The 207,420-nt window shown below is 60.8% G+C and carries 190 protein-coding genes, 1 tRNA gene and 2 pseudogenes (1 of these 193 cut by a window edge); 127 read left to right on the forward strand and 66 right to left on the reverse strand.

Annotated elements, in window-relative coordinates; all coding sequences use genetic code 11:
• The 4 genes in view from ABIE32_RS07025 to ABIE32_RS07040 are tightly spaced (at most 48 nt apart) and all read right to left on the reverse strand, a layout consistent with a single transcriptional unit that may run on beyond the window.
• Positions 1-130 carry the beginning of an ABC transporter substrate-binding protein gene (locus ABIE32_RS07025; protein WP_429014932.1) on the reverse strand. 1,058 nt of this gene lie to the left of the window's left edge, so only the first 130 of its 1,188 coding nucleotides appear in the window; the start codon lies at positions 128-130; the stop codon falls past the left edge of the window.
• Positions 131-178: 48 nt separating this feature from the next.
• The gene (locus tag ABIE32_RS07030) at positions 179-1,216 is read right to left on the reverse strand and encodes a branched-chain amino acid ABC transporter permease (RefSeq protein ID WP_429014933.1); all 1,038 of its coding nucleotides are present in this window, start codon (positions 1,214-1,216) and stop codon (positions 179-181) included.
• 12 nt (positions 1,217-1,228) lie between these two features.
• A complete protein-coding gene (locus ABIE32_RS07035) occupies positions 1,229-2,110 on the reverse strand; it encodes a branched-chain amino acid ABC transporter permease (protein ID WP_429014934.1) in 882 nt (293 codons plus the stop codon).
• Entirely contained in the window at positions 2,107-2,976 is an 870-nt protein-coding gene (locus ABIE32_RS07040) for an ABC transporter ATP-binding protein (RefSeq protein WP_429014936.1), read from the reverse strand. Before ABIE32_RS07040 ends, ABIE32_RS07035 begins: the two co-directional genes overlap by 4 nt.
• A 127-nt stretch (positions 2,977-3,103) precedes the next feature.
• Here ABIE32_RS07040 and ABIE32_RS07045 point away from each other — a divergent pair, with 127 nt between their 5' ends.
• Positions 3,104-3,877, forward strand: coding sequence for a TetR/AcrR family transcriptional regulator (locus ABIE32_RS07045; protein WP_429014937.1), 774 nt, complete (start codon positions 3,104-3,106; stop codon positions 3,875-3,877).
• A 15-nt stretch (positions 3,878-3,892) separates the two neighbouring features.
• Here the strand turns inward: ABIE32_RS07045 and ABIE32_RS07050 are convergent, their stop codons facing one another.
• The 11 genes from ABIE32_RS07050 to gspG all read right to left on the reverse strand — a co-directional run bounded on the left by ABIE32_RS07050 (position 3,893) and on the right by gspG (position 14,180).
• Entirely contained in the window at positions 3,893-4,177 is a 285-nt protein-coding gene (locus ABIE32_RS07050; RefSeq protein ID WP_429014938.1) for a hypothetical protein, read from the reverse strand.
• 89 nt (positions 4,178-4,266) lie between these two features.
• The gene (locus ABIE32_RS07055) at positions 4,267-5,628 is read right to left on the reverse strand and encodes a GspE/PulE family protein (protein WP_429014939.1); all 1,362 of its coding nucleotides are present in this window, start codon (positions 5,626-5,628) and stop codon (positions 4,267-4,269) included.
• Positions 5,629-5,647: 19 nt separating this feature from the next.
• Positions 5,648-7,963, reverse strand: coding sequence for a type II secretion system secretin GspD (gene gspD / locus ABIE32_RS07060; RefSeq protein ID WP_429014940.1), 2,316 nt, complete (start codon positions 7,961-7,963; stop codon positions 5,648-5,650).
• Between the two features lie 97 nt (positions 7,964-8,060).
• Positions 8,061-8,873, reverse strand: a complete 813-nt coding sequence (gene gspN / locus ABIE32_RS07065; protein WP_429014942.1) for a type II secretion system protein N — start codon at positions 8,871-8,873, stop codon at positions 8,061-8,063.
• Between the two features lie 14 nt (positions 8,874-8,887).
• Positions 8,888-9,442: a type II secretion system protein GspM gene (gene gspM / locus ABIE32_RS07070; RefSeq protein ID WP_429014943.1), complete on the reverse strand. Its 555-nt coding sequence runs from the start codon at positions 9,440-9,442 to the stop codon at positions 8,888-8,890.
• Positions 9,439-10,701: a type II secretion system protein GspL gene (gspL, locus tag ABIE32_RS07075; protein WP_429014945.1), complete on the reverse strand. Its 1,263-nt coding sequence runs from the start codon at positions 10,699-10,701 to the stop codon at positions 9,439-9,441. Before gspL ends, gspM begins: the two co-directional genes overlap by 4 nt.
• 280 nt (positions 10,702-10,981) lie before the next feature.
• Positions 10,982-11,986, reverse strand: coding sequence for a type II secretion system minor pseudopilin GspK (gene gspK / locus ABIE32_RS07080; protein ID WP_429014947.1), 1,005 nt, complete (start codon positions 11,984-11,986; stop codon positions 10,982-10,984).
• Positions 11,983-12,795 (reverse strand): prepilin-type N-terminal cleavage/methylation domain-containing protein, encoded by an 813-nt coding sequence (locus ABIE32_RS07085; protein ID WP_429014948.1) that lies wholly within the window; start codon positions 12,793-12,795, stop codon positions 11,983-11,985. Before ABIE32_RS07085 ends, gspK begins: the two co-directional genes overlap by 4 nt.
• A 1-nt stretch (position 12,796) precedes the next feature.
• Positions 12,797-13,177: a type II secretion system minor pseudopilin GspI gene (gspI, locus tag ABIE32_RS07090; protein ID WP_224150311.1), complete on the reverse strand. Its 381-nt coding sequence runs from the start codon at positions 13,175-13,177 to the stop codon at positions 12,797-12,799.
• Positions 13,178-13,188: 11 nt separating this feature from the next.
• The gene (locus tag ABIE32_RS07095) at positions 13,189-13,611 is read right to left on the reverse strand and encodes a prepilin-type N-terminal cleavage/methylation domain-containing protein (protein WP_429014949.1); all 423 of its coding nucleotides are present in this window, start codon (positions 13,609-13,611) and stop codon (positions 13,189-13,191) included.
• Positions 13,612-13,721: 110 nt separating this feature from the next.
• Positions 13,722-14,180 carry a type II secretion system major pseudopilin GspG gene (gspG, locus tag ABIE32_RS07100; protein WP_224150309.1) on the reverse strand — a complete coding sequence of 153 codons (459 nt, stop codon included), beginning with the start codon at positions 14,178-14,180 and terminating at the stop codon, positions 13,722-13,724.
• Between the two features lie 52 nt (positions 14,181-14,232).
• Between gspG and ABIE32_RS07105 the strand changes: the two genes are divergently transcribed.
• Entirely contained in the window at positions 14,233-14,778 is a 546-nt protein-coding gene (locus ABIE32_RS07105; protein WP_429014950.1) for a type II secretion system protein N, read from the forward strand.
• A gap of 8 nt (positions 14,779-14,786) precedes the next feature.
• A complete protein-coding gene (locus tag ABIE32_RS07110; protein WP_429014952.1) occupies positions 14,787-15,206 on the forward strand; it encodes a hypothetical protein in 420 nt (139 codons plus the stop codon).
• 53 nt (positions 15,207-15,259) lie between these two features.
• Here the strand turns inward: ABIE32_RS07110 and ABIE32_RS07115 are convergent, their stop codons facing one another.
• Complete coding sequence (locus ABIE32_RS07115) at positions 15,260-15,877, reverse strand: histidine phosphatase family protein (protein ID WP_429014953.1); 618 nt, start codon at positions 15,875-15,877, stop codon at positions 15,260-15,262.
• Between the two features lie 273 nt (positions 15,878-16,150).
• On the opposite strand from ABIE32_RS07115, the gene ABIE32_RS07120 reads away from it, so the two are divergent.
• From ABIE32_RS07120 to ABIE32_RS07145, 6 genes are read left to right on the forward strand one after another with little or no spacing between them, the layout of a single operon-like run.
• Positions 16,151-16,618, forward strand: a complete 468-nt coding sequence (locus ABIE32_RS07120; protein ID WP_429014955.1) for a type IV pilin protein — start codon at positions 16,151-16,153, stop codon at positions 16,616-16,618.
• Positions 16,612-17,241, forward strand: coding sequence for a GspH/FimT family pseudopilin (locus ABIE32_RS07125; RefSeq protein WP_429014957.1), 630 nt, complete (start codon positions 16,612-16,614; stop codon positions 17,239-17,241). The genes ABIE32_RS07120 and ABIE32_RS07125 overlap by 7 nt, the downstream gene beginning before the upstream one ends.
• Before the next feature lie 53 nt (positions 17,242-17,294).
• Entirely contained in the window at positions 17,295-17,657 is a 363-nt protein-coding gene (locus tag ABIE32_RS07130; protein WP_429014958.1) for a type IV pilus modification PilV family protein, read from the forward strand.
• Positions 17,654-18,802 carry a PilW family protein gene (locus ABIE32_RS07135; protein ID WP_429014959.1) on the forward strand — a complete coding sequence of 383 codons (1,149 nt, stop codon included), beginning with the start codon at positions 17,654-17,656 and terminating at the stop codon, positions 18,800-18,802. Before ABIE32_RS07130 ends, ABIE32_RS07135 begins: the two co-directional genes overlap by 4 nt.
• Positions 18,802-19,482, forward strand: a complete 681-nt coding sequence (locus ABIE32_RS07140) for a pilus assembly PilX family protein (RefSeq protein ID WP_429014960.1) — start codon at positions 18,802-18,804, stop codon at positions 19,480-19,482. Before ABIE32_RS07135 ends, ABIE32_RS07140 begins: the two co-directional genes overlap by 1 nt.
• A 34-nt stretch (positions 19,483-19,516) precedes the next feature.
• Positions 19,517-23,278, forward strand: a complete 3,762-nt coding sequence (locus tag ABIE32_RS07145; RefSeq protein WP_429014961.1) for a pilus assembly protein — start codon at positions 19,517-19,519, stop codon at positions 23,276-23,278.
• A 78-nt stretch (positions 23,279-23,356) separates the two neighbouring features.
• Here the strand turns inward: ABIE32_RS07145 and cobS are convergent, their stop codons facing one another.
• Both cobS and ilvA read right to left on the reverse strand, forming a co-directional pair.
• On the reverse strand, positions 23,357-24,169 hold the full coding sequence (gene cobS, locus ABIE32_RS07150; protein WP_429014962.1) for an adenosylcobinamide-GDP ribazoletransferase: 813 nt from the start codon (positions 24,167-24,169) through the stop codon (positions 23,357-23,359).
• 65 nt (positions 24,170-24,234) lie between these two features.
• Positions 24,235-25,809 carry a threonine ammonia-lyase, biosynthetic gene (gene ilvA, locus ABIE32_RS07155; RefSeq protein WP_429014964.1) on the reverse strand — a complete coding sequence of 525 codons (1,575 nt, stop codon included), beginning with the start codon at positions 25,807-25,809 and terminating at the stop codon, positions 24,235-24,237.
• Positions 25,810-26,366: 557 nt separating this feature from the next.
• On the opposite strand from ilvA, the gene ABIE32_RS07160 reads away from it, so the two are divergent.
• The gene (locus ABIE32_RS07160; protein ID WP_224150298.1) at positions 26,367-26,816 is read left to right on the forward strand and encodes an OsmC family protein; all 450 of its coding nucleotides are present in this window, start codon (positions 26,367-26,369) and stop codon (positions 26,814-26,816) included.
• A 192-nt stretch (positions 26,817-27,008) separates the two neighbouring features.
• On the opposite strand, the gene coq7 is transcribed toward ABIE32_RS07160, so the two are convergent.
• Positions 27,009-27,629, reverse strand: coding sequence for a 2-polyprenyl-3-methyl-6-methoxy-1,4-benzoquinone monooxygenase (coq7, locus tag ABIE32_RS07165; protein ID WP_429014967.1), 621 nt, complete (start codon positions 27,627-27,629; stop codon positions 27,009-27,011).
• A gap of 323 nt (positions 27,630-27,952) precedes the next feature.
• Between coq7 and ABIE32_RS07170 the strand changes: the two genes are divergently transcribed.
• From ABIE32_RS07170 to ABIE32_RS07210, 9 genes and pseudogenes are all read left to right on the forward strand, one after another.
• A complete protein-coding gene (locus ABIE32_RS07170) occupies positions 27,953-28,996 on the forward strand; it encodes a porin (RefSeq protein ID WP_224150296.1) in 1,044 nt (347 codons plus the stop codon).
• 550 nt (positions 28,997-29,546) lie between these two features.
• Complete coding sequence (locus tag ABIE32_RS07175) at positions 29,547-31,079, forward strand: ABC transporter substrate-binding protein (protein ID WP_224152788.1); 1,533 nt, start codon at positions 29,547-29,549, stop codon at positions 31,077-31,079.
• A gap of 117 nt (positions 31,080-31,196) precedes the next feature.
• Positions 31,197-32,177 (forward strand): ABC transporter permease, encoded by a 981-nt coding sequence (locus ABIE32_RS07180; protein ID WP_184706854.1) that lies wholly within the window; start codon positions 31,197-31,199, stop codon positions 32,175-32,177.
• 1 nt (position 32,178) lies between these two features.
• Positions 32,179-33,396, forward strand: a complete 1,218-nt coding sequence (locus tag ABIE32_RS07185) for a M20 aminoacylase family protein (RefSeq protein WP_224150293.1) — start codon at positions 32,179-32,181, stop codon at positions 33,394-33,396.
• A 51-nt stretch (positions 33,397-33,447) separates the two neighbouring features.
• Positions 33,448-35,022: an ABC transporter substrate-binding protein gene (locus tag ABIE32_RS07190; RefSeq protein ID WP_429014970.1), complete on the forward strand. Its 1,575-nt coding sequence runs from the start codon at positions 33,448-33,450 to the stop codon at positions 35,020-35,022.
• 64 nt (positions 35,023-35,086) lie between these two features.
• Entirely contained in the window at positions 35,087-36,004 is a 918-nt protein-coding gene (locus ABIE32_RS07195) for an ABC transporter permease (RefSeq protein ID WP_224150291.1), read from the forward strand.
• Between the two features lie 35 nt (positions 36,005-36,039).
• Complete coding sequence (locus ABIE32_RS07200; RefSeq protein WP_224150290.1) at positions 36,040-37,038, forward strand: ABC transporter ATP-binding protein; 999 nt, start codon at positions 36,040-36,042, stop codon at positions 37,036-37,038.
• Between the two features lie 14 nt (positions 37,039-37,052).
• Positions 37,053-38,105 carry an ABC transporter ATP-binding protein gene (locus tag ABIE32_RS07205; RefSeq protein ID WP_224150289.1) on the forward strand — a complete coding sequence of 351 codons (1,053 nt, stop codon included), beginning with the start codon at positions 37,053-37,055 and terminating at the stop codon, positions 38,103-38,105.
• Between the two features lie 224 nt (positions 38,106-38,329).
• Positions 38,330-40,204 (forward strand): annotated as a pseudogene (locus ABIE32_RS07210) (bifunctional metallophosphatase/5'-nucleotidase).
• A 111-nt stretch (positions 40,205-40,315) separates the two neighbouring features.
• On the opposite strand, the gene ABIE32_RS07215 reads toward ABIE32_RS07210, so the two are convergent.
• The gene (locus ABIE32_RS07215; RefSeq protein WP_224150288.1) at positions 40,316-41,161 is read right to left on the reverse strand and encodes a MurR/RpiR family transcriptional regulator; all 846 of its coding nucleotides are present in this window, start codon (positions 41,159-41,161) and stop codon (positions 40,316-40,318) included.
• Between the two features lie 2 nt (positions 41,162-41,163).
• Positions 41,164-42,633: a glucose-6-phosphate dehydrogenase gene (gene zwf, locus ABIE32_RS07220; RefSeq protein ID WP_429014972.1), complete on the reverse strand. Its 1,470-nt coding sequence runs from the start codon at positions 42,631-42,633 to the stop codon at positions 41,164-41,166.
• A 165-nt stretch (positions 42,634-42,798) separates the two neighbouring features.
• Here zwf and ABIE32_RS07225 point away from each other — a divergent pair, with 165 nt between their 5' ends.
• The 17 genes from ABIE32_RS07225 to ABIE32_RS07305 all read left to right on the forward strand — a co-directional run bounded on the left by ABIE32_RS07225 (position 42,799) and on the right by ABIE32_RS07305 (position 65,525).
• Positions 42,799-43,809 carry an ABC transporter substrate-binding protein gene (locus tag ABIE32_RS07225; RefSeq protein WP_224150286.1) on the forward strand — a complete coding sequence of 337 codons (1,011 nt, stop codon included), beginning with the start codon at positions 42,799-42,801 and terminating at the stop codon, positions 43,807-43,809.
• A gap of 56 nt (positions 43,810-43,865) precedes the next feature.
• A complete protein-coding gene (locus ABIE32_RS07230; RefSeq protein WP_429015135.1) occupies positions 43,866-46,109 on the forward strand; it encodes an ABC transporter permease in 2,244 nt (747 codons plus the stop codon).
• Between the two features lies 1 nt (position 46,110).
• Complete coding sequence (locus tag ABIE32_RS07235) at positions 46,111-47,154, forward strand: ABC transporter ATP-binding protein (protein ID WP_224150285.1); 1,044 nt, start codon at positions 46,111-46,113, stop codon at positions 47,152-47,154.
• A 146-nt stretch (positions 47,155-47,300) separates the two neighbouring features.
• Positions 47,301-48,248 carry a transaldolase gene (tal, locus tag ABIE32_RS07240; RefSeq protein ID WP_224150284.1) on the forward strand — a complete coding sequence of 316 codons (948 nt, stop codon included), beginning with the start codon at positions 47,301-47,303 and terminating at the stop codon, positions 48,246-48,248.
• 135 nt (positions 48,249-48,383) lie between these two features.
• Positions 48,384-49,991: a glucose-6-phosphate isomerase gene (gene pgi / locus ABIE32_RS07245; protein WP_429014973.1), complete on the forward strand. Its 1,608-nt coding sequence runs from the start codon at positions 48,384-48,386 to the stop codon at positions 49,989-49,991.
• A 262-nt stretch (positions 49,992-50,253) separates the two neighbouring features.
• Entirely contained in the window at positions 50,254-51,144 is an 891-nt protein-coding gene (locus ABIE32_RS07250; protein ID WP_429014975.1) for a transporter substrate-binding domain-containing protein, read from the forward strand.
• Positions 51,145-51,495: 351 nt separating this feature from the next.
• The gene (locus tag ABIE32_RS07255; protein ID WP_429014976.1) at positions 51,496-52,812 is read left to right on the forward strand and encodes an ABC transporter substrate-binding protein; all 1,317 of its coding nucleotides are present in this window, start codon (positions 51,496-51,498) and stop codon (positions 52,810-52,812) included.
• A 177-nt stretch (positions 52,813-52,989) separates the two neighbouring features.
• Positions 52,990-53,847, forward strand: a complete 858-nt coding sequence (locus ABIE32_RS07260; protein ID WP_224150280.1) for a carbohydrate ABC transporter permease — start codon at positions 52,990-52,992, stop codon at positions 53,845-53,847.
• Between the two features lie 10 nt (positions 53,848-53,857).
• A complete protein-coding gene (locus ABIE32_RS07265) occupies positions 53,858-54,697 on the forward strand; it encodes a carbohydrate ABC transporter permease (protein ID WP_429014977.1) in 840 nt (279 codons plus the stop codon).
• Between the two features lie 21 nt (positions 54,698-54,718).
• Positions 54,719-55,753 (forward strand): ABC transporter ATP-binding protein, encoded by a 1,035-nt coding sequence (locus tag ABIE32_RS07270; RefSeq protein ID WP_224150278.1) that lies wholly within the window; start codon positions 54,719-54,721, stop codon positions 55,751-55,753.
• A gap of 63 nt (positions 55,754-55,816) precedes the next feature.
• Complete coding sequence (dalD, locus tag ABIE32_RS07275; protein WP_429015136.1) at positions 55,817-57,208, forward strand: D-arabinitol 4-dehydrogenase; 1,392 nt, start codon at positions 55,817-55,819, stop codon at positions 57,206-57,208.
• Between the two features lie 46 nt (positions 57,209-57,254).
• Complete coding sequence (locus ABIE32_RS07280; protein WP_429015137.1) at positions 57,255-58,199, forward strand: carbohydrate kinase family protein; 945 nt, start codon at positions 57,255-57,257, stop codon at positions 58,197-58,199.
• 255 nt (positions 58,200-58,454) lie between these two features.
• Complete coding sequence (locus tag ABIE32_RS07285) at positions 58,455-59,396, forward strand: AraC family transcriptional regulator (RefSeq protein WP_429014979.1); 942 nt, start codon at positions 58,455-58,457, stop codon at positions 59,394-59,396.
• A gap of 90 nt (positions 59,397-59,486) precedes the next feature.
• Positions 59,487-60,989 carry a xylulokinase gene (xylB, locus tag ABIE32_RS07290; RefSeq protein WP_429014981.1) on the forward strand — a complete coding sequence of 501 codons (1,503 nt, stop codon included), beginning with the start codon at positions 59,487-59,489 and terminating at the stop codon, positions 60,987-60,989.
• A 251-nt stretch (positions 60,990-61,240) separates the two neighbouring features.
• A complete protein-coding gene (gene hglS / locus ABIE32_RS07295) occupies positions 61,241-62,629 on the forward strand; it encodes a 2-oxoadipate dioxygenase/decarboxylase HglS (RefSeq protein ID WP_429014983.1) in 1,389 nt (462 codons plus the stop codon).
• Between the two features lie 3 nt (positions 62,630-62,632).
• Positions 62,633-64,081, forward strand: a complete 1,449-nt coding sequence (locus ABIE32_RS07300; protein WP_429014985.1) for an FAD-binding oxidoreductase — start codon at positions 62,633-62,635, stop codon at positions 64,079-64,081.
• Positions 64,082-64,298: 217 nt separating this feature from the next.
• On the forward strand, positions 64,299-65,525 hold the full coding sequence (locus ABIE32_RS07305) for a PLP-dependent aminotransferase family protein (RefSeq protein WP_429014987.1): 1,227 nt from the start codon (positions 64,299-64,301) through the stop codon (positions 65,523-65,525).
• Positions 65,526-65,645: 120 nt separating this feature from the next.
• Here the strand turns inward: ABIE32_RS07305 and ABIE32_RS07310 are convergent, their stop codons facing one another.
• On the reverse strand, positions 65,646-66,215 hold the full coding sequence (locus ABIE32_RS07310; protein ID WP_224150272.1) for an HD domain-containing protein: 570 nt from the start codon (positions 66,213-66,215) through the stop codon (positions 65,646-65,648).
• Between the two features lie 202 nt (positions 66,216-66,417).
• Between ABIE32_RS07310 and ABIE32_RS07315 the strand changes: the two genes are divergently transcribed.
• Together ABIE32_RS07315 and ABIE32_RS07320 are read left to right on the forward strand one after the other, a co-directional pair.
• Positions 66,418-67,389 carry a Bug family tripartite tricarboxylate transporter substrate binding protein gene (locus tag ABIE32_RS07315; RefSeq protein WP_429014989.1) on the forward strand — a complete coding sequence of 324 codons (972 nt, stop codon included), beginning with the start codon at positions 66,418-66,420 and terminating at the stop codon, positions 67,387-67,389.
• Between the two features lie 99 nt (positions 67,390-67,488).
• Positions 67,489-68,961: an N-acyl-D-amino-acid deacylase family protein gene (locus ABIE32_RS07320; protein WP_429014990.1), complete on the forward strand. Its 1,473-nt coding sequence runs from the start codon at positions 67,489-67,491 to the stop codon at positions 68,959-68,961.
• 187 nt (positions 68,962-69,148) lie between these two features.
• Here the strand turns inward: ABIE32_RS07320 and groL are convergent, their stop codons facing one another.
• The 3 genes from groL to ABIE32_RS07335 form a co-directional block, all read right to left on the reverse strand.
• Complete coding sequence (gene groL / locus ABIE32_RS07325; RefSeq protein WP_224150269.1) at positions 69,149-70,792, reverse strand: chaperonin GroEL; 1,644 nt, start codon at positions 70,790-70,792, stop codon at positions 69,149-69,151.
• Between the two features lie 90 nt (positions 70,793-70,882).
• Entirely contained in the window at positions 70,883-71,173 is a 291-nt protein-coding gene (groES, locus tag ABIE32_RS07330) for a co-chaperone GroES (protein WP_184706909.1), read from the reverse strand.
• Between the two features lie 417 nt (positions 71,174-71,590).
• Entirely contained in the window at positions 71,591-72,274 is a 684-nt protein-coding gene (locus tag ABIE32_RS07335; RefSeq protein WP_429014993.1) for a TetR family transcriptional regulator C-terminal domain-containing protein, read from the reverse strand.
• A 445-nt stretch (positions 72,275-72,719) separates the two neighbouring features.
• On the opposite strand from ABIE32_RS07335, the gene ABIE32_RS07340 reads away from it, so the two are divergent.
• The 5 genes from ABIE32_RS07340 to ABIE32_RS07360 all read left to right on the forward strand — a co-directional run bounded on the left by ABIE32_RS07340 (position 72,720) and on the right by ABIE32_RS07360 (position 79,867).
• Positions 72,720-74,081: an NAD(P)-dependent oxidoreductase gene (locus ABIE32_RS07340; RefSeq protein ID WP_429014995.1), complete on the forward strand. Its 1,362-nt coding sequence runs from the start codon at positions 72,720-72,722 to the stop codon at positions 74,079-74,081.
• 43 nt (positions 74,082-74,124) lie between these two features.
• A complete protein-coding gene (preA, locus tag ABIE32_RS07345) occupies positions 74,125-75,447 on the forward strand; it encodes an NAD-dependent dihydropyrimidine dehydrogenase subunit PreA (protein WP_429014996.1) in 1,323 nt (440 codons plus the stop codon).
• A 127-nt stretch (positions 75,448-75,574) separates the two neighbouring features.
• Positions 75,575-77,080, forward strand: coding sequence for an NCS1 family nucleobase:cation symporter-1 (locus ABIE32_RS07350; protein WP_429014997.1), 1,506 nt, complete (start codon positions 75,575-75,577; stop codon positions 77,078-77,080).
• A gap of 47 nt (positions 77,081-77,127) precedes the next feature.
• On the forward strand, positions 77,128-78,594 hold the full coding sequence (gene hydA / locus ABIE32_RS07355) for a dihydropyrimidinase (protein ID WP_429014999.1): 1,467 nt from the start codon (positions 77,128-77,130) through the stop codon (positions 78,592-78,594).
• Positions 78,595-78,610: 16 nt separating this feature from the next.
• Positions 78,611-79,867: a Zn-dependent hydrolase gene (locus ABIE32_RS07360; protein WP_429015001.1), complete on the forward strand. Its 1,257-nt coding sequence runs from the start codon at positions 78,611-78,613 to the stop codon at positions 79,865-79,867.
• A gap of 87 nt (positions 79,868-79,954) precedes the next feature.
• On the opposite strand, the gene ABIE32_RS07365 is transcribed toward ABIE32_RS07360, so the two are convergent.
• The 6 genes from ABIE32_RS07365 to ABIE32_RS07390 form a co-directional block, all read right to left on the reverse strand.
• Entirely contained in the window at positions 79,955-80,434 is a 480-nt protein-coding gene (locus ABIE32_RS07365) for an N-acetyltransferase family protein (RefSeq protein ID WP_429015002.1), read from the reverse strand.
• A 148-nt stretch (positions 80,435-80,582) separates the two neighbouring features.
• Positions 80,583-81,986 carry a hypothetical protein gene (locus tag ABIE32_RS07370; protein ID WP_429015004.1) on the reverse strand — a complete coding sequence of 468 codons (1,404 nt, stop codon included), beginning with the start codon at positions 81,984-81,986 and terminating at the stop codon, positions 80,583-80,585.
• Between the two features lie 29 nt (positions 81,987-82,015).
• Positions 82,016-83,068 carry a bifunctional nicotinamide-nucleotide adenylyltransferase/Nudix hydroxylase gene (locus ABIE32_RS07375; RefSeq protein WP_429015006.1) on the reverse strand — a complete coding sequence of 351 codons (1,053 nt, stop codon included), beginning with the start codon at positions 83,066-83,068 and terminating at the stop codon, positions 82,016-82,018.
• A gap of 103 nt (positions 83,069-83,171) precedes the next feature.
• Positions 83,172-84,872: an NAD+ synthase gene (locus tag ABIE32_RS07380; RefSeq protein WP_429015008.1), complete on the reverse strand. Its 1,701-nt coding sequence runs from the start codon at positions 84,870-84,872 to the stop codon at positions 83,172-83,174.
• A 76-nt stretch (positions 84,873-84,948) separates the two neighbouring features.
• Entirely contained in the window at positions 84,949-86,136 is a 1,188-nt protein-coding gene (gene pncB / locus ABIE32_RS07385) for a nicotinate phosphoribosyltransferase (protein ID WP_429015009.1), read from the reverse strand.
• A 69-nt stretch (positions 86,137-86,205) separates the two neighbouring features.
• Complete coding sequence (locus ABIE32_RS07390; protein ID WP_429015011.1) at positions 86,206-87,063, reverse strand: cysteine hydrolase; 858 nt, start codon at positions 87,061-87,063, stop codon at positions 86,206-86,208.
• Positions 87,064-87,228: 165 nt separating this feature from the next.
• Between ABIE32_RS07390 and ABIE32_RS07395 the strand changes: the two genes are divergently transcribed.
• A complete protein-coding gene (locus ABIE32_RS07395; RefSeq protein WP_429015012.1) occupies positions 87,229-87,912 on the forward strand; it encodes an NUDIX hydrolase in 684 nt (227 codons plus the stop codon).
• 69 nt (positions 87,913-87,981) lie between these two features.
• Here the strand turns inward: ABIE32_RS07395 and metK are convergent, their stop codons facing one another.
• Positions 87,982-89,169, reverse strand: a complete 1,188-nt coding sequence (metK, locus tag ABIE32_RS07400; RefSeq protein ID WP_429015014.1) for a methionine adenosyltransferase — start codon at positions 89,167-89,169, stop codon at positions 87,982-87,984.
• Positions 89,170-89,301: 132 nt separating this feature from the next.
• Between metK and ABIE32_RS07405 the strand changes: the two genes are divergently transcribed.
• Both ABIE32_RS07405 and ABIE32_RS07410 read left to right on the forward strand, forming a co-directional pair.
• Positions 89,302-90,162 (forward strand): lysophospholipid acyltransferase family protein, encoded by an 861-nt coding sequence (locus ABIE32_RS07405; protein WP_429015016.1) that lies wholly within the window; start codon positions 89,302-89,304, stop codon positions 90,160-90,162.
• Positions 90,155-91,024, forward strand: a complete 870-nt coding sequence (locus ABIE32_RS07410) for a lysophospholipid acyltransferase family protein (protein WP_429015018.1) — start codon at positions 90,155-90,157, stop codon at positions 91,022-91,024. Before ABIE32_RS07405 ends, ABIE32_RS07410 begins: the two co-directional genes overlap by 8 nt.
• Positions 91,025-91,333: 309 nt before the next feature.
• On the opposite strand, the gene yihA is transcribed toward ABIE32_RS07410, so the two are convergent.
• Complete coding sequence (yihA, locus tag ABIE32_RS07415) at positions 91,334-92,041, reverse strand: ribosome biogenesis GTP-binding protein YihA/YsxC (RefSeq protein ID WP_429015139.1); 708 nt, start codon at positions 92,039-92,041, stop codon at positions 91,334-91,336.
• 86 nt (positions 92,042-92,127) lie between these two features.
• On the opposite strand from yihA, the gene ABIE32_RS07420 reads away from it, so the two are divergent.
• The 5 genes from ABIE32_RS07420 to ABIE32_RS07440 all read left to right on the forward strand — a co-directional run bounded on the left by ABIE32_RS07420 (position 92,128) and on the right by ABIE32_RS07440 (position 98,248).
• Positions 92,128-92,760, forward strand: a complete 633-nt coding sequence (locus ABIE32_RS07420; protein ID WP_429015019.1) for a c-type cytochrome — start codon at positions 92,128-92,130, stop codon at positions 92,758-92,760.
• Positions 92,761-92,945: 185 nt separating this feature from the next.
• Entirely contained in the window at positions 92,946-95,096 is a 2,151-nt protein-coding gene (locus ABIE32_RS07425) for a cytochrome c biogenesis protein ResB (RefSeq protein ID WP_429015020.1), read from the forward strand.
• Positions 95,096-96,469 (forward strand): c-type cytochrome biogenesis protein CcsB, encoded by a 1,374-nt coding sequence (ccsB, locus tag ABIE32_RS07430; protein ID WP_429015022.1) that lies wholly within the window; start codon positions 95,096-95,098, stop codon positions 96,467-96,469. The genes ABIE32_RS07425 and ccsB overlap by 1 nt, the downstream gene beginning before the upstream one ends.
• 117 nt (positions 96,470-96,586) lie before the next feature.
• A complete protein-coding gene (gene msrP, locus ABIE32_RS07435; RefSeq protein WP_429015023.1) occupies positions 96,587-97,567 on the forward strand; it encodes a protein-methionine-sulfoxide reductase catalytic subunit MsrP in 981 nt (326 codons plus the stop codon).
• Between the two features lie 60 nt (positions 97,568-97,627).
• Complete coding sequence (locus ABIE32_RS07440) at positions 97,628-98,248, forward strand: sulfite oxidase heme-binding subunit YedZ (protein WP_429015025.1); 621 nt, start codon at positions 97,628-97,630, stop codon at positions 98,246-98,248.
• A gap of 4 nt (positions 98,249-98,252) precedes the next feature.
• On the opposite strand, the gene ABIE32_RS07445 is transcribed toward ABIE32_RS07440, so the two are convergent.
• Both ABIE32_RS07445 and lptM read right to left on the reverse strand, forming a co-directional pair.
• Positions 98,253-99,065 (reverse strand): MBL fold metallo-hydrolase, encoded by an 813-nt coding sequence (locus ABIE32_RS07445; protein ID WP_429015026.1) that lies wholly within the window; start codon positions 99,063-99,065, stop codon positions 98,253-98,255.
• A 155-nt stretch (positions 99,066-99,220) separates the two neighbouring features.
• A complete protein-coding gene (lptM, locus tag ABIE32_RS07450; RefSeq protein WP_224150249.1) occupies positions 99,221-99,433 on the reverse strand; it encodes an LPS translocon maturation chaperone LptM in 213 nt (70 codons plus the stop codon).
• Positions 99,434-99,445: 12 nt separating this feature from the next.
• Here lptM and cyaY point away from each other — a divergent pair, with 12 nt between their 5' ends.
• Positions 99,446-99,775 carry an iron donor protein CyaY gene (cyaY, locus tag ABIE32_RS07455; protein WP_224150248.1) on the forward strand — a complete coding sequence of 110 codons (330 nt, stop codon included), beginning with the start codon at positions 99,446-99,448 and terminating at the stop codon, positions 99,773-99,775.
• An 87-nt stretch (positions 99,776-99,862) separates the two neighbouring features.
• Here cyaY and ABIE32_RS07460 read toward each other — a convergent pair whose 3' ends face one another.
• Positions 99,863-102,241: a penicillin-binding protein 1A gene (locus tag ABIE32_RS07460; RefSeq protein ID WP_224150247.1), complete on the reverse strand. Its 2,379-nt coding sequence runs from the start codon at positions 102,239-102,241 to the stop codon at positions 99,863-99,865.
• 272 nt (positions 102,242-102,513) lie between these two features.
• Between ABIE32_RS07460 and ABIE32_RS07465 the strand changes: the two genes are divergently transcribed.
• The 11 genes from ABIE32_RS07465 (at position 102,514) to ABIE32_RS07515 (ending at position 114,249) form a co-directional block, all read left to right on the forward strand.
• Positions 102,514-103,584 (forward strand): pilus assembly protein PilM, encoded by a 1,071-nt coding sequence (locus tag ABIE32_RS07465; RefSeq protein ID WP_429015027.1) that lies wholly within the window; start codon positions 102,514-102,516, stop codon positions 103,582-103,584.
• Positions 103,581-104,183: a PilN domain-containing protein gene (locus ABIE32_RS07470; RefSeq protein WP_429015029.1), complete on the forward strand. Its 603-nt coding sequence runs from the start codon at positions 103,581-103,583 to the stop codon at positions 104,181-104,183. The genes ABIE32_RS07465 and ABIE32_RS07470 overlap by 4 nt, the downstream gene beginning before the upstream one ends.
• Positions 104,184-104,191: 8 nt before the next feature.
• A complete protein-coding gene (locus ABIE32_RS07475; protein ID WP_429015030.1) occupies positions 104,192-104,860 on the forward strand; it encodes a type 4a pilus biogenesis protein PilO in 669 nt (222 codons plus the stop codon).
• Positions 104,861-104,959: 99 nt separating this feature from the next.
• On the forward strand, positions 104,960-105,415 hold the full coding sequence (locus ABIE32_RS07480) for a pilus assembly protein PilP (RefSeq protein ID WP_429015031.1): 456 nt from the start codon (positions 104,960-104,962) through the stop codon (positions 105,413-105,415).
• Between the two features lie 32 nt (positions 105,416-105,447).
• On the forward strand, positions 105,448-107,529 hold the full coding sequence (pilQ, locus tag ABIE32_RS07485; RefSeq protein WP_429015141.1) for a type IV pilus secretin PilQ: 2,082 nt from the start codon (positions 105,448-105,450) through the stop codon (positions 107,527-107,529).
• 16 nt (positions 107,530-107,545) lie between these two features.
• Positions 107,546-109,069 carry a putative Ig domain-containing protein gene (locus ABIE32_RS07490; protein ID WP_429015033.1) on the forward strand — a complete coding sequence of 508 codons (1,524 nt, stop codon included), beginning with the start codon at positions 107,546-107,548 and terminating at the stop codon, positions 109,067-109,069.
• A 96-nt stretch (positions 109,070-109,165) separates the two neighbouring features.
• The gene (locus ABIE32_RS07495; RefSeq protein ID WP_429015142.1) at positions 109,166-109,720 is read left to right on the forward strand and encodes a shikimate kinase; all 555 of its coding nucleotides are present in this window, start codon (positions 109,166-109,168) and stop codon (positions 109,718-109,720) included.
• 295 nt (positions 109,721-110,015) lie between these two features.
• Positions 110,016-111,113, forward strand: coding sequence for a 3-dehydroquinate synthase (gene aroB, locus ABIE32_RS07500; protein WP_429015034.1), 1,098 nt, complete (start codon positions 110,016-110,018; stop codon positions 111,111-111,113).
• 93 nt (positions 111,114-111,206) lie between these two features.
• Positions 111,207-112,406: a deoxyguanosinetriphosphate triphosphohydrolase gene (locus tag ABIE32_RS07505; RefSeq protein ID WP_429015036.1), complete on the forward strand. Its 1,200-nt coding sequence runs from the start codon at positions 111,207-111,209 to the stop codon at positions 112,404-112,406.
• 275 nt (positions 112,407-112,681) lie between these two features.
• The gene (locus ABIE32_RS07510; protein WP_224150239.1) at positions 112,682-113,332 is read left to right on the forward strand and encodes a DUF1415 domain-containing protein; all 651 of its coding nucleotides are present in this window, start codon (positions 112,682-112,684) and stop codon (positions 113,330-113,332) included.
• The gene (locus ABIE32_RS07515) at positions 113,332-114,249 is read left to right on the forward strand and encodes a class I SAM-dependent methyltransferase (RefSeq protein WP_429015037.1); all 918 of its coding nucleotides are present in this window, start codon (positions 113,332-113,334) and stop codon (positions 114,247-114,249) included. Before ABIE32_RS07510 ends, ABIE32_RS07515 begins: the two co-directional genes overlap by 1 nt.
• Positions 114,250-114,321: 72 nt before the next feature.
• Here ABIE32_RS07515 and ABIE32_RS07520 read toward each other — a convergent pair whose 3' ends face one another.
• Positions 114,322-114,951, reverse strand: a complete 630-nt coding sequence (locus tag ABIE32_RS07520) for a LysE family translocator (protein ID WP_429015038.1) — start codon at positions 114,949-114,951, stop codon at positions 114,322-114,324.
• Positions 114,952-115,047: 96 nt separating this feature from the next.
• Between ABIE32_RS07520 and ABIE32_RS07525 the strand changes: the two genes are divergently transcribed.
• On the forward strand, positions 115,048-115,974 hold the full coding sequence (locus ABIE32_RS07525) for a LysR family transcriptional regulator (protein WP_429015039.1): 927 nt from the start codon (positions 115,048-115,050) through the stop codon (positions 115,972-115,974).
• 175 nt (positions 115,975-116,149) lie between these two features.
• Here ABIE32_RS07525 and pcaF read toward each other — a convergent pair whose 3' ends face one another.
• From pcaF to ABIE32_RS07540, 3 genes are read right to left on the reverse strand one after another with little or no spacing between them, the layout of a single operon-like run.
• Positions 116,150-117,352: a 3-oxoadipyl-CoA thiolase gene (gene pcaF, locus ABIE32_RS07530; protein WP_429015040.1), complete on the reverse strand. Its 1,203-nt coding sequence runs from the start codon at positions 117,350-117,352 to the stop codon at positions 116,150-116,152.
• Positions 117,353-117,386: 34 nt separating this feature from the next.
• Entirely contained in the window at positions 117,387-118,028 is a 642-nt protein-coding gene (locus ABIE32_RS07535; protein ID WP_429015041.1) for a 3-oxoacid CoA-transferase subunit B, read from the reverse strand.
• Between the two features lie 26 nt (positions 118,029-118,054).
• Positions 118,055-118,756, reverse strand: a complete 702-nt coding sequence (locus tag ABIE32_RS07540) for a 3-oxoacid CoA-transferase subunit A (RefSeq protein ID WP_224150234.1) — start codon at positions 118,754-118,756, stop codon at positions 118,055-118,057.
• 286 nt (positions 118,757-119,042) lie between these two features.
• Here ABIE32_RS07540 and ABIE32_RS07545 point away from each other — a divergent pair, with 286 nt between their 5' ends.
• Complete coding sequence (locus tag ABIE32_RS07545; RefSeq protein WP_429015042.1) at positions 119,043-119,867, forward strand: IclR family transcriptional regulator domain-containing protein; 825 nt, start codon at positions 119,043-119,045, stop codon at positions 119,865-119,867.
• A 93-nt stretch (positions 119,868-119,960) separates the two neighbouring features.
• Here the strand turns inward: ABIE32_RS07545 and ABIE32_RS07550 are convergent, their stop codons facing one another.
• Positions 119,961-121,523, reverse strand: coding sequence for a hypothetical protein (locus ABIE32_RS07550; RefSeq protein ID WP_429015043.1), 1,563 nt, complete (start codon positions 121,521-121,523; stop codon positions 119,961-119,963).
• Between the two features lie 254 nt (positions 121,524-121,777).
• On the opposite strand from ABIE32_RS07550, the gene ABIE32_RS07555 reads away from it, so the two are divergent.
• The 10 genes from ABIE32_RS07555 (at position 121,778) to ABIE32_RS07600 (ending at position 136,648) form a co-directional block, all read left to right on the forward strand.
• Positions 121,778-123,928, forward strand: a complete 2,151-nt coding sequence (locus ABIE32_RS07555) for a TonB-dependent receptor (protein WP_429015045.1) — start codon at positions 121,778-121,780, stop codon at positions 123,926-123,928.
• Positions 123,929-123,942: 14 nt separating this feature from the next.
• The gene (locus ABIE32_RS07560) at positions 123,943-124,674 is read left to right on the forward strand and encodes a PepSY-associated TM helix domain-containing protein (RefSeq protein ID WP_429015046.1); all 732 of its coding nucleotides are present in this window, start codon (positions 123,943-123,945) and stop codon (positions 124,672-124,674) included.
• A 116-nt stretch (positions 124,675-124,790) separates the two neighbouring features.
• Positions 124,791-125,492, forward strand: a complete 702-nt coding sequence (locus ABIE32_RS07565; RefSeq protein WP_429015048.1) for a transposase — start codon at positions 124,791-124,793, stop codon at positions 125,490-125,492.
• 180 nt (positions 125,493-125,672) lie between these two features.
• Positions 125,673-130,454, forward strand: a complete 4,782-nt coding sequence (locus ABIE32_RS07570) for a glutamate synthase-related protein (RefSeq protein WP_224150228.1) — start codon at positions 125,673-125,675, stop codon at positions 130,452-130,454.
• A 128-nt stretch (positions 130,455-130,582) separates the two neighbouring features.
• Complete coding sequence (locus tag ABIE32_RS07575; RefSeq protein WP_429015050.1) at positions 130,583-132,058, forward strand: glutamate synthase subunit beta; 1,476 nt, start codon at positions 130,583-130,585, stop codon at positions 132,056-132,058.
• Positions 132,059-132,310: 252 nt separating this feature from the next.
• Positions 132,311-132,577, forward strand: a complete 267-nt coding sequence (locus ABIE32_RS07580) for a metal/formaldehyde-sensitive transcriptional repressor (protein WP_184707010.1) — start codon at positions 132,311-132,313, stop codon at positions 132,575-132,577.
• A 189-nt stretch (positions 132,578-132,766) separates the two neighbouring features.
• Positions 132,767-133,882 carry an S-(hydroxymethyl)glutathione dehydrogenase/class III alcohol dehydrogenase gene (locus ABIE32_RS07585; protein ID WP_429015052.1) on the forward strand — a complete coding sequence of 372 codons (1,116 nt, stop codon included), beginning with the start codon at positions 132,767-132,769 and terminating at the stop codon, positions 133,880-133,882.
• Positions 133,883-133,966: 84 nt separating this feature from the next.
• A complete protein-coding gene (locus ABIE32_RS07590; protein WP_429015054.1) occupies positions 133,967-135,265 on the forward strand; it encodes a DEAD/DEAH box helicase in 1,299 nt (432 codons plus the stop codon).
• A gap of 16 nt (positions 135,266-135,281) precedes the next feature.
• Complete coding sequence (gene fghA, locus ABIE32_RS07595) at positions 135,282-136,154, forward strand: S-formylglutathione hydrolase (protein ID WP_429015056.1); 873 nt, start codon at positions 135,282-135,284, stop codon at positions 136,152-136,154.
• Between the two features lie 203 nt (positions 136,155-136,357).
• A complete protein-coding gene (locus ABIE32_RS07600) occupies positions 136,358-136,648 on the forward strand; it encodes a hypothetical protein (protein ID WP_224150222.1) in 291 nt (96 codons plus the stop codon).
• Positions 136,649-136,723: 75 nt separating this feature from the next.
• On the opposite strand, the gene ABIE32_RS07605 is transcribed toward ABIE32_RS07600, so the two are convergent.
• The 3 genes from ABIE32_RS07605 to ABIE32_RS07615 form a co-directional block, all read right to left on the reverse strand.
• Complete coding sequence (locus ABIE32_RS07605; RefSeq protein WP_224150221.1) at positions 136,724-137,356, reverse strand: LysE family translocator; 633 nt, start codon at positions 137,354-137,356, stop codon at positions 136,724-136,726.
• A 54-nt stretch (positions 137,357-137,410) separates the two neighbouring features.
• Positions 137,411-137,710: a putative quinol monooxygenase gene (locus tag ABIE32_RS07610; RefSeq protein ID WP_429015057.1), complete on the reverse strand. Its 300-nt coding sequence runs from the start codon at positions 137,708-137,710 to the stop codon at positions 137,411-137,413.
• 79 nt (positions 137,711-137,789) lie between these two features.
• Positions 137,790-138,227: a DUF3293 domain-containing protein gene (locus ABIE32_RS07615; RefSeq protein WP_224150219.1), complete on the reverse strand. Its 438-nt coding sequence runs from the start codon at positions 138,225-138,227 to the stop codon at positions 137,790-137,792.
• Positions 138,228-138,487: 260 nt separating this feature from the next.
• Between ABIE32_RS07615 and ABIE32_RS07620 the strand changes: the two genes are divergently transcribed.
• From ABIE32_RS07620 to hisD, 14 genes are all read left to right on the forward strand, one after another.
• Entirely contained in the window at positions 138,488-139,306 is an 819-nt protein-coding gene (locus ABIE32_RS07620) for an amino acid ABC transporter substrate-binding protein (protein WP_224150218.1), read from the forward strand.
• Positions 139,307-139,530: 224 nt separating this feature from the next.
• A complete protein-coding gene (locus ABIE32_RS07625; RefSeq protein WP_224150217.1) occupies positions 139,531-140,184 on the forward strand; it encodes an amino acid ABC transporter permease in 654 nt (217 codons plus the stop codon).
• Complete coding sequence (locus ABIE32_RS07630; protein WP_429015060.1) at positions 140,165-140,956, forward strand: amino acid ABC transporter ATP-binding protein; 792 nt, start codon at positions 140,165-140,167, stop codon at positions 140,954-140,956. The genes ABIE32_RS07625 and ABIE32_RS07630 overlap by 20 nt, the downstream gene beginning before the upstream one ends.
• A gap of 354 nt (positions 140,957-141,310) precedes the next feature.
• Complete coding sequence (locus ABIE32_RS07635) at positions 141,311-142,135, forward strand: ABC transporter ATP-binding protein (protein WP_224150216.1); 825 nt, start codon at positions 141,311-141,313, stop codon at positions 142,133-142,135.
• Positions 142,135-142,917 carry a lipid asymmetry maintenance ABC transporter permease subunit MlaE gene (gene mlaE, locus ABIE32_RS07640; RefSeq protein WP_429015062.1) on the forward strand — a complete coding sequence of 261 codons (783 nt, stop codon included), beginning with the start codon at positions 142,135-142,137 and terminating at the stop codon, positions 142,915-142,917. The genes ABIE32_RS07635 and mlaE overlap by 1 nt, the downstream gene beginning before the upstream one ends.
• Before the next feature lie 38 nt (positions 142,918-142,955).
• A complete protein-coding gene (gene mlaD / locus ABIE32_RS07645; protein ID WP_224150214.1) occupies positions 142,956-143,435 on the forward strand; it encodes an outer membrane lipid asymmetry maintenance protein MlaD in 480 nt (159 codons plus the stop codon).
• Positions 143,436-143,460: 25 nt separating this feature from the next.
• Positions 143,461-144,243 carry an MlaA family lipoprotein gene (locus tag ABIE32_RS07650; RefSeq protein WP_377780217.1) on the forward strand — a complete coding sequence of 261 codons (783 nt, stop codon included), beginning with the start codon at positions 143,461-143,463 and terminating at the stop codon, positions 144,241-144,243.
• Between the two features lie 108 nt (positions 144,244-144,351).
• The gene (locus ABIE32_RS07655; RefSeq protein WP_429015063.1) at positions 144,352-144,999 is read left to right on the forward strand and encodes an MlaC/ttg2D family ABC transporter substrate-binding protein; all 648 of its coding nucleotides are present in this window, start codon (positions 144,352-144,354) and stop codon (positions 144,997-144,999) included.
• A gap of 3 nt (positions 145,000-145,002) precedes the next feature.
• Complete coding sequence (locus ABIE32_RS07660; RefSeq protein WP_429015065.1) at positions 145,003-145,281, forward strand: STAS domain-containing protein; 279 nt, start codon at positions 145,003-145,005, stop codon at positions 145,279-145,281.
• Between the two features lie 90 nt (positions 145,282-145,371).
• Positions 145,372-146,322: an ABC transporter ATP-binding protein gene (locus ABIE32_RS07665; protein ID WP_224150212.1), complete on the forward strand. Its 951-nt coding sequence runs from the start codon at positions 145,372-145,374 to the stop codon at positions 146,320-146,322.
• On the forward strand, positions 146,319-147,074 hold the full coding sequence (locus tag ABIE32_RS07670; protein ID WP_224150211.1) for an ABC transporter permease: 756 nt from the start codon (positions 146,319-146,321) through the stop codon (positions 147,072-147,074). Before ABIE32_RS07665 ends, ABIE32_RS07670 begins: the two co-directional genes overlap by 4 nt.
• Position 147,075: 1 nt before the next feature.
• Complete coding sequence (locus tag ABIE32_RS07675; protein ID WP_224150210.1) at positions 147,076-147,318, forward strand: BolA family protein; 243 nt, start codon at positions 147,076-147,078, stop codon at positions 147,316-147,318.
• Between the two features lie 99 nt (positions 147,319-147,417).
• On the forward strand, positions 147,418-148,062 hold the full coding sequence (hisG, locus tag ABIE32_RS07680) for an ATP phosphoribosyltransferase (protein ID WP_184707169.1): 645 nt from the start codon (positions 147,418-147,420) through the stop codon (positions 148,060-148,062).
• Between the two features lie 93 nt (positions 148,063-148,155).
• Positions 148,156-149,475, forward strand: coding sequence for a histidinol dehydrogenase (hisD, locus tag ABIE32_RS07685; protein ID WP_429015068.1), 1,320 nt, complete (start codon positions 148,156-148,158; stop codon positions 149,473-149,475).
• A gap of 183 nt (positions 149,476-149,658) precedes the next feature.
• Here the strand turns inward: hisD and ABIE32_RS07690 are convergent, their stop codons facing one another.
• The 3 genes from ABIE32_RS07690 to ABIE32_RS07700 all read right to left on the reverse strand — a co-directional run bounded on the left by ABIE32_RS07690 (position 149,659) and on the right by ABIE32_RS07700 (position 152,627).
• Positions 149,659-150,012 carry a DUF7693 family protein gene (locus tag ABIE32_RS07690; protein ID WP_429015070.1) on the reverse strand — a complete coding sequence of 118 codons (354 nt, stop codon included), beginning with the start codon at positions 150,010-150,012 and terminating at the stop codon, positions 149,659-149,661.
• Positions 150,013-150,120: 108 nt separating this feature from the next.
• Positions 150,121-151,644: a glycosyltransferase family 39 protein gene (locus ABIE32_RS07695; protein WP_429015072.1), complete on the reverse strand. Its 1,524-nt coding sequence runs from the start codon at positions 151,642-151,644 to the stop codon at positions 150,121-150,123.
• A 110-nt stretch (positions 151,645-151,754) separates the two neighbouring features.
• Positions 151,755-152,627, reverse strand: a complete 873-nt coding sequence (locus ABIE32_RS07700) for an NAD-dependent protein deacetylase (protein WP_429015074.1) — start codon at positions 152,625-152,627, stop codon at positions 151,755-151,757.
• 121 nt (positions 152,628-152,748) lie between these two features.
• Between ABIE32_RS07700 and ABIE32_RS07705 the strand changes: the two genes are divergently transcribed.
• The 17 genes from ABIE32_RS07705 to tatC all read left to right on the forward strand — a co-directional run bounded on the left by ABIE32_RS07705 (position 152,749) and on the right by tatC (position 164,367).
• Positions 152,749-153,042 (forward strand): DUF6364 family protein, encoded by a 294-nt coding sequence (locus tag ABIE32_RS07705; RefSeq protein WP_429015075.1) that lies wholly within the window; start codon positions 152,749-152,751, stop codon positions 153,040-153,042.
• Positions 153,039-153,479: a PIN domain-containing protein gene (locus ABIE32_RS07710; RefSeq protein ID WP_224150203.1), complete on the forward strand. Its 441-nt coding sequence runs from the start codon at positions 153,039-153,041 to the stop codon at positions 153,477-153,479. The genes ABIE32_RS07705 and ABIE32_RS07710 overlap by 4 nt, the downstream gene beginning before the upstream one ends.
• A 49-nt stretch (positions 153,480-153,528) precedes the next feature.
• Entirely contained in the window at positions 153,529-154,647 is a 1,119-nt protein-coding gene (gene hisC, locus ABIE32_RS07715) for a histidinol-phosphate transaminase (protein ID WP_224150202.1), read from the forward strand.
• Entirely contained in the window at positions 154,644-155,267 is a 624-nt protein-coding gene (gene hisB / locus ABIE32_RS07720) for an imidazoleglycerol-phosphate dehydratase HisB (RefSeq protein WP_224150201.1), read from the forward strand. The genes hisC and hisB overlap by 4 nt, the downstream gene beginning before the upstream one ends.
• Before the next feature lie 81 nt (positions 155,268-155,348).
• Positions 155,349-156,017, forward strand: coding sequence for an imidazole glycerol phosphate synthase subunit HisH (gene hisH / locus ABIE32_RS07725; RefSeq protein WP_429015077.1), 669 nt, complete (start codon positions 155,349-155,351; stop codon positions 156,015-156,017).
• Positions 156,018-156,064: 47 nt separating this feature from the next.
• A complete protein-coding gene (gene hisA, locus ABIE32_RS07730) occupies positions 156,065-156,808 on the forward strand; it encodes a 1-(5-phosphoribosyl)-5-[(5-phosphoribosylamino)methylideneamino]imidazole-4-carboxamide isomerase (RefSeq protein ID WP_224150199.1) in 744 nt (247 codons plus the stop codon).
• A 319-nt stretch (positions 156,809-157,127) separates the two neighbouring features.
• The gene (gene galE, locus ABIE32_RS07735; protein ID WP_429015079.1) at positions 157,128-158,138 is read left to right on the forward strand and encodes a UDP-glucose 4-epimerase GalE; all 1,011 of its coding nucleotides are present in this window, start codon (positions 157,128-157,130) and stop codon (positions 158,136-158,138) included.
• 243 nt (positions 158,139-158,381) lie between these two features.
• Positions 158,382-159,182, forward strand: coding sequence for an imidazole glycerol phosphate synthase subunit HisF (gene hisF / locus ABIE32_RS07740; protein ID WP_429015081.1), 801 nt, complete (start codon positions 158,382-158,384; stop codon positions 159,180-159,182).
• Positions 159,183-159,247: 65 nt separating this feature from the next.
• Positions 159,248-159,451: a hypothetical protein gene (locus ABIE32_RS07745; protein WP_429015082.1), complete on the forward strand. Its 204-nt coding sequence runs from the start codon at positions 159,248-159,250 to the stop codon at positions 159,449-159,451.
• Between the two features lie 265 nt (positions 159,452-159,716).
• The gene (gene hisI, locus ABIE32_RS07750) at positions 159,717-160,106 is read left to right on the forward strand and encodes a phosphoribosyl-AMP cyclohydrolase (RefSeq protein ID WP_429015084.1); all 390 of its coding nucleotides are present in this window, start codon (positions 159,717-159,719) and stop codon (positions 160,104-160,106) included.
• A 66-nt stretch (positions 160,107-160,172) separates the two neighbouring features.
• Positions 160,173-160,577 (forward strand): phosphoribosyl-ATP diphosphatase, encoded by a 405-nt coding sequence (locus ABIE32_RS07755; protein WP_224150194.1) that lies wholly within the window; start codon positions 160,173-160,175, stop codon positions 160,575-160,577.
• Positions 160,574-160,963 (forward strand): DUF4870 family protein, encoded by a 390-nt coding sequence (locus tag ABIE32_RS07760; protein ID WP_224150193.1) that lies wholly within the window; start codon positions 160,574-160,576, stop codon positions 160,961-160,963. Before ABIE32_RS07755 ends, ABIE32_RS07760 begins: the two co-directional genes overlap by 4 nt.
• Positions 160,956-162,068 carry a patatin-like phospholipase family protein gene (locus ABIE32_RS07765; protein WP_224150192.1) on the forward strand — a complete coding sequence of 371 codons (1,113 nt, stop codon included), beginning with the start codon at positions 160,956-160,958 and terminating at the stop codon, positions 162,066-162,068. Before ABIE32_RS07760 ends, ABIE32_RS07765 begins: the two co-directional genes overlap by 8 nt.
• Before the next feature lie 109 nt (positions 162,069-162,177).
• The gene (locus tag ABIE32_RS07770) at positions 162,178-162,534 is read left to right on the forward strand and encodes a histidine triad nucleotide-binding protein (RefSeq protein WP_429015085.1); all 357 of its coding nucleotides are present in this window, start codon (positions 162,178-162,180) and stop codon (positions 162,532-162,534) included.
• Between the two features lie 100 nt (positions 162,535-162,634).
• Positions 162,635-162,883, forward strand: coding sequence for a Sec-independent protein translocase subunit TatA (gene tatA / locus ABIE32_RS07775; RefSeq protein ID WP_184707077.1), 249 nt, complete (start codon positions 162,635-162,637; stop codon positions 162,881-162,883).
• 78 nt (positions 162,884-162,961) lie between these two features.
• Positions 162,962-163,498 (forward strand): Sec-independent protein translocase protein TatB, encoded by a 537-nt coding sequence (gene tatB / locus ABIE32_RS07780; RefSeq protein ID WP_224150190.1) that lies wholly within the window; start codon positions 162,962-162,964, stop codon positions 163,496-163,498.
• Between the two features lie 74 nt (positions 163,499-163,572).
• Positions 163,573-164,367: a twin-arginine translocase subunit TatC gene (gene tatC / locus ABIE32_RS07785; RefSeq protein WP_429015087.1), complete on the forward strand. Its 795-nt coding sequence runs from the start codon at positions 163,573-163,575 to the stop codon at positions 164,365-164,367.
• Between the two features lie 288 nt (positions 164,368-164,655).
• Here tatC and ABIE32_RS07790 read toward each other — a convergent pair whose 3' ends face one another.
• The gene (locus tag ABIE32_RS07790; RefSeq protein ID WP_224150188.1) at positions 164,656-165,828 is read right to left on the reverse strand and encodes a S1C family serine protease; all 1,173 of its coding nucleotides are present in this window, start codon (positions 165,826-165,828) and stop codon (positions 164,656-164,658) included.
• A 370-nt stretch (positions 165,829-166,198) separates the two neighbouring features.
• On the opposite strand from ABIE32_RS07790, the gene ABIE32_RS07795 reads away from it, so the two are divergent.
• Positions 166,199-167,527 (forward strand): MFS transporter, encoded by a 1,329-nt coding sequence (locus ABIE32_RS07795; RefSeq protein ID WP_429015088.1) that lies wholly within the window; start codon positions 166,199-166,201, stop codon positions 167,525-167,527.
• Here the strand turns inward: ABIE32_RS07795 and ABIE32_RS07800 are convergent.
• Positions 167,511-168,074, reverse strand: a complete 564-nt coding sequence (locus ABIE32_RS07800) for an AmiS/UreI family transporter (protein WP_429015090.1) — start codon at positions 168,072-168,074, stop codon at positions 167,511-167,513. The genes ABIE32_RS07795 and ABIE32_RS07800 overlap by 17 nt on opposite strands.
• A 31-nt stretch (positions 168,075-168,105) precedes the next feature.
• Between ABIE32_RS07800 and ABIE32_RS07805 the strand changes: the two genes are divergently transcribed.
• On the forward strand, positions 168,106-168,858 hold the full coding sequence (locus ABIE32_RS07805) for a Nif3-like dinuclear metal center hexameric protein (protein ID WP_429015092.1): 753 nt from the start codon (positions 168,106-168,108) through the stop codon (positions 168,856-168,858).
• A gap of 85 nt (positions 168,859-168,943) precedes the next feature.
• Complete coding sequence (gene pdxA, locus ABIE32_RS07810) at positions 168,944-169,975, forward strand: 4-hydroxythreonine-4-phosphate dehydrogenase PdxA (RefSeq protein ID WP_429015144.1); 1,032 nt, start codon at positions 168,944-168,946, stop codon at positions 169,973-169,975.
• A 141-nt stretch (positions 169,976-170,116) separates the two neighbouring features.
• Here pdxA and mscL read toward each other — a convergent pair whose 3' ends face one another.
• The gene (gene mscL, locus ABIE32_RS07815) at positions 170,117-170,545 is read right to left on the reverse strand and encodes a large conductance mechanosensitive channel protein MscL (RefSeq protein WP_224150184.1); all 429 of its coding nucleotides are present in this window, start codon (positions 170,543-170,545) and stop codon (positions 170,117-170,119) included.
• A gap of 134 nt (positions 170,546-170,679) precedes the next feature.
• On the opposite strand from mscL, the gene petA reads away from it, so the two are divergent.
• The 6 genes from petA to ABIE32_RS07845 all read left to right on the forward strand — a co-directional run bounded on the left by petA (position 170,680) and on the right by ABIE32_RS07845 (position 175,011).
• On the forward strand, positions 170,680-171,276 hold the full coding sequence (gene petA, locus ABIE32_RS07820) for a ubiquinol-cytochrome c reductase iron-sulfur subunit (RefSeq protein ID WP_224150183.1): 597 nt from the start codon (positions 170,680-170,682) through the stop codon (positions 171,274-171,276).
• A 9-nt stretch (positions 171,277-171,285) separates the two neighbouring features.
• Positions 171,286-172,764 (forward strand): cytochrome b, encoded by a 1,479-nt coding sequence (locus ABIE32_RS07825; RefSeq protein ID WP_429015094.1) that lies wholly within the window; start codon positions 171,286-171,288, stop codon positions 172,762-172,764.
• 18 nt (positions 172,765-172,782) lie between these two features.
• Positions 172,783-173,547: a cytochrome c1 gene (locus tag ABIE32_RS07830; protein ID WP_429015096.1), complete on the forward strand. Its 765-nt coding sequence runs from the start codon at positions 172,783-172,785 to the stop codon at positions 173,545-173,547.
• A 124-nt stretch (positions 173,548-173,671) separates the two neighbouring features.
• Positions 173,672-174,283, forward strand: a complete 612-nt coding sequence (locus ABIE32_RS07835; protein ID WP_184707100.1) for a glutathione S-transferase N-terminal domain-containing protein — start codon at positions 173,672-173,674, stop codon at positions 174,281-174,283.
• A gap of 81 nt (positions 174,284-174,364) precedes the next feature.
• Positions 174,365-174,886 carry a ClpXP protease specificity-enhancing factor gene (locus ABIE32_RS07840; RefSeq protein WP_429015098.1) on the forward strand — a complete coding sequence of 174 codons (522 nt, stop codon included), beginning with the start codon at positions 174,365-174,367 and terminating at the stop codon, positions 174,884-174,886.
• Positions 174,887-174,935: 49 nt separating this feature from the next.
• Positions 174,936-175,011: transfer RNA gene (locus ABIE32_RS07845), tRNA-Thr, on the forward strand.
• 92 nt (positions 175,012-175,103) lie between these two features.
• Here ABIE32_RS07845 and ABIE32_RS07850 read toward each other — a convergent pair.
• Positions 175,104-175,442 carry a hypothetical protein gene (locus ABIE32_RS07850; protein WP_429015100.1) on the reverse strand — a complete coding sequence of 113 codons (339 nt, stop codon included), beginning with the start codon at positions 175,440-175,442 and terminating at the stop codon, positions 175,104-175,106.
• Positions 175,443-175,651: 209 nt separating this feature from the next.
• Here ABIE32_RS07850 and secA point away from each other — a divergent pair, with 209 nt between their 5' ends.
• The 4 genes from secA to ABIE32_RS07870 all read left to right on the forward strand — a co-directional run bounded on the left by secA (position 175,652) and on the right by ABIE32_RS07870 (position 181,376).
• On the forward strand, positions 175,652-178,393 hold the full coding sequence (gene secA / locus ABIE32_RS07855) for a preprotein translocase subunit SecA (RefSeq protein WP_224150178.1): 2,742 nt from the start codon (positions 175,652-175,654) through the stop codon (positions 178,391-178,393).
• A 94-nt stretch (positions 178,394-178,487) separates the two neighbouring features.
• Positions 178,488-179,717: a bifunctional glutamate N-acetyltransferase/amino-acid acetyltransferase ArgJ gene (argJ, locus tag ABIE32_RS07860; protein WP_429015102.1), complete on the forward strand. Its 1,230-nt coding sequence runs from the start codon at positions 178,488-178,490 to the stop codon at positions 179,715-179,717.
• Between the two features lie 264 nt (positions 179,718-179,981).
• Positions 179,982-180,878 carry an ATP-binding protein gene (locus tag ABIE32_RS07865; protein ID WP_429015146.1) on the forward strand — a complete coding sequence of 299 codons (897 nt, stop codon included), beginning with the start codon at positions 179,982-179,984 and terminating at the stop codon, positions 180,876-180,878.
• Positions 180,879-180,896: 18 nt separating this feature from the next.
• Positions 180,897-181,376: an NUDIX domain-containing protein gene (locus ABIE32_RS07870; protein WP_429015103.1), complete on the forward strand. Its 480-nt coding sequence runs from the start codon at positions 180,897-180,899 to the stop codon at positions 181,374-181,376.
• A gap of 188 nt (positions 181,377-181,564) precedes the next feature.
• On the opposite strand, the gene ABIE32_RS07875 is transcribed toward ABIE32_RS07870, so the two are convergent.
• The 7 genes from ABIE32_RS07875 to ABIE32_RS07905 form a co-directional block, all read right to left on the reverse strand.
• Entirely contained in the window at positions 181,565-181,777 is a 213-nt protein-coding gene (locus ABIE32_RS07875) for a DNA gyrase inhibitor YacG (protein ID WP_377779952.1), read from the reverse strand.
• 118 nt (positions 181,778-181,895) lie between these two features.
• A complete protein-coding gene (gene zapD / locus ABIE32_RS07880) occupies positions 181,896-182,651 on the reverse strand; it encodes a cell division protein ZapD (RefSeq protein WP_429015105.1) in 756 nt (251 codons plus the stop codon).
• 9 nt (positions 182,652-182,660) lie between these two features.
• The gene (gene coaE / locus ABIE32_RS07885; protein ID WP_429015107.1) at positions 182,661-183,284 is read right to left on the reverse strand and encodes a dephospho-CoA kinase; all 624 of its coding nucleotides are present in this window, start codon (positions 183,282-183,284) and stop codon (positions 182,661-182,663) included.
• Positions 183,285-183,302: 18 nt separating this feature from the next.
• A complete protein-coding gene (locus tag ABIE32_RS07890; protein WP_429015109.1) occupies positions 183,303-184,166 on the reverse strand; it encodes a prepilin peptidase in 864 nt (287 codons plus the stop codon).
• Between the two features lie 2 nt (positions 184,167-184,168).
• Entirely contained in the window at positions 184,169-185,389 is a 1,221-nt protein-coding gene (locus tag ABIE32_RS07895; protein ID WP_429015111.1) for a type II secretion system F family protein, read from the reverse strand.
• Between the two features lie 20 nt (positions 185,390-185,409).
• Positions 185,410-187,146 (reverse strand): type IV-A pilus assembly ATPase PilB, encoded by a 1,737-nt coding sequence (gene pilB, locus ABIE32_RS07900; protein ID WP_429015113.1) that lies wholly within the window; start codon positions 187,144-187,146, stop codon positions 185,410-185,412.
• A gap of 379 nt (positions 187,147-187,525) precedes the next feature.
• The gene (locus ABIE32_RS07905; RefSeq protein ID WP_429015147.1) at positions 187,526-188,455 is read right to left on the reverse strand and encodes a polyprenyl synthetase family protein; all 930 of its coding nucleotides are present in this window, start codon (positions 188,453-188,455) and stop codon (positions 187,526-187,528) included.
• 268 nt (positions 188,456-188,723) lie between these two features.
• Between ABIE32_RS07905 and rplU the strand changes: the two genes are divergently transcribed.
• From rplU to proB, 4 genes are all read left to right on the forward strand, one after another.
• Positions 188,724-189,035 (forward strand): 50S ribosomal protein L21, encoded by a 312-nt coding sequence (rplU, locus tag ABIE32_RS07910; RefSeq protein ID WP_184707123.1) that lies wholly within the window; start codon positions 188,724-188,726, stop codon positions 189,033-189,035.
• Between the two features lie 29 nt (positions 189,036-189,064).
• Complete coding sequence (gene rpmA / locus ABIE32_RS07915) at positions 189,065-189,325, forward strand: 50S ribosomal protein L27 (RefSeq protein WP_184707125.1); 261 nt, start codon at positions 189,065-189,067, stop codon at positions 189,323-189,325.
• Between the two features lie 197 nt (positions 189,326-189,522).
• Positions 189,523-190,638 carry an Obg family GTPase CgtA gene (gene cgtA / locus ABIE32_RS07920; RefSeq protein ID WP_224150170.1) on the forward strand — a complete coding sequence of 372 codons (1,116 nt, stop codon included), beginning with the start codon at positions 189,523-189,525 and terminating at the stop codon, positions 190,636-190,638.
• Between the two features lie 87 nt (positions 190,639-190,725).
• Positions 190,726-191,865: a glutamate 5-kinase gene (gene proB / locus ABIE32_RS07925; protein ID WP_224150169.1), complete on the forward strand. Its 1,140-nt coding sequence runs from the start codon at positions 190,726-190,728 to the stop codon at positions 191,863-191,865.
• Positions 191,866-192,166: 301 nt separating this feature from the next.
• Here the strand turns inward: proB and ABIE32_RS07930 are convergent.
• Positions 192,167-192,692 (reverse strand): annotated as a pseudogene (locus ABIE32_RS07930) (RNA pyrophosphohydrolase); the annotation flags it as partial.
• 92 nt (positions 192,693-192,784) lie between these two features.
• On the opposite strand from ABIE32_RS07930, the gene ABIE32_RS07935 reads away from it, so the two are divergent.
• The gene (locus ABIE32_RS07935) at positions 192,785-194,530 is read left to right on the forward strand and encodes a proline--tRNA ligase (RefSeq protein ID WP_429015116.1); all 1,746 of its coding nucleotides are present in this window, start codon (positions 192,785-192,787) and stop codon (positions 194,528-194,530) included.
• Positions 194,531-194,571: 41 nt separating this feature from the next.
• On the forward strand, positions 194,572-195,234 hold the full coding sequence (locus tag ABIE32_RS07940) for a lytic transglycosylase domain-containing protein (protein WP_224150166.1): 663 nt from the start codon (positions 194,572-194,574) through the stop codon (positions 195,232-195,234).
• Between the two features lie 157 nt (positions 195,235-195,391).
• On the opposite strand, the gene ABIE32_RS07945 is transcribed toward ABIE32_RS07940, so the two are convergent.
• The 6 genes from ABIE32_RS07945 to hemA form a co-directional block, all read right to left on the reverse strand.
• Positions 195,392-196,729: a hemolysin family protein gene (locus tag ABIE32_RS07945; RefSeq protein ID WP_224150165.1), complete on the reverse strand. Its 1,338-nt coding sequence runs from the start codon at positions 196,727-196,729 to the stop codon at positions 195,392-195,394.
• A 332-nt stretch (positions 196,730-197,061) separates the two neighbouring features.
• Positions 197,062-197,382 carry a Grx4 family monothiol glutaredoxin gene (grxD, locus tag ABIE32_RS07950; RefSeq protein WP_224150164.1) on the reverse strand — a complete coding sequence of 107 codons (321 nt, stop codon included), beginning with the start codon at positions 197,380-197,382 and terminating at the stop codon, positions 197,062-197,064.
• Between the two features lie 94 nt (positions 197,383-197,476).
• A complete protein-coding gene (gene prmC, locus ABIE32_RS07955) occupies positions 197,477-198,334 on the reverse strand; it encodes a peptide chain release factor N(5)-glutamine methyltransferase (protein WP_429015118.1) in 858 nt (285 codons plus the stop codon).
• A gap of 30 nt (positions 198,335-198,364) precedes the next feature.
• A complete protein-coding gene (locus ABIE32_RS07960) occupies positions 198,365-200,395 on the reverse strand; it encodes a PEP/pyruvate-binding domain-containing protein (RefSeq protein WP_429015120.1) in 2,031 nt (676 codons plus the stop codon).
• A 20-nt stretch (positions 200,396-200,415) separates the two neighbouring features.
• Positions 200,416-201,501 (reverse strand): peptide chain release factor 1, encoded by a 1,086-nt coding sequence (gene prfA / locus ABIE32_RS07965; RefSeq protein ID WP_429015122.1) that lies wholly within the window; start codon positions 201,499-201,501, stop codon positions 200,416-200,418.
• A 115-nt stretch (positions 201,502-201,616) separates the two neighbouring features.
• Complete coding sequence (hemA, locus tag ABIE32_RS07970) at positions 201,617-202,924, reverse strand: glutamyl-tRNA reductase (RefSeq protein ID WP_429015123.1); 1,308 nt, start codon at positions 202,922-202,924, stop codon at positions 201,617-201,619.
• Positions 202,925-203,318: 394 nt separating this feature from the next.
• On the opposite strand from hemA, the gene ABIE32_RS07975 reads away from it, so the two are divergent.
• A complete protein-coding gene (locus ABIE32_RS07975) occupies positions 203,319-204,794 on the forward strand; it encodes a hypothetical protein (RefSeq protein ID WP_429015125.1) in 1,476 nt (491 codons plus the stop codon).
• A 104-nt stretch (positions 204,795-204,898) separates the two neighbouring features.
• Positions 204,899-205,873, forward strand: coding sequence for a Bug family tripartite tricarboxylate transporter substrate binding protein (locus tag ABIE32_RS07980; protein WP_429015127.1), 975 nt, complete (start codon positions 204,899-204,901; stop codon positions 205,871-205,873).
• 214 nt (positions 205,874-206,087) lie between these two features.
• Here ABIE32_RS07980 and ABIE32_RS07985 read toward each other — a convergent pair whose 3' ends face one another.
• Positions 206,088-207,269: an IPTL-CTERM sorting domain-containing protein gene (locus tag ABIE32_RS07985; protein WP_429015129.1), complete on the reverse strand. Its 1,182-nt coding sequence runs from the start codon at positions 207,267-207,269 to the stop codon at positions 206,088-206,090.
• Positions 207,270-207,420: the final 151 nt, after the last annotated feature.

Below are 207,420 nucleotides of genomic sequence, written 5' to 3' on the forward strand. Positions count from 1 at the left end.
AGCCGCCGATGACGATCTCGTCGGCGCCTTGGGCCAGCACCGACAAGGGCTGCGTCAGTGTCGCCACGCCTGCCGCAGCGGCTCCCAGCATCAGATTGCGGCGCTTGAGCGAAATGTGTGGTTGCTCCATGCTTGTCTCCTGTGATTCTGTTGAGAGAAAATCAGTGGCCCACACCATTCAATTGCGGAAAGGCCACAGGTGGAAGAAGCGCCGCACACGGCGCCACATTTCTGCGAGCCCCAGCGGCTCGAACACCAGAAAGGCGATGATCAGCCCGCCGAAGATGATCAGGCGCACGGGCGAGAGAAAGACGGTCAGTTCCGCCCCGCCAGGCAGCAGGTCGACGATGAGCTTGAGCAACTCGGGCACCATGGTCATGAACACTGCGCCCAGGATGCCGCCCAGGATGGAGCCCATGCCGCCCACGATGATGGCGGCGAGAAAGAAGATGGACATGGTGAGCGGAAAGCTCTCGGGCGTGACCACCCGAAAGAAGTACGCCCACAGGCCGCCTGCCACGCCTGCATAGAACGACGACAGGCCAAACGACAGCAGCTTGTAGCGCAGAAGCGGAATGCCCAGCACCTCCGCCGAGATGTCGCGGTCACGGATGGCGATAAAGGCGCGGCCGATGCGGGTACGGAACAGGTTGGCAGCAGCCAGCAGCATCAGCACCGTTACCGGCACGATCAGCCAGTACAGGCGGAACGATGTATCCAGATCGATACCCAGCATGCGCGCGGGCGGCAAGGAGATGCCTGCCGTGCCACCGGTGATCTTGAGGTTGGCAAACAGAAAATGGGCGATGAAGGACGCGGCAATCGTGGCAATTGCCAGATACAGCCCCTTGACGCGCAACGAAGGAATACCGACGATGATGCCGCCCACCATGGCTACCAGGCCGCCAGCCAGCAGATTCAATGCGAACGGCGTACCCCAGCGGGTTTGCAGAATGGCGACCGTGTAGGCGCCCAGCCCCATGAAGGCTGCCTGGCCCAGGCTGACCAGGCCGGTGTAGCCTGTCAGAATGTTGAGACCGGTGGCGCTTGCCACATGGATAGCCACAAGGCATGCCAGGTAGAGCCAGTAGTCGCTGGCCACAAAGGGAAAGAGCATGAGCAGCATGGCAGCTATGGCCAGCCAGATCTTTTGCGTGCGCGAGTCAAACAGCGCGGCGTCTGCGGTATAGCTTTCTTTGAGGGTTCCGATGCGCATGGTGTTGTGCCCTTAAAGACGTTCGATCTCGTGCGTGCCAAACAGGCCATAGGGCCGGATCATCAGAATGATGACCAGCACGACAAAGGTGGCCAGCAGCTTGTACTCGCCGCCCAGGTAGGCGCCTGCCAGCGCCTCCACCAGCCCGATGATCAGGCCGCCGACCAGGGCGCCCAGCACGCTGTCAAGGCCGCCCACGATCACCACCACCAGTACAGACAGGCCAAACACGCCCATGCTCGACGAGATGCCGCCAATGGAGCCGACGATGATGCCGGAGATGGCTGCCAGCATGGCCGACACCACCCAGGCCAGCGAAAAGACGCGTGGCACATTGATGCCGACCGAATAGGCGGCAGCCTGGTCACTGGCCGTTGCCCGCAGCGCAACGCCGCCGCGCCAGAATCGGAACACCAGCAACACGCACGCGATGAAGACTGCCGCAATCACCGCCCCCCAGAACACCTTGGGGGCGAGAAAGGCGTCCCCCACCATGATGGGCTGGTTGGGCATGAACTCGGGCAGGCGGCGCTGGTCAGCGGTCCAGATCATTTCAACCAGGCCAATCAAGACCGACGACAGGCCGACTGTGACCATGAAGACGGAGATGGGCTGCTCGCCCAGCAGCGGGCGGATCATGGTGCGCTCGATCACCGCACCGAGCAGGCCACAGGCCAGCACGGCAGCCGGAATGGCCAGCCACAGTGGCAGCGCCCACATGGCGGCGAAGGTGAAGAACAGATACCCGCCTGCCATCAGCATTTCGCCAATGGCGATATTGACTACGCGCGTGGCCTTGTAGACCATGACGAAGGCGAGCGCCGCCAGCGCATACAGGCCGCCGCTCGCCAAGCCCGTCAGGCTGATCTCGAACAGGTAGGCCCAATCCATCATGCGGCTCCTGCAGTTGTGGTGGCCGGGCGCGTAGCGGCCTGGAGCTTGCGGCGCAACTCGCCCACATCGCCCGACCCGAGGTAGGCGCGGCCTACTTCGGGGTCTGCCTGCACCACGGCAGGCGTGCCCTGGGCAATCACCTGTCCGAAGTTCAGCACCACTACGTGATCGGACAGATCCATCACCATGCCCATGTCGTGCTCCACCATCAGTACCGTGATGCCCCATTCGGCGCGCACGTCCAGAATGAAGCGTGCCATGTCTTCGGTTTCTTCGCGGTTCATGCCGGCCACGGGCTCGTCCAGCATCAGAATCTGCGGCTGCATGGCAAGGGCTCGCGCCATCTCCACGCGCTTTTGCAGGCCGTACGAGAGGGCCGCCACCGGCGCGTGGCGGATGTGGTCGATCTCGAGGAAATCGATGATGCGTTCTTCAATATCGCGGCGCAGTTCGGCTTCTTCCCGGCGGGCGCGGCCCAGGTAGAAGAGGGCGTCGAATACATTGGTCTTGAGGTGGGCGTGGCGGCCCAGTTTGATGTTGTCGAGCACCGTCATGCCCCGAAACAGCGCAATGTTCTGGAAACTGCGCCCCAGGCCCAGCTTTGCCCTGCGGGGCGCGGGAATGCGCGTGATGTCCTGGCCCTGGAAATGGATGCTGCCGCTGGTGGGGCGGTAGAAGCCCGAGATGGTATTGAACAGCGAGGTCTTGCCCGCGCCATTGGGGCCGATGACGGCGGTGATCGAGCCTGGTTGCACGCCAAAGCCCACGCCTGACAGCGCCTTGACGCCGCCAAACGCCAGCGTGACTCCATCTACCTGCAACAAAGGGGCCGTTGCGTTGGCACTGCCCGGCTGTCTTGTCTCCATCGGCTTCCTCTACGGGTATGTTCGATGCGGTGGTGATCTACTTTTGCGTAGACTCTTTACTCGTGAGTAGATTTTGAAGATGATGATCCCGTATGGCATCGGTACTTTCCCGCTCCGATGAGGAATGATGATGGCGTCAACAGTTGCTAAATCAACAGATAAACAGCGCAAAGTGGCATCTCGATCGGGCAGGCCTACGGGGCGACCGGCGGTGGAGGAATCGCCCTGGGCCAGTGCGCCCAGCCGTGAGATGCAGCGCGAGGCCAAGCGCAATGCGGTGCTGACGACCGCGGCGAAGATGTTCAACGAACGCGGCTTTCCTGCCACCTCGCTCGACGACATTGCTGCACGCCTGCAGGTCTCCAAGCCTACGCTGTACTACTACGTCAAGAACAAGGACGAGATTTTGCTGGAGTGCGTGCGCAAGGGCCTGCACATGACGCTGGACGGCATCGAGGCGTCGCGCCAGGCAGGAGGAAATGCGCTGGACCAGTTGCAGGCCTGCATGCGCAGCTATGCGGCCATCGTGATCCAGCCTTTCGGCACCTGCCTGATCCGTGTCGGCGACGAGCAGGTGCCCGCTGAAAGTCGCAAGGAACTGCGCAGGCTCAAGTCAGCGATTGACCACGAGTTTCGCAAGCTGGTGGCGCAAGGGATAGAGCAGGGCCTGCTTCGCCCCTGTGACCCCAAGATGGCGGCCTTTGTGATTGCCGGTGCGCTGAGCTGGATTGGCCGCTGGTACCAGGAAGATGGCGATTACACGGCAGAGCAGGTGATTGACCAGTGCGTGGAGCAGCTGCTCTGCGGGGTGTTGATGCCGGTGCCTGCCTCACCGACTGTTATACGCAAGGCTGGCACAAAAAAAGCACCGACCCGCAAGGGGCCCGTGCCTGAGGTTTGACGGCTTGTAGGTGGCTTATCTGCGTCTGGCGATTTCGCGCGCGCAGGTGATGCCCACCAGAATGCCCCACAGGAGGATCAGCAGCGCCGTGGCCAGGTACTGCTCACCTTGCTGCATGGCCACCCAGGAGCCCGCCAGGGCGACAAGGGCTGCAACGCGCATCATGCGCCGCAGTTGCTGGCCTGAGAGGCGCGGGCGCAGATGCCACAGAGCAGCAAGCGATATGACGGCCAGCGCCGTCATGGCAACAAACAGGGCGCCACCATACGGAGCGGCCCATTGGGTGAAGGAGTCGATCATGCGGCGATTGTCGCAAACACCGGGTCAGCTGACGTCCGGCACGGGTTTACCGGGGTGATGTGGCGCGTCATTCGACATCGGAGCAGGAATCAGTCTCGGGTGACGCGCACTACTTCTTCGGCGGTGGTGATGCCTTCGCGCACCAGGCGTTCGCCATCGTCGCGCATCAGGTGCATGCCGGCGGCGATGGCGGCGCTGCGAATCTCAGATTCCGGCGCCTGCGCATGGATCTGCGCGCGGATCTGGTCGTCCACCACCAGCAGCTCGAAGATGCCGGTTCGGCCGCGGTAGCCGCTGGGCTCGGTGTCATCCACGCGGCGCACCAGGCGCTGGGCCAAAACGCCCAGGAGCGATGACGACAGCAGAAACGGCTCCACGCCCATGTCGGTCAGGCGGGTGATGGCGCTGGTGGCATCGTTGGTGTGCAGCGTTGCCAGCACCAAGTGGCCCGTGAGCGAGGCCTGGATGGCGATCTGCGCGGTTTCGAAATCGCGGATTTCGCCGATCATGATGATGTCCGGGTCCTGGCGCAGGATGGCGCGCAGGGCCTTCGCAAACGTCAGATCGATCTTGGGGTTGACCTGTGTCTGGCCGATGCCGGGCAACTCATATTCGATCGGGTCTTCCACCGTCATGATGTTGCCCTGGCTGGCATCGAGCTGGCTCAGCGCGGCATACAGCGTGGTGGTTTTGCCCGAGCCCGTGGGCCCGGTCACCAGCACGATGCCGTGTGGCTGGGCCACCAGCTTTTCGAAGCGGTGCAGGGTTTCACCCTGCATGCCGACCGAGCCAAGGCTGAGCTTGTTTTCGCTCTTGTCCAGCAGGCGCAGCACGGCACGCTCGCCATGGGCACTGGGCAGGGTGGAGACGCGCACGTCGATGGCGCGCGTGCCCAGGCGCAGGCTGATGCGGCCATCCTGCGGCAGGCGCTTTTCCGAAATGTCGAGGTCGGCCATGATCTTGAGGCGCGAGATCAGAGCTGCGTGCAGCGCGCGGTGCGGCTGCACCACTTCGCGCAGTGCGCCGTCGATGCGAAAGCGCACGCTCGAATGGCGCTCGTAGGGCTCGATATGGATGTCGCTGGCTCCATCACGCGCGGCTTGGGTCAGCAAGGCATTGAGCATGCGGATGATGGGCGCATCACCTGCGGATTCCAGCAGGTCTTCCACCGCCGGGATGTCCTGCATCATGCGCGAAAGATCGGTGCCTTCCTCCACTTCACTGATCACGGTCGCGGCGTTCGATTCGCTGTGCGAGTAGGCCGCGCTGATGCGCTGGGCCAGCTCGGCGTCGGCCAGTTGGGCCAGATGCTGGACCGGAAACTTGCGCAGCACCTCGGACAGTGCGGCGCCGTTGGGCACGGCGCCGTGCCACAGCAGGTATTGGCCGGCATCTTCTTCCAGCAGCAACTGGCTGCTGCGCGCAAAGGCATAGGGCAGGGGGTGGCGCATCAGGTCAACCGTTCTTCGATCAAGGCTCGAAACGCATGCCTTGCGGCGTGACGGTGAGTGCTGGTGCCTGCAACACCGGCGCTTCGGAATAGCCCAGCGGGGTGCCGGAGGTTTGCTGTGACATCGGCGTGATGATGGCCGAATCGTTGACCGGCACCATGGTGCTCGGCGTCGGCTGGTTGCTAATCTGCAGGCCGCGCATCAGGTCGTAGCGGTCAAGGCTGACCTGGCGCGTGGTATCTGCATCGCGCATGACAACGGGGCGCAGGAACACCATCAGGTTGGTTTTCTTGCGCGAGCGGGAGTCGCTGCGGAACAGGGCGCCAATGCCGGGCAGGTCGCCCAGGTACGGGATCTTTTGCACAGAGCCGGAGTACTGGTCCTGCAACAGGCCGCCGATGACGATGATGGAGCCGTCATCCACCAGCACGGTCGACTCGATGGAGCGCTTGGTGGTGGAGGGGCCGTTGGTGTCCTTGGCCGTGCCGTCGATGACGTTGGAGGTCTCCTGGTAGATGGTCAGCTTGACCGTACCGTTGGCATTGATCTGAGGGCGTACGCGCAAGGTCAGGCCCACATCCTTGCGCTCGACCGTGGTGAAGGGATTGACCGTGCTGGTGCTGTTGGTGGATGCATAGGAGCCGGTCACGAATGGCCGGTTTTCGCCCACCAGAATCTGCGCCTCCTGGTTGTCCAGGGTCAGCAGATTGGGCGTGGCCAGAATATTGCCATCCGCGTTGGACTGCAGCAGGTTGGCCAGGGCGCCCAGCACGTATTCGCCGTTGTGCTTGAAGGCGATGCCTGCGTTCATGCCTGCGCTGGGCTTTGCTCCAGAATAGTTGCCATTGTTCTGGCCGGTGGCAATGCCTGCTGCGAGGTCGAACAGGTTGGCGCCGCCTACGCTGAAGTTATTGCCCAGTATGCCCACCACGTTGTTGCCCTGGCCAAGGAGGCTTTGCCATTGCACGCCGAACTGCGCTGCTTTTTCTGCGCTGACTTCGACGATCAGGCTTTCCACCAGCACCTGGGCGCGTCGGCTGTCCAGTTGGTCGATCACTGCGCGGATCTGGCGGTACAGCGGCTCGGGCGCGGTGATGATCAACGAGTTGGTTGCGGTATCGGCCTGGATGATGCCGCCAGTGGCACTGCCGGTGTCGGTGCTGCTGCTCAGGGCCGTGCCGGTATTGAGGCGGTTGTTGCCACCCAGGGTGCTGTTGTTGCTGGTGCTGGTACCCAGCGATCCCGAGGACGTGCCGCTCAGTGAGGTGCTGCCGCCCATGCGGGTGTTGCTGCTCTGGCTGCTGCTCGACAGGTTGGTGGCCGGGCTGGCTCCGCCGCCATCCTGGCCGGTCAGTGCCGCGCGCAAGGTGGTAGCAAGCGCCGTGGCATCGGCGTTGCGCAGGTACACGACATGGATGTTGCCGGAAGCGTCGCCCCGGCTCGGGCTGTCGAGCTTGCTGATCAGGTTCTTGGCCTGGGTTAGGCGGGCCGGGTTGGCCGCGCGCAGCAGGATGCTGTTGGTGCGGCTGTCCGCCAGGATGGCCGTGCGGTAGGCGTTATCCGCCTGGGCTCCGCCGGGCTGCGCAGCAGCACTCGGCACCCCGCCACTGCTGGTGGCGTTGCCACCTTCCACCAGGCGTTGGAGCAGCGGGACGATGTCGCTGGCCACGGCATGCTGCAGCGGTACGATCTCGACATCGCTGGCGTTGGCCACATCCATGCTGGCAACGATGCGCGAGAGGCGTTGCAGGTTGTCAGCGTAGTCGGTGATCACCAGCGAGTTGTTGCCGGGGTTGACGTTGATGGTGTTGTTGGGGCTGATCAGCGGGCGCAGCACGGGAACCAGGTTGCTGGCGTTTTCGTAGTTCAGCTTGAAGATCTGGGTCACGATCTGGCCGCCGCCCTGCACCTGACCACCGGCTCCGCCCTGGCTGATGCGCACGGTGCCGCCCTGCAGCTTGGCATCGGCCTCGGGCACTACCTTGTACAGGCCTGCGGCTTCAACCACGGTGTAGTTCTGCAGGCGCAGCGCGGCAAGAAACTGCTCGAAGGCAGCGCTCGGCGTTACCGCCTTGTCGGTCACCAGGTTCATTGTGCCCTTGACGCGCGGATCCACCACCACGTTCTTGCCGGTAATGGTGGCCATCGTACGGGCGATGGATTCGATGTCTGCATTGGCAAAGTTCAGCGTCACCGGCTCGCCCGGGCGAATGCTGGATGTGGCCGTGCTGACAGCAGTCTGCGCATGGATGCTGCCTGTGGCGCCCGCCAGCAAAAGGCTCGCTGCGATTGAATGCAGAGCAAATCGAACGCTGTTCTGTGTGAGATTCTTCATAAATTCAGTCATTCAGGTCGCAAGGCACCAAATGGGCGCTATCCATAGTCATCGTTCCCTTGGGGGAGAAAACGAAGCGATTCAGGGGAGCGTTCATCTAGCCCACCGATAGCAGCACACGCTTGCCGTTGCGCTGCCCAATCATAGTCAAGAGATTGGCAAGGGCTGCTTCGCGGCCCTCGGCCGCCCAGGCCTCACCCTGAAAACGCAGGCGCTGGCCAATCCATTGGCCCTTGCCCTGCAGTTGCAGGGCGCCGTCCAGGGTAGACAGCTGCAAGGTGGTCATGTCGCCCCCTTGTACCTGCACCCGGTAGCTGCCCAAAGGCTGGATGGTGGACAGGCGCGATGTAACGGCCATGGCATCCAGCTCGGCGCCGCCTTGCACCTGCAGGCGCCCTGCATTCAGTGCCAGCGAAAGATCACGCGTTTTGAGCAGCAACTGTCCCTGGGCCTGGATGGTGTTCCACGGTGTGCCCAGGCCTGCCAGCAGGGCAGCAGGCCAGCGGCTTTCGTGCGATGCCAGTGTGATGGTGGCGCCACCCCAATGGGGTTGGATATGGATGGGCAGCGGCGTTGCCATGCAGCAGTCCGCATTCCAGCGCATGGCAAGGCCCGTGAACTGGGGGCGCAATTGCCAATCGACCCGGCCGGGCAGCGCCATCTGGTCGCGACTGGCTTTGCCACCGGTCAGCACCCACTGGGCCGATCCGTTCCAGACCGTGCCGCGCGGCTCGCGCAGTTGCAACTGGTCCTGGGTTGCCCAGGCAAGGCCCTGGGCCAGCCAGTAGGCGGGTGCGTATGCCACCAGCGCCGCCGCGCCGCCCATGCATGCGCCGGCCACTGCCCAACGCCAGGGCGCGCGTGCGGGCCTGGCGGCAGTCATGGTCGGGTGCGAGCGAAGCTGGGACATGGAAATGTGCCGCCTTACTGCCCGGCCTGCACCGGCAGTTGCAGCACGATGCTGCCTGACCAGGTGGGCGCAGCATCTGCCTTGGCTGCATTGCTGCGCGTCAGGCGCAGTTCGGTGGGAATGGCATGGGCATTGGCCCGCACCTGCCCCAGCCAGCGCTGGGTGGAAGCTGCGGATGCATTGCTCAGTGTGACAGTGACACGTTCGCCCAGCACAGACAGCTTGGCGGTCATGCCCAGTTGCTGGGTGAGGCTGGATTCCAGCTGCTGGCGCGCCTGTGCGGTCGTCAAGGTGGTGGCCGATTGCAGCTGGCGCGCTTCGCTTTGCAGTGACAGCATGCGGGCAAGGTCGGCATCCAGCCGTGCGTGTTCTGCGGGCGCAGTGCGCCAGGCCTGCAACACGGGGGCAATGGCCAGCCACCACAGCAGGGCAATCAGGACCACCGCTGCAGCTAGCGATACGCCACGGCGCTCGCGGGCATCGAGCGCCACCCAGCGCTGGCGCAGTTGCGCGAAGGCGGTATTGGTGGAAGCCGATTTGCGGCCAGGCATGGATGCATTGTTTCTCATGGCCGGGCCTCCGCGCGGATCACCCATTGGTCGTTCTGCATGTCGGCGCGCAAGCCCTGGGCTTGCAGCTTGGTGCGGAAGGCATCGAAGCCATCGGTGGGCAGGCCGCGCAGGCGCAGTTCGCCGTTGCCGTATTCGATGCCCGATGGCATGGCACTGGCCGGCAGTGCGGCAAGTGCTTCACCCGCCGCAGCGAGCAGTGGCTCGGCGTCACCCGCTGTCAGGCCACCCGAGGCCTGGCGCAGGTTGGCCACTTCGCGGGCCATCTGCACAGGGGCATCGACCACCACCTGCACCTTGGGGAAGGTCGTGGTGAGCGTGCTGCGCACCAGCGCTGCCTTGGCGCGCAGTTGCTGGCGCTCCTGCCAAGCCCAGATGTTGGCGCCGATCACGGCAATCAGTGCCAGGGCGACTACGCCCCAGCGGGCCGGTTTCCAGGCAGGGGCATGCAGTACATCGTTGAGCCCGCTGCCCAGGCGGCGCTGCAGGCGGTTACGGCCACTGTTGGCAAATTCCAGCTGGGCCAGGTCCCAGTCGCTGCGCGCAGCATCCAACATGGATTGGGCTGGGGAGTACAGGCGTACCGGGCGCTGCAACAGTTGCTCAGCCGTGCCGGCCACAGCAGGCTCGGCATGCACTGCGCTGTCAGCATCCAGGGGGGGCAGCAGCGGCAGGGTGTCGCGCGACAGCGGCAGCACGAGCACGGCGTCATCCGGACCGGTGCCGTACACCACGGCTTGCGGCCACTCGGGGCTGCCGGTGATCCGCAGTTGTGCACCATCTGGCGAAGGTTCCCCGGGCGCATGGCTGGGCACGACGCGGGCAACGGCGCGGCCAGCGGCTTCCAGGTTTTGCAGATGTTCGCGCAGCCAGGCGCGGGGGCAGCAGGCAATCCATATGGGCTCGCCGGCCGCGATGTGGGTAGCATCCGGCTGCAGTGCAAAGTGCAGCTGGGCCGGGTCGTCGAGCAGGTGCTCTTCCAGCACGCCCTCCAGCACGGCGCGCAGGCGGGGCGACCCCGGCCCCACGCCCTGCGGCAGGGGCGCACGTTGCCACGACAGCATGGCCGCCGGTACCACGGCCACCACCTCACCCGTGCGGCCGGGTTGGGGCAAGAGTCCGGCGGTGGTGTTGCCTTGCTGGCTGATGGCCTCGCCGTCCGGCGACAGGGCATAGCTGTAGCTGGGGGCTGTACCAGCTCCCAGGGTGCCTGTGTCCGGGCCATTGGCCATCGGCAATGAAATCAGTAATGTACTCATGAGCGTGTTGTGCGCTGCATTGTAGAGGGCTGGCGTTCACCGAACTGAAATACGCTTGTCATGGCTTGTCTCTACGGCGATCTCGTCGCTGCTGCCTTGTAGCGGGAGGTGTTTTCAAAAGTAATAGCGGCTGGCGCGCATTGCGATTGGGCTTTGAACGAAATGTATGAGAAATTCAAGTCCGGAAAATGGATGTTGCTCTTGTTTTTATAGCGTCAGATATTCTCTGGTTGATGGGGGCAGCAAGCGTGGTCGCTGTTGTTACAAGGAGAGCGCGCCGTCACTGCCCTCCCGGAAAAGCCGAGCTGCCTTCTGCCAACAAAGAGGCGGGCATGGCTGCTCCGCGCTCGCGCACCACGGTCGACACGGACAGGCCCTGGCGGTAGACCAGCGATTTCTCCTGTACCACCAGGTCATCAAAGCGTAGACGCGCCCAGACTTCAAAGTAGGCGGTTCTCACATCGAGCAGGCCAATCGCCGCTGACAGTGCCTGGTTGTTGGGAAAGCGTTGCTTGATGTCTGTGGTGTTTTCAAATGCCTTGGTTGTGCGCATCTGAGTGATCTGCTGGGCCGTGGCAAAGTCCAGGCCATCGACTGCTGCCCAGATGACCGTGGGCGACGCCGTATTGATATTGACCAGCGAGGTTTGCGGCAGAAGCGTCACATAGGGCTCCAGCGCTGCCAGCGTGGCGGGTGACAAGCCCCACCAGGCCAGTTCTTTGTAGGTGCGGGGCAGGAGTGGGGCATTGGCGGCCTTGTCTTCGCTGCGCAATGCGGCCAAGGCTTGCTGGCTCAGCACGGTCAGCTCAGCGCTGGGCAGGCCCAGGCGCTCGAACAGGCGCTCGAACTGGCGCCGGGCTGTTGGATTCAAGGCATTGCTGCTGACCAGATTGCGTATGTTGAGCCGTGCCTGCGCATCCACCACGGCACCGGACAGAAAGGCCTGCGCCGCGTCGATGGTGGCATCGTGCACATTGGTCTGGTTGTTGGTAGCCTGCAGAAAGGTGGACAGGCGTGCCTCGGCCAGTGGAACCGACCAGGGCTCGGTCAGCGAGTCGGTGCCGCCGCTGGTACGCGCGTCATGGCGCAGGATCTGGCGCGAAAAGTCGAGCCCGCCCAGCAGCAGCCACGCCGCCTGCACGCGCATGCGCTCGGCTCCCTCCACCTCAAGATTTCGCCATTGCTGCCACACGGCGCTGGCCGCAATGGTGGCTACCAGGGTGACGGTGAGCATGGCTGCCAGCAGGGCGGCGCCGCGCTGACCCAGGCGGGTACCATGGCTCATGATTTGTTGCCCCCCAGAATGGGGTTCACCCAATCGGATGTGATGGTGCCGGACAGGGCTCCGGGTGCGGGCAGCTCCAGGCTCAGGCGCACGCCATCGGGCAGGGGCGTGTCGGTGGGGTTGTTCGGGTCGGCTCGGGTATCGGTGGCGCTGCTCGACAGCGGATTGCTCCAGCTGTTGCCGCGAAAATACAGCAACTGCCACCCGCGCACCGGCATCAGAACAGTGGTCTGCGGAATGCCGTCGCCGTTGTTGCCTGCATTGCCATCGATGGCGCCATTGGTCACGGCGTGGTTGGCCATCTCCCAGGCCTGCTGCCATTCCTGCGCATTGCGCAGCGGGTGCGACTGCCAGCGCACCCAATGGGAGCGGCCCTGCACATTGCGCAACGCCCAGCCCACCACGCGCAGCCCTTGCTCGTTGATGTCGCTGCTGCGGCGGGTGATGCGCAATACCCGGCCATTCCATTCGATGGGGATGGTGGCGCCCACGCGCTCGATCGCGTTCAAATCCGTATTCCACTGCGCCAGCGCTGCCTGCGCCACCATCACTTCTTCGCTGTAGACCCTGGCCTGCTCCTGTGCGCGCACCATGCCATCGATGCCGCGCCAACTGGCCACCGTCATCACGGCCAGAATGGCAATGGCGATCAATAGCTCGATCAGCGTGAAACCTTGGGAGCCACCGGCAATTTTGCTCGGCTTTAGCGCTGCATAGCCAGCCGGGGCCGCCCCGCAGCGCGGGCTGGCCTGGTGAACGTCATCTCTCCCCTGAGGGGGGGGCGTGAAGTGATTCAGGGCAGGGCACATCTCAGTATCTGCCCACGATCGTCGTCAGGCGCAGCAGTGGGGTGGCGCCGTCAAACACATGCGCGTCGATGCGCCGGAAATCCGGGTTGGGAGTGGGAAACACGCCCACGCGTACGTCAAAAACGCGGCCGGCCTGTTCACAGGCCACGCTGCTGGTGCCCAGGCCCGGCAGCTGCTGTGACAGGCGCGCTGCGGCCAATTGGTTCTCGGCACACAGCTGGGCCAGCATCACATCGCTTTGGCGCCCTGCGGTTTGCGTGAGGGCGTTCATGGCCTTGCCACCAGCCAGCAGTGCAATGGCAACGATGGCGAGCGCCACCAGAACCTCGATCAGGGTGAAGCCCTGGCTATGCCCATGCAGGCTGCGCGTGTGATGTCCCATGGCCTGCAGTCCTATTGGCCTTGCAGCGCAAACGGGCGCACGCCGTCGGTCGCCACGAGTACCGTGCTGGCACTTCGGCTGGAATGTGCAATGGCAATGGCTTGCGGGCCAATCAGCGGCTCGGGGCCCAGGATGATGTCGCCCCCGGTGCGCGCCGCAACCGGCGGCTGCAGCCATGCCACCCGGCGCGTGCCGCCCTGCAGGCCTTCAATCACAAAACCATTGCTGTCCGCACGCCAGCGTGCAGGCTGACCGCTGGCGCGAGATTGCGCGCGCGCTGCCTCCAGCTGTGCGGCCAAACGCTGGCCTTCGCGCTGTAACTGGTCCTGATTGTTGTCTCCCATGGCAAACACGACGCCGATGCTCACCAGTGCCATCAGTGCGATCACGACCAGAAGCTCCACCAGCGTAAAGCCTTGGTGGAGTTCGTGCATTGATTTGCTATGGTTTTTGATGATCATCCGCAATATGGATGCATGCCAGCAGCCGAAATAAGTTCGAAAACGTTGCGGGTGCCCATGGCTGCCAACACGTTCCTGCCGACTTACTGCCAGCTGCCGATGTCGGCATTGTTGCCATCGCCGCCCGATTGGCCATCTGCGCCAAAGCTCATTACATCGACTTCGCCCTTCACGCCAGGGTTCAGGTACTGGTATGGGTTGCCCCAGGGGTCCTTGGGCAGCTTTTCCAGATAGGGCTTCCAGTTCATGGGCTGCGGGCCGCTGGCAGGGCGGTTGATGAGTGCAGCCAGCCCTTGCTCTGCGGTGGGATAGCGTTGGTTGTCCAGCCGATAGCGCTTCAGAGCGCCCATGATGTTGGTCACATCGGTGCGGGCGGCGGTGACCCGTGCTTCGTCGGCGGCGCCGATCACATTGGGTACGATCAGTGCGGCCAGCACTCCGATGATGACCAGCACCACCATCAGCTCGATCAAGGTAAAGCCACGCTGAACGTGGGCTGAGGCGCGGCGCACAGCCGGCAGCAGGCGGGTAGAAAACATCATGCTCTCTGGGCAAAGTTTCGGAAATGACATCTGCGTGCATCATAATCTGCGAATGGTGACACTCTCGCGCAACCCCTGGTCTCCTCGGCTCGCCGCCGGCCTTTTGTGGGCTGGCGCCGCTGCATTGGCAGTGTTCTGGGGGCTGACGCTCTCGGCGCCGCGCCAGGTGTCTGCGGTACCCCAGGCAGGTGGCACCGCGCCCATACAGGCCAGCGGCGCTGCCATGGCACGCGTGCTGGGCGTGCTGGACGGTGCGCCTGTTGTCGCACCCGCGGCTCCCACACGCTGGCGCTTGCTGGGGGTCATGGCTGGCAAAAACAGCGGCGGCGGAGCCGCCGTGATCGCAGTGGACGACCAGCCGGCCAAGGTGTTTCGCGTAGGCAGCACGGTGGCCGATGGTCTTGTGCTCCAGTCGCTGCACAGTGATGCCCCTCGTGCCGTGAGCTTAGGCGCTGACGTCGATGGCCCCGCTGCAGTCACCATCGAGTTGCCAACCATCAAGGGTATAGGCGCTGAGCCACAGCCTTCGGCCGCACCGGCAGCAGCCGCGCAGCAAGCCAATGTGGACCACAGCACCGGCGTGCTGCGCGATCGCTGACCAGAGCCATGGGCTGCATTGCGGATGCGCTGATTGGCCAGCCCCGGCAGGAGGGCGATATTGCCACTGCCATCGCGCAGGCGACACAATGTCTTGAGCGGTTTACCGATGCTTTCAACCAGCAGGATCTGCCGGGCATGGACGCATGCCTTCATTTTCCGCACCAGATGTGGTCCGGAACGCAATTGCTGGTGTGGCAGAAGCCGGGGAGCCATCCACCGGATTTCTTTGCGCTCTTGCGTGCCACTGGCTGGACGCACACCCGCTACGAGGCCATTTCTCCGGTGCTCGCCAGTGCGGACAAGGTGCACTTCGTGGTGGATTACACCCGCCGTGGTGCGGATGATACCAAGTTGAGCCGCTATCGCAATCTGTGGGTTGCCGTGCAGCATGAAGGACGCTGGGGCATTGTGCTGCGGTCGTACTGACAGCTTGCCAGGCCTCAGTCAAGGCGAATTGGCTGGATGTGGGCTGCAATGGCTCAGCGAAGCGGTAACCGAATCCATTCGCCATAACCCAGCTTGACCGAAGGCCAGTCCTTGGCGGTGGGCTGGCGCTCGCCACGCGTAATGAGCCAGTGCGCACATTGCGCCACCCCGGCATGGGCCAGCCACAGCACGGGCTGGCCTGTTGCCTGCGACTGCACGCGTGCAGCGGCCAAAGCACGGCCCACGCGAGCCATCATCGCAGCCAGCGATTCGCCCCCGCCGGGCGCGTGGCTCCAGAAATCGGCAGTCCAGGCGTCCATCTCGGCGCGCGCGATGGCATCCCAGCGCAGGCCTTCCCAGTCGCCAAAATCCATTTCGACCAGATCGGGATCGGGTTTCAGTGTGAAAGCAGAGTCAAGTGCTTGAAGAGAAAGCGCAAGTTGCTCACATCTTTGTAGCGGCGAATGCCATATTTCGCCCGGCGCCAGTCCCTCTTCCTGCCAGGCTCGCTGCAAGGCAGCGGCAGCGGCCGCCGTGGCCTTGTCGTCAGCCGCCAGATTGCTGCGTCCATAACAAACCCCAGGAGCAACGATGGGCTGGGCATGGCGTTGCAGCCACAGGGACGGAGGGGGGGAGTCTTGAGACGGTTGCAGTACTCGATCCTGATGCATATGTATAGCGAGAGAAGTGAAAGCGTCCTGATGGGACGTGATCTTTTGCTAACAGATGTTTGGTGGTTTTGCGACAACTGGCGATTGTTGACCATTTCGCCATCCGTTGCATAAAAGATCTTTCGCCTCTCTAGGAGTGTGAATCGAAAGCCTCATAGAAGCAGGCTTCAGACGTTCTTATGTGTTTATTAGGTAAAGTTTATTGATTGAGATATTTTGATTGTTTATAAATAATAAAACAAAAATTTCTAGTTTTGAAGGGAGGGAGGGCTTGTGAATAGGCATCCTAAGAAAGCAAAAAAATCGCCTGGGAAAGCAGGTGGATTCACGTTGATTGAGGTCATGATTGTGGTCGCAATCATTGGAATTCTGGCAGCGATAGCACTGCCAAGTTACAGCGACTATGTGTTGCGCGGCAGGCTTCCGGAAGGGACCAGCGGGCTCGATACCATGCGCATGGATTTGGAGCGCTACTATCAGGACAACCGCACCTATGCGAGCACTGCAAGCGTCACATCGCCATGCGCGAGTACGCGCTCGCTGCAGTACTTTGATATCAGCTGTCCTGATGAGCTGACGAATAGCAAATACACAGCTCAGGCCGTGGGGAAGGGGCCGGTAGCGGGTTTCACTTATACGATCAACTCTCTTAACGAGCGCCACACGACAGCTGCAGGCTCTGGCTACAGCACTTGCAATAAGGCTAACGGCTGGATGATGCGCAAGGGGCAGACATGCTGACTATTTCGCATTCTGCCCGCAGCGCGTCTCGGTCTTTGGGCTTCACCATGGTGGAGTTGATGGTGACTCTGGCAGTGATGGCTGTCTTGACAGCCATAGCGCTCCCATCGTTCCAGGTCTTCATGGCAGAGAACCGCGCCAGCGGCAAAACCATGGAGTTGGTATCAGCTGTCAAAACGGCGCAATCCGAAGCATTGCGCCGCAGTCGCCAGGTGCTGTTCACCTTCACTGACAGTTCCATGCCCAGTACTTCGCTGACAGGGGCTATCAATGGCAAATCCTGGGCAACCGTGGTGTTGCCGCTGGCGGATGCGCCCAGCAGCGTTACGCCCGAAGTGGTCAGTGTGGGTGGCTATAGCGAAGGCACTGGCGATGTCGTTGTGGATGCAAGTACCACTGCCATGTGCTTTATGCCAGATGGCTCCATCAAGGCGAATAGCGCAACGGGTGTGACCGGCGCTGATTGTGCGGTCAACACCGCCAGCAGCACATCTCCTGGTGCTCAATTCTTAGTCCAGCCGTCGCGTGGTACCAAGCGTTGGCAAATCAGCGTCTCCCCTGCAGGAAAAATCACCAGTTGCCTGGGTACTGTGGGCGGTGGCGGTGTCTTTACCTGTTCTTGATTGCTTCTATGTGTTCATATCCTGTACGCAATAAAAGGGCCAGCCGCGGCTTCATGTTGATCGAAGTTTTGATTTCCCTGCTGATTTTTTCGCTGGGGGTGATCGGTCTGATGGGCATGCAGGCGCGAGCCATACAGGCCGGCACCGACGCGCAAGACCGCGATATCGCAGCAAGGCTCGCCAACCAGCTGTCCAGCCAGATGCAGATCGGCAGGACCACTGACCTGAGTGCAGCCAATCTCACTGCCTGGAAGGATCTTGTTGCCGCGGAGTTGCCCAATGGAGAGGCGGAGGTGACGCAAGTCACCACAGGAAGCAATGCAAAGATCGTGGTGACATGGCTGGCTCCTGCGCATGCAACAACACCGCCTCCCCCAAAAAGCCGGTTTCAAACCCAAGTGGTGTTAGCCCAATGAGTTATTACACTCCATCATTAACAGGCAAGCGTGCTCACTTGCAGCATGGCATGACCTTGATTGAGCTGATGGTGGCGCTCACCGTTGGCTTGTTGCTGGCCTTGGCTGTGACGACGGTGATTGCAGTTACCTTGCGTCAGCAAAAGGTATCGGCCTCGGTGGGTGAACGCGACCAGGCTGGTACCTATGCCATGGCTCAGCTAGACAAGTTCATCCGCAGCGCGGGCTCCGGTTTCTACAACACTTCTGCGCTTGGCATGCTGGGCTGCACGCTGCATGCTGGCAAAGGAAGCACGACACTGCTGCCCGCAGCGAGCCTGGCCGCTCCATTTGCGGGTGTAAGCAGTTTGAAAGCACCTCTTGCAGCGCCGGTGTTAGTAGAGAAGGGTGTGGGCGCCAATGGCTCGGATGTTCTTTTTGTCATGGCAGCGCATGGCGCAGCGGCTGATGTGCCTCGCGCTGTACTGCCAGCCGGCTCTGCCGTGCCTACCTTGGCCTTCAATAATGTCATCGACCTGACTCCCAAGGACTTGGTTCTGGTTGCCGCCAGTGGGCAATCCGATTGCTACGTCTCCCAAATCGATACCACCGCAAGCGCTTCGGCTACTGTGGTTCTGGGAGGGGCTTACTACGCAGCGTCCCAGGCAACGCCTGTGCAGGCAATTGTGGACTCCAAGGCAGCTTATATGGCCGCATTGGGTAACAGTACCGGTGGCTACCCAATGGCAAGGCTTTTTGGGGTAGGCAGCGGCGATGCACTTTACCAATACGATGTATTGCAGTTGTCCGGCTCGGCAGTGGACACGATTGCGGAAGATGTTTCTCACCTGTTTGCTGTGTATGGCGTCGATACCGATAAAGACGGAAAGGTCGACGCCTGGGTGAGTCCGGATGCAGCGGGATGGACCGTAGCAGACCTCAAGGCCGCCTCTTCAAAGATCAATCAGATCCTGGCGATTCGCGTGGCGGTCGTCACCCACTCCCATGGTGTCAAGCAGGCCGGTATCAGCCCGGCAACGCTTTACGCATTTGAGGATTTGGGAACGCTCAAGCAGACGATTACCTTGACCTCAGCGCAACGGGCTGATCGTTTCAAGGTGACCGAAAGCATTATTCCCTTGCGCAACAATTTGCTCGTCCAGTGATGAAGGCTTCTAATATTTTCAACAGTGCGCTCAGAGCGCCTGCTTTGTGGCGGAGCACCTCTCGCCATCCTTTATCGGGTTCTCTGGCGATTCGGCAGAAAGGGTTTTCGCTATTTCTGACGCTGATCGCATTGGTCATTTTGTTGGTTGCAGCAGTGGCCATCATGCGTTCCAACCAGATGGGACTGTTTTCTAGTGGAAATCTGGCGTTCAAGCAGGATTCCGTGGCTCGTGCAGAGCTTGTGAATGTGCGAGTGTATGCCTTGTTTCGCTCAGGAGGCGCTCTGGGCGATGGCGCCAGTCTTGCTGCCAGCAATACGAGCGTCAATTACAGCGCAACCGCCTTGCCTGGCAATGTGCAGGGAATACCCAAGGCGCTGATCGATGACGGTCTGTTTTCCAGCTTTGGTACCAGCGGTAACGACATCGTGGATGCCGAAAGCAATACCACCATCCGCTATCTGATTGAGCGTTTGTGCGATCAGCCGGGCAATGCCCTGATTCTGGGGAAGACCCATTGCGTGTTCAACCCGGACAGTAACACCCAGGGGGGTAGCAGCACGCAACAGGGCATGAATCTGCCACAGAATTTTTCCCCCATCTACCGGATTTCCGTGCGCGTGAAGGGGCCACGAGGCACCGAGACCTATCTCCAGAGCACGTTTCTCAACCCCCATTAATGAACGAAACAATGAATAAAGGGAGGGAGTACCCATGATTCGAATAAAAGGCCTGTTGCAGCATGTCACCTGGATGGGTGCATTGGCAATTGTGACCATGATGCCCGTGCATGCCAGTGTCAGCTCGGTCGCCTTGTCCGACGTTCCAATTTTTTCCGGATCCAGTGTTCCTGGCAATTTGACATTGCCGCTGTCGGTTGAGTTTCCAACGGCACTCAGCGTTGCCAATCTGGGGGCCTATTCTGGTACAAGTATCTACTATGGCTACTTTGATCCAGAGAAGTGCTACAACTACGTGTACGATGCCAATCCGCCGCCAGATGGCATTGCTTCCAGCAACAGCTATTTTCAGCCGGCAGGCAAGGCGAATGCGGCCCACGAATGCACGGGTAAGTGGAGTGGTAACTTCATGAACTGGGCCACCATGCCGACTATTGACCCTTTCCGATGGGCATTGACTGGTGGCTACCGGGCAACCGACATACAAGGCATGACGATTCTGCAAAAGGGCTTTGCTTCGAACCAAGGAAGCGCTGGAAACTTTCCCAATCGCGGAACTTCGAGTCCTGGTACCAATAATCTACCTGTGGGTAGTGTGGCCAAAGTTTCACCATTTGGTGCGCAGTTGAATACTGCTATTTTTGGCCAAGGTGTGCGTATGTTGTTTACGAAGGATGGGTCAAATCCAAATGCTGGTGTTGCAATCGAGCATGGGACTCCCACAACCATCGTTTCAACCACTTACTTTGTGCAAGTGCGGGTTCGAGCCTGTGATCCATCGCCTGCCGCAGGTGGCCTGGAAAGCAATTGCGTAAAGTATGGCACTGATTACAAGCCAGAAGGCTTGATGCAAAAGTACTCCAACAAGATTCGCTACAGTGTGTTTGGCTATTTGATGCAAGGCGGTAATGTACGCGATGGCGGAGTGCTACGCGCCAAAATGGGCTATATCGGCCCTACCTATCCGACTATAGGCTCTGTCCCGGCGAGTAACCCGGTCGCTGAGTGGAGCGCAAGTACCGGCATCATGGCAACCAATCCAGACAGTGCTTTGGCGGCATCCACTACCGCCACTTTTACCGATAGTATCAAGCAGTCTGGAGCCATGAACTACTTGAACAAATTTGGCAATTTTGGACGCGCGTATGAAACTTACGACAACGTCAGTGAACTGTATTACGCGGCGATTCGGTATCTTCAAAACCAAGGCAATGTTCCAGAATGGACCAACAATGCAACGGGCTACCTTGATGGCTTTCCCGTTGCAACCAACTGGACTGATCCCATCACCCAATCTTGCCAAAAGAACTTTATCTTAGGTATCGGTGACGTAAATACGCACTTTGATAGCAATACCGGAGGTGGAACGCTCACGGATTCACAAGGCCCCTCAAAGCCTGCTGCGGTTGCAGCAGATACGCTGAATAAATCGGCAGCATGGACCTCACTGGTGGAAACGGCTGAGGGGTTGTCCAGAGGTGGGCGTTGGGGGAGCAGTCCTGGCTCGGAATATATGGCAGGTTTGGCATACGGTAACCATGTCAAAGATATGCGTCCGGATCTGCCTGGGAAACAAACCGTTTCCACTTATTGGCTGGACGTGATGGAGGGTCAGCTCACTCAAGATAGAAACCCGTACTGGCTGGCTGCCAAGTATGGTGGATTTACTGTGCCGGCAAGCAACAACTACGACCCCGCGACACCTGTAGGCTTGCCGAGCTTGATTGATAGTCAGTGGACCGATGGCGAAATCATCAACATGAATGGCACCAGTGAAAAGCGCCCGAGCAACTATTACTTGGCAGGCAAGGCGAGTCAGATGATTGCTGGCTTGAATCAGGCATTCAGCAGCATTGCCGCAGCGGTCAATGCATACACCACTGCTGTGATGCCGTCTTCCAATGTGGTTTCGGCAGGCGGTACTACGTCTTACGCTGCGAGTTATGGTAGCGAATCATGGTCGGGTACTGTAGGCGCCTCTACCTTGGTGGTCGGAGCGACTGGAACAACGCAGACGGGATTGTGGTCTACGGATACAACATTGGCGGCGCAGTTCAGCAGTGACGGTTGGAATACCAGCCGGGTTGTGATCACCTGGGACAAGGCGGTGAACAAGGCCGTCCCATTCCGCATTGGCAGCTTGTCATCGGGTCTGAAGACTGCGCTGGATACTACGGCTGTGGCAGGTGATGACTCTAGCAACTATCTGAATTATCTGCGGGGTGATAAGTCTAATGAAGTGGGAGCCTCCTCAGGTACGCATGTGTATCGCACCCGTACTGCGCCGTTGGGCGATATCGTGGATTCGAAAATTACCTTGTCTGCGACACCCAAAATGCAGTATCTGGATGCGAGCAATCCAGGCTATGCAGCATACAAGACAGCTAATGCATCGCGCACGCCTTTGGTGTTGTTTGGTGCCAATGACGGCATGCTGCATGCTTTGAATGGCAGCGCCACTGGAGCAGATGCAGGTAAAGAGGTGTTCGCCTATATCCCCGGTCTGACTTTTTATGGGCCAGACGGTACCAATGTCACTGATGCCAATATCAATGGCTTGGCGGCTATTGGTAATCCGAACTATGAGCACCGTTTTTATGTCGATGCCACCCCCCAGGTGTTCGATGTGGATTTTCAAAAAACGCAAGGCAGCACGCTGATTGCGCCTACCTGGAAGACATTGGCAGTGGGCGGTCTTGGCAAAGGTGGAAAAGGCTTTTACGCGATTGATATCACCAACCCTGGAGATTTCACTACTGAGGCAAGTGCCGCCGGCAAGGTGCTGTGGGAAATCAGCAATACCACGATGGGTTTTGAACACCTGGGCTATAGCTATGGCGCGCCTGTGATGGTCAAGACCGCAAAGTACGGCTGGACGTTGATTTTGACCTCTGGCTACAACAATGACGATGGGAACGGCTACCTGTTCCTGGTGAATCCGGCAACTGGCGCACTGCTGGACACCATCAGTACAGGTGCTGCAGCGCCTGGCATGGCCCAGGCTTCTGCGTTCATCGGCGCCTACACGGATGGAACGGCAGATGCTGTTTATGCAGGTGATTTGAATGGCCAACTCTGGCGCTTTGATTTGACTGCTTCGGGCTCAAGCACGTACCCTTCGCCTCAGCTGCTGTTTCAGACGGCTTCGCCAAGCGGCGGCGCTCAGCCCATCACCGTAGCTCCGATCCCAGAGGTTCACCCCAGGACATTGGAGCGCGTGGTGTTGTTCGGTACCGGAAAATTGCTCGATGGTTCGGATATGGCAATGTCGCAGGTCCAAAGCTTCTATGCAGTGACCGATGGCGATGGTAAAAAATTCAATACTGCCGTGACCTCGACCTTGCATCGCAGCGATCTGGTTGAACGCACCTCGCTGACCTCTCCTGTAGCAACCATGCCGACCACCGCGCGTGGCTGGTTCTACAACTTGGGAACCACCGACGGCACTGCTTGGCGCACGGTACTTACTGCTGCAGCGGCCAATGGAATTGCGGTGTTTACATCGACCTTGACCAATGGCGGCGACGGCTGTAGCTCATCAGGCTCAGGCAGGGCATATGGGGTGGACTTTTCAAATGGCAGCTCGGTACTGCAAGATCCTAACAATCCCAATAACGTGGTGGAGAGTTTGAGCCTCAGTGCTATACCAACGGACAATACGGTCATCAGCAAAGATGGTGAGACCACCGGGCTGGCTGGAGACGCTGCAGGCAATGTGGTTCAACTCAAGCTGAAATCCGCTACAGGCAGTGCGGTAAAACTGATCAATTGGCGGGAGGTGAATCCGGTAGATTGACGGTGCGCATGTATGCTCCAATGACAAAGGCCAAGCGCATTGCCGCTTGGCCTTTGTCATTGGAGCAGAGACTTAGTACTAGAAAGAAAGCCGAATCGAGAGCGCAACCCCGAGATAAAAGCCAATCTCGCTCACCTGCTCGATCGCTCCCAACCCATCGCCGGTAAAGCCTTGCAGGCGGCGATGGAACCACTGGCGCATCCATAGCGCGGCGGCGGCGCTCAAAGCCAATGCAGGTAGCAGGGCGGGCAGGCCTTGCCACCAGGCAACCAGCACTGCAGAAGGCAGCGCCCACAGCATGCAACTCACCAGACCCTTGCGGGTGATGAATTCGGCCAGCGGCTTGCTTTTGGATTTGGCGGTGTCGCCTACATGCGGCAGGCTGCGGACTACCAGCATGGGCCACAGCCGTGCAATGACGTGGGCGCCGATGAGCGCGGCCATTGCAAGGCTCAGGCTGTGGCTGGTCAGCAAGGCCAGCAGCGCCACTTTGCTCAGTACAGCCAGCAACATGGCCATGGCGCCATAGGCACCAATGCGCGAGTCTTTCATGATGTCCAGCGCGCGTTCGCGATCATGGCTGCCGCCCAGGCCGTCCACCACATCAGTCAGGCCATCTTCATGGAAGCAGCCGGTCAGCAGCACGGTCGCCAGGGTGCTGAAAATGGCGGCAACCAGGGGGCTGTAGGTGTTGCCAGCAGGCAGCAACTGGTCAAAGGCGGCCAGGATGCCCGCTGCCACCAGGCCCACGATCCAGCCTACACCGGGAAAATGCCCTGCGCTGGCGCGCAGCATTTCGGGGCTGTAGCCCACCCAGTTCGCCAGGCGGCCTGTGATAGGGATGCGGGTGAAGAACTGTACGGCCAGCAAAAAATGGCGAAGGGCTTGCATGTTGCTGTTTTTGCTATGCCGAAAATAGCATCCAACGACCTGTAGATGTGCGCTGGATGCCGATCTTATGATGAAGCCCTGAGGAACAGCTGGTAGGCCGGGTTATTCGTTTCTTCCACCCAGGGGTAGCCCAGGTTGTTCAAGAATTTCTCGAAGGCCTTGGAGTCGCTCTTGGGTACCTGCATGCCCACCAGAATGCGGCCATAGTCTGCGCCCTGGTTGCGGTAGTGGAACAGGGAGATGTTCCAGTTGGGCGCCATCAGGCTCAGAAACTTGAACAGCGCGCCGGGCCGCTCAGGAAAGATGAAACGCAGCAGGCGCTCATCCTTGGCGAGTGCTGAATGGCCACCCACCATGTGGCGTACATGCTCCTTGGCCAACTCGTCAAAGGTCAGATCCAGCGCCTCAAAGCCGTTTTTCTGGAAGTTACGGGTGATCTTCTCCGATTCACCCTTGCTGTTGGTCGAAATGCCGACGAACACATGGGCGCGACGGTCATCGCTGATCCGGTAGTTGAACTCGGTGACGCTGCGCGCACCGCCGGGCAGGTTACCCACCACTTCGCAGAAGTGCTTGAAGCTGCCCCGCTCCTCGGGAATGGTGACTGCAAGCAGCGCTTCCTTCTCTTCGCCCACATCGGCGCGCTCGGCCACGAAGCGCAGGCGGTCAAAGTTCATGTTGGCGCCGCTCAGAATCGCGGCATAGGTCTCGCCCTTGGTCTTGTGCTTGGCCACATACTGCTTGATGGCAGCGACCGCCATGGCGCCAGATGGCTCCACCACCGAGCGGGTATCGGCAAAAATGTCCTTGATGGCTGCACAGACGGCATCGGTGTCCACTGTGATGTATTCATCGACCAGGCTCGCGGCAACGCGGAAGGTTTCTTCACCCACCAGCTTGACGGCCGTGCCGTCGGCGAACAGGCCAACATCAGGCAGTGCAACACGCTTGCCTTCACGGGCTGACTGCACCATGGCGTCGGAGTCGTTCATCTGCACGCCGATGACTTTGATCTCAGGGCGTACGGCCTTGATGTAGTTGGCAACGCCGGCAATGAGCCCGCCCCCCCCAATCGGCACGAACACGGCATGGAGCTGTGACGAGCCGATTTTTTGCACCTGACGCATGATTTCCATTGCAATCGTGCCTTGCCCGGCGATGACATCGGGGTCGTCAAACGGGTGGACGAAGGTCAGATGCTGTTCCTTCTGCAGTTGGAGGGCGTGTTCGTAGGCATCGGAAAAGCTCTCGCCTGCCAGCACGGCTTCACCGCCCATGCTTTTGACAGCATCAACCTTGATCTGCGGGGTGGTTGCGGGCATCACGATCACCGCACGCACGCCCAGGCGGCTGGCGGACAGCGCCACACCCTGGGCATGGTTGCCCGCCGATGCGCAGATTACGCCGGCCTTGAGTTGCTCGGGTGAGAGCTGGGCCATCTTGTTGTAGGCCCCGCGCAGCTTGAAGCTGAACACTGGCTGCTGGTCTTCTCGCTTCAGGAGTACCTTGTTGTGCAGGCGACGGCTCAGGTTCTTGGCAGGGTCGAGATCGGATTCCACGGCGACGTCATAGACGCGCGCGGTCAGGATTTTCTTCAGGTAGTCGGCCGGCGTCAGCGCGGCAGCAGTCTTGGAGGGCATAGGAAATGCACGCTTGGGAAAATGGGCAACAGGACAGACAGGCAAACGGATCGGCCGGGTGCAGACAAAGGGTGTCTGCCGATGCGCTGACCCGAGGCGTCGCTTGTGGCTGCCTGGAGAGTGCCGGTGGACATTCAGCGAATCAATAGGGATCGCTGCACTATAACCGCTGGCGTGCCACACGGCGGCGCGGCGGCAGATTTGTCGCCGCGTGGATTGTTCGGCTGGTCTGGGTTCGTTGCTGGGATCGCCGAGGACTGACTGGACGCAGCTGTGTGCTTGGACGAAAGAATAAAAAAAGCCCCTGATATGAATCAGGGGCTTGAAACCACCATTGAGAGGTGGAGGAGACAACCAGCATGCTACATTCGTCAGCCCTTGCGGGGCGAAGACTGCGAAGAGCAGATGAACCAAGTATAGCGGCGATTCTGTTGCAATGCAGCAAAATTATGCCGACGGCTCATGTTTTTTCACAATCATGGCTATAGCCATCAATGGTTGGTGTGGGCAGCGCCGTTTCTGTCACACTGGCAGCCGTTGAATTTTGGAGAGATGCAATGGAATGCACAGTCACCTGGACAGGCGCAAGCGGTGCGCGATCAGGAATGGGTTTTGTCGCCGAAACCGGCAGTGGCCATGTGGTGGCCATGGACGGTGCGCCAGATGCGAACAATCCAGCCAATGGTGGTCAAAACCTGGCGGCGCGGCCCATGGAGTTGCTGCTTGCGGGTACGGGCGGTTGCACGGCTTACGACGTGGTCCTGATCTTGAAGCGTGGCCGCCATGATGTGAAGAACTGCACCGTCGCCTTGAAAGCGGAACGAGCAGACACCGAGCCCAAGGTCTTCACCAAGATCCACATGCAGTTCACGGTGACGGGCAAGGGCATACCGCCTGCAGCGGTGGAGCGAGCCATTGCCATGAGCCACGAAAAATACTGCTCGGCCAGCATCATGCTGAGCAAGACCGCCGAGATCACGACCGGTTTTGATCTGGTGGAAGCCTGATCGGGGCGAAAAAGGTCTCTGGCGCTTGACTGGCAAGCGTGGGCAGCTATCAAAAATTACAGAGTTGCCGGGTGTACTGCCCGGCAAATCCGTTTCATTGACACTCCGTGGCTATCAGGGAATTGGATCGCCGCAGGATGGCGGGGCCAACCTGTCTCAGGTGCAGCAGGCGCAAGGTCTATTAAGAATGCACTAGATATAGTGCGCGGTGGTTGTCATCACCTTGGCGGCCACTTGCATCAAAGCCTTGGCGGGAGGGGGAACGGGCACCGCTCCGGCGTTCACTGCGGCGGCTGCATGGCGCTCTTCGTCATCCTTCATCTGTGCAACCACGGCAAGCGACGCGGCATCCTGTGGCGGCAGGCGATCGATATGGGACTGTAAGTGAGTGGACACCTGGTTTTCGGTTTCTTCCACAAAACCCAGGCTGGCGCGGTCACTCACCTTGGCTGCCACGGTTCCGATCAGAAACGCGCCAGCAAACCACAGGGGATTCAGAATGCTGGGGCGTTCGCCAAGAGCCTGAAGGCGCTGATGGGTCCAAGCCAGGTGGTCCATCTCTTCTTGTGCCGCTTCCAGCAGATGTTCGCGCAGGCGTTCATCCTTGGTCACCATGGCCTGAGCCGTGTAGAGCGCCTGGGCGCAGACCTCTCCGACATGGTTCACACGCATATAGGCACCGGAGAGCTTTTTCTCTGCCGCACTCAGATCGGCCTCCTCGATGCCAGAGGCCGGCGAAGGCTGGCTGGCACGAGGTGTTGCAAACAGGGTACGGAGCGCGGTATCAGCGGCACAAAGAAGTCGGTCTTGCATAACTGCCAATGGTACCCACTACAATGGAGCTGCTGCAAACGGCTGGCATATTGCTCTCGCAAGGCCTTGTTTTGCGGCAAATTTTTTTGAAAAAAACAACGGCTGCTGACATTCGTTAAACGTTGCACACAAGCAACGATTTACACGGATTCGTCGTCCAAGTGGGGGAATTTGTTTGCGCAACCGACTGTGGTCTGTTGAAATAGAGATAACTTCCACACTAGGAGGTTGGCGCGGGAGCAGGTAGAAGTTGTGCAGATCCGTGAGGCTGACATCAACCCCCCCGTACCAGCGCCGTCTGTTAAACCTTGGAGTAACTCGCAATGAAAAAATCTCTTGTTGCCTTGGCAGTGCTGGCCGCTTCCGGCGCCGCAATGGCTCAATCTTCCGTGACCCTGTTCGGTATCGTTGACGCTGGCGTGACCTACGCTAAGACCAGCGGTGGCGACTCCGTGTACGGCCTGACCAACTCTGGTAACGCTACCAGCCGTCTGGGCTTCCGCGGCGTGGAAGACCTGGGTGGTGGTCTGAAGGCTGGCTTCTGGCTGGAAGGCGCTATTCAGAACGACTCCGGCACCGGAGCTGGCGGTGGCGCTTCGGGTCCTGGCTTCGAATTCAAGCGTCGCTCGACCGTGTCCCTGATGGGCAATTTCGGTGAAGTGCGTCTGGGTCGTGAACTGACCGCTGCTTACAACACCGTGAGCGCATACGACGTGTTCGGTCAAGTTGGTATCGGCCAACACTTCGGCTTCGGCGTGGCTGGTTCGCCTTTCCGCGTGTCGAACATGGTTTCGTACTACACCCCTGGCATGTCTGGCTTCAAGGCTGGCATTAACTACGGTTTCGGTGAAACCGCTGGCGACAGCTCGTTCGGCCGTTACATCGGTGGTTCTGTTGGCTATGACAACGGCCCTCTGAGCGTTGGCCTGGGTCTGGAACAACAAAACGACCCATCTGCTGCTTTCGACAAGGAGCAATCCCTGGGTCTGGGCGCTTCGTACAACTTCGGTGTTGTGAAGCTGGCTGGTCTGATCCGTCAACAACGTAACACCCCTGTTGGTGGTGGCGACAAGTGGAAGATGAACTCCGCTTCCCTGGGCGTGACCGCTCCTGTGGGCGCTGCTGGCGAAGTCCGTGCTGCTTACAACTACTACGACGTGAAGTCGGTGGACGGCAAGGCTCACCAACTGTCGCTGGGCTACGTGCACAACCTGTCCAAGCGCACCGCTCTGTACGGCACCTACGCTTTCCTGAAGAACCAAAAGTCTGAAACCTTCAGCGTCAGCGCTAACGGCCTGGGTATCGCTACCCCAGCTGGCGGCAAGAACCAAAACGCTCTGACCGTTGGTATCCGTCACGCTTTCTAATTGACTGCTGGGTTTCCCAGCTTCAATCTGAAAAGTCAGAAGCCCGTCGAAAGACGGGCTTTTTTATTTTGCACATGGCTCTTTGTGAGACAACATGGCTAGGTCGGCTGTTGGTGCATGCAGGCATTGGCTACCTGCTGCCCATGCTTGTTGTCAGTCTGGTTTTGTTGTCAATCTGTAGGGAATTGTCCTACAAATAGTCGACTCCCATGCAGGTGTTCGCGGGATATTGAGGAATATCTGAAACCGGTATCTGTCATTGTTTTCAATGCGGTGCGATAACAGGAATTCTGCGTGCGAAATGTTAGTGATTGCCATCTCTATTTGTGTTGCCAAATGGTGATTTTCATATTGAAAACATTCTTATGCAGTCTGTGAAATGAGGCATAGGCAACGTTTAACAGAAAACTCACAAATTTGACGATTTCCTACCCTGGGGGAAGCACCATGAGGCAGTTGAGTTCCTTGCGGCATAGTGGAACTCTTTTTTCTGCGAGACCTTATGAAACAGCCTTCTCTTGCTCTAGCTGCAATAGCGGTAGCCGCCGCCATGGCAACTGGTGTTGCCCAGGCCAAGTCTTTCAAATGGGCCAGCCAGGCCGATGTGGCCAGTTGGGATATCCACGCGCAAAACAACGGTCTGCATAACGCCATCCATCCTTACGTCTACGAAACTCTGGTTACCTATAACAGTAAAAATTTCCAGACCGAGCCGCTGTTGGCCACTTCGTGGAAAGAGGTGAATCCCAAGCAGATGCGCTTTAACCTGCGCACAGGCGTGAAGTTTCAGGATGGATCGGCTTTCACGGCAGACGATGCCGTGTTCTCCATCACCCGTGCGATGGGCAAGACATCCAACTATGGCCCCTTTGTGCAGGGCATCGAGAAGGTCGTTAAGGTGGATGATTCGACCATCGACATCTACATGGTCGATCCCAATCCGGTCTTGCTGCGCCAACTCACCGAACTGCGGATGATGAGCAAGGCCTGGGCTGAAAAGAACAAGTCCACAGAGCCGATGGACATCAAGAAGGCCGATGAGAACTTCGCGCACCGCAATGCCATGGGAACAGGCCCCTTCATCTTGGAGTCCTGGCAACCTGATGTGAAGATGGTGCTCAAGAAGAACCCCAACTGGTGGGGCAATATGCCGGGCAACGTGACAGCAATCACGTATACGCCGATCAAGTCGGCGGCCACCCGCATGGCGGCACTGCTCTCTGGTGAAGTGGACATGGTGCTGGACCCCACGCCACAGGATCTGAACCGCCTGCGTGCCAGCCCGGATCTGAAGATCCTCGAAGGCTTGGAAAACCGCACCATCTTCTTCGGCATGGACCAGTTCCGCGATGAGCTGCCAGGCTCCAGCGTCAAAGGCAAGAACCCACTCAAGGACCAGAAGGTCCGCCAGGCGCTCTACCAGGCCATTGACATCAATGCCATCACCAAGACCATTCTGCGTGGTCTGGGCAAGCCTACCGGCACCTTGGTGGCGCCCCAGGTCAATGGCTGGACCGAAGCGGTTGGAAAGCGCCTGCCCTATGACCAGGAGGTTTCCAGGAAGCTGCTGGCCGAGGCTGGCTACCCCAATGGTTTCGAGGTGGATTTTGCCTGCCCCAACAACCGCTATATCAGTGACGAGGCCATCTGCCAGTCGGTGACTGCCATGTGGGCCAAGGTTGGCGTCAAGGCCAAGCTGCGTACCCTGCCAATGGCCACCTATTTCCCTATGATTCAGCGCAATGAAGCCAGCATCTACATGCTGGGCTGGGGCGTACCGACATTCGATTCGCTCTACAGCCTGCAATCGCTGGTGCGCACGGTGGGCAAGGGTGGCGACGGCAATTACAACGTGGGCCGTTACAGCAACGAGCGCATGGACTATCTGGTGGATCGCGTGAAGACGGAAACCGACCAGCCCGTGCGCACGCGCATGCTGACCGAAGGTCTGCAGCTGTCGAACGACACCGTATCCCACCTACCGCTGTATGACCAGATGATCCCCTGGGCGATGAAGAAGAACATCGACATGGTGCACCGTGCGGACAACCGTGTGGACATCAAGCTGGTGACCATCAACTGATAGAGAACTTTGGCCTTGTGTCCGGTGCCGCTGGCGGCACCGGGCTATTTAAGAGATAGCGGGTTAGGCAAACAGGACGGGCGCAAACCGTTGATTTGCCATTGAAGAGAGTCAGCTATGTTTGCATTCATATTGCGCCGATTGATACAGGCGGTGATCGTGATGGTCGCCGTGGCGTTCATTTCTTTCATGCTGTTCCAGTACGTGGGTGATCCGGTCACCTTCCTGCTGGGGCAAGACGCAACTCCCGATCAGATTGCCGAGTTGCGCAAGGCCCTGGGGCTGGACCAGCCGTTCTTCGTGCAGTTCTGGCATTTTCTGGTCAATGCTGCTCAGGGGGAGTTTGGCATCAGCCTCCGCCAGGGTGCTAAGGTGTCTTCGCTCATTGCCGAACGTTTTCCGGCTACCTTTGAGCTCGCCATGGTCGCCGCCGTGCTGGCTTTGGTCATCGGTGTGCCGATGGGGGTGTATGCGGCACTCAAGCGTGGCACGTTCATGAGCCAGATGTTCATGACCCTGTCCCTGCTGGGGGTCTCGCTGCCCACTTTCCTGATCGGTATCCTCTTGATCCTGATCTTCTCGGTGCACCTGGGTTGGTTCCCAAGCTTTGGCCGCGGAACGACTACGCAGCTGGGTTTCTGGAGCACCGGGCTGCTCAGCGCCAAGGGCTGGCACCACATCGTTCTGCCGGCCATCACCCTGGCTATTTTCCAGCTCACCTTGATCATGCGCCTGGTGCGTGCCGAGATGCTGGAGGTGCTGCGCACCGATTACATCAAGTTTGCCAAGGCGCGCGGCCTGACCAATCGCACCATCTACTTTGGCCATGCACTCAAGAACACGCTGGTACCGGTCATGACCATTACCGGTCTGCAGCTGGGCGGCCTGATTGCCTTTGCCATCATCACGGAGACCGTGTTCCAGTGGCCGGGGATGGGGCTGTTGTTCATCCAGGCGGTGACGTTTGCCGACATTCCCGTGATGGCGGCATACCTGTGTCTGATCGCGCTGATCTTCGTGGTCATCAATCTGATTGTGGATTTGCTGTATTTCGTGGTCGACCCGCGCCTGCGCGTCGAAAAGTCGGGAGGACACTGACATGCAGCGTCTTCCATACAGCGCCAGTTCGCGGGCGTTTTCTCATCTGGCGCAGATTCACCCTGAGCTCACGGCGTTTCGCCGCGATCTGCATGCCAACCCAGAACTTGGCTTTGAAGAAAAATACACCGCAGCCCGCGTGGCAGAGGCACTGCGTCTGTGCGGTGTTGACGAAATCCACCAGGGGATCGGCAAGACCGGTGTGGTGGGGGTCATCCGTGGCAAGAAGCATGCGAGCCGACGCATGATTGGCTTGCGTGCCGACATGGACGCGCTGCCCATCACCGAACAGGGCAACTGCAGCTGGAAATCAGGCAAACAAGGCCTGATGCATGCCTGCGGCCATGATGGCCATACCGCCATGCTGGTGGGTGCTGCGCGCTATCTGGCTGAAACCCGCAATTTTGATGGCAGCGCCGTGCTCATCTTTCAGCCGGGAGAAGAAGGTTACGCCGGCGCGCGTGAAATGATCCAGGATGGGCTGTTCGAGCAATTCCCGGTGGAATCCATCTATGCCATGCACAACTGGCCTGCCATGCGCCAGGGCACGATTGGCATCAACCCGGGTGCAATGATGGCGGCGGCCGACCGCATCCAGATCAATGTGGCTGGAAAAGGTGGCCATGGCGCGCATCCTTACCAGACCAATGATGTGGTGCTGGCTTCTGCACACCTGATCACTGCCATCCAGTCCATCGTGTCGCGCAACGTGCGTGCCATTGATGCTGCGGTTGTCAGTATCTGCGCAGTGCAGTCGGGCGACCTGGGCGCCTTCAGCGTCACGCCAGGCTCTGCCACTCTGGTGGGCACGGTGCGCACCTTCAACCCCGATGTGCAGAATCTGGTGGAGCGCCGGTTGGGCGAGCTGTGCCAGGCCGTAGGGCTTGCTTTTGGCGTGACGGCGCAGCTTCAGTATGAGCGCTCGTACCCGGCCACCATCAACACACCCGATGAAGCCTTGTTTGCTGGCGATGTGGCAGCCGAGCTGGTCGGCGAGGCTCAGGTCGTGCGCAACATGGACCCCAGCATGGGCGCGGAGGATTTTTCCTTCATGCTGCAGCACAAGCCTGGTGCATATCTGCGCCTGGGCCAGGCGGTCGGTGACGACATCATCCCACTGCACAACAACCGCTACGACTTCAATGACGATGTGCTACCCCTCGGGGCCGCGCTGCACGCCGGCATTGTGGAGCGTGGTATGCCACTTGCTTCGGTCTGAAGCTTGTCCAACGAGAGCCGGCCACGAGTCGGCATTCACAAGGGGTAGATGATGAAACATGCAATGCACAAGACCTTGGTGGTGGCCATGCTGGCTGCTGGCTGCATGCTGGCGGGGGCGCAGACGGTACGCATTGGCGCCCAGGGCGATGCTTTGTCGATGGACCCGCATTCCTTCAATGAAACCGTGCAATTGAGCGTGACGGGCAACGTCTATGAGCCACTGGCCGGGCGCAACAAGGATCTGAGCCTTCGCCCGGTGCTGGCCACCAAGTGGGAGCAGACATCGCCGACAGTCTGGCGCTTCACCCTGCGCAAGGGCGTTCAGTTCCATGATGGCACGCCGTTCACGGCAGACGATGTGGTCTTCTCGATGATGCGCACGCAGTTGGAAGGCTCGGACATGAAGACCTATACCAACGCCATCAAGGAGACGCGCAAGATCGATGACTACACCGTCGAGATCGAGTCCAAGGAGCCCGCCCCCATCCTGCCCAGCATGATCTCGCAGGTCTACATCATGAGCAAGAAGTGGACGGAGGCGAACAACGCGGTCAACCCCGTCGACCGCCGCAAGGGTATTGAGAACGCGGCTTCCTTCAAGGCCAATGGCACGGGCCCTTTCCGTGTACGCGAGCGACAGCCCAATGTGCGCACCGTGTTCAGCCGCAGTGGTAACTACTGGGACAAGGTGGATGGCAATGTGCAGGAGGTGGTCTATACGCCGGTTGCCAACGATGCCACGCGTGTCGCGGCCTTGCTGTCCGGCCAGGTCGATGTGATCGACCCGGTGCCGGTGCAGGACATTGACCGCGTCAACAACACCGGCGGCACGCGGGTGGTCTCCGGGCCGGAGTTGCGTGCCATCTTCATGGGCATGGACCACAAGCGCGATGAGCTGCTCAACTCCAGCGTCAAGGGCAAAAATCCGTTCAAGGACAAGCGCGTTCGCCAGGCCTTCTACCAGGCTATCGATATCGAGGGTCTGCACAAGCAGGTGATGCGTGGTGCCTCCGGCAACCTGGCCACCTTGATCGGCAAGGGCGTCAATGGCTATACCGACGACATCAAGCGCCTGCCATATGACCCGGCTGCCGCCAAGAAGCTGTTGGCCGATGCGGGCTATCCCGATGGCTTCGAGGTGACGCTCAACTGCTCGAATGATCGCTACATCAATGACAGTCGTATCTGCCAGGCGGTATCGGCCAACCTCGCCAAGATTGGCGTCAAGGTGCAGCTCAACGCAGAAACCAAGGGAACCTATTTCCCGCGCATCATGCGCCACGAAACGGCGTTCTACATCCTTGGCTGGACGCCGTCGACCTATGACGCGCACAACCCGCTGCTGGCCCTGATGAACTGCAACGATGGCAAGGGCGCAGGGGCGTTCAACTACGGTAACTACTGCAACCCCAAGGTGGACGCGCTGACCCGGCAGGTGCAGTCGGAGACAGATACGGCCAAGCGCAATGCGCAGATCCAGGAGGCGCTGAAGATCGTTGCTGACGATGTCGGCTACCTGCCGCTGCACCAGCAGTACATGAACTGGGGTGTGAGCAAGAACGTGGAGCTGGTGCAGATGGCCGATGGCTTCATGCCCTTCAAATGGATGACGGTGAAGAAATAAGCAGTGATGGACCGGTGCTGCCAGGCCATGACCGGCAGTGCCACCATAGATGAGAGAAATATCGATGACGACGAAAAACCGACTCAAACGCTGGCTCGATAGCGATGTGGGCTACAGCTTCCGAAAATCGCCGATGGCGATCGTGGCAGCCATCATTGCAGCCATCTGCGTGTTCTGCGCGATTTTTGCCAACTGGGTGGCTCCGCACAACCCATTTGACTTGACCACCCTGGAGCTCAGTGACGCCCGCATTCCACCCGTGTGGAGCGAGGAGGGCAGCTGGAAGTACATCCTGGGCACGGATGACCAGGGCCGGGATATTCTTTCTGCGCTGATGTACGGCGCGCGCATCTCGCTGATCGTGGGCCTGGCATCGGTGGCGCTATCGGTCGTTGTCGGAGTGGCTCTGGGTTTGCTGGCGGGCTTCAAGGGGGGCTGGATCGATTCGGTGCTGATGCGCCTGTGCGATGTGATGCTGTCTTTCCCTGCCATTCTGGTGGCATTGCTGATTGCAGGTGTGGGGCGTGCGCTGTTTCCCAACGCCAATGAATCGCTGGCCTTTGGCGTGCTGATCATCTCGATATCACTGACGGGTTGGGTGCAGTATGCGCGCACGGTGCGCGGCTCCACGATGGTGGAGCGCAACAAGGAATACGTGCAGGCTGCCAGAGTGACCGGCGTGGCGCCGCTGCGCATCATGATCAAGCATGTGCTGCCCAATGTGCTGGGTCCTGTGATGGTGCTGGCCACGATCCAGGTAGCTACGGCCATCATTACTGAAGCCACGCTTTCATTCCTGGGTGTGGGCGCACCTCCCACATCACCGTCGCTCGGCACCCTGATCCGTGTGGGCAATGATTACCTGTTCTCTGGCGAATGGTGGATCACCATCTTCCCGGGCCTGATGCTGGTGCTGATCGCGCTGTCGGTCAACCTGCTGGGCGACTGGCTGCGCGATGCGCTCAACCCGCGCCTGCGCTGATGGTGCAATCACAAGACGAAGAAGGACGAACCACGATGTCGTTGTTGGAAGTTAAGAATTTGGTGGTCGAGTTCCCCAATCGCCATGGTGTATTGCGGGCTCTGGACAATATTTCGTTCTCCATTGCTCCCGGAGAAATCCTGGGTGTGGTGGGTGAATCGGGCGCGGGCAAGTCGCTCACTGGCGCCTCGATCATTGGCTTGCTGGAGCCGCCGGGCCATGTGGCCTCGGGTGAGATCGTGCTGGAGGGCGAACGTATCGATCATCTGCCGCCTGAGAAGATGCGCCATATCCGTGGCCGTCGCATTGGCGCGATCTTTCAGGATCCACTGACCTCGCTGAACCCGCTCTACACGGTGGGGCGCCAGTTGATCGAGACCATCCAGACCCATCTCAAGCTGTCGGACAAGGATGCGCGCGAGCGTGCGATCCAGCTGCTCAGGGACACCGGCATTCCGGCGGCGGAGGAGCGTGTTGACCACTACCCGCACCAGTTCTCCGGCGGCATGCGCCAACGTGTGGTGATTGCACTGGCGCTGGCTGCCGAGCCCAAGCTGATTGTGGCCGACGAGCCCACCACGGCGCTCGACGTGTCGATCCAGGCGCAGATCATCACCTTGCTCAAGAATATCTGCCGCACGCGCGGTGCTGCCGTCATGCTCATCACCCACGATATGGGGGTGATTGCCGAGACCTGTGACCGCGTGGCCGTCATGTATGCCGGCCGCATTGCGGAAATCGGCCCGGTGCATGAGGTCATCAACCATCCTGCACATCCCTATACGCGTGGCCTGATGGCCTCGATTCCGGATATGGAGGCAGACCGTGAGCGTCTGAACCAGATCGATGGCGCCATGCCGCGCCTCAATGCCATTCCCAAGGGCTGTGCATTCAACCCGCGCTGCACCAAGGTGTTCGACCGCTGTATGGAGCAGCGCCCCGACCTGATGGCGGCAGGGGCTACGCAGGCCGCATGCTGGTTGCATGCAGCAGACAATCGGCCGGGTGTGGCAGCGACGGAGGAAACGGTATGAGCGAGGTGGCGACGATGGAAAAAAACACTGCAACCGGTACGGCGGCGGGCTCGGCTGGACGTGGGCCTTTGGTGCAGGCACGCGACCTGGCAAAGACTTTTGATGTGTCGGCCCCGTGGCTCAACCGCGTGCTGGAACGCAAGCCGCGTAGCCTGCTGCGTGCTGTGGACGGGGTGAGCTTCGATATCGAGAAAGGCAAGACGCTCGCCTTGGTGGGCGAATCGGGCTGCGGCAAAAGCACCGTGGCGCGCCTGCTGGTGGGCCTGTATGGCCCCACGCGTGGCACCTTCACCTTTGACGGCCAGGATGCACACGCGGCGTTCAAGGACCCGAACGCAAGAGCCATGCGCCGACGCGTGCAGATGATCTTTCAGGACCCGTATGCCAGCCTGAACCCCCGCTGGTCGGTCGAGCAGATCATCGGCGAGCCTCTCAAGGAGCACGGCCTGATCACCAATACCGAGCAGCTCAAAGCCCGCGTGGCGGAGTTGCTGGTGCAGGTGGGTCTGGCTCCCATGGACATGCTCAAGTACCCGCACCAGTTCTCGGGCGGGCAGCGCCAGCGTATTTCGATTGCGCGCGCCCTCGCGACCGAGCCGGAGTTCCTGGTCTGCGACGAGCCGACATCGGCGCTGGACGTATCGGTGCAGGCGCAGGTACTCAACATCATGAAGGACCTGCAGAAAAAGCGCAGCCTCACGTACCTGTTCATCTCGCACAACCTGGCGGTGGTGCGCCATGTGAGTGACCAGGTTGGCGTGATGTATCTGGGCCGTCTGGTGGAATTGGCTGACAAGCAGACCCTGTTTGCCAAGCCGCGTCACCCCTATACGCGCATGCTGCTCGACGCCATTCCCAAGATGCACGATACCGGCAAGGCGCGTACCCCTGTGCAGGGCGAGGTGCCCAATCCGTTGAATCCTCCGACCGGCTGCGCCTTCAATCCGCGTTGCCCACTGGCCAATGATCGCTGCCGCAATGAGCGTCCTCAACTGTTGGATGATGATGGAGTGAAGGTGGCGTGCCACGCCGTGGAGGAAAAGCGCATTCCCGTCATTGCCGCTTAAGCAGATGCTCTCTTGAAAGGCCGGCAGCGTGCATGCCGGTTTTTTTACGCCCGGATTTGAAGAGGACGGGCCTTCTCTTGCCTATGAACGGATGAAGATACGTTGACGCCTTGTGCCTTGCGGGATTCATACGCACGTCATCGAACTGCCAAACCATGGAGTCCTTTCTTGAAACGGAGATGGGCATGGCAGCAGTGTGGATGCGAGAGGGTGCGCGTCAGGCGATGTATTGGGCGGTGTGCGGCGTGTCTGCTGCCGTGCTGGTTGCCTGTGGAGGAGGCGGCTCGGACGATGGCGCAAAAGACGATGTACTGACCATTCTGCATGTCAACGACCATCACTCCACGTTGGCCAGCAAGACTGCGACCTTGCAATTGCCTGTAGATGGCAAGACGACGGCAGTCACCGTCAATGCTGCGGGCTTTCCGCGGGTGACCGCCGCCATCGAGGAGCTGGCCGCCCAATCAGGCAATGTACTTAAGCTGCATGCGGGCGATGCAATCACCGGCACCTTGTACTTCAACCGTGCGGGCGCGGATGGCGAGGCCGACATGGCGATGCTCAATACGGTGTGCTTTGATGCCTATACGCTCGGCAACCATGAATTCGACAAGGGAGATACCGGTCTCAAGGGCATTCTCGACCGACTCAAGAGCGGTAGCTGCAACACCAGCGTACTCAGTGCCAATGTACAGTTCGGCGCCAATTCGGCATTGAATCCGAGTCGCGCACCCAATATGGTGCGCCCCTCCACTGTGATGGAGCGTGGCGGCAACAAGATCGGTATCGTGGGGCTGACGATTGCCCAGAAGACCAAGGCCTCGTCCAGCCCCGACAAGGACACGATGTTTGAAGATGAAGCCACGGCGGCGCAGCGCGAGATTGACAAGCTGCAGGCCCAGGGCGTCAAACGCATCGTGCTGCTCAGCCACATCGGCTACGACAATGACAGGGAACTGGCCCGCAAGCTGCGTGGTGTGGATGTGATCGTGGGTGGCGATTCTCACACCTTGCTGGGACCAGAGGCGGTGAAGACTCTCGGTGTGGGCTCTCCCGCGGGCGCGTATCCGACCGGCACTACCGACAAGGACGGCAAACCCGTGTGCATCGTGCAGGCCTGGGAATATTCGCAGGTGGTGGGTGAGCTCAAGGTCAAGTTCAACAAAGATGGTGAGGTCAGCGAATGCAAGGGAACGCCCCATGTGCTGATCGGTGACAAGTTCCAGATTGGCGGCCAGGATGTTACGGAGGCGCAGCGCAGTGCCATTGTGAACAGCGTCAATGCCGCGGGATTTCTGAGGATGACGGCGCCGTCTGCCAAGGCCCAGGCAGTGCTACAAGCTTTCACCGACAAGGTTGCCAGCTTCAACACCACCAAGGTGGCAGTGGCCCCGCAGGAGCTGTGCTCGCGCCGGGTGCCCGGTGGTGAAGGCACCATGGACTACAGTCGCTCCAGCGCCGCGTGCAATGCCGAAGGCGGTGTCAGCTTGCGTGGCGGAGATATCCAGCAGCTGGTGGCGCAGGCGTATCTGGAAGTGGCCAACGCCAAATATGGTGGCGCCGATATCTCTCTGCAAAGCGGTGGTGGGGTGCGCATTCCCTTGAGCGGAGAAGTCACTGCTGCCAACGTCATCCAGGTGCTGCCTTTTGGCAATATGTTGTACCGCTTGAATGTGACCGGCGCAGAGGTGAAGAACATGCTGGAAGACGGGCTGGAGGCGGTCTAAGGCGCTGGCGGCACCACGGGTCCCTACCCTTACACGGGTGGCCTGCGTTTTGATGTGAATGCCGCATCGGCCTTTGGCAGCCGTGTTTCGGGCATCGAAGTGCGAGACGCCTTGACCGGCCAGTGGGCCTCTCTGGACCAGGGCAAGACCTATCGGCTCTTCGTGCTGAGCTTCAATGCCAATGGGGGTGATGGCTACAAGACATTGGCATCGGTTCCAGCTGAGCGCCGCCTGGACATTGGCGTGCTCGATGCCGACGTGCTATTCAATTACATCGAGTCTCAGGCCAAGGATGCTGCGACAGACCTGCCGGTGCTCAAACGTCTGCCCACGGATCTGTACAGCACCAAATCCTTTGCAGGTGGCCGTTGAGTAGTTGATGGTGCAAAGCAAAATGGGCAGCTGGTGCTGCCCATTCTTTCGCCCAGGACCTGGCGGCCAGCCTTTGCGCCGAGTGGCTTCCGCTGTGGCCAAGGCGCTGCATCATGTATAGCGCTTGGCGCGCAGGTTGTCCTTCATCTGTAGCAGCACGGGTTGCAGCGGCTCACCAATGCGCAGGGCTACACCGGTGGCAAGCACATCGATGATCAGCAGGTGCAGCAGGCGTGAAACCATGGGGCTGTATCGATCGTAGCCCTCGGGGTGGTCGGCGGCAAGGTGAATGTCGGCAGCACGCGCGAGCGGCGAGCCGCTGGCGGTAATGGCGATGGTGGTGGCGCCATTGCGTTTGGCGATGTCTGTGGCGTCCATCAGATCGCGGGTGCGGCCCGAGTTGGAAATCACGATGGCGCAGTCTCCGGCACCCAGCATGGTGGCGCTCATCACCTGCATGTGGCCGTCGCTGGTGGCAAGGCTGGTCACGCCCAGGCGAAAGAATTTGTGCTGCCCGTCCTGCGCCACGATGCCGGAGTTGCCCACTCCATAGAACTCGATGCGCTTGCCTGCTCGCCAGGTCGCGACGATGGCGGTGGCTGCCGCCTCCAGCGCCGTGGTGCTGGCGGCATTGCGGTAGGCCAGAAAAGCGGCTACCGAGTTGTCAACCACCTTTACCAGTACATCGCTGGTCTTGTCATCGGCATCCACGCTGCGATGGATGAAGGGCACGCCTTCGCTCACGCTGCCAGCAAGCTTGAGCTTGAAATCTGCCAGCCCGTCATAGCCCATGCTGCGGCAAAATCGCACCACGGTAGGCTTGCTGACATGGGAGCGATCAGCCAGCTCGCGCACCGGCAGCGATGCGAACGCGCGCGGGTCGGCCAGTACCAGGCGTGCCACGCGCTGTTCGGCCGGGGCCAGCGAGGGCAGGGAGGCGGTTATGCGATCCAGCATCTTTACAGTTCCTCCATCCAGCTATGGCCATCGCGTGCCACCAATGCGCTGGCAGCACCGGGGCCCCAACTGCCTGCCGCGTAGGGCCGTGGCCCTTCTCCGTTGGCGTTGGCCTGCTGCCAGTTCTCCAGGATCGGCTCTACCCATTGCCAGGCCGCTTCCTGCTCGTCTGCGCGAACGAACAGGTTCAGGCGCCCGGCGATTACATCAAGCAGCAGGCGCTCGTAAGCGCCGACCCGCTCGCTGCCAAAGCGCTGGTCAAAATCGAGGTCGAGCGCAGCGGGGGAAAGCGTCTGAACGCCTCCGGCATCGTCCTGGCTTTGCGCTGCCGCCATCAGGTGCAGGGTCAAGCCGTCCTTGGGCTGGAGGTGGATGACCAGGCGGTTGGCCGCGCCCATGGGCGTGCGGTAGATGGCGTGGGGCACCTGACGGAAATGCACCACGATGGAGGCCTCCCGGCCCGCCAGTCGCTTGCCGGTACGGATGAAGAACGGCACGCCGGCCCAGCGCCAGTTGCTGATTTCGGTGCGTAGCGCCACAAAGGTTTCTGTCTGGCTGTGGGGCGCAACGCCAGTTTCCTGCCGGTAACCGGGGACGGGCTGGCCCTTGATCTGGCCGGGCGCGTACTGGCCGCGCACCACATCACGGCTGAGCGTCTCGGGCGTCCAGCGCTTGAGCGATTGCAACACCTTGAGCTTTTCATTGCGTATCGCATCGGCATCGGCGCTGATGGGCGGCTCCATGCCTATTGCGCACAGCAGTTGCAGCGCATGGTTCTGCACCATGTCGCGCAGTGCTCCGGTGGTGTCGTAGAACTCGCCGCGCTTTTCCACGCCCAACTGCTCGGCCATCGTGATCTCGATGCTGGCGATGTTCTCGCGCCGCCACAGCGGCTCGAAAATCGTGTTGCCAAAGCGCAATGCCAGCAGGTTCTGTACCGACGGCTTGCCCAGGTAGTGGTCGATACGGAAGATCTGGGCCTCGTCGAATACCTGCCGCACTGCGGCATTGATGGCCATGTTCGATGGCAGATCGTGGCCCAGCGGCTTTTCCAGCACCACACGCGTGTGCGGCGTGTTCAGTCCACAGGCACCCAATTGCTCGACGACGGTGGAAAACAGTGAAGGCGCCGTTGCCAGGTACATCACCACCGTATCGGCCTTGCGCTGCAAAAGCAGATCGCGCAGCGCTGCGTAGTCGCCCGGGTGCGACAAATCCATGCGCTGGTAGCGCAATAGCTGCGCGAACTGCGCGAACTCACCGTTGTTGGGGCGCTTGTCGGCCTCCACCTCGGCCAGGCGCTGGGCAATCAGCGCACGGTATTCGTCATCGGACATCTCGTTGCGGCCGACGCCAATGATGCGGCCGTCTGCTGGCAAGCTGCCATGCCGAAAGGATTGGAACAGTGCGGGCAGCAGTTTTCGCCATGCCAGATCACCGGTGCCACCAAACAAAACCAGATCAAAGCTCATGAAACTTCCTGAACATTAAGGCGGTTATTAATGTAACTTAGTTTCATTGATCGGTGGAAGCCCTCAGGCGAATGAAGCGTCGCTTTTTGAAATATGTCAGTTTGATGACGATAATCGACAGCGACAATCGAGCAATTAATACATTTATCCGGCAAGGAGAAAACTATGCAGCGTTGGTTGATAGGTGGCGCGTTGGTGGCCGCAGCGTGGGGAGCGCAAGCCCAGGGGCAAGTCAATGTGATCTGCTCGGTGCAGGCCGAATGGTGCAACACCATGGCCACGGTCTATACCAAGACGACGGGTGTCAAGGTCAACATCACGCAAAAGGGCTCGGGCGAGGCGCTGGCACAGCTCAATGCCGAAAAGGCCAATCCCAAGACCGACCTGTGGTTTGGCGGTACCGGCGACACGCATTTGCAGGCAGCCGAGATGGGCCTGACCCTGGAATACAAATCGCCGCTGCTCAAGGAGCTGTACCCCTGGGCGGTTCGCCAGGCAGAAGATTCCAAGTTCCGCACTGTGGGCGTTTACCTGGGCCCTCTGGGCTTTGGTTTCAACAAGGAACTGCTGGCCAAGAAAAAGGTGGCAGCGCCTGCCTCGTGGGCTGATTTGATCAAGCCCGAGTACAAGGGCGAGGTGCAGATGGCCAACCCCGCCAGCAGCGGCACCGCCTATACGGTGATTGCCACCCTGGTGCAGATCATGGGTGAGGACAAGGCCTTCGATTACCTGCGCGCGCTCAACAAGAACATCTCCACCTATACCCGTGCAGGCACGGCGCCGGTCAAGGCGGTGGCGCGGGGCGAGACCATGGTGTCGATCAGTTTTGTGCATGATGTGACCACCGAGGCCGTACATGGCTTTCCGGTTGATTCCAACACCCCTGCCGAAGGTACGGGGGCAGAAATCGGCTCCATGAGCATTGTCAAGCACGGCCCTAACACTGCAAACGCCAAGGCGTTCTATGAATGGGCGCTGACGCCGGGCGGCCAGCAATTCGGTCTGGCGGCCAAACAGTACCAACTGCCCAGCAACAAGAATGTGCCCAAGGACCCGCGTGTCGTTGATCCCGCCAAGATGAAGCTGATCAACTACGACTATGCGAAGTACGGTGCCAGCGCCGAGCGCCGCCGCCTGATTTCGAAGTGGGAAAAAGAAGTTCAGGACTCCAAGTAAAACAGGTCTTAGCGCCCGTCATCCGGGCGGAGAAAGCAATGAATGCAGTAGCAAAAATGCCGGTGCCATCACCGGCAATACGCCCTGCACGCAAGGCCCAGGGCGCCAACCAGGCGCTCTGGGCCTGGGTGTTGTTAGGGCTGGCAGCCTATGTGGTGCTGCCGTGGTATGCCATTCAGGATGCCAACGGGCTTGCCAAGGTCGCTGATGTGTTCAGCGACGAATCGGCGGGCAATGGACTGATGCAGGCCTTGCAATGGGGCAGGGGTTGGCTGTGGGGCGGCGTAGCCGGATTGGCTCTGGCAGCGGTGGCGGCCGGCATGCCTGCGGGCAAAAAGCAGGGTGGGGTTCTGCTGCTGGGTGGTGCGCTGGGTTTGCTGGCCTTGCTCGGCAGCGGTTTTTCCATTGGCGCGCGCGGCTGGTCGTACGAATGGATGAACCAGGCCTGGGGCGAGCTGGATGTGCGCCAATTCGGCTTCGGTTGGGGGGCATTTGTCGTGCTCACCAGCCTGATGGTTCTGTTCGCCTTCGGTCTGGCGCGACGCGGGTTCTTCAAGGGCGATCTGTTCGTCGCGGCAGCCGTGGTGGGCTGCGCGAGTCTGCTGGCGCTTTTCATCGTCTACCCGGTCACCAAGGCGCTCGCTGGTGCCTTCTTCACCGAAGACAACCAATTGCAGTGGACCGCCATCATCGGCCGCGTCTTCAACGAACGCAATTTCGGGCTGGCCTGCATCAGCGATGGCAAGCGCTGCGGTGTGGCCTGGAACACCTTGTTCATCGGCCTGATGACGGCTGCCAGCACCACCTTCCTGGGGACCTTGATGGCGCTGATGGCCGAGCGTTCAGGCCGCAAGGGCAGCAAGGCGCTGAATGTGCTGGCGCTGCTGCCCATCATCACACCGCCGTTTGTCGTGGGCCTGGGCCTGATTCTGCTGTTTGGCCGCGCGGGCATCGTCAATGCAGCGCTTGAGTCCTGGTTCGGCATCGAGCCGACGCGTTGGTTCTATGGCTGGTTTGGCGTGTGGGTGTCGCAGACCTTCGCGTTCACGCCGATTGCCTTCATGATCATGCGCAGCGTGGTGCAAGGTGTGGCACCCAGCATGGAAGAGGCAGCGCAAACGCTGCGCGCCAGCCCGGTGCAGACTTTCTGGACGATCACCTTGCCGCTGCTCAAGCCGGGTCTTGCCAATGCGTTCCTGGTCGGCTTTATCGAAAGCATGGCCGATTTCGGCAACCCGATTGTGGTGGGCGGTCAGTTTGCGGTGCTTTCCACCGAAATCTTCTTCTCCATTGTTGGTGCGCAGTACGACCAGGGGCGTGCCGCGTCACTCGCCTGGATCCTGATGGTATTTGCGCTGGGCGTTTTCATGCTGCAACGCAAGGTACTGGGCAGCAAGAGCTACACCACGGTATCTGGCAAGGGCGATGCGGGCATTCCCATGCCGCTGTCGACTGGCATTCGTCGTGCGGTATACGGTATTGCAGTGCCATGGATGCTGTTCACCCTGGTGGTGTATACGTTCGCGTTTGCCGGTGGCTTTGTGCAGACCTGGGGGCGCGACTACACGCCAACCCTGAACCATTTCCGCTCGGCTTTTGCGCTGGAGTGGGGGCAGTTTGGCATCGTGTGGGCGGGCACGGCCTGGAACTCGTTCTTCACCACCATCAAGCTCGCCGCCATTTCGGCGCCAATGACCGCTACGGTTGGGTTGCTCATTGCGTGGCTCCTGGCGCGTACCGAGTTCAAGGGCCAGAGCGCGTTTGAGTTCTCGGCGCTGCTGGCCTTTGCCATCCCTGGCACGGTGCTGGGCGTGAGCTATATCCTGGCCTTCAATGTCCCACCTTTTGAGCTGACGGGAACCTCGCTCATCATCATTCTGTGCTTCATGTTCCGCAACCTGCCCGTTGGCGTGCGCGCGGGGACTGCGGCGTTCAAGCAACTGGACAAATCGCTGGATGAAGCCTCGATGATGCTGCGCGCAGGCAGTGTGCAGACCTTGCGCCATGTGGTGCTGCCGCTGCTCAAGCCCGCCTTGGTGACGGCGCTGGTCTACAGCTTTGTGCGGGCGATCACGACGGTGAGCGCGGTGATCTTTCTGGTCACCGCCGAGAACGAATTGGCAACCACCTACATCATCGGCCGCGTCGGCAATGGCGACTATGGCATTGCGCTGGCCTACTGCACGGTGCTGATCGTGCTGATGTCTTTGGTAACGGCGGCCATCCAGTGGCTGGTGGGAGAGCGTTCGCTGGGCCGCCGCAAGGCCAAGGCTGCAGCAGGAACGCAGGGAGTGCATTGATATGAGCGGTATTGTTTTTGAAAATATCTCCAAACGGTATGGCAGCAGTGCTGATGCGCCGTTGGCAGTGAAGGACATCAGTTTTGAGGTACCCAGAGGCAGCCTGAGCACCATCCTCGGCCCTTCGGGCTGCGGCAAGACCACGACCCTGCGCATGATCGCCGGGCTCGAATCTCCCACCAGTGGCCGCATCTTTATCGACGGACAGGATGTGACCACGCTGGGCCCTGCGCAGCGTAACGTCAGCATGATGTTCCAGAGCTACGCGCTCTTTCCGCACATGACCGTGCTGGAAAACGTGCAGTACGGTCTGCGCATGTCCGGTGTGGCCAAGGAGGAAGGTCGGCGCCGCGCGGTGGAAGCCCTGCGCAATGTGGGTCTGGACCGGTTCGATGACCGGCTGCCGAGTGAACTGTCGGGTGGCCAGCAGCAGCGCGTGGCCCTGGCGCGGGCCCTGGTGCTGGAGCCGGCAGTGCTGCTGTTTGACGAGCCCCTGTCCAATCTGGATGCGCGCCTGCGCCGCGAAATGCGTGAAGAGATTCGCGCACTGCAGCAGCGCCTGCAACTGACCGTGGCCTATGTGACGCATGACCAGAGCGAGGCGCTGGCCGTCAGTGACCAGATCATCGTGATGGATGTGGGGCGCATCGCGCAGCGTGGTACGCCGCAAGAGCTGTACGAGGCACCGCAATCCGAGTTTGTGGCGGGTTTCATGGGTGAAGCCATGCTGTTCCCGGGAGTGGCCCAGGCCGATGGCCGCGTGCATCTGGGGCCATTGGTGTTGAACCCGCGCCAGCCGGTGGTACCCGGAGAGGTGAAAGTGGCCGTGCGGCCCGAAGCATGGCAGATTGAGGCTGCGGGCACAGGCATTGCCGCTACCCTGGCCAAGCGCGCCTATCTGGGAAGCGGCTACGAATACACATTCGATACGGCACTGGGCGCGATTTTTGTCGTCTCGCCCGATCTGGGCCGGGTGCTGCCGATCGGGGCGCAAGTTGGGTTAAGCTTGGGCCAGCACGGCGTCTCTGTCGTACAAACGAAGTGAGCGATGCATGCATTCCCCTGGAAAACAGCGGAAGTAGTGCAAAAACCATAGCTGATGGCGCTCGTCTTGATTGGAGTTTAGTGATAAAAATCATTGAAATCCAATATGGATGGGTGCTGAAAGCTCTCTTTTTTTAGCAAGCGACCATGAACCAACTCGATGCACTGAAAGCGCTGACCACGGTGGTGGCAGATACCGGCGATTTCCACCAACTGGCGCAATTCCAGCCGCAGGATGCCACCACCAATCCGTCGCTGATTCTGAAAGCCGTGCAAAAGCCGGAATATGCGCCGCTGCTGACGGAAACAGTGCAGAAGTTCCGCGGCAAGCCCACCGATGAAATCATGGACCGCCTGCTGGTGCGCTTTGGCACCGAGATCCTGTCCATCATTCCTGGCAGGGTGTCGACGGAAGTCGATGCGCGCCTCTCGTTCGATACTGAGGCCACCGTGGTTCGTGCCCAGCGCATCATCGCGCTGTACCAGGCCGAAGGCGTGCATATCGACCGCGTGCTGATCAAGGTCGCATCGACCTGGGAAGGCATTCAGGCAGCCAAGCGCCTGGAAGAACAAGGCATTCACACCAACCTGACCTTGCTGTTCGCGCAATGCCAGGCCATTGCCTGTGGGCAAGCCAAGGTACAGCTGATCTCGCCTTTTGTGGGGCGCATCTACGACTGGTACAAAAAGCAGGCGGGCAGCAACTGGGACGAGGCCGCCATGGCTGGCGCCAATGACCCGGGCGTGCAATCGGTACGGGCCATCTTCAATTACTACAAGCACTTTGGCATTGCAACCGAGGTGATGGGTGCGAGCTTCCGCAATATCGGCCAGGTGATTGCATTGGCTGGCTGCGACCTGCTGACCATATCGCCCGATCTGTTGGCGCAGTTGGCCGCCGCCGATGCGCCAGTGGCGCAGGCTCTGTCAGCCGATGCCGCCAAGCGCATGCAGCTGGAGCCCGTGCAGTACGACGAAGCAGGTTTTCGCTTTGCATTGAATGAAGATGCGATGGCCACCGAGAAATTGGCCGAGGGCATTCGTGCCTTTGTCGCCGATGCCATCAAGCTCGATAAACTGCTGCAAGCGGCCTGATAGAGGACTGCATTCGGCCTGCGGCGCCGTCTTCGCCTGGCTTCTTCGCGCCGAGTCGATCAGACTGCAGCTTGCCAGACCGTTTCAGTGATTGTTTCTCAAGCGCCTGCGCCTCCGGTGTGCAGGCCCACCACCATGAACTCAGCTTTCTCCATGCAGCGCAAGCGCTGCGACCAGACGCCTGCCTGGCAGCAGCTGCAGCAGTATTTTGGGACGACCGGCCAGCAGCTGGACGTGCGCGAGGCCTTTGTGCAGGATCCGTCCCGCTATGCCTCTTTCTCGCAGCAGGCGCCACACGTGTTTGCCGATCTGTCCAAGAACCGGGTGGATGCGACCAGTCAGCAATTGCTGCTGCAACTGGCGCGCGAATGCGAGCTGGAACGCTATCGCGATGCGATGTTTGCAGGCGATGCCATCAATCAGTCGGAAGACCGCGCCGTCATGCATTGGCTGCTGCGCCAGCCCGAAGAAGGGCTGAACAGCTGGCTGCCGGGCAGCAACGCTGCGGTGCGCGGCGCTTTGCAGGAAGTCCACGCCAGCCTGAACCAGATGTTGGCGCTGGCCGAGCAGGTGCGAGCCAATCCGCAGATCACCGACATCGTCAATATCGGCATCGGCGGCTCCGACCTGGGGCCGGCCATGGTCGTCAATGCGCTGGAAGACTGGCGTATCGAAGGCAAACGCTTCCACTTCGTCTCGAATGTGGATGGCCATGAGCTGGGCCACGTGCTGGCGCAGGTCAGGCCCGAGTCCACCTTGTTCCTGGTGGCCTCCAAATCATTCACCACGCTGGAGACCATGGTCAATGCGCATTCGGCGCGGGAGTGGTTTGTGGCGCAAGGTGGCAGCGACGACCGTGCTGCGGCATTGTCGATTTCCAGGCATTTCTGGGCGCTGACAACCAACACCGAGGCCGCCGCCAAGTTTGGTATCGATACCACCCTGGGTTTCTGGGACTGGGTGGGTGGCCGCTATTCGCTGTGGTCGGTCATCGGGCTGCCCATTGCGATTGCGGTGGGGGCGGAGCATTTTCGTGCGTTGCTACGCGGCGCGCATGACATGGATGTGCACTTCAAGACGGCGCCGTTGGAGTTGAACCTGCCGGTGCGCATGGGTCTGCTCGATATCTGGTATCGCAACTTCTTCGGCTTTGGTTCGCGCTGCGTCGCACCTTACAGCCATGGCCTGCGACGTCTCTCAGCCTACCTTCAGCAGCTGGAGATGGAGAGCAATGGCAAGGGCATGGACGTGCACAACCAGGTGTTGCCATATTCCACCTCTCCCGTGGTCTGGGGGGAGCCAGGCACCAATGGCCAGCATGCGTTCTTCCAGATGATCCACCAGGGGCGGGATGTGATTCCAGTCGAGTTCATCGCGGCTCGCGATGGCGGCAAGACGCTGGCAAGCCACCAGAACAACCTGGTCATCAACGCCATCGCACAGGCCCAGGCCCTGCTGGTGGGGCGCACCGAGGAAACCGGCCCCCGATACTGCCCGGGCAACCGCCCCAGCACTTTCCTGCTGGTGGACAAGCTCTCGCCCATGACGCTGGGCGCACTGATTGCGCTGTACGAGCACCGTGTATTTGTCAGCGGGGCCCTGTGGGGCATCAACAGCTTTGACCAATGGGGCGTGGAGTTGGGCAAGCAACTGGCCAAGGATCTGTTTGCCCGGCGCAACCGCAACGACTGGCATGGCGTGGACCCTTCCACCCAGGCACTCGTGAACAAGCTGGCTCCTTGACGACAATGGCTGCTTGACACTGCGCTGCAGCATGTTGTTTCCAATTCGGTAATACATGCTTCCGAATCAGCGTTTGGGAATCCTTCCAGTCTCTGGAATACTCGATCAGTTATTGCGCGAGCGCAACCTTTCAGTTCGGCCCCTACTCGGGGCTTTTCTGGATGGTCGGCGCGCAGAGCCGACAGCACACTGACAAGGCTGGCTCGGCAGTCTGGCGATTGACCGGACTGCCGCATTCGTCATTTCCAAGGGGATACCAATAATGAAATTCAGCATCAAGATGGCGGTGGCGGTTATGGCCGTGGCCGCAGGCGGCGCAGCCATGGCGCAAAGCACGTTCGACAAGATCAACAGCGCCGGCAAGGTGGTGATGGGCGTGCGCGAAAGCTCGGCTCCCATGGCCTATGCCATTGGCTCCAACCAGACCTTTGGCGGCTACCACGTGGAACTGTGCGAGCGCGTGCTCAAGGAAATCGCGCCCAATGCCAAGATCGAATACATGGCATTGACCGCGCAGAACACCATGCCGCTGGTGCAGAACGGCACGGTGGACATCGGCTGCGGCCCCACGACCAACAACCTCACCCGCCAAAAGCAGGTGTCGTTTGCGGTGACAACCTATGTGAGCCAGGTGCGCGCAGCCGTCAAGGCAGATTCCAACATCACCAGCCTCAAGCAGCTTGACGGCAAGAACGTGGCCGCCTCGGCAGGCACCACGGCCGTGCAGTTGCTGCGCAAGTTTGGCAAGGACAACAACGTCAACCTGCCCACCACCTTGGGCAAGGACCATTTCGAGAGCTTCATGCTGCTCGAATCCGGCCGTGCCGATGCCTTTGTGCTGGATGACAACCTGCTGGCGGGCGTGATTGCCAACTCCGCCAATCCCAAGGGTTACAAGATCGTGGGAGAAGTGCTGGGCTCCGAGCCCATTGCCATCCTGTTCCGCAAGGACGACCCTGCTTTCAAGAAGGCTGTGGACGACAGCCTGACCAAGCTGATGAAATCCGGCGAACTGGCCAAGGTATACGACAAGTGGTTCATGCAGCCGATTCCGCCCAAGAACATGGCCTTGAATCTGCCGATGAGCGACACGCTGAAGAAACTCATCCAGGAACCCAACGACAAGCCCTTGGAAGCCTACGCCGACCAGTAAGGTCTTCTCCCTGGCTTGATTGCAAACCCAGCTTTGGCTGGGTTTTTTGTTGCCAATTTCTATCGCCGGGCTCCGTTCACATCGGGCCCATGCTGTACCTCCGATTGTATGGAGCACCGGGGTGTGGCGGCGGAGAAGGGGCGGCTGGCCAGACCGCGCAGGTGGTTGTGATCGCCTCGCGGTAGGCGGTGGTTTCGTGGTGGCGTAACTTCTATCTGTATTTGTATCTCTAAAAAAGGGAATACCCTATTGCATTGGTGCAAGAGAGTATTGAATGTGGAGAAAATGGTACCGGACTCGCAAGCGGGCATGCGGACAATCCTCGGTCATAGATAACACCAAGGAGATGTCATGATGCGCTTTGCCCCAGCCGGCCTCGTGCTTGCACTCGCTACTGTCGGGTTTGATGCCCATGCGGATACCGAACTCGTCATTGCCACCGTGAACAACGGCCACATGATCGAGATGCAGAAGCTCACCCCCTTTTTTGAGAAGGCCAACCCAGGCATCAAGCTCAAGTGGGTGACGCTGGAAGAGGGTACCTTGCGTCAGCGTGTGACAACCGATATCGCCACCAAAGGTGGGCAGTTCGATGTGATGACCATCGGTTTGTATGAAGCGCCGATCTGGTCGAAGAAAGGTTGGCTCCAGCCCATTGCCACCGATGCCGCCTATGACGTTGACGATCTGCTGCCTGCCATTCGCAGCGGGCTGAGCCACCAGGGCAAGCTCTATGCGGCGCCCTTCTACGCAGAAAGCTCTATGCTCATGTACCGCAAGGATCTTGCTGACAAGGCGGGCGTCAAGTTCAGCGATCCGCCGACATGGACAGAGGTCAAGGATTTTGCGACCAAGGTTAACGACCCCAAGGCCGGTGTATACGGCATCTGCCTTCGCGGCAAACCTGGTTGGGGCGACAACATGGCGCTTCTGACAACCATGGTCAATACCTACGGTGGCCAGTGGTTCGACATGGCCTGGAAACCGCAGATCGAAACCCAGCCGTGGAAGGATGCAATCGGCTTTTACGTCGATCTGATGAAAAAGAATGGCCCCCCGGGCGCATCGGCCAACAGCTTCAACGAAAACCTGGCGCTCTTCAACGAAGGAAAGTGCGCTCAGTGGGTGGATGCGACCATTGCTGCCTCTTTCATCTCTGATCCCAAGCAATCAAAGGTGGCCGACAAGGTAGCGTACGCACAGGCGCCGGTGGCTGTCACCCCCAAGGGGGCCAATTGGCTGTGGTCGTGGAATCTGGCCATTCCCGCCAGTTCATCCAAGGGCGAGGCAGCGCAGAAGTTTATCCGGTGGGCCACTTCCAAGGATTACATCAGCCTGGTTGCCAGGGAGCATGGCTGGAGGGCAGTACCTACGGGTACGCGCAAATCGACGTACGCGAACCCGGAGTTCCAGAAGGTCGCCGGATTTGCTGCAGCTGAGAAGCGCTCCATCGATGCGGCCAGCCCCAATGCTGGAGAGAACACATTGCCTCCATCGCCCTATGCGGGCGTGCAGTACGCAGCCATTCCGGAGTTTCAGGCCATTGGCGTTGCAGTGGGCCAGCAGATGAGCGCAGCACTCGCAGGCAAGGTGTCGGTCGAGCAGGCGCTCAAGACGTCGCAGACGATGGCCGAGCGTGAAATGAAAAAGGGCGGCTACTACAAGTAAGCGCATTCGTGCCTCTTGCTTGTGCACTCCCTGTGGAGTACGCACCAGCCCTATCCATGCAGCACTGACTGCGGGGATAAAGGCAAGGCGTTTGAGAAGAGGCTGGAGCCTGTAGGTTCATACATGCGCCAAGCCATTTCTCACGCTCATGTTCACTGTTGTTAGCCGGAATGCCTTATGCAACGTCTGCTTCCCCGCGCCCTGATGGCGCCTGCTGTGATTGCGCTCCTTCTCTGGATGATCGTGCCACTGTTGATGACGCTGTACTTCTCGTTCGTCAACTACAACCTGATGCAACCGGGTGAGCGCAGTTTTTCAGGTATTGAAAATTTCCAGTACTTCGTCACCGATCCTGATTTCTGGCCGGCTGTGTGGAACACGCTGCTGCTCATTGGCAGCGTGATCGGCATCACCGTGGTGTTGGGTGTGCTGCTGGCGCTCCTCGTCAACGAGCCTTTTCCAGGGCGTGGACTTGTGCGGGTGTTGCTGATCTCGCCTTTTTTCGTCATGCCCGCGGTCAATGCGCTGCTGTGGAAGCACATGATGATGAATCCGATTTATGGGATTCTGGCCGATCTGTGGCGCAGCTTCGGCGCCGAGCCGGTTGACTGGTTGACCGACTGGCCCTTGCTGTCGATCATCATCATGGTTTCCTGGCAGTGGCTGCCCTTCGCATGCTTGATCTTCATCACTTCGCTTCAGTCACTGGATCGCGACCAGATGGAAGCTGCGCGCATGGATGGCGCGAATGGACCGCAGCGCTTCTTCTACCTCATGCTTCCGCATCTGGGGCGGCCGATGGCGGTGGTCATCATGATCGAGATGATCTTTCTGCTCTCGGTCTTTGCCGAGATCGCCATCACCACCGGCGGCGGCCCGGGCAATGCCAGCACAAATATCACCTACATGATCTTCAAGCAGTCGCTGCTCAATTTTGACGTGGGTGTGGCCTCTGCCGGTGCGCTTTTTGCAGTGGTGCTGGCCAACATCGTCGCGGCCTTCTTGATTCGCATCATCGGAAAAAATCTGGATTGAGGAGCCCTGCATGTCATCCCACCCCTTTGCGCTCCGCACTCTTGTTCCCACCTTGGCCCGAACGGCTGCTGCATGGGCCGCTTCGCTGCTGCTGTTCTTTCCGCTTGGCTGGCTGTTTCTCACGGCGTTCAAGACAGAGTTGCAGGCCATTGCCGTGCCGCCGCTCTTCGTCTTTGAGCCATCGCTGGAAAATTTTGCCGAAGTACAGCGCCGCAGCGATTACCTGCTGTATGCGCGCAACTCGCTCATCACCAGTGTGGCCTCTACCCTCATTGGTCTGGCGATTGCATTGCCTGCGGCCTATTCGATGGCGTTCTTCCGTACCAGAAAGACGCGCGACATCCTGATGTGGATGCTCTCCACCAAGATGATGCCTGCGGTTGGCGCGTTGGTGCCTGTCTACGTGATGGCGCAGACCGCAGGCATGCTCGACAGTCTGCCTGCATTGATCGTGGTATTTACGCTTTCCAATCTACCCATCATGGTGTGGATGCTCTACACCAGCCTCAAGGACATCCCGCACGAAATTCTGGAAGCCGCGCGCATGGATGGTGCCACGCTGTGGATGGAGTTCCGCTATGTGGTGATGCCCCTCATGGTGGGTGGCATGGCCTCCTGTGGTCTGCTGTGCCTGGTGCTGAGCTGGAACGAGGCCTTTTGGGCGCTGAATCTCACATCAGCCAAGGCAGGCACGCTGGCCACGCTGATCGCGTCGTACTCCAGCCCGGAGGGCCTGTTCTGGGCCAAGCTGTCGGCGGCTTCGCTGATGGCCATTGCCCCAATCGTGGTTTTTGGCTGGTTTTCGCAGAAACAACTGGTTCAGGGCCTCACCTTTGGTGCGGTCAAGTAACCAAAAGATGGAGACAACATCATGGCTTTCCTCCAACTCAAGAACATCCAGAAGCGGTTTGGCGATGCACACATCATCAAAGGCGTGGATCTGTCGATTGAACAAGGCGAATTCATCGTCTTCGTCGGCCCGTCGGGGTGCGGCAAATCGACCCTGCTGCGCCTGATCGCCGGCCTGGAGCCGGTCAGCAGCGGGCAGATGCTGCTGGACGGACGCGACATCACCCATGCGCCCTCGGGAAAGCGGGATCTGGCAATGGTATTTCAGAGCTACGCGCTCTACCCACACATGAGCGTGTACGACAACATGTCCTTTGCGCTCAAGCTTGCCAAGGTGCCGGCGCCGGAGATCCGGCAGAAGGTCGAAGCCGCCGCTGACAAGCTCAATCTCTCCAAATACCTGCAGCGCACGCCCAAGGAGCTTTCGGGGGGCCAGCGCCAGCGCGTGGCCATCGGGCGCGCGATCGTGCGTGCGCCCAAGGTCTTCTTGTTTGACGAGCCGCTCTCCAATCTGGACGCCGCGTTGCGCGGCAATACACGGGTAGAGATCAAGAAGTTGCACGAATCATTGGGCGCCACGACGATCTACGTGACGCACGACCAGGTGGAAGCCATGACCCTGGCTGACAAGGTGGTGGTGTTCAAGGATGGGCTGATTGAGCAGGTGGGATCGCCACTTGCGCTGTACGACCGACCGGCCAACCAGTTCGTCGCCCAGTTCATTGGTATGCCATCGATGAACATGCTGCCAGCCAACGCGTTGCCTACGGTGTCGCAATTGAGTGACGGGCGATTGCCGGCAGATGGGTTTGTCGGCGTGCGGCCCGAGAGCGTTCGCATCCACCCAGGCGCAGCCAGCGGTATGCCGGGGCGCGTGGAACTGGTGGAAGCGCTGGGGGCAGATACGCTGATCCACGTGAATATCGATGGCATCACCATGGTGGCGCGACAGAACGATCGCACAACGCTGCATGCGGGCGACGGCGTGGGTGTGGAGGTGGATCCGTCGATGCTGCACCTGTTCAACCGTGACGGCCGCAGCCTTGCCGCTGCGTGATTTTGTAGTCAGAATTTCTGGGAGGTCTGTGTGATATCTTCTCCTGCACCCGCCGGACTGGTGGTGCTTCATCTGGGATTGGGTTCCTTTCATCGCGCGCATCAAGCGGCGTACTTGCAGGCATTGCGCGGTGCGGGCGAGGTGCAATGGTCGCTGGCTGGCACCAATCTGCGGCCCGACATGGCGGATGTATTGAATGCGCTGCGTGCGCAAAATGGCGCTTACACGCTGGAAACCGTGTCTCCCGCAGGCGAGTACCGCTACGAGCGCATCGAAGCCATCCAGGAGATCATTCCCTATGTACCGGGCCAGGCTGCCATGCTGGCCCGAGGGGCCGATCCGGCTACACGCATCATCTCGTTCACCGTCACCGAAGCAGGCTACTACCTGAACCACGAGCATCGGCTGGATCTGAGCTACCCCGATCTGTTGGTGGATCTCGAATGCGCACGGCGCGGTCAATTGCGCGCAGAAGGCACGACAATCTATGGCGCAATCACTGCCATTTTGCGCGCGCGCATGGCGGCCAAGGCAGGGCCGGTGACGCTGCTCAATTGCGACAATCTGCGCCACAATGGCGAGCGCTTTCGTGCCGGGCTGCTGGATTTCATTGAATACGCTGGAGATGCGCCGCTGCTGGCGTGGGCCCAAGCGCACACGGCCAGCCCCAACACCATGGTGGACCGCATCACGCCACGCCCGCCTGCCGACCTGCGCGGCCGCGTGCGCCATGCCACTGGCTGGGATGATGCTGCGCCGGTCACCGCCGAGAGCTTCATTCAATGGGTGATCGAGGATGACTTCATTGCTGGTCGCCCGCCTTGGGAGCGCGTGGGTGTGGAACTGGTGCAATCCGTGCAGCCGTACGAGGAAGCCAAGATCCGTATTCTCAACGCCAGCCATAGCTGTATCGCGTGGGCCGCTACACTCTGTGGGCTGCAATACATCCACGAAGGCGTGCGTACGCCAGCCATTCGCCAGATGGCTTACGACTACATTACCAACGATGCCATCCCTTGTCTGAGCCGACCCGGCCACGCCAGTCCCATCGACTTGCCCGCCTACCGCGATGTGGTGCTGGAGCGCTTTTCCAACCCCGCCATCCGTGACACCAACCAGCGTGTGGCGGCCGATGGGTTTGCCAAGATTCCGGGCTTCATCGCGCCCACCGTACGCGAGCGGCTGGCGGCACATGCTGAGGTTGAAAGTGTGGCCATGCTGCCCGCCCTGTTTCTTGCCGTTCTACAGCGCTGGCATGCAGGGCAGTTGAGCTATACCTACCAGGACCAGAGCATGAATCCAGCGGTAGCGCATGCTATCTGCGCCGCTGCCGATCCCGTGGAGGCTTTGTGCGCCGACAAGATTTTGTGGGGCGATATTGCAGGCGAAGCGCGTCTGACCGATGCGGTGCGCCGCGCAGCCAGCCGGGTTGCCCAGTTGCAGGCCGCAGCATGATACAGGCATGGACTGACCTGGCCGGGGGCCTTGTATGACAGCTTCGATGCGCATCGTGTTCGTCGGCGAATCGCTGATCGACTTTACCGCTGCCAGCGGGCTGGTTTTTCAGGGGCACGAGGGTGGCGCGCTCACCAATAGTGCCGTGGCCTGCGCGCGGCTGGGGCAACCGACAGGCTTTGTCACCCAGCTCTCGACGGATCTGTTTGGTGAGCGTCTGCTGGATTACCTGCAAGGCAATGGCATCGACACCCGTTTTGTGCTGCGCAGCGATGCACCCAGTACGCTCGCCTTTGTGGAGCGAACGTCCTCAAGCAACCGCTATGCCTTTTACATGCAGGGCACGGCAGGCACACTCTGGTCGCCAGCGGAGCTACCCCTTCTGCCCGCCAGTTGCCGCTGGCTGCATTTTGGATCGATCGCGCTGCTTCAGGAGCCGGCTGCCACCCGTATTACTGAATTCGTACAAGCACAACGTGGCCAGCGGATGGTGTTGTTCGATCCGAATGCACGGCCCAGCCTGATCGCCGATCCTCTCAGCTGGCGCAAGCGCTGCGAACAATGGTTTGCTGCCGCGGATGTGGTCAAGATGAGTGATGAGGATGCGGCACTGCTGGCGCCGGGGCGGGGGCTCGCCGATGTGGCGGCCGATTGCTTGCGCCTTGGACCACGTGCCATAGTCATCACGCGCGGCGGGGAAGGGGCAACACTGTACCGCCCGGGGGCAGCGCCATTGGAAGTCGCATCGCCCCCTATCAAAGTGGCTGATACCATTGGTGCAGGTGATACCTTTGCGGCGGGCCTGTCGGTGGCTTTGCTGGAGCGTGGGGTTGAAGATGCTGGAGCCTTGGCGGCACTGTCCTCCGAGTGCTGGCGGGATGTTCTGAAGTTTGCCACTGCGGCAGCCGCCATCAACTGCATGCGTGAAGGCGCCAATCCGCCGCATCGCGTGGAAGTGGATGCATTGCTGGCGCACGGAAGCAATGCGTGAATGGCACGGGCGTTGCTCGCCTGCAGGCCTGTTGGCTTGTTGGCCGCGTCCGAGGCTGCATGGATGCCCGCAGTCTCTCGTCCCGGAGTACGCAAAGACCTTCGGGTACATGCTGCAGATACCGTTTGGCTGAAATAGCAGGGGAGAGAGAGTTTCATGGAGCAACGCAATCCTGGTCCGCAAAGCGGCTGGTACATCTGCGCACTGTGGCCCCAGATGATGGCGGCCTTGTGATTTTCCGGCTTTGATGTCGCCATGAGCACATTTCCCCATCCTGTCCAGATGCGACCTCGCCAGCGCCAACCAGAGTTGGAGCGCGAATTTCTGCGCTCCCCTGCACTGGGCTATGAAACGCCAGAAGAGGCCGGTCTGGTGCGTTGCCTGGCGCATGGTTTTCCTACGCCTTTGGCACGCTGGCATTTCCATGACGAGTACGAGCTGCACCTCATCACGGCAACATCGGGCAAGGCCTTCATTGGAGACTGGATCGGCCCGTTTGAGCCGGGCCATCTGGTGTTGTGCGGGCCACGACTGCCACACAACTGGATATCGCTGGAAACGGGTGGAAAAACGGTGGAAGAGCGCGATCTGGTCATCCAGTTTCTCCACGAACCCCTGCAAAGCGCAGGCGAGAGCATTCCCGAACTGCATGATGTAATGCAACTCCTGAGCCGCGCACGCTATGGCGTGGAGTTCTTTGGCGTGTCCGAGCGTGCCCGCGCGCACTGGGATCTGATCAAGGCATCGCGTGGCATTCGGCGCTTTGGCCACTTCTGCGAGCTCATGGCGGATCTGACGCAATGCACGGATTATCGGCTGTTGTCCACCGTGCAAATGCAAGGTGACGGCGGCGCAGAGCAAGACCAGATCAGCCGGATCGTCGATCGCATCACCACCCATGTGGGCAGCTCGATCAGTATGGGCGATCTGGCGGCGGAATTGGGTATGACGGAATCGCGCTTTTCTCGATTCTTTCGACGCTCTACCGGCAACAGCTTTACCGATTTTGTCAATCGTGTGCGCATCAACAATGCATGTCACCTGCTGATGCAGACGGACCACTATGTGACGGACATTTGCTACCAGGTGGGCTTCAACAATGTCGCCAACTTCAACCGCCGCTTTCTGGAAATCAAGGGCATGACGCCAACCGAGTTCCGGCGGCAGGCAGACCACCGGTTTGGAGGCCAGCGTTGATGCAACAGCGCCAGGGCCGCGAATGGCCGGCACGCCGTTGCATGCACAGATTGTGCAATGCCATTTCTCCTTATATGAAAGATTGAACCCATGTATCTTGGGCTGGATCTGGGCACATCTGCGCTGAAGGCCTTGCTGCTGACGGATGAGGGCGACATCGTTGGCATCGCAGATGCGCCGCTTTCGGTCGACCATCCACAGCCGCTGTGGTCGGAACAACACCCCAGCCAATGGGCACAGGCCCTGGAGGGGGTGATGGCCGCGTTGGGCGCACTTCACGCGGATGCCTTGGCCCAGGTCAGAGGTATTGGTCTATCAGGGCAGATGCATGGTGCTGTAGCGCTCGATGCTGCGGGCGCTGTGCTGCGTCCCGCCATACTGTGGAACGATGGCCGCAGCGCGCAGCAGTGCACCAAACTCAGCCAGCGTGTGCCTCACCTGACCCGCATTGCAGGCAATTTGGCCATGCCGGGCTTCACGGCGCCCAAGCTGCTGTGGATGCGTGAGATGGAGCCCGCATTGTTCGCCCGCATCGCTCGCGTGCTATTGCCCAAGGATTGGTTGCGGCTGCTGCTCAGCGGCGATGCGGTGAGCGACATGTCGGATGCCTCCGGCACCCTGTGGCTGGATGTTGGGCAGCGCGATTGGTCGGATGAGCTGTTGGCTGCCACCGGCCTTACAAGGGCTCACATGCCGAAGCTGGTGGAAGGCAGCGACGCATCAGCCTGGCTTCGGCCGGAACTGGCCAGGCGCTGGGGTATCGGCACAGCCCACAAGGGCGGCGTGGTGATTGCGGGGGGCGGTGGCGACAATGCTGCCAGCGCGGTTGGCATGGGTGTGGTCAATCCGGGGCAGGGGTTTGTCTCCCTTGGTACGTCGGGGGTGATCTTCATCGCAGGCCAGCACTTTGCCCCGAACCCCGGGCAGGCCGTGCATGCCTTCTGCCATGCCGTGCCGGGCCGCTGGCACCAGATGTCGGTCATGCTCTCGGCGGCGAGCGCCGTGCGGTGGGCCGTCGGTACGTTGGGTTTCCAGGACGAAGCTGCGCTGCTCGCTGCTGCCGCATCGTTGGACACCAGCGCCCGTGCACATGCTCCGCTGTTTCTTCCCTACCTCTGCGGAGAGCGTTCTCCCCACAACGATCCCCACGCTCAAGGCGTTCTGTTTGGCCTGACCCAGGCACATGGCCGGGCAGACCTGGCGTATGCCGTTGTGGAGGGCGTGAGCATGGGGTTGCGCGATGGCCTGGATACGCTGGAGTCGCCTGCCGGTGCACTGGCGCTGGTGGGTGGGGGCGCACGCAGCACCTGGTGGGCGCAATTGCTGGCGGACATCCTTGAAGTTCCACTCACCTTGCACGAGGGGGGCGAAGCCGGCGGGGCGCTGGGGGCGGCCCGTCTGGCGCACCTGGCCGATGGTGGCATGGCGAGTGCCGTGTGTACAACCCCTGTGGTGCGGCAGCGCTTTGAACCCGATTTCACGAAGGCTGAGAGCCACCAGAGGCGGCATATGCGGTTCAAGGCCTTGTATGCCGGGTTGCGTGCACACTTCACGCCAGAAGCGGGCGGCGTTGGTGGCTTGAAAAGCCAATAGTTGTCTGCACCGGTGGCCGGGTTCCAATAGCCCTGGCCATAGCCAAAGCGCGCTGCAGATGTGCATGCGGCGCTCTGAGCCCGTCTTGATATTGTGCGTATTTGGAACAAAGTCGCGCGCTATTGGCGTTTGACCGCAGGCAAGGCGGCTTCTAGCATCATGCGCAGTGAAGGATAGGACGGTCGATGGCGAGAAAATTGCCACCTACGCCTATCCTGCATGGTTTTAATGCTATTAAATTCATACTTGTAATGACTGCGTTTGTTCACCCCGATGAAGTTCGCGCGCGCTTTTCCCGCGCCATGTCCGATATGTACCGCGAAGAAGTGCCGCAATACGGCTCCTTGATCGACCTGGTGGCCGATGTGAACGGGCAGGTGCTGCAGGCGCAGCCACAGCTGGCGGCAGCCATGCAGCAGGCCGATGAATTGGCGCGGCTGGATGTGGAGCGCCACGGCGCCATCCGTGTCGGCACGCAGAAGGAGCTGTCCACGCTGCGCCGCCTGTTCGCCGTGATGGGCATGGAAGCCGTGGGCTACTACGATCTGTCGGTAGCCGGTGTGCCTGTGCATTCCACCGCCTTCCGGCCGGTCGCCACACAGTCGCTCAACCGCAATCCGTTTCGGGTGTTCACCTCGCTGCTGCGCCTGGACCTGATCGCCGATGCTGCCTTGCGCGACGAGGCTGCCGCCATTCTGGCCAAACGCAATATCTTCACGGCACGGGCGCTGGCGCTGATTGCGCAGCATGAAGCCGCTGGTGGCCTGACGGATGCCGAAGCCACCGAGTTTGTGAACGAGGCGCTGGAGACCTTCCGCTGGCACAGCGAGGCCACTGTCGACGCGGCCACCTACGACAAGCTGCACAAGGCGCACCGCCTGATTGCCGATGTGGTCTGCTTCAAAGGCCCGCACATCAACCACCTGACGCCGCGTACGCTGGACATCGATGCCGCACAGGCGGGCATGCCGCAGCATGGCATGGATGCCAAGGATGTGGTCGAAGGCCCGCCGCGCCGCAATTGCCCGATTCTGCTGCGCCAGACCAGCTTCAAGGCGCTGCAGGAAAAGGTGAACTTTCCCGGCGACAGCAGTGGCCAGGGTACCCACACCGCGCGCTTTGGCGAGATTGAACAGCGCGGCGTGGCACTCACCCGCAAGGGCCGCGCGCTGTATGACGAGCTGCTGGCCAATGTGCGCAGCATGGGCAATGCCGGCAGCGCCAGCACCAACTACCAGGATCGCCTGCAGACGGCGTTTGCGGCCTTCCCCGACGCGCACGAAGCAATGCGCCAGCAGGGCCTGGCCTTTTACCGCTATGTGCTGCAAAGCACTGATGCGGACCTGGCTCCAGATGCCGCTGATACCGATATCGAAGCGCTGATCGCAAGCGGCGTCGTCCGCGCCGAGCCCATCGTGTACGAAGATTTTCTGCCTGTCAGTGCGGCAGGCATCTTCCAGTCCAACCTGGGTGGCGAAGAGCAGAAACACTACGCAGCCAACCAGGCCCAACAGGCTTTTGAAGCCGACCTGGGGGCCAAGGTGCACGACGAGATTGCGTTGTACCAATCGATGCAGGATGAGTCGCTGCGTGCTGTCCGCGCAGCGCTGTTTGCCAATGCTGCAGAAAGCGTGGCCTGAGTCATGAGTGCAATCGAGGCAAGCCATACAGTGGACAACACGGCGCTGCTGGCCGAGCTGCACGCCATCGTGGGCGCCAGCGGTGTGCTGCAGGGTGCCGATATGGCCGCCTACGAAGAAGGCGCGCGCTACGGCCAGGGCCACGCGCGCCTGGTGGTGCGGCCAGCGAATGTTGAGCAGGTGCAAGCGGTGGTGCGCCTCTGCGCGGCGCAGCGGATTCCGCTTTTGCCGCAAGGGGCCAACACCGGCATGGTGGGGGCCAGCACGCCCGACATGAGCGGCACGCAGATCGTGCTGAACCTGTCGCGCCTGCGCGCCACCTGCGAGGTGGATGCAGCCAACCGCAGCGTGGTGGTGGATGCTGGCGTCACTTTGCAGGAGTTGAATGACAAGCTGGAGCCGCATGGCCTGTGGTTTCCCATCGACCTGGGCGCCAATCCATCGATTGGCGGCATGATTGCCACCAACACCGGTGGCACGCGCCTGATCCGCTACGGCGATGTGCGCTCCAACCTGATGGCGGTGCAGGCTGTGCTGATGCACCCGCCGGGTGAAGTGGTGGAGCTGGGCCGCGCGCTGCGCAAGAACAATACCGGCGTGGACTGGAAGCAACTGCTGGTGGGTGGTTCGGGCGCTGGCGCCATCGTCACGCAGGCCACGATACAGGTGCATGCGCGCCCCACGCAGCGGGCCACGGCGCTGGTGGTGCCTGCATCGGATGAGGCCGTGATGGAGCTGCTGCAGGCCATGGAGCGTGATCTGGGTGACTGGCTGGCCGCGTTTGAAGGTATCTCCGGCAATGCCATGCAAGCCGCCATTGACCATGTGCCCAATCTGCGCAACCCGTTTGCACCCGAAGGCGCACCTGATTTCGCCATTCTGATCGAGCTGGAGGCCAATGCGGCCACCAAGTACAGCAATCTGGATCTGCAGGAAGCACTGAACGGCTTTTTGGAAGACCAGTTTGAAACGACCATCGTCAACGCGGCGCTGGGCAACGCGCAAGAGCTCTGGCACCTGCGCCACAGCATCAGCGAAGGCGCGCGTGCGCTGGGCAAGCCGATTGCGTTCGACGTTTCCGTACCGCGCTCGCGCATCATGGAATTTTGCCGCCAAGGCCGTGCACTGGTGGCGCGCGACTACCCGTTTCTGACGGTGGTGGATTTCGGACACATTGCCGATGGCGGCGTGCATTTCAATGTCATCTGGCGCAAGGATGCAGCCGAGCCATACGACGCAGCCGTGGTGCAGCGCCTGCGCGATGCGATCTACACGATGGTGGTGCAGGATTTTGGTGGCAGCTATAGCGCCGAGCATGGCGTGGGCCCGCACAACATCGCTTACTACCGGCAATTCACACCTGCGCTGCTGCAGCAATGGGCCGATGGCTGGCGCGAGCGGCTCGATCCGCAGCGCCTGTGCGGCACAGTGGATCTGGGTGTGGCCAAGTAGAAATAGGAAATAGGGCGCGTGCAGTCTGGCAGATGCTTTCAAAAGCATCGCTGACAGCGCGCACCTTGCTTCAGTCTGCAATATGAGAATTGTCCAAAGCCAATAGAGACAGACGTCGAGCAGGCGCTTTTTGATGTAACCGGGGCCCGATCCTGGTGTGCCGCATGCCTGTCCGGATCAGATTTCCTATTCAAGAACAACAAGGAGACACGCAACCATGTCATTTTTCCGCTTCACCCCGGCATTCGCCAATCCGCAGGGCTCGCCGATCCGCGAACTGTTTCCTTATCTCAGCCGCCCCGGCATGATCTCGCTGGCTGGTGGCTATCCATCGCCCAGCCTGTTTGATCAGGAAGGGCTCGCAACGGCGGCGGCACAGGCCATGACCACGGGGGCCACCGCACTGCAGTATGGTGCTACCGAAGGCTCACCCGCACTGCGTGAACAACTGGCGGCGCAGTGCCAGGCGCGCGGCATTCGCTGTGCAGCCAGCGACGTACTGGTGACCACCGGCTCCCAGCAGGGCTTTGATCTGTTGCTGCGGGTGCTGGTGCAGCCCGGTGATGTGGTGTGCGTGGAGACGCCGGCCTATCCGGCGACCATTGCGGCGTTGCGCCAGGCCGGTGCCCGTATCCTGAGCACACCGGTGGATGGGCATGGCCTGAACGTGGATGCATTGCAGGTGCTGCTGGAAGAGCTGCCTGCAGATGAGCGCCCGCGTCTCCTCTATACCGTGCCCAATTTCTCCAACCCCTGCGGCACCTTGCTGACGCAGGAGCGGCGAACCAGGCTGGTGCAACTGGCACTGCAATACGGCTTTGTTGTGGTGGAAGACGATCCCTACGGCGAACTGGCCTTTACCGACCAGCGCCCCGCGCCGGTTTATGCAGCGGCGCAGCAGCTGCTGCAAGAGCAGAGAGGCGAGGCGGAAGGCGAGAACCCGGTTGTATACCTGTCGAGCCTCTCCAAAACCGTGGCACCCGGCTTGCGCGTGGGCTGGATGGTGGCAGACCCCGCCGTGCTGCGCCGCTGCATTGTGGCCAAGCAGACCAACGACTTGTGCACTTCGCCGCTGGCGCAGGCGGTGGCGGCGAGCTACCTGCAGTCGGGCCGCTACGCCCAGGCGGTGGCTGCGGCGTGTGCCGAGTACCGGCGCCGCATGCAGGCGCTGACCGATGGAATGAAGGCCCGACTGGGTGATCTTGTGCAGTTTGTGCAGCCTGCAGGCGGCATGTTTGTCTGGCTCACATTCGACAAAGGCATTGATCCGCAAAAGCTGTTTGATGCAGCGGTTGCTGCCAATGTGATCTTTGTGCCGGGCAAGGCCTTTTATGCCGACAATGCCGATCTGCACTCCATGCGCCTGTCCTTCGCTGCACCGGATGTGGCGCAGATCGAGCAGGCCGTGGAGCGCCTGGCACAGGCATTCGAGGAGGCGCGATAAGGGCTGGTTCTAGGCTTCAGCTTTTTTGCATACCCAGGCCCGCGGTTTTCATGGAGCCGCGGGCCTTTTCACGCCAGCGATTGCTCGGAGGCGGGTACCGCCCGCCTTGTGTGCCACCAGTCAGTTGCCCTGCATTCTTTGGCGCGTGTCCTCGTCCACCGCCTGGCGTAGCGCTGCAAAGAGCGGCGTGGCATCAGTGTATTGGCGACCATAGGAGAGGTTGAAGCCGTAATCGAAATCCGCAGGGTTCTGCCCCTGGTTGTGCTGCAGGATGGTCTCCAGCTTGTCCAGCGCCTTGACCGCCCGGGCCTCGGGGCTGGCGGCATCTTCGTACTCCTGCCACAGGGCCAGCAAGGCATCCTGCTGCGCGGACTCCAGCGTTTGGCTCAGTTGCAGCAGATCGCTTTTTTCCTGCGCGCTCTTGTCGGGATGTGCGCCTTTGTCGATGGCGGGAATATCGCCGTGAATGGCCTCGCCCAGGTCGTGAATGATGCACATCTTGAGCAGTTTGCACATGTCGAGCGGGCCCAGTTCCTGCTCGAATGTCATGGCCATCAGGCACAGCCGCCAGCTGTGTTCGGCGGTGCTTTCTGGTCTGCCGGTGGAAGTATGCGCGCTTCTGAGCACGCTCTTGAGACGCTCGGCTTCGCGCAGGAATTGCAGCTGGCCCAGGAGGTTCTTGCTTGTCATGGATTCTTTGGGATGAACTTGTTTCAAGACCAAGCCTATCGGATCTGCCTCTACCCATGTGGCGTGGGGATTTCGTGTGTTTTGCCAACCGCTGCAAATCACATCGCGCGGGCGTAGAAACACATGCGCGACAGCACTTGCGCAGAGCCGCCTCTAGCATGGCATGCGCTTAGCCCGACAGATCACAGACAAGGAGAGCCGCATGGCCGCAGGGAACTGGAAACGCCTATGGGTAATGGCTGCTGCATGCGCGGCCGCCTTTGCAGCGCAGGCCGCATACCCGGACAAGCCGATCAAGATCATCGTGCCCGGAGTGGCAGGTGGCAGCCCCGATGTGCTCACGCGCCTGATCGGCAACGAGCTGTCCAAAAAACTGGGCCAGCCTGTGGTAATCGACAACAAGGGCGGCGCGGGCGGCAATATCGGCATCCAGGCCCTGGTCAGCGCTGCGCCCGACGGCTACACGCTGGCCTATGGCAACAATGCCACGCTGACGACCAACGAGTTTCTTTTCAGCCGCTTGCCCTACAACCCGCAGACTCTGGTGCTGGTGGGCGGTATAGCCACCACCAGCAGCTTCTTGCTGGTCAACAACAACGTGCCTGCCAAAACGGTGACCGAGCTTGTGGCCTACGGCAAGAAGGCAGACAAGCCCTTGCAGTATGGATCGGGGGGCATCGGCACCACCAGCCATCTGGGAGCGGAGCTGTTCAAGACGAAGATGGGCCTGCAATCGGCGGAACACATTCCTTACAAGGGCTCGCCGCAGGCCATGGGCGACTTGATGGCAGGTAGCCTGCAGTTCTATTTTGAGAACATTGTGACCGCTGCCCCGCAGGTACAGGCTGGCAAGGTGCGCGCGTTGGCGGTGACCAGCAAGGAGCGCTCACCCCAGTTCCCCGATCTGCCGACGATGCAGGAAGCCGGGGTGCCCGGCTTCGTGATGAATGCCTGGGGCGGGTTGGTGGCACCGCCGGGTACACCACGCGATGTGGTGATGGCGCTGAACACCGCGCTGAACGACGTGCTCAAAACCCCCGAGATCATTGCGCAGCTCGATCGGATGGCTTTCAAGCCTCTGGGCGGGCCGCCGGAAGCCTTCAAGACCTTGGCCGATTCGGAGCGCGCGCAATGGGGCGCCGTGGTCAAGGCCAGTGGCGCCAAGGTGGATTGATAATTTTTGATTGAAAATGGCCTTTGGCGCTTTCCCAGATTGCGCTGACAGCTTCTGTTTTTATAGTGTTTTCATCGTATTGAACCTCGGGGCTGCACCATGGCAGAACAGCATTTTGAGATATTGATTCGCGGTGGCGAAGTGATTGACGGCAGCAAGCGCCCGCGCTTCAAGGCCGATGTGGGCATTCGCGCGGGCCAGATTGCGGCCATCGGCGATCTGCAGGCTGCCACGGCTGACCAGGTCATCGATGCGGCAGGCAAGATCGTCGCGCCCGGTTTCATCGATTCGCATACGCACGATGACCAGGCGTTGCTGCTGCAGCCTCAGATGGAGTTCAAGGTGTCGCAAGGCGTGACGGCGGTGGTGACAGGCAACTGCGGTATCAGCGTGGCGCCACTGCTGCCGGAATCGCCTATGCCTGCGCCGCTCAATCTGCTGAGCGACGCGAAGACCCGGTTTTCCACCTTCAAGGAGTACCTGGCCGCACTCACGGCAGCGCCGCCTGCCGTCAATGTGATCCCCATGGTGGGCCACACCAACCTGCGCGTGCTGGCGATGAGCGATCTGAACCGCGCAGCCAGCCAGGACGAGATTGCGCACATGCAGGCGCTGCTGCGCGAGGCGCTGGCGGCGGGCGCCGTAGGACTCTCCACCGGTACTTACTATCCGCCGGCTGCCGCCGCGACTACCGAAGAAGTGAGCGAGGTAGCCAAGCCCCTGGCTGAATTCGATGCGCTGTACGTAACCCATATGCGCGACGAAGGTGTGCACTGCCAGCAGTCTATCGACGAAACCCTGCAGATTGGCCGAGGTGCGCAGGCCGCCGTGGTCATTTCGCACCACAAGCTGGCGGGCCAGGCCAACTGGGGCAATTCGACCAAGACCCTGCCGCAGATCGATTCGGCGATGCATTGCCAGTGCGTATCGCTCGACTGCTACCCCTACCATGCCAGCTCCACCATGCTGCACCTGCAGGAAGAGCGCCTGCCCGGCAAGATACTGATCGCCACCAGCGAGCCGCACCCGGAGCTGCAAGGCAAGGAGCTGGGCGAGGTCGCCAAGGGTTGGGGCGTCTCCCGCGCCGAAGCATCGGCCCGCCTGCAACCAGCCAGCGCCATCTACTTCAGCATGGACGAGCGCGATGTGCAGCGCATCCTCCGTTTCGAGCCCACCATGATCGGTTCGGACGGCATTCCTTCCAACGAGCGCCCGCACCCGCGCCTGTGGGGCACCTTCCCGCGCGTGCTGGGCCACTACAGCCGCGATGTAGGCCTGTTTCCGCTGGAGACCGCCGTGTGGAAGATGACGGGCCTGACTGCTCAGGTCTTTGGTGTTGAGCGCCGTGGAGTGCTGGCGGAAGGCAACTTTGCCGATGTGACCGTGTTCGATCCGCACACGGTACGCGACACCGCTACCTTTGACGACCCGATGCAGGCCGCTGCAGGCATTGACTGTGTGATCGTGAACGGCGCTGTCGCCTACGAAGCGGGTACCTACCTGGGAACGCGTACAGGCGCGGTGCTCAAGCGCACGGCGCCAGCCAAGAAGAGCCCTGGGATGGCTGCATAAGCATGGAATTTTGAAGAAATTGGCTCCCGACATGCGTCGGATAAGCGTTAGATGCTAATTAATTGATAGCAGTCTTGTCCGCATACAGGCATGAAAAAACCCGGCCACCAAAAGGTGCCGGGTTTTCTGTATCAGGCCCTGGCGCAGAACGCCGAGGCCCGATGGTGTGCTATGACAGCGGTGGCAATTACATGCCCATGCCGCCCATGCCACCCATGCCGCCCATGTCGGGCATGGCAGGAGCGGATTCAGCCTTGGGGGCTTCTGCGATCATGCACTCGGTGGTCAACAGCAGCGATGCCACGGAAGCAGCGTTCTGCAGTGCGGTACGGGTCACCTTGGTTGGGTCCAGGATACCCATTTCCAGCATGTCGCCGTAGGTGTCGTTGGCAGCATTGAAGCCGAAGTTGCCGTTGCCCTTGAGCACGGCATCCACCACCACCGATGGCTCGCCACCGGCGTTGGACACGATTTCACGCAGAGGCGCTTCGATGGCCTTGAGCACCAGCTTGATGCCGGCGTCTTGCTCGGCATTGCCGGTAGCCAGGCTGCCCACGGCTTGCTTGGCGCGCAGCAGGGCCACGCCACCGCCGGCCACAATGCCTTCTTCCACGGCAGCACGGGTTGCGTGCAGCGCGTCTTCCACGCGGGCCTTCTTTTCCTTCATTTCGACTTCGGTTGCAGCGCCAACCTTGATCACAGCAACACCGCCGGCCAGCTTGGCCACGCGCTCTTGCAGCTTTTCACGGTCGTAGTCGCTGGTCGCTTCTTCGATCTGGGCACGGATTTGCTTGACGCGGGCTTCGATTTCAGCAGCTTGACCAGCACCGTCGATGATGGTGGTGTTTTCCTTGCCGATTTCGACGCGCTGGGCTTGGCCCAGGTCTTCCAGGGTCACCTTTTCCAGGGACAGGCCGACTTCTTCAGCGATGACCTTGCCACCGGTCAGGATGGCGATGTCTTCCAGCATGGCCTTGCGGCGGTCGCCGAAGCCAGGAGCCTTCACAGCCACAACCTTCAGGATGCCGCGGATGGTGTTGACCACCAGGGTTGCCAGGGCTTCGCCTTCGACGTCTTCTGCAATGATCAGCAGAGGACGGCCAGCCTTGGCCACGGCTTCCAGCGTAGGCAGCAGGTCACGGATGTTGCTGATCTTCTTGTCGAACAGCAGCACGAAGGGGTTGTCCAGGACAGCGGCTTGCTTTTCTGGGTTGTTGATGAAGTAGGGCGACAGGTAGCCGCGGTCAAACTGCATGCCTTCAACGACGTCGAGTTCGTTGTCCAGCGACTTGCCTTCTTCGACGGTGATCACGCCTTCCTTGCCGACCTTGTCCATCGCGTCAGCAATGATCTTGCCCACGGATTCGTCGGAGTTGGCGGAGATCGAGCCGACCTGGGCGATTTCCTTGGAGGTGGTGGTAGCCTTGGATTGCTTCTTGAGCTCTTCCACCAGGGCGGCGACAGCCTTGTCGATGCCGCGCTTGAGGTCCATTGGGTTCAGGCCAGCGGCCACGTACTTGGAGCCTTCGCGCACGATGGCCTGGGCCAGCACGGTAGCGGTGGTGGTGCCGTCACCGGCGATGTCGTTGGTCTTGGAGGCCACTTCCTTCACGAGCTGGGCGCCCATGTTCTGCAGCTTGTCCTTGAGTTCCACTTCCTTGGCCACGGACACACCGTCCTTGGTCACGGTAGGGGCGCCGAACGAGCGCTCCAGCACCACGTTGCGGCCCTTGGGGCCCAGGGTTACCTTGACGGCGTTTGCCAGAATGTTCACGCCTTCAACCATGCGTGCACGTGCTTCACCGCCGAATACTACGTCTTTTGCTGCCATTTTTGGCTCCTACAAAGATTGGGTTCAAATATGCTTCCAGGGCCGATGTATCAAACTCTGGTAGCTATGAAAATTGAATGAGCGAAAAGATTACTTTTCGACGACTGCGAACAGGTCTTCTTCTTTCATTACCAGCAACTCGTTGCCGTCGACCTTCACGGTCTGGCCAGAGTACTTGCCGAACAGCACGCGGTCACCGACCTTCACGCCCATGGCGATGGCTTCGCCCTTGTCGTTCTTCTTGCCTGGGCCGACAGCCAGCACTTCGCCTTGGTCGGGCTTTTCCGCTGCGTTGTCAGGAATGTAGATGCCCGAAGCCGTCTTGGTTTCGTTTTCCAGGCGCTTAACGATCACGCGATCGTGCAGAGGACGCAGGTTCATAACAACTCCTTCAATATCAAATACCGGGTTTTGATGGGAAAAGGCCCAGCGCAAAGGGCCAAGCCTTGAGTGCAAAACGGTCAGGAATGGCGAACCAGAGCCGCTAACACAACCCAGCAAATCGTAGATTTACGGTTGAGACGAGGCGCGAGGCAGCAGGCAGTACAGATATACGACAAGGCCGAGCAACGACGTATCAAGGGTTGTGTTAGCGGCACTTAGCACTCCACCCCTTCGAGTGCTAATAATAAGGGTGTTTGATGACAGTTCAAGAGCGGGGGGTTAAAAAATCGGCGTTGGCCGCTCATGGTCTTGCAGGGTTTCAGGCGAAAATGAGAATAAGCGCTTGCAGCGCAAGCGCATATAGCTATTGAAACAGGAGCAAATTGGAGCCTTCGTATCTTTTGAAGGAAGCCATCAGCCCGCCAGATCGACCTTCAGGGTGGCTGCAATCATCTGCACGAGCAGGGTTTCAGCCGCCAGGTAATCGGTGGGTTCAAGCTGGCTTTGGCCCAGCAGCAAAGCAAACTGGGTGCGCTGGTCCACGTAGCCCTGGGTCAGTGCCCAGATGGTGAACATCAGATGGGTGAAATCGACCCGCGCAATCAGGCCTTGCGTGGCCCAGTACTCAAACACGGCCACGTTGGCCGCCAGCAGCGGTGCAATGCGTTCGCGCACGGCAGCGCCCGCAAAGGGGGCACCCGCAATCATCTCCTTGGTGAACAGTTGGCTCGCAAAGGGGCGGTTGCGCGAAAACGCAAACTTGGCGCGGATGTACTCGCGGATCTGCTGGCGGGGATCACCGTCTTTGGACAGGTCTGTCATGTGGACAAGCCAGTCGTCCAGCAGCGATTCGAGTACGGCCTGGTACAGCGCCTCCTTGCTGGGGTAGTAGTACAGCAGGTTGTGGCGGCTGAAACCCGATGCTGCGCCAATGGCCTCGAGCGAGGCGCCCTCAAAACCATCGCGTGCAAACACTTCTTCGGCGCAGGAGAGGATGTGGTTCTGCTTGCGCAGGCGTGCCGCCGACGGGCCGCGCAGCAGGCTGTAGCCCGAAGATGAATCCGCGGAGGCGGTGGAGGACGGTGACGCGCTGGACATGGCAACTCACAAGCTCGGATGGCGCCACAAGCTGGGACGGGCGCCTACCTGCCTATTGTGCGGCCAGATGCCATGCCCATTGCGTACTTTGATGCACAACAAAATGAACCCAGTCTTTCAGGTGTATGAAGTGGCGGTGCTCAGCACGCTGCGCGCAAGCAGTCCGTAATCGATTGTTCAATGCTAGTGTTTTTACCAGTGCGTAAAACTTTAATAAGGCTTTTAATGGATTTCAACAGCGTTGCGGCAACAGCAGCGCAGAAGATAAAACACCCACGATGAGGGCCTGATGAACCCTCCCCGGTTGGTGCAGCTTTGGAGGCAGACGGATTGCGCAGCATTCCAGTCTGCTTGGTTGAGTTGTGGATGCGATGGCGCTGGGAAGGCGGCAGAGTCACGACGCCGCTCGAACTGGTGCTGATAACCCGGTCGAGGAGGATGAGTCATGGACGGATCCAAGGGATGCGGTGTGCGCGCAGGACGGCTTGGCGCGGATCAATACGCCGACAATTTTTCCGATGCACACCCGCCGCTGACGTGGGCGCAGGCATCGATCGAAGCCGAGCGCTGCTATTACTGCTACGACGCGCCCTGTGCCACGGCCTGTCCCACCAGCATCGATGTGCCCAGCTTCATTGCCCGCATCGCGCAGGACAATATCCGGGGCGCGGCCAAAACCATTCTCGAATCGAATCCGCTGGGCGGCATGTGCGCCCGGGTGTGCCCCACCGAGGTGCTGTGCGAGCAGGCCTGCGTGCGCAACACCAATGAGGACAAGCCAGTGGAAATCGGCGCACTGCAGCGCTACGCAACCGACCGGTTCATGGCTGCTGGCGGCGCCCCGCTGTTCAAGCGGGCCGACCCCACGGGCAAGAAGGTGGCCGTGGTGGGGGCGGGCCCTGCCGGGCTGGCATGCGCACACCTGCTGGCCTTGCAAGGTCACGATGTGAGCCTGCTGGACGCCAAGCCCAAGCTCGGTGGCTTGAATGAGTATGGCCTTGCCAGCTACAAGACCGCCGATGATTTCGCGCAGAAGGAAATTGACTGGCTGCTGTCGGTGGGGGGCATTGCCCCACGAAACAACCAGCGGCTGGGCCGTGACTTTACCCTGGACAGCCTGCTGGCCAGCCACGACGCCGTGTTTCTGGGCCTGGGCCTTGCCGGTGTCAATGATCTGGGCATTGCCGAGCCAGCGGCCCAGGGCTTGCGCAACGCGGTCGATTTCATTGCCGATATTCGCCAGGCGAGCGATAAATCCACGGTGCCTGTGGGCCGGCGTGTAGTGGTGATCGGTGGCGGCATGACTGCGGTGGATGCCGCCGTCCAGGCCCGCCTGCTGGGCGCAGAAGAAGTCACCATCGTCTACCGGCGCGGACAGGATGCCATGTCGGCGTCGACCGTGGAGCAGCAATGGGCGCAGACCCATGGCGTGACGATCCGTCTGTGGGCAGCGCCGCAGGAGGTGCTGGTGGAAAACGGTGCAGTTACCGGCATACGCCTGGCAGGCACGCAGCAGGTGGATGGCAAGCTGCAGAACACTGGGGAAACCACGGTGCTTGCTGCCGACATGGTGCTCAAGGCCATCGGGCAGAGCTATATCGCAGAGCCTGCGGGTTCGCGTGTTGCTCTCAAGGGGGGGCGGATCGAGACGGACGATGACGGCCAGACCAGCGTGGAGCGGGTATGGGCCGGGGGTGACTGCCGTTGGGGCGGCCGCGATCTGACGGTGGAGGCTGTGGAGCATGGCAAACGCGCCGCTGCAGCCATGCACCGCATGCTGATGCGCGAAGTCGGCATCAGCGCATGACAGCGCGCAATACGCACCGTTTCCACTGAATCAAGGAGTCGTCATGGCCGATATTCGCAGCAATTTCCTGGGTATCCGCAGTCCCAATCCCTTCTGGCTGGCGTCTGCGCCTCCCACCGACAAGGAAATCAATGTCACCCGCGCCTACGAAGCCGGCTGGGGCGGCGTGGTCTGGAAGACGCTGGGTGAGGACCCGCATGTGGTCAACGTCAACGGGCCGCGTTATTCCACGCTCATGTCGCAGGACCGGCGCGTGGTGGGCCTCAACAACATCGAGCTGATCACCGACCGGCCGTTGAAGACCAATCTGGAAGAGATGACCCGGGTGAAGCGGGCCTGGCCGGACCGCGCGCTGATTGCATCGCTGATGGTGCCTTGCGTGGAAGAGAGCTGGAAGCGCATCCTGCCGATGGTTGAAGACACCGGCGCCGATGGTATCGAGCTGAATTTTGGCTGCCCACACGGCATGAGTGAGCGTGGCATGGGCGCGGCAGTTGGCCAGGTACCTGAGTACATCCAGATGGTGACCGAATGGTGCAAGCACTACAGCCGTCTGCCGGTGATCGTGAAGCTCACGCCCAACATCACGGATGTGCGTTTTCCGGCGCGGGCGGCCAAGGCGGGCGGGGCCGATGCGGTGTCGCTGATCAACACCATCAATTCGGTGATGGGCGTGAACCTGGATACGCTGGTGATGCACCCCAGCACCGACGGACAGGGGTCGCACGGTGGCTACTGCGGCCCAGCCGTCAAACCGATTGCCCAGAACATGGTGGCCGAGATCGCCCGCGATCCGCAGACTGCGGGCCTGCCCATCTCGGGGATTGGCGGCATCACCACCTGGAAGGATGCGGCCGAATACATTGCGCTGGGTTGCGGCACGGTGCAGGTGTGCACCGCCGCCATGGTGTATGGCTTCAAGATCGTGCAGGACATGTGCGATGGCCTGTCGAACTACATGGACTCGCATGGTTTCAAGACCATCGATGACTTCTGTGGCCGTGCGGTGCCCACCGTCAAGGACTGGAAGGACCTGAACCTCAACCACATCGACAAGGCGGTGATCAACCAGGACAGCTGCATCCAGTGCGGGCGCTGCCATGTGGTGTGCGAAGACACCTCGCACCAGGCCATCTTCTATAACAAGGGCGAGGCGGGTGAACGCCGCTTCGAGGTGAACGAAGCCGAATGCGTGGGCTGCAACCTGTGCGTCTCGATCTGCCCGGTGCCCGACACGATCTCGATGCGCAGCCTTCAGCCCGGTGAGGTGGACGCGCGCACCGGCAAAGCCGTGACGGGCGAGTATGCCAACTGGACGACACACCCCAACAACCCGGCTCGGGTGACGGCGCAGGTCGCGCCATAAATGGCTGGCGCGCTATCACCTGTGGTGGCGCGCTTTTTGCTTTGTCAGAAGTGCCTACAGGATGGAACGCAAGATTTTGGATTTGGATGATTAGAACGTATTGAAAACACCTCTCAAGGAGTGAGCAATGTCCCATGACGCGCAAGCAGGAGGCGCCGCTGGCAGTGAAGCCGGCGGCCTCTGGAACCACGACCTCGCACCCACGCAAGCATCGCAGCGAACGTGGACGTGGTACCACTTCACGGCGTTGTGGATAGGCATGGTGATGTGCATTCCAGCCTACACGCTGGCAGCCAGCCTGGTGGAGGGCGGCATGTCGGCCATGCAGGCGGTCATGACCGTTTTCATCGCCAATGTAATCGTGCTCGTGCCAATGCTGCTCATCGGGCATGCGGGTGCCAAATATGGCATTCCTTATGCAGTGCTGGCGCGCGCATCGTTTGGCACCCGGGGGGCCAAGCTCCCAGCGGTTCTGCGCGCCCTGGTGGCTTGCGGCTGGTACGGCATCCAGACCTGGTTCGGCGGCCTGATGATCTATACGCTACTGGGTGTGATCATTGGTCATCCGCTCGAGAGCGAAAAAATTGCTGGCCTGGGCATCAACATCGCGCAGCTCATCTGCTTCCTGGTCTTCTGGGCCATTCAGTTCTATTTTGTGGTGCATGGCATCGAGTCCATCCGCAAGCTCGAAACCTATACGGCCCCGGCCAAGATCCTGATCTGCTTTGTGCTGCTGTGGTGGGTGTATGAAAAGGCTGGCGGCTTTGGCCCGATTCTGGACAAACCGTCCGCATTTGCCCCGGGCGAAGCCAAGGCGGGTCAATTCTGGGGCACTTTCTGGCCGTCGCTCACGGCCATGATCGGTTTTTGGGCCACGCTGGCGCTGAACATTCCTGACTTCACCCGTTTTGCCCGGTCGCAGCGTGACCAGGTGGTGGGCCAGGCCATTGGCCTGCCTGTGCCCATGGGGCTGCTGGCGGCGCTGGCGGTGATCGTCACCTCGGCCACCGTCGTCATCTACGGCAAGGCGCTGTGGGATCCCGTGGATGTGGCTGCGCGCATGACCGGAGCTGCTGTGCTCATCGCGCTCATCGTGCTGCTGGTAGACACGGTGAGCGTCAACCTGGCTGCCAACTTGGTGGGGCCGGCCTACGACTTCTCCGCGCTCGACCCCAAGCGCATCAGCTACCGCACGGGCGGCTACATCACGGTGGCGATTGCCATCCTGATGATGCCCTGGAAGATTCTGGAGTCGACCCAAGGCTACATCTTCACCTGGCTGATCGGATACTCCGCGCTGCTGGGCCCCATTGCCGGGATCTTGATGGTGGATTACTTCCTCATCCGCCGCACGCAGCTCGATGTGCCCGAACTCTACCGCGAAGGCGGCAAGTACAGCTATTCCGGCGGCTGGAACTGGGTGGCGATTGCCGCATTCGCCTGCGGTGTGGCGCCCAATATTCCGGGCTTTCTGAATGCGGCGTTTCCTGCCAGCTTCCCGAACGTGGGGACCATCTTCAAGGATCTGTATGCGTATGCGTGGTTCATCGGCCTCTTCATTGCAGGCGTGGTGTACCGCATCGGCATGGGAAGCCATGTAGTGGCCTCGCAGACCGCATTGCGACGGGCGTGAGCGGGGCCTGCGCGATTTTTGTGACGTGAATGCAAAGGAGAGACATGATGAGCACAGCCAGCCGCCCCCTTTTGATCCGTGGTGGCACCGTAGTGAACGCAGACCGCGAAGAGCGTGCCGATGTGCTGCTGGCAGACGGCAAGATCGTTGCAGTGGGTGAGGGGGCTGCAGCGCAGGCGCCTTCGGGCACCGAAACACTGGACGCCAGCGGCCAGTATGTGATGCCCGGCGGCATCGATCCTCACACGCACATGCAGTTGCCCTTCATGGGCACGGTCACCGCCGACGACTTCTTCACCGGCACGGCAGCAGGCCTTGCCGGTGGCACCACGAGCATCATTGACTTTGTGATTCCCGATCCGCAGGAGCCGCTGATGGATGCCTACCGCAAGTGGCGCGGCTGGGCGGAAAAAGCGGCATCCGACTATTCCTTCCATGTGGCCGTGACCTGGTGGAGCGATCAGGTGCGCGAGGACATGGGGGTGCTGGTGCGCGATGAGGGCATCAACAGCTTCAAGCACTTCATGGCCTATAAGAACGCCATCATGTGCGACGATGAAACGCTGGTCAACAGCTTCCGGCGCGCGCTGGAGCTGGGCGCAATGCCCACTGTGCACGCCGAGAACGGCGAACTGGTCTATCTGCTGCAGCAGGAAGTGGCGCGCATGGGCATCACCGGCCCCGAAGGCCATCCGTTGTCGCGCCCGCCCATGGTCGAGGCCGAAGCTGCCAATCGCGCCATTGCGATTGCCGATGTGCTGGGCGTGCCCATCTACGTGGTGCATGTGAGCTGCATCGAGGCGGCAGATGCCATTGCCCGTGCCCGTGCGCGCGGTCAGCGCGTCTATGGCGAAGTGCTGGCCGGTCACCTGACGATTGATGACAGCGTGTACCGCCATCCCGATTACGCCACTGCCGCAGCTTATGTGATGAGCCCGCCGTTTCGCCCCAAGGAGCACCAGGAGGCGCTGTGGCGCGGCCTGCAGGCCGGTCACCTGCACACCACGGCAACGGACCATTGCACGTTCTGCGCTGCACAAAAGGCAGCTGGCAAAGACAACTTTGCCAAGACGCCCAACGGCACCGGCGGCGTCGAAGAGCGCATGGCTGTGGTGTGGGATGCCGGCGTGAATACGGGGCGCCTCACGCCCAGCGAATTCGTCGCCATTACCTCGGCCAACACGGCCAAACTGTTCAACGTCTATCCGCGCAAGGGCTTCATCGGCGCGGGCGCAGATGCAGATGTGGTGCTGTGGGACCCGAAAGCCACCAAGACGCTGTCGGTGAAGACCCAGTACTCCAAGGGCGACTTCAACATCTTTGAGGGCCGACAGGTGACAGGCCTGCCCAGCCACACCATCAGCCGCGGCAAGGTCGTGTATGCCAATGGCGATCTGCGGGCCGAGAAGAATGCAGGCCAGTATTTCAAGCGGCCGGCGTTCGGCCCCAACTTCCAGGCGGTGCAAAAGCGCGCGCAGGAAATGGCGCCCACGGCTGTTGCTCGCGCGCAATGAAACAAGGAGATCGAACATGGACACGAAAGTGAAGACCGATACCAGCCAGTTGCGCGTCAATGGAGAGCGGCTCTGGAATTCGCTGATGGAGTTGGCCCAGATTGGCGCTACCGCCAAGGGTGGCGTGTGCCGTCTGGCGCTGACCGACCTCGACTGCCAGGGCCGCGACCTGGTGACGCGCTGGGCGCAGGAGGCAGGCATGACCGTTACCATCGACAAGATTGGCAATGGTTTCATGCGCCGCCCCGGCCGCAACAACAGCCTGCCGCCCATCATGACGGGCAGCCACATCGACACCCAGCCCACGGGCGGCAAGTTCGACGGCAACTACGGCGTGCTCGCAGGCATCGAGGTGGTGCGCACGCTCAACGACCACGGCATAGAGACGGAAGCGCCGATCGAGGTGGCATTCTGGACGAACGAAGAAGGCTCCCGCTTTGTGCCGGTGATGATGGGCTCGGGCGTTTTTGCCAAGGCATTTACGCTGGAGCACGCCTATGCCGCGAAGGACACCGAAGGCAAGAGCGTGAAGGACGAGCTTGCGCGCATCGGCTACATCGGCCCGCAGGAGCCGGGCGATCACCCCATTGGCTACTACTTCGAAACCCATATCGAGCAGGGTCCGGTGCTGGAAGACCACGACAAGACCATTGGCGTGGTGACCGGTGTGCTGGGCATTCGCTGGTACGACTGCACCGTCACCGGCATGGAAGCGCACGCCGGCCCCACACCCATGGCGCTGCGCAAGGACGCACTCCAGGTCGCCACCCAGGTAATGCAGGAGGTGGTGGCCTGCGCGCACCGCCACCCGCCGCACGGGCGCGGAACGGTAGGCATGGTGCATGTGCACCCCAACAGCCGCAATGTGATTCCGGGAGAGGTGAAATTCAGCATCGACCTGCGCAATGCGACCGATGCCGACTGCGAAGCTATGGATCAGGACATTCGTGCGGTGGCGGATCGTATCAGCCGAGAAACAGGGCTGCCGATCAAGATCGATCTGGTGTCCAGCTATACCGCGCAGCCTTTCAATCCCGATTGCATCGACGCCGTGCGGCGTGGCGCGCAGATGCTGGGCTATTCACACATGGATGCCGTCTCCGGCGCGGGCCACGATGCCGTCTACATGGCGCGTCTGGCGCCTGCGGGCATGATCTTCATTCCCTGCAAGGACGGCATATCGCACAACGAGATCGAAGATGCCAAACCCGAGCACATCACAGCTGGCTGCAATGTGTTGCTGCACGCCATGCTGGAGCGGGCGGGCCGTTAAGCCCTTGAGAGGCACTACGGGGGGCGCGTGCCCCTCAGAACGTGTTTACGATCTCTATGCAGCCGTGAGGAGATCGTAAACACGTTCTCAGGCCTGAGCCAGATCGCGCAGGGCCTGTCCGGTCATGCGGTAGCGAATCCACTCGCTCTGCGGCTTGGCGCCGAGGCTGTCGTAGAACTGGATCGAGGGCGTGTTCCAGTCGAGCACGCTCCATTCGAAGCGGCCGCAGTCCTTTTCTACCGCAATACGGGCCAGGTGCCGCAAGATGGCCTTGCCCGCGCCGCTGCCGCGATAGGCAGGGTCTACATACAGGTCTTCCAGGTACAGGCCGTTGCGTCCTTGCCAGGTGGAGTAGTTGAAGAAGTAAACCGCAAACCCGATGGCCTGGCCATCCTGCTCGCAGATCAGCCCGTGTGCCGTCGTGCCTTCGCTGAACATGGTCTTGTGCACATGTGCGGGTGTCGAAAGCACCTCGTGCTCGGCATTTTCGTAAACGGCCAAGTCGCGCACAAAGCGCAGGATGGTGTCGGTGTCGGCGATGGTAGCGGGACGGATTTGGATTGTCATAACAAAGTATATGTAACACCAACGTTACTTGGTGGATAAATAAATGGCGATTTGAGGCGACGAATGCTCCGACGAGTTAGGTCTGGGCAGGCCGACCGTGCGCAAGCTGTTGATGGCAAACTTGGGCGTCCCGGCCACTGGCCAGGCATCAATGCACATGCCGCATCCAACGCTGTGCTAGCTGGAAGAAAACACCCATCCACAGCATGATGAAGCCCGTCAGGAAGACGGCCATATGGCGCTCCACCTCAACCATCCCATCGCCGAATACCGCGCTGAACAGTGTGTAGAAGCACACCAGGCCACCAACCCAGATTGCGCAGGCCCAGAGGGTGTCTTTGCCACGCGAGACGAGTGAGAACACGAAGGCCATCGCCGCGATGAGCGTCATCATCGCGAGGCCAACGTAGTACAACGGTCGGGGCGATGCAACGATGAGAGACGATGGCGAGGATGCGAACAGTGCGGGTGCCAACTCGCTGGCATGGTGGGGAAAGTAGTGCTTGATGAAACCGTAGACAAACTGGTACTCGTTCACACCATTCAACAAGGTCTTTGCAATGGTTGCTGGCTGTCGGAATGCCAGGTTCAACAACTTGAAGCGGTTCACCTGACTGACTTCGGGACAGGTGTTGACCCGTTGTTCGTTGAACATATGGGCGCTGACTCCCGCAAACTGCGCACATTCGGGTCGAAGGCCGAGGGCGGCTGCGGCTTCTTGTGGATTGCTGGAATTCATCAGCACGCCATAGAAGATTGTGTCGGTGCGGTTGACGCGGTCGATGTTTGCGTATAAGTCCTTGCTCTCGACGGGCCGCAGGTACAGCTGGCACAGACCGGCCAACGTAATACTGCAGAGCACGGCTACAGCGTGAGACGGATAACGCCTGCCGTTCATGAGAACAAACAGTGCCGCCATCACGACACCCAGGAACATATATTGCTGGTTCGAGAAGCCTAGGAAGAAGGTCAAGCCTGCCATCAACAGCCAGCCTGAGCGATGGTGTGTGAAGGCATTGAAGCGGCAGGCCAACAAGGCTACGGCTAAGAATAGCGAGAAGAACAGGCTGGTGAACACCGGGTAGAGCGAATGAAAGTACATCAGGACGCTCAGATCCCCCAGCAGCAATACGAAGCTGATAGTAAGAAACAGGCGCAACCGCATGCTGCTGATGGCGAAAAGTAGCCACGAAAACGCCACCAATACCACTGCGAGCTTGGCATAGCCAAGTTGTTGCAATGAAAAGTGATCGCCCAATTTGTGCCAGAGCCTCAGACTGCTGAGGTACAGCGTTTCGGTGGAGGGATTGCAGAACTGCCAGAGCCTCTCGCCGTTGTAAACAAGTGTGGCGACGACTCTGTCCGGTGCCGGGCTGTGAAAGAACTCAGAGCGTTCGTCGAAGTTCCAGATGCCCACGCAGCTCGAAGTGCGTAGGAAGTCAAAGTTATTCGGGTAGCCGAGCAATGGGGTGTGCGTGGAGAAGGTAAAGAATCGGATCAGGCCGATCAATACCAGCACTGCAATGACCAACCAGGGCCAGCGCTGATTCATTCGATCAGAAGGGCTTACGTGCATGAAGGCTATTGTCCATTGCCAGCCAACAGTTTTTGCAGAATCTGGAAATGGTCTTCAAAGAACTCTGCCTCGCGCGCCCGGATGGCGTCGATGCTGAGCCAGAAGGCTTCTGCGGCATCGTCATCGGCACGCACGGCGGGCTTGGGGCTCTGCTTCAGGTCAAAGTAATGCACATGGGTGATGGTGCGACCGCGCTGGCTGCGGTCCGGGTGGTCGAACACGGTGACCGACTGCAGTGCGGCGCGGAGGCTGGGCTCTTCCAGCGCGCAGTGGGTCTCTTCCTGCAGCTCGCGCAGGCAGGATTGCCACAAGGTGTCGCGCGGCTCCAGAAAGCCACCGGGCAGCGCCAGCAGGCCTTTTCCAGGCGCGTGGCCGCGGCGGATCACCAGCACTTCATTGCCACAGCGCACCAGGGCATCAACGGTGACGAAGACCGGCGGGTAGGGCGCGGTCGCCCACGATTGGCGGTATTTGCGCAGCATCTGCCATTCGGTGCACAGTTCCGCATACGCAGGCGTCTGGCTGAACTGCTGCAGAAATGTCAGCGAACTGGCAGGCAGCATCTCTTTCAGCGGGCTCAAGTCGCCTGCCGGCCCGGCAGCCGGTGCACCAAAGTAGGCGTCGCGGATGGGTGTGGCGTCAATGCTGTTCTGGCGCGGCAGGCTCACCAGATCCCAGCCGGGGAAGTGCGCGAGGTAGCTGCTGCTTGCATCCTTGAAGTGGCCCACGAGGCCGATGCGTGCGCCGGGCTGGCTGTGGCTGGTGACAGCCTCGCGCACAGCGGTCACCCAGCGTGGCTCGTCGTAGTAATCACGGATCGGCACAAACTCCACGCGCGCGGCATCGGCCGGGCTGAGTGCGCCGGCAAACATTTGCGCACGCTCCTGCCAGGTGAAGGGGTTCTTGGGGCTGCGCGCCTGGATGGCCGAGCCCAGTACCACGATGACCCTGGACGCACGCGCCAGCGCCTGTTGCAGCAAGGCCAGGTGGCCCAGGTGAGGGGGCTGAAAGCGGCCGATCAGCACGGCAAGGTCATAGGTGTCGGTCGTAGGGCTCATGGTGTCATTGTCGGTGCATTGCGGTTGCAATTTTCCAAGCTGGCTCTGCCTCCATGCGGAAGACCCGGGGGAAGAGCCTGGGTAGCAGCGGTACTCCGACGTGTTACGGATACCATGCCGCAATCGGCATCTGGCGGCCGGTGCCGAAGGCGCGGGGGCGCAGGCGCAGTATCGGCGGGGCCTGCCTGCGTTTGTACTCGCTGCGGTGCACCATGCGCTGCACTTTGGCCACCATGGCGCGGCCGTTTTCCGTCATCTGCAGGTTGCCGACAAAGACGCAGGCGGCTGTGTACTCCTGGGTGGACAGGCGCTGGCCTTCGATGAGAATCTTCAAGATTTCGTCCAGGATTTCATACGGCGGCAGGCTGTCCTCGTCTTTCTGGCCAGGCGCCAGTTCAGCCGATGGCGCTTTGTCGATGATGGCTTGCGGAATGATTTCGCGGCCTGCACTGTCGTTGATGTGGCGTGACAGCGCGAAGACCTCAGTCTTGTACAGGTCGCCGATCAGGCCCAGGCCGCCGTTGGTGTCGCCATACAGGGTGCAGTAGCCGACCGAGATTTCCGACTTGTTGCCCGTGGTCAGCAGCAGGTGGCCGAAGGCATTGCTGAATTCCATGAGGATGGTGCCGCGAATGCGCGCCTGCAGGTTTTCCAGCGGAAGACCCTGTAGCGGGGTGTTGAAGCTGCTCTCGAATTGAGAGCCGTAACCGGCCACCAAATCTGCTATTGGGTGGGTTTTGAGCGCAATGCCCAGGTTGCGGCACAGCGCCACGGAGTCATCCACCGAGCCGCTGGATGAATAGCGCGATGGCATGGTGATGCCGACGACGTTGTCGGGGCCGAGCGCTTCGGTGGCGAGCGCCAGCGTCAGGGCCGAGTCAATGCCGCCGGAGCTGCCCACCACCACTTGCCGGAAGCCGCAGCGCCGGGCGTAGTCGCGCAGCCCCAGGATGATCTGCTGGCGGTAGAACTCCATGGTCGGCAGCCCCTGTATGGCCGGGCGTTGCGTGGCCTGGCCGCTGGAGCTGCGGAACTGGCCATTGTCAAAGCCCAGGGTGCAGGTGGCTTCTGCAAAGCGAGGGGCTTCCCACACAATGCCGTCGCCGGGTTGCACGGCAAACGAGGCGCCATCGAACACGATCTGGTCCTGGCCGCCGATCTGGTTGACGTAGAGAATGGGCAGGCCGTGGCGGGTGGCCGCTTCGCTGAAGATCTGGTGGCGTTGCTCGCGCTTGCCCAGGTGGCTGGGGCTGGCGTTGATGCTGACGACGACGTCGGGCGCAGCATCCGCCATGCGCTCGAAGGGGTTGGTGGCGTAGTCGGCACCGCTGTCGTTCCAGCCATCTTCGCAGATCAGAAAGCCCACCTGTGCATTGCCGATCCGCAGCACCTTGGCAGCGTCGCGCCCCGGCTCGAAATGGCGGCGCTCATCAAAGATGTTGTAGGTGGGCAGCAATTGCTTGTCGTACTGCAGGCGCACAGTGCCGTCTTGCAGCACCAGCAGGCTGTTGTGCAGCTGCTTGCCGGGGCCCTGGCGGCGGGTGGGGGCGCCCACTACCCAGTACAGACCGGGCAGCTTGCGGGTCTCTTCCCGCAGGCGGGCAATGCCGGCATCCACGCGGGCGAGAAACTCGGGTTCGTCGAGCAGGTCTCCGGGGTAGTAGGCGGTGATCGACAGCTCTGGAAAGACCACCAGTTGCGCGCCTTCTGCCTGCGCCTTCTGGGCAGCCTGCACCATCTGATCGATGTTGCCGTCGATGTCGCCCACGGTCAGGTCCAGTTGGGCAAGGGTGATCTTGAGCATGGTCATTTCCTTCCATTTCCTCCCATGTCCGCATCCACCGGTCGCTCCGTCTGCTTCCGGTGGCGGGATGGTTGAATCAATATTTCACGTGGAAGACCTGTTTCAGGTACGCCAGATAGGTTTCGTCGTCGCACAGGGTCTTGCCCGGACTGTCGCTGAGCTTGGCTACCGGTTGGCCGTTGGCATGGGTGAGCTTCATCACGATGTTCAGCTGCTTGAGCCCCATGTCGTTGGCCAGTTGGGTGCCGATGCCAAAGCCGCACTGGATGCGGTCGGCAAAGTGCTGGTACAGATCGAGCGCGGCGTCCAGCGTCAGGCCGTCGGAGAACACCAGGCGCTTGGAGTTGGCATCGATGCGCAGCTTGGCGTAGTGCGCCAGTGCCTTTTCACCCCATTCCTTGGGGTCGCCCGAGTCGTGGCGCAGGCCATCGAAGAGCTTGGCAAAGTACATGTCGAAGTCGGCGAGGAAGGCGTCCATGCCAACGGTGTCGGTCAGTGCGATACCCAGGTCGCCCCGGTATTCCTGCACCCAGTCTTCGAGTGCGGCGATCTGGAAGTCGCGCAGGCGCACGCCATGGGCCTGGTAGCTTTGCAGGTATTCGTGGGCCATGGTGCCGATGGGGACCAGGTTCAGGTCGCGCGCCAGCAGCACATTCGAGGTGCCCTTGAACCACTGCGCCGTCTGGCTGGCAAAGGCTTGCACCACCTCGCGCTGCCAGGGGCCGGAAAAGCGCCGACGCACGCCGAAATCAAACAGCTCGAAGGGATGACGGTGCCTGGCTTCCTGCGCCAGCTCCTGCAGGCGCACTATTTTTGCACCGAGGCGTCTGCGCCCTTCGGCGAGGGCAGAGGCCTGGTCAAAGCGGCGGAAGTACAGCTCGTTGACGATGGACAGCACAAAAATCTCAAAGCCCATCACATGCACCTGCGGGCCATTGGCGACGATGTGCAGGCTGCTGCCGTCGGCCTTTACCTCGATGAAATCGCGCTGGAACTGGAAGATGCGCAGAAAATCGATGAAATCGCTTTTCATGAAGCGCAGGCTGGCGAGGTAGTCCAGCTCGTCCTTCTTGAACTTGAGCGAACACAGCGCATCAATCTCTGTCCGCACCTCATTCAGCAGATCCACCAGTGGAAACTCGGGCGTAGAGCGGCAGACGAAGCGGTAGGTGGATTGGGTTTGCGGATGCCGGTGCAGCATGGCCTGCCACATCGTGAACTTGTACAAATCGGTGTCGAGCAGGCTGGTGATGATGGGCTGCATACCGCGTCTTTCTCTATCAAAATGAGAGCTGCTGGCGCTTATCTATCAAGCGCTAGTGGTCAAAAATGCTTATAAATTGAAAGCAGTGCTGGTGGTGCAGCGTACACCGATGGCATGCATCTGCTGCAAAAAGGTTTCTTGTGCAGACTCAAAACCTGCAACCGGGCTCATGCAATCGGTCAGCAGCACGATGCGCGAGAAGTCGTCTGCTCCCCACAACGTGCCGATGTTCTGCACGATGTGCTCGGTGGTGGCGCGCACGCAGTGGCTGCCTGCCTCACCGGCAATCACCAGGGTGTCCGCCTGCGCCAGATGTTGCAGCAGGGCGGTGTTCAGGCCGGTCTCGGGGTCCTGCGGATCAGGCACCTCCGCGCGAATGGCGCTGTAGTGTTCGGTGAAGGGATTCATGCCTTTGAACACATGGCGCACAGCGCATTGGCGCGCGGTCTGCCAGTGGCGACAGGCGGCCAGCACGTCGGCATGCACGCTGTGGCCAATGCTGCCGATCTCGCAGTGCAGCGGCCATACCATCAAGGTGTAGCTGCCCTGGCTCTCCAGCGTATCGAGATAGGCCAGTGTGCGACCGCGCTCGGCAGCGTTGCGGGGCGCAAAGCTGCCAGCACGCACCTGATCGGCCGTGATGGTGGTGAAGGGCTGCACCAAGCTGCCATCCCCCTGCTGCCAGAAAGCGGGATGGGCAATGTCATAGGCCTGGTGGGAGTCGAGCGTGATGGTGATGCTGTCCAGCCGCTCGCTCTGGCGCCCGATCCATTGCGCAAGGCGTTGCATGTCTGCATGGGCACCCGCCACCGGCAGGCTGGGTGCAAAAGGCATGCTGGTTGCAGCAGTAGCGGGGCGCCAGTCCTGGGGCAGGTCGCAAAAGTCGTTTTGCGGGTCGATGATGAGTAACTGTGTGCGGTGGCGCATGTCCGTCTCCTTCGATGTATTGCAGTCTATTCTAGTTAGAATAATTTCGCAACTAACTAAATAAATCAAGGCAAGGAAGATTCATGAGGAGAATGATGCATGCATATTGATGCCTGCGGGTGGCAGGGGCATACTGCAGCTTCATAAGAAATGCTTGGTACAAAAATGAATCAAAGTGAAACGGCACATGCCCATGTACTGACCAGCGTGGATGTCGTGGTGCTCACGCTGGTAGAGGGTGTGCTGAGTGTGGTGCTGGTCCAGCGCGCTCATGCACCTTTCGCCGGTGTCTGGGCTTTGCCGGGCGGGTACATCCATGCGGACGAGGACGCCGATGCCCATGCCAGCGCAGTGCGCGTGCTGCGCACCAAGGCGGGTATCGAGGGGGCCTACCTGGAGCAACTGGCCACTTTCACCGGCCCGGCGCGCGACCCGCGTGGCTGGTCGGTGGCGATTGCCTATTGCGCACTGGTTCCGCAGGAGAGATTGCCTGTGCAGCGTTCGGATATGAAGATTGTGCCTGTGGACGCGCCTGGCCAGTTGCCGTTTGATCATGGGCTGATCCTGCAGGCGGCGCTGGCACGGGTACGCAGCAAAAGCCAGTATTCATCGTTGCCCGTGCATTTTTTCGGGGAGACCTTCACCCTGCCGCAACTTCAGCTGGTGTATGAGGGCATTCTGGGTGAGTCTTTGAACAAGGTGAGCTTCAGGCGCAAGATGGATGAGCTGGGCATGCTTGAGCCCGTGCCCGGTGAAATGCTGGCCGGAGGCGCCCATCGCCCGGCGCAACTGCACCGTGTACGGCCTGCTTTCCGGCGACAGCTGGCGCTGAGTGTGCGGGGGCTCTAACCCACCAAGGCGGCTAAATAAAAAATCCGCCAGGATTGCTCCAGGCGGATTTCAGAGAGGCTGGAAAATTTACTTCAAGCCTGCAGCAGCGCGCAGCACTGCTGCTTTGTCCGTCCGCTCCCACGTAAATTCTGGCTCTTCGCGGCCAAAGTGGCCGTAGGCAGCAGTCTTGCTGTAAATCGGGCGCAGCAGGTCCAGCATCTGGATGATGCCCTTGGGGCGCAAGTCAAAGTGCGCAGCCACCAGCTTGGCGATTTCCGCGTCGGGGATCACGCCGGTACCTTCGGTGTACACGGTGATGTTCATGGGGCGTGCCACGCCAATGGCGTAAGCCACCTGCACCTGGCACTGGCGTGCCAGACCAGCTGCCACCACGTTCTTGGCCACATAGCGGGCAGCGTAGGCGGCCGAGCGGTCCACCTTCGTTGGATCCTTGCCCGAGAAGGCGCCGCCACCGTGGGGGCAGGCACCGCCATAGGTGTCCACGATGATCTTGCGGCCGGTCAGGCCGCAGTCGCCCTGGGGGCCACCAACGACGAAGCGGCCGGTGGGGTTGATCAGGTACTTGGTGTCCTGCAGCCACTCCTTGGGAAGCACGGGCTTGATGATCTCTTCGATGATGGCCTCGGTGAAGCTGGACTTCATCTTGGTGGCAGTCTCCGACTGGTCAGGGCTGTGCTGGGTCGAAAGCACCACCGTGTCGATGCTGTGGGGCTTGCCGTCCACGTAGCGCATCGTCACCTGGCTCTTGGCGTCGGGGCGCAGGAAAGGCAGGCGGCCGTCCTTGCGCAACTGGGCCTGGCGTTCCACAAGGCGGTGCGCATAGTAAATGGGCGCGGGCATCAGCTCGGGCGTCTCGTCGCAGGCGTAGCCAAACATCAGGCCCTGGTCACCAGCGCCGGTATTGAGTTCGTCATCGCTCGCCTTGTCCACGCCCTGGGCGATGTCCTGGCTCTGCTTGTCATAGGCTACGAGCACGGCGCAGCCTTTGTAGTCAATGCCGTAATCGGTGTTGTCGTAGCCGATGCGCTTGATGGTGTCGCGCGCCACCTGGATGTAATCCACATTGGCGCCGGTCGTGATCTCGCCCGCCAATACCACCAGACCGGTGTTGGTCAGTGTCTCGGCCGCCACGCGGCTATGCGGGTCTTGGGTGAAAATAGCGTCCAGAATCGCGTCGGAGATCTGGTCAGCCACTTTGTCGGGATGGCCTTCAGAGACCGATTCCGAAGTGAACAGAAAATCGCTGTTTGCCATAAACAAAAAACTCCTTCAGTACTTGGGCAATTGCGTTGCCCGAGTCCTTCAGGAGCTTGGCGAACGCTTTAGCAGTTTTGTTTTAAAGTCGCCCTGCAAGTTGCTCTTTAACTCAGCGACCTCTCTATTCTAATGCCTTTCTTGTTTCGACTGTTTGCTGCACTGCCATTGTGGCTATTGCATGGGCTGGGTGCTGCCATGGGTTGGCTCACCTTTGCCGCGTCACCCACTTATCGCAGGCGGTTTGTGGCCAACGCGGCGCAGGCGGGGTATTCATTTGCCGATGTGCGCCGCGCCGTTGCCCATGCCGGGCGCATGGTGGCCGAGGTGCCACGCTTATGGTTTGGCCAGCCGCTGCCGTGCGAGATGCATGGTGCAGAGGTGATCGATGACGGTATTGCCGCAGGCAAGGGCATCGTCTTCCTGACGCCACATATGGGCTGCTTTGAGTTGTCGGCCCAGGCCATGGCCCGCCGCTGGGGTGTGGTGCACGGGCCGATCACGGTGCTGTACCGCCCGGCACGCCAGGCATGGCTGGCCAGGTTGATGGAGACCGCAAGATCCCGCCCCGGGCTGGAATCTGCACCCACCACCATGGCGGGCGTGCGCCAGATGATCAAGGCCCTGCGCCAGGGACACAGTGTGGGATTGCTCCCCGACCAGGTGCCTCCCGATGGCCAGGGCATCTGGTCGCCGTTCTTTGGCAAGCCTGCCTATTCGATGACGCTGGCCGCCAAGCTGGCCCAGCAGACGGGTGCTGCTGTTATATTGGCGCGCTGCGTGCGCCGGCCATGGGGGCAGGGCTTTGATCTGTATGTACACAAGCTGGCCGAGCCCTTGGCAACCGATATGGATGCAGCCGTGCTGCAGATCAACCAGGAGATGGAGCGCTTGATTCGCGAGAGCCCCGAACAGTACCTGTGGGGCTATGCGCGCTACAAGCAGCCCCGTGGCATGGTTTCGGCGCCGCCAGAAAGTCAGAAACATGGGTAAGTTGTTTATTGGCTGGATGTGGTTGATGTCACACCTGCCCCTGTCAGTATTGCGCGGCATCGGTTGGAGTTTGGGCCGCATCCTGTTCTATCTGGTGCCTTCGCGCCGAAAAATTGCCCTGCGCAATCTGGAGTTGTGCTTTCCGGAGGCGTCACTTGCCCAGCGAAGGGCCTGGGTTAATGAGAGTTTTGTTGTCTTCTGTCAAACTTGGCTCGATCGCAGCTGGCTGTGGTTCGCTCCGCAAAAGACGGTGGAAAAGCGCACCCGGATGACTGGCGCACTTGAAGAGCTGGAGGGGGATACCCCCACCATCATGTTCGCGCCGCATTTCTACGGCATGGACGCAGGGGGCACGGCGCTCACCATTTACTGCAACCGGCCGTTCACCTCGATCTTTTCCACCCAACCCAATGCCGATGTGGATGCCTGGATTCGCCAGGGCCGTCAGCGCTTTGGCGACGTGCGTATGCTCAACCGTGACGATGGCGTCAAACCCATCATTGCCAGCCTGCGCAAGGACCATGGCCTCCTGTATCTGCTGCCGGATATGGATTTCGGCCCGAGCGATTCGCTGTTCGTGCCGTATTTCGGCCAGGTTGCAGCGACGATTCCTTCCTTGTCACGTTTTGCGAAGCTGGGCCGTGCCAAGGTGATCGGCATGTACACCCGGCTGACGCCCGCCGGCTATGAGGTGACGATCTCGCCCGCATGGCAGAACTTCCCGACGGATGATGTGGTGGCCGACACCACGCGCCAGAACCGGGAGCTGGAGGCGCAGATCCGCACCATGGTGCCGCAGTACTACTGGGTCCATAAACGCTTCAAGACCCGGCCGGAGGGAGAAGCGTCGGTTTATTCATAAAAAATAGCTGCTGGAGCTTGTGTGCCAGTCGCTCATAGCTATCGAAAATGAAGCGGTTCGGCCGGTAAGCAGCGGTGGGGTAGTGCTGCTGTAACAACCCTATGCCGCCACCATACAAGGGCGGGGCGCAGCCTGTAACTAGAGCCCCTCTGCGAAACTCCCTGCTGCGGCCTGAACGCGGTCTCGGGCGATCCGCTGCTTTGTCCTTTTCGTCAATAGCTACGGCCATTGCCTTTAAAAGACGCCTTGCGGCTTATCCCAGTCCCCGTCCGTCCCATCTGGCGAGGTTTTTGCAGAGAACCCCTTGGGCTATTCCAGTGACAGCGGCGCTGTTTCGGGGTCTGCAACGCCTTCCGGGTGCGACCATTGCCACAGCAGTTGGGCCACCTTGTCTACGTTCTGCTTTTTCAGGGCGCTGAACATCATCACTTCGCCGCCACCGGCATTGAGCTTGGTGATCGACAGAATCTTGGCCTGCTCGGCGCGAGTCAATTTATCGGCTTTCGTCAATAAAACCAAAAATTTCAGACCTTGTTCGACGCGTGGGCGAATGATATCGAGCAATGCTTCGTCCAACTCGGTCAGCCCCAGGCGCGGGTCGCACAGCAGCACGATGCCAGTGAGGCTGGGGCGGCTGACGAGGTAGTTCACCATCACCTGCTGCCAGCGCTGCTTGTCTTCGCGTGACACGGCAGCGTAGCCGTAGCCCGGCAAGTCGGCCAACACAGCATCGGTCACGCCCTTCTTGCCCAGCGCAAACAGATTGATGTGCTGGGTACGCCCGGGTTTCTTGGATGCAAACGCTAGCTGGTTCTGTTGTGTCAATGTATTGATCGAGGTCGATTTTCCTGCATTGGAGCGACCCACGAAGGCAAATTCGGGCACATTGATGACGGGTAGTTGATGTAACTGGGCTGCTGTTGTCAGAAAGCGCGCAGTGTGCATCCATCCCATGGCAGACTTGCCATCAATGTTTGGCGCGTCTGCAACGGCTGGGGAGGTACTAGGCATTGTCATCATATGTTTTTGAATTCATCTAAGGTAGCATTGTAGGAGCCGGTCGTTCCGGCCGTGTGCATATAAACCAGATAAAGACCCTCGATATGAAGTTGATCGCCTCCCTGTTGACGACTGCTGTATTGGCTTTTTCGTCCGTTTCTGCATTTTCGGCATCGGAGGCCGCGCCCAAAACTGCCAAGCCGGATCTGGTGAAAGGCGAGGCCAGTTACACCGCCGTCTGCGCGGCTTGCCACAATGCAGACGGCAATTCTTCCATTGCCATCAATCCCAAGCTGGCGCAGCAGCATCCCGAATACCTCATCAAGCAGCTGGAAGAGTTCAAGAGCGGCAAGCGCAGCAATCCAGTGATGCAAGGCATGGTTGCTGGCCTCACGGATGGCGATATGCGCAATATCTCGCACTGGCTGGCCAGCAAGCCGGGCAAGCTGGGCTTTGCCAAGAGCAAGGATACCGTGGCTCTGGGTGAGCGCATTTACCGCGGAGGCTTGCCGGACCGCCAGATCGCCGCCTGCGCCGGCTGCCACAGCCCCAATGGTGCGGGTATCCCGGCGCAATACCCTCGTCTGGCCGGCCAGAATGCGGACTATATTGTCCAGACCATGCACGACTTCCGTGATGGCAAGCGCAACAACAGCATCCAGATGTCGGGGGTGACTGCCAAAATGAACGACAAGGAGATCAAGGCCGTAGCCGACTACATCGCCGGCCTGCGCTGATCGCTTTCGCGCTGTCGGGGAATCGTCCCTGGCAGTTCAGGGATTACGGGTTATCCCTGGCAGTCTACCGTCTAAGATGGGCTCTCTACAGGGAACCTTGCTCGCAAGCGCTGACCCAACCGGGGCGGACTGATCGGACAACGACGGTTCGCCCTTTGCTTTTGTACCGATTGCGTTGTTGATACATGTCTGAACTCTCTTCTGTGCAGGGGCATGCGCCCAGGCCACGTCTTCAAGGGCGTGCACTGTACGAGCTTTTCTCTTCCATGCGCTTTGCGATTGCCCTGCTGACGGTGATCTGCATTGCCTCTGTCATCGGTACCGTGCTGCGCCAGCACGAGCCTGCAGCCAACTACGTCAACCAGTTCGGCCCTTTCTGGTCGCAACTGTTCATGGCGCTCAAGCTCAATGCGGTCTACAGCGCCTGGTGGTTTCTGCTGATTCTGGCGTTCCTGGTGACCAGCACCAGCCTGTGCATCGCCAAGCACGCGCCCAAATACCTGGCGGATCTGCGCAACTACAAGGAAAATGTGCGTGTGCAAAGCTTGCAGGCCTTTCACCACAAGGCACAGGCGCATCTGGCTGAAACTCCGGCACAGGCTGCGCAGCGTGTGGGCCAGCAATTGGCGGGGAGCGGCTGGAAGGTGCGACTGCAGGAGCGCACGGGTGCTGGCCACGAAGGCTGGATGGTGGCTGCCAAGGCTGGCGCTGCCAACAAGATCGGGTACCTGGCAGCGCACAGCTCCATCGTGCTGATCTGCCTGGGCGGCTTGCTGGATGGCGATCTGATCGTGCGTGCGCAGATGCTGCTGGGTGGCAAGTCTGTCTATACCGGCGGAGGCCTGGTCGCGGAAGTGGCGCCGCAGCACCGCCTGTCCACCAGCAACCCCACATTTCGCGGCAATCTGATGGTGGCCGAGGGGACGCAGTCCGACACCGCCATTCTCAGCCAGTCGGATGGCATCCTGTTGCAGGAGCTGCCATTCGCGGTCGAGCTCAAGAAATTCATCGTCGAGTACTACTCCACCGGCATGCCCAAGCTGTTTGCAAGCGATGTAGTGATCCACGACAAAGAAACTGGTGAAAAAGTCGAAAAGCGCATTGAAGTCAACCACCCGGCCAGCTTCAAGGGCATCGAAATCTACCAGTCAAGCTTTGACGACGGCGGCTCGCGCCTTTCATTGCGGGCCGTGCCGCTGGCGGCAGGCTTCAAGAGCTTCGACATTCAGGGCGAGGTGGGCGGCTCCACCTCCATCAATACCGGCGAGGGCAAGCCCCCGCTCATCCTGGAATTCACCGGGCTGCGCACCATCAATGTGGAAAACATGGGCGGCAATGGCGAAGGCCAGGACAGTGAAGGCGCTATCGATGTGCGCAAGGTGGATCTGAAATCGACCCTGGACAACCACCTGGGGGCGGGCAACAAGGTGCTCACACCCAAAGAGTTGCGCAACGTGGGGCCCAGTGTCAGTTACAAACTGCGCGACGCATCCGGCCAGGCGCGCGAGTTCAACAATTACATGCTGCCCGTGGATACGGGTGATGGCCAGCCCGTATTTCTGTGGGGGGTGCGCGATACCCTGGCAGGCCAGTTCCGCTATCTGCGTGTGCCTGCGGATGACCAGAGCAGTTGGCGCGGCTTCATGCGCCTGAAAACAGCCCTGCAGGACCCGGCGATGCGTGAAGCCGCAGTGGGCCGGTATGTGGAGGCTTCGGTGGCGCCAGATCGGGCAGAGTTGCGCGAGCAACTGCATGCTTCCGCCCTCAAGGCATTGACGATCTTTGCAGGTGCTACCAATGACAAGGGCGAGCGGGTCGCGGGTTTGCAGGCGATTTCGGATTTCATGGAGCAGAATGTGCCCGAGGCCGAGCGCCCCAAGGCCAGCGAGGTGCTGGTGCGCATCCTCAACGGCGTGTTGTTTGAGCTGATGCAGTCTGCACGCGCTGCAGATGGCCTGCAGCCTCTGGCGGCAGACGAGAAAACGCAGAAGTTCATGACCCAGGCCGTGCTGTCGCTCAGCGATGTGCAGCTGTATCCCGAGCCCGTGGTGTTTGAGTTGACGAATTTCGAGCAGGTGCAGGCGAGTGTCTTTCAAGTGGCCAGGGCGCCGGGCAAGCTGGTGGTATACCTGGGTTGCCTGTTCCTGATTCTCGGGGTGTTCGCCATGTTGTATGTGCGAGACCGGCGTGTCTGGGTATGGCTGGCTCCGCGGGCCGATGGCAGCACGGACGCGCGCATGGCGTTGTCCACCAACCGCAAGACCATGGATGTGGACCGCGAGTTTGAAGGGCTGAGTGAGAAATTGTTGGGCGTCAAGCCTGTGGGAGGCCAGTGATGAATACCGCGACAACCGGCGTGCAGCAGCCGCCTGCAGGCAATGTGGTCAAAACCGTGCAGCTGAGCGAAGGCTACTTCAGCGGTCGCTCTCTGTGGGACTGGCTGTTTGCCCTTGCTCTGGCGGCAGGTGGTGCTTATGCCCTGTTCCTGTATGGCCATCACATGGACGTCTACGAAAAAGGCATTCTGGTGGCCAGCGTGCCATTCTTCATCTGGCTGGGCTGGTTCTGGCGGCCGCTGCAACTGCTGATGGTGGCGGTGGCAGCGTTGTCGCTGCTGGCGATCGGCCTGTACCGGGTGGACGGTGCGGGCCAGCTTGCGCGCTCGGAGACGGTATTCGGCCTCAAGTACTTTCTCTCCAGCCAGTCGGCCATTCTGTGGATGAGCGTGCTGTTCTTCATGAGCACGATCTTTTACTGGATCGGCATGTTCTCCAGGGGTGAAGGCTCGGCGCTGTCGGTGATCGGCACGCGTCTGGCTTGGCTGGCGGTAACCATGGCCCTGGTGGGCACGATGGCGCGCTGGTACGAAAGCTATCTGATGGGGCCGGACATCGGTCACATCCCGGTGAGCAACCTGTATGAGGTGTTCGTGCTGTTTGCCTGGATGACGGCGCTTTTCTACCTGTATTTCGAGCAGCACTACCGCACCCGCTCGCTGGGCGCGTTTGTGATGCTGGTGGTGAGCGCTGCCGTGGGCTTTTTGCTGTGGTACACCGTGGTGCGCCAGGCGCACGAAATCCAGCCACTGGTGCCGGCTCTCAAGAGCTGGTGGATGAAGCTGCACGTACCGGCCAACTTTGTGGGCTATGGCACGTTTGCACTGGCTGCCATGGTGGCGTTGGCGTATCTGCTCAAATCGGCTACCCAGCGCGCGCTGTGGGTGGGCCTGGTGCTGGTGCCCGTGCTGGTACTGGTGCTGCCGCTTGGAGCTTTCCGCCTGGCGGGCGACCCCAATTTCTTCCCGGCCATCGACAAGACCTTGCGCATGGCCGTACCGCTTCTGGTGTTTTTTGCGCTGATGATTGCTGCACGCAGCTGGATCAACCGCGCCACACCCCGGCAGGAGGTGATGGATGACCTGATGTACAAGGCCATCGCCGTCGGGTTTGCCTTCTTCACGATTGCCACCGTGTTGGGCGCCCTGTGGGCGGCCGAGGCCTGGGGTGGCTACTGGAGCTGGGACCCCAAGGAAACCTGGGCGCTGATCGTCTGGCTGAACTATGCGGCCTGGCTGCACATGCGCCTGGTCAAGGGGTTGCGCGGTACCGTCTCGGCCTGGTGGGCGCTGGTGGGGCTGGTGGTGACAACGTTCGCCTTTCTCGGAGTCAATATGTTTCTCTCCGGTCTGCACAGCTACGGTACTTTGTAGAAGGCCGGGCTTGGCAAAAAGACTCCCTGCGGGGAGTTTTTTTATTTTCAGGGTGCAGAGCGGGGAATTTTTGTATTCTTGGCAAACTCCAATGCCTACCGTTTTGAGGAATTCGCCATGCTGATACAAGACAACGATAGCGGTTTTATCCACCCGAACAGCAGCGAAATCACTTCGCAGAGTCTGTACCTGCAGCGCCGCCAGTGGCTGCGCCTGGCCGCAGCGGGTGGGATGGCAGCAACTGGCAGTGCCGTCTGGGCGCAAGGCAAGGCGGTGGAGGGGCTGGCGCCGATGACATCGGTAAAATCCACCATTGCAGGGGCGATGACCATGGAGCCCCTCACTCCCTATACCGACGCGCGCAGCTACAACAATTACTATGAGTTCGGTCTGGAGAAGGAAGACCCGGCGCGCAATGCCCCAAGCCTCAAGACACGCCCCTGGACGGTGAAGGTCGAAGGCCTGGTGAACAAGCCCAGGACTTTTGGCATTGAAGAGCTGCTCAAGCTCAGCCCCATGGAAGAGCGTATTTACCGCCTGCGGTGCGTCGAGGGTTGGTCCATGGTGATTCCGTGGATTGGCTATTCGCTGTCCAAGCTGCTGGCGCAGGTGGAGCCGCAAGGCAGCGCCAAGTATGTGGAGTTCGTCACCCTGGCAGATGACAAGCAGATGCCGGGCCTCAAAAGCCGTGTGCTGGACTGGCCCTATACCGAGGGCCTGCGTCTGGACGAGGCCATGCACCCGCTTGCTTTGCTGGCTTTTGGCATGTATGGCAACGAACTGCCCAAGCAGAACGGCGCGCCGCTGCGCCTGGTAGTGCCCTGGAAATATGGTTTCAAGAGCGCCAAGAGCATTGTCACCATCCGTCTGACCGAAAAGGAGCCGGGCACTGCCTGGAACAAGGCGGCACGCAACGAGTACGGCTTTTACTCCAATGTGAACCCGGGCGTGCCGCACCCGCGCTGGAGCCAGGAGACCGAGCGCCGCATTGGCGAGGGCGGCCTGTTTGCCAAGCGGCACAAGACCTTGCTGTTCAATGGCTACGAGGCGCAGGTGGGAGCGTTGTACGCGGGTATGGATCTGAAGAAGAATTTCTGAGAAAACTGGCCGCCAGGGATTATCCAGCAAGCGCTGCAACTCCTTCATTCATAGCAAATGATGTCATCTTCCGCTGCAAAGGCCGCCATTCGCACGGCCCTGCACCTGCTGTGCTGGCTGCCTGCAGCCTGGCTGTTCTATCTGGCCGCCACGGACGGACTGGGGGCTAACCCCGCCGAGGCACTGCTGCGATCTCTGGGAGACTGGGCGTTGCGCTTTCTGTGCGTGGCATTGGCTGTAACGCCGCTGCGCCAGTGGCTGCATTGGCCGCAACTGGCGGCATACCGCCGCATGCTGGGCCTCTACACCTTCTTTTATGCCACGCTGCACTGGCTGGCCTATGTGGTGTTCGACATGGGGCTGGACTGGGCAGGCATCGTTGCCGATCTGCCCAAGCGGCCCTTCATTCTGGTGGGCACCCTGGCGTGGCTGGTTTTGCTGGTGCTGGCGGTCACCTCCCTCCCTGCCCTGGTGCGACGCCTGGGCGGCCGGCGCTGGCAGAAGCTGCACCGCGCGGTCTATGCCGTCGCCATCCTGGGCGTGCTGCATTTTTGGTGGATGCGCGCGGGCAAGAACCATTTTGGCGACGTGTGGGTGTACGGCAGCATACTGGCTGCACTGCTGATGGCGCGCGTGGTGTGGGCGGTGCAACGCAGGCGCTTGCGGGCCGCAGTGCGCTGACGGCTCAACGCGCCACTGCTACCGGTTGTGGCGAGATCGGTGCGCGGGGCAGGGTATAGCTTTGGTTGTCCATCAGGTCGATACCGCACATGAGGTGATCCAGCCAGTCAAAAAACTGTGCAATCGCCTGTCCCATGATGGGGGCGCCATGTTGCGGCACGATCAGAGAAATCTCCAGCTGGCGCGCCATGGCCACCCACAGGCGCAGCACCTTGTTGGAGACCATGTAGCGGCGGTGAAAGCCTTCCATGCGCGCAATGTACGGTGCGAGATCCGTCACCGGCGTGCGGGCAATGTAGCCGTCAGTCAGCGAGACGCCCAGGTCGCCGGTGAACAGAATGCGGCTGATCGGGTCGTAGAAGTGAAAATTGCCCTCTGCATGCAGAAAGTGTGCGGGCAGGATATGCAGCTGGCTTTGGCCCAGGGGCAGAATGCCGCCGGCATCCTGCACCGGAATGACACGGTTTTCCGTCTTGCCCACCTTGGTGAAGTGCGGAACGAAGCGTTCCCACACGCGGGAGATGACCAGCGACGCCTTGGTGGAGGTGAGCCAGCGGTCCAGCGACGCGATGATGTCCGGATCGGCATGCGAGGCAATCAGGTACGAGAGCTTGTGGGGCGAAAAATAGCGCACCATGCCCATGTACAGTTCGTTGAAGGCCAGATTGCCACCTGGATCGATGATGGCACCGGTGCCATGGTCCACGATCAGGAATTGGTTGGCTTGTACGGCCTGCGCATCTTCCTCCACCAGATCGGTGAACATCAGACAAGCGTGGTGCTCGTCCCGGTACAGTTCCACAGGTGCCAGCGCCATCTCTTTTCCATGCATTCGTTACAACGCGTTGCACTGTAGCGAATGCAGGACGAGCGAGACTTGATGTGAATCAAGTAACGGCCAAGCGGTTGAATTGCCTGCTGGTTGGAAGCTGCGCGCGGCGACGGCACCCATTTTTCAGGCCCAGCGCGCTATTATTTTTGATTGCTGATGTTGGGCTGCAGGGGCTTGAGATCGGGCTCGGGAGTCTCTCCGCGCGGATCGAGGGTTTGGGGCAGGGTGGCGCGGTTGGCTGCCGCAGGCTCCTGGGGCAGGTACAGTGGGCCCTTTTGGCCGCAGGCCGCCAGGACTGCCGCACCGCCGGCAAGGACAATGGCCTTGCATACAATTTGAGAAATACTCCGCATAGAGACATTGTAATGAACGAACTCGAATACCTGGATGCTGCCGAAAAGCTGTTGCTCTCCGTCGAGCAGACGTGCGACCGCATCAATGACGACACCGACGCTGACATCGACGCCCAGCGCGTGGGGGGTATGGTGACGCTGACCTTTTCCAACCGCAGCCAGATCATCATCAACCTGCAGCCGCCCTTGCATGAGGTATGGATGGCGGCCAAATCGGGCGGTTATCACTACAAATGGGATGGCAAGCTGTGGAAGGATACGAAGACCGGCAATGACTTCTATGCCGACCTGACGCGTGATGCGACTGCACAATCTGCCATGAAACTGGTGTTTGGCGCTTGATGAGGTTGCGCCTATAGCTACAAAATCAATAGCGACATAAAACAAGCCCCGCGATGCGGGGCTTGTTTTATGTCGGCATGAGAATCTCTAGTCTCGGAACAGATCGAGGATCTTGTTGCGCTCTTCCGCATTCGGCGCCGGCACGGGCGAAGTCGCACCCGGTATCGGGGTATCCAGGCCCAGGTTCGGGCCGCCGCGCGCATATTCCTCGTAGTACCAGTCGCCACCCTGGTTGACCAGGCCGCTGGGCGGCTGCATCTGGGCCACGGGCACGCCTTTGAGTGCATGCTGCATGTAGTTGATCCAGATGGGCAGGCTCAGGCCGCCGCCGAATTCACGCGCGCCCAGGCTGCGCGGGTTGTCGTAGCCCATCCATACGACCGCTGCCGTGGTGGGCTGGAAGCCTGCAAACCAGGCGTCGACCGAGTCATTGGTGGTGCCGGTCTTGCCGTAGATGTCCGGGCGCTTGAGCTGGGCCTGTGCCTTGGCGGCGGTGCCGTAGCGTGCCACGTCCTGCAGCAGCGAATCCATGACAAAGGCGTTGCGTGCATCGATGGCGCGGGGCAGGTCCTCTACCGCCGGAGGTGTGAACTCAGACAGCACGTTGCCCCGGTGGTCGGTGATCTTGGCAATCAGGTACGGATTGACGCGGTGCCCGCCATTGGCAAATACCGAATAACCTGCCGCCATCTGCATGGGGGTGACAGCGCCCGCGCCCAGAGCCATGGGCAGATAGGGCGGGTGCTTGTCGGCATCAAAGCCAAACTTGGTGACCCATTCCTGCGCCTTCTTGGCGCCCACGGATTGCATGACGCGGATGGTCACCAGGTTCTTGGAGCGGGCCAGGGCCTGGCGCATGGTCATCGGCCCATCGAAACGGCCGTCAGAGTTCTTGGGCTCCCAGGGTTGCTGTCCGCCCGAACCGGGGAAGGTGAGCGGTGCGTCGTTGATCACCGTGGTCGGAGAAAACCCTTTTTCCAGCGCGGCGGAATAGATGAACGGCTTGAAGCTGGAGCCGGGCTGGCGCCAGGCCTGGGTGACATGGTTGAACTTGTTCTTGTCAAAGTCAAAACCTCCCACCAGGGCCTTGATGGCGCCAGAGTTCGGATCCAGCGAAACAAAGGCCCCTTCCACCTCGGGCAGCTGGGTCAGTTCCCAGGTCTTTTTGCTGGTTTCCATGATGCGCACCACGGCGCCAGGGCGCAGCTTGGTGTTGGGTGGCGCCTTGTCGCTCAGCCCGGACTGCACGGGTTTGAGGCCTTCGCCCGTAATCTCGATCGGGTCGCCGTCGGCGCGGGTCACCACCACCTTGCGCGGCGTTGCTTCCAGTACGACGGCCGCCAGAATGTTGCCGTTGTCGGGGTGCTGGGCCAGGGCTTCGTCGATGGCGTCATCACGCTCTTGCTGGGTCTTGGGCAGGTTGATGAACTTCTCGGGCCCCCGGTAGTGCTGGCGCTTTTCGTAGTCCATGATGCCCTTGCGCAGCGCATCATAGGCCACTTCCTGGTCGCTGGCGATCAAGGTGGTGTAGACGTTCAGGCCGCGTGTATAGGCTTCGCTGCCATACTGCGCAAAGATCAGCTGGCGTGCCATTTCGGCTACGTATTCGGCATGCACCTTGTTGTCGGCGTAGCTGGAGCGGATGCGCAGCTTCTCGGCACGGGCTTCGTCGGCCTGCGCCTTGGTAATGAAGCCGTTTTCTTCCATCCGGTCGATGATGTAGAGTTGGCGCACCTTGGCACGCCTGGGGTTGCTGATCGGGTTGTAGGCCGATGGCGCCTTGGGCAGGCCGGCCAGCATGGCCGCTTCGGCCACGGTCACGTCCTTGAGCGGCTTGCCGAAATACGTCTCTGATGCTGCCGAGAAACCATAGGCGCGGTTGCCCAGGTAGATCTGGTTCATGTAGATTTCCAGAATCTGGTTCTTGGAGAGCGTGTGCTCCAGCTTCAGGGTCAGCAGGATTTCATAGATCTTGCGGGTATAGGTCTTTTCTGAAGACAGATACACATTGCGCGCCACCTGCATGGTGATGGTGGACGCACCCTGGGCCTTTTCCCTTCCGAGATTGGCCAGCAGGGCCCGGGCCATGCCCTTGTAGTCGACGCCGTTGTGCTCAAAGAAGCGCGTGTCTTCAATGGCAAGAACGGCATCCACCATGATCTTCGGAATTTCCTTGATGGGTGTCAAATTTCGACGTTCTTCACCGAATTCGCCCAGCAACGCTCCTTCTGACGAGTAGACTCGCATGGGGAGTTTGGGGCGGTAGTCGGCCAGTTCCGAAACATCGGGCAGATTGGGGTAGGCCATGGCCAGGCCGACAGCAACGACAGCGACCGCAGCGATTGCCAGAGCAATGAACAATGCAATCAGGCCGCCAAAGAACTTGAGCACCTTGCTGCCCAGGCTGCTGGGCCTGGGTTGGGGCTTTTCAGGGGTTCGGCGCGAGAGGGGGGCGTCTGGATTCATTGGGTCAGACAGTCAAGATAGGCATGCATAAGCGGGAAATCCTATCACGCGGGGCATAGCCGCGCTTGCACAGGCAGGTGTGATTTAGGCTGGGCCAAATGTCATCTAAATTTCAATGTATACCTTGTATCGTATTGTTTTGACAACGAATTGAAATGCAGATCACGCCGTTCTTTGCTGCGCGACTATCTTGCTGATAGCATCCATAGAGGGTGTTAAGTTTTGTAGCTCAACATAGAGCAAAAATAAGGGAGGAGTCCATCTTGGTCTCAATGGGATCTATGTTCCGACGCCAGCCGCCAAGCCTGTTAGGCATTGACGTGAGCGCGTCGAGCATCAAGTTGGTTGAACTAGGGAGGAGTGGCGGCGGTCAATATGTGGTTGAACGCTGTGCACAAGAGCTACTGGAGCCTGGCTGGGTCACCGAGTCAGGCATTGAGCGTTTTGATGAGGTCGCTGATTCGTTGCGCCGCCTCGTCAAAAAAAGCGGTACACGCACCAAACAGGCTGCGCTGGCGCTTCCCCTTTCTGCAGTCATCCAGAAGAAAATTGTGCTCCCCGCCGGCCTGTCCGAGCTGGAAATGGAGTTTCAAGTTGAATCAGAAGCTAACCAATACATACCTTTTTCCCTGGATGAGGTGAATCTGGACTTCTGTGTGATCGGGCCATCCGCCAACTCCGTGGGAGACGTGGACGTGCTGATTGCCGCTGCCCGCAAGGAAACGGTGCAGGACCGTCAGGGCCTGGCGGAAGCGGCAGGGCTCAAACCCGCCGTGCTGGAGATTGAATCGAACGCCACGGCGCTGGCAGCACGCCGTCTGATCAGCAATATGCCCAGCAAGGGCAAGGATGCCTTCATCGCCATCTTTGAAATTGGCGGCAATGCCTCTTTTCTACAGATCATCCACAACAGCAATGTGATCTATGAGCGCGATCAGTCGTTCAACGGCGGCCAACTCACGCAGATGATCATGCGGCAGTATGGCTTCTCGCAAGAGGAGGCCGAGCAGAAAAAGCGCAACAACGACCTGCCTGCCGATTACAAGACTGTGGTGCTGCGTCCGTTTGTGGAGAGCGTGGGGCAGGAAATCAACCGCGCGCTGCAGTTCTTCTTCACCAGCACGCCGCACAACAGAATCGACCACATTCTGCTGGCGGGCGGCTCTGCGGTTCTCAGCGGCCTGACCGATGCAGTGATTGACGCGACAGGCTTTGCGACGTCCGTGGCCAACCCGTTTGAAGAAATGGTGATGGATGCGGCGGTTCGCTCGCGCAGCAAAACCAAGGATTTCTCCACCTATCTGACGGCCTGCGGTCTGGCTCTGCGGAGGTATGCAGCGTGATTTTGATCAATCTGCTTCCCCACCGGGAGCTTGCACGAAAAAAGCGCAAAGAGAGCTTTCAGGTCTCCATGCTGGCTGCTGCGCTGTTTGGCGCGGCCATCTGTGGTGCCATCTATCTGCTCTACCAATACAGCCTTGACCAGCAGGAGCAGCGCAATGCGCTCCTGACTTCCGAGATCAAAGCTTTGGATGCAAAGATCGCCGATGTAGCCAAGATTGACGCCGAAATCGCAGCGCTGAAGGCGCGGCAGAAGGCGGTGGAAGACCTGCAATCGGATCGCAATCTCCCTGTGCATTTGCTCAATGAACTGGTGCTGCAATTGCCCGATGGCGTCTATGTCGAAAGCCTGAAGCAACAGGAGCAAACCGTACAGATTCAAGGGATTGCGCAGTCCAATGAGCGGGTGTCGGAATTGCTCAACAGCCTCGCCACCAAAACCCCCTGGCTCTCCAAGCCCGAGTTGGTGGAGGTCGTGGGCACCACGACACAGGTCAATGCCAAAGAGAAGAAACGGGTATCTGGCTTTAACCTTCGCTTCCGGCTGGTCCGCTCCAGTGAAATGGAACAGGCGAATGCCTCGCCTGATCAAAAGAAATAGGGACTGCCATGGCAACCAAAAAGAATATGCAGTTGGGAGAGGGATTCAATAATCTGCAGCGGCAGTTCCAGAATCTGGATCCCAAGGATCCTTCGCTGTGGCCCGCAGCCCCGCGCTGGATGCTGCTGATCGTGATCGCCGCTCTGGTCGTGGGTCTGGGCTGGTATCTGTATCTGAGCAACTTCGATGAGGAACTGACAACCTCTCAAGGCAAGGAATTGCAGCTCAAGGACGACTACAAATCGCGTTTGCGCAAGGCGGTCAATCTGGATGCACTGCGCAAGCAGCGCGAGCAGGTATTGCAATATGTGACGCAGCTCGAAAAGCAGTTGCCCAGCAAGGCTGAAATGGCCGCTCTCCTGTCCGATATCAATCAGGCGGGTATTGGTCGCAGCCTGCAGTTTGATCTGTTCAAGCCCGGGCAAACGGTGGTGAAGGATTACTATGCAGAGTTGCCAATTTCAATCAAGGTGAATGGCAAATACCACGATATCGGTTTTTTTGCTGCCGATATTGCGAACCTCTCGCGCATCGTGACGCTGAACAATATTGGACTGGCACCTGCAAACAAGGACTCTGACATGCTGGTGCTCGATGCTACTGCCCGTACTTTCCGCTATCTGGATCCGCAAGAGCTCAAGGAGCAGCAGGATGCCAAGACCAAGGCCAAGAAATAAGGGGGCGGAATGAATCGTTTTACTCAGCTTCTCTTGGGCGTTGCCACTGCGTCTTTACTCGTTGCGTGCGATGATGAAAGCGACAATCTCCACACATGGATGCAGCAGGAACAAGCGGCAACCAGACCGTCTGTAAAGCCCATCGCTCCTCCCAAGGAGTTTGTGCCACAGGCATATGTGGCGGCGACCACCTTGGATCCTTTCAGCAAGGAGCGACTGGCTGCCGTCCTGCGCGGTAGCGGCAGTGCGCCGCCTACGATCTCCGATGCGCTGGTTGCACCAGAGCGAGCCCGTCGCAAGGAGCAATTGGAGTCATTTCCGCTGGATGGCATCTCCATGGTGGGTTTTCTCAAAAAAGGCAGTGCAGATGTAGGCCTGGTCAAGGTGGATGGCCTGATCTATCAGGTCAACAAGGGCATGTACATGGGGCAGAACTACGGCAAGATCAAAAACGTCAATGAGAACTCCATCACCATACGTGAAATCGTCCAGGACGGCGTTGGTGAATGGGTAGAGAGAGATGCAGTCCTCGAACTGCAGGAGGCCAAAAAATGAAAAAATTCACTCTTCTGCTGCCGCTGGCAGCGATGCTGCTGTTGCCTGCCTCGGTGCTGGCACAAGGCAAGATCAACAGCGTCTCCACCGTTGTGCGTGATGGCGTGGAACTCGTCAAGATTGAGACGGACGGCGCGCCTCTCGCACTGCCCGAGACCTTCAGCATCCAATCTCCTGCGCGCGTCGTGCTGGATCTGCCCGGCTTCAAGAGCGCTTTGCCCAGCAACCGCATCGAACTCAACCAGGGAAATCTGCGCTCATTGAACGTGGTGGAAACCGATACCAAGGCGCGACTGGTACTGAATCTGAAAGAAAGTACCACCTACAAGACAGAAGTCAGTGGGAAAGATCTGTTGGTTGCCATCGAGCCAGCCGCCAAGAAAGTGACGGCCACTCAGCAGGATCAGCAATTTTCTGCTGACGGCAACGCGTTCTCGCAGCCTCTGTCTGATGTTGATTTCCGTCGCGGAACCGATGGTGCCGGACGCTTGGTCATCGCTCTGCCCAACAACCGGGTTGGGGTGAACATTGCCAAGATGGCGGATGGATTGACCTTGGAGTTGCAGCACACGACGCTGCCCGAGGGTTTGCGGCGAAAGCTGGATGTATCCGATTTCGGCACGCCTGTCCGGATGATATCTTCTCGCCAAGCCGGTAATGCCACCTATGTCGACTTGAAGAACACGGGCGAATGGGAGCATAGCGCCTACCAAAGCGACAACCAGTTTGTCGTTGAAATTCGTCAACGCAAGTCTGATCCCAACAAGCTGGGATCTGGTGGAACATTCACCGGAGAAAAGCTGTCGCTGAGTTTCCAGAATATTGAAGTGCGCTCTCTGCTGCAGGTGATTGCAGATTTCACCAACTTCAATATCGTCACATCAGATACTGTCAATGGATCGTTGACATTGCGATTGAAGGATGTGCCCTGGGACCAGGCCCTCCAGATTATTCTGGATGCCAAGGGTCTGGGAATGCGCAAGTCCGGAACCGTGCTTTGGATTGCTCCCAAGGACGAGATTGATGAGCGTATTCAAAAGGACTTTGATGCAGTCGCAAAGTTGGAAGAAAAAACGCCTTTGCAGACGCAGTCATTTCAGCTGAATTATGCAAAAGCTACTGATTTGCTGAAACAAATTACCACTAATACAGGAAATGGTGGAGCTTCGGGGAATCAAAGCAGGTTCCTCACTGTGCGAGGCTCAGCCATTGCGGAACCGCGGACCAACCAGCTTTTCATCACCGATGTTCCTGCTAAACTAGAAGAGTTTCGGCGTTTGCTTGTGACACTGGATGTACCGGTTCGTCAAGTCTTGATTGAAGCTCGAATTGTGGAGGCTCGCGACACCTTTGGGCGGTCGTTGGGCGTTCGTCTTGGCGGCGGTGATATGCGGGCTGCCAGAGGCGGTGATGGTGGCTACTCATTGGGTGGTGGTAATCGTGTAGGTTTTGGTACCAGCTACGACAATGCAGTAGGCACGACGGGCATGGGTGGCACGAATAATACGGGTGGTAATTTTATTAACCTGCCTGCGGCAGCGCTTTCTACAGGTGCGGCAAATGGTTCTTTTGCCCTTTCTATTTTTAATTCTGCAGCGAATCGATTTTTGTCGCTCGAACTGTCTGCAATGGAGGCTGATGGGAAGGGGAAAATTGTTTCCAGCCCACGGCTGATTACTGCAGACCAGACAAAGGCTTTGATTGAACAAGGTACGGAAATACCGTACCAGAATTCTGCGCAGAATGGTGCTACGACGGTTGAATTCAAGAAAGCGGTCTTAAAGTTGGAGGTGGTTCCGCAAATTACGCCAGAAGGTAATATTATTCTGGATCTGGATGTTTCCAAAGATTCCAAAGGTGCAGATACCACTGCCGGCCCTGCCATTGATACCAAGCATATCAAGACCCAGGTTTTGGTGGAGAATGGCGGTACTGTAGTAATCGGTGGTATTTTTGAATTGCAGGAAACGCAAACTACCAATAAAATACCGTTGCTGGGTGATGTTCCTGTAATTGGTAATTTATTTAAAAATAATGTCCGTGAATCGGAAAAGCGTGAGATGTTGGTATTTATTACGCCGAAAATGATTTCGGATCGTGGTGAAATGCGTTGATTAATCGGGGAGATGTATGAAAAAGTTATTTAAGCCATTTATTTTGCTTGCGCCATTGGTATTGGCTGCATGCGGTGGCGGTGGTGGTAGTGGCGGCGACACGCAACTGCAATATTCGATTAAATTAAATGCCTCGAAGACTTCAGTTCCGGTTAACCTGAACTCGGCTCTTCCTGGTTTTGTAGGGGATTACTATCCCTATATGTCGACGCTTTATGTGCAGGCGAACGAGGGTGGCAGCCCTATTCCTGATAAGGCAGATAATGCTTTTGGGTGCAATGTTACTTCTGGGCTGGATTCTGGCTCGCTGTACTATCTCGACGGCAAAGATGAGCACACGGTTGAGGTGGATGATGGCAAGGGCGGTAAAATGAAGGTGCCCGGTTCATACCGCTCTATTACACTTGGCTCCAATTCCGGTGGTGCATCTTTTCACGTGATATCCAAGGATATTGCAGGCGATGTGGTGGTTGTCTGTTCTGTAACAGATCCTCGGGACAATAAGGTGTATGCGAGTTCTGTGACGGTAAAGGTTGGTGGTGGAAGCACTGCGACTCCCGCTGGCGTGACTTTCGCTGCAAAAACCAATTATCTGGGAGCGCGCAACAACGTCAATAATATTCCTAATCAAGTGGCGGTAGAGGTGACGGTTCGCAATGACGCTAACCAGCCAATCACCAACGCTGGCAAGCCTAATCTGCAAGTTGCCATCATTCCAAACGGCACGTCTTCTGGCGCGCGTTTGATGGCTAATGGCCAGAACAGTGGCGGCTCCATGCAAGTCAGCACGGCCAATGGTATTGGCCAGTTCTCGGTGGCGAGTGGTCCTGCTACGGGCGCCTTGCTTCTGCAACTGACTGTTGACCGCTTTGACAATGACGTGTCTAACGGTATTCAGGACGCCATTACCCAGTACGCTGTGATTCAAGTCATTGATGATATTGCGACCTCTGCCTTGGCTGTTGACGCAACGCAATTGACCATGAATGCCATAAGCGGTGAGGCATTTGCTCAAGCCGTGGTTGCGACAGGAGGAGTTGCACCATATACGTGGTCTGCTACGTCTACTTTGCCTCCCGGATTGACATTGAGCCCTTCGGGCCTGATTTCTGGCACGCCCAAGGTGAGCAAGGCGGCGGATTACAACGCTGTTGTGACGGTGAAGGATGCGAATGGTGTTACAGCAACCGGTACTTTGGTCATCAAGGTAACGGTGCCTGATGCTCCTGTGGCGTTTAGCATCAATGGCTGCAGCTCTTCTGCAGCAAAATGTCCTCTGCCTACTCAAGAGGTCGGATCGTCATATCTGTATGCGTTCTCTGCAACCGGCGACAATGTGACTTGGTCGTTGATAGGTGGGCCAAGCTGGTTGACTGTGAGCCCCACTGGCGTTATTTCGTCGGGCAGGCTGCTGACCTGCACTGAAGTCGGCGAATACAACTTCCAGGTAATTGCGAAGAATGCGACCAGTTCGGTGACACGCGAAGTGAGGGTGACCATCACTGACTCGACAGAGTCTTGCAAAGCCGAAGAAAAGTAATCGACCTATTTAGTTCCAAGACCTCCGGTGCACCCGGAGGTTTTTTTATGCCTGTTTGGGCTCGTTTATGATGTGTTATTGGTGTTGCGAGGCAGGATGATGGTGCTTTCCGTGTGTTTTATTGGATTGCCGGGATCTGGAAAATCCACAATTGGCCGTCAGCTCGCCCGCAATTGGGGCGTGGAGTTCGTGGATTCAGATCTTGTGTTGGAGCGTCGCCTGGGCTGCGCCATCAAGGATTTTTTTGCAGCCCATGGCGAGCAGGCTTTCAGGGATGCGGAAGCGGAAGTTCTTGCCGATCTTGCGCGTGGGCAGCCAGCCTGTGTGCTGTCAACGGGGGGCGGAGCGGTGCTGCGAGCTGAGAACCGCGCCGTGTTGCATGCAAATACTACGGTTTTCTACTTGCAATCCAGCCCTGAAGACATCGCCCGCCGCTTGCGAAATGACACCAGCAGGCCGTTGCTGCAGGGCGAAGATCCGCTCAAGCGCTTGCGAGATTTGTTGGCGGTGCGCGCGCCTTTGTATGAGGAGACAGCGCATTTCGTCATTGACACCGTGCGCTGCTCGACCGCGCAGGTGGTGCGCAAAGTGACAATGCAGGCCGAGCTCGCGGGCGTGGTTCCCATGGCAGGGGCGGCAACGAAGCCGTAGTGGCAAGGGATTGACACCATGGGGTGGCGCCCTACGCGAAGAGCGCTAACATGGGTATACATGTCATTGCCGTATTCTGCCTGGGGTCTGCATTGGTAGAGAGGTTCTCTGGCTTCAACATAAATCTGCGATTTGCTGAGGCATGTTGTCGGCACGGAGTGCGGATTGACGTCACACAGACTGACGTGCTGCAGAGCCCAGGCAAGGCAGGCCGATATCCATCAAGTCCAGGCTGTTAAAAGGACTGGAGCCGGATAAGATAATCACCAGTTACCCATCATTAGCTTCATCAACCGTGACCGAAACTGTCCATATCGATCTGGGTGATCGTTCCTATCCCATCGTGATTGCTGGTGGCGCCATGTCGTTGGCAGACACGTTTGCGGCTTGTCCCAAGGCGGCACAGGCGCTGATTGTCAGCAATGAAACTGTGGCACCGTTGTATGCCGAGCGGCTGCAGCGCGCGCTTTCGGGCCGCTATCCGCAGGTGCAGATGCTGCAGCTGCCCGATGGTGAAGCGCACAAGAACTGGCACACCCTGCAAACCATTTTCGATGCCTTGCTGCAAAGCGGTGCCGATCGCAAGACGGTCCTGTTTGCACTCGGTGGTGGCGTGGTGGGGGACATGACGGGCTTCGCTGCCGCGAGCTTCATGCGCGGAGTGCCTTTTGTGCAGGTTCCAACCACGTTGCTGTCCCAGGTGGATTCATCGGTGGGAGGCAAGACCGGCATCAATCATCCGCTGGGCAAGAACATGATTGGTGCGTTCTACCAGCCCCAACTGGTGGTGTGCGATCTCGATTCGCTCGACACCTTGCCTGCGCGCGAGTTGAGCGCCGGGCTGGCAGAAGTGATCAAGTATGGGCCAATCGCCGATATGGCCTTCATGGATTGGCTGGAAGCGAATATGGATGCGCTGATGGCACGCGACAAGCAAGCCCTGGCCCATGCCGTGCGCCGCAGTTGCGAGATCAAGGCCGACGTCGTCTCCAAGGACGAGAAGGAAGCCGATCTGCGCGCCATTTTGAACTTTGGCCATACGTTTGGCCATGCCATCGAAGCGGGCATGGGCTATGGCGTGTGGCTGCATGGCGAAGGCGTGGGGGCCGGCATGGTGATGGCCGCTGAGCTGTCGCAGCGCCTTGGCCTGGTGGATTCCGCTTTTGTGCAGCGCCTGCGGGTCTTGATCGAGAGGGCAGGGCTGCCGGTACGGGGTGCTATTCTGGATACGCAGGACAACGCCGGGCGCTACCTGCAGTTGATGCGTCTCGACAAGAAATCGCAGGCGGGCGCCATCCGCTTTGTGTTGATTGATGGCCCGGGCAAAGCCGTGGTGCGTGAGGCGCCTGATGCGTTGGTGCGCGAAGTCATCGATACCTGCTGCGCGGCATGACGGCGTCTTTCTGCAAAACAGCTGCCAGCGGTGATGCGGTATGCGGTTTTCTCTCGCGATTGGTCGCATCCCGAGGTTGATGGAAAGGGTAGCATGCAGGCCGTAGATTTATCTCCTGTATGGACCGAGGCCGGGCTTGCGCCGTATGCCTGCTATTCGCACCTCAGCAAGGGCCGTATCCATGCGCAGGATGCCGCGCCCACGCGCAGCGAGTTTCAGCGCGACCGCGACCGCATCGTGCATTCCTCTGCGTTTCGCCGCCTGGTCTACAAGACCCAGGTGTTCCTGAACCACGAAGGCGACCTGTTTCGGACAAGGCTGACCCATTCGATCGAGGTGGCTCAGCTGGGCCGTTCCATTGCGCGCGCACTGCGCATCAACGAAGACCTGACCGAAGCCATTTGCCTGGCACACGACTTGGGGCACACGCCATTTGGCCACGCTGGGCAGGATGCACTCAACGCTTGCATGGCAGGCTTTGGCGGTTTTGAGCACAACCTGCAGAGCCTGCGCGTGGTGGACGATCTGGAAGAGCGCTACCCCGGCTACAGCGGCCTCAATCTGTGTTTTGAAACGCGCGAGGGCATCTTGAAGCACTGCTCTGCCGCCAACGCCCGCAAGCTGGAGGCGCGGGAGCCCGGTGGCATAGGCCACCGCTTTCTGGTGGGCGGGCAGCCCGCGCTGGAGGCGCAACTGGCCAACCTCGCCGACGAGATCACCTACAACGCACATGATGTGGATGATGGCGTGCGATCAGGGCTCATTACCGTTGAGCAACTGATGGAGATTCCGCTGTTTGCACGCTATGCGGACGAAGCGGTGCACGAACATCCGCAACTGCAGGAGATCAACTGGCAGCGCCGCTGGCTGTACGAGGCCATTCGCCGCATGCTCAGCGAGCAGGTGTACGACGTGATCCGCAACACGGGGGCCGCTTTGCAGGCTGCGCAGCCCGCAAGCGCCGATGCGGTGCGGTCGCTGCCGCCACTCGTTGGCTTCAGCGATGCCATGCGCGCGGAATCTGCAGCGCTCAAGCGCTTTCTGTTTCAAAACCTCTACCGCCATCCCCAGGTGGTGGATACCACCAGCCGCGCCAAGATCGTGGTGCGCGAGCTGTTTGATATTTACCTGGCCCGGCCCCAGGAGATGAAGCCGCGCTATGCCGCGCGGGCCCAGGGCCTGGAGCAGGCTCACTGCGCGCGCGTGGTAGCCGATTTCATCGCTGGCATGACAGACCGCTATGCCCTGCGTGAGCATGAGCGCTTGACCGGCAAGCAGCTATTGACGGAATAGCGGTTTTGACGGCGTAGGCATGCGCTTGCAACGGGCGAATAGCCGCCCACCGTGCAGGCTCGGAGCCTGTTGAGCGCCGCTGCGCAAGCGAGCGATTGCTCTACTGCCATGGGCGAGAAAAGCGCAATCGCTACAATGTGCCCAATTCCGCCTTGCCCTGCAGCCCTGGGAGCGTAGACACGCTCCTGTAAGCCCTGCAGGCTGCCGACGCCGCTGTGCACCGCCTGTCTGCGCCGTCTGCGAATACCTACACAATACCCACCAGAAAGCCCGCCATGACCGATGACCACGCGACGCCTGCGCAAGGCACATCCATGCACGAAGTCGTGATTGCCGACACCGTGAACTGGCTGGAGAAGGCGGTGATCGGCCTCAACCTGTGCCCGTTTGCCAAGGGCGTGCATGTCAAAGGGCAGATCCATTACACCGTCAGCGACGCCGACGACGTGGAGGGCGTGGCCCAGGCACTGCACCGCGAACTGGAGGCCCTGGCCGAGGCCAACCCCGAAAAGCGCGACACCACCTTGCTGATCCTGCCGTATGCGTTGCATGATTTTCTGGATTTCAACGAATTCCTGGAGCTGGCAGACGACATGATCGACGAGCTGGATCTGGGCGGCATTCTGCAGGTAGCGTCATTCCATCCGCTCTACCAGTTCGAGGGGACGGACGTGGACGATGTGACCAACTGCACCAACCGCTCGCCGTACCCCACCTTGCATCTGCTGCGCGAAGACAGCATCGACAAGGCCGTCGAAGTGTTTCCCGAGGCAGAGTCGATCTACGAAAAGAACATGGACACGCTCGATCAACTGGGCCTCGAGGGCTGGCTGGATCTGGGTGTGGGTGCGCGTTGCCCCTTTCCTCACAAGGAATCGCAAAAAAATGCCGCAGCAGGCAATGCCGACGATCAGAAAGCCGATTGATGACAAAGACCAAGCCCCAGCGTGACGTGAACACCGCTGGCAAAAAGCAGCCTGTGGTGCAGGACATTGCCGAGCAACTGGGTCTCAAGCCCGGGCAGTCGATCGAACTGCTCAAGGCGCTGCACATCCTCACGCGCGACGGCAAGATGAACCAGGATTCGCGCCGCAAGCTCAAGCAGGTCTACCACCTCTACCAATTCATCGAGCCCCTGCTGGCCGAGCTGTCGCAGAACGAGCACGCCGTGAGCCTGGCCGACCACGGCGCGGGCAAGTCCTACCTGGGCTTCATCCTGTACGACCTGTTTTTCAAGCAACTGGGTCGCGGTCGCATTTACGGCATTGAAACGCGCGCCCCCCTGGTCGATGCGTCGCAACAGCTGGCCGCAGACCTGGGATTTGAGCGCATGGCGTTTTTGAACATGTCGGTGGCCGATTCCACCCGTGCCGACACCATGCCTGAGCGCTTTGACATCGTGACCGCCCTGCATGCCTGCGATACCGCCACTGACGATGCCATTGCCTTCGGCCTGGAGAAAAAGGCCCGGGCCATGGTGCTGGTGCCCTGCTGCCAGGCCGAGGTGGCAGCCTGCCTGCGCCAGAACAAGGCGTTGCAGCTGTCGCGCACGCCGCTGGCCGAACTGTGGCGCCACCCCATTCACACGCGCGAGATAGGCAGCCAAATCACCAATGTGCTGCGCTGCCTGTACCTGGAAAGCCAGGGCTACCAGGTGACGGTGACCGAGCTGGTGGGCTGGGAGCACAGCATGAAGAACGAGTTGATTCTGGCGCGCTACACCGGCCAGAAAAAGCGCAGCGCGGCCGAGCGGCTGCAGCAGTTGCTTGCCGAGTTTGGCCTCGATACCTTGCTGCAGCACCGCTACCCTTCGCCAGCTGCTGCAGATATCCAGCAAGCATAGCCTTATTTGCTATCAAAACAAGAGCTTTCTGCGCATGTCGCCATTGCGCAGAAAGCTCTTTTTACTGATGTATCAGCGCGCCAAGGCCAGTGCGATGCCCATCGCCATCAAGACCGCGCCAATGCCCCGGTTGAGCCATTGCGCCTTCTGCAGCACGCGATTGCGGATCGCCGGTGTGGCCAGCACACAGGCCACCGCCGTGAACCACGCGCCATGCGCGACAGAGATGAACAGGCCGTAGCTCACCAGCACCCATGACGGCGAGCCCGGTTGAACCACCTGCGAGAAGACGCTCACCACAAACAAGGTGGTCTTGGGGTTCAGCGCGTTGGTGAAAAAGCCGGTGCGCACTGCCGCCCAGGGCCCCATGGTACTGGTCTGCGCCGGGCTGTGGTTGCCTTCAGGCCCATCCACCACTGCGGGCAGAGCAGGGCTGTGCAAAGTCTGCCAGCCCACCCAAACCAGGTAGGCTGCGCCGACCAGCTTGAAGGCCGTAAACCACGCGGGCGAATGCTGCAGCAGCCAAGCCACGCCCAGCATGCTGTAGCACACATGCACCTGCACCCCCAGGGCAATGCCCCAGGCCACCAGCATGCCGATGCGCTTGCCATACAGCAGGCTGCAGCGCGTCACCATCGCAAAATCGGGCCCGGGGCTGATGACTGCCAAAATAGTGATGCTGATCACTGCGAGCCATTCCATATGCATTCCTTCAATTCAATGATGAGGCGCATTGTGAAAGAGGTACAAAAGAAAGAATATCGATTTATTCTCTGCAAGAAAGATGAGAAAAACTCAATGAATTCGGAGCGCCTTCCACCGTTGAAAAGCCTGCAGGCCTTTGAGGCAGTGGCGCGCATGGGGTCTGTGGTGCGGGCGGCAGACGCCTTGCACGTGACGCAAGGTGCCGTCAGCAAGCAGTTGCGGCAATTGGAAGAGGCGCTGGGCGTGGCCTTGTTCGAGCGGCGCAACCGGGGCGTACACCTCACCGCTGCTGGCCAGCAACTGCACCAAGCCTGCACGCAGGCGCTGCAGACCCTGGCACAGGCTGTGGATGCCGTGCGCGCGCCTGTAGCCACGCGTCCGCTGGTGCTGTCGTGCGAGCCAACCTTGGCCATGCACTGGCTCATTCCCCGTCTGCCGCAATTGCAGGCGGCGTGCGCTGGCGTGCAATTGCACCTGGTGGCGGGCGGTGGTGCGGTGGATTTTGGGCGGGATGGCATAGACCTCGCCCTGCGCCGCAACGATTTTGCGCTGCAACCGCATTGGCAGGTGCATGCCGTTGCGCCGGAATACATGGGGCCGGTGGCCCAGCCAGCGCTTGCACAACATTGGTTATTGCCTGATTCGGCGGGTGCAAAGCCTTCTGCCGCACGCGTGGCCCTCCATTCCGCCACGCGCCCGCAGGCATGGGCCAACTGGTGGGCTGGCAGCCCGGCGGGCAACCGCCCGGCAGACTTGCCGCAACGCATGGTGCTGGAGCATTTCTATCTGTGCCTGCAGGCCGCCATCAGCGGTTTGGGTGTGGCCTTGGCGTCGGTGTACATGGCCGATGCCGCCGTGCAGGCAGGCAGCCTGGTGGCCCCGCTGGGCTGGCGCGCAGATGGCTCCGGCTATGTGCTGATCCATGCGCGCGGGCTGGAAGATGCGCGTACCGCGCAGGTACATGCCTGGCTGCAGCAGGCGATGGCGCAGACACTGGCGCAGAACGGGCTTGCGCCGTAAACGAAATGGGGGGCACTGCCACGTGCCATCCCAAGCATGCAGATTGCTATTTATTTAATAGCCTTTGGCGCCTGATGGTAGTGCGCTGGAACTTCTTTTTGTTGAATTATCTCAATGAAAAAACGGCCTTTCGGCCGTCATCAGGGAGGTGCTGGTGTGCGCCGGGGAAAGGTTTTCAGACCTTTTCCAGAATCACCGCAATACCCTGGCCCACGCCAATGCACATGGTGCACAGCGCGTAGCGGCCGCCCAGCGTGTGCAGCTGGTTGACTGCCGTGGTCGCCAGGCGCGCGCCCGATGCGCCCAGCGGGTGGCCCAGGGCAATCGCGCCGCCCCACTGGTTGACGCGCTTGTCGTCATCGGCCAGGCCCAGATCGCGCAGCACGGCCAGGCCTTGCGCGGCAAAGGCTTCGTTCAGTTCGATCACGTCCATCTGGTCCAGGGTCAGTCCCGTGAGCTGCAGCACCTTGCGCACTGCAGGTGCCGGGCCAAAACCCATGATGCGCGGCGCCACGCCGGCAGTGGCCATGCCCACCACGCGCGCCTTGGGGGTCAGTCCGTATTGTTTGGCGGCTTCGGCGTTGGCCAGCAGCAGGGCGCAGGCGCCGTCGTTCACACCCGATGCATTGCCCGCTGTTACCGTGCCGCCCTCGCGCACCACGCCTTTGAGCTTGGCGAGCGCTTCGATTGTGGTGGCGCGGGGGTGCTCGTCCTGGCTCACAACGATGGGGTCGCCCTTCTTCTGCGGGAGGACGACGTTCACGATTTCCTGGGCCAGGTAGCCTGCGGCAATGGCGGCGGCGGCTTTTTGCTGCGATGCAAGCGCCATGCGGTCTTGCGCTTCGCGTTCGATCTTGAAGTCATCCGCGACGTTCTCTGCCGTCTCGGGCATGGAGTCCACGCCGTACTGCGCCTTCATCTGCTTGTTGATGAAGCGCCAGCCGATGGTGGTGTCATACACCGCATTGCTGCGGCTGAAGGCCGATTCCGCCTTGGGCATCACAAACGGTGCGCGGCTCATCGATTCGACACCGCCTGCAATCATCAGGCGCGCTTCGCCCGCCTTGATGGCGCGGGCAGCGGTGCCGATGGCATCCAGCCCGGAGCCGCAGAGGCGGTTGATGGTGGCGCCGGGCACATCCACAGGCAGGCCGGCCAGCAGGCTCGACATGTGTGCCACGTTGCGGTTGTCTTCACCGGCCTGGTTGGCACAGCCGTAGATCACGTCGGTCACTGCCTTCCAGTCCACGCCGGGATTGCGCTCCATCAGCGCCTTGATGGGCACTGCGCCCAGGTCATCGGTGCGCACGCCGGAAAGCGCGCCGCCGTAGCGGCCAAAAGGGGTGCGGATGGCATCGCAGATGAATGCGTCGGTCATGGTGGTCTCCTAAATGTGTGTCGATGAAAAGGGGTTAGAGCAGGCGCAGGCCGATCATTTCTTCCAGTGCGGGCTTGTCCAGCCTGGGCACGGTGTCGATGAGCTTGAGGCCCTGGGGCGTGACTTCGATCGTTGCCACATCGGTGTAGATGCGCTTGACGCAGCCGATGCCGGTGAGCGGGTAGCTGCATTGCTTGACGATCTTGCTCTCGCCCTTCTTGGTCAGCAGATCCATCATCACCCAGGTCTGCTTGGCACCGATGGCCAGATCCATCGCGCCGCCCACGGCAGGAATGGCGCCGGGCTCGCCGGTGCTCCAGTTGGCCAGGTCGCCGTTTTCAGCCACCTGAAAGGCTCCCAGTACGCAAATGTCGAGGTGGCCGCCGCGCATCATCGCAAAGCTGTCGGCATGGTGAAAGTAGCAGCCGCCCGCCAGCAGCGTCACGGGCTGCTTGCCGGCATTGGTCAGGTCGTAGTCTTCCTCGCCAGCCGCTGGGGCCGGCCCCATGCCGAGGATGCCGTTTTCCGACTGCAGAATCACTTCGCGGTCTTTGGGAATGTGGTTGGCAACCGCGGTCGGCTGCCCGATGCCGAGGTTGACGTAGGCGCCGTCATGGATGTCCTGCGCCACACGTGCGGCCAGCTCATCCTTGGTGCGTTTTTGGTAGCTGCTCATGGTGTTATCTCCTGCGCTGCGGCCGATCAGGCAGCCTGTTTGATGCCGACGGCCTGCGTGGCCACGCGGTCGATCTTGATCACCTGGTTGACATAGATGCCGGGGGTGACGACGGCTTCCGGGTCCAGCGTGCCCAGCTCCACAATCTCGTGCACGGTGGCCACGGTGTACTTGGCCGCTGCCGCCATCACCGGGCCGAAATTGCGCGCCGATTTGCGGTAGGTGAGATTGCCCCAACGGTCGCCTTGTTCGGCCTTGATGAGGGCCACATCGCCGTAGATGGGGTATTCGAGCACGTAGTGCCTGCCATTGATCTCGCGCGTTTCCTTGCCTGCTGCCAGCTCGGTGCCGTAGGCCGTAGGGCAGAAAAAGGCGCCAATGCCGGCACCTGCTGCGCGCATGCGCTCGGCCAGATTGCCCTGGGGCACGACTTCCAGTTCGATCTTGCCGCTGCGGTACAGCCCGTCAAACACATAGCTGTCCACCTGGCGCGGAAAGCTGCAGATGATCTTGCGCACAGCGCCCGTCTTGAGCAGGGCTGCCAGGCCCGTGTCGCCATTGCCCGCGTTGTTGTTCACCACGGTCAGCTCGCGCGCGCCCTGGGCGATCAGCCCGTCGATCAGCACCGAGGGAATGCCGGCTGTGCCAAAACCGCCGATCAGCACCGTCGAGCCGTCCTGGACCTTGCTGAGCGATTCGGCCACCGAGTCCGAAATCTTGTTGATCATCCGCTGTCTCCTGTCAGTAGAAACCCGTGCTGCCATCCGGTTCGGCAGCGCTTGGCCCCATGTGACCACAGAAGTGCATCAGGCACGATGGCGACGCTGGTGCCTGGGTGACTTTTGCGGCCTTGGGGATTGACCAAAATGTTCGTATATAGAACAATAGTTCGATAAAAGAATTATAGACTTTCGGTTCCACTGCCACCGACGCCTTGGTGACTGACTTTTGCAGTTTTGCAGCCATGGCTGCGCACCACCTTGCTGCCATGTTGCGCTTGCCGCAGAGATCGCTATGAAAGACGACGACCAGACCCTTCGCCCCAGTGACAGCTACGTGCAATCCTTTGCGCGCGGGCTGGAAGTGATCCGCAGCTTTGGTGCTGCCGCGCCGCGCCAGACGCTCACTGAGGTGGCGGACGCCACGGGCCTGACCCGCGCGGGCGCACGCCGCATCCTGCTGACGCTGCACACCCTGGGCTACGTGCGCATGGAAGGCCGGGCATTCGAGCTGACGCCGAAAATTCTCGATCTCGGCTTTGCCTACCTGACATCCATGCCGATGTGGCACAGCGCCCAGCCGGTGATGGACGCGCTGGTGGAGCAGGTGCATGAATCCTGCTCCATCGCGGTGCTGGACGGGCAGGACGTGGTGTACGTGATGCGCGTGCATACCCACAAGATCATGAGCACCAACCTGGGCATCGGCTCGCGCCTGCCTGCGTTCTGGACGTCGCTGGGACGCGTGCTGCTGGCCGAACTGCCCGCGCACGAGCTGCAGCATTTGCTTGAAACACGCGACCGCAGCCAGTTCACCCGCTTGACGGTGCAGGACGACGATGCGCTGCTGGCACAGATTGGCCAGGTACGCGTGCAGGGTTGGTGCCTGCTGAACCAGGAGCTGGAGGAGGGCCTGACCTCGGTCGCAGCCCCCATCCGCAATGCAGCAGGCAAGGTGGTTGCTGCGATGAACATCAGCGGCCAGGCCAACCGCACCACGCCCGAGATCATGCGCCAGGAGTTGCTGCCACAGCTGCTTCAGGCGGCTGGGCGCGTGTCGGCGCTGCTGGGCTACCGGGCTGGATCAGGCGCAGCACGGGCGGGTGCGGTGCGGGGCTGATCCTGCTGGGCGATGGTTGGGGATGAAAGCAGCCGCTTGTGCACAACAGCAAAGCGTTGCATTGTCAAAAATAAGAGCAAAGCATGCAATGGATCATTGATCCAGCTTGCCAAGGCCTTGCAGATTGCCAAACCGGTCACGAATCTGGATCCACGTGCTGCCCTGGTTCAGGAGCGGCAATGGAAAAACAATGATCCGGCCATCTGCGTGCTTGCATCGCACCCAAGTGGGTCGCTCGGTGGAGCCATACGCGCAGGCCAGCGACCCATCGGCAGACTTCACCAGCCCATTCTCTTCCTGGTTGAACACGATGTGCGTTGCCTGTATGGGGTCGTACCATTCGCCAAACAGGCGGTCCGCCAAGGCTGGAGGAGCATCCAGTTGCAGGCGCTGTATGGCGCGGGGCGCTTCTCCGGGAAAGGTCACCGTGCCACGCTGTGAAAAATGCCTGGCGGGCGTCGTCTCCTTCAAGGAGAGCTCTACGGTCACCACGCCTGCATTGTCTTGCCAATGCGCAGGTTGAGGCGGTCCACCCAGGCTGCGCCCGTCGGCATAGCGGTCCAGGCTCAGGTCTGCACGCGATGCGAGGGTATCGGCCCCCGCACTGGCGTAGGTGCCACTGCCCATGTGGAAAGTGGGTTGGCCGTCGGCACCATAGTTGAAGACCTGCAACACCATCGTGCTGTTCTGCACATCCAGCGCCAGGCCGCGCCCGGGTTTGCCGGTCAACTCATCGGTCACAATCCAGGTGCCATTCACCGGCATCAACTGATGGAAATACGCACGGGGAATCCCTGTGATCGTGGCGCCTGGCGCAGTGAGTTCCCAGTAGTTCTGTTGTACCCATGCTCGGACTCCATTGGCAACAGTATTCCTGTCGTATGCAGACCTGATCTGCCCCATGACTGGCAGCGGATGCGCGGGGGTATTCGACAAGGTGATGGCGCCTGAAACCTGACCTGCTGCCAGCCGCAACCGCAGGCTTTTGACGCCGCCGCTGACTGCGTTGGCGGCGTTGCACTGAAACTGAGCAAGATCAAAATCCACGGCGCAGGGCAGAGTTTGGGCTGCGCTATCAGGGGGGCTGGTCAGCGCGATTTCCGTCTGGCCTTCTGCGTTGCGTGTCAGCATTGCCGAGAAGTATTGCATCACCTGCAGTGCATCATCCAGAACCAGAAGATGCATGCCTCGGTTTCCGATCTGTGCCAGCGGATTGCTGATGCTGGGCGTGAAATCCTTCACCAGAAAGCGCTCTATCGCAGCAGGGGCTTCGCCGGGAAACTGCACGGTCCCTTTGAGCCCGTTGCTGAACGAAACGGTGACATCGCCAGATGAGCTGTCCTGTTCCGCATCGCGCGCCTCGCTGCCAAAGCTGCGGCCATTCTTGTATCGAATCAGTGGCGCGGTCACAGTGGTGCCATCCAATGTGCCTGTAGCTGTATAGAACGTGGCGTTGCCGTTCTTTTCATAGCCGAACACCTGCATGAAAAAGGTGTTGCCTTGCACGTCGATGGCCAGGCCGCGCCCGGGTTTGCCGTCTACTTCGCTGCTCACTACCCAGGTGCCTGCCTGCGGTGTGAAGTCGCGTGCGGCCCACGCTGCGGTGGCGCCAATGATCGAGGTGGTGAATGCGAATGCGCGTATCCAAGGGTGCATCGGGTCTCCAGCGGTGTTTCTGTGTCGTGGGCATCCTAATGGGTGGCGGGCCATGGCGCCACATGCGAGCGGGCTCACGAGCATGCCATTCTGGGGCTTGCTATGAATGGGTTCACACAAATTCAGCAATTCTTCACAAATGGGAATCATTTCTCATTAATATGTGCGGGCTTTCTCGGTAGTAGCAAGACAAGCCGGGCTTCCCGCCCCCTGCAGCCAGACCAGATTCGTGCCAACCCATAACAGGAATCGAAATGGCTCACCCCCTCAAACCCTGGGCTGCAACAGCTGCGGCCCTGTTTTCCACTTGCGTGCAGGCACAGTCGGCACCTCCTGCACCTCCTGCACCTCCTGCACCTGCTTCATCCACCGCACCTGCTGCCGAAGCCACGCTCGAAGAGGTGCGCGTGCAGGGCAGTGCAGAAGCCGAAGCGCGCTACGACGCAGTCACCGCCACCAGCGCCACCAAGATCGAAGCGCCTTTGCGTGATATTCCGCAGACCGTGAACGTGGTGCCACAGACCCTGATGCGCGACCAGGCGGCGCAATCCATGCAGGATGTGCTCAAGGCCGTGCCCGGCATTGGCATGTCGCACGGCGACGGGCAGCGCGACCAGGTCACCATCCGGGGCTTTTCGGCGATTGCGGACCAGTTTGTCGATGGGATGCGCGATGACGCGCTGTACTTTCGGGATCTGTCGAACATCGAGCAGGTGGAAGTGCTCAAGGGCCCGGCATCGGTGCTGTATGGGCGCGGATCATCGGGCGGGCTCATCAACCGCATCACCAAAAAGCCGGGCGCCAACCTGAACGAAGTGGGCTTGACCCTGGGCAGCTGGAAGCAGCGTCGGGGGGAGTTCGACATTGCGCGCGCGCCTGCGGACAGCGTGGTGTCCTACCGCCTGACGGGCGCACTGGAGCGCGCCGACAGCTACCGTGATCCGCAGTTTCTCGATCGCAAGGCGCTGGCAGGCTCGGTGCTGTTCAAATTCAGCGCCGACACGAATCTGCTGCTGCAGGCCGATTACCTCAAGGACAGCCGCATCACCGACTTCGGCGTGCCCGCCTACCAGGGGCGGCCCGTGAATGTATCGCCAGGCACCTACTATGGCGCAGCCAATGCGCGGCAGGCAGATGTGAGTACCAGCGAGGTCAGCTCGTTCTCCGCCACCTTCAACCACCGGTTCAACGACAACCTGAGCCTGCGCAATGCGCTGCGCTACTACGACTATTCTCTGGACCGCAGCAACACCCTGGTGGGCTCGGTGAACGAGGCCGCCCAAACCGCAACACTGACCCGGGGCCATGTGGAGCGGGGCGAGCACGGCTTTTTCAACCAGACGGAACTCACGCAGAAGCTACAGCTGGCGGGCATGCAGCACCAGATGCTGTACGGGCTGGAGCTGGGGCGGCAGAAGAAGGCGCTGCTCAACATCAGCCAGGCGGTGCCGGGCACCATCGACCTGTTCAAGCCGGTGCTGCCCGTGGTGCCACCGCAGTTGACGGCAGCACCTGGCGCCAACAACAACAGCGTGTTCAATGTGGCCAGCGCCTATGTGCAAGACCTGGTGAGCCTGGCGCCGCAGTGGAAGCTGCTGGCGGGCGTGCGGTACGACCGTTTCCGCCAGGAGACCGATGACCTGCTGCCAGCCAACACCGATCTGGCGCGCACCGATGTGGCCTGGAGCCCGCGGGTGGGTGTGGTGTACCAGCCCAGCGCCGCGCTGTCGTATTACGCCTCGTACAGCAAATCGTTCCAGCCGTCTGGTGAGACCTTTGCACTGGCAGCCAACAACGCGCAGCTCGCGCCCGAGATGACCACCAGCAAGGAGGTGGGTGTGAAGTGGGATGTGCTGGAAGGCAAGGCAACGGCGACTGCGGCGCTGTTCCAGGTGGAGCGCACCAATATCAAAAGCGTGGATGCGGTGACGAACAAGGTGGTTCCGCTGGGCGTGCAATGCACCAACGGGCTGGAGCTGAGTCTGGCGGGCAACCTGCCCTATGGCTTGCAGATCTGGTCGGGTTACGCCTATCTGCTGGGGGAAATGACCTCGTCGCCTGCCAAGGATGCGGGCCAGCCCGTGGAAGGCAAGCGGCCCACGCTCACGCCCCGGCACAGCGCCAACGTCTGGCTGACCAAGGCGCTAGGCAACGGCTTTGGCATTGGCGGCGGCGTGAACTATGTGGGTGCGCGCTTTGCCAACCCGGGCAATACCGTCACCTTGCCGGGCTACACCACGGTGGACGCCATGGGGTACTACCGCATGAACGGTGTGGATCTGCAGTTGAAGCTGAACAATATCTTTGATCGCCGCTACATCGTGGCAGGCCACGGCTCCAGTCCCAACCTCAACCTGCCCGGCGCGCCGCGCTCGGTGCAACTGGTCGCTCGTTACCGCTTCTGAACCATCTGCGCTCCATGACTCCCCCCGCAAGCGGCCACGCGCAGCACGGCGTGCGCCTTGGTTTTCAGCAAGCTCCAGCGCCATCTGGCAAGCGCCCGCAGCCAGCGGGCGGCCACCTCTTTGTGCCGCGGCGCTGGCACCGCCCAGCGGTACTGAAATGGTTGCGGCGCACCCACGCATGGCTGGGGGTGTGGGGCGCAGTGATGGGCCTGCTGTTTGGACTGACCGGCTTTTTCCTGAACCACCGCGCCACCATGAAGGTGCCGGGAACCAGCTACGCCAAAACCCAATGGCAGCTGGAGCTGCCGTCTCCACCGCCCGCCACGGTCGATGAACTGGCGGCGTACCTGAAGCAATCGATAGCCCTCAACCGCGAGCCGCACCGCAAGAAGGTGGAGCCCGCAGGTCCCGCGCCCTGGCCCGGGGCTACGCAGCCAGAGCATTGGCAAATCGCGTTCAACACGCCGCGCGCCGTGGTCAATGCAGAGTACTGGGTGGGCAACCTCTCCGTCAGCGTGGAGCGCACCGATCCGAATTTTCTGGGCAAGCTGGTTCGGTTGCACACCGGCGCGGGCGCCAGCGTGGCCTGGATTTTGCTCACCGACACCCTGGCGGGCGCGCTGATCGCCTTGTCGCTCACTGGCTTTCTGCTGTGGACCAAGCTGCACGGCCCGCGTCTGCTGGCACTGGGGCTGGCGGGCACCTGCCTTGCACTGCTGCTGGTGCTGGGCATCACCAGCTGGTAGCTGCTGGCTGGTTGGAGGCGCGAAGCGGCGCGGCGGGTTGTTTTTGCACCCGCCGGGCGCAGGCACGGATAATCTCCATGCCAGATCCCGCATCGACCACGCATTGATTGACCCCCATGGCCCGCCTTCCCCGTCTCACCATTCCCAACCTGCCACACCATGTGCTGCACCGGGGCAACAACCGGCAAACGGTGTTTGTGGACGCGGACGATTACCAGACTTTTGTCGAGCTGCTGCAGCAACTGGCGCAGACGCATCTGGTCGCGGTGCATGCCTTTGTGCTGATGCCCGATCATTTCCAACTGCTGGTTACTCCGCAGACCGAGCAAGGCCTGCCGCAGTTGATGCAGGCGCTGGGCCGGGCCTATGTGCGCTACTTCAACGCACGGCATGTGCGCACCGGCACTTTGTGGGAAGGGCGCTATCGCTCCACCGTGGTGGAGCCAGCGGCACCGTTGCTGCAATGCATCATCTACATTGACACCTGTGCCCAGCGGGCAGGGCAGGCGGTGCAGGCTGCAGATTACCCCTGGTCCAGCTGCGCGCACCATTTAGGTGCAAAAAACATCCCGTGGTTGCGCGACCCCGCTGCCTTCTGGGCCTTGGGCAATACCCCGTTTGCGCGCGAGGCGGAATACGCGCGCTTGCTGGCGCAAGGCTTGTCGCAACGGGAATCCAAGGCTCTGGAGGCGGCCGTCAATGGCGGTTGGGCACTGGGAGACGACGCTTTTGTGCAGCAGCTCCAGTCCACGACCGAGCGGCGTCTGCACAAAAAGAGTGCGGGGCGACCGCGCCTGCAGCCGGTCAAGGTCGAATAAATTCATGAAATCCATATAAATCAACATCTTTTTTTTTTGAATTTAATATGTCCCCAATTTAATTTTTGAAAATTCAATGTCAAATAAATAGGTATCTGACCCTGAATAAAGTTCTTGCTCGGGTATTACCTGCTGCTCTACATTGGCCTTCCCGCGATAGATTATTTGAAGGATTGCGCCATGGTGGCATCTGCACGCGAGCACATGCAAGCTCAGGGTCTGTACGACCCGACAATGGAACACGACGCCTGCGGCGTTGGCTTTGTGGCACACATCAAGGGCCACAAGAGCCATGCCATCGTGACCCAGGCTCTCAAGATTCTCGAAAACCTCGACCACCGCGGCGCAGTCGGTGCAGACAAGCTGATGGGCGACGGCGCGGGTATTCTGATCCAGCTGCCGGATGCGCTCTACCGCGACGAAATGGCTGCCCAGGGCGTAACCCTGCCGCCTTTTGGCGAATATGGCGTGGGCATGGTGTTCCTGCCCAAGGAGCACGCATCGCGCTTGGCCTGTGAAGAAGAACTGGAGCGCGCGATCAAGGCCGAGGGCCAGGTGCTGCTGGGCTGGCGCGATGTGCCGGTGAACCGCGACATGCCGATGTCGCCCACCGTGCGTGAGAAAGAGCCGATCATCCGCCAGGTATTCATTGGCCGTGGCGCCGATGTGATCGTGCAGGATGCGCTGGAGCGCAAGCTGTACGTGATCCGCAAGACGGCCAGCGCCGCCATCCAGAACCTGCAGCTCAAGTACAGCAAAGAGTACTACGTGCCCAGCATGAGCAGCCGCACCGTCATCTACAAGGGCCTGCTGCTGGCCGACCAGGTGGGCACCTACTTCCGCGACCTGGAAGACGAGCGCTGTGTATCGGCGCTGGGTCTGGTACACCAGCGCTTCTCCACCAACACCTTCCCCGAGTGGCCGCTGGCCCACCCTTACCGCTATGTGGCGCACAACGGTGAAATCAACACCGTCAAGGGCAACTACAACTGGATGCGCGCCCGTGAAGGCGTGATGAGCTCGCCCGTGCTGGGCAACGATCTGCAAAAGCTCTACCCGATCAGTTTTGCGCACCAGTCCGACACCGCCACCTTCGACAACTGCCTGGAACTGCTGACCATGGCGGGTTACCCGCTGGCGCAGGCGGTGATGATGATGATCCCCGAGCCCTGGGAGCAGCACACCACCATGGACGAGCGCCGCCGCGCGTTCTACGAGTACCACGCCTCGATGATCGAGCCTTGGGACGGCCCGGCCTCCATCGTATTCACCGATGGCCGCCAGATCGGCGCCACGCTGGACCGCAATGGCCTGCGCCCCGCGCGCTACTGCGTGACCGACGACGATTTCGTGATCATGGGTTCCGAATCGGGCGTGCTGCCCGTGCCAGAGCACAAGATCGTCAAGAAGTGGCGCCTGCAGCCGGGCAAGATGTTTTTGATTGACTTGGATCAAGGTCGTCTGATCGACGACGAGGAAGTCAAGTCGTCGCTGACGAACGCCAAGCCCTACATGCGCTGGATCGAAGACCTGCGCATCCGCCTGGATGATGTGGAAACCCCCGTGGCAGGCGAGTCGCAGATCGACCAGCAGGCCCAGGCCTCGCAGGAGTTCGGCGCCATTGCCGACGAGCAGGATTCGCCCGAGCTGCTGGATCTGCAGCAGGCCTTTGGCTACACGCAGGAAGACATCAAGTTCCTGATGAGCCCCATGGCTGCCAACGGCGAGGAAGGCATCGGCTCCATGGGCAACGACAGCCCGCTGGCCGTGCTGTCTGACAAGAACAAGCCGCTCTACAACTACTTCCGCCAGATGTTCGCGCAGGTGACCAACCCGCCGATCGACCCGATCCGTGAAGCGATCGTGATGAGCCTGGTGTCCTTCATCGGCCCCAAGCCCAACCTGCTGGACATCAACCAGGTCAACCCGCCGCTGCGCCTGGAAGTGACGCAGCCGGTGCTCGATTTTGCCGACATGGTCAAGCTGCGCAACATCCGCGAGCACACGGCCGGCAAGTTCAATTCGGCGGTGCTCGACATCACCTATCCGCTCGAGTGGGGCAGCGAAGGCGTGGAAGCGCGCCTGGCCTCGCTGTGCGCGCAGGCTGTGGACGCCATCAAGACCGGCCACAATATCCTGATCATCAGCGACAAGGGAGTCAGCAAGAACCGCGTGGCCATCCAGGCACTGCTGGCGCTCTCGGCCATTCACCAGCACCTGATCCGCGAAGGCCTGCGCACTGCGTGCGGCCTGGTGGTGGAGACCGGCACCGCCCGCGAAGTGCACCACTTCGGCGTGCTGGCCGGCTACGGTGCCGAAGCCGTGCACCCCTACCTGGCGCTGGAGACCATCACCTCGATCCACAAGCACCTGCCCGGTGACCTGTCGGCAGACAAGGCGATCTACAACTACATCAAGGCCATCGGCAAGGGCTTGTCCAAGATCATGTCCAAGATGGGCGTGTCCACTTACATGTCCTACTGCGGTGCGCAGCTGTTCGAGGCCGTCGGCATCAACAGCGAGACCATCGACAAGTACTTCACCGGCACCTCCAGCCGCGTGGAAGGCCTGGGCGTGTTCGAGATCGGCGAAGAGGCCATCCGCCGCCACAAGGCCGCGTTTGGCGATGACCCGGTGCTGGCCACCATGCTGGATACCGGCGGCGAATACGCCTGGCGCGCCCGTGGCGAAGAGCACATGTGGAGCCCCGATGCGATTGCCAAGCTGCAGCACTCGGCGCGCTCGAACAGCTTCAACACCTACAAGGAATACGCGCAGCTCATCAACGATCAGAGCAAGCGCCACATGACCTTGCGCGGCCTGTTCGAGTTCAAGATCGATCCGGCCCGGGCCATTCCGGTCGAGCAGGTCGAGTCGGCGGCCGAGATCGTCAAGCGCTTTGCCACCGGCGCCATGTCGCTGGGCTCGATCAGCACCGAAGCCCATGTGACCCTGGCAGTGGCGATGAACCGCATCGGCGGCAAGAGCAACACCGGCGAAGGCGGCGAAGACCCCGCACGCTACCGCAATGAGCTCAAGGGCATCCCGATCAAGAAGGGCGAGAGCCTGGCATCGGTCATCGGCAAGGATCAGATCGAGTCCGACTACGTCCTGCAGGAAGGCGACAGCCTGCGCTCCAAGATCAAGCAGGTGGCATCGGGCCGCTTTGGTGTGACGGCGGAGTACCTGGCGTCGGCTGACCAGATCCAGATCAAGATGGCCCAGGGCGCCAAGCCCGGTGAAGGCGGCCAGCTGCCTGGCGGCAAGGTGTCCGAATACATCGGCAAGCAGCGCTACTCGGTGCCCGGCGTGGGCCTGATCTCGCCACCGCCGCACCATGACATCTATTCGATCGAAGACCTGGCACAGCTCATTCACGACCTCAAGAACGTCGCCACGCATTCGTCGATCAGCGTCAAGCTGGTGTCCGAAGTCGGCGTGGGCACGATTGCCGCAGGCGTGGCCAAGTGCAAGGCCGATCACGTGGTGATCGCCGGCCACGATGGCGGCACGGGCGCATCGCCCTGGTCCTCCATCAAGCATGCGGGCTCGCCATGGGAAATCGGCCTGGCCGAAACCCAGCAGACCCTGGTGCTCAACGGCCTGCGCAGCCGCATCCGCGTGCAGGCAGATGGCCAGATGAAGACCGGCCGCGACGTGGTGATCGGTGCGCTGCTGGGTGCCGATGAGTTCGGCTTTGCCACGGCGCCGCTGGTGGTGGAAGGCTGCATCATGATGCGCAAGTGCCATCTCAACACCTGCCCGGTGGGCGTTGCCACGCAAGACCCCGAGCTGCGCAAGAAATTCAGCGGCAAGCCCGAGCACGTGGTGAACTTCTTCTTCTTCATTGCAGAAGAAGCGCGCCAGATCATGGCCCAGCTGGGCATCGCCAGGTTCGACGACCTGATCGGCCGCGCCGACCTGCTCGACATGAAGGCCGGCATCACTCACTGGAAAGCCAAGGGCCTGGATTTCAGCCGCCTGCTGGCGCGTGCCGAGGTGGGTGCCGATGTGCCGCTGTTCCACACGCAAGAGCAGGAGCACGGCCTGGAAAAAGCCTTCGACAACATCCTGATCGAGAAATCGCGCCCCGCCATCGACAAGGGCGAGCGCGTGAAGATTCTGGAGACCGTGCGCAACGTCAACCGTACCGTGGGCGCCATGCTCTCGGGCGCGGTCACCAAGGTGCACCCCGAAGGCCTGCCGGACGACACCATCCACATCCGCGTGGAAGGCACAGGCGGGCAGTCGTTTGGCGCGTTCCTCTGCAACGGCATCACCCTGTACCTGATTGGCGATGCCAACGACTACACCGGCAAGGGCCTGTCCGGCGGCCGTGTGGTGGTGCGCCCGAGCCTCGATTTCCGTGGCGATGCGCACCAGAACATCATCGTCGGCAACACCGTGATGTACGGCGCAACCACGGGCGAAGCCTTCTTCAGCGGCGTGGCCGGTGAGCGCTTTGCCGTGCGCCTGTCGGGTGCAACGGCGGTGGTGGAAGGCACGGGCGACCATGGCTGCGAATACATGACCGGCGGCACCGTGCTGGTGCTGGGCAAGACCGGCCGCAACTTTGCGGCGGGCATGAGTGGCGGCGTGGCCTACGTCTATGACGAAGACGGCCAGTTTGCCAGCCGCTGCAACACCGCGATGGTGGCGCTGGACAAGGTGCTGCCGCAGGCGGAGCAGGAGGCCTCCATCGACAAGGCCGTCTGGCACCATGGACAGACCGACGAAGCCCAACTCAAGCAACTGCTGGCCGACCACCTGCGCTGGACGGGCAGCAAGCGCGCCCGCGAACTGCTCGACCACTGGGAGGCTTCGCGTGCCAAGTTCGTCAAGGTCTTCCCGACCGAGTACAAGCGCGCTTTGGGCGAGATGTATGCCAAGGCAGAAGCCAAGGCGCAGCTGACCAAGGCCAAGACCTCCGCCAAGAAGAGTGCAGACGCAGCGGCAAAGTGATGCATAACGGCTGCGCTGTACCAATGGCGTGGCCGCTGACGTCCTCCACCCTTTTTCAAAAGACCTAATAGACCACGATTGCCGCCTGCCCACATGGCGCAGGCGGTAGCCAAGCAAGAGATCCGATCATGGGAAAAGTCACTGGCTTTATGGAATTTGTGCGCATCGACGAGGGCTATGCGCCCGTTGAAGAGCGCGTCAAGCATTACAAGGAATTCGTTGTCGGCCTGAACTCGCAGCAGGCCAAGCAGCAGGGCGCACGTTGCATGGACTGCGGCACCCCGTTCTGCAACAACGGCTGCCCGGTCAACAACATCATTCCGGATTTCAACGATCTGGTGTACCGCGCGGACTGGGCTGCAGCCTTCCACGTGCTGGATTCGACCAACAACTTCCCCGAGTTCACGGGCCGTATCTGCCCCGCGCCGTGCGAGGCTGCCTGCGTGCTCAACATCAACAACGACCCGGTGGGCATCAAGTCCATCGAGCACGCCATCATCGACCGTGCCTGGGAAGAAGGCTGGGTGCTGCCCCGCCCGGCTGGCGCCAAGACCGGCAAGAAGGTGGCAGTGATTGGCTCTGGCCCGGCCGGCATGGCTGCGGCGCAGCAGCTGGCGCGTGTGGGTCACGACGTGACCCTGTTCGAAAAGAACGACCGCATCGGCGGCCTGCTGCGTTACGGCATTCCTGACTTCAAACTCGACAAGAGCCATATCGACCGCCGCGCCAAGCAGCTGGAGGCCGAAGGCGTCACCATCCGCACCGGCGTGCTGGTGGCCGGCAAGGATGGCCTGGGCAAGGACAGCAAGGTCACCAACTGGGCCAAGGAAACCGTCTCGCCCGAGCAGCTCAGGGCCGAGTTCGACGCCGTGCTGCTGACCGGCGGCTCCGAGCAGTCACGTGACCTGCCCGTGACGGGCCGCGACCTGGACGGCATCCACTTTGCGATGGAGTTTCTGCCCCAGCAGAACAAGATCAACGCGGGCGACAAGCTCAAAGGCCAGTTGCGTGCCGATGGCAAGCACGTCATCGTGATCGGCGGCGGCGACACCGGCAGCGACTGCGTGGGCACCAGCAACCGCCACGGCGCCAAGAGCGTTACCCAGTTCGAGGTGATGCCCATGCCGCCCGAAGAGGAAAACAAGCCGCTGGTCTGGCCCTACTGGCCGATCAAGCTGCGCACCAGCTCCAGCCACGAGGAAGGGGCCGTGCGCGAGTTCGCCATCTCCACCAAGTCGTTCAACGGCGACAAGGGCAAGGTCAAGAGCCTGACCACCGTGCAGGTTGAGTTCAAGGACGGTAAGTTGACCGAAGTCAAGGGTACCGAAAAGGAATGGCCTGCTGACATGGTGCTGCTCGCCATGGGTTTCGTGAACCCGGTCGCCAGCGTGCTCGACGCCTTTGGCGTGGACAAGGACGCACGTGGCAACGCCAAGGCAACGACCGATTTCACCGGCGGCTACGCCACCAATGTGGACAAGGTATTTGCTGCGGGCGATATGCGCCGGGGACAGTCGCTGGTGGTCTGGGCGATCCGAGAAGGCCGCCAGGCTGCGCGCGCGGTGGATGAGTTCCTGATGGGAGAGAGCGATCTGCCACGTTGATAGGGTGGGGTGGCCTTCCCGGTCGCCCTTTGGGTCTCGTGAAACGGCAAGCTGACCGGTTGTCTTTGACCCGCCGCCGCAAAACCAAGCCGCATACCGGAAGGTGTGCGGCTTTTTTGTTGGCAACCGGTGAACGGTGGGGCCGTAAGATGGTGTACTCCCCCTGAGTAATGGGGGATTTTGCGACTTTTGCGCTTACTGGCTGTGCGCTGATCTTTTATACTATCTACCAGTATATGTAAAATCTGCACCATGCCTCATTCTGCCGAAGACAAACGCCGTGCCATCACGCGCCTGAACCGCATTCGTGGACAGGCCGATGCACTGGCGCGCGCGGTGGAGGCAGGCACCGACTGCGCGCCCATCCTGCAGCAGCTGGCTGCGATGCGCGGAGCCGTGCACGGGCTGATGGCCGATCTGCTCGATAGCCATCTGCGCGAGACCATGGCCAAGCAACCGGCGCCGTCGCAGGCCGATATCGAGGAGATGCTGGCGCTGCTGCGCTCGTACCTGAAATGAATATCCCCCCTGTGGCGCTGTGCGCCTTCCCTCTACCCTTGCGTGGCGATGCCATGCAGGCATGGGAACGACAGCCTCGGTGCGGGGCGACGCGGCCGGCGTAGGCCCTTCCTCGCTGTCTCGCAACTTGGGCATCGTCCGTGTCATGAATATCTGTCATAAATCGTTTGACCTATAAGGAGTCCACCCATGAAATCCCGCGCCGCTGTTGCCTTCAAAGCCGGAGAGCCCCTGCAGATCGTCGAGATCGACGTCGCGCCACCCCAGGCGGGTGAGGTGCTGGTCAAGATCACCCATACTGGCGTGTGCCACACCGATGCCTTCACGCTGAGTGGCGATGATCCCGAAGGCATCTTCCCCGCCGTGCTGGGCCATGAAGGCGCAGGCATTGTGGTGGAAGTGGGCGAGGGCGTGACCAGCGTCAAGCCTGGTGACCATGTGATTCCGCTCTACACCGCCGAATGCGGTGAATGCCTGTTCTGCAAGAGCGGCAAGACCAATTTGTGCACCGCCGTGCGCGCCACCCAGGGCAAGGGCGTGATGCCCGACGGCACCACGCGCTTCTCGTACAACGGCGAGCCCGTCTACCACTACATGGGCTGCTCCACGTTCAGCGAGTACACGGTGGTGGCTGCCGTGTCGCTGGCCAAGATCAACCCCGATGCCAACCCCGAGCAGGTCTGCCTGCTGGGCTGTGGCGTGACCACGGGCCTGGGCGCTGTCAAGAACACCGCCAAGGTGCAGGAAGGCGATACCGTGGCCGTGTTTGGCCTGGGTGGCATTGGCCTTGCGGTGATCCAGGGCGCCAAGCTGGCCAAGGCCGGTCGCATCATTGCCGTCGATACCAACCCCGGCAAGTTCGAGCTGGCCCGCACCTTTGGCGCCACCGATTGCGTCAACCCCAAGGACCATGACAAGCCAATCCAGCAGGTGATCGTCGAGATGACCGGCTGGGGCGTGGACCACAGCTTTGAATGCATCGGCAACGTCCACGTCATGCGGGCCGCGCTCGAATGCGCGCACCGTGGCTGGGGCCAGAGCGTCATCATCGGCGTGGCAGGCAGCGGGCAGGAGATTTCGACCCGCCCCTTCCAGCTGGTGACCGGCCGCAAGTGGATGGGCACGGCTTTTGGCGGTGTCAAGGGCCGCTCGCAACTGCCTGGCATGGTGGAAGACGCGATGGCGGGCAAGATCCAGCTGGCGCCATTCGTCACCCACACCATGGGCCTGGCGCAGATCAACGAGGCGTTCGACCTGATGCATGAAGGCAAGTCGATCCGCTCGGTCGTCAATTACGCCGAATAAAGCCTCGCCGCACGCAATCGGCCCGCAGGCCTGACAATGGCGGACTGAATGCTTTATTGCGGCAGCCGCCGTGCCCTTGTCTCCATGTCCTTCTCCACACTTGGCCTTGCGCCATCGCTCGCCCATGCCGCCCAATCGCAGGGGCTGATTGCGCCCACGGCCATCCAGCAGCAAGCCATCCCCGCCATTCTGGACGGGGGTGACCTGCTGGCCTGCGCGCCCACAGGCTCGGGCAAGACCGCCGCCTACGTGCTGCCGCTGTTGCAGGCCTGGATGCTGAGCGATGCGGGCGACAGGCCCGGGGCGCGCGAAACCCAGGCACTGGTTCTGGTGCCCACGCGCGAGCTGGCCACGCAGGTGGCCGAACTGGTCTATTTTGTAGGCGAGGCACTGGGCCGCCGCCCCAAGGTGGCAGTACTCACGGGGGGGGTATCCATCAATCCGCAACTGCTGGCCCTGCGCGGGGGCGTGGACATGGTGATTGCCACCCCCGGGCGTCTGCTGGATGTGGTGGATCACAGCAAGCTGCGGCTGGACACCATTCGCACCCTGGTGCTGGACGAGGCCGACCGCCTGATGGACCTGGGCTTTGCTGACGAGTTGAACCGTGTGCTGGCCCTGGTGCCTGCCAAGGCGCAGCGCCAGACCCTGCTGCTGTCGGCCACGTTTGCGCCAGCCGTGCAGGCCCTGGTGCCCCAGCTGCTGCGCGACGGCCATGCGCGTGTCGAGATCGCATCCACCCACCTGGAAGACGCCACCATCGAGCAGCGCGCGCTGTACGTGGATGCCGCCAAGCGCACGCCGGTGCTGCGCGATCTGATCGAGCAGTACAAGGGCCAGCGCATGCTGGTGTTCGTGGCCAGCCGCTACAGCGCGGAGCACGTGGCCAACAAACTGTACGACCGGGGCATCAACGCCACGGCCTTCCATGGCGAGCTGAGCCAGGGTGCACGCCAGCAGGTGCTGCAGGAGTTTCGCACCAGCCAGTGGCAGGTGTTGATTACCACCGATCTGGCGGCGCGCGGCATTCATGTCGATGCGCTGCCGCTGGTCGTCAACTACGACCTGCCGCGCTCGCCGACCGATTACACACACCGCATCGGCCGTACCGGCCGCGCAGGGCTGAGCGGCCTGGCCATCAGCCTGGTCACGCCCGCAAGCCTGGCGCACTGGAAGCTGATTGCCAAACGCAATGCGCTTGCTGTGGAGCTGGAGCAGTTGCCCGCCTATCCGGTGACCGAGCCCGAGCCCACGCCCCAGCCGCAGGAAGACGGAAACAACGGCGGCATCAAGGGCAAGCGCATGAGCAAGAAAGACAAACTGCGCGCGGCAGCACAACAGGCAGGCATGCCTGCGGCCCGCCCTGGCAAGACGACGCAGTGAATTGAAAAGGATTTCCATGGTTGACGCCGCCTCTACCCTCAAGCTCACCGCTGCCCACGCCTCTTTTGGCGGTGCGCAACGCTTCTACGAGCATTTCTCCAGCGAAACGGGTCTGGCGATGAAGTTCTCCGTCTATCTGCCGCCCAAGGCAATCGAGGGTGAAAAGGTGCCTGTGCTGCTGTACCTGGCAGGGCTCACCTGCACCGAAGAGACCTTCATGATCAAGGCTGCCGCGCAGCGCCTGGCGGCCGAGCTGAATGTGGCTCTGCTGACGTGTGACACCAGCCCGCGCGGCGCGGGCCTGCAGGGAGAATCGGAGAGCTGGGATTTTGGCGTGGGGGCCGGTTTCTACCTCGATGCCACGGCCAAGCCCTGGGCGCTGCACTGGCGCATGGAAAGCTACATCCTCCATGACCTGCTGCCGCTGGTGGGCGCCAGGCTGCCCGTCGATCTGCAGCGCCTGGGCATCTTTGGTCACAGCATGGGCGGCCATGGCGCGCTGACTCTGGCGCTGCGCCACCCCGGGGTGTTCAAATCGGTATCGGCCTTTGCACCCATTGCCAACCCCATTCACTGCCCTTGGGGCCAGAAAGCCTTTTCTGGCTACCTGGGCGACAACAAGGCAGCGTGGGCGCAGCATGACGCCACCGAGCTGATGGCCGCGCAATCGCAGGCGCCATACCCGGCAGGCATCCTGATCGACCAGGGGCTGGCCGACAAGTTTCTGCTCGAAAAGCAGCTTCTGCCCGAAGCCTTCGAGGCTGCCTGCGCCAAGGCGGGCCAGCCGCTCACGCTGCGCCGCCATGCGGGCTACGACCACGGCTACTACTTCATCCAGACGTTCATCGAAGACCATGTGCGCCACCACGCGGAGCAATTGCGCGGCTGACCTGCACAGGCGTCACCATCGGGCGGAGCAGTTTGCAGTTTTGCTGCGCTGGCATAAGGACGGCGTTGTCTGACGTGGCGATTGATAGGACGGCTCTATAAACAACGGCAGGATAGCTTCAGAGGTGGCGGCTTGGGCCGCTACAGCGATCCATTCGACCCACTCGAACCTCGTGACCCATTGGAATCTTTGAAAGGAATGCCATGCCGACTGCCTATGAACCGCACCAGATTCTCGACAAGCAGGAGCTGTCGCTTTTCCAGTTGAGCCAGGCCGAGCAACAGGTCGGCGCATTGCCTGTCAAGGAGCGCCGTCGCCTGCTGCAAAAAGCACGCAACCTGCGCGACCGCGCGCGTACCAAATATGTCAAGCAGGTGGCCCACACCCGCATGCTGACAGGCAGCAAGCGGGGCTACGGTGGAGCGGCCAACGAGCGCTCGCGCGCCAAGGCAGCGCTGCTGACGCAGGCCGTGCAGTCGCTGCAGCAACTGTAAATACCCACAAGGGCAACAGCACAGGCGCAGCGCCTGTTGCCTGCAGCACGCCGAGGCCGACCGACTGCTGCCGGGCTACTTGCGGGCCTCGGTCAGCATGCGCAGGGCAAGGCCTGCCAGCACGGTGCCCATCAACCAGCGCTGAATCTGTATCCAGCTGGGGCGCTGCGCCAGAAACACGGCGATGGAGCCTGCCAGCATTGCGATGGCGGCATTCACGCTGACGCTGATCACAATCTGGGTGAAACCCAACACCATCGACTGCGAAAAGACGCTGCCATTCACGGGGCTGATGAACTGGGGCAGCAGCGACAGGTACATCACAGCGATCTTGGGATTGAGCAGGTTGGTTAGAAAGCCCATGGCAAACAGTTTTCGCGGGCTGTCCTGCGGCAGTTGCCGCACTTCGAACGGCGAGCGCCCTCCGGGTTTGACGGCTTGCCACGCCAGATACAGCAAATACAGTGCACCACCAATGCGCAGCGCATCATAGGCAAATGGGATGGCCATCACGATGGCGGTGATGCCCAGGGCCGCGCACACCATGTAGAACACGAAGCCCAGTGCCACACCGCCCAGGGAGATCAGGCCTGCGGTGCGCCCCTGGCAGATGGAGCGCGAGATCAGGTAGACCATGTTGGGCCCTGGTGTCAGCACCATGCCCAGTGAGATGAGGCCAAAGGCCAGCCAGTTGTTGAAGTCAGGCATCGTCAATACTTTCCCGCAAGGGTGGAGGGCAAGCCGCACATTGCAAGCCGCGCATCAGGTGCTGCGCGGCGATCCCACATCATAGGCGCGCAGGTTTCTGTCACCAATCTCCAGCGCAGGCCATGCGGCGCGCCAGGCCTGGATGTGGCTGGATGCGAAATGTGCATCCAGCGCGGCCTGGTCACTCCACAACTCCTTCACATGGATCAAGCCCGGCTCCAGCACATCTTCGCCGTAGCTGTACTCCAGGCACCCGGCTTCGGCACGCGAGGCCTGCACCATCGCCCGCATCGCAGGTCTGGCGCGTTCCAGATTGGCGGAGGGCAGTCGAACGGTGCCAACAATCAACAGCATGGGGTTTCCTTTCGGAGAAACGGGTCAAAAGAACAATTGGCGGGCTCGGGAAGGTGGCAGGCCAGCGCCGATGCTGCCGTCAGCGCAACCAGCCCGGCACCTGGGTTTCCAGCAACTGGGGTACGGTATCGGCTGCGGTCCACAGCACCGCCAGCTGTTCCCATTCGGCGGCCCAGCGCTGGGCGTCCTCGCGGCCCATGCCGATGACGAGAAAGCCCGGCTCGGCGGGCCAGCCGTTGGCAGGGTGCTGGGCCACGGTGGGCAGTGCCGCGTAGCCGGCGGCGCCCAGGGCGCGGCCCAGTTGGGCATGGCGCTCGATGTTTTCGTCCTTGTCCAGCAATTCGCCCATCGGGTTGAAGGCGGTGATCAGGCACGCGCAATCGGTCTGGTGCTGCAGATAGATGGCCGCGAGCGCAGGCTGGGCCTGGCCCACCTGCAAGCCAAAGGGCGCCTGGTGCAGTACGTGGTACTGGGTTTCTTCAAAGGCCTTGCGCAGTGCGGGCGAGAGGGTGGTCATAGTTTGATAGCTGCCAGCGCTTGCAGGGTAAGCGATGGCGGCATATTCCATTGAAAATCACGGCAGGGGGCCAGCCTGTGCCAGCCAGGGTCGCCATCGTAGCGGCTTGCCGACGTCCGACTAGCCCGGCAGAGTTTTCCATAAAGGCGACACGAAATTCGTGTGATCGGAGACAATACCCGCTTCGCCTGCACTTGGTATCTTGTCCCGAACAAGCCAGGTGCTCTTATTTTGTCTTTCTCTTTGCGTTGTTGGACACCATGAAAAAACGTTCCTTCGTTGCCACCCTGGCGCTGTCTGCCCTGCTTGCCGCTTGCAGCAAGAATGAAGCTCCCAAGCCTGCGGCAGAAACGCCGGCACCAGCGCCTGCACCGGTCGCTGCTGTGGCTTCCAAGCTGGTGGTGGGCCTGGACGACAACTTCCCGCCCATGGGTTTCCGTGACGAGAAGAACGAAATCGTGGGTTTTGACATCGACATGGCCCGCGAAGCGGCCAAGCGCGCAGGCATCGAAGTGGAATTCAAGCCCATCGACTGGAACGCCAAGGAAGCCGAGTTGCTGGGCAAGCGCGTGGATGCGCTGTGGAACGGCCTGACGATTCTGGAAGAGCGCAAGGAAAAGATCCTGTTCACCGATCCGTACATGGTCAACAAGCAGATCATCATCGTGAAGGCTGGCTCGCCCATCAAGACCAAGGCCGACATGGCCGGCAAGGTGGTGGGCGCCCAGGAAGGCTCCAGCGCCGTGACGGCGATGGAAAAGGACAAGGATCTGTCGTCCAAGTTCAAGGAAACCAAGCTGTTTGGAGACAACATTGCTGCGCTGATGGACGTGGAAGCCGGTCGCCTGGATGTGGTGGTGGTGGACGAGGTGGTAGGACGCTACCTGGTCAACAAGAAGCCTGACAACTACGTGGTGCTGGCAGACGACTTTGGCACGGAAGACTACGGCGTGGGCTTCCGCAAGGACGACGAGGCCACCCGCAACAAGATCAACGACGTGCTGGGCGAGATGAAGAAGGACGGCAAGGCCGAAGAGATCGCCAAGAAGTGGTTTGGCGCGGACGTGATCAAGCACTGATAGCGGATTGCTGGGCGCACACCGCGCCTTGCTGGTGCAAGAAATCTGCAAAAAACATAGCTGGTAGCGCGCAGCCATATTGGTTCATTGGCACGGAAGCCATTGAAGTTCAATGTGGATGAGCGCCACCAGCTCTCTTTTTGATAGAAGTGTGTGGCGGCGAGATGCGCCGCACACCGTCAGGCATACGGCGCGCGAGGCAGGGCGCCACCTGAGGGCATGCGATGGATTATGTAATTTCACTTCTGGGGCCGCTGTCCAATGGCGCCCTGGTGACTCTCAAGCTGTTTGTCATCACCCTGGTGCTGTCGGTGCCGCTGGGCCTGGCATTGGCGCTGGCGCGCATCTCGCCCTTCAAATGGCTCTCGCGCCTGGTCGAGGGCTACATCTGGCTGATGCGCGGCACGCCCTTGATGCTGCAGTTGCTGTTCATCTACTTTGCGCTGCCGTTCGTGCCGGTGGTCGGCGTTCGCCTGCCCGATTTTCCTGCGGCCGTGGTGGCGTTTGCGCTCAACTATGCAGCCTACTTTGCCGAAATCTTCCGCGCCGGTATCCAGAGTGTGGACCGTGGTCAGTACGAAGGCGCCAAGGTGCTGGGCCTGTCGTATGGCCAGACCATGCGCCGCATCGTGCTGCCGCAGATGATCCGCACCATCCTGCCGCCAGTCAGCAACGAAACCATCACCCTGGTCAAGGACACCTCGCTGATCTACGTGCTGGCACTGAACGACCTGCTGCGCGCTGCGCGCGGCATCGTGCAGCGCGATTTCACCACCACGCCTTTCGTGGTGGCTGCGGCCTTCTATCTCATCATGACCCTGGTGCTGACCTGGGGCTTCAACCGTTTGGAGAAACGCTATGCCAAGTACGACGCTTGATTTCACCCAGGCAGGCGTCATGGTGCAGGCCCGTGGCATCCACAAGGCCTTCGGCGGTGCCGAAGTGCTCAAGGGCGTGTCGCTCGATATCCACAAGGGCGAGGTCGTGGCGGTGATCGGGCCGTCGGGCTCGGGCAAGAGCACATTCCTGCGCTGCCTGAACCACCTGGAGGTGATCGATTCCGGCTCCGTCGTGGTGGGCGGTGCCACCCTGGTGCAGAACAATGCCCAGGGCGTGGCGCAGTACGTGCCCGACGCCGAACTGCGCCCCATTCTGCGCCGCATGGGCATGGTGTTTCAGTCGTTCAACCTGTTCCCGCACCTGACGGTGCTGGAAAACATCATCGAGGCGCCGATGATCGTCAAGGGCCTGACGCGCGACCAGATCATGCCCAAGGCGCAGGCGCTGCTGCGCAAGGTGGGTCTGTCGGAAAAGGCCGATGCCTACCCCGCTCGTCTGTCGGGCGGCCAGAAGCAGCGCGTGGCCATTGCGCGCGCGCTGGCCATGGAGCCGGACATCATGCTGTTCGACGAGCCAACCTCCGCGCTGGACCCCGAACTGACCGGCGAAGTGCTGCGCACCATGCGCGAGCTGGCTGAAGAGCACATGACCATGCTGGTGGTCACGCACGAAATGGGCTTTGCCCGTGAAGTGGCCAATACCGTGGTGTTCATGGACCAGGGCGAGCTGATCGAAGCCAAGCAGGCGAGGGCCTTTTTTGAGGAATGCAGCCATCCACGCATCCGGTCGTTCCTGGAAAACATGCTCTGAGCGAGCGAAAGAGAATGCTCCAGCGCGCAGAAAAGTGCTGCCGGAGTGGCCGATATTGATCTCAAGCGCCCGACAGATGGGCGCTTTTTGCTATTGAAAATGCAATTTTCATAGCAGTGCCGTAGGCCGATGGCGCAGGGCTGCCGCACTGCAGCAAATCGTGCAACTGCCGCGCCAATAGCCTGCGGCGGCAAGGGGCCTCCACTGGCAAAGTGGTGATGTGATGCTATAAATACATGCGTGAATGTTTGTTGCAAATGTTGCCGCCAGAGGGTTGCTGCGTTCACCAATTGACGACAATGAGGATGACGGCGATCACGTATGATGATCAAGCCGGTTCCATCCGGTTTTTCTATGCCATCTACCGCTTCCACACCACTCGCAGAGCTACGCAACGTCACCTTTGGATATGGCGACCGCACCATCCTGCGCGATGTGTCGCTGACGATTCCGCGCGGCAAGGTGACTGCACTGATGGGGGCGTCCGGCGGCGGAAAAACCACAATCCTGCGGCTGATTGGCGGCCAGGTGCGCGCCCAGGCTGGCGAAGTGCTGGTGGGCGGGCAGGATGTGGGTGCGATGAACCAGGCCCAGCTGTATGCAGCACGGCGCCGCATGGGCATGCTGTTCCAGTTTGGCGCGCTGTTCACCGACATGAGCGTGTTCGAGAACGTGGCGTTTCCGCTGCGCGAGCACACCGATCTGGCAGAACCGCTGATCCGCGACATCGTGCTGATGAAACTGCAGGCCGTGGGCCTGCGCGGCGCGCGCGATCTGATGCCCTCGCAGATATCGGGTGGCATGGCGCGACGCGTGGCGCTGGCGCGGGCGATTGCGCTTGATCCCGAATTCATCATGTATGACGAGCCCTTTGCCGGGCTGGACCCGATTTCGCTGGGCACCTCGGCGCAGCTGATCCGTGAACTCAACGATGCCATGGGGCTGACGACCATCATCGTCTCGCACGATGTCGAAGAAACATTCAAGCTGGCCGATCAGGTGATCATCCTGGGCCCGGGCGTGGTGGCCGCGCAAGGTTCGCCCGACGAGGTCCGGGCCAGCACCGATCCGCTGGTGCACCAGTTTGTGGGAGCGCTGCCACAGGGCCCGGTGCCTTTTCACGTTCCAGGGCCCAGCATGGAAGAAGACTTCGGGGCAGCCAGGAAAGGGGGCCGCTGATGCGTTGGTGGCATCCTTCAGATATTGGTTTTGCACTGCGCAGCAAGGCGGTGGGCGTGGGCGAGGCCACGCGGCTGCTGCTGCGTCTGGTGGCCGCGCTGGGCTATGTGCTCAAGCGCCCGGCGCTGCTGCGCGACCAGATTCACTTTCTGGGCAATTATTCGCTCGCCATCATCGGCGTCTCGGGCCTGTTCGTGGGCTTTGTGCTGGGCCTGCAGGGCTACTACATCCTGCAGCGCTACGGCTCGACCGAAGCCGTGGGCATGATGGTGGCACTGACCCTGCTGCGCGAACTCGGGCCCGTGGTGACCGCCTTGCTGTTTGCCGGGCGTGCCGGCACGGCACTCACGGCCGAAATCGGACTGATGAAAGCCGGCGAGCAGCTGTCTGCCATGGAGATGATGGCGGTTGACCCGGTCGAGCGCATCCTGGCACCGCGTTTCTGGGCGGGCCTCATCACCATGCCTTTGCTGGCGGCCGTGTTCAGCGCAGTGGGCGTGATCGGCGGCTGGATCGTGGGCGTGCTGATGCTCAATATCGACGGCGGCGCCTTCTGGGGCCAGATGCAGAACGGTGTCGATGTGCTGACCGATCTGGGCAATGGCGTCATCAAGAGCTTCGTGTTCGGTGTGACGGTGACCTTTGTGGCGCTGCTGCAAGGCTACGTGGCCAAGCCCACGCCTGAGGGCGTGTCGCGCGCCACCACGCGCACGGTGGTGATGGCGTCGCTGGCAGTGCTGGCGCTGGATTTCCTGCTCACCGCAACCATGTTCAGCATTTGATGCTATAGAAAATAGAGTGACAAGAAACGGATTTGCATATGCAACCCTCTAAAACCGATTTTTGGGTCGGCCTGTTCGTGATGCTGGGAGCTGCCGCGCTGGTGTTTCTGGCGCTCAAGGCAGGCAATCTGCTGACCCTGGATTTCAGCAAGGGCTATGAGGTCACTGCCCGCTTCGATAACATTGGCGGCCTCAAGCCGCAGGCGGCGGTGCGCAGCGCTGGCGTCAAGGTGGGCAAGGTCAAGAACATCACGTTCAATGACAAGACCTTCCAGGCCGATGTGCACCTGGAGTTGAACAACGGCTATGCCTTTCCCAAGGACAGTTCGTTCAAGATCCTGACCAGCGGCCTGCTGGGCGACCAGTATGTGGGTGTCGAGCCGGGCTATGACGAGAAAGCCCTTGCTGCTGGTGACACCATCACCAACACCCAGTCGGCGGTGGTGCTGGAAAATCTGATTGGCCAGTTCCTGTATGGCAAGGCCTCGGAAGGCGCGAGCACCAAGCCACAAGAATGATTCTAGAAATAACAAGAGAACAACGATGACCAAGACGCAAACCCGATTTGGCGCGCGCCGCAGCTGGCTGATGGCTGGGGCGCTGGGTGCCAGTGCCCTGATGGCCGGCTGTGCCACCGGCCCCAATGCCGACCCCCGCGACCCGCTGGAGCCCTACAACCGTGCGGTGTTCAAGTTCAATGATGCGCTGGACAACGCGGTGCTGGAGCCTGTGGCCACCGGCTACAAGGACATCACGCCCAAGCCCGTGCGCACAGCTGTGACCAATTTCTTTTCCAACCTGGGCGATCTGTGGTCTGTCGTCAACAACGCCTTGCAGCTCAAGGGTGAGGGCACCTACAACAGCGTGGTGCGCTTTACCACCAACACGGTGTTTGGCCTCGGTGGCCTGATCGACATCGCCTCGGACATGGACATCGAGCGCCGCAAGCAGGATTTTGGCCTGACCATGGCGCATTACGGCATGCCTGCGGGCGCCTACATCGTCTGGCCGCTGCTCGGCCCTTCGTCGGTGCGTGATTCGGTGGGCTTTGTCGTGGACTGGCAAGGCGATCCCGTTGGCTACGTCAACGACATAGGCGCGCGCAACTCCATCTATGCGTTGCGCGTCGTCAACACCCGCGCCAACCTGCTGGGCACCACTTCGCTGGTGGAGGCTGCAGCACTCGACAAGTACAGCTTTACCCGCGATGCCTACCTGCAGTTGCGCCACCGTGCCGCAACGCCTGACGAGGTGGAGGACGAGACGCAGTGGATGAACGAATCCGCTGCCGAACCGACCCCGATGGGCAAGGTGTTCAAGAAGTAAGACATAAACATTTACACCAGACACACGCCGGATTGAACTTCTCCGTCGGCGTTCGCGTCAAAAATGCACTCGTCTGCACATGCAGAAGGCTGCTTGAAAGGAATGGACATGATGAATCGTCGCGCATGGGTGCAATACTCTGCCGCATGGGCTGCGGTGGCGTGCCTCGCAGGAACGCCGCTGGCAGCGAGCGCGGCCGACATGGCACCCGACGCCATGATCAAGCAACTGTCTGAACAGGTGCTGAACACCCTGAAGACCGACCAGAGCATCCGCGCTGGCGATGTGAGCAAGATCACCTCCTACGTCGACAGCGTGGTGATGCCCAATGTGGATTTCCGCCGCATGATGGCTTCTGCCGTCGGCCCCAAGTGGCGCACTGCCACCGCAGCCCAGCAGCAGCAGTTGCAGGACGAGTTCAAGAAGCTGATGGTCAACACCTATGCGGGCGCCCTGCACCAGGTGAGCGACCAGACCATCAGCGTCAAGCCCGTGCGCATGCAAGAGGGCGACAAGGAAGTGGTGGTGCGCTCCGAAATCCTGGGCCGTGGCGACCCGATTCAGCTCGACTACCGACTGGAAAAGACACCGGGCCAGGGCATGGGCTGGAAAATCTACAACCTGAATGTGCTGGGCATCTGGATGGTCGAGACCTACCGCAACCAGTTCCAGCAGGAGTTGAACAAGCCCGGTGGCAGCATCCAGACACTGATCGACTCCATTGCGGCCCGCAACACGGCCAACGCGGGCAAGTAAGGCATGACTGTGCTTCGGCTGCCATCCACCCTCACCAACGCCCAGGCCACCGCCTGCCTGCAGCAATTGCAGGCGGGCCTGGCACAGTTGCCAGCAGGCAGCGCAGCGGTGGTGGATGCCAGCGCGCTGGCGGTCTTCGATTCTGCGGCGCTCGCCGTATTGCTGGAATGCCGGCGCACGGCGCTTGCCGCAGGCCAGACTTTTCAGGTGGCGGGCCTGCCGTCAGCCGCCGCATCGCTGGCGCGCCTCTATGGCGTCGAGGGCATGCTGCAGGCGGCATAAGCCTGCGGCGGGCTGCGCGTAAAGCGCCCCTGTTGCATCTTTCTCCCCAGTTCAGCAGCCCGCGCGCGCTGCGCCTACAATGGCTGGCTCATGTCCGCCATCGCCTTCCAATCCGTCTCCAAGGTCTACCAGACCGCCAAGGGTCCTTTCCAGGCATTGAATAACGTCAACCTCGATATCGAGGAAGGCGAATTCTTTGGCCTGCTCGGTCCCAATGGTGCTGGCAAGACGACCATGATCAGCATTCTGGCGGGCCTGGCCCGCGCCAGTGGCGGCTCCGTCAAGGTGCTCGGCAGCGACGTGCGGGAGGACTATGCCAATGCCCGCCGCAAGCTGGGTATCGTGCCGCAGGAGCTGGTGTTTGATCCCTTCTTCAACGTGCGCGAGTCGCTGCGCATCCAGTCCGGCTACTTCGGTGTCAAAAACAACGATGCCTGGATTGACGAATTGCTGGAGAGCCTGGGCCTGGCCGACAAGGCCAATGCCAACATGCGCCAGCTCTCGGGCGGCATGAAGCGCCGTGTGCTGGTGGCGCAGGCGCTGGTGCACAAACCGCCCATCATCGTGCTCGACGAGCCCACGGCGGGTGTGGATGTGGAATTGCGCCAGACCCTGTGGCAGTTTGTCAGCAAGCTCAACAAGCAGGGCCACACGGTGCTGCTCACCACCCATTACCTGGAAGAGGCCGAGGCCCTGTGCAACCGCATCGCGATGCTGCGCTCGGGCCATATCGTTGCGCTCTCCACCATGGCCGAGTTGCTGCAGGGCGGCTCGTCCAATGTGCTGCAGTTCAAGACCGATGCGCTGCTGCCTGCCGATCTGGCTGCGCAGGCACGCATCACCGGCCGCATCGTGCAGTTGCCCGCTGCCAGCGCGGCCGATGTGGAGCGCATTCTGGCGCAGTTGCGCAGCGTGGGCGTGCCCGTGGAAGACCTGGAGATCCGCCGCGCGGACCTGGAGGATGTGTTCTTGCAAGTGATGTCCCGCGATGCCGCATCCCCCCACGCCACTGCCCAGCTGGGCCAGGGGGTGGCGCGATGAACGGCTGGCAAACCCTGTTCTACAAAGAGGTGCTGCGCTTCTGGAAGGTGAGCTTCCAGACCATCGCGGCACCGGTGCTGACCGCCGTGCTGTACCTGCTGATCTTCGGCCACGTGCTGCAAGGCCGGGTGACGGTGTTCAATGACGTCAGCTACACCGCATTCCTGGTGCCCGGCCTCGTGATGATGAGCCTGCTGCAGAACGCATTTGCCAACAGCTCATCGAGCCTCGTGCAAAGCAAGATCATGGGCAGCCTGGTGTTCGTGCTGCTCACGCCGCTGTCGCACTGGGGCTGGTTCTTTGCCTTTGTGGGCGCGGCCGTGGTGCGCGGCCTGGCGGTGGGTGTGGGCGTGTACGTGGTGACCTTGTTCTTCGCACCACCGCATTTTGCGTCGCTGCCCTGGGCTCTGATGTTTGCCGTGCTGGGCGCTGCGCTCATGGGCACGCTGGGCCTGATTGCCGGGCTGTGGGCCGACAAGTTCGACCAGATGGCTGCGTTCCAGAACTTCGTCATCGTGCCGATGACCTTCCTCTCGGGCGTGTTCTATTCCATCCAGTCGCTGCCACCGTTCTGGCAGAAGGTCAGCCACCTCAACCCGTTCTTCTACATGATCGACGGCTTCCGCTACGGCTTTTTCGGCCAGAGCGATACCTCGCCGTGGCTGAGCCTGGGCATTGTGGGCGTGGCATGGCTGCTGGTGAGCGCACTGGCTGTGCATCTGCTGCGCACGGGCTACAAAATCAGAAACTGAAATGACTGCTGACGAACTCCAAAACATCATTGCCGCAGGCCTGGCCTGCGACCATATCGCGCTGGAAGGCGATGGCCGCCACTGGTTTGCCACCATCGTCTCGCCCGCGTTTGAAGGCAAGCGCCTGATCCAGCGCCACCAGCTGGTCTACGCTACGCTGGGCCAGAAAATGCACACCGACGAGGTGCATGCCCTGTCGATGAAGACCCTCACGCCCGCCGAGTGGGCGGCGCAATCGGTTTAATACTATTGTTTTGATAGCTGCTGGCGCGCATCCACTATGCGCTGATGGCTGGTTTCATTCAAAATCAGCAGCGAAAGTGCTTCCATGGACAAGAACACCATGATCACCCTGGCCCTCTCCAAGGGCCGCATCTTTGACGAAACGCTGCCCCTGCTGGCCGCCGCTGGCATTGAGGTGCTGGAAGACCCGGAAAAGTCGCGCAAGCTGATTTTTCCCACCACCCAGCCCGATGTGCAGGTGGTGCTGGTGCGCGCCACCGATGTGCCCACCTATGTGCAGTATGGCGGCGCCGATGCCGGTGTGACCGGCAAGGACACCTTGCTGGAGCATGGCGGCAGCGGCCTGTTCCAGCCGCTGGACCTGCAGATTGCCAAGTGCCGCGTGAGCGTGGCTGTGCGCAACGATTTTGACTACGAGCAGGCCGTCAAGCGTGGTGCCCGCCTGCGCGTGGCCACCAAGTACACCGAGATCGCGCGCGAGTTCTTTGCCAACAAGGGCGTACACGTCGACCTGATCAAGCTCTACGGCAGCATGGAGCTGGCGCCGCTCACGGGCCTGGCCGATGCCATCGTCGATCTGGTGAGCACCGGCAACACACTCAAGGCCAACAACCTCAAGGAGGTCGAACACATCATTGATATCAGCTCGCACCTGGTGGTCAACCAGGCCGCGCTCAAGCTCAAGCAGCAGCGCCTGCGCCATATCATCGATGTGTTTGCGGCAGGCATTGCCAAAAACAACTGATCCCTCCCTCGGCCATCCGGTCGGTTGCCGTCTTCGCTGCATCTCGATGCGCCAGACATGGAAAATGATGGACTTCACACCCTGGTGATTACTATGGAATTCGTAGCTGCTCCCGCCCGACTGTCAACTGTCAGTGCCACTTTTGAGCATGATTTTGCGCAGCGCCAGCATTGGTCGGCCGATACGGATGCAGCCATCGAGCAGCGCGTGGCAGACATCCTGGCCGATGTGCAAAAGCGCGGTGATGCGGCTGTGCTGGAGTACACCGCCCGCTTCGACGGCCTGCAGGCTGAGGGCATGGCTGCGCTGGAGCTCAAACAGGACGAACTCAAAGCGGCCTTCGAGGGCCTGCCCTCCGAGCAGCGCGAGGCCCTGGAATCGGCCGCACGCCGCGTGCGCAGCTACCACGAGGCGCAGAAGAAGGCCAATGGCGAAAGCTGGAGCTACCGCGACGAAGACGGCACGCTGCTGGGCCAGAAGGTCACGCCGCTGGACCGCGTGGGCATCTACGTGCCGGGTGGCAAGGCGGCCTATCCCTCCAGCGTGCTGATGAACGCCATCCCTGCCCATGTGGCGGGCGTGCAGGACATCATCATGGTCGTGCCAACGCCCAAGGGCGAAAAGAATGCGCTGGTGCTGGCCGCTGCCTATGTGGCGGGTGTGCACCGGGCCTTCACCATCGGCGGTGCCCAGGCCGTAGCGGCCCTGGCCTACGGCACGGCCACCATTCCCAAGGTGGACAAGATCACCGGCCCCGGCAACGCCTACGTGGCCAGCGCCAAGAAGCGCGTGTTCGGCATCGTGGGCATCGACATGATTGCCGGCCCCTCCGAGATCCTGGTGCTGGCCGACGGAACGACGCCGCCCGAGTGGGTAGCGATGGACCTGTTCAGTCAGGCCGAGCATGATGAGTTGGCGCAGTCCATTATGCTGTGTCCCGATGCCGCCTACATCGAGGCCGTGCAGCGCGAAATTGACCGCCTGCTGCCCGAGATGCCGCGCAAGGCCATCATCGCCAAGAGTCTGACTGACCGCGGCGCGCTGATCCTGACGCGCGATATGGAAGAGGCCTGCGCCATCTCCAACCGCATTGCCCCCGAGCACCTGGAAGTCTCCAGCAGCGACCCGCACCGGTGGGAGCCATTGCTGCGCCATGCAGGTGCGATCTTCCTGGGCGCCTACACCAGCGAAAGCCTGGGCGACTACTGCGCTGGCCCCAACCACGTGCTGCCCACCAGCGGCACGGCGCGCTTTTCGTCACCGCTGGGTGTGTACGACTTCCAGAAGCGCTCCAGCCTCATCGAAGTGAGCGAAGCCGGTGCACAGATTTTGGGTAAAACGGCCGCCGTACTCGCCTATGGCGAAGGCCTGCAGGGCCATGCCCGCGCGGCGGAGATGCGGCTGAAGCGTTAAAAGGCAGGCTTCTGCCTTGCTGCGTTGGATGGGATGCTGCAGCGGCGACATCCTGCCAGTGGTGCCTCCGTGCTGGCTGGCGTGTCCATTGAAATGTCCCAAGCCCTTGCTCGGATGTGCCATTTGGCGCGTACTTCTGCCCCAATACCTGTACCCAGTCTGGCAGCGGCTGTCTCTGGATGTTCAGCAGCCAGGATCACAGGCATCGTCCAATTGGTGGGGTTGGTGGGCCCGATTGAAAATCCGCTCCAGCGCCAACGCCTCTTCGGTGCTCAGGAGGGAAACGGGGTTGCCATCGCCATTGGTATCTGCCCAATCGGCGTACCCGCCAGCCCTTCCGTTCGGTGCCGACACCCGGTCACAGTAGTCGAGGCGTCCCTCGTAGTAGAAGATCCAGACGCGCCAGTCGCCCATCTCGTAGATGGCTTCCCCCTTGTAGGGAACGGGCCCTTCGGCAGTGATGGTGATCTCTGCCCGGAGGGCGCGCCGAAGATGCGCCACCACTTCCTGCGCCGACAAGGTATTGGTGTTTTTCATTGACCATCCATCATGCCTTGAATCCGTTCAAATCACGAACGCAGTCAGGCAAGGCCGCATGAATGTCTGAACCACCCGAAACGCCAGCAGCGGGGTCGGGTGGCTGGTTCAACGCCGCTCGCAGGCCGCAGGCACATAAGCCCGCCATTGCACCACCAGCGGTTGCTGCTTTTGTGCGCGCGGCCAGGGAATGCTCCAGGTGCCTTCCTGCATCCGCATATCGGGGCGGCTGCCCAGGTCTTGCAGAACGGCCACCTGCGCGGGCTCGCCGTCCTCCGCATCTTCCGGTCTCCATGCCCAGAGCGCACCATGGCGCTGCACGCGTTCGGCCGTCACCCACGGGGTAAAGCGCGGGTCACCAAAAAGCAGTACCGATGGCTGGCTGGGCGTGTGGATGGCAATCAAGCCAGCGGTCCATGCATCGCCGGCAACGGTGTCCAGCGGGCAGGTGGAGAGCTGGTTCCAGGTCTGGTCGGCCTGCTGGGCCAGGGCTGCGGCGGGCCAGTCGGAACGCACGGGGCGCTTGCGCCAGTCGTGTACGTAAGCCAGGTACGAGCCCGAGAGCAGCGAGATCAGCACCAGCCATACGGTGATGCCGCGCAGCAGGTAGGGGCGCATGCTGGCAAGCCAGGCCGCAGGCAGCAGGCTGGCCACCAGTAGGCCGGTGAAGGGCCAGATGGGCACGCCCCACATGTCACGCAGGCGCACTCCGGCCACCAGGCCCACCAGTACCAGCAGCAGGCCCGGGGCCAGAGCGATCAGCAGCAGGTAACGCGGCTGGCTGCTGTGGATGTGCCAGCCCGATTGCGCAGGTGGCAGCTGCTTGGTGAATCGGGTTCGCGCCCAGGCGAACAGCACCACCAGCAGGAGCGGCAGGTGATTGAGCATCTGGGTCAGCAGAAAGGACAGGGCTCCCATCTGCGGCGATGTACCGACCTTGGCAGTGCGTCCCCGCGCATAGGCAAAAGGCAGCCAGTCGTTCTGATGCAGCCAGAGGGCATGCGGGGAAAAGACGAGCGCCATGGCCACAATGGCCAGCCACGGGCCGGGCCGGCGCAGCACGCTGCGCGCTGGTGTCAGTACGGTGAAAAGGGCCAGGCATGTCAGCAGCAGGCCGATGGAATACTTGCACAGCAGCCCCACGCCCGCCATCACGCCCAGGGCCAGCCACTGGCGCAGCTTGCCGTCCTGCCAGGCGGCGAGGTAGAAGTAGCAGATGCCCGCCCAGAAAGGCATCTGCGCGATGTTGTGGTTGAACTCCAGCGCAGGCCGGGTGTAGAAGACCACGCCCATGGTCAGCACGGTGCCGATCAGTGCGCGGTCGCGCGAGACGAGGCGGCAGGCCGTGAGCCACACCAGCCACAGCGTCAGGCCCACGCACAGCTGGCTCAGGATAAAGGGCCCGAAACGGCCAAACACCACCCAGAACACATGCAGCGCAATAGGGGGCAGCGGTGGGTGCTTGTAGGTGCCCCATTGCCATTCCCGGCCCCAGCCCAGGCTCTCCACAATATCCAGCGGAAAGCTGGGTGCAAGAAAAGGCGGCACGAGCGACCAGGCCAGCGCATAGATGACGGCGACCCAGAAAAGGGCACGCGGCAGGGGGGGCGACGGCAGAGAGGCGCTGGTCATGAGAGCTTGAGCAAAATCAAATAGCGGGTGAACGGGTCATGCAGGGGCACACTGTAAACGCTCCGGACCGCATTGGTGGCCTGGATCGACAGCGGTTGTTGGCGGTCTGGCTACGGGCTGGGGTCGCGAGTAGGCGCTTTCAGCACGGCAGACAGCTGGGCCAGGGCCTCGTCACAGGGCGCGCGCAGCTTGAAATCCAGCTCGGCATCGGCTCGCGTGGCGCCCAGGTTGATAGCTGCCACCGGCAACCCCTGCTGTTTGGCCGCATGCACAAAGCGCAGTCCGGAATAGACCATGAGCGAGCTGCCAACCACCAGCAGGGCGCGGCTGGCACCGAGTTGCTCCATCGCATATTGCTTGCGGGCAAGCGGCACATTCTCGCCGTAAAACACCACATGGGGCTTGAGAATGCCACCGCACACCGGGCAGGCAGGTACCGCAAAGGCCGAAAAATCCACGCCGCTCAGGTCGGCATCGCCATCCGGCGCGGCAGGCGCGCTGTGGTGATGCCAATGCGGGTTGGCGGCCACCAGTGCATGTTGAAAAGCGGCACGTGGGCTGATGGTGCCGCAGCCCATGCAGATGACCTCGTCGAGGCGGCCGTGCAGATCCACCACATTGCGGCTGCCTGCCTGCTGGTGCAGGCCATCAACATTCTGCGTGATGACGGCTTGCACAAAGCCTGCGTGCTCCAGTTGCGCAAGCGCCTGGTGCGCAAGATTGGGCCACGCCTGTGAAAAAACCGGCCAGCCTGCCAGGCTACGCGCCCAGTAGCGCTGGCGCGTTGTGGCATGTGCCATGAAGTCCTGGAAATTGACCGGGGCGGGGCGCTTCCATGCACCGTGCTCGTCACGGTAGTCGGGAATTCCGCTGCCGGTGCTGATGCCGGCCCCGGTAAGCACCGTCCAGGGATGGTGGCGGGTCAGCACGGCGGTCAGATCCTGCAGCGTGCAGGAGAAGGGTGTGGGAGAGGTGATCGACATGGGAGGCACTACAGATGGCCGCCATCATGGCATGGGCCGAAAGCCTGGGTGAACGGGTCGGCGGGGTCGTAATTCAATACACGAATTTCGTGTGACACGAAATTCGTGTAAACTTCGATCCATGAAGAATTTGACCATCACCGTGGAAGACAGTGTGCTGGAGTGGGCGCGCGTAGAGGCGGCCCGCCGGGGTACCAGTGTTTCGCGCATGGTGGGCGACTTCATGGCCGAGATGAAGCAGCGCGAAGACACCTACGAGCGGGCCTACCTCGCCTGGCGTACCGACGAGCGCACCTGGCAGGGCGGCGCTGGCGCTGATGGTGCTCCTGAAAAGGAAGCGCGCAGTGTAAAACTGGTGCGCGCTGACGGCCAAAATGGCAGAAATAACCCCAGCGGCAAGAAGGAGCAGGCATGAGCACGGTGTTTGTGGACACCTCGGTCCTGATCGCGTCCGAAAACGTATCGGACGGCGCGCTGTACGAGGCCACCCTGGGCTGGCTCGACTGGCTCTGGCGCACACGCACGGGCCGCACCGGCAACCAGGCCCTCACCGAGTTCTATGACCAGGTCACCACCGCCGCCAACCCCATGCCTCAGGGCGATGCCCGGGCTGCCATTCGCCGCTACCAGACCTGGACGCCATGGAAGACTGATGCCGCCACGCTGGAAACGGCTTGGGCCGTACAGGCCCGCCATGCCCTGGATTTTGGCGACTGTCTGGCTGTGGCCTGCGCCCAGCACAGCGGCTGCAGCCACATGCTCAGCCTGCACCTGCCCCACGGTGCAGAGTTTGGCGGCGTGACTGTGCTGCACCCGCTGCTGCAGTCTGCCCCCCAAGAAGAGAAGGCGTAAGCGCCGTCCAAACTGGTCAACCCGTGCCCTGTGTGAAAGACTCCATCCCATGACCGTTCCAGACACCCCGTCCAAAGCCCTGCAACGCATTCGCGCCGATGTGCGCGCCATGCAGGGCTACCATGTGCAGGCCTCGCAAGGCTTGCTGAAGATGGACACGATGGAGAACCCGTACCGCCTGCCTTCCGAGCTGCAAAAGCAGCTGGGCGAGCGCCTGGGTGCGCTCGAAATCAACCGCTACCCGGGCGAGCGCCAGGAAGTGCTGAAGAACATGCTGGCCACCTATGCAGGCGCGCCTGCGGGCTCGGTCGTGCTGCTGGGCAATGGTTCAGACGAACTCATCACCCTGCTGGCGCTGGCTACTGCGCAGCCTGCCCAGGGCGGCCGCGCCACCATGCTCGCGCCGATGCCCGGCTTTGTCATGTACCCGCTGTCGGCCAAGCTGCAGGGGCTGGACTTCATCGGTGTCGATCTGACGGCCGATTTTGACCTGGACGTGCCCGCCATGCAGGCGGCGATTGCCACCCGCCAGCCTGCAATCACCTACCTCGCCTATCCAAACAACCCCACGGCCACGCTGTGGGATGAAGACAAGGTGCAGGCCATCATCGATGCGGTGGCGCAGGTGGGAGGCCTGGTGGTGATGGACGAGGCCTACCAGCCCTTTGCCTGCCGCAGCTGGATCACCCGCATGCAGGCCGAGCCGCAGCGCAATGCGCATGTGCTGCTGATGCGCACGCTCTCCAAGTTTGGCCTGGCCGGTGCGCGCCTGGGCTACCTGATCGGGCCTGCGGCCATCGTGAACGAGCTGGACAAGGTGCGTCCCCCCTACAACGTGAGCGTGCTCAATTGCGAAGCTGCTATCTTTGCGCTGGAGCACGAGGCGCTGTACGCGGAGCAGGCCGCTGCCATCCGCGCTGAACGCCAGCCGCTGATCGATGCGCTGGAGGCCATCGCCGGTGTCGAAAAAGTCTGGCCGTCCGAGGCGAACATGGTGCTGCTGCGCGTGCGCGATGCAGGCCGGGCACAGGCCGAGATGAAGGCGCGTGGCGTGCTGGTGAAGAATGTCTCTGCCATGCACCCCTTGTTGAACAACTGCCTGCGCCTGACCGTGGGTACCCGCGAAGAAAACGCCCAGATGCTGGCGGCATTGAAAGAAAGCCTATGAGCAATATCATCCCCTCTGCAGCCCAACCACTGCCCCGCATTGCCGAGGTGCAGCGCAACACGGCAGAGACGCGCATCGCCGTGCGTGTCAACCTTGACGGTACCGGCAAGGCACGCCTTCACTCCGGCATCGGGTTTCTCGACCACATGCTCGACCAGATTGCCCGTCACGGCCTGATCGATCTGGACATCGAATGCGCAGGTGATCTGCACATTGACGGACATCACACAGTCGAAGACATCGGTATCACCCTGGGCCAGGCCTTTGCCAAGGCCGTGGGCGACAAGAAAGGCATCCGCCGATACGGCCACGCCTATGTGCCGCTGGACGAAGCGCTCTCGCGCGTGGTGATCGACTTCTCGGGCCGCCCCGGCCTGCACATGGAGGTCAAGTTCACCGCAGGCAGCATCGGCCAGCTCGACACGCAGCTGGTGTACGAATTCTTCCAGGGGTTTGTGAACCATGCGGGCGTTACCCTGCACATCGACAACCTCAAGGGTTTCAACGCCCACCACCAATGTGAAACCATCTTCAAGGCCTTTGCGCGTGCGCTACGCTTTGCGCTGGAGCATGATGAGCGCATGGCTGGCGTCATCCCTTCCACCAAGGGTGCTCTCTAAATGAAGGCGTGCAGCAATTGCTGCATATAGTTTTCAATGTGAATTCATTCTGAAATCCCCTATCAAAAAGCGGTAGCTGCTATGAATTTGAAGGACAACACCGTGGCGGTGGTCGATTACGGCATGGGCAACCTGCGCTCGGTATCGCAGGCGGTGCAGGCCGCCGCAGCCGGCTCGGCGGTGCAGGTCGTGGTCACCTCGGACCCGGACGTGGTGCGCGCTGCCACCCGTATCGTGCTGCCCGGTCAGGGCGCCATTCGCGATTGCATGGCCGAACTCCGGGCCTCCGGCCTGCAGGAGAGCGTGCTCGAAGCTGCGGCCACCAAGCCGCTGTTTGGCGTGTGCGTGGGCATGCAGATGCTGCTCGACCACAGCGAAGAAGGCGATACGCCGGGCCTGGGCCTGATTGCCGGACAGGTGAGAAAGTTTCAGCTGGCGGGCCGCCTGCAGGCAGATGGCAGCCGCTTCAAGGTGCCGCAGATGGGCTGGAACCAGGTGCGCCAGGAAACCCCGGCGGGCAAGCCGCACCCGGTCTGGCAAGGGGTGCCTGACGAATCGTATTTCTACTTCGTGCACAGCTTCTATGCCGAGCCCGCAGAGGCCAGCCAATGCCATGGCACGGCCGAGTATGGCGAGCGCTTTGCATGTGCGATTGGCCGCGATAATATTTTTGCGACACAATTCCACCCAGAAAAGAGTGCGGACCAGGGCCTGGCGCTGTACCGCAACTTCCTGCACTGGAATCCCTAAGCCTTTTCCTCAATCCTTTTTGTTTTCAACGTCAGCCAACCACCACCATGCTGCTCATTCCTGCCATTGATCTGAAGGACGGTCACTGCGTACGCCTGAAACAGGGCGATATGGATCAATCCACCACGTTCGGCGAAGACCCTGTCGAGGTCGCACGCCGCTGGTACGATGCGGGCGCTCGCCGCCTGCATCTGGTGGATTTGAATGGCGCGTTCGCCGGCCAGCCCAAGAACCTGCATGTCATCAAGGCCATCCTCCAGGAGTTCGGCGATGAACTGCCGGTGCAACTGGGTGGCGGTATCCGCGACCTGGACACCATCGAGCGCTATATCGATGCCGGCATGCAGTACGTCATCATTGGCACCGCAGCCATCAAGAACCCCGGTTTTCTGCAGGACGCCTGCACCGCATTTGCAGGCCACATCATCGTGGGCCTCGATGCCAAGGACGGCATGGTGGCCACCGATGGCTGGAGCAAGATCACCAACCACTCGGTCATCGAAACGGCCAAGCGTTTCGAGGATTGGGGCGTGGAGTCGATCATCTACACGGACATTGGCCGCGATGGCATGCTCACCGGCATCAATGTGGATGCCACGGTCAAGCTGGCGCAGGCCATCCGCATTCCGGTGATCGCATCGGGCGGTCTGTCGGGCATGGCCGATATCGAGGCGCTTTGCGCGGTCGAATCCGAAGGCGTGGAAGGCGTGATCTGTGGCCGCGCCATCTATACCGGTGACCTCGATTTTGAAGCGGCGCAGAACCGCGCCGATGAATTGAGCGAAGGCTGAGGCTGGCCACTCCGCTTGCAAAGCCGCACGCTGTGCGGCTTTTTCTATTGCAACAAACCGTTGGGGTGTGTGTCAGGCGGCTGCCTGAAAAGTGCCTGCTGCGACGGTAGGAAGGCGATGCTGATGCGTTGTCATACTGGCGGATCCTGGTTGGACATTGATAAATGTCAACAAATGCCAGTTGTTACCGCGTGGCACATATGATATGGGCCAAATTCGCCGCAATTTCCCGGCGTATCGGACAATAGGCCTCGCGCGAAATGTCAGAATCCATAGCAGATGCTGGACACGCATTCCGCAGACTGTTAGAAAGCACCCCGTGATACTCGTGACTGGCGGAGTCGGCTATATCGGCTCTCACCTCTGTGTTGCCCTCGCAGAAGCAGGGCTGCCTTTTTTGATCCTGGATAACTTCAGCAATGCACGCCGCTCGGTGCTGCAGCGGCTGGAGAAGATCCTGGGTTTTGCGCCTCCGTGTATCGATGCTGACGTGCGCGACACCGCCATGCTCGAGCAGCTGTTTGACGAGCAGCATTTCGATGCGGTGATCCACAACGCCTTTCTCACATCGTCAGCCGACGCCGCGCGCGAGCCGCTGCGTTACTACGACAACAACGTCTCGGGTACCGTGGGTCTGTTGCGTGCCATGCAGACCGCTGGCATCCGCAATCTGATCGTCTCGTCGTCTGCCATCGTCTATGGTGACACGCCTGCCATGCCGGTGCGCGAGGATGCGCAGGTCTGCGCGAGCACGCCCTACGGGCAGACGGCCCTGATGGTCGAGCAGGTGCTCTCCAGCCTGGACGAGGCCTCCCCCAAGCGCTGGCGCATGGCGCTGCTGCGCAGCTTCAATGCCGTGGGCTGCCATGAAAGCGGCCTGATCGCCGAAGACCCGCCCCGCATGTCCACCCATGTGGCGCCTTACCTGGCCCAGGTGGCAGCGGGCAAGCGCGACTGCCTGCGCATTTTCGGCAACGACTACGCCACCCCGGACGGCTCGCCGGTGCGCGATTATCTGCACGTGACCGATCTGGCGCGGGCCTATGTCGCCACCTTGCACTATCTGCGGGGCCACGCGGGGCTGCTCAAGCTCAATATCGGTTCGGGCCAACCTACGTCGGTGCTCGGGCTGGTGCGCGCGTTCGAGCATGCCAATGGCCGCGCCGTGCCCTTCCGTGTCGGGCCGCGCCGCAATGGCGATGCGGCCCACTGCTGGGCCGATATCAGCCAGGCGCGTGCGCTGCTGGGCTGGCAGCCGCAGCTGGGGCTCGATCGCATGATGGAAGACGTCTGGCGCTGGCAGATCGGCATGGGCCGCAGCGTGCATTGATCCTGTGGGTCCATTCCGGAAAACCGCCGCAGAAATCGCTGATTTCGCGGCGGTTTTTCATTGCCAGGCCTTGGCAGAGGGTCTCCGGGGCCCTGTCAGGGCGCCCTGTGGCTGCGGTGACGCACAGGTGAAGCGGGGCAGGGGGCTTTTCACGGGCGAATGGCTACCGCCAAGGCCTGGCGTGGTATGGTTTTGCCCTGTAGAAAATTCGTCTGCCTTCTTCCATCTTTCACGAGAGTTTCCATGCTTGCCAAACGCATCATCCCCTGCCTGGACGTCACGGGCGGCCGTGTCGTCAAAGGTGTCAATTTTGTCGAACTGCGTGATGCTGGCGACCCGGTGGAAATTGCGGCACGCTACAACGCGCAGGGCGCGGACGAGCTGACTTTCCTGGACATTACCGCCACCAGCGATGGACGTGACCTGATCCTGCCCATCATCGAGGCCGTGGCCAGCCAGGTGTTCATCCCGCTGACCGTCGGCGGCGGCGTGCGCACGGTCGAAGACGTGCGCCGACTGCTCAATGCCGGTGCGGACAAGACCAGCTTCAATTCGGCGGCCATTGCCAACCCGGAAGTCATCAACGCCGCCAGCGACAAATACGGTGCGCAATGCATCGTGGTAGCCATCGATGCCAAACGCCGCAGCGTGCAGGATGAGCAACGCATCGGTGCCAATGGTCAGCCCGTGGGCGCGGGGTGGGATGTGTACAGCCACGGCGGCCGCAAGAACACGGGCATGGATGCCGTGCGTTGGGCCTCTGAAATGGCCACCCGCGGCGCGGGCGAGATTCTCCTGACCAGCATGGACCGCGACGGCACCAAGAGCGGCTTTGACCTGCAACTGACGCGCGCCGTGGCCGATGCCGTTGGCGTGCCGGTGATCGCATCGGGTGGGGTTGGCAATCTGGAGCATTTGGCCGATGGCGTTACCGTGGGTGGTGCGGACGCGGTGCTGGCCGCCAGCATCTTCCATTACGGCGAATACACCGTGGGGCAGGCCAAGGCGCTGATGGCGCAGCGGGGCATTCCTGTGCGGCAGTAGACACTCTCTGGCCTTGTGGGCCAGGCAACCCGGTAGCCTGCAACCCCAGCACGGAGGATGTGCCGGTGAACACGCCTGCAGTGCTCATCGTGGCCAAGACCAATGGTGTGAACCAATTGACCGCAGGCATGCAGACCACGTACACCGTGACCATCACCAACACTGGTGGCACGGTAGCAAGCGGGGCGGATTCGCGCACCATGCTGTTGTTGTTGGCCCTGCTGCTGGCGCTGGCTGCAGGCTGGCAGCGCAGGGGGCGTGGACGATAGGGCGCGATAAGCGTTGAACTGACCTCGGAAGGCTGGCGTGCGGAGCGCCAGCCTTTTTTATTTCTTTTCCCTGTCAGCCCGGAATTGCTGATTGCTATCAAAAAATGAGCATTCTGCGCTTTAGGGATATACGATGCAGCCGCAAAAAATGTGAAATCTATTGCTGGGTAAGCGCAGCTTGATCACTTTTTTGCAAAGAAAAATCAATACCCGGGACATCGTTTTACAGGTTCCGGGGATATCCCAGATCGCAGACAATGGCCCCATGACTTGGCTAGACGACATAAAGTGGGATGCGCAGGGTCTGGTGCCCGTCATTGCGCAGGAAAAAGGCTCGGGCGATGTCCTGATGTTTGCCTGGATGAACCGCGAGGCGCTGCAGAAGACGGCAGAGCTGCAGCGGGCGGTGTACTTCAGCCGCTCGCGCAGCAAGCTGTGGTTCAAGGGCGAGGAGTCTGGCCACGTGCAGCAGGTGCACGAGATTCGCATCGACTGCGACAATGACGTGATCCTCCTGACCGTGACGCAAACCGGCCACGAGCCGGGCATTGCCTGCCACACGGGCCGCCACAGCTGTTTCTACAGCGTACTGCGCGAAGGCCGGTGGCAACCGGTCGATCCGGTCTTGAAAGATCCCGAATCCATCTATAAATAAGGGCCATGGCCCAAGGCCCTGGCCCGAAGCCTTTGCCATATGGGCAGGGCGAAATACATTGCTGTTATGACCGACAAGAATTCTTCCTCTGCCCTGCCTGCAACCGATGCGCTGATGCGCCTGGCGGAGCTGCTGGAGTCGCGCAAGCCCGCCAATGGCGGCGATCCTGAGTCCAGCTACGTGGCACGCCTGCTGCACAAGGGGCCGGATGCATTTCTGAAGAAAGTGGGCGAAGAGGCCACCGAAGTCGTGATGGCCGCCAAGGATGTCGACCACGGCGCACCCGCTGCCAAGCTGGTGTACGAAGTGGCCGATCTGTGGTTTCATACCATGGTGGCGCTGGCCCACTATGGCCTCAGCCCGCAGGATGTGGTCAATGAGCTGGTGCGCCGCGAAGGCTTGAGCGGCCTGGAAGAAAAGGCCATGCGCAAGGTCAAGAGTCGTGAAGCCGAAGAAGGGAGTGTTCCATGAGTGATGTGATCGAAGTCAAAGCCGTGGATGCGGCTGAAATGGAAAGCCTGAAAACCTGGGGTTGGGTGAGCTATTTTCTGCACCTGATCGTGGCCGTGGCTGCGGTGGTGCCAAGCGCACAGGTCAGCGTGTTCCTGCTCGTCGTGGCGCTGGTGATCGATCTGGTCAAGCGTGGCGATGCCAGGGGTACCTGGCAGGAGAGCCATTTTTCCTGGCGCATCCGCAGTGTGATCTGGGCGGGCATCCTGTATGTAGTGACTGCACCGCTGTGGATATTCTTTCTCGTGCCGGGCTGGATCGCCTGGACCATCATCTCGATCTGGTTCCTCTACCGCATCGTGCGCGGCATGGTCGCCATGAACAAGGACCAGGCCGTCCATGGCTAACCACATCGAGCCGGCAGACGGCGCGCTGTCCCCGCAGGCGGCTGAGGCGGGTGGAACTGCGCCGCAGCGCACGCGGCTTGCACGGTCCAAGGGCGTTGACGAGAATACGCCGCCCATCAGCCTGGCGTTGCAGGGCGGCGGCTCGCACGGCGCTTTCACCTGGGGGGTGCTGGACGCCCTGTTGGAAGAGCGCAGCCTGTGGTTCGAAGGTGTCAGCGGCACCAGTGCCGGGGCCATGAATGCGGTGGTGATGGCCTACGGCTATGGCCGCGCAGCTGTCGAAATCAAGGACAGGCGCGAAGCCCATGAAGCGGGCTGTGAAGCCGCTCGGGCCAGCCTGCGTCAGTTCTGGGAAGGCGTGGGCACCATGGGCAGCCTGATGGCGGGCGTGCCTGCGGCGGGCAAGGCCATCATGGACATGATGAGCCAGTGGTTCTCGCCCTACCAGACCAACCCGCTCGATATCAATCCGCTGCGCCGCCTGCTGGAGCGCGTGGTGGATTTCGACTTTCTGCAGCAGGAGCAGGGCAAGAGCGCGCCGCGCGTCTTCGTCTGCGCTACCAATGTTCGCACCGGCAAGGGCGAAGTCTTCAGTGGTAAGCGGCTTTCGGCAGACGCAGTGATGGCATCCGCCTGCCTGCCCATGCTGTACAAGGCGGTCGAGGTGGGTGACCAGTTCTACTGGGACGGTGGCTATTCCGGCAATCCGCTGCTCTATCCGCTGATCTACCAAACGGGCAACAGCGATGTGCTGCTGGTGCAGCTCAACCCGATCGAGTATGACGAGGTGCCGTCCAACGCGCAGGAAATCATGGACCGCATCAATGAGATCACATTCAACGCCAGCCTGCTGGCCGAGTTGCGTGCCATGGGTTTTGTGCGCCGTCTGCTGGAGGAGGGCAAGCTCGATTCCGAGCGCTACAAATACATGCTGATGCACCATGTGGATGGCGGCAAGGTGCTCAAGGCCTATGGGGCATCGAGCAAGAACCGCTCCGACATGGCCTTTGTGCGCGAGCTGATGGACAAGGGGCGCGAATCGGGCCTCGCCTGGCTCAAGCGCCACCGCGCTGATGTCGGCGTGCGCTCGGGCTTCAAGGTGTAATGGCGCTGTCGCCCGTGCTGCGGGCGCAGCAGGCCGATTGCGCTATGCTTGGTATAGCTGCATGCGCACAGTGGATGCGTACCAAGGCATCTTTTTACTCATGAATCTTATGCACGATCCAAACTGCATTTTCTGCAAAATCATCGCGGGCGATATCCCTTCGAGCAAGGTGTATGAAGACGAGGACATGCTGGTCTTCAAGGACATCCACCCGTCCGCACCCGTGCATTTGCTGATGGTGCCCAAGCGCCACATTCCGTCGATGGCCCAGGTGACTGCCGAGGATGCGCCCCTCCTGGGTCGCATGCTGGTCAAGGCGCCCGAGCTGGCCCGGGCCAATGGCTGCAACCCTTATCCCGAAGGCGGTTTTCGCCTCATGGTGAATACGGGCGAGGAGGGTGGCCAGGAAGTGCATCACCTGCACATCCATATCCTGGGTGGCGCGCGCCCCTGGCGCAAGGGCTGATCGCAGCCGTTGCTCAGGTAATACCGCGCTGCGTGACAGTATTACGAAACTTGCAGGCGCCCGGGGCGTCTAAAATGTTTGCATTCGCAAGGAGAAATTCATGGGTTCCTTTTCTATTTGGCATTGGCTGATCGTTCTGGCCATCGTGGTGCTGGTGTTTGGCACCAAAAAGCTCAAGAACATCGGCTCGGACCTGGGCGGTGCCGTCAAGGGCTTCAAGGATGGCATCAAGGACGGCAACGAAAGCGCCGCTGCCCCAGCATCTACCACTACGGCTCAGCAGCAAGTGGGCCAGACTCCCGTGGCAGACAAGACCACGATCGACGTCGAAGCCAAGAACAAGGGCTGATGCGCCGCATGCCCGTGACGACCGTGCTGGCCATGCCCGTGCGGTCGCTGTCGCTGGCTTGCCATCGTTGGGACTGGAATGTTTGATCTCGGTATCTCCAAAATGGCCTTGATCGGTGCGGTGGCACTGATCGTGATTGGCCCCGAAAAACTGCCGCGCGTGGCCCGCACGGTTGGCACCTTGCTGGGCAAGGCGCAGCGCTATGTCAATGACGTGAAGGCCGAGGTCAACCGCTCGATGGAACTCGACGAGCTGCGCAAGATGAAGGACAGCGTCGAATCGGCAGCGCGCGATGTGGAAAGCACGATCCGCACCAATGCCTCCGATTTCGAAAAGAACCTGAACGACGAGGCGCATGGCGTCAAGGGCGCACTGTCGGGGGAGTCGTCGACCGGCGAAGACAACTTCTACACCGCAGACCCCTATGCCGAGAGCTATGGCAGTACGGCTTCGTCCGTCTCTCCGGTGTACCAGCACCCGCGCAAGAACTGGCGCGTCAAACGTGGCGCGACGCCCCAGTGGTACAAGCACCGCGCAGGCGTGCGCACCCACGTGCAATCAGGGGCAGCCCGGGTCGCCCGTTTCCGGCCCAAGTCGCGCGGTCCCAAGGCGTGATGCGGAGAATGCAGGGTAGCGGCCTCGTGTCCGCCCGCAACTGACGGCAGGCACCTGTTCACAAGAATTTTTCCATGTCCGAAACTCCCTCCCAAGAAGACGAACTGGCCGGCACCGAGCAGCCCTTCGTGCAGCACCTGATGGAGCTGCGCAACCGCCTGGTCTACAGCATCGGCGGCATTGTCGTGGCCTTGATCCTGCTGGCCATCTGGCCTGGCCCCGATGGGCTGATGAACTTCATCGCCCACCCCATCAAGGCGCACATGCCGCCGGATGCCAAGCTGATTGCCGTCGGCGTGTTTTCGCCGTTCATCGTGCCGCTCAAGGTGCTGGGGATGGCGGCGGTGCTGCTGGCCCTGCCCTGGATCATGTACCAACTGTGGGCCTTTGTGGCGCCCGGGCTCTACAGCCATGAAAAGCGCTTTGCACTGCCACTGATATTTTTTGGCAGCCTGCTGGCCTACGCTGGCATTGCCTTCGTGCAATTGTTCGTGCTGGACCGCATGTTCGGCTTCATCCAGCATTTCACGCCGTCAAGCGTGGCCGCAACGCCCGATATCGCCTCTTACGTCGAAGCCATTCTGTCGCTGTATCTGGCTTTCGGCCTGGCGTTTCAGGTGCCGATTGTCGTGATCCTGCTGGTGCGCCTCGGTATTGTCGAAATCGACAAGCTCAAGTCCTTCCGCGGTTACTTCATCGTGCTGGCATTCATCATTGCCGCTGTGGTGACGCCGCCCGATGTGCTCTCGCAGATCTCGCTGGCGGTGCCCATGTGCATTCTGTATGAGGTTGGCATCTGGGGCGCAACCTGGTTCTCGCGCAACGCGCCAAAGAAGGACGAAGAGGCGGACACCAACAGCGCAGCCTGAGCGGCTGCAGATGCGATGGCCTGCTTACGGGTCTCAAGAGCAGAAAAAAGCCCCGGCTGCTTTCCAGCACGGGGCTTTCTTTGTTTTTGCCGATGCTCGCCGTAGTGGAGGAGTTTTGGCGTTTTGGTTGAAGTCTGCTGCGAAAAGAAGAGCTTCATGCGCTTGGTGTCATTGAATTTCAACGATGTTTCTTGACCGTGGGCAGAGGCATTTCAGCAAGCGATGTTTGCTGAAATGCCGGGCATGGGGCTCTGCCAGACCTGGGTGTCTGCTCCTGCAGGCAGCGGTTCAGCGTCGCCCCTGAGGCATCTGCGGCACGGCGCGCCCGCTGGCGGGGCGGGTATCCGGCGTGATGCGGATGGTCAGGCTGCTTTCGTTGCGGCGGATCTGCATCTGCGCTTCGGTGCCGGGCATCAGGCCGGCCACGGCGGTCAAAAGCTCTTGCACATGGCGCACGGGCTTTTCACCCACCTGGGTGATCACATCACCGGGGCGGATGCCTGCCTGGGCTGCCGGGCCATTCTGCAGCACGCCGGTGATGATCACACCCTCGTCGGCTTTCACGCCAAAAGTCTCTGCCAGCTCGGGCGTCAGGTCGTTGGGTTCCACACCGATCCAGCCGCGCGTCACCTTGCCGTCACGCACGATGCTGTCGAGCACGTTCTTGGCAATGGCCACAGGGATGGCAAAGCCGATGCCCATGCTGCCGCCCGAGCGCGAATAGATGGCGGTGTTGATGCCCACGAGGTTGCCATTCACATCGACCAGCGCGCCGCCGGAGTTGCCGGGGTTGATGGCGGCATCGGTCTGGATGAAGTTCTCGAAGGTGTTGATGCCCAGCTCGCTCCTGCCCAGTGCGCTGATGATGCCGCTGGTGACCGTCTGGCCTACGCCGAAGGGGTTGCCGATGGCCAGCACCTGGTCACCGACTTCGACCGATTCCGAATTGCCCAGCACAATCACGGGCAGCTTGTCCAGCGTGATCTTGAGAATGGCCAGATCGGTCTCCGGATCAGTGCCGATCACCTGGGCCTTGGATTTGCGGCCGTCGGTCAGGGTCACTTCGATGTCGTCGGCTGCTTCCACCACATGGTTGTTGGTCAGCACATAGCCGTCGGGGCTGATGATGACGCCGCTGCCCAGTCCTGCCTGGTTCTGTACGCCCTGGTCGCCGAAGAAGAACTGAAACCACGGATCGTTGGCACGCGGATGGCGGACCTCGGTGCTGGTATTGATGCTGACTACGGCAGGGGCGGCCTTCTTGGCTGCGGGGCTGAAACTGCTGGTGGCGACTGCGGCATGGGTGCTGTCGTCCTTGGGCGCTTCAATCAGGGCAATACCCGCATTGCTGCGCACATTTTTATTGCGTTGCAGCCAACTGGGCTGCAGGGTAGCCACGACGAAATAGATGCCAAGCAGTACGGTGACCACCTGGGTAAACAGAAGCCAGAGGCGTTTCATAGAGGCGAAAGGGAAGAGGATGCCATGGGTCTGGAGCGCACCAATGGCGGCCCCGCATGGGGTGATTATGTCATTCGTGTCCGGACGCCTCTGCTTTTGCGGCTGCGCCACCCCTTTGTATCGTGCACGGAGGCTGCGGGCATCGCTGATGGCGATGGTTGGTGGGTGCCCGGGCGGTGATTGTTGCAAGGGTTTATACCTAAAATCGTTGTTTTGACTGCGCCTTTCCTGCACATTGCGGTTCCTCGCGAACTGGCCATCCTCCAGGCTTGCCTGCCACGATCCCGTACCCCGGCGATCCCGAACCCGGTGATTGCGCTCATAACTGCGCCGCATTGCACCGCGCTGTCTTCTGAAAGCTAGAGGACACATGACTTCGCAAACCTTCCCCCAAGGCGCTGCCGCTGCAGCGCCTGCCCGCGCGTTGACGCGCGGCGACTACAAGACCCTGGGCCTGTCCGCCCTGGGCGGCACCCTGGAGTTTTACGACTTCGTGGTGTTTGTCTTTTTTGCCAACGTGATCGGCTCGCTGTTCTTCCCGGCTGAAATGCCGGACTGGCTGCGCCAGCTGCAGACGCTGGGCATCTTTGCTGCCGGTTACCTGGCACGGCCTCTGGGCGGCATACTGATTGCGCACTTCGGCGACATCCTGGGCCGCAAGAAGATGTTCACGCTGTCCATCTTTTTGATGGCGGTGCCCACGCTGGTGATCGGCATGCTGCCCACCTATGCCTCCATCGGCATTGCCGCGCCCTTGTTGCTCTTGCTGATGCGCGTGCTGCAGGGTGCAGCCATTGGCGGCGAGATGCCGGGCGCCTGGGTGTTCGTGGCCGAGCACGCGCCGGCGCGGCACTATGGTTTTGCCATTGGCGCACTCACTTCCGGCATCACCGGTGGCATTTTCCTGGGCTCCATCATTGGCGTGTGGCTCAACAGCAGCTACAGCGCCACCGAGATCCGCGACTGGGCTTGGCGCATTCCGTTCATTCTGGGCGGTGCCTTCGGCCTGGTGTCGGTGTACCTGCGCCGCTTTCTGCACGAGACGCCGGTATTTCAGGAACTCCAGGCACGCAAGGAGGCCGGGCGCGAGTTGCCGATCAAGACCATTCTGCGCGAGCACCGCGCGGCCTGCGTGCTGGTGGCGTTGATGACCTGGGTGCTGTCCACTGCCATCGTGGTGGTGGTGCTGTTCACCCCCGCCTATCTGCAGAAGGTATTCCACATTGACCCGGCCTCGGCCATGAAGGCCAATGCGCTGGCCACGGTCACCCTGACGCTGGGATGCGTGTTCTGGGGCTGGCTGTCCGACCGCCTGGGTACCCGGGTGGTGATGGTGCTGGGCTGGCTGGGCATGAGCGCTACCGCCTATGTTTTCTACCTGGGCCTGCCGGGCACCGATGCGTCGCTGTTGTGGTCGTATGCGCTGGTGGGATTCTTTGTGGGCAGCATCTCGCTGCTGCCAGTGGTGGGCGTTCGCGCCTTCCCGGCGCCGGTGCGCTTCACCGGCCTGTCCTTTGCCTACAACATGGCCTACGCGGTATTTGGCGGGCTCACGCCCATGCTGGTCTCCGTCTGGCAGCAGACCGATGTGATGGCACCTGCCCACTATGTGGCAGCCATGGGCATTCTGGGTGCGGTGCTGGGTTTCTGGCCCTTGGCCAGCACGGGCTGGCAACCTAAGCCTACCAGCGGCCGGTGAGCATGAGCAGACCCGGAGCCCAGCAGGTGCCCACGCCGCAGGCAACGGTGTAGTGCGGCAGCAGGCGCAGGCGGCGGCCCAGGCCCATGGAGACGAAGAAGAGCAGCCACAGGCTGGCCCATAGCAACCAGAGTGTCGCCATGCGCCAGTCCTGCTGCGCTGCAGCAAAAGCCAGGGCGCTGATGGCCACGAAGCCGCTGTACCAACCCAGCCCCTCGCCCTTGAGGCCAAACCAGTGGGTGGCCGCCGCATACAGGTAGGTAAAGGCGAACAGCAGGCCGCCCGCGCTTGCAAGGTAATCCGGCGTGCCGCCTGCGCGCACCAGCCCCAGCAGGTTGGTGAAGAGTGCCAGCAGCCCCACCAGCAGGTTGAGTGCTACCGTGTCTCGGGGCGCGATGCGGCCAGCGAGCGACAGGCCATTGACGATCAGAACCGCGCCGATGAAAAGAAGTGCAACGCCAAGCATGGGGAAATCAGGTGTAGGGGCAGGAGGAGGGCGCGCCAGTGTAATGGCCACTCTGCGGTGGTTATCGTGTGTTTCAGGCATAAGAGAAATTCCCTTCTGAGACAATCGCGCCATGACGACCACCCGCCAAGACATGCTGCAGGCCTTCAATACCTTGCTGCAACCCGAACGATTCAAGGACTATGGCCCCAACGGCCTGCAGGTCGAGGGCAAGACCGAGATCCGCAAGCTGGTGAGCGGCGTGACCGCGTCGCGCGCGCTGATCGATGCGGCCATCGCCGCTGGGGCAGATGCCATCTTTGTGCACCATGGCCTGTTCTGGCGCGGGTATGACGGGCGCATCACCGGCTGGATGAAGCAGCGCATCGAGCGCCTGATCAAGCACGACATCAACCTGTTTGCCTACCACCTGCCGCTCGACGCCCATCCGGAACTGGGCAACAACGCGCAACTGGGCGTGCGCCTGGGCTGGCAGGCAGACGGACGCTTCGGGGAGCAGGATCTCGGCTTTATCGGCAGCATCCCGGAAGCGTCTGCACAGCAGATTGCGGCGCAGATACAACAGGCCCTGGGTCGTTCCGTCACGCTGGCGACAAGCGATGATCACCGCCCCATCCGCCGTATGGCCTGGTGTACCGGGGGGGCGCAGGGCTTCTTCGAAGCAGCCATTGCCGCCGGAGCCGATGGCTTTCTGACGGGGGAGATATCGGAGCCGCAAGCCCACCTGGCGCGTGAGACGGGGGTGAGTTTTTTTGCCGGTGGCCACCATGCCACCGAGCGCTATGGAGCGCCCGCTGCGGCAGCGCTGGTCGCACAGCAACTGGGCATTGCACACGAGTTCATCGATATCGATAACCCGGCTTGATTTTGCTATATATTTAATAGCTTAAGGCGCGCAACAGTTGTGCGCTGCAGCTTGTTTTTTCTCAAAGGTTTGTGTTGTGAGCCGCATCCCACTTCTGGCTATCACCCAGGGCGATCCTGCCGGTATCGGCCCTGAGATCATCGCCAAGGCTTTCCGTGACGCGCCAGAGCGCCTGCGGGGGGCCTTTGCCGTCGGCGATGTGGCAACGCTGCGCCGCGCCGCGCAACTGCTGCAGGGGCCAGGCCGGTGCGCGTTGCCTGTCGCGGTGATCGCGGCTCCGCAGGATGCCCTGCATGTGCCTGCGCGTTGCCTGCCGGTGCTCCCGTTGCCCGGCCTGCCCGGCCCGCTGCCTTTTGGTCAGGTGCAGGCAGAGGCGGGACGCGCTGCTGCTGTCTGCGTGCAGTGGGCCGCGCGTGCCGCCTTGCGCGGAGAGATCGATGGCCTGGTGACGGCACCCCTGCACAAGGAGGCGCTGCATCTGGCGGGGGTGGATTTCCCCGGTCACACGGAACTTCTGCAGGCAGAAGCCGCGGCCCATGCCGGTGTGCCCATTGCACAGATGCCGGTGCGCATGATGCTGGCCAATGAATCGTTGCGCACCGTTCTGGTCAGTATTCATGTCTCCCTGCGCGACGCGATCGATGCGGTGACGAGCGCCAATGTACTGGAGACGCTGCGCATCACCCACGCAGCGCTTGAGAGGTCGCTGGGCCGTGCGCCGCGCATCGCTGTGGCAGGGCTGAATCCGCACGCAGGAGAGGCCGGCCACATGGGGCGTGAGGAGATCGAGCAGATTGCTCCGGCCGTTGCAGCGGCCCGGGCGCAAGGCATGGATGTGACGGGCCCCGAAGCGCCCGATACCGTCTTCATGCGCGCACGCAGTGCGCCGGGCAAGGTGGGCGAATTTGATGTGGTGGTGGCGATGTACCACGACCAGGGTCTGATTCCCGTGAAGTATCTGGGGCTGGAGCAGGGCGTCAATGTGACCCTGGGTCTGCCGCTGGTGCGTACCAGCCCGGACCATGGCACGGCGTTCGATATTGCGGGACAGGGCGTGGCGGACGCAGCAAGCCTGATCGAGGCGGTGAAGACGGCGCAACACTTGGTCGCGGTCTGAGATTTCGCGTTTTTTCTGCCTCTGGGCTGCTCGCCGACCACCGGCGGGAACGCAACGAATGGCCCGTGAAAAAAGAAAGCAGCCTCTCGGCTGCTTCTCTTTGCAAAATTTTGTACGAGCGATCTATATCGTTGCGAAAGATCAACGTTTCTGCTGCAAACTGTCGCGAATTTCACGCAGTAGCACGATGTCTTCAGCAGGTGCTGCAGGGGCCTCGGCAGGTGTTTCGCGCTTGAGGCGATTGATCTGCTTGACCATCAGGAAGATGATGAATGCCAGGATCAGGAAGTTGACCGCGACGGTGATGAAGTTGCCATAGGCAAACACCGGAATGCCCGCCTTTTTCAGCGCATCGAGCGTGCGTGGAATACCGTCGGGAACGGTGCCAAGCACTACGAAAAGATTGGAAAAATCCAGTTTGCCAAAGATCATGCCGACCAGCGGCATGATGAGGTCGTTCACAACCGAATCGACAATCTTGCCGAAGGCGCCACCGATGATCACACCGACGGCCAGATCCATCACATTGCCTTTAACCGCGAACTCGCGGAACTCCTTCATGAAGCTCATACCAGGCTCCTAGCATAAATAAACATGGGCTACAGTATCGCTCAGCTTCGAGGGTTTCGGCGCATTGCATGACAGGGGGCTCCATCCGTACAATCCGCCCAAAACCGAGATATAAGCCTTGATCAAGGAGCCCCATGAGTGATTCTTCCATCGACTCCAGTAAGCGGACGTGGCTGATAGCGTCAGGATGTGCAGGCGCAGTGGGTGGAGTTGCCACTGCAGTTCCCTTTGTCAGTTCTTTCCAGCCTTCGGAGAAGGCCAAGGCCGCCGGTGCAGCGGTCGAGGTGGATATCTCGGAGCTCAAGCCCGGCGAGAAGATCACTGCAGAGTGGCGCGGCAAGCCCATATGGATCATGCGCCGCACCCCGGAGCAATTGGCTGAATTGCCCAAGCTCGACGGCCAACTGGCCGATCCCAAATCAGAGCGTACGGCGTATCCCACGCCTGATTACGCCAAGAACGAAACCCGCTCCATCAAGCCCGATGTACTGGTCGTGATCGGTATCTGCACCCATCTGGGCTGCTCGCCGACCGACAAGCTGGCGCCTGGCCCGCAGCCATCACTGCCCGATGACTGGAAGGGCGGCTTTCTGTGCCCCTGCCACGGCTCGACATTCGACCTCGCTGGCCGCGTCTTCAAGAACAAGCCCGCACCCGATAACCTCGAAGTGCCAGCGCACATGTATCTCTCGGATACCAGGCTGCTGATCGGCGAAGACAAAAAGGCATAAGGAGGCGGCATGGCACACGAATTCAAGGACATATCGCCCAATGCCTCCATTGGCGCCAAGGCGAGCAACTGGCTGGAAAACCGTTTTCCCACGGCTTTTGATGCCTATCGCGTTCACATGTCGGAGTACTACGCTCCGAAAAACTTCAATTTCTGGTACATCTTTGGCTCCCTGGCGCTCCTGGTGCTGGTGATTCAAATCGTCACCGGCATCTTCCTGGTGATGCATTACAAGCCAGACGCCAATCCGGTGGGTGGCGTGATTGGTGCGCCAGCCGTGGCTTTTGCCTCGGTCGAGTACATCATGCGCGACGTGCCCTGGGGCTGGCTGATCCGCACCATGCACTCCACGGGGGCCTCGGCCTTCTTCGTTGTGGTGTACCTGCACATGTTCCGTGGCCTTTTGTACGGCAGCTATCGCAAGCCGCGCGAGCTGGTCTGGATCTTTGGCTGCGCCATCTTCCTGTGCCTGATGGCAGAGGCCTTCATGGGCTATCTGTTGCCCTGGGGTCAGATGTCGTATTGGGGCGCGCAGGTGATCGTGAACCTGTTCTCGGCCATTCCCTTCATCGGCCCTGATCTGGCGCTGCTGATTCGTGGTGACTATGTGGTCGGCGATGCCACGCTGAATCGCTTCTTCAGCTTCCACGTGATTGCCGTGCCGCTGGTGCTGCTCGGCCTGGTGGTGGCCCACTTGCTGGCTTTGCACGATGTGGGATCAAACAACCCGGATGGCATCGAGATCAAGGGGCCCAAGGCGGCCAAGGATGCCAAGGGCAATCCGCTCGATGGCATTCCTTTCCACCCTTACTACACGGTGCACGACATCTTCGGTGTGGCTGTTTTCCTGTTCATCTTCTCGGCCATCGTGTTCTTTGCGCCGGAGATGGGGGGGTATTTCCTCGAATACAACAACTTCATTCCGGCCGACCCATTGAAGACGCCGAACCACATTGCACCCGTGTGGTACTTCACGCCGTTCTATTCGATGCTGCGAGCCATCACCAGCGAAATGATGGTTGCGCTCTCGGCCATCCTCATCATTGCCGTTGCCTTTGTCTGCGTGAAGACGCGCATGGCTGGTGCCCTCAAGGGCCTGCTGATTGCCGTGGCTGTCGTGGTGCTGGCGCTGTTCGGTGCCTTTGCCTTTACGGGCATCAAGGCGCTGTCGGGGATTGACGCCAAGTTTTGGGGTGTGGTGGTGATGGGTCTGGCAGTCATCATCCTGTTCTTCCTGCCCTGGCTTGATCACAGCCCGGTCAAGTCGATCCGCTACCGCCCGCACTGGCACAAATATGTGTACGCGGTGTTCGTGGTCAATTTCATCGTGTTGGCGTATCTGGGAGTACAGCCTCCATCGCCCATTGGCGAAAAAGTCTCACAGGTGGGTACCTTGTTCTATTTTGGTTTCTTCCTGCTGATGCCTTGGTGGAGCCGCAAGGGAACGCCCAAACCGGTGCCTGACCGGGTTACCTTTCATGCGCACTGAGCCCGGGAGAGCATCACGATGAAAAAAATAATTCTTTCCACCTTGCTGGCCGTTGGTGTCTGGATGGGGGCAGCCCCGGTGCAGGCCTCTGAAGGCGGTGTTGCCTGGGACAAGTTCAAGGTCGATACCACCGATACGGCATCCTTGCAAAGCGGCGCCAAGCTGTTTGTCAACTACTGCCTGAGCTGCCACTCCGCCTCGTTCATGCGCTACAACCGCCTCAAGGACATTGGCCTGACCGAGCAGCAGATCAAGGACAATCTGCTTCTGACCACCGACAAGGTGGGCGAGACCATGAAGGCGGCCATTGATCCCAAACAGGCCAAGGAGTGGTTTGGGGCCAATCCGCCTGATCTGACCTTGATTGCGCGTTCGCGTGCCGGCAGCCAGGGCACGGGGGCAGACTACCTCTACACCTTCCTGCGGACTTTCTACAAGGACGACACCAAGGCCACAGGCTGGAACAACATGGCCTTTCCGTCTGTAGGCATGCCGCATGTGCTGTGGGAGCTGCAGGGTGTGCGCACACCGGTGTATGAGGAGGTGGAGGAACACGGCCACAAGGTGCAGCTGTTCAAGGGATGGAATCAAGTGACCCCCGGCAAGATGAGTTCAGCAGAATTCGATAAAAATGTGGGTAATTTGGTGAACTATCTACAATGGATGGGTGACCCCAGCCAGAACACCCGCGTTCGTGTGGGTGTTTGGGTGCTGATCTTCTTGCTGGGTCTGATCCTCATCACCTGGCGCCTGAATGCAGCGTTCTGGAAAGATGTGAAGTAATCACTGTTTTTGCGAGCAGCCAGGCCCGGCCCTGTTTTCAGGGCTTGAATTCTGGTTGCCGATTTGTGTAGAGTGGGCGGCATTGACTGCTACCCACTCTTTTTGATTTTAGGAGCCTTCCACCATGATGGTGCTTTATTCGGGAACGACCTGCCCTTTCTCCCACCGCTGCCGCTTTGTGCTGTTTGAGAAGGGAATGGACTTCGAAATCCGTGATGTGGACCTGTTCAACAAGCCCGAAGACATCAGCGTGATGAATCCCTATGGGCAAGTGCCCATTCTGGTGGAACGCGATCTGATCCTGTACGAATCGAACATCATCAACGAGTACATTGACGAGCGCTTCCCGCATCCCCAGCTGATGCCCGGTGACCCTGTGGAGCGTGCCCGTGTGCGCCTGTTCCTGCTGAACTTCGAAAAAGAGCTATTCACCCACGTGCACACGCTCGAAGAGCGTGCGGCCAAGGGCAATGAAAAGGCGCTGGAAAAGGCACGTTCGCAAATTCGTGACCGCCTGACGCAGATGGCACCAGTGTTCCTGAAGAACAAGTTCATTCTGGGCGAGAACTTCTCCATGCTGGATGTGGCTATTGCTCCGCTGCTGTGGCGCCTGGACTACTACGGCATTGAACTGTCGAAGAATGCCGCGCCTCTGCTCAAGTACGCCGAGCGTATTTTCTCGCGCCCTGCCTACATTGAGGCACTGACGCCTTCGGAAAAGGTGATGCGCAAGTAATGATCGCCTGGCCCGGCTTGGCGGCCGGGCTCCCCGAGCTGGCCTTGCGCGGCTGCCCGGGCGACAAGCAGAAAGTGCCGAATGAGTGAAATCCAGACAACCTCGACCCAGCCCTACCTGATCCGCGCCTGGGTGGAGTGGTGCAACGACAACGGGCTCACGCCTTATCTGAGCGTGCGGGTGGACAAGACCGTGCAGGTGCCGCGCGAATTTGTCAAAGATGGTGAAATCGTGCTCAACATCAGCTACGACGCCACCAATGCGCTCAAGCTGGGCAATGACTACATTGAGTTCACTGCCCGTTTTGGCGGTGTGCCGCGTGAAATCATGGTGCCAGTCAGCCGCGTCATTGCCATTTTTGCGCGTGAAACCGGCCAGGGTATGGGCTTTCCGCCACCAGAGGATCTGTTGGACGACGACGCAGATATTGCAATACAGGCATTGCAAGGTTCGGCTGATGAGGAGGATGTCTCCGATGCTTCGGCTTCCTCGCCGCCGGTGATGCAGGTCGTATCGTCCAGTGACGACACGGCTCCGCCCGAGGGCGATGGACCAAGCAAGCCCCCCAAGGCTGGCAAACCTTCGCTCAAGTTGGTGAAATAGGCAGAATTCGGCTTTTTTGCGCGCTTTCGCGTATAGAATGCCGAATGTTGCCGATTTAGCTCAGTTGGTAGAGCAACCGCCTTGTAAGCGGTAGGTCATCAGTTCGATTCCGATAATCGGCACCATCCCAATTCCAGGGCCTGCATTGCGATGCAGGCCTTTTTTATTGCCTAAATGGGTCTTTGGCGATGATGGGTGCACGCAGAATGCTACTGATTTAATAGTAGGTGGAGGGGCGATTTGTCCCTTGGCCCAGCACTTTCAGCCGGATGTCGGCCGTTGGATAGCCTTTGACGCGCAAGTGTGCGGCCATGGCGGGGACCAGCTGCTTGAGCTTGGCGGCGCAGGCATTGTTGGCCACCAGCAGGCACCATTGATCCCCGTCAATGGGGCCGGGTTTGATGGAGGGGCGCAGCATCGGAGGCACCAGGAACTCCACCAGCTTGTAGCGGGTGGAGGATTCGCGTGTCAGCGCGGCCAGGCTGGCGAGTGTTGGCGCTTCGCTGGCGGCTTGTTCGACGGTGATGGCGTAATGCCTGCGGTTGGAGGGTGTCATAGGTTGTGCGCTGGCAGATGACCATGGATTGGCGCAGCTGCCACGACGTATTCTAGTCAGGGTTGTAGAATGTTTTATTTGGCAGGTGGTGCAGCCGGTATTGAATCCGGGTGCATAGTCTCCATCTGACACAACACTAATCACTAGGAATTCCGGTCGCGCGGCGGAGTTGGCACCAGTGCTGATTTGCGCCGCGTGGTTTTGTTCGCATGGCAACCAATTTCTTCACCAAAATTTTTGGCAGTCGCAATGATCGCCTGCTCAAGCAATACCGCAAGGTCGTGGCGCGCATCAATGCGATGGAGCCAGAGTACGAAAAGCTGAGCGACGAGCAATTGCGCCAGAAAACCCAGGAATTCAAGGACCGCATTGCCGGGGGCGAATCGCTGGACAACATCCTGCCGGAAGCGTTTGCCGTGGTCCGCGAGGGTTCCAAGCGCGTGATGAAGATGCGCCACTTCGATGTGCAGATGCTGGGCGGCATGGCCCTGCACTACGGCAAGATTGCTGAAATGCGCACAGGTGAGGGCAAGACGCTGACCGGTACCTTGCCGGTGTACCTGAATGCGCTGGCAGGCAACGGCGTGCATGTGGTGACCGTGAATGATTACCTGGCCACACGCGATGCGACCTGGATGGGTCGCCTCTACAACTTCCTGGGGCTGTCGGTGGGCATCAACCTGTCGCAATTGCCCAAGCATGAAAAGCAGGCTGCCTACAACGCAGACATCACCTACGGTACCAACAACGAATACGGCTTTGACTACCTGCGCGACAACATGGTGCAGGACAAGACGGAGCGCGTGCAGCGCCATTTGAATTTCGCCATCGTTGACGAGGTGGACTCGATCCTGATCGACGAGGCCCGCACCCCATTGATCATTTCCGGCCAGGCCGAAGACCATACGGCGGCCTATCTGGCCATGCGCACCGTGGTGCCGCTGCTCACCCGCCAGGAAGGCGAAGCCGACCCGCGTACGGGTGAAGGCGTCACCAAACCGGGCGATTTCACGGTCGATGAAAAGGGCCACCAGATCAATCTGACCGAAGCGGGCTATGAGGCCGCCGAGCGTATTCTGGCCGAGAAGGGCCTGATCGCTGAAGGCGCTTCGCTGTACGACCCCACCAACATCACCCTGGTGCACCAGTTGTTTGCGGCGCTGCGCGCCGAGCACCTCTACCATCGCGACCAGCACTATGTGGTGCAGAACGGCGAAGTGGTGATCGTGGACGAGTTCACCGGCCGTCTGATGTCGGGCCGCCGCTGGAGCGAAGGCCTGCACCAGGCTGTGGAGGCCAAGGAAGGCGTGGAGATCCAGGCCGAGAACCAGACGCTGGCTTCGATCACCTTCCAGAATTACTTCCGCCTGTACGCCAAGCTGGGTGGCATGACGGGTACGGCCGATACAGAAGCCTATGAGTTCCAGGAGATCTACGGTCTTGAGACCGTGGTGATTCCGCCGAATCGCCCCAGCAAACGTGATGACCAGCTCGACCGTGTCTACAAGACCACGCCCGAAAAATACATGGCCGCCATTGCCGACATCCGCGAGTGCTACGAGCGCGGCCAGCCGGTGCTGGTGGGCACCACCTCGATCGAAAACTCGGAAATCATCGACGAGCTTCTGAAGAAGGAAAACCTGCCGCACCAGGTGCTCAACGCCAAGCAGCACGAGCGCGAGGCCGACATCATTGCCCAGGCAGGCCGCCCCGGCATGATCACCATCGCCACCAACATGGCTGGCCGTGGTACCGACATCGTGCTGGGTGGCAACATCGAAAAGCAGATTGCCGCCATCGAGTCCGACGAATCGCTGTCCGAGTCGGAGCGCAAGAGCAAGGTAGAAGCCCTGCGCGCCGAGTGGAAGCTGGAGCATGACAAGGTGACCGAACTGGGTGGTCTGCGCATCATTGCGACGGAGCGCCACGAATCGCGCCGTATTGACAACCAGTTGCGCGGCCGTGCAGGCCGTCAGGGCGACAAGGGCTCTTCGCGCTTCTATCTTTCGCTGGACGACCAGTTGATGCGCATTTTCGCGGGCGACCGGGTCAAGGCCATCATGGAACGCCTGAAGATGCCCGATGGCGAAGCCATTGAAGCAGGTATCGTGACCCGCTCCATCGAAAGCGCACAGCGCAAGGTGGAAGCGCGCAACTTCGACATGCGCAAGCAGCTGCTGGAATACGATGACGTGGCCAATGACCAGCGCAAGGTCATCTACCAGCAGCGCAATGAAATTCTGGACTCCGCTGATCTGTCGCCCATGATCGACGGCATGCGCGACAGCACTCTGGCCGACATTGTGCGCCAGTATGTGCCCGAGCAGTCGATGGAAGAGCAGTGGGACCTGCCGGGCCTGGAGAAGGCGCTGCGCGAAGAGATGCAGATCGACTTGCCACTGGCGCAACTGCTGGACGGCTCCGAATCGCTGACCGACGAAGAGATCGAGGAAAAGGTCGTCGCCGAAGGCGCGCGCATCTTCAGCAGCAAGCTGGAGCAGGCGGGCAAGGAAAACTTCATGCAGTTCATGCGTGCCGTGCTGCTGCAGACGCTGGATTCCTCGTGGCGTGACCACCTGGCTGCATTGGATTATCTGCGCCAGGGCATCCATCTGCGCGGCTATGCGCAAAAGCAACCCAAGCAGGAGTACAAGCGCGAAGCATTCGAGCTGTTCCGCCAGCTGATCGACCACGTCAAGAGTCAGGTCACGCGCGTGATGATGCAGGTGCAGATCCGCTCGCCCGAGCAGCTTGACGAAGCCACTGAACAGCTGGAGCAAAGCAATGCCCGCACCAGCGTCCACTACAGTGGTGCGGAGGAGCCCTCGGCGGAAGAGGCGGAAGCCATGGAGCCGCTGGCGCTGCCCGAGGGCATGCGCGTGGGCCGCAACGATCCCTGCCCGTGCGGCAGCGGCAAACGTTTCAAGCTCTGCCACGGTAAACTCGCTTGACACTGTAATGCTGTAGAAGACGGGCTTTGACAGGTGCAGAGCCCGTTTTTTCTTGGTTTTTCCCTTCTTTCTCATTCATTTTTGAAAGACTGACATGCCCGTCAATTTGAAAGCCCCTGTGGCGCAGGATCTGGCACCGATCGCAGGTGTTCGCATTGGTGTGACGGAGGCCGGTGTGCGCAAGGCCAACCGCAAGGATCTGACCGTATTTCTGCTCGATGAAGGCAGCCACGTGGCCGGGGTGTTCACCAAAAACCGTTTCTGTGCGGCGCCCGTGCAGATCTGTCGCGAGCACCTGGCAGTGCAGGGCGCCATTCGAGCCATGGTCATCAACACAGGCAACGCCAATGCAGGCACGGGTACGGACGGGCTGGCCCGTGCCAACGCCACCTGCGACGCACTGGCCGGCTTGCTGAAAATCGATGCCAAACAGGTATTGCCGTTCTCGACCGGCGTCATCATGGAGCCGCTGCCGGTGGACCGTATCACTGCGGGCCTGCCCGCCGCCATCGCAGACGCTCAGCCTGGCAATTGGGCCAAGGCGGCTGAGGGCATCATGACGACCGACACCATTGCCAAGGCCTTTTCTGCCAAGGCCGTGGTGGGCGGGAAGACGGTGCATGTCACCGGCATCAGCAAGGGGGCCGGCATGATCCGCCCCAACATGGCAACCATGCTGAGCTTTCTGGCAACGGATGCCGCCATTGATGCGGCACTGCTGCCCGCGCTGGCCAAACAACTGGCAGACCAGTCCTTCAACCGCATCACAATTGATGGCGACACGTCGACCAATGACTCGTTTGTTGTGGTTGCCACCAACCAGGCTGGCAATGCGGCGGTGACCGACTGGAACAGCGCCGACGGGCAGGCCTTGATGGCTGCATTGCGCGATGTTGCGCAGAAGCTGGCGCAGGCCATTGTGCGCGATGGTGAAGGGGCTACCAAGTTCATCCAGATCGAGGTGGAGCAGGGCCGCACCGAGGAAGAATGCCGCCAGGTGGCCTATGCGATTGCCCATTCGCCACTGGTCAAAACCGCCTTTTTCGCCAGCGACCCCAACCTGGGCCGCATTCTGGCCGCCGTGGGCTATGCCGGCATTGAAGACCTGGACCAGACCAGGATCGAGCTGTACCTGGACGATGTGCATGTGGCTACCAAGGGCGGTCGCAACCCATCCTACGAAGAAGCCGATGGCCAGCGCGTGATGAAGCAGCAGGAAATCATCGTGCGTGTACAGCTGGGCCGTGGCGCAGCCAATACCACCGTGTGGACCTGCGACCTGAGCCACGACTACGTCAGCATCAACGCCGACTATCGCTCCTGAGCAGTGCAGCCAGCACCTGCGGATCCCGGCCTGGCCGCCCCTCTGTAGTGGGAAAGGCAGCCTCCGCAGCTTGCGACATACCACCAAGGGCCTACGGGCCCTTTGTACTTTGTATTGTGGTATTTTTAAGCGTTATTGCGTTCTGGCGCCTACCCGTCAAGCGCTGGTAGCTATTGAAAATATAGTAAATCGGAGACAGATACCGTGTCCTTGGATTCCTCTTTTTCTCCATTGGAGCGTCTGGTGGTGCGTGCCGAGCAACTGATGCAGCGTATCGAGGCGGTGCTGCCGCAGGCGCTCCAGGCCCCGGCCGACTGGAATGACGCGATTGCCTGGCGCTACCGCAAGCGCGCCAACGGCTGCGGTGTGCTGGAGCCGGTGCGCCACGTAGGGGCCATGCAATTGAGTGATTTGCAGAACATTGATGTTCAGAAAGACAAGATTGCGCGCAATACCGAGCAGTTTGTGCAAGGGCGAACGGCCAACAACGTGTTGCTGACGGGTGCGCGCGGCACGGGCAAGTCCTCGTTGATCCGTGCCTGCCTGCACAGCTACGCTCCCCAGGGGCTGCGCCTGATCGAGGTGGACAAGGCCGACCTGACCGATTTGCCCGATATTGTGGATGTGGTGGCGGGCCGCCCCGAGAAGTTCATCATTTATTGCGATGACCTGAGCTTTGAAGAGGGCGAGCCCGGCTACAAGGCGATGAAATCGATCCTGGATGGCTCGGTGAGCGCTGCCACGCCCAACGTGCTGGTCTACGCCACAAGCAACCGGCGCCACCTGCTGCCTGAATACATGACGGACAACCTGGCGCAGCAAAAGGGCGAGAACGGCGAAATCCACCCGGGTGAAGTGGTGGAAGAGAAGATTTCGCTGTCGGAGCGCTTTGGCCTGTGGGTGAGCTTCTACCCCTTCAGCCAGGATGAGTACCTGCGTGTGGTGGCCCAGTGGCTGTCGGCGCTGGGCGTGCCTGCGGACGAGATTGAAGCATCCCGGCCAGAGGCGCTGGTCTGGGCGCTGGAGCGTGGATCGCGCAGCGGCCGGGTGGCGCACCAGTTTGCACGCGATTGGGCGGGGCGCGGAGCCAACCGCCAGGCGGAAGGCCGAGCCCGCATTGCCGACGTGGCAGATCTGGGCGAAGAGGCTGAAGAAGATTGAACAGAAATTGGGTGAAAAGTGACTGAGTTATCCACAACTGGCGCAGAGCCACGCAAATACACGGAAGTGGCCGTGGGCGTGCTGATCCGCGAGAGCGACAACGCCCTGCTGATCACCAGCCGCCCGGCGGGCAAGCCGCGTGCGGGCTGGTGGGAGTTTCCCGGCGGCAAGCTGGAAGAAGGTGAGACGGTGGAGCAGGCCTTGCGCCGGGAGTTGCAGGAGGAGCTGGGTATCACCATTGCCAACTGCATCGCCTGGAAGGTGACGGAGCATAGCTACACGCACGCGCTGGTGCGCCTGCATTGGTGCAAGGTAACGCAATGGACGGGCGAATTCGAGATGCGCGAAGGCCAGCAGATGTCTTGGCAACAGTTGCCGCTGACCGTGCGGCCGGTGCTGGAGGGATCTTTTCCGGTACTGCAATGGCTGAGCGAAGAGCGCGGGCTGCCGTTTGATGTGGCGCAGTACGCCAATGCAGCCCTGGTGGAAGGGCAGTAACCGGGCACGCTATGCACCAGAATGCAGTGAGTGGTGCATCAAAACATATAGCTGATGGTGCTTGCTGTTACTTGGATTGAGATAGGTAATACAGTCAATGCCAATGTAGCCAAGCGCTTTCAGCTCTCTTTTTGGCAGAAGCCCCGGTGAATCCGTTTGCGTGGCGCCCTTGCGATGACTCGATTCGGCTAGTCTTCGTGGCGCGGGTCGCCATATTGCGCATCCAGCGGCGGAGATTCGGCGGGCACGCGAAAATCCTCATTGCCCCAGGCTCCCAGGTCAATCATCTTGCATCGTTCGCTGCAGAACGGGCGGAATCGGTTGCTCTTGGCAAAACTGGAGGGGCCGCCGCACTGGGGGCAGGTGATGGCTGGGGTGGCGTGGTCCGTGGTCATACTCATGCAGTGATTGTAGGCGGGGCCACTCAACCATTGCTGAGGCGTATGCTTTTAGAAAACCATAGCAATCAGCACATATCAGCTGTACGCTGCAGCCAGTTTTCAGCAAAAAATCAATCGATCAAGCGCACAGCACCATTTCATACTGACCGTCCTGCTGGGTGAGCACCATCTGGCCGTTGTCGGCCTTGTGCAGCATGCGGATCGAGATCATCAGCCGGTTGCCGCTGATTTCGGGCACCAGAGCGGCTTCCGGGTCGAGCCGCAGGCGCAGTAACTGGTAGGTGCGGCCTTGGGGCAGGTTTTGCTGGAACTGCCCGCGGATGGTGGCAATACGCTGTGGGGTGCCGGAATCGCGAAACAGCTTGAGCAACAGAAAGAGTGCACCTGCCAGTGGCGCAAAAGGCTCGGTCCAGCGTTGCAGATCTGCGCGTCGCAATTCGCTGTCCGCATGCAGCCAGGTGTGGTAGCTGGGCAGGTCAAAAGTGCAGGTGCCACCCGGGATGCCCGAACGGTTGCGGATGGCCATCAGCCACTCGTTCTCGATCAGCAACTGGCTGGGCTTGCCGTTTTGCTCGCGCAACTGTGTGTGGGCACTGTCCAGTTGGGCAATGACCTTGTCGAGCATGTCGACGGCAATCATGGGGCTGGCACGGTAGGCGTTGAACTGCTGGCGCTGGCGTTCCAGGTCCTTGAGCAGGTCGGCCTTCAGATCGGTGCGCGAGGCCACATCCATGATCTCGAACAGCGTGGTGATGGCGAAATGGTGGTCAACATCGGTGCTGCGTTGCAGAAGTACATCCAACCGGCGCAACAGATACTCCAACCGGAGGTAGGAGCGTACGCGTTCGTTAAATGGGTACTCGTAAACAATCACAGAAAGACGTCAGTGTTGGAGCGCAAGGGCTGCTATCAATTCATTGTATAGGCCCAGGACCTCATCGCCTAGCGCTTGTAACGAGAGCGTTTCATTCCAGATGACCCAATCGGCCTTGCGCAGGCGCTGTTCCCGGCTGGCCTGTTGCGCCATGATGGCATCCACCGCTTCGGCAGAAAGCTGGCTGCGCGCCTGCACGCGGGCCCGTTGCGTGCGCTCCTCGCAGTCCACGACGATGACCTGGTCCAGTCGTGGGCTCCATTGGCCCGATTCGGCCAGGAGCGGAATATCGAAAATGACCATTCTTGCATCGCTGTGCGAACACGCATCCGCATAGCGATCAAAGATGCTGCGCTGAATCAAGGGGTGAAGAATGGCTTCCAGCTGCTGTTTGGCGGAAGGGTCCCTGAAAACGGCTTCTCGCATCTGGGCGCGGTCGAGCGCGCCATCCTGGGTGATGAAATGCGCGCCAAATTGTATTTGGATGGCCGCAATGGCGGCACCGCCCGGCAGTGTCAGGCCACGTGCGATCTGATCGGCATCAATGACGGCGCAGCCCAGTTGCGCAAACCGCTCGGAGACCGTGCTCTTGCCGCTGCCGATACCGCCTGTGACGCCGATGCGGGGTTTCATCGCCTTTTGATCCGTAAATCAGGGCTGCAGCAGGCGGTCAATGATGCCGGTGCCAAACCACATCACCAAGAAGCCAGCACCTGCCAGGAAGGGGCCAAACGGCATATAGCCGCCTTCACGCAGGCTGGAAAAGACCTTGAGGCCGATTCCAATCACCGCGCCCACTACGGAAGAGAACAACGCAATGGGAATGAGCGCCTGCCAGCCAAACCAGGCGCCCAATGCGGCCAGCAGCTTGAAGTCGCCATACCCCATGCCTTCCTTGCCAGTCAGCAGCTTGAAGGCCCAATAGATGCTCCACAGCGACAGATAGCCTGCGGCGGCTCCATAAAGCGAATCCTTGATGGGTACCGGAATCCAGCCCAGTGCGCTGCACAGCAGTCCGGCCCACAGCAGCGGCAGAGTCAGGTCGTCTGGCAGCAGGGTTGTGTCCCAGTCGATCAGGGCTGCGGTGAGCAGCATGGACGAGAAAAAACACCAGGCGGCGCCAGTGGCAGTCAGCCCCCAGCGATGAATGCAGTAGGCCCACAGCAGTCCATTGGCCAATTCCACCAAGGGGTAGCGCACGGAGATGCCTGTTTTGCACTGGCTGCATTTGCCGCGCAGGAACAGCCAGCTGACGATGGGAATATTCTCGAACCAGCGGATCTGGTGCTGACAATGCGGGCAGCGCGAAGCAGGGGTGCTCAAATTGAAGCGTTCAGCAGCAGCTTTGTCCTCCACGCCGGGGGCATCTGCGTCTCCCGCCAAAAGCGCCTGAGCGTCCTGCTTCCAATGCCGCTCCAGCATCATCGGGAAGCGGTGGATCACCACATTCAAAAAACTGCCTACCAGCAAACCCAGCAGCGCAAACAAGGCCACGTACAAGGAACTATCCGACACGCTTACACCACCTGGCCGAGCTTGAAGATGGGCAGATACATGGAGACCACGATGCCGCCGATGAGCGTGCCCAGGAACACGATGATGATGGGCTCCATCAGGCTGGACAGGCCGGCAACGGCCTCGTCCACCTCGGCTTCGTAGAAGTCCGCAGCCTTGCCCAGCATATGGTCGATAGAGCCTGACTCCTCACCAATGGCACACATCTGGATGACCATTGACGGAAACACATTGGCATCGGCCATGGCCACGGTCAGACTGGTACCTGTGGAGACTTCTTGCTGGATCTTTTCGGTGGCGACAGCAAATACCGAGTTGCCGGAGGCGCCGCCCACGGAGTCCAGGGCTTCCACCAGCGGAACACCTGCCGCAAACATGGTCGACAGCGTGCGGGTCCAGCGTGCTACGCAGGACTTTTCAATCAACGGGCCAAAAATAGGGATGCGAAGCAGCCAGCGGTCCATGAAACGCTGCATTTTTTCGCTGCGCTTCCAGGCCTGGAGGAAAAAATATACGGCGCCGCCAATGCCGAAGAAAATCAGATACCAGTATTTGACGAAAAAGTCGCTGATGGCCATCACGATGAGTGTGGGACCCGGCAAATCAGCGCCGAATGACGAAAACACCTCTTTGAAAGCAGGTATCACGAAGATCATGATGATGGAGACCACCACGAAAGCAACGATGATCACCGCCGCTGGATACATGAGCGCCGAGCGGATCTTGCTCTTGATCGCCTCGGTCTTTTCCATGTAGGTGGCCAGGCGATCCAGCAGGCTTTCCAGAATACCGGCGGCTTCCCCAGCTTCCACCAGATTGCAATACAAGGCATTGAATTGCATCGGATGGCGGCGGAAGGCGGTACTGAGCGACGAGCCCGATTCGACATCGCTGCGAATGTCATTGAGCAGCTTGGTCACGCTGGCGTTGGTACTGCCACGGCCCACAATGTCAAAGGCCTGCAGCAATGGCACGCCTGCCTTCATCATGGTCGCCAACTGGCGGGTGAAGAGCGCAATGTCCTTGGGCTTGATCTTCTTGCCCGAGCGCATGCGGCGCTTCTTGATCTTGGACGGCAAAATGCCCTGGCGTCGCAAGGACGCGACTACCTGGTTCTCGCCGCCGGCGCGGGTTTCGCCGCGCACGATCTTGCCGTTGCGGTCTTTACCCTCCCACTCGTAAACGGCTTCGTTCGATGTTTTTTTGTTGACGGTTGTTGCCATTTCTCCCTGCCCTCATTGCTTTATTCGTTGGTGACGGCCAGAACCTCTTCCAGCGAGGTCAATCCCTTTTTGACTTTGTGAAGACCAGACTGGCGCAGGGAGCGTACGCCCTCCAGCTCGGCCTGTTCCGCGATTTCCAGTGCGCTGCCGTCGCGCAGGATGATGCGCTGAATTTCTTCGGAGACGGGCATCACCTGGTAGATGCCGACCCGCCCCTTATAACCATTGTTGCAGGCATCGCATCCGACCGCCTCATAGGGCATCCAGGTTCCATCCAGATCTTCGTCGGTAAATCCGGCTTCCAGCAGATTCTCGTGCGGAATTTCCGTCGGGCGCTTGCAGTTGGGGCACAGGCGCCGCGCCAGGCGCTGAGCGGTGATCAGGATCACGCTGGACGCGATGTTGAACGGCGCAATACCCATGTTGCGCATACGAGTGAGCGTGGTGGGGGCGTCGTTGGTGTGCAGCGTTGAGAGCACCAGGTGACCTGTCTGTGCGGCCTTGATGGCGATATCGGCCGTTTCCAGATCACGGATTTCACCCACCATGATGATGTCGGGATCCTGTCGCAGAAACGCCTTGAGGGCCGTCGCGAAGGTCAGGCCCGCCTTTTCATTGACGTTGACCTGGTTGACGCCTGGCAGGTTGATTTCCGAAGGGTCCTCTGCCGTGGCGATATTGACCGCCGACGTATTCAGGATATTGAGGCAGGTATAGAGCGACACGGTCTTGCCCGAGCCAGTCGGGCCCGTCACCAGAATCATGCCATAGGGGCGTTTGATGGCGTCAAGCAGTCGCTCCTTCTCAACGGGCTCATAGCCAAGGGCGTCAATGCCCAGCTTGGCGCTGCTCGGGTCCAGAATACGGATCACGATCTTCTCGCCAAACAGGGTTGGCAAGGTGCTCACACGGAAGTCGATCACCCGGTCAGCGCCGATCTTCAACTTCATGCGGCCATCCTGTGGCACGCGCTTTTCGGAGATGTCCAGGCGCGAAATGACCTTGATGCGGGAGGCGAGCTTGTCCTTGATACCCGTTGGCGGCGATGCGATCTCGCGCAGTTCGCCGTCGATACGGTAGCGAATGCGGTAGTTGTGCTCGTAAGGCTCAAAATGCAGGTCGGATGCGCGCATATTGAATGCATCGATCAGCATCTTCTGTAGGAATTTGACGATGGGAGCGTCCTCGACGTCCATCTCGTCGTTGGCGCTCTTGTCGGTAGAGTCCGTCTCGTCCGAAATCTCGAACTCATTGAGATTGACATCGCCAACCATGTCGTTGAGGTTGTCGCCCCCTTGCTTGGCGACCGATTCGAGCAGCTTGGTTACCTTGGCATGTTCGGCAACGACCCAATCCACGCTGAGTTGCGTGCTGAACTTGATCTGTTCCGCCACAGAGTGGTCGGTGGGGTCTGCAGTGGCTACCACCAGGCGATTGCCGCGCTTGGCGAGTGCGACGATCTTGTTGGCGGAGGCCAGTTTGACATCCAGCAGCCCGCTGGGCAGTCGGTCTGCATCGATCGCGTCAAGATCAATCAGCGGGACGCTGTAGACGGCAGAAATGATGGTGGCGACATCAATGCCTGAAACAGCGCCGCTAGCGACCAGTTCTCCAATGAAGCTGTTTTTGCTCTTGATACTGCTGGCATACAAAGCCTCGGCCTTGGCCAGCGGAAGCTTGCCGCTGGCGACCAAGGCACGGGCGATGCCCGGCAGTGCAATGGATGGTGCTGGAGAAATTGTGGTGTTGTCAGCCATGTAATCGGTTACGCCTATCGTAGATAGCCTCTCTGCGTATTCCGGAAACTGTAGCAGTTGTTCGGAGATTTAACAAAAAAAGCCCGGCTCTCCTTGCCTGTCTGCAGTGGATGTACGACAGTTTGCCTTCATTGACCAAGCCGTGGTGGCCTTGGCCGTGCTAAGAACGTATTTACGATCTCTACGCAGCCGCGCTGGAGTGCAATCGGGATGAATTCGAAGCGGTGGGCCACAGCTTGCACCGGGGTGCAAGCAAGGGACAGTGCGCAGAAATCGCCCGATTTCACTCCAACCCGTAGGGACAGTGGGTTTGGGGACGCCCGGTTAGGGACGCCCCGCAAAGCCACTGTCGCGGCGCGAGGAAATCGTAAACACGTTCTTATACCCGGCGCGTGAGAAGTTGCGAAGCCAGGCCGCGCAAGGCTTCGGTGAATGTGTTCTGGGGGAGATGCTCCAGGCAGTCGATGGCTTCCTGGGCCTGCTGGCCTGCCGCAGCGCGGGTGGCATCCAGCGCACCGGTGGCTTTGACCATCTGCACAATTTCAGCCATATGCGGGGTAGCGCCTGTTTCAATGGCACTCACAATCAATTGACGATCTGCCGCTGTTGCACGTTGCATGGCGATGATCAGGGGCAGGGTGACCTTGCCTTCGCGAAGGTCGTCGCCGATGTTCTTGCCCATCACTTCGGCGTCGCCGTCGTAGTCCAGCGCATCATCGATCACCTGGAATGCGGTGCCCAGCGCGCGGCCGTAGCCAGCGCAGGCAGTCTCCACTGTTGCGTCCGAGCCCGCCAGTACGGCGGCAAGGCGTGCGCTGGCTTCGAAGAGCTTGGCGGTCTTGGAGCGGATGACGGTCAGATAGCCTGCTTCATCCAGATCCACATTGTGGGTGTTGATGAGCTGCTGCACTTCCCCTTCGGCGATGATGTTCGTCGCTTCCGAGAGGATCTGCATAACCTGCATGCTGTCGGCATCCACCATCATCTGGAAGGCGCGCGAATGCAGAAAGTCGCCAACCAGCACACTGGCTGCATTGCCAAAGCTCTCGTTGGCCGTCGGTTTGCCGCGTCGCATGGTCGATTCGTCAACCACATCGTCGTGCAGCAAGGTGGCGGTGTGAATGAATTCCACCACAGCTGCGAGATTGAAGCGCTGCTCGCCTTTGTAGCCCAGCGCACCGGCCACCATCAGCAGCAATGCAGGCCTCAGCCGTTTGCCGCCTGCCGAGATGATGTAGTGCGCGATCTCTCCAATCAGTGGAACCGAGGAGCTCAGCCGATGGGCAATGACGGCGTCCACCTGACGCATGTCGTCGGCGACCAGGCTGAGAGGATGGGGCTGAGTGGTGGTGTTGGACTCGGACAAGGCGGCTATCTCGGTATTTTTATGGATGCAGCATTATAGAAACCGTGGCAGTAATCCTGGTGCACATGCCCCGGTGCCAGCCTTGGTGATGTGCCCTTTACATGCGCCAGAAGACTGGATGAGAGTACTGCTTGCAGCTTTTTGAGGAGCGTGATAGAATCTTCGGCTCTTGCGAAATTTCTTTGCAAGCTATCCCCTTTTAGAGGTTCATATGTACGCGGTCATAAAAACCGGCGGCAAGCAGTATCGCGTTGCTTCCGGCGAAAAAATCAAGGTAGAACAGATTGCTGCGGACGTAGGCCAAGAAATCGTGATCGATCAGGTCCTGGCAGTCGGCGACGGCGCAGAACTGAAGATCGGCACGCCCTTGGTGTCCGGTGCAACGGTTAAGGCTACGGTGGTAGCCCATGGTAAGCACGACAAGGTGCGCATTTTCAAGATGCGTCGTCGTAAGCACTATCAGAAGCGTCAAGGCCATCGCCAGCAGTTCACCGAACTGCAAATCGGTGCAATTGCTGCTTAATGTTGGCAGCTTAACAGGAGCTATATCTCATGGCACAGAAAAAAGGCGGCGGCTCTACGCGAAATGGACGTGATTCCAAGCCAAAAATGCTGGGTGTGAAGGCTTTCGGTGGTCAATTGATCAGCGCAGGTTCCATCATCGTTCGCCAGCGCGGCACCAAGTTCCATCCCGGCACCAATGTCGGCGTGGGCAAGGATCACACCTTGTTTGCTCTGGTCGATGGTCATGTGACCTTCGAAACCAAGGGCGCTCTGTCCAAGCACACGGTGAGCATCACCAAGGCTGCTTAAGACAAACAAGTGTCTCCTGGGCTTCGGCCCTGGTCAAAGCCCCGCATCGGCGGGGCTTTGGTGTTTTTGGGTCATGCCGCTGTTGCTGTGGATGCGACAATAACGGTTTTGGCAGCGCTGCAGCCGGGCATCTCGGCAAGGTGCAGTGCAGCAGACAAATCCCGTATTCCCGGTATCGGGGCGGGTGGATAACGACCATGAAATTCGTAGATGAAGCGTTTATTGACATTGCAGCTGGCGATGGTGGCAATGGCTGTGTGTCGTTCCGCCACGAAAAATACAAGGAATTCGGCGGCCCCGATGGTGGCGACGGCGGTCGTGGTGGCCACGTGTACGCACTGGCCGATGTCAACCTCAACACCCTGATCGACTACCGCTACTCGCGCCGCCATGATGCGGAGCGGGGCGAGCATGGCAAGGGATCGGACATGTTTGGTGCCGCCGGCAAGGACATCACCTTGCACATGCCGGTGGGCACCATCATCACCGACGCTGAAACCGGTGAGGTGCTTTTTGAACTGCTCAACCCCGGCGAGGTGATCACCATTGCCAAGGGCGGTGACGGCGGCTTTGGCAACCTGCGTTTCAAGAGCGCCATCAACCGTGCCCCGCGCCAGAAAACCCCTGGCTGGAAAGGTGAGCGCCGCAACCTGAAGCTGGAGTTGAAGGTGCTGGCAGACGTGGGTCTGCTGGGTATGCCCAATGCTGGCAAATCCACCTTCATCTCGGCGGTATCCAACGCACGCCCCAAGATTGCCGACTACCCGTTCACCACCTTGCACCCCAACCTGGGTGTGGTGCGCGTAGGGCCCGAAAAGAGCTTTGTCGTGGCCGACATTCCGGGCCTGATCGAAGGCGCATCCGATGGGGCGGGCCTGGGTCACCAGTTTCTGCGGCACCTGCAGCGCACACGCTTGCTGCTGCATATCGTTGATCTGGCGCCGTTCGACGAGGGTGTGGATCCCGTTGCGCAGGCCAAGGCGATCGTGGCAGAGTTGAAGAAATACGACGAAGAACTCTACAGCAAGCCGCGCTGGCTGGTGCTCAACAAGCTGGACATGATTCCGGTCGAGGAACGTGCCGCCAAGGTCAAGGATTTCGTCAAGCGCTACAAGTGGAAGGGGCCGGTGTATGAAATCTCGGCCCTGACGCGTGAGGGCTGTGAGCCGCTGATCAAGGAAATCTTCCAGTTCGTGCACAGCATGCAAAAGGCAGAGCAGGAGCCGCAAGAGGTGGATCCGCGCTTTGTGGCAGGTGCTGAACTGGAGCAGCCCGATTACTCGGACGATCCGCGTTTTTCGTCGCCCGATTGAGCGGCGGCCGCTGCATCCATAGGTTACTCATTTATTGATAGCTGCTTGCGCTTGCCAGGCGGGCGCAAACGCCAGAAAAAGCAAAAAATGGCATCGAATGTTCTGCGCGACGCACGTCGCATCGTGGTCAAGGTCGGCTCCAGTCTGGTCACCAACGAAGGCAAAGGCCTGGATGAAGGCGCCATCACCGAATGGAGCCGCCAGCTTGCGGCCCTGGTGCATGGCGATGACGGCATCAAGCGCGAAGTCATCATGGTCTCCAGCGGCGCCGTTGCCGAGGGCATGAAGCGTCTGGGCTGGCACCAGCGCCCCAAGGAGATTCATGAGCTGCAGGCCGCTGCTGCCGTCGGCCAGATGGGTCTCGTGCAGATGTACGAAACCAAGCTGCGCGAACAGAATCTGGGTAGCGCCCAGGTGCTGCTGACGCACGCCGATCTGGCAGACCGCGAGCGCTACCTGAACGCGCGTGTCACGCTCCTGACCTTGCTGCAGCTGGGCGTGGTGCCGGTGATCAATGAGAACGACACCGTGGTCAACGACGAAATCAAGTTTGGCGACAACGACACCCTGGGTGCGCTGGTGGCCAACCTGGTGGAAGCCGATGCACTGGTGATCCTGACGGACCAGAAGGGCCTCTACACCGCAGATCCACGCAAGAACCCCGATGCCCAGTTCGTGCACGAGGCGCAGGCGGGCGATCTGAAGCTGGAGGCCATGGCAGGCGGCGCGGGCTCCGGCATCGGCAAGGGTGGCATGCTGACCAAGATTCTGGCGGCCAAGCGGGCGGCGGGTTCGGGTGCATCGACCGTCATCGCCTGGGGGCGCGAGCAGAACGCGCTGCTGCGCCTGGTGGCGGGTGAGGCAATTGGCACCTTGCTGGTGGCCGATACCCACAAGAACCAAGCTCGCAAGCAATGGATGATGGACCACCTGCAGATGCATGGCTATGTGACGGTGGATGCTGGTGCTGCGCAAAAGCTGCGCAGCGAAGGCAAGAGCCTGCTGCCCATCGGCATGGTCAGCGTGCATGGCGAATTCTCGCGCGGCGAAGTGATTGGCGTGCGCGACCCCGAAGGTATCGAGCTGGCGCGGGGCCTTGCCAACTATGGCAGTACCGAGGCGCGCCGCCTGTGCCGCAAGCCCTCTGGCGAATTCGAGCAACTGCTGGGCTATACCGGCGAGCCTGAAATGCTGCACCGTGACAACATGGTGCTGACTGGCCACTGAACCATGGATGAAATGGGCTTCCGGTGCTCGGTAGCAGGGCGCAGGCGGCTATCAAAACAAAAGCGCCCGGAGGGGCGCTTTTGTGTTTCAGCGGGATACAGGCTGGGTCATGCCTTGCCGGAAGGCGGGTTGCTGCGGGTGGCGTTGGCCGGATCGGGGTCGAAGCTGGCGCCCGGGGGCAGCTCCATCTCCTGCATCATACGCAGCGGCGAGTGGTAGCTGACCGTAGTGGTGGTCACAGTCACCTGCAGCGTCTCAGTCACGGCCTGCGCGGGAAGCGCTGCCGGGTAATGCTCGCCATGCTCATGGTCGCGCTGGCGCGCATTGCTGCGCAGGTAGCGGTTGCGGGCGTCCTGGCGGGGCACATAGCGCGACAGCTCGGTCAGAGCCATCTCGTACACGCCGCGCTTGAACTCCACCACCACATCGAGCGGCACCCAGTAATCGTTCCAGCGCCAGGCATCGAACTCGGGGTGGTTGGTGGCACGCAGATTCAGGTCCCAATCGTTGCCGGTTAACTGGAGCAAAAACCATATTTGCTTTTGTCCGCGATAATAGCCTCTTGCATCGCGTCGAATGAAGCGCTCGGGCACCTCGTATCGCAACCAGTCACGCGTTCTAGCCACAATACGGACATGCTCTGGTCGCAAGCCCACTTCTTCATGCAGCTCTCGAAACATCGCCTGCTCGGGGGTTTCTCCACGGTCGATACCGCCCTGCGGAAACTGCCAGCTGTGGGTGCGGATGCGCTTGCCCCAAAACACCTGATTGCGCTGGTTGAGCAGGATGATGCCGACGTTTGGCCTAAAGCCATCTCGGTCCAGCATAATCTAACCCCAATTTTTTAAACTGTGTCCATTATGCCTGCGCCTTGAAGCCATCTTCAAGCGGGCAACTACTAGGCTCATTGCTACAGACTATGAAAGCTTCGCAATTTCTCATCTCGACCTTGAAGGAAGCGCCTGCGGACGCTGAAATCGTCAGCCACCAGCTGATGACCCGCGCCGGCATGATCAAAAAGCTCGGTGCCGGCATCTACAACTACATGCCGATGGGGCTGCGTGTGATCCGCAAGGTCGAAGCCATCGTGCGCGAAGAGATGAACCGTGCAGGCGCCATCGAGGTATCGATGCCCGTGGTGCAACCGGCAGAGCTGTGGCAGGAAACCGGCCGTTTCGAGAAGATGGGCCCCGAGTTGCTGCGCATCCAGGACCGCCACGAGCGCGATTTTGTGATCCAGCCCACCAGCGAAGAGGTAGTGACCGATATCGCCCGCCAGGAGTTCAAGAGCTACAAGCAGCTGCCCAAGAACCTCTACCAGATCCAGACCAAGTTCCGCGACGAGCGTCGCCCCCGCTTTGGCCTGATGCGTGGCCGCGAGTTCATCATGAAGGACGCCTACTCCTTCGACAAGGACCGCGATGCCGCCCAGATCAGCTACCAGACCATGCGCGCCGCTTACAAGCGCATCTTCGACCGCTTCGGTCTGCAGTACCGTGCCGTGCGAGCCGACAGCGGCGCCATCGGTGGCGACTTGAGCGAAGAATTTCAGGTGATTGCCGCCACGGGTGAAGACGCCATCGTCTACTGCCCTGACAGCGACTACGCGGCCAACATCGAAAAGGCCGAGGCTCTGGCACCTGTGCAGGCGCGCCCCGCTGCCGCCCAGGCCATGGCCAAGACCGCCACGCCCGGCAAGAGCACCTGCGCTGATGTGGCAGAGCTTTTGAAGCTGCCCCTGCAGAACACCGTCAAATCGCTGGTGCTGGCGACCGACGAGCGCAACGAGGCGGGTGATATCGTCAAAACCCAGGTCTGGCTGCTGCTGTTGCGCGGCGACCATGACATGAACGAGATCAAGGTTGGCAAGGTGCCGGGCTTGGCGGATTTCCGCTTTGCGACGGTGGCCGAGATTGAAGACCATTTTGGCTGCCAGCCTGGTTACCTGGGCCCGGTCAATCTGAAGAAGCCCGTCAAGCTGGTGGTAGACCGCGATGTAGCCGTGATGGCCGACTGGGTCTGCGGCGCCAATGAGGCCGATTACCATTTGACAGGTGTTAACTTTGGCCGCGATCTGCCCGAGCCTGAAGTGGTGGCCGACCTGCGCAATGTGGTGGCTGGCGACAAATCGCCCGACGGCAAGGGCGAGCTGCTGATCGAGCGCGGCATCGAGATCGGTCATGTGTTCTACCTTGGCACCAAGTACTCCAAGGCAATGAAGGCGACCTTCCTGGCCGAGAACGGTAAGCCTGCCGAATTCGAGATGGGCTGCTACGGCATTGGCGTCACGCGCCTGCCAGCTGCTGCCATCGAACAGAACCATGACGAGCGCGGCATCATCTGGCCCGACGCGATTGCGCCGTTTACCGTGGTGGTCTGCCCCATCGGCATGGACCGCAGCGAAGCCGTGAAGACTGCGGCTGAAAAGCTACACGCAGACTTGTTGGCTGCGGGCGTGGATGTGATACTGGATGACCGCGGCGAGCGCCCTGGCGCCATGTTTGCCGACTGGGAGCTGATCGGCGTGCCCCACCGCGTGGTGCTGGGTGACCGTGGTTTGCAGGAAGGCATGGTGGAGTACCAACACCGCCGGGATACCGCCGCCACCAAGGTGGCCGTGGCTGACGTGCTGGGCTTTGTCACCAGCCGTATTCAAAAATCTTAAAAAAGCGCACAAGCGCAGAGTCGTTCTGAGGGATTGTCGAGATGACGGGTTCGTCCATTGTTTCATCCGCAGGTGTATCGCGCCGCGCGGCCATGGCTTCGCTGCTGGCGGGGCCGGGCGCGTGGCTGGCTGCACCACAGGCTGCGCATGCGGGCGGCCAGCTGGAAGAGCCCCTGATCGACTCCGTGCGCTCGGCTCTCAGTGCCGCCATCAACAGTGCAGCACCTCCCGAGCCGGTGTTCGTCTCGACCGAAGCCAAGATACGCTACCTGCGCTGGCTTGGCTCAATGAGCGACCGCTTGCGCCGCCGCAAGCCCGATTGGGAAGTGCGCCGCGATTTCCTGCAGACCGTGTGGTATGAGGCCAAGCGTGCGCGTCTTGACGAATCGCTGGTGCTCGGACTCGTGCAGGTGGAAAGCGGTTTTCGCAAGTACGCCATGTCCAACGTGGGTGCACGCGGCTACATGCAGGTGATGCCTTTCTGGACGCGGGTGATCGGCGACGGCGATCCAGGCAAGCTGTTCCACATGCAGACCAACCTGCGTTTTGGCTGCGTCATCCTGCGCCACTACATCGACCGTGAAAACGGCGACCTGTTCATGGCCCTGGGCCGCTACAACGGCAGCCGAGGCAAGGATACCTATCCCAACCTCGTGTACGGCGCGCAGCGCCAATGGCTGTTTGAAAACAAAACGGAAGCCTGATCAATAATCTGATTGCTCCTAGATTGATAGCTGCCTGCGTCCACTCAGTAAGTGCCAAAGCCTGAAAATACAAAAACCACCGTGAGGTGGTTTTTTGTTGCTTCTCCGTTCGGGGCCACATAGCGTGAATGCAGTCCTGGCGAGGCGGCTCAGTGTGTCAGGCGACCGGTGGCGTGGACGGCGGCACCGGCGTGTCGGGTACCTTGTTGGGATCGACCACGGTCACCAGCACCTGGTCGACGCGATAGCTGTCCACGTCCATCACCTCGAACTGATACTTGCCCCAGACGACCTTGTCCGTGCGGCGGGGGATGCGGCGCAGCATCACCATCAGGAAACCCGCCAGGGTCTCGTACTCTTCGGCATGCGGCAACTCGTTCAGCAGCAGGGCGCGTTCCACATCCTCGATGGGTGTGATGCCATCGATCAGCCATGATGTCTCGTCACGGCGCACGATCAGCTCTTCATCCGACGGGCCGACCAGGTCACCCATCACGGTGCTCATCACATCGTTCAGCGTGACAACGCCAACCACCAGGCTGTATTCGTTGACGATGATGGCGAAATCCTCGTGCGCCTGGCGGAACTGGGTGAGCACCTCGGCCAGCGTCAGCCGGTCGGGCACCACCAGCGCCTTGTGCACCAAGGCTTCGTCGGTCAGCTTGATGGGCTGGTTGTTCAGCACGCGCTGGAACAGATCCTTGGCATCGACATAGCCCACCACATGGTCGATGTCGCCCACGCACACCGGGTAGGTGGAAAACGGCTCTTCGGCGATGCGGGCGCGAATGATGTCGTCGCTGTCGTCCTGGTAGAAGAAGGCAATGCGATCGCGCTGCGTCATGGCCGAGCCCACGGTGCGCGAGTCAAGCTCGAACACATTGGCGATCACCTGCTGCTCTCCGATGGCGAGCAGGCCGGTCTTGGCGCCCACTTCGGTCAGCGCGAGGATGTCTTCGGAGGTGATGCGCTCGTCCCGCACCGTGGGCAGGCCCAGGAGCTGTGTGAGGCCTGTAGCCAGCCGGTTGAAAAGCCACACCAGCGGCTTGAACACTACCGTGAGCCACTGCATGGGCCGGCACACCAGCACGGCCAGGCGCTCGGGCTCAGTCATCGACAGGCGCTTGGGCAGCAGATCGGCCAGCAGGATGAACAGCGAAGTCACCAGGGTGAACGAGGCGAGAAACCCAACGGTGGCGGCGCGCTCGGTGCCCAGCCAGGGCTCGGTCCATGCTGCAAAGAAGGGGGTGAGCGCGCCTTCGCCGACCACGCCGCCCAGAATGGCGACTGCGTTGACACCGATCTGCGCCACCGTGAAATATTCGCCCGGCTGCTCTTGCGTGCGGATGACAAGGGCAGCTCGCGCATCGCCATCGTCCACCATTTGCCGCAACCGCAGGCGGCGCGAAGCGGCCAGCGAGATCTCCGCCGTGGAGAAAAAGGCGCTGAGGGCAATCAGCAAGGCAATGGTGAGGAGGCTCTGCGTCACATTCATAAGCAAAAACGGTTGGAGCAGTGCAGACCGGCTGCTCGCATCTATCGGCGAAAGCGTTGGCAGGGCGCGTGGGCACTGCCGATTCTTGAAATTTGTTCAATGGTCGCATGCCAGCCAAGCGGCTGGCAAGTGCTTTCGTGAGGGCGGCGCTGCAGGCTTTGCAGCGCCAGATTGGCATGGTTGGGCTTGCCGCTCTTGAAGGGCGCAATGCCAAACCCCAGCCAGCTTACCGCATGCGCCTGCCGCCAGCGGCGACAAGGCCATTGCAAGAGCTGCGTGGCGCGCACAAAAAAGCCGCCTTGTAGGCGGCTTTCATGAGGAATTGATCTGGATCAGGCCGCAGCCACCAGTTGCTGCAATTCACCCGATTCGTACATTTCCATCATGATGTCCGAGCCACCGATGAATTCGCCCTTCACGTACAGCTGGGGAATGGTGGGCCACTGGCTGTAGTTCTTGATGCCTTCGCGGATTTCGGGATCTTCCAGCACGTTCACGGTGGTGATGTTCCTGGCATCAACGCCGCTGGCCTTGAGGATCTGCACGGCGCGGCCGGAGAAGCCGCACTGTGGAAAGCTGGCTGTTCCCTTCATGAACAGCACGATGTCATTGCCCTTGACCAGTTGGTCGATGCGTTGTTGGGTATCGCTCATGGGTTGGCTCCGTCTTGGGAGAGTGGTTTCAGTGTTGTGTGAATTAGCGCTTAGGTAAGGGCAGACCGCCCCATATCAAGCCGGATGGAAACCATTATTTCACGGAAGTCCATTGTCCGCCGCTGGCGCGCTCGATGCCAGCAAGGTCCTTGCGGCTTTGTACCTGGGCAAAACCCCGTGCTGCGAGCAGGGCGCGTACATCGCCCGCCTGGTCCCAGCCGTGCTCGATCAGCAGCCACCCGCCGCTTCGCAGGTACTGCGGCGCGGTGTTCACGATATGGCGGATATCGTCTAGGCCGTCGGCGCCGCTCGTCAGGGCCTGGCGTGGCTCATGGCGCAGCGCGGGCATGTGCGGGTCGTCATCGCGGATATAGGGCGGGTTGGTGACGATGGCATCAAAGTCGCCATGCAGCGCCGACAGCCAGTGGCTGTGGGCAAAGTGGACGCGCAATTGCAGCCGCGCCGCATTGGCCCTGGCGACGGCAATCGCATCGAGGCTCGCATCCACCGCCCACACCTCGGCGGCGGGCCGCTCATGCTGCAGGGCCAGTGCAATGGCACCGCTGCCGGTGCCCAGATCGGCCAAGCGCAGCTGTGGCGGGCCTTCCCCGTTGCCGGGCAGCAGCTCCAGTGCCCAGTCCACCAGAGTTTCGGTGTCAGGGCGCGGGTCCAGCACACGGGCGTCCACCGCCAGATCCAGTCCGTAAAAGCCTTTATGGCCGGTCAGGTAGGCCACGGGCTCGCCGTCTGCGCGGCGTTGCAGCAACTGCTGCCACTGCGCCGCCTGCTCGGCGCTCAAGGCATCGCCGTCATGGGTGATGAGCCAGGCGCGGCTGTGTGTGGGCTGGCCGCACAGGTGCAGCAGCAGCATCTGCGCATCGATGCGCGCGATGCCTTGGGCAGCTGCCTGGGCCAGCGCCTGTGCGACCGTCATGGGTGTGGATGCATTCATTTCTATGATTTTGATAGCAATCTGCGCTTGCTAGTTGCGCGCAGACTGCACAAAAGGCCTGGATTGCAGGATCAGGATACGGTCTCCGGCCACGGCCCATTCGATGTCCTGCGTGCGCGCGCTAAAGCGCGCCTCGATCGCCGCACCTGCATCTGCCAGGCGTTGCACCAGTGCATCCGTCAGCACCTGGCGCTGTGCCACTGCCACTTCCTGCACGCCACCACCGGGCGCAAGGCGCAGTTCGGTGTCTTCGGCAGAGCGGCTGAGCACCTGCACGGCGCGGCTGCGACGCGAGTACAGCACCTGCTCGGCTACGCGGCGGCCCTCCACCACGCGGATGCCGATGCCGCGCTTGGCAGCAATGAAAACGCTGTGCGACGTGCCACCCAGCGGGTCGCGCGTCACCATCACGCCCGAGGCGTCAGAATCCACGGCCTTTTGCACCAGCACGGCCATGGCGACGGCGTCCTGCGCAATGCCTGCGGCGCGGCGCGCCTCCCAGGCCTCGAAATTGAAGACCGAGGCCCACACCTTGCGCACGGCGTCCAGCAGCGCGGCTTCGCCCTTCACGTTGGGCACGGTGGTGTAGAGGCCCGCTCCGCTAAAGCCGGGCAGGTCTTCCGAACTGGATGAGCTGCGCACGAACACGCCTGCTGCCTGCAACTGGCTGGCCCAGCGTGCCTGCAGATGCTGGGTGAGGATGGCGTCCAGCGGCATCTGCTCGATCTCGGCGCGCAGCGCTGCCAAAGCAGTGCGGCGCACGGCGGCGTCGCTGTCAAAGCCGGGCTGCTGCTGCATGCGCGCCATTTTTTCTGCCAGGCCAAAGCGTTGCATGGCACTGGTGTAGCTGCCAAAGGGCACACAAAAGCCGTCCGGCACACTGATGCCCGCTATGGCGGCATGTCGCACCTCGCCCAGATTGGCGGCCTTGGCACCGCATTGGCTGCGATTTTGCGCGCGCAGGGCAGCCAGCGGCTGCAGGGCGGTCGTTCGCGTGTCCTTGTGGATGCTGGCGCCCGCAACGCTGCGCTTGAGCGCCGATTTCTGGATGGCGTTCTCGCGCTCGTCGGCCGTTGCGGCACGCAGCTGGTAGTCCTTGGCGCCTACGGTCAACTGTACCCATTGGCCGTTGTGGGCCGCCAGCACGCGGCTGGCATCGCGCACATAGGCATTGGGCACCCCCCAGCCCCTGGCGAGCAGGTTGACGTGCGAGACCATGGTGGAGGGCTGCTCGGTCACCACGCCAGCGACGGGTGGCAGGGTGATGGGCACCTGGCGCAGCACGACGATGTCGCTGGGCAGCAGGTCGCGCGCCTGGTCGATATCGTCCACCAGGCGCAGGCGGCCTACGGCCTGGCCTGGGTTCAGCGGCAAGAAGCGTTGCTGTCCGATCAGGGCGCTTTGCGTGACCGGCGCGATGCCTGCGCCAGCAGCCACCTGTTCCTGCGCGCTGGAGTTGGCCTTGAAGCGCACGGGCGCAAAAAAGCTGCCTTGCAGGCGGGCTTCGGTCTCGCGCAGCAGGGTGGCGGTCAGCTGGTCGCCTTCCCAGAACTCGTACACAAAGCCATCGATCTGCGGCTGCCAGCTGAGCGTGCCCAGAATGAAGCGGCGGCCCGCGTCACGGTAGTTGCGGTTCAATGCCTCCTTGCCGCCCGCGAGCAGGCCTTGCTCGCGCAGAAAGCGGTCGTGCAACTGAAAACGGGGGGTGTTGATGAAATACAGGCGAGGTGCCGGCCGGGCCTGGCGATCGATCACAAAGATGACATGGGGCTGGGCCAGCGGCGTGCCTGTGTTGTAGACGCGGGCGAACTGGTCAAACTCCGCCTGGCTATGCAGCGCTGCCGCAAAAGGCTGGCTGCTGTGATTGCCCATGGCTTGCGAGGGCGTCGGCGTGCCTGCAGGCCGCGCCATCAGCTCCTGCGGCGCGGCGGTGCCAGCCGCGCGACCGTCTTCGTACATGGATGGCTTGCGCGCCAGTTGGGCGGAGGCGCCACTGGCAGCCAGTGCCAATGCAACGCACAACGCCGAGCGTATGGCAATACCGGGGCGGTGGGTGAACATGGTGCGCCAGTCTTGCTGGTTTACTGGTTGACTTCCAGCTCGGCCAGCAGCTCGGCCTCACGCTCCGATTGCAGGGCGTCCATCAACTCTTTCAGGTCGCCATCCATGATGAAGCTCAGTTTGTACAGGGTCAGATTGATACGGTGGTCGGTGCAGCGGCCTTGTGGAAAGTTGTAGGTGCGGATGCGGTCGCTGCGGTCGCCCGAGCCGATCAGGCCCTTGCGCATGGCCGCTTCCTTGGCGGCGCGCTCGCTGCGCTCCTTTTCCTGGATGCGCGCCTGCAGCACCTGCAGCGCCTTGGCCTTGTTGCTGTGCTGGCTGCGGCCGTCCTGGCATTCGGCAACGATGCCGGTGGGCAAGTGCACCACGCGCACGGCCGAATCGGTTTTGTTGATGTGCTGGCCGCCTGCGCCGCTGGCGCGGAAGGTATCAATGCGCAGGTCGGCCGGGTTCAGGGTGATGGCCTGCTGCTCGTCGGGCTCGGGCATCACGGCCACGGTGCAGGCGCTGGTGTGGATACGGCCCTGCGTCTCGGTGGCGGGGACGCGTTGCACGCGGTGGCCGCCGCTTTCAAAACGCAGGGTGCCGTATACGTTGTCACCGCCATCGATGCGCAGCACCACTTCCTTGTAACCACCGAGTTCTGCCTCGTTGGCGCTCATGATCTCGACCTTCCAGCCCATGCGTTCGGCGTAGCGCGTGTACATGCGGGTGATGTCGCCGGCAAACAGCGCCGATTCGTCGCCGCCGGTGCCTGCCCGCACTTCGACGAAGGCGGGGCGGGCGTCATCCGGGTCCTTGGGCAGCAGCATGCGCTGCAACTGGGCTGCCAGTTGTTCCAGCTCCGCTTCGCCGTTGGTGATTTCTTCCTGCGCCATGTCGGCCATGTCTGGGTCGGCCAGCATGTCGCGGGCACCTGCAATGTCCGATTCCACCTGCGCAAAGCGTGCATAGCGTTCGGCCACGGCCGCCACATCGGTGTGCTCGCGCGAGAGCTTCATGAACTGCGGCATGTTGGCCATGATGTCTTCGCGCGAGAGCAGGAAATCCAGCTCCTTGAGGCGTTCGGCATAGCGTTCCAGCTGTTGGCGGAGGAAGTCTTTCATGATAATTTTGGTGTCAAATAGCCCTGCAGCAGCAGCCGTACAAGTGACGCGCTATCAAAAACAGGAGCGAAAAGAGGAAGGGAAGGGGCGGGTGGCTGCAGCGGGAGCAGCGTCGCTACAAGCCGGATTGGTGGCCGCCGCGCTGGCCACGCAGAAAGAGGCGTGAGACCACATCGGCGGTCTGTGCGCGTGCATCGGCGTCGCCCGCGTGCAGCTCGGCCATGGTGCCGTGCAACATCTTCTGCGCGAGGCCGCGCGAGAGGGCTTCGAGCACGGCATCCACATCTTCGCCCTTGGCCAGGCGCTTTTTGGCGCGTTCTATCTCGGCTGCGCGCCAGACGTCGGCCTGTGCATGAATCTGCTGGATGAGTGGTACCGCGCCGCCCTCTGGGGCGCGCTGGTCCATCCATTGCACAAAGCGCTGCACGCCGGTGTCGATGATGGTTTCGGCCTGCACCACGGCTGCCTGACGCAGCTCCTGCCCGGCCTTGACGACATGGGCCAGGTCGTCCACGGTGTAGAGATACACATCGCCCAGGTCCTTGACCTCGGCTTCGATATCGCGCGGCACGGCCAGATCGACCATGAAGATCGGGCGGCGCTTGCGCTTTTTGAGCGCGCTTTCCACGGCGCCCAGGCCAATGATGGGCAGGCTGGACGCTGTGCAGCTGATGATGGCGTCGTACTCGTGCAGGTGATCGGGCAACTCGGACAGGCGCATGGTGCTGGCGCCAAACTGCGCGGCCAGCTTTTCGCCGCGCTCCAGGGTGCGGTTGGCGATGGTGATGTGCGCGGGCTGCTTGGCCGCAAAGTGCGTGGCACACAGCTCGATCATCTCGCCTGCGCCGACAAACAGGACGCGGATCCTGGTGAGGTCCTCGAACAGCTGGCCTGCCAGCCGCACGGCCGCTGCTGCCATGCTGATGCTGTGCGCGCCGATCTCGGTGGATGAGCGCACTTCCTTGGCGATTGCAAAGCTTCGCTGAAAGAGCTGGTTGAGCGTGGTGCCCAGCGAGCCGGCGTCTTCGGCGGCACGCACGGCATTTTTCATTTGGCCGAGAATCTGCGCCTCGCCCAGCACCATGGAGTCGAGCCCGCTGGCCACACGGAAGGCGTGGCGCGCGGCAAAGCCGTCCTGCAGGGAATAGGTGTATTTCTGCAGCGCCTCGGGTGGCAGATTGCCGCTTTGGGCCAGCCAGCGCAGGGTGTGGTCCAGCGCAGGCTCGCGGGCCGCGCAGTAAATCTCGGTGCGGTTGCAGGTGGACAGGATGGCGGTTTCCACACCGGCATGGCTGTGCACACTCGAAATCGAGGAGCGCAGACTCTGCAAAGTCGGCGCAATCTTGTCGAGTGCAAATGCAAACCGGCCGCGTATATCGACCGGCGCCGTCGTGTGGTTGATGCCCAGGGCCCAAACTGCCATGGCATGGATTATAAAATCTCTGCCAAACCAGCGCTTGTCGTGTCAGTACCACCTTGACTTATATCAATCACCTCGTTTTATGCCTGCTATCGCCAGTCTGTGGCATCTGCTGAATTTTTGTGCTCCAGCCGCAGCTCTGTCAGTGCTTCTGGTGCTTGCACGCTGGGTCTTTGCGCGCAAGGCAGTGCCGCTCTTGCCGTGGTATGGCCAGTTGGCGTTACATTTTTTGGCAGGATGTGCTGCGCTTTTTGTAGCGCTGCTGTGGCAGGGGCGCGACGGAAGTGTGGCGGGTTATGCACTCCTGGTATTGGCTCTCGCCACTAGCCAGTGGGCTGTGCTTGGTGGCTGGCGGCGTTAGCTCCATGCAGCTTTACAATTCAGACATAATTGCGGGATGAACTCCGCACAGACCCCGCCAAGCCGCCGTTTCAGGTGGCTTTTCTTTATTGGTTTCTTTGCTGCGGGAGTCGCTGGCGTGGCCCTGATCTGCGGATCGCAGGCCTTGTTGTTTGTCGATACCAATGATTTTCAGCGCGTTGTCGGTCACCTGTACCTGACCCCTATGGGGGACGGCATTCGCTGGGCGCTGCCGGAGCGGCCCTTCCGCATGCCTGGCAATCCAGAACTGGCTTCCCACATCTTCACCTTTGCAGGCTGGGTGCAACGTTACCTGCCGGGGGCGGTTTTCGATATCTCCCGCACCGCGCTGGCGGCCAAGCTGCTGCTGCTGGCGTATGCCAGCGTGCTGGCCTGGCAGTGCGCAGCCGCATTGCAGCGCGGGGCGGTGTGGTGCACGGTTTTTGCCCTGGGCTGGCTGGCCGTATTCTTCATGGCGCACAACATCGGCATGGCCCAGTCGTTCTATGCCGAATACGCATGCCTGGTTGCACTGCCCCTGTTGCTGGTGGGTATGCTGGCATCGCGCCGGACGGTGCGGCTCCTGTGCCTGGGCCTTGGGGCCCTGGTGTGCGGATTGGCCAAGGTGCAGTACTTCTATCTGCCGCTGCTGGCGCTGGTGTGCGTGTGGGCTGCCAGCCGTTGGCAGCGGATGGTGCCCGACAGGGCGCTCCTCAAGCTGCTGTTGGCCGTACAAGTGGTGTGCCTGGTGCCCTTGCTGATCGGCAAGAATGCCGGGCTCAATGCCTACCATGGGGTGTATCTGGGCTCGTACATGGTGCTGACGCCCGCGCAGCTCGATGACTTGGGCGTGCCGACAGACCGGCGTGCCTGCATCGGTGTGGATGCCTGGGGCAATGCGCTCTCCGGCCCGGGCGGCACCCAGGTGCAGCACACCGAGCACACCTGCTACCCCGTCACGCCCAAGATGGGCAAGGCCGACGTGCTGCGGCCCTATCTGCACCATCCGCAAGTTCTGTGGCGCCTGGCCGAATATGCGTTGCCCAGCCATTTCACCGTGCAGTACTTCCATGTGTTTCCTGGAAGTTTCTACCTCAGGCGGGTGGAAGGCGGAGCATCTGGGGTGACGGACCTGCTGCTACGCATGACCGAGGTGCGTGAGCGTACCATCACGCCACTGGCGCCGCTGTTCCTGTTGGGCTCCCTGCTGCTTTTTGCGGCCAGCCGCAGCCGCCATGCCAGCGGGCTGCGCCAGTTGGCGGCGGGGAGCCTGCTGCTGGGGCTGTTTGTGGTGTCTCAGGTCATCATCGTGCTGTTGGGGGAAGGCGTGCGCGACATGAGCAAGCATCTATGGGCTGCCCAACTGGCGCTGGATATGCTGGTGCTTCTGACCGGCTTGCAATGCCTGGGGTGGCTGTGGGTGTGGAGGCGTCGCAAGGCAGCGGGGCACGCCCCGGAGGTTTCGGCGCCTGTACTGCCGGGAATGCTCGGCACCCATCAAAAAAGTGAGTAACTGACGCTTGCCGTAAAAGGCTTTTAGGCAGTTTTATCGTTATAAATGAGGCAGAACTTGCGCTGCAAGCTTCTCTTTTGATAACAACCTGTGGGAGACACTCGATGAAGAAATTTGTGTTGATCGGCCTGTCCGTCGTGGCTGGGCTGGCATTTGTGACCGCTGCGCAGGCGCAGCAGCCGTTTCCCTCCAAACCGATACGTGTCGTCATCGGCTTTCCGGCTGGCGGTCCGCTGGATCAGCATGCCCGTCTGCTGACCGACAAGCTCCAGGGCGTGCTGGGCCAGCCCATCATCGTGGATTACAAGCCCGGCGCAGGTGGTGCGGTGGGTGCGCAGGATGTGATGAAGTCGCCCGCCGACGGCTACACCTTGATGCTCGCCAATACTGGTGTGATGGTGATCAACCCGGCGCTCTATCCCAAGCTGCCTTACAGCACCTTGAAGGATTTCACGCCGGTGGCACGCACGGCCATGCAGCCGCTGGCGTTGCTGGTCAACAACAAGGTGCCGGCCCAGAATCTGCAGGAGTTCATTGCCTATGCCAAGGCCAATCCTGGCAAGGTCAACTTCGGTTCGGCGGGCAATGGTGGTATCAGCCATCTGGTGCCCGAGATGTTCAAGAGCACGACCAGCCTTGATCTGGTTCATATCCCATACAAGGGCAGCGCACCGGCTTTCACCGATCTGGTGGGTGGCCAGGTCCAGTTCATGGCCGAGAGCATTCCGCAGGCAGCCGCCTACCACAAGCAGGGCAAGGTGCGTGCACTGGCCGTGACCAGCAAGGAGCGCAACCCTGCGCTGCCCGAAGTGCCTACCGCCATCGAAAGCGGGCTCAAGGGCTTCGAGGTGGTAGGTTTCTATGGTTTCCTCGCGCCCGCTGGTACGCCCAAGGAGGTGGTGGCCAAGCTCAGCAGTGCCTTTGGCCAGGTGATGCAGATGCCCGATGTGCGCGGGCGAATGGTAGAGCAGGGCGCTGATCCTGCTTTCCTGGGCGCCGATGAGTTCGCCAAGTTCCTGACGGGCGAAATGCCGCGCTGGGCGGCGGCCGTCAAGGCATCGGGTACCAAGATGGATTAAGGCGAGATCGCTTGAAAAGCCTGCTGAGGTGAACCTGATCTTTCAGTATCGCAAACATCGCCAGCACAAGATCAAATAAAAACGGCCTGAGCCCAGTGCAATACCGGACTCAGGCCATCTTGCCCGCAAACTGGCAGACCATCTGAAGAGGTCTGCCAAAAAATTGCGGTTTTTCAGGTGCCAGTGCTCCTTTTCTCGTTTTGGAGCAAGGCCCTTACATGCGCTGGCGGCGGCGCGACTGTTGCCAGCCCAGCAACCCCATCATGGCGGCAAGTATGAGCAAACCGTACTCCGACAGCGTAGGCACGGAGGTGACGCCATTGCCGGCAGATGCGGTCACATTCACCGTGACAGTTGTTACTTGGCAGACCGCCGGACTGGCGGTGTCGCACAAGGTGTAGGTCAGGGTATAGGTACCGGCAGGTGTCCGTGCGGTGGTGGTGACGCTACCGGTAGCAGGGTCCAGCACTACACCCTGCGCTGCGGCTGCTTGGGTGGCACTGTCCGTTCCTACTGTAATGGTGGAGTTGGTGGCAGTGGCCGGTTGGCCGTTTACGGTGTCATTGACGCGCACATTGGCAATGGGCGTAGCAGCAGTCCCGGCAGGGGTTGTGCCCGAATCAGGTTGTGGGCCCACCGCAGGAGTTACCGTTACCGTCACCGTATTGTTGACGCAGGTTGCTGGAGTCAGCCTGTCGCACAACTCATAGGTGATGGTGTAGGTGCCTGGAGGCACAGCAGCCGTGGTGGTGACCTGACCCGTTGCAGGGTCGAGCACTACGCCAGGGTTGGCGGCTGGGGTTACCACACGCAGGGTGGAGTTGGTGGCAGTGGCTGGCTGGCCGTTTACGGTGTCATTGACGCGCACATTGGCAATGGGCGTAGCAGCAGTCCCGGCAGGGGTTGTGCCCGAATCAGGTTGTGGGCCCACCGCAGGAGTCACCGTCACCGTCGCCGTATTGTTGACGCAGGTCGCTGGAGTCAGCCTGTCGCACAACTCATAGGTGATGGTGTAGGTGCCTGGAGGCACGGCAGCCGTGGTGGTGACCTGACCCGTTGCAGGGTCGAGCACCACGCCGGGGTTGGCAGCTGGGGTTACCACACGCAGGGTGGAGTTGGCGGCAGTGGCCGGTTGGCCGTTTACCGTGTCATTGACGCGGACATTGGCAATGGGCGTAGCAGCAGTTCCGGCAGGGGTTGTGCCCGAATCAGGTTGTGGGTTCACCGCAGGAGTTACCGTCACTGTGGCCGTCGTTACCTGGCACACCGTTGGGTTGGCAGAGTCGCACAACTCATAGGTGATGGTGTAGGTACCTGGGGGCACGGCAGCCGTGGTGGTGACCTGACCCGTTGCAGGGTCGAGCACCACGCCGGGGTTGGCAGCTGGGGTTACCACACGCAGGGTGGAGTTGGCGGCAGTGGCCGGTGGCCTTGTTGCATAAATCGGTTTGGGACTGAGTCTCCCCAAACCCCAGACGTAGTTATGCCACGGCCACCGTTTGGGGCGTGCCCAGCTCGGTGAAGCGATTGAGGATGGATGCCCGGAT

The organism is Comamonas sp. 4034 (genome assembly GCF_050434545.1).
In the GTDB taxonomy this organism is placed as follows: Bacteria; Pseudomonadota; Gammaproteobacteria; order Burkholderiales; family Burkholderiaceae_C; genus Comamonas; species Comamonas odontotermitis.

Bases quoted from the DNA above. Each gene is read 5' to 3' on its own strand.
- ABIE32_RS07030 (WP_429014933.1), bottom strand. From the start codon at position 1,216: ATGCGCATCGGAACCCTCAAAGAAAGCTATACCGCAGACGCCGCGCTG.
- ABIE32_RS07035 (WP_429014934.1), bottom strand. From the start codon at position 2,110: ATGATGGATTGGGCCTACCTGTTCGAGATCAGCCTGACGGGCTTGGCG.
- ABIE32_RS07040 (WP_429014936.1), bottom strand. From the start codon at position 2,976: ATGGAGACAAGACAGCCGGGCAGTGCCAACGCAACGGCCCCTTTGTTG.
- ABIE32_RS07045 (WP_429014937.1), top strand. From the start codon at position 3,104: ATGATGGCGTCAACAGTTGCTAAATCAACAGATAAACAGCGCAAAGTG.
- ABIE32_RS07050 (WP_429014938.1), bottom strand. From the start codon at position 4,177: ATGATCGACTCCTTCACCCAATGGGCCGCTCCGTATGGTGGCGCCCTG.
- ABIE32_RS07055 (WP_429014939.1), bottom strand. From the start codon at position 5,628: ATGCGCCACCCCCTGCCCTATGCCTTTGCGCGCAGCAGCCAGTTGCTG.
- gspD (WP_429014940.1), bottom strand. From the start codon at position 7,963: ATGAAGAATCTCACACAGAACAGCGTTCGATTTGCTCTGCATTCAATC.
- gspN (WP_429014942.1), bottom strand. From the start codon at position 8,873: ATGTCCCAGCTTCGCTCGCACCCGACCATGACTGCCGCCAGGCCCGCA.
- gspM (WP_429014943.1), bottom strand. From the start codon at position 9,442: ATGAGAAACAATGCATCCATGCCTGGCCGCAAATCGGCTTCCACCAAT.
- gspL (WP_429014945.1), bottom strand. From the start codon at position 10,701: ATGAGTACATTACTGATTTCATTGCCGATGGCCAATGGCCCGGACACA.
- gspK (WP_429014947.1), bottom strand. From the start codon at position 11,986: ATGAGCCATGGTACCCGCCTGGGTCAGCGCGGCGCCGCCCTGCTGGCA.
- ABIE32_RS07085 (WP_429014948.1), bottom strand. From the start codon at position 12,795: ATGTGCCCTGCCCTGAATCACTTCACGCCCCCCCCTCAGGGGAGAGAT.
- gspI (WP_224150311.1), bottom strand. From the start codon at position 13,177: ATGGGACATCACACGCGCAGCCTGCATGGGCATAGCCAGGGCTTCACC.
- ABIE32_RS07095 (WP_429014949.1), bottom strand. From the start codon at position 13,611: ATGCACGAACTCCACCAAGGCTTTACGCTGGTGGAGCTTCTGGTCGTG.
- gspG (WP_224150309.1), bottom strand. From the start codon at position 14,180: ATGATGTTTTCTACCCGCCTGCTGCCGGCTGTGCGCCGCGCCTCAGCC.
- ABIE32_RS07105 (WP_429014950.1), top strand. From the start codon at position 14,233: ATGGTGACACTCTCGCGCAACCCCTGGTCTCCTCGGCTCGCCGCCGGC.
- ABIE32_RS07110 (WP_429014952.1), top strand. From the start codon at position 14,787: ATGGGCTGCATTGCGGATGCGCTGATTGGCCAGCCCCGGCAGGAGGGC.
- ABIE32_RS07115 (WP_429014953.1), bottom strand. From the start codon at position 15,877: ATGCATCAGGATCGAGTACTGCAACCGTCTCAAGACTCCCCCCCTCCG.
- ABIE32_RS07125 (WP_429014957.1), top strand. From the start codon at position 16,612: ATGCTGACTATTTCGCATTCTGCCCGCAGCGCGTCTCGGTCTTTGGGC.
- ABIE32_RS07130 (WP_429014958.1), top strand. From the start codon at position 17,295: ATGTTGATCGAAGTTTTGATTTCCCTGCTGATTTTTTCGCTGGGGGTG.
- ABIE32_RS07135 (WP_429014959.1), top strand. From the start codon at position 17,654: ATGAGTTATTACACTCCATCATTAACAGGCAAGCGTGCTCACTTGCAG.
- ABIE32_RS07140 (WP_429014960.1), top strand. From the start codon at position 18,802: ATGAAGGCTTCTAATATTTTCAACAGTGCGCTCAGAGCGCCTGCTTTG.
- ABIE32_RS07145 (WP_429014961.1), top strand. From the start codon at position 19,517: ATGATTCGAATAAAAGGCCTGTTGCAGCATGTCACCTGGATGGGTGCA.
- cobS (WP_429014962.1), bottom strand. From the start codon at position 24,169: ATGCAAGCCCTTCGCCATTTTTTGCTGGCCGTACAGTTCTTCACCCGC.
- ilvA (WP_429014964.1), bottom strand. From the start codon at position 25,809: ATGCCCTCCAAGACTGCTGCCGCGCTGACGCCGGCCGACTACCTGAAG.
- ABIE32_RS07160 (WP_224150298.1), top strand. From the start codon at position 26,367: ATGGAATGCACAGTCACCTGGACAGGCGCAAGCGGTGCGCGATCAGGA.
- coq7 (WP_429014967.1), bottom strand. From the start codon at position 27,629: ATGCAAGACCGACTTCTTTGTGCCGCTGATACCGCGCTCCGTACCCTG.
- ABIE32_RS07170 (WP_224150296.1), top strand. From the start codon at position 27,953: ATGAAAAAATCTCTTGTTGCCTTGGCAGTGCTGGCCGCTTCCGGCGCC.
- ABIE32_RS07175 (WP_224152788.1), top strand. From the start codon at position 29,547: ATGGCAACTGGTGTTGCCCAGGCCAAGTCTTTCAAATGGGCCAGCCAG.
- ABIE32_RS07180 (WP_184706854.1), top strand. From the start codon at position 31,197: ATGTTTGCATTCATATTGCGCCGATTGATACAGGCGGTGATCGTGATG.
- ABIE32_RS07185 (WP_224150293.1), top strand. From the start codon at position 32,179: ATGCAGCGTCTTCCATACAGCGCCAGTTCGCGGGCGTTTTCTCATCTG.
- ABIE32_RS07190 (WP_429014970.1), top strand. From the start codon at position 33,448: ATGAAACATGCAATGCACAAGACCTTGGTGGTGGCCATGCTGGCTGCT.
- ABIE32_RS07195 (WP_224150291.1), top strand. From the start codon at position 35,087: ATGACGACGAAAAACCGACTCAAACGCTGGCTCGATAGCGATGTGGGC.
- ABIE32_RS07200 (WP_224150290.1), top strand. From the start codon at position 36,040: ATGTCGTTGTTGGAAGTTAAGAATTTGGTGGTCGAGTTCCCCAATCGC.
- ABIE32_RS07205 (WP_224150289.1), top strand. From the start codon at position 37,053: ATGGAAAAAAACACTGCAACCGGTACGGCGGCGGGCTCGGCTGGACGT.
- ABIE32_RS07215 (WP_224150288.1), bottom strand. From the start codon at position 41,161: ATGCTGGATCGCATAACCGCCTCCCTGCCCTCGCTGGCCCCGGCCGAA.
- zwf (WP_429014972.1), bottom strand. From the start codon at position 42,633: ATGAGCTTTGATCTGGTTTTGTTTGGTGGCACCGGTGATCTGGCATGG.
- ABIE32_RS07225 (WP_224150286.1), top strand. From the start codon at position 42,799: ATGCAGCGTTGGTTGATAGGTGGCGCGTTGGTGGCCGCAGCGTGGGGA.
- ABIE32_RS07230 (WP_429015135.1), top strand. From the start codon at position 43,866: ATGCCGGTGCCATCACCGGCAATACGCCCTGCACGCAAGGCCCAGGGC.
- ABIE32_RS07235 (WP_224150285.1), top strand. From the start codon at position 46,111: ATGAGCGGTATTGTTTTTGAAAATATCTCCAAACGGTATGGCAGCAGT.
- tal (WP_224150284.1), top strand. From the start codon at position 47,301: ATGAACCAACTCGATGCACTGAAAGCGCTGACCACGGTGGTGGCAGAT.
- pgi (WP_429014973.1), top strand. From the start codon at position 48,384: ATGAACTCAGCTTTCTCCATGCAGCGCAAGCGCTGCGACCAGACGCCT.
- ABIE32_RS07250 (WP_429014975.1), top strand. From the start codon at position 50,254: ATGAAATTCAGCATCAAGATGGCGGTGGCGGTTATGGCCGTGGCCGCA.
- ABIE32_RS07255 (WP_429014976.1), top strand. From the start codon at position 51,496: ATGATGCGCTTTGCCCCAGCCGGCCTCGTGCTTGCACTCGCTACTGTC.
- ABIE32_RS07260 (WP_224150280.1), top strand. From the start codon at position 52,990: ATGCAACGTCTGCTTCCCCGCGCCCTGATGGCGCCTGCTGTGATTGCG.
- ABIE32_RS07265 (WP_429014977.1), top strand. From the start codon at position 53,858: ATGTCATCCCACCCCTTTGCGCTCCGCACTCTTGTTCCCACCTTGGCC.
- ABIE32_RS07270 (WP_224150278.1), top strand. From the start codon at position 54,719: ATGGCTTTCCTCCAACTCAAGAACATCCAGAAGCGGTTTGGCGATGCA.
- ABIE32_RS07280 (WP_429015137.1), top strand. From the start codon at position 57,255: ATGCGCATCGTGTTCGTCGGCGAATCGCTGATCGACTTTACCGCTGCC.
- ABIE32_RS07285 (WP_429014979.1), top strand. From the start codon at position 58,455: ATGAGCACATTTCCCCATCCTGTCCAGATGCGACCTCGCCAGCGCCAA.
- xylB (WP_429014981.1), top strand. From the start codon at position 59,487: ATGTATCTTGGGCTGGATCTGGGCACATCTGCGCTGAAGGCCTTGCTG.
- hglS (WP_429014983.1), top strand. From the start codon at position 61,241: ATGACTGCGTTTGTTCACCCCGATGAAGTTCGCGCGCGCTTTTCCCGC.
- ABIE32_RS07300 (WP_429014985.1), top strand. From the start codon at position 62,633: ATGAGTGCAATCGAGGCAAGCCATACAGTGGACAACACGGCGCTGCTG.
- ABIE32_RS07305 (WP_429014987.1), top strand. From the start codon at position 64,299: ATGTCATTTTTCCGCTTCACCCCGGCATTCGCCAATCCGCAGGGCTCG.
- ABIE32_RS07310 (WP_224150272.1), bottom strand. From the start codon at position 66,215: ATGACAAGCAAGAACCTCCTGGGCCAGCTGCAATTCCTGCGCGAAGCC.
- ABIE32_RS07315 (WP_429014989.1), top strand. From the start codon at position 66,418: ATGGCCGCAGGGAACTGGAAACGCCTATGGGTAATGGCTGCTGCATGC.
- ABIE32_RS07320 (WP_429014990.1), top strand. From the start codon at position 67,489: ATGGCAGAACAGCATTTTGAGATATTGATTCGCGGTGGCGAAGTGATT.
- groL (WP_224150269.1), bottom strand. From the start codon at position 70,792: ATGGCAGCAAAAGACGTAGTATTCGGCGGTGAAGCACGTGCACGCATG.
- groES (WP_184706909.1), bottom strand. From the start codon at position 71,173: ATGAACCTGCGTCCTCTGCACGATCGCGTGATCGTTAAGCGCCTGGAA.
- ABIE32_RS07335 (WP_429014993.1), bottom strand. From the start codon at position 72,274: ATGTCCAGCGCGTCACCGTCCTCCACCGCCTCCGCGGATTCATCTTCG.
- ABIE32_RS07340 (WP_429014995.1), top strand. From the start codon at position 72,720: ATGGACGGATCCAAGGGATGCGGTGTGCGCGCAGGACGGCTTGGCGCG.
- preA (WP_429014996.1), top strand. From the start codon at position 74,125: ATGGCCGATATTCGCAGCAATTTCCTGGGTATCCGCAGTCCCAATCCC.
- ABIE32_RS07350 (WP_429014997.1), top strand. From the start codon at position 75,575: ATGTCCCATGACGCGCAAGCAGGAGGCGCCGCTGGCAGTGAAGCCGGC.
- hydA (WP_429014999.1), top strand. From the start codon at position 77,128: ATGAGCACAGCCAGCCGCCCCCTTTTGATCCGTGGTGGCACCGTAGTG.
- ABIE32_RS07360 (WP_429015001.1), top strand. From the start codon at position 78,611: ATGGACACGAAAGTGAAGACCGATACCAGCCAGTTGCGCGTCAATGGA.
- ABIE32_RS07365 (WP_429015002.1), bottom strand. From the start codon at position 80,434: ATGACAATCCAAATCCGTCCCGCTACCATCGCCGACACCGACACCATC.
- ABIE32_RS07370 (WP_429015004.1), bottom strand. From the start codon at position 81,986: ATGAATCAGCGCTGGCCCTGGTTGGTCATTGCAGTGCTGGTATTGATC.
- ABIE32_RS07375 (WP_429015006.1), bottom strand. From the start codon at position 83,068: ATGAGCCCTACGACCGACACCTATGACCTTGCCGTGCTGATCGGCCGC.
- ABIE32_RS07380 (WP_429015008.1), bottom strand. From the start codon at position 84,872: ATGCTCAAGATCACCCTTGCCCAACTGGACCTGACCGTGGGCGACATC.
- pncB (WP_429015009.1), bottom strand. From the start codon at position 86,136: ATGCAGCCCATCATCACCAGCCTGCTCGACACCGATTTGTACAAGTTC.
- ABIE32_RS07390 (WP_429015011.1), bottom strand. From the start codon at position 87,063: ATGCGCCACCGCACACAGTTACTCATCATCGACCCGCAAAACGACTTT.
- ABIE32_RS07395 (WP_429015012.1), top strand. From the start codon at position 87,229: ATGAATCAAAGTGAAACGGCACATGCCCATGTACTGACCAGCGTGGAT.
- metK (WP_429015014.1), bottom strand. From the start codon at position 89,169: ATGGCAAACAGCGATTTTCTGTTCACTTCGGAATCGGTCTCTGAAGGC.
- ABIE32_RS07405 (WP_429015016.1), top strand. From the start codon at position 89,302: ATGCCTTTCTTGTTTCGACTGTTTGCTGCACTGCCATTGTGGCTATTG.
- ABIE32_RS07410 (WP_429015018.1), top strand. From the start codon at position 90,155: ATGGGTAAGTTGTTTATTGGCTGGATGTGGTTGATGTCACACCTGCCC.
- yihA (WP_429015139.1), bottom strand. From the start codon at position 92,041: ATGACAATGCCTAGTACCTCCCCAGCCGTTGCAGACGCGCCAAACATT.
- ABIE32_RS07420 (WP_429015019.1), top strand. From the start codon at position 92,128: ATGAAGTTGATCGCCTCCCTGTTGACGACTGCTGTATTGGCTTTTTCG.
- ABIE32_RS07425 (WP_429015020.1), top strand. From the start codon at position 92,946: ATGTCTGAACTCTCTTCTGTGCAGGGGCATGCGCCCAGGCCACGTCTT.
- ccsB (WP_429015022.1), top strand. From the start codon at position 95,096: ATGAATACCGCGACAACCGGCGTGCAGCAGCCGCCTGCAGGCAATGTG.
- msrP (WP_429015023.1), top strand. From the start codon at position 96,587: ATGCTGATACAAGACAACGATAGCGGTTTTATCCACCCGAACAGCAGC.
- ABIE32_RS07440 (WP_429015025.1), top strand. From the start codon at position 97,628: ATGTCATCTTCCGCTGCAAAGGCCGCCATTCGCACGGCCCTGCACCTG.
- ABIE32_RS07445 (WP_429015026.1), bottom strand. From the start codon at position 99,065: ATGGCGCTGGCACCTGTGGAACTGTACCGGGACGAGCACCACGCTTGT.
- lptM (WP_224150249.1), bottom strand. From the start codon at position 99,433: ATGCGGAGTATTTCTCAAATTGTATGCAAGGCCATTGTCCTTGCCGGC.
- cyaY (WP_224150248.1), top strand. From the start codon at position 99,446: ATGAACGAACTCGAATACCTGGATGCTGCCGAAAAGCTGTTGCTCTCC.
- ABIE32_RS07460 (WP_224150247.1), bottom strand. From the start codon at position 102,241: ATGAATCCAGACGCCCCCCTCTCGCGCCGAACCCCTGAAAAGCCCCAA.
- ABIE32_RS07465 (WP_429015027.1), top strand. From the start codon at position 102,514: ATGGGATCTATGTTCCGACGCCAGCCGCCAAGCCTGTTAGGCATTGAC.
- ABIE32_RS07475 (WP_429015030.1), top strand. From the start codon at position 104,192: ATGGCAACCAAAAAGAATATGCAGTTGGGAGAGGGATTCAATAATCTG.
- ABIE32_RS07480 (WP_429015031.1), top strand. From the start codon at position 104,960: ATGCAGCAGGAACAAGCGGCAACCAGACCGTCTGTAAAGCCCATCGCT.
- pilQ (WP_429015141.1), top strand. From the start codon at position 105,448: ATGCTGCTGTTGCCTGCCTCGGTGCTGGCACAAGGCAAGATCAACAGC.
- ABIE32_RS07490 (WP_429015033.1), top strand. From the start codon at position 107,546: ATGAAAAAGTTATTTAAGCCATTTATTTTGCTTGCGCCATTGGTATTG.
- ABIE32_RS07495 (WP_429015142.1), top strand. From the start codon at position 109,166: ATGATGGTGCTTTCCGTGTGTTTTATTGGATTGCCGGGATCTGGAAAA.
- ABIE32_RS07505 (WP_429015036.1), top strand. From the start codon at position 111,207: ATGCAGGCCGTAGATTTATCTCCTGTATGGACCGAGGCCGGGCTTGCG.
- ABIE32_RS07510 (WP_224150239.1), top strand. From the start codon at position 112,682: ATGACCGATGACCACGCGACGCCTGCGCAAGGCACATCCATGCACGAA.
- ABIE32_RS07515 (WP_429015037.1), top strand. From the start codon at position 113,332: ATGACAAAGACCAAGCCCCAGCGTGACGTGAACACCGCTGGCAAAAAG.
- ABIE32_RS07520 (WP_429015038.1), bottom strand. From the start codon at position 114,951: ATGGAATGGCTCGCAGTGATCAGCATCACTATTTTGGCAGTCATCAGC.
- ABIE32_RS07525 (WP_429015039.1), top strand. From the start codon at position 115,048: ATGAATTCGGAGCGCCTTCCACCGTTGAAAAGCCTGCAGGCCTTTGAG.
- pcaF (WP_429015040.1), bottom strand. From the start codon at position 117,352: ATGACCGACGCATTCATCTGCGATGCCATCCGCACCCCTTTTGGCCGC.
- ABIE32_RS07535 (WP_429015041.1), bottom strand. From the start codon at position 118,028: ATGAGCAGCTACCAAAAACGCACCAAGGATGAGCTGGCCGCACGTGTG.
- ABIE32_RS07540 (WP_224150234.1), bottom strand. From the start codon at position 118,756: ATGATCAACAAGATTTCGGACTCGGTGGCCGAATCGCTCAGCAAGGTC.
- ABIE32_RS07545 (WP_429015042.1), top strand. From the start codon at position 119,043: ATGAAAGACGACGACCAGACCCTTCGCCCCAGTGACAGCTACGTGCAA.
- ABIE32_RS07550 (WP_429015043.1), bottom strand. From the start codon at position 121,523: ATGCACCCTTGGATACGCGCATTCGCATTCACCACCTCGATCATTGGC.
- ABIE32_RS07555 (WP_429015045.1), top strand. From the start codon at position 121,778: ATGGCTCACCCCCTCAAACCCTGGGCTGCAACAGCTGCGGCCCTGTTT.
- ABIE32_RS07560 (WP_429015046.1), top strand. From the start codon at position 123,943: ATGACTCCCCCCGCAAGCGGCCACGCGCAGCACGGCGTGCGCCTTGGT.
- ABIE32_RS07565 (WP_429015048.1), top strand. From the start codon at position 124,791: ATGGCCCGCCTTCCCCGTCTCACCATTCCCAACCTGCCACACCATGTG.
- ABIE32_RS07570 (WP_224150228.1), top strand. From the start codon at position 125,673: ATGGTGGCATCTGCACGCGAGCACATGCAAGCTCAGGGTCTGTACGAC.
- ABIE32_RS07575 (WP_429015050.1), top strand. From the start codon at position 130,583: ATGGGAAAAGTCACTGGCTTTATGGAATTTGTGCGCATCGACGAGGGC.
- ABIE32_RS07580 (WP_184707010.1), top strand. From the start codon at position 132,311: ATGCCTCATTCTGCCGAAGACAAACGCCGTGCCATCACGCGCCTGAAC.
- ABIE32_RS07585 (WP_429015052.1), top strand. From the start codon at position 132,767: ATGAAATCCCGCGCCGCTGTTGCCTTCAAAGCCGGAGAGCCCCTGCAG.
- ABIE32_RS07590 (WP_429015054.1), top strand. From the start codon at position 133,967: ATGTCCTTCTCCACACTTGGCCTTGCGCCATCGCTCGCCCATGCCGCC.
- fghA (WP_429015056.1), top strand. From the start codon at position 135,282: ATGGTTGACGCCGCCTCTACCCTCAAGCTCACCGCTGCCCACGCCTCT.
- ABIE32_RS07600 (WP_224150222.1), top strand. From the start codon at position 136,358: ATGCCGACTGCCTATGAACCGCACCAGATTCTCGACAAGCAGGAGCTG.
- ABIE32_RS07605 (WP_224150221.1), bottom strand. From the start codon at position 137,356: ATGCCTGACTTCAACAACTGGCTGGCCTTTGGCCTCATCTCACTGGGC.
- ABIE32_RS07610 (WP_429015057.1), bottom strand. From the start codon at position 137,710: ATGCTGTTGATTGTTGGCACCGTTCGACTGCCCTCCGCCAATCTGGAA.
- ABIE32_RS07615 (WP_224150219.1), bottom strand. From the start codon at position 138,227: ATGACCACCCTCTCGCCCGCACTGCGCAAGGCCTTTGAAGAAACCCAG.
- ABIE32_RS07620 (WP_224150218.1), top strand. From the start codon at position 138,488: ATGAAAAAACGTTCCTTCGTTGCCACCCTGGCGCTGTCTGCCCTGCTT.
- ABIE32_RS07625 (WP_224150217.1), top strand. From the start codon at position 139,531: ATGGATTATGTAATTTCACTTCTGGGGCCGCTGTCCAATGGCGCCCTG.
- ABIE32_RS07630 (WP_429015060.1), top strand. From the start codon at position 140,165: ATGCCAAGTACGACGCTTGATTTCACCCAGGCAGGCGTCATGGTGCAG.
- ABIE32_RS07635 (WP_224150216.1), top strand. From the start codon at position 141,311: ATGCCATCTACCGCTTCCACACCACTCGCAGAGCTACGCAACGTCACC.
- mlaE (WP_429015062.1), top strand. From the start codon at position 142,135: ATGCGTTGGTGGCATCCTTCAGATATTGGTTTTGCACTGCGCAGCAAG.
- mlaD (WP_224150214.1), top strand. From the start codon at position 142,956: ATGCAACCCTCTAAAACCGATTTTTGGGTCGGCCTGTTCGTGATGCTG.
- ABIE32_RS07650 (WP_377780217.1), top strand. From the start codon at position 143,461: ATGACCAAGACGCAAACCCGATTTGGCGCGCGCCGCAGCTGGCTGATG.
- ABIE32_RS07655 (WP_429015063.1), top strand. From the start codon at position 144,352: ATGATGAATCGTCGCGCATGGGTGCAATACTCTGCCGCATGGGCTGCG.
- ABIE32_RS07660 (WP_429015065.1), top strand. From the start codon at position 145,003: ATGACTGTGCTTCGGCTGCCATCCACCCTCACCAACGCCCAGGCCACC.
- ABIE32_RS07665 (WP_224150212.1), top strand. From the start codon at position 145,372: ATGTCCGCCATCGCCTTCCAATCCGTCTCCAAGGTCTACCAGACCGCC.
- ABIE32_RS07670 (WP_224150211.1), top strand. From the start codon at position 146,319: ATGAACGGCTGGCAAACCCTGTTCTACAAAGAGGTGCTGCGCTTCTGG.
- ABIE32_RS07675 (WP_224150210.1), top strand. From the start codon at position 147,076: ATGACTGCTGACGAACTCCAAAACATCATTGCCGCAGGCCTGGCCTGC.
- hisG (WP_184707169.1), top strand. From the start codon at position 147,418: ATGATCACCCTGGCCCTCTCCAAGGGCCGCATCTTTGACGAAACGCTG.
- hisD (WP_429015068.1), top strand. From the start codon at position 148,156: ATGGAATTCGTAGCTGCTCCCGCCCGACTGTCAACTGTCAGTGCCACT.
- ABIE32_RS07690 (WP_429015070.1), bottom strand. From the start codon at position 150,012: ATGAAAAACACCAATACCTTGTCGGCGCAGGAAGTGGTGGCGCATCTT.
- ABIE32_RS07695 (WP_429015072.1), bottom strand. From the start codon at position 151,644: ATGACCAGCGCCTCTCTGCCGTCGCCCCCCCTGCCGCGTGCCCTTTTC.
- ABIE32_RS07700 (WP_429015074.1), bottom strand. From the start codon at position 152,627: ATGTCGATCACCTCTCCCACACCCTTCTCCTGCACGCTGCAGGATCTG.
- ABIE32_RS07705 (WP_429015075.1), top strand. From the start codon at position 152,749: ATGAAGAATTTGACCATCACCGTGGAAGACAGTGTGCTGGAGTGGGCG.
- ABIE32_RS07710 (WP_224150203.1), top strand. From the start codon at position 153,039: ATGAGCACGGTGTTTGTGGACACCTCGGTCCTGATCGCGTCCGAAAAC.
- hisC (WP_224150202.1), top strand. From the start codon at position 153,529: ATGACCGTTCCAGACACCCCGTCCAAAGCCCTGCAACGCATTCGCGCC.
- hisB (WP_224150201.1), top strand. From the start codon at position 154,644: ATGAGCAATATCATCCCCTCTGCAGCCCAACCACTGCCCCGCATTGCC.
- hisH (WP_429015077.1), top strand. From the start codon at position 155,349: ATGAATTTGAAGGACAACACCGTGGCGGTGGTCGATTACGGCATGGGC.
- hisA (WP_224150199.1), top strand. From the start codon at position 156,065: ATGCTGCTCATTCCTGCCATTGATCTGAAGGACGGTCACTGCGTACGC.
- hisF (WP_429015081.1), top strand. From the start codon at position 158,382: ATGCTTGCCAAACGCATCATCCCCTGCCTGGACGTCACGGGCGGCCGT.
- hisI (WP_429015084.1), top strand. From the start codon at position 159,717: ATGACTTGGCTAGACGACATAAAGTGGGATGCGCAGGGTCTGGTGCCC.
- ABIE32_RS07755 (WP_224150194.1), top strand. From the start codon at position 160,173: ATGACCGACAAGAATTCTTCCTCTGCCCTGCCTGCAACCGATGCGCTG.
- ABIE32_RS07760 (WP_224150193.1), top strand. From the start codon at position 160,574: ATGAGTGATGTGATCGAAGTCAAAGCCGTGGATGCGGCTGAAATGGAA.
- ABIE32_RS07765 (WP_224150192.1), top strand. From the start codon at position 160,956: ATGGCTAACCACATCGAGCCGGCAGACGGCGCGCTGTCCCCGCAGGCG.
- ABIE32_RS07770 (WP_429015085.1), top strand. From the start codon at position 162,178: ATGCACGATCCAAACTGCATTTTCTGCAAAATCATCGCGGGCGATATC.
- tatA (WP_184707077.1), top strand. From the start codon at position 162,635: ATGGGTTCCTTTTCTATTTGGCATTGGCTGATCGTTCTGGCCATCGTG.
- tatB (WP_224150190.1), top strand. From the start codon at position 162,962: ATGTTTGATCTCGGTATCTCCAAAATGGCCTTGATCGGTGCGGTGGCA.
- tatC (WP_429015087.1), top strand. From the start codon at position 163,573: ATGTCCGAAACTCCCTCCCAAGAAGACGAACTGGCCGGCACCGAGCAG.
- ABIE32_RS07790 (WP_224150188.1), bottom strand. From the start codon at position 165,828: ATGAAACGCCTCTGGCTTCTGTTTACCCAGGTGGTCACCGTACTGCTT.
- ABIE32_RS07795 (WP_429015088.1), top strand. From the start codon at position 166,199: ATGACTTCGCAAACCTTCCCCCAAGGCGCTGCCGCTGCAGCGCCTGCC.
- ABIE32_RS07800 (WP_429015090.1), bottom strand. From the start codon at position 168,074: ATGCCTGAAACACACGATAACCACCGCAGAGTGGCCATTACACTGGCG.
- ABIE32_RS07805 (WP_429015092.1), top strand. From the start codon at position 168,106: ATGACGACCACCCGCCAAGACATGCTGCAGGCCTTCAATACCTTGCTG.
- mscL (WP_224150184.1), bottom strand. From the start codon at position 170,545: ATGAGCTTCATGAAGGAGTTCCGCGAGTTCGCGGTTAAAGGCAATGTG.
- petA (WP_224150183.1), top strand. From the start codon at position 170,680: ATGAGTGATTCTTCCATCGACTCCAGTAAGCGGACGTGGCTGATAGCG.
- ABIE32_RS07825 (WP_429015094.1), top strand. From the start codon at position 171,286: ATGGCACACGAATTCAAGGACATATCGCCCAATGCCTCCATTGGCGCC.
- ABIE32_RS07830 (WP_429015096.1), top strand. From the start codon at position 172,783: ATGAAAAAAATAATTCTTTCCACCTTGCTGGCCGTTGGTGTCTGGATG.
- ABIE32_RS07835 (WP_184707100.1), top strand. From the start codon at position 173,672: ATGATGGTGCTTTATTCGGGAACGACCTGCCCTTTCTCCCACCGCTGC.
- ABIE32_RS07840 (WP_429015098.1), top strand. From the start codon at position 174,365: ATGAGTGAAATCCAGACAACCTCGACCCAGCCCTACCTGATCCGCGCC.
- ABIE32_RS07850 (WP_429015100.1), bottom strand. From the start codon at position 175,442: ATGACACCCTCCAACCGCAGGCATTACGCCATCACCGTCGAACAAGCC.
- secA (WP_224150178.1), top strand. From the start codon at position 175,652: ATGGCAACCAATTTCTTCACCAAAATTTTTGGCAGTCGCAATGATCGC.
- argJ (WP_429015102.1), top strand. From the start codon at position 178,488: ATGCCCGTCAATTTGAAAGCCCCTGTGGCGCAGGATCTGGCACCGATC.
- ABIE32_RS07865 (WP_429015146.1), top strand. From the start codon at position 179,982: ATGCAGCGTATCGAGGCGGTGCTGCCGCAGGCGCTCCAGGCCCCGGCC.
- ABIE32_RS07875 (WP_377779952.1), bottom strand. From the start codon at position 181,777: ATGAGTATGACCACGGACCACGCCACCCCAGCCATCACCTGCCCCCAG.
- coaE (WP_429015107.1), bottom strand. From the start codon at position 183,284: ATGAAACCCCGCATCGGCGTCACAGGCGGTATCGGCAGCGGCAAGAGC.
- ABIE32_RS07895 (WP_429015111.1), bottom strand. From the start codon at position 185,389: ATGGCAACAACCGTCAACAAAAAAACATCGAACGAAGCCGTTTACGAG.
- pilB (WP_429015113.1), bottom strand. From the start codon at position 187,146: ATGGCTGACAACACCACAATTTCTCCAGCACCATCCATTGCACTGCCG.
- ABIE32_RS07905 (WP_429015147.1), bottom strand. From the start codon at position 188,455: ATGCGTCAGGTGGACGCCGTCATTGCCCATCGGCTGAGCTCCTCGGTT.
- rplU (WP_184707123.1), top strand. From the start codon at position 188,724: ATGTACGCGGTCATAAAAACCGGCGGCAAGCAGTATCGCGTTGCTTCC.
- rpmA (WP_184707125.1), top strand. From the start codon at position 189,065: ATGGCACAGAAAAAAGGCGGCGGCTCTACGCGAAATGGACGTGATTCC.
- cgtA (WP_224150170.1), top strand. From the start codon at position 189,523: ATGAAATTCGTAGATGAAGCGTTTATTGACATTGCAGCTGGCGATGGT.
- proB (WP_224150169.1), top strand. From the start codon at position 190,726: ATGGCATCGAATGTTCTGCGCGACGCACGTCGCATCGTGGTCAAGGTC.
- ABIE32_RS07935 (WP_429015116.1), top strand. From the start codon at position 192,785: ATGAAAGCTTCGCAATTTCTCATCTCGACCTTGAAGGAAGCGCCTGCG.
- ABIE32_RS07940 (WP_224150166.1), top strand. From the start codon at position 194,572: ATGACGGGTTCGTCCATTGTTTCATCCGCAGGTGTATCGCGCCGCGCG.
- ABIE32_RS07945 (WP_224150165.1), bottom strand. From the start codon at position 196,729: ATGAATGTGACGCAGAGCCTCCTCACCATTGCCTTGCTGATTGCCCTC.
- grxD (WP_224150164.1), bottom strand. From the start codon at position 197,382: ATGAGCGATACCCAACAACGCATCGACCAACTGGTCAAGGGCAATGAC.
- prmC (WP_429015118.1), bottom strand. From the start codon at position 198,334: ATGAATGCATCCACACCCATGACGGTCGCACAGGCGCTGGCCCAGGCA.
- ABIE32_RS07960 (WP_429015120.1), bottom strand. From the start codon at position 200,395: ATGTTCACCCACCGCCCCGGTATTGCCATACGCTCGGCGTTGTGCGTT.
- prfA (WP_429015122.1), bottom strand. From the start codon at position 201,501: ATGAAAGACTTCCTCCGCCAACAGCTGGAACGCTATGCCGAACGCCTC.
- hemA (WP_429015123.1), bottom strand. From the start codon at position 202,924: ATGGCAGTTTGGGCCCTGGGCATCAACCACACGACGGCGCCGGTCGAT.
- ABIE32_RS07975 (WP_429015125.1), top strand. From the start codon at position 203,319: ATGAACTCCGCACAGACCCCGCCAAGCCGCCGTTTCAGGTGGCTTTTC.
- ABIE32_RS07980 (WP_429015127.1), top strand. From the start codon at position 204,899: ATGAAGAAATTTGTGTTGATCGGCCTGTCCGTCGTGGCTGGGCTGGCA.